The organism is Pseudorhizobium marinum (assembly GCF_000705355.1).
Lineage (GTDB): Bacteria > Pseudomonadota > Alphaproteobacteria > Rhizobiales > Rhizobiaceae > Neorhizobium > Neorhizobium pelagicum.
The window spans coordinates 167,752-380,818 of record NZ_JMQK01000002.1 but is presented as its reverse complement, the minus strand read 5'-3'; the positions used below and the strand labels follow the sequence as shown (position 1 = coordinate 380,818).

Sequence of the window (213,067 nt, the reverse complement as noted above, 5' to 3'; positions counted from 1 at the left end):
ACACTGATCTCCGGTGTTGACGAGGCTCTGACCGACATGACGAGCGCAGCTGCCGACCTTGGTTCGATCGGCATGCGTATCGACATGCAGCAGGAATTTGTCGGGAAGCTGACCGACTCCATCGACAAGGGCGTAGGCCGCCTCGTTGACGCTGACATGAACGAAGAGTCGACCCGCCTGAAGGCCCTGCAGACGCAGCAGCAGCTGGCCATCCAGTCGCTGTCCATCGCCAACAGCGCATCGGAAAGCATCCTCACGCTCTTCCGTTGATCCGACACAGCAATTCCGAACATCGAGGCCGCCCGCAAGGGCGGCCTTTCGCATTTTATTAACTTTCTGCGATCCCGTTTAGGTTTTGTTAACCATGGCTGGCTTAACTGCAATCATCGTAACGATGGGTTAACCTAGACGAAGAAGCGGTTAACGGCATTAGGCCAGACCATCGTTCCCGGCGCTTCCGGGATGTCCCTCATCTAGCCAATAAAGGGGCAACCACCATGACAAGCATTCTCACTAACGTAGCAGCAATGGCTGCACTTCAGACCCTCCGTTCCATCGACGACGGCATGGAAGAAACCCAGGCACGGGTCTCCACCGGTCTGCGCGTAGGAACAGCGTCCGACAACGCCGCCTACTGGTCGATTGCAACGACCATGCGGTCGGACAACATGGCGCTCTCGGCCGTTCAGGATGCCCTGGGACTGGGCGCGGCGAAGGTCGATACGGCGTATGCAGCGATGGAAAGCGCTGTGGAAGTCGTCAAGGAAATCAAAGCGAAAATGGTAGCGGCAACCGAAGAAGGTGTTGACCGCGCAAAAATCCAGGAGGAGATCGAGCAGTTGCAGGAACAACTCCGCAGCATCGCATCGGCAGCTTCCTTCTCCGGAGAGAACTGGATGCAGGCCGATCTTACCAACGCCACCGGCAACACCGTTCAGAAGAACGTCGTGGGTTCTTTCATTCGCTCTGAAGATGGCACGGTCGCTGTCAAGAAGATCATTTATGACCTGAGCGGCAACACTGTGCTGTTCGACGATGGCGGCGATCTCGGGATCCTCGACCGGACCTTCAACGTCACGCCTTCATCAGTTACGCTGGACATCAATACCAACGGCGTCACGTCCAAGCATACCGTCCTGGCCTACACGATCGACGCCCTGATCGCTGATGGCGCCACCTTCGAGGGCAACTACGCCAACACAGCGACTCCCGCAGCCGACTACGTCAAGGTTCAGGGGGTGTGGGTCAAGGCCGTGGATTCCACCACGGTTCCCGGTCAGGAAGTGGCGGCAACCAGCGCGGGTCCGGTGGGTTGGTCCGTCGACACCACGCCGATTCCGGCGGGAACGACTGTCGAAGCGCCGAATTCGCTGGATCTGGTAGATATCACGGCTCTGACGAATGAAGAACTGGATGTCATGGTACAGGCAACGGACGTTGCGCTGGAGGCTATGATCAGCGCCACAGCCGATCTTGGATCCATCGCGATGCGTATCGGGATGCAGGAAGAGTTCATCGCAGCCCTTACCGACTCGATCGACTCAGGCATCGGCCGTCTGGTGGACGCCGACATGAACGAGGAATCGACACGACTGAAGGCGCTGCAGACCCAGCAGCAACTGGCCATCCAGTCGCTCTCCATCGCCAATACCGCTTCCGAAAATATCCTGTCACTCTTCCGTCAGTAGGCGGCGCCCTAGGCTGGGGTGGTTTCGTCCCGCCGCTGACAGGCAGGTATTCGGATGGAAACCGCGCTCCACCAGGGGCGCGGTTTTCGCTCGTCCGGAGCTTGCGTGAAACCTGCCGTTGGCCAGAAGGAAAGATTTGAAAGATTGCCAGACGCAAGCCTCGACTGTTAACTGCTCGTTAATGATTTGTTAACCAACGACGGATCGCCCCCCATGATGGGACTGAACGGGCGGCTAGGCATGAAGCTTCCTCGTCGTCGCCCTCCTTTGCGGGAGGATCGTGCATCCACGACAGAGGCAACAGGCAATGACCAGCATCCTCACCAATGTCGCCGCCATGGCGGCGCTCCAGACGCTTCGATCGATTGATCGCAACCTCGAGACGACCCAGGCGCGTGTGTCTTCCGGGTTGAGGGTGGAGAAAGCCGAGGACAACGCCGCCTATTGGTCCATCGCGACGACCATGCGGTCCGACAGCTCCACGCTTTCGACCGTCCAGGACGCCCTCGGTCTCGGAGCCGCAAAGGTCGATACGGCCTATGAGGCGATGGAAAGCGCGATCGCGACCGTCCAGGAGATCAAGTCGAAGCTCGTCGCAGCCTACGGCGTTGGCGTGGACCGCTCGAAGATCCAGGAAGAGATCACCCAGCTGCAGGAGCAGCTCAGCAGCATTTCCGAATCCGCGAGCTTCTCGGGCGAAAACTGGATTCAGGGTCGTATCAGCGACGGCGGCAGCCCTGCGACGCCAAGCCCGCAGATCAAGGAGGTCGTATCCGCCTTTACCCGCGGTCCCTCCGGCGAGGTCGCCGTAACCACCGTCGACTACGTGCTCAATTCCAGCACCGTCCTGTTTGATACGAGCGGCGGCAAGCTCGGCATTCTGGATCAGGATCTCGCCTATGTCGCGGCGAACGAGTTGGCAGTGACGGTGTCGGAAACGGACACGGGCATCACGACGAACAGCCAGTATGCGGTCCCGACGTTCTCTGACGCCGATCTGGCCGCGCTCGGAGCGGACGGAAACGCTGATGCCTCCATCTACGATGTCGGCGGTTCCTCGTACTTCAAGGTGACCGACGACAAGTGGGTCGAAGTCACGACGACGGATCCGGCCGCCTTTCCCGCCGTCACCACGTCCGTCCACAACGACGGTACCGACGATTTCTTCTTCGTGGTCTCCGCCGCCAACAGCCTGGACAGCCGCAAGGTCGACATGTCTGTCGTCACGCTGGACATCACCACGCTCGACGTGATGGCGGCATCCCTGAACGCTCTGGTCCCGGGATCCATTGCCGAGGACCAGGAAGTCCTCGACATCATGACGAGCTTCGTCGACAAGCAACTGCTTGCAATGACGAGCGCCGCGTCGAGCCTTGGCTCCATCCAGAGCCGCGTCGACCTGCAGGAGGATTTCATCGCCTCCCTCGTCGACGTCATCGACAAGGGTATCGGCCGACTGGTGGACGCGGACATGAACGAGGAATCCACACGCCTCAAGGCGCTCCAGACACAGCAGCAGCTCGGCATTCAGTCGCTGTCGATCGCCAATACCAACGCGGAGAGCATCCTTACGCTCTTCCGGCAGTAGTCGGCGTTCGACCAGGGTTGAGGTGTTGGTACAACGCCAGGCTTTTGTCCCAACACATTCATCTTCGCGCAAGTTTGATCCGTTACCGTTTCGGCAATCCCTTGGACTGCGCATTCGCGCGCAAGGAGCAGCGGAAGCGCAGGTTCGCCCAAAGTCGGGAGCGATGCCGAGATTTCGTGGCAGGACAGTAAAGAGCAGGAAAAGCTATGACGGCCTCGATTGCCCGCTACTTGAAGGACTTTGGCGAGGCGCCTCCACCGCCTCCGATCCTGGCCGACGACGTGGGCGGCTTTGACTTCGGTGGAGACCTCGACTTTCCGGAAGTCCCGGTCGAAGTGCCTGTCGATATCGATGCCGAGCGCACCGAGGCGCATGCGCAAGGCTATGAAGCGGGTACCGCGGAGGCGCAGCGCGCCTGGCACGAGGAGCGCGACCAGCTCCTGAAGGCGCATGCCGACGAACTGGCGGCGACCAAGGCATTGCACGAGCATGAGATTTCCACCCTGGTGGAGAAGAAGATGAGCGAGGCCGCCCTGCTGATTGCAGAAGCGGTGAGCGATCAGACGGCCAAGGTGCTGGCGCCGGTCGTCGAGCAGGTGCTGATCGCCAAGGCGGTTGCAGACCTGGCCGAGCTCCTTCGTGCCGCAATCCTGGAAGGCGAGGTGGCGGTGGTCACGCTTCGCGGGCCTCTCAACCTGTTTGAAAAATTGACGGCGGCGCTGGGCGAGAACCACGCGACGCTGCTACGCCACATCGAGGCGAACGATCTGGATATCTCGGCGGAGATCGGTGATTCCGCCATCGTGACGCGTCTGTCGGCCTGGGCGGCTCGGCTGCGGGAGGTGCTGGCGTGAGCGACGGCGAAAACCATCACCATGGCAAGAACGAGATCATCATCGTCAAGCGCCATAAGGGTGACCACGATGGCGCCCATGGCGGCGCCTGGAAGATTGCCTACGCCGACTTCATGACGGCGATGATGGCCTTCTTCCTCGTGATGTGGCTCGTCAATGCCGCCAACGAGGAAACCAAGGCCTCGATGGCCAGCTACTTCAACCCGATCAAGCTTTCCGACGAAACGCCGGCCGAAAAGGGGCTCGAGAAGCCCGTCGACCAGGCGGAAGGGGAGGAGCAGAGCGAACGCTCCAAGGTCAAGGCAGACGGCGAGACCATCGGCGCGGCTGCCGCGACCGGTGAGGACATGACCTCCACCTCCGGCGACGAAACCAATTACTCCGAAGCCGATTACTTCGAGAACCCGTATTCGGTGCTGGCCGAGATCGCCCAGGAAGTGGGCCAGCAGGCAAACGTCAGCGCCAAGGGCGAGGGTGGCGCGGCAGAGTCGGGACCGGCAACGGGAGCAGACGGCGGCGAAGCCTATCGCGATCCGTTCGATCCGGACTTCTGGACTGAGCAGGTGCAGGTAACAAGCGCCGAGGATCGCAAGGAAGCAGCCGAGGTTCAGTCAGAGAGTGCGCAGGAGCTTGCGCCGGCCGAAGAGCAGGACGTGGCTCTGGCGATGCCGCAGCCGCGCGTCGATACGGCGCTTCCTGACGTGCCGGCGAGCGAGAATGCCGAAAAGGCGCAAGAGCAGGAGAAGGATCTGGAGGAGGCGGCGGTGAGCGACGACGCTCCTCCACCGGAACCCGACGCAGAGCCGGCAGATCCCGAAACGGCGGCGGAACAGCTCCGCGAGCAGATTGCAGCCCAGATCCAGGGTGTTGCAGGCAAGCTTGCGGAGGGCCTGGTGGTCACGCCGGCCGAGGGCGGTCTGCTAGTGACGATTTCGGACCAGAACCTGGATCCGATGTTCAACGTGGGTTCCGCTGTCCCGCGGCGGGAAATGGTCATTGCGATGGAAAAGATCGGCAAGATCCTGGAAGGTCGCCAGGGCGACATCCTCGTGCGCGGGCATACGGACGGTCGACAGTTCCAGGGGACGGAGAACGACAACTGGCGCCTGTCCATGGCTCGCGCCCATAGCGCCTATTACATGCTGGTGCGTGGGGGACTTGATGAGGGGCGCGTCAAGCAGGTTTCAGGCTTTGCCGACCGGCGTCTCCAGCTTCCCGACGATCCTCTCGCGGCCGGCAACCGGCGGATCGAGATTCTTCTGCAGGCAGGCGAGGGATGACGATGGCCCTGGCGGTACTTCGGCCGTTCCTCCTTGCCACAGCGGTCGCCCTGGCGATATTGCCGGCGCAGGCGGTGGCTCAGGAAGACGCCGCCCTTGCTCCCTACATTATGCTGCGCTCGTTGCAGTTCGTGCAGGACACGGTGGTCGCCGGTGACCACTCTGCGGGCGAGATGCAGCGGTTCATGCTCGGCAAGATCGATCAGCGGCTTCGGACGGTGGATCCGGCGATCTTCGAGGATACCCGCAACGTCGACGCAGCGCTGATCTACGCCATGAGCGGTGGCAATCCCGCGACCCTGGAATACCTGGTCGGCCGCGACGTGGCCGGCAACTTCGACAGCCGCGTGGCCGATGCCTTGCGAAAGTACCTGGCAGGAAAGGGAACGCTTGTTGCCAAGTCCCTTGGCGAAATGGCAACCGAGTATCGAGACCAGAAGATCGGCGCCTATATCGCGCTCGTCAGCGGCAATGTGATGGTGCCGACCGATCCGACGGGGGCCCTGGCCTTCTACGACATGGCCCGGCTTGCCGCACCCGGCACGATCGTCGAGGAAGCCGCACTGCGCAGATCCGTCGCCATCGCCGTCGATGCCGACCTGGTCGACAAGGGGCTGGACTATTCGCGCAAGTACGCGCGCCGCTTTGTTCACTCTCCCTATGCCAGCCAGTTCGCCGATTTCTTCGTGCAGCTGGTCGTCGAACATTATCCGAAGATCGTCGAAGCCGACATCGACGGCACGGTCGAGTTCATGGACGTCGACCGGCGGCGCGAGGTTTTTCTGAGGATCGCCAGAAGTGCCGCAGTATCGGGCAAGAACGATCTTGCTCGGCTTGCGTCCGGGCGCGCTGCCGCCCTGTCGGGTCTGGATGCGGAGGCACCCGAGGCGCTCGCGCGCCTCTACAGCGGGCTCGCCAACGTATCGACGGCCAACGTCGACGCGGCGATGCAGGATATCTCCCAGATAGAGGACGACCAGCTCTCCCCTCGGGATCGCGCCCTTCGTCAAGCAGCGCAGGCCGTTGCGGAGGAGGTGCTGCGTCGACCCGTGAGCGAAAGCCTGGCGCAAGATGCGCCGCGCACAATGCCCACGACACCGGACGCAAGCTTAGCAAATGCGTCTCCCGGCAATGAAGCGCCGGGATCTGCCGAGGTTGCTGAATCCGCGCCGGCGGCGAGCGGTGTCAAGTTCGACGCAGAATTCCAGACCTTTGTCGACACCGGCCGTTCCAAGCTCAGTGCCATCGATGATCTTCTGAAGGAAGAAGGTACAACACCATGACGCTTGAGGTTCTTTCATCACCTGCGCCAGCAGACCGCTCGCAGAAGAGAACCGGGCGCGGTGCGGGTGAAACGGAAGGCGGAGCCGACGGTTTTTCTACCGCTTTGTCCAAGGCCGGACGTGGCACCTCGTCTGATGAAAATGCCACTGACGGTGAGGGACGCATGTCTCACCAGACGACGGCCCACGGTGCGGACACGCCGGCGGCGGAAAGTGGCAGGCGTTCCGTCAGAACGGCATTGGATAAAGCCGGCGAGCATACGGTCGAAGACCAAGGTGAGACGACGAGAACCTCTGTCTCCTCGATCTTCCCGACGACCAAGGGGCAGGTTCAGCGCCACCTGCAGGACAGCAGTAACAGCGTGGTCATTCCCGCTGCTGAAGACGCAGAACCGGTCGCGGATGATGACGAAACCGCAAGCGAGACGGCCGAAGAGGGAACTGGCGAAGTCAGAGGCGCTGCAGACCTGCTGAGCATTCTGGCCGGACTGAACTCGGCAGCCGCCGCATCGGCTGTCAATGCCGGCTCCTCGCGTCCAGCGCCCGCAGGCGATGGACGCAGAGGCTCGAGTGGCGAGGGCGCGGAGAAGATCGGTTCGGCTACCGATGCCACGCACAGGGGTGCGACCGCGGAAGCCGTCCTCGACATGCCGTCTGCCGATGAGGCGGACGTCGGACCCGAGCGAAATTTCAAGTTTATCAACGCCAAGAACGGCAGCATCAATGCTGAACTGACGCAAGCGGCTCAGTCGAACGAGAAAGGCGGGTCCGACTCCAAGACGGCCTCCTCATCGACTGAGACCGTCATGGTCCTGGATTCGCGCCGTATCGTCGGTCTGCCGAGCGGATCCAACAGCGCCTCGATCATGGCAGCCATGGTCGGCGACCAGAGCTGGTCTTCGGCGATGCAGCCGGATGCGACGCTGTCCAATACCGCCGCCCAGAGCAGCTCCGGCTCCGTGGTCCACATGCTGAAGCTTCAGATGAACCCTCATGACTTGGGTTCGGTCACAGCCATGCTGAAGATGAGCGGCGAGCAGCTTCATGTTCACCTGACGGTGGAGACCCGTGCCGCCCTTCAGCAATTGAGCGATGACAGCAGCGGCATGCTCGATGCCTTGCGAGCCCAGGGCTTCTCGGTGGACCAGGTGACGATCAGCGTCGCACCGACGGCCGACACGGACAGCCAGAAGGGTCAGCAGGGGGCTCAGAACGGCCAACAGATGACCGGCAGCGGTGAGCGGCAGGGTGAAGCCAACCGGGAACAGTCCGGTCAACGCTTCGATCAGACGGGCGATAGCAGGAATTTCGACAATGACTCTTCGTTGGATACTTCGGCAGCCTTCGGTCCTGGCGCTGCTGGCGACACTCGCGCTGGGCAGCTCTATCTCTGAGGCGGTGGCGGCGTCAGCCGGGGCCTGTGAAAAAGAGATCCAGGCCGCTGCCGCCAAATACGGTGTACCCGAGGGTATCCTGTACTCGGTGGGACTGACCGAAACGGGCCGCAAAGGAAGCCTCTACCCCTATGCGATGAACGTGGAGGGCAAGGCCTATTATCCCTCTTCGCAAGGCGATGCCCTGGGCGTGTTCGACGCAGCCAGACGGGAAGGGCGCAAGCTCATCGACATCGGCTGCATGCAGATCAACCACCATTTCCATGGCGAGAACTTTGCTTCAGCGGCCGAGATGTTCGAGCCTCGGCGCAACGTCGAGTACGCAGCCAAGTTTCTTTACAACCTCCATAAGCGTCACGAAACCTGGACGATGGCGGTAGCAAGATACCATGCTGGGCCGAACAACGACCCCGCGCAGAAGAAATATGTCTGTCGTGTCATCAGCAATCTGGTCGCGACCGGCTACGGAAAATGGACTGCGAACGCCAGTCAGTTCTGCAACAACTGACAATTCTGGATTGAATCGTCGACCCCCGAGACTCGCATGCCGATGTGTGGCGCGTTTGGGGCGAAAACTAGTCAGGCAATCCCTTTATGAGTAAAGTCTTAACGTTATCCACCGGATAATTGTGCCTGTCCGCGTCGCGAGACACTATATCTAGTGCAAATCGCAGTCCAATGGTTAATCAACTATTAATTTGTTTAGTTAACTTCCTGCAGCTTGTGCCCGATTCCCGCGATTCGTACCCATAGGGTCATTGAAGCACCACAACTGATTCGGAGGCGGACGAATGATCGTAGTGGTTGATGAGCGCGAGCTCGTTAAAGACGGCTATACATCCCTTTTTGGCCGCGAGGGCATCCCTTCCACCGGCTTTGACCCGGCAGAGTTTGCCGAATGGGTCAGCACGGCAGCGGATGGCGACATCCATGCCGTGGAAGCCTTCCTGATCGGTCAGGGCGATCGCATGCTCGAACTGCCGCGGACGATCCGGGACCGGTCCCAGGCCCCCGTGATCGCTGTCAGCGATCATCCCTCGCTGGATGCGACCCTGGCGCTCTTCGACAGTGGCGTCGACGACGTCGTGCGCAAGCCGGTCCATCCGCGTGAGATTCTGGCCAGGGCCGCTGCGATCCGTCGCCGCCTCAAGGCCATTGCCAACTACACCGACGTCGGGCAGATCCGGGTCTTCTCTGATGGCCGTGATCCGGAGATCGCAGGCGAGATTTTCGCCTTGCCGCGCCGTGAGCGACGTATCCTGGAATACCTGGTCGCCAACCGCGGCCGCCGCGTCTCGAAAACCCAGATCTTCAACGCGATCTACGGCATCTTCGACGAGGAAGTTGAAGAGAACGTCGTGGAAAGCCACATCAGCAAGCTCCGCAAGAAGCTGCGCAAGCGCCTCGGCCACGATCCGGTCGATTCCAAGCGATTCCTTGGCTACTGCATCGACTGGAGCTGAAGCCTCCACAGTTTCCGCCTCCCGACAGGGAAGCGGAAACCAGACAGCTTCACGCAAGGCCCACCGCCTACTCTCCTGGTATAAGCTGCAACGAGGATTTAAGATGAGCCTCTACGGAACTATGAGAACCGGCGTGTCCGGCATGAATGCACAGGCCAATCGGCTGAGCACGGTCGGCGACAACATCGCCAACGCCTCGACCGCTGGTTACAAGAAGGCATCCACGCAGTTCTCATCGTTGATCCTGCCTTCGGGAGAGGGGTCGTACAACTCGGGCGGCGTCACCACCAACGTGCGTTACTCGATCTCCTCGCAGGGCACCTTCACCTACACGACGTCGGCAACCGATCTCGCCATCAACGGCCGCGGTTTCTTCATCGTTCAAGGCACCGACGGCGTAGAGTACCTGACACGCGCCGGCAACTTCACGGGCATGTCCGACGGATCGCTGCAGAACGCGGCCGGCTTCACGCTGATGGGTTACGAGTATGTCGAAGGGCAGGATCCGACGATCGTCATCAACGGCTTTGATGGCCTGACGGAGGTCAACCTCTCCTCCGGTGCATTGAACGCCACTCCGTCAGTCGGCGGCATCCTTGACGTCAATCTGCCCTCGCAGGAAGCTGTCGGTTACGAGAAGAAGACTTCGCTCAAGGCCTATGACACGCAGGGCAATACCCGTCTTCTCGACATCACCTACACGAAGCTCGCCGACAACTCCTGGACCGTAGACGTTGCCTACGAAGGCACCTCGCTCCTCAGCCGGGAATTCGACCCGCTGGCCGACGCGACGACGGATGCGACTGCGGTCGGCAACCTCGATTCGATCGCCGCCGACGGCACGACGTTCCAGGGCTCCGAGATCGCCTATGATCTGAACGGAGACGCAAGAACCCTGCGCTACGATTATATCAAGGGTCCGACAGGCTGGAGCGTCAATGTCTATGATGGGATGACGTCGACGACACCGCTGAATGCGGCGCCCTTCGCTATTCCCGGCGGTGCATTGGTCATCCCGGCGACCGGCACTCTCGGAGCCATGACCATCGACTTCTCCGCAGTCACGTCTGACCCTGGAAAAACGGGTGTCAACTCGCCGTCCAATGGTATCGGCAGGATTCCGACCATGGAGTTCGATGCACTCGGCAAGATCATCACGCCGCTCTCCCTGACGACGCAGGCCATGGCCTTTGGTGGGGCTGAGTTCAACAGCCTGACGATCAGCATCGACGGCTCGACGCAGCTGTCTTCCGAATTCAAGGTCGGTAACGGCAAGATCGATGGCAATGCCGCCAGCAACGTCGTTGGCCATGAAATCAGCGAAGACGGCATCGTCTACCTGAAGTACTCCAACGGCGACCTGGTCCCCAAGTATCGCATTGCGGTGGCGGACGTGCAGAGCCCCGACCAGCTGAACCCGCTGGCAGGCAACGTCTACACGCAGAGCAATGACTCGGGCATCATCGTCATGGGTTACGCTGGAAACGGCAGCTACGGCACGATCATCTCGAACGCGCTTGAGGATTCCAACGTCGATATCGCCGAGGAGCTTACCTCGATGATCGAATCCCAGCGCAACTACACCGCCAACTCCAAGGTCTTCCAGACCGGTTCCGAACTTATGGAAGTTCTCGTCAACCTGAAAAGGTAACGGGGACTAATTCCCAGAGGCATTCACCATGACCCTTTCGTCAGCACTTAACACGGCGCAGTCAGTCTTTAACAACACCGGAATTCAATCCGGAGTTGCCTCGAAGAACATTGCGAATGCCCAGAACGCCAACTACGTCCGGCGCTCTGCGGTGCTGACGAGCAGCGGCAATGGCGCGCTCGTGGTTGGCATAGAGCGATCTCAGAACGTCGCCCTGCAGCGCCAGACCATCGAAAGTTCGTCCATCTACAGCGGTCAGGCCGTGCTTCTGGCGGGGCTGGAGGAAATGAAGTCGCTGATGGGCGGCAACGACTACGAGACCTCGCCCCATGCTCTCATTGGCAACCTGCGCAACAACCTGCAGACCTGGGCGAGCAAGCCCAACGAGAGCACACTCGGCGCAACGGTTGTGTCCACGGCGCAGGATCTTGCCAAGGGGCTCAACACGGCCTCGAACGAACTGCAGGCCATCCGCAATCGCGCGGATGACGAGATCGCCCAGAGCGTCGATTCCCTCAATGCGCTGCTCTCCCAGTTCGAAGTCGCAAACAACAAGGTCAAGCAGGAAGTCGCCGTCGGCGGCAACCCCAACGACGCGCTCGACGAACGCGACACCCTGCTGAAGCAGATCTCCGAGATTGTCGGCGTCAATTCGTCTGTCCGCGAAAATCAGGACATGGTTCTCTACACCTCGGAGGGAACGACCCTGTTTGAAACAGGGCCCCGGACGGTGACCTTTGCTCCAACGGTTGCCTATAGCGCGGCAACGGTCGGCAACGCGGTCTATATCGATGGCGTCGCGGTGAGAGCGGGCAAGGGTTCCGATACCAATGCCGAAGGCTCGCTTCAGGCCCTTCTTCAGATCCGCGACGAAGTGGCGCCGCTCTTCCAGAGCCAGCTCGACGAAGTGGCGCGCGGTCTGATTATCGCCTTCGCGGAGAGCGATCCGGCCGACCCTGCGGTGCTTCCGACGCTGCCAGGTCTCTTCACCGGCAGTTCGCTGGGGGGAATGCCGGCCGACGGGATCGTGGAGCCTGGTCTGGCAGGCACGATCAGCATCAATCCTGCGGTCATTCCGCCGACCGGTGATCCCAGCCTGATCCGCGACGGTGGCATCAACGGGGTTGGCTATATCGTCAACACCACCCAGTCGACCGGATATTCCGATCTCCTCAACAAGTTCGATGACGCTTTCGACGCAAAGATCGTGTTCGACGACGGCACCGAAATCGGCGGGTCGCTGTCGGTCCAGGAATTCGCCGCAGACTCCATGGGCTGGCTGGAGATGCGCCGCAGCACGGCCACCTCGGCGACCGAAAACAAGCTCGCCATGCTCAGCCGTGCGAACGACGCTTACTCGAGCGAAACCGGCGTCAGCCTGGACGAGGAACTTTCGCTGCTGCTCGACATCGAGCAGTCCTACAAAGCAGCAGCCAAGCTCATGTCCACCGTGGACGAGATGATGCAGGCACTCCTGGCAGCAGCGAGCTAACCGATGAAAACATCCTTCGTATCATCCCTCAGCCTCCAGACGACGATGCGCACCGCAGTCGCCAAGGCGCAGCAGGACATGGTGGCGGCCCAGCAGGAGGTCACCACGGGCCGTCATGCCGACGTCGGAGTGGCTCTCGGTGCAACCACCGCTCGCAGCCTCGACCTGACGCGGGACGTGCTGCGCATCAAGTCGATGCTCACGACGAACTCGCTGGCCACGCAACGGCTCGAGTCCTCCGAGGAAGCGCTGTCGAAAATGGCAGAGCTGGGCCAGAAGGTTCTGGATTCACTCGTTGGCATCGGCTCCAGTAGTGACGCGACCAATCTCGATGTTGCGCGTACGGCAATTCAGAACTCGCTCGATACGTTCTCGAACTTCGCCAATACATCCGTCAACGGCGAATACCTGTTCTCCGGCATTAACACCGACGTAAAACCTTTCGAAGATGTTGCCAAGGAAGGGTCTGCAGCAATTACCGCTTTTGGTGCGGAGCTGAACTTCTTCATGACGAACAATGGCATCGCGTCCAAGTCGGACATGACCAAGGCCGACATGGATGCCTTCCTGACGGAGATGGAGGCGAAGCTGGACGGAACATCGCTACTGACCGATCCGCCTCATGATCCAGCCGTGGCCGGACAGGACTTCTGGAGCACGTTTGTGTCCAGCGCCTCCGACGACAACATGAAGAGCCGGATCACGCAAAGCGAGATCGTCCAGACGTCGACGAATGCCAACAGCCAGGGCATGCGCAAGTTCGTGCTGACCTCCCTCGTCTCGATGGAGTTCCTGACCTCGGACATGTCGGACGTGGCAAAGGAGGAAGCGGTCAGCCGCTCCACCGGTTACATCGGCCAGGCCATGTCCGGGCTGACCGGTGAGCGTGCGACGCTCGGTCTGTCGGCCGAGCGTGTGAAGAAGGCGGACGAGACCCTCGACGCCCAGATGAACATCATTGAGGTCCATCTCAACGATCTCGAAGCCGTGGATGCTTACGAGGCTTCGACGAGAGTGAAGGGCCTCGAGGCGCTGGTCGAGACAGCCTACACGCTGACCGCCCGCCTGCAGCAGTTGAGCCTAGTCAACTTCCTTTGATGAAGAGGGAAGTCCGTGAAAATGAAGGATACATGAATGTACCAGTTTTCATATGCCGAGATCATGGAAGATGGCGTCGCTGACGCCAAGGACCGTGAACGGCAGGCGCTGGACCGATCGATAGAACTTTTGACGGCCGCGATGAATGCCGGCGATTACTCCCGTGCGACGATTGACGCCATCTACTACACGCGGCGCGTCTGGATCAGCTTCATCGAAGATCTCAAGCAGCCGGACAACGAGCTTGCGACCGAACTGCGCGCCAATCTTATCTCAATCGCCATCTGGATTTTGAAGGAGTGCGAGCGGATCAGAAAGCGGCAGTCCACCAACTACCAGGGCATCATCGACGTGACCACCATCATCAGGGATGGACTTAAATGAAAAGTACGCTGCGCATCTCATTGAAATCCGGCGAGCGAATCTTCATCAACGGCGCAGTGCTGCGCGTCGATCGCAAGGTGGCTTTGGAATTCCTCAACGACGTCACCTTCCTGTTGGAGAACCATGTCCTCCAGCCTGAAGACGCCAACACGCCGCTCCGCCAGCTCTATTTCATCGCCCAGATGATGCTGATCAATCCGGAAGGCAAGGACCAGTCCCTGGCACTCTTCCGCAAGTCGGTGAGCATGCTGCTCAACTGCTTCCAGAACGACGAGATTCTCGCCGAGCTGAAGCGGATCGACGGTCTGGTGGCATCCGGCAGGGCCTTCGACGCTCTGAAGGCGATCCGGGGGCTTTATCCCATCGAGGACCGGATCCTGAACAACCAGGAAATGACGCCGGCAACCATTGAACAAATCCGCAAGGAGATCGCTCCATGGCGGTAGATCCCGTAACAACGGCTGCGTCCAATCCCTGGGCCAATGCCGCTGCAACCTCTGCGGACGCCGACAAGGCGGGCCTCAACTACGACAGTTTCCTGCAGCTTCTCATCGCCCAGATGAAGAACCAGGATCCGACCGATCCGATGGACGCCGGCCAGCAGATGTCCCAGCTCGCGTCGTTCTCGCAGGTCGAGCAGACCATCCAGACCAACTCGCATCTGCGCAGCATGCTGCAGGCCGAAGCGCTGACGCGGGCCGGCGACCTTGTCGGCAAATACGTGCAGAGTGCCGATGATACGGTCATGGGCAAGATCAAGGAAGTCGAAGTCTACTCCGATGGCGTCATCGCCATTACCGATGCGGGCGACAAGGTCCTGCTGCAGGCGGGCGTGGTCATCTCGAACGAGACAATCGTGAAGACCCCGACCGACGAGACCACCGACGGCTCGACGGACGACTCCGCCGGCGGTACAACCGGCTAATCAACCAAGGCTCGAATGATTCGGGCTGGAGCAGGCGACATGAACGAAGCCGACGCCCTGGACATCATGCAGGCGGCGATCTGGACCATCCTCGTGGCATCAGGTCCCGCCGTGCTTACGGCCATGATCGTGGGCGTTGGTATCGCTCTTTTGCAGGCGTTGACGCAGGTGCAGGAGATGACCCTCACCTTCGTCCCCAAGATCGTCGCCATCATGGTGGCGCTCGGCGTGACGGCACCTTTCATCGGCGCCCAGATCAATCTCTTCGCGACGCTCGTCTTTTCGAGGGTGCAGTCAGGCTTCTAGCGGCTGTCCGCATTGCGCACATCCTCGCACAAGCTTCGCATTCTAAGCAGGTGGTGAACTGGCAGACTTGTCTGCCCCCTCTCATGAAGAGACGGATGCACCATGGCGCAACCACCCGCACTCGTAATTCCCAAAGTCGCACCTAACGGGCGGGATCTCGGCTTTGCCGCCGGCATCATTGCGATCCTCTGTGTCCTGTTTCTGCCGATACCGACCTTCCTCATCGACATGGGCTTGGCCTTCTCGATCGCCTTTTCGGTCCTGATCCTGATGGTCTCGCTCTGGATCCAGCGGCCGTTGGACTTCTCCTCCTTCCCGACCATTCTGCTGATCTCGACGATGGTCCGGCTGTCGCTCAACATCGCGACGACCCGCGTGATCCTTTCCAACGGCAACGAGGGCCACGATGCTGCCGGCGGCGTGATCGCCGGGTTTGCGAGCCTCGTGATGTCGGGCGACTTCGTCATCGGGGTGATCGTCTTCATGATCCTGGTGACGGTCAACTTCATCGTCATCACCAAGGGTGCCACCCGTATTGCGGAAGTCGGCGCCCGCTTCACCCTCGATGCCATCCCCGGCAAGCAGATGTCGATCGACGCGGATCTTTCCGCCGGCATGATCGATGAAAAGGAGGCGCAGCGCCGCCGCTCGGAACTGGAGCAGGAAAGTTCCTTCTTCGGCGCCATGGACGGTGCCTCCAAGTTCGTGCGTGGCGATGCCATCGCCGGCCTGATTATTACGGCGATCAACATCTTTGGCGGCATCATTATCGGCTACTTCCGCTATGGCATGGAAATCGGCGAAGCCGCAGACGTTTTCGTCAAGCTTTCCGTCGGCGACGGCATCGTGTCGCAGATTCCGGCCCTCATCGTTTCGCTGGCGGCCGGCCTTCTGGTTTCCCGCGGCGGGACCGCGGGATCGACCGACAAGGCCGTCCTCGACCAGTTGAGCGGCTATCCCCGCGCGCTCTTCATGTCGGCAGGCCTGATGGGCATGCTGGCACTGGTGCCGGGCCTTCCCCTGGTCCCGTTCGCGGCGCTGGGCGCCGTCATGGGCTTTGGTGCATGGATCATCCCGCGTCAGCTGGAAGCGGAAAACAAGGTGCGCCGCGAGGACGAGGAGAAGAAGGTCGTCCAGAACAAGGAAGCCGAGAAGGATTCCGTCAAGAGCGCGCTGCGCACCGCCGAGATCGAACTGGCGCTCGGCAAGCAGGTCTCCACCCGCCTCCTCGGTGCCCATCAGGAGCTTGCCTTCCGCGTCGGCAAGATGCGCAAGAAGTTCGCTTCGCAGTACGGCTTCGTGGTTCCGGAGATCAAGGTCACCGACGACATCATGATCCAGGAGAAGTCCTACCAGATCCGCGTCCACGGCACGACGATCGCATCCAACACGCTGCGTGTGGGCGACGTTCTGGTGGTGACCGGGGCCGGCCGCAAGCCGAGCATTCCGGGCGACGAGATCCGCGAACCGGCCTTCGGCATGCCGGCGGTCTCCATTCTCGAAACCTTCGCGGAAGATCTGAAGCGCGAGGGCTTCCACCCCATCGACAACGTTTCGGTGGTGCTGACCCATCTGTCCGAGGTGATTCGCAACAACCTGCCGCAGCTCCTGTCCTACAAGGACGTCAAGATCCTGATCGACCGTCTCGATCCGGAATACAAGAAGCTGGCGGACGAGATTTGCTCGTCGCACATGTCCTATTCCGGCCTGCAGGCCGTGCTCAAGCTTCTGCTCGCGGAACGCGTGTCGATCCGCAACCTCCACCTCATCCTGGAAGCCGTGGCCGAGCTTGCCCCGCATGTGCGCAAGACCGAGCAGATCGTCGAACACGTCCGCATCCGCATGTCGCAGCAGCTTTGCGGCGACCTTGCCGACAACGGCGTGCTTCGCGTGCTGCGCCTCGGCACCAAATGGGACATGATCTTCCACCAGGCGCTGAAGCGCGACGCCAAGGGTGAGGTCGTCGAGTTCGACATCGATCCGCGCAGCCTGGAAGAGTTCAGCGAGCAGGCGACGAAAGTTATCCGTGAATTCATGGACCGCGGACTACCCTTCGTCCTTGTAACCTCGCCCGAAACACGGTCCTATGTGCGGATGATCATCGAGCGGCTGTTCGCCACGCTTCCTGTCCTATCCCACGTGGAGCTTGCAAAGGGACTCGAGATCAAGATTTTGGGCGCCATCTCCTGATGACCGACCCGTAAGGGATCGTGCTGATGCTTCTCGACCCGCAAGGGACCATTCTTGCCTTGTTCCTGGCGTTCTGTCGCATGGGTGGCTGCATCATGGTGCTCCCCGGCTTCGGCAGCGCCCGGATTCCGACCAATGTCCGGCTGATCGTCGCAATCGCGGTCTCGATGGCCGTGCTCCCGCTGCTGTGGGACGTGATCTATCCCCGCGTTTCCTCGCCGGCGCCGATCTATATCGGCCTGATAGTCAGCGAGACCATGGTGGGCGTGGTCTACGGCCTGATCGCTCGGCTCTACACGCTCGGCATGCAGTACGCGGGCGCGATCCTGACGATGTCGATCGGCTTCACCGCGCCTGGCGGAATGGATGTTCTCGAGGATACCTCGGAAAACCAGCTCACGAACATGCTGAGCTTCAGCGCGTTGTTGATGCTGTTCATGCTCGATTTCCACCATGTGATCTTCCGCGCGCTGGTGGAATCCTACACGGCAACGCCCGTCGGCGGTGTCATCGATTCGCAGAAGATGCTGATCACCCTGACGGACACGCTGCGGGCGACCACCGATCTGATGCTGCGCCTGGCCAGCCCCTTCCTGATCTACGGACTGATGTTCAACGTCGCCATCGGCCTCATCAACAAGCTGGCGCCGCAGATCCCCGTCTTCTTCATTTCCACGCCGTTCCTGCTCGCGGGCGGGCTCTTCCTTCTCTATCTGTCGATCGCAGCATTCATCCGCCAGTTTGCGGATGGCTTTGCCACGGTCTTCCTGTCCTTCTGAGGTCGCCATGGCAGAGCAGAACCGTTCGAAGAAACTCAAGCGGCTGGTGACGGTCCAGCGGCATCTGGAGAAGATGGCGGAGAGCGAGCTGGCGGCAACGACGCGCCACCGGGAAGAGGTTGCGCAGTCGATGGAGGTGGTCATCGAGGCCATCGGCTCCATGGACCCTGTGCATCGCCAGTTCTCCCATAACTATGCCGAACGCTATGGCCGACTGAGGATCAAGGATCAGCAGCTGGAGAACGTGCAGCAGTTCCAGGAAAACAAGGTTCTGAAGGAGCGCACCAAGGGGGACCGCCTGGATGAACACATGAAGGATGCCCGAGATCTGGAAGACCGTGAGGCTTCCGATCAGGCTATATATGATCTTCTTGAAATAACGCTGGCCGCGCCAGCCTCCAGCAAGCTTCAGAAGCCATAGTCTCTTCCACGGTATGACCGGCGCCTGATGAAGGCGTTCCGGCATGCACCATAAATCGAAATGTCCTTGCGCTGCTGCAGCCTGCGGGCTGACGCGCAATAGTCATGGCGAAAGGAATTGACGTGGCGATCTCTCCTCCAAGCGACCTTGTCCTCGATGTCGTGCGCGCTGCGGATCCGACGGAAGTGCAGGCTGCGCAGGCGAAGCTGAAGGCGACACGGGCCGCCTATGCGGCCTCCAGCCTTGCCGAAGTCGGAGCCGGCTTTGGTGCGGCAATGGATATCCTGTCGACCCCTGCCTCCAAGGCCGGCCTCGGCAAAGCAGAGCCCAGCAAGCAGATGGCGGAAATGCCGGACGAGTATCGCCAGTTCGAGGCGAGCATCCTGCAGAATTTCATCGGTTCGATGCTGCCGAAGGATACGGAGGAAGTCTACGGCAAGGGCTCCGCCGGCGAATTCTGGAAGAGCATGATGGCTGAGCAGATCGCCGACAGCATGTCGAAGACCGGCGGCGTCGGCATTGCCGAGCAGATGTATTCGCAGGCGCTTGCCAGAAGCGAAGGCAGGGTCGTCAACGCGACCACGGATGAAAGTGATCGCGACCGCGCAATGAGAATGATCACGGATTTTGAACGTCAGGTCCTCGGCCTCTCGGCCGCCAAGGAAAGCGAAGCCTGACATGAGAGAAATTGGGGCAGGAAACATGGAAGTTGTATCCAACGATCATCGGATCAAGACCGTTCTCGGTCGGCTTGAAATGATCGTCGACAACGAAAACCAGAGGATCGGCAGCGACCCGCAGTTCGATCTCAAGGTATCGAACGCACACAAGAGCCGCTGCCTCTACGAACTGACGATGCTGTTCCGCAGCACCGACCCCAAGGAACTGGCGGTCGCTCACATCGACCAGATGCACGCACTGAAGCAGAAGCTTGCCGTGAACGCCCGCCGGGTCGAAGCGCATCTGCATGCGGTTCGTGCCGTGGCGGATCTGCTGAAGAACGCCGCGCGTGAAGCCGACGGCGACGGCACCTACACCCAGGAACAATTTCTCTACAGCGAGAACTGATGCTGAAGCTCCTTCTCACCGGCCTCTGGGTCTGCATCGTCACCCTGGCGGCGGTCTATTTCTCCGTGCAGATGTCGGCACCGCCGCCGCCTGTCGACGAAGAAGCTGCCAAGAAGGAAGCGTTCGAACTCGTCCGGGGAGAGGCTTTGACCATTCCGGTCATTTCCGAGGGCATGGTCACCGGCTATTTCCTCGGCCGCTTCTCCTTCATGATGGACAAGGAGAAGATCAAGGGTGTCGATCTGCCGTTGACGGAACTGACGACCGACGAGCTGTTCACCCTCCTCGTCGGCGACAAGATGATCGACCTTGGCAATCCCGGCGCTTTCGACCTGGAAACTTTCCGGACACGGATCAAGGATGACATGAATCACCATCTGGGCGAGGGGATGATCTCCGAGGTGCTGGTCGAACAACTTGACTTCATGTCGAAGGAAGACATCCGCACCAACGTCGCACGCGAAGGCAAGCGTCCCGTCGAGGCGACGAAGATCGTCGAAGGCGCCACTGTCGAAGAGCCTGCCCCGGCCGCTCACTAATTCTCCCAGAAACAGCAAATACAGGGATCGCTAAATCTTTAGCGGTCCCCTTGGGCCCCCGTTCACCGCCGTCTGCTAGGTCTCTGGCCGACCCATGGAAAGCGGTGGAGGCTGTGTATGCGTATCTTCTCGTTCATTCAATCGCGCGCTGACAGACACGCAGCGCAGGTGCCGGGCACTTCCGGTGCGGCGCGCACGGTGTTCGGGCTTTTGGTTCTCGACGCAGGCTGGTCGGAGATGCTTGCAAGGGCTGAGGCCGCACTTTCGCGGCGCGGGACGCGAACCGAGATCTCGTTTCTCGACGATGCTACGCTCGCCACGCTGTTGGTCGACTCGGAAAATCGCAGATGGCTGTCCCAGCAGGTTCTTCTGCCCTCGCGGCGTGGCCTCGCCGGTCTCTTCGCCATGTTGATCGGGCGCCGACCCGCCGTGGACTTTTCTTCCGACACCTTGGTGCCGGCACTTCTGACCTATGTGGAGCGGCCGCTGAACGTCCTGCTGATCGGCGAGAACGGTCAGGACGGGCAAAAACTGAAGGCCCGCCTCCAGGACCATGCACCGTGGCACCGGGTAGTGCCTGCAACCATCGATCGCCTCCAACCCACACCCGCCGTCGATCTGGTCGTCGTGACGAAGCCGCATCTTGACGTGACGGATCGTGTGCGGCTCTCGGCCGTTTCAGCCAGCCTGGTGATATTTGCAGGCAAGGGGCTTGAGCGGTTTGCGGAGACCAGCGCTCCCTCGGTTGGCAGGTCCAGCCTTTCCACGGCTGTCAGCGCGGCTCGTTCCAAAGCGGCCTGATCGGCCCCGTCCGTCCTGTGGAATCGGCAGCGTCGACTATACGATGATGCTCCGGCTGGCGAAGCAGACACCGTCTTCGGCATTTCGCGTGATTGTTGTCGCAACCGCCTTGCAATTGTTCGCAGTGCGAAGCTAAGGCTTGTGCCGGAACAGGTATCCAGGAGCCTTGGACCGGGCTTCATGTTGGACAGGGGACGGGGCGTGGCGCACATCATCGACGGAAAGCAGGCCGCGGCGTCGGTCATCGCAACGGTAACCGAGGCAACGCAGACACTGGAGCGGGAAGCGGGGATCAAGCCCGGCCTCGCCGTCGTCATCGTCGGTGATGATCCGGCAAGCCACGCCTACGTCAACTCCAAGAGCAAGATGGCCAAGCAGTGCGGCTTCAATTCCATTCAGCACAACCTGCCTGAGATGACGGCGCAGGAAGACCTGGAGCGGCTGGTCGCAGAACTCAACGCCGATCCTGCCATTCACGGCATCCTGGTCCAGCTGCCATTGCCGCGCCACCTTGCGTCCGAACCGGTCATCCAACTGATCGCACCCGAAAAGGACGTCGACGGGTTGAACGTCGTCAACGCAGGCAAGCTCGCGACCGGCGATCTCGCCAGCGGGCTCATCTCCTGCACGCCGGCCGGCGCACTGATCCTCATCAACAAGATCCACGGGCCGGATCTCTCCGGCCTGAACGCTGTCGTCATCGGGCGCTCGAACCTGTTCGGCAAGCCGATGGGGCTGCTGCTGCTCTCCGCCAATGCCACCGTCACCATGGCCCATTCGCGCAGCAAGGATCTCCCCGCCATCTGCCGTGGCGCCGATATTCTCGTTGCTGCAGTCGGGCGTCCTCACATGGTCAAGGCAGACTGGGTGAAACCGGGCGCAACGGTGATCGATGTCGGGATCAACAGGGTTCCGGCGCCCGAAAAGGGCGAGGGCAAGACGAAGATCACCGGCGACGTCGCCTACGACGAATGCGCCGAGGTTGCCGGATCGATCACGCCGGTTCCGGGCGGGGTCGGGCCGATGACCATCGCGATGCTGATGGCCAATACCGTCGTCGCGGCGCATCGTGCTGCCGGCCGCCCGCTCCCCAAATTCTAGGTCTGCGCGGATGCCATTCCGTGGTGGGGCCGCTCTGCGGGCGGCCTGAACACCCTTGGAATGAAGGCGCCCCGGTGTGCCCCTGCAGGTCGACCGGTGCCAGCTCTGGCACGCGTGCGGGGGGCTTGACTCCATAGAGTAGAAGAACACATCACTATGACCAAGAAAACGGAGACGACCGCGGCAGCGCGGTCATCGCAAGACGGTATTGGATACCAGGGAGGGTATTGGCATGAGGAAGACCTTTTGGATGGGCGTTGCAGTTGCGGCTCTTGTCGCCGGCAGCGCCGGCGCGCAGGAACTGAAATTTGCCCCGGGGGAGGATTCCCGCTTCAACTGGCAGAGCTTCGAGGACTTCAAGTCGTCCCATGGCGATCTGCAGGGCCAGAGCCTGACGCTGTTCGGCCCCTGGCGCGGTGACGACGAAATCCTCTTCAACAGCGTGCTTGCCTATTTCCGCGAAGCGACCGGCGTCGATGCCCGTTACTCCTCTTCGGAAAACTACGAGCAGCAGATCGTCATCGACACCCAGGCTGGCTCGCCGCCCGATATCGCGATCCTGCCGCAGCCTGGCCTTCTGGCCGATCTGGCCGACAAGGGCTTCCTGACTCCGCTGGGCGATGAAACGGCAAACTGGGTAAAGGAAAACTACGGCGCGGGTGAAAGCTGGGTCGGCTATGGCACCTACGAAGGCCCGGAAGGCGAAGAACATTTCTATGCCTTCCCCTACAAGGCCGACGTCAAGTCGCTGGTCTGGTACGTGCCGGAAAACTTCGAGGAAGCGGGTTACGAAATCCCCGAGACGATGGAAGACCTGATCGCGCTCAGCGACCAGATCGTCGAGGACGGCGGCGTGCCTTGGTGCATCGGCCTTGGCTCGGGCGGCGCAACCGGCTGGCCCGCAACCGACTGGGTCGAGGACATGATGCTGCGCACGCAGCCGGCGGAAACCTACGACAAGTGGGTGAGCAATGAGATCAAGTTCAATGATCCTGCCGTCGTTGGCGCCATCAAGGAATTCGGCAAGTTCGCCAAGAACGAGGAATACGTCAGCGGCGGCGTCGCCGCCGTCGCCTCCACCGACTTCCGGGACAGCCCGAAGGGCCTCTTCGACATCCCGCCGAAGTGCTACCTGCACCATCAGGCGTCCTTTGTTCCATCCTTCTTCCCCGAAGGAACCGAGCTCGGCACGGATGCGGACTTCTTCTACATGCCGACCTATGCGTCCAAGGCCGACCTTGGGACGCCCGTGCTCGGTGCGGGAACGCTGGTGTCCATCACGAGGGATACGCCCGCGGCCCAGGCGTTCATCGAGTTCCTGAAGACACCGATCGCCCACGAGGTCTGGATGGCGCAGGCCGCATTCCTGACGCCCTACAAGGGGGTCAATGTCGAGGCCTATGCCAATGATCCGCTGCGGAAGCAGGGAGACATCCTCACGTCGGCGACCACGTTCCGCTTCGATGCCTCCGACCTGATGCCCGGCAAGATCGGCGCCGGTGCCTTCTGGACCGGCATGGTCGACTATGTCGGCGGCAAGGATGCCGAGACGGTCGCGACGGAGATCCAGCAGGCATGGGACGGCCTGAACTGATGCAAACAATCAAGGACCGCGCCTGCACAGCAGGCGGGGTCCTTGTGGCATGCCTGCCGCTGACGGCGGTAGGATAGGCACGAGGCAGGGCTTGCTCGGGGTGGGGAGGTAAGGATGGCATCGCAGATCATATCGGCCGTCGGGGTGATGGTCGTCGGCGTCTTCGCCTGCGCTCTCTATTACTGGCTGTCCGACAAGATCCTCCAGGTCGTCCTGCCCACGCCATCCGGCGACGTCCAGCTGGCCTCGCGAAACCTCAATCGCCGCGCCGTCATCCGCCCCTGGCTTTTTCTGGGCCCGGCCCTGCTGCTGCTCGGCGTCTACCTCGTCTATCCGGTGGTGGCCACCGTCATACTCTCCTTCTACGGACGTTCAGGCGACGTTTTCGTCGGCCTCGCCAACTACCGCTGGGCGATATCGGATGCCGGCTTCCGGCAATCGATCTTCAACAATTTCCTCTGGCTCCTGGTCGTGCCAGCCGCCTGCACCTTCCTGGGCCTTGTCATCGCCGTGCTGACGGATCGCATCTGGTGGGGCAATATCGCCAAGAGCCTCGTCTTCATGCCGATGGCCATTTCCTTCGTCGGCGCATCGGTCATCTGGAAGTTCATCTACGAGTACCGCGGCGCAGGCGAGACGCAGATCGGCCTGCTCAACGCGATCGTGACCTTCTTCGGCGGCGACCCGCAGGTCTGGATCGCCTTGCCCTTCTGGAACAACTTCTTCCTGATGGCGATCCTGGTCTGGATCCAGACCGGCTTTGCCATGGTCATCCTCTCTGCGGCGCTCCGCGGCATTCCCGAGGAGACGATCGAGGCGGCGGTCATCGATGGCGCCAGCGGCTGGCAGATCTTCTGGAAAATCATGGTGCCGCAGATCTGGAGCACCATTGCCGTCGTGTGGACGACCATCACCATCCTCGTGCTCAAGGTCTTCGACATTGTCCTGACCATGACCAACGGCCAGTGGGACACCATGGTGCTCGCCAACCTGATGTTCGACTGGATGTTCCGCGGCGGCGGTGACAGCGGCCGAAGCGCCGTCATCGCCCTCGTCATCATGGCGGCGGTGACGCCGATCATGGTCTGGAACATCCGCCAGGCGAACCGCGAATCCGAGGGCCACTGAGATGACCGCACTGGCAACGCGCATCCGCCGCATCGGGCTTCCCCGTCTGGCCGTCCATCTGTCGGTGCTGCTGATCGTCATCATCTGGCTGATCCCGACACTCGGCATCCTGGTTACCTCCGTCCGCGACCGCGACCAGATCACCACATCTGGCTGGTGGACCGCCTTCAGCAGTTCGGTTCAGACATCTGCCGCACGCCTCGGCGACCCCTCGGAGCAGCGGCAGGAGGGCGCCGCTTACGTCATTACCGGCAATGTCTTCGAGGAAGGTGCTGCAGGAACCGTCCGCGCCTTCGGTGTTCGCGTTCAGGAGCCGGCGGCCTTCGAAGCGGGCGAGGCCGCCGAGATCGGCGATGGCGAGACGCTGACGGTGAACGAGGACGGCTCCTATGTTCACGCCAGCACAGCCCCCTTCGAGGGCAGCCGCGGCCAGCGCGTCTATCTGAGCGTCGCGAGCGCTCCCGAGTTCACCCTCGAGAACTATGAAAGGGTGATCGCCGCCGAAGGGCTGGGGCAGTCCTTCATCAATTCTCTGACGGTGACGATCCCGGCGACGATAATCCCGATCCTGATTGCGGCCTTTGCGGCCTACGCCCTCTCGTGGATGCAGTTCCCGGGCCGGGCGCTGATCCTGGCGACCATCATCGGCCTGATCGTCGTGCCCCTGCAGATGTCGCTCATCCCGCTGCTGCGGCTCTACAACGAGATCAGCATCCTGTTCGGCGTGCCCTCCAAGACCTATGCCGGCATCTGGCTGGCACACACCGCCTTCGGCATGCCGCTGGCGATCTATCTGCTGCGCAACTACATTGCCGGCCTGCCCAAGGAGATCATCGAATCGGCCCGGGTCGATGGCGCCAGCGATTTCGAGATCTTCATGAAGATCGTCCTGCCGCTGTCGTTCCCGGCGCTTGCCTCCTTCGCCATCTTCCAGTTCCTCTGGGTCTGGAACGATCTCCTGATCGCCATCGTATTCCTCGGCACCGGGCGAGACCAGCTGGTCCTGACCGGCAGCCTGAATGCGCTGCTCGGATCGCGCGGGGGCAACTGGGAAATCCTGACGGCCTCCGCCTTCATCACCATCATTATTCCGCTTCTGGTATTTTTCGGCCTTCAGCGATATCTGGTCCGCGGCCTGCTGGCAGGTTCGGTCAAGGGCGGCTGAGCATTTTTGATGACGACAGGATTTTAGATGACCATTCACACTGCAACGACGGCGACACCCGACAAGGACTGGTGGCGCGGCGCTGTCATTTATCAGATCTACCCCCGATCCTTCCAGGACTCCAACGGCGACGGCATCGGCGACCTGAAGGGCATCACGGCGCGCCTGCCGCATGTGGCGGCACTCGGAGCCGATGCGATCTGGATCTCTCCCTTCTTCCCGTCGCCGATGAAGGATTTCGGCTACGACGTCTCCAATTACACGGAAGTGGATCCGATGTTCGGGACGCTCTCGGACTTCGACGGGCTCATCCACGAGGCACACCGGCTCGGCCTCAAGGTGATGATCGACCTCGTGATGTCGCACAGTTCGGACCAGCACGCCTGGTTCATCGAGAGCCGGTCGAGCCGCGTCAATCCCAAGGCCGACTGGTATGTCTGGTCGGATGCAAAGCCGGACGGCACGCCGCCGAACAACTGGATGTCGATCTTCGGCGGCTCGGCCTGGCACTGGGACCCGACGCGCATGCAGTACTACATGCACAACTTCCTGACCTCGCAGCCGGATCTCAACCTGCACAATCCCGAGGTCCAGGACGCGCTGCTGGACATGACGCGCTTCTGGCTGAAGCGGGGCGTCGACGGCTTCCGGCTCGATACCATCAACTTCTACTTCCACGACCGGGACCTGCGCGACAACCCGGCGCTTGAGCCGTCGCGCCGCAACGCCTCGACGGCGCCGGCGGTCAATCCCTACAATTTCCAGGAGCACATCTACGACAAGAACCGGCCGGAAAACATCGACTTCCTGAAGCGCTTCCGCGCCGTGCTGGACGAGTTTCCGGCGATCGCCGCGGTGGGCGAGGTGGGCGACAGCCAGCGCGGCCTGGAGATCGTCGGCGAATACACCTCCGGCGGCGACAAGATGCACATGTGCTACGCCTTCGAATTCCTTGCCCCCGACGCGCTGACGCCGTCGCGTGTCTCGGAAGTTCAGACGGCGTTCTCCGCTGCGGCATCGGAAGGCTGGGCCTGCTGGGCATTCTCCAACCACGACGTCGTGCGCCATGCCAGCCGCTGGGGCATGGAGGTTCTGGATCGCGACGCCTATGTCCGGATGCTGGCCGCAATTCTGATGACCCAGAGAGGGTCGATCTGCATCTATCAGGGAGAGGAACTGGGACTGACGGAGGCCGACATCGCCTATGCCGATCTGCAGGATCCCTACGGCATCCAGTTCTGGCCGGAGTTCAAGGGCCGCGATGGCTGCCGCACGCCCATGGTCTGGGATGCGCAGGCACTGCAGGCGGGCTTTTCCACAGCGGAAAAGACCTGGCTGCCGATCCCGGTGGAGCACCAACTGAAAGCCGTCAGCGCCCAATACGGCGATCCGGAGTCCGTGCTCGAGCAGTATCGGCGTTTCCTGGCGTTCCGCAAACAGCATCCGGCGCTGGCGAGAGGTGATATGGTGTTTCTCCCGGCGGACGCTCCGCTTCTCCAGTACGAGCGCCGCAATGGCAACGAGATCGTCCTGTGCATGTTCAACATGAGCCCGGAGGCGATGGTCGTTGAACCGCCGGCGGGCGACTGGGAAGCGCTCGGAGGACATGGGTTCGAAAGCAGCGTTGAAGACAACCGCATCAACTTGCCGGCCTGGGGGGCGTTTTTCGCCCGTCGCGCCTGAAGCAATAAGGGGGGACACCATGGCAAGCGTCGTACTGAAGGACATCCGCAAGGCCTACGGCCAGGTCAAGGTGATCCATGGGATCGACCTGGAGATCAAGCAGGGAGAGTTCGTTGTCTTCGTCGGTCCGTCCGGCTGCGGAAAGTCGACGCTTCTGCGCATGATCGCGGGCCTTGAGACGATCACCGGCGGCGAGATGTCGATCGACGGCCGGGTCGTCAACGAGGTGCCGCCTTCCAAGCGTGGCATCGCCATGGTCTTCCAGTCCTATGCGCTCTACCCGCACATGACCGTCTACGATAACATGGCCTTCGGCATGCGGATCGCCAAGGAAAGCAAGACGGAGATCGACCGGCGCGTGCGGGCGGCGGCGGAAATCCTGCAGCTCACGCCCTATCTCGACCGACTGCCGAAGGCTCTGTCCGGCGGCCAGCGCCAGCGTGTTGCCATCGGGCGGGCGATCTGCCGCGACCCCAAGGTCTTCCTCTTCGACGAGCCGCTCTCCAACCTCGACGCCGCGCTCCGCGTCGCCACCCGCATCGAGATCGCCAAGCTCAGCGAGTCGATGCCGGACACCACGATGATCTACGTCACGCATGACCAGGTGGAGGCGATGACCCTGGCCGACCGCATCGTCGTCCTGTCCGCCGGCAGGATCGAACAGGTGGGACCACCGCTGGAGCTCTACGAGCGGCCGCAGAACCTCTTTGTTGCCCGCTTCATCGGCTCGCCGGCGATGAACATCATCCCGGTCACGATCACTGAGACGGGAGAGGCGACGACAGTCTCGCTTGCGGATGGCAAGTCCGTCCGGGTCCCGCTCGCCACCGCGGCCTCGGAGGCAGGCAAGCAGGCAAGTTTCGGCGTGAGACCCGAGGATCTGACCGTCACAACCGAGGGCGAATTCCTGTTTGAAGGCAAGATTGCCATCGCCGAAGCCCTCGGGGAAGTCACGCTTCTCTACCTGGAGGGGATCGGCGATCAGGAGCCGGTCATTGCCAAGATGCCGGGCATTTTCAAGGCCAGAAAGGGTGACGTCGTCCGCCTGTCGGCGCCTCTGGAGAAGCTCCATCTCTTTGATTCGGAAGGAAAAACATATCGGCGCTGAACGTTCAGGAATGATTAGGCATAAAATCTGAGAGATTCACAGATTTGTGCCGAAATGGGAGCGGATCATCCTCTGTTAAACTTCGGCTTGTACCCTTTCTACATTTTAAAAGGGAGACAGGGCGTGAGTGTCCAGAGCCGCGGCAAAAATCATTTTCTGAACAAGGAAGAGTCCTTCATGTACGACCGCGAAACGCGGTATCGCATGGAAGACACGATGAATGCGGCGCGCATCGAGTACACCGAAAAAGGCGTGCTCAACATGGCCGCCCGCCGTTGCGACGTCGTACGAATCTCGATGAGCGGTGCCGTCCTCAGCCTCCTGACCCAGTACAAGCTGCCCGAGCAGTTCTACCTGGACATTCCCGACGCCCGCATTTCCAAGGTCGGCTGCCTGCTGATGCGCACCTACGCCAACAACACGGTCGAGGTCCGCTTCCTGAGCCTTCTGACGCAGAAGGAGCTCGACCGCATCTTCGTGTTCAGCACACACCCGGCGCATCGCGATCGCGTGCTCGACATCCGCTCCTGGTAGTGGACCGTGTCATGGGACAGGGCCGGCGGAACGCGCCGCCCTGTCTCACGGGTGGTTGTCATCAGCTTGTTGATCCTCAGACGCCGTTCAGCGCCTCGAGCACCAGTGATTTCAGCTGCAGATCTGCAACCTCGGAGAAGGCGAGATCCTCGCGGCCGAAATAGGCCTTGCGGTTGATCGCGGACCAGTCGTTGCAGGCAATGACATAGCGCTCTTTTTCAGGCGGCTGCGCCGGAGCGGCATAGAGGAAATCGCCGGTGCGTGCGGAAAGGGGTGTGTCCCCATCCTGATTGCAGCGGGCCATGATGGCAGACAGCGTCGCGGCATCCACTTCCGCCTTCATGATCTTGCCTTCGAACCGCAGCGCGGCATTGTAGTCGAACCGCCGGATATCCCCCTGCGGCAGTCCGGTGCCAAACGACGTATGGCCGATAAAGCCGATATCCGCGCCTGTTGACGCGGCAATTGCAGCCGCAGCGAAACGCGCGGTCTCGCCCAGCGTCATGGAGTGCGTCGTCTGGGCCACCACATTGCCGTCTTCCGCCGTCAGATGCGTCTCCATGAGGCTGGAGATCATCGCTTCGAGAGCAGGGGAGGCAGGTGCATCGCGGTCCACTGTGATCCGCTCAAGGTCTGCAGCTTTGCCGGGCGCACTGATCGTCGCCACCGTCAGAAGCGACGCCCAGGAGCCGGTGTGAACATAGCGGGTGTTGCCGGCCTCGTGGACAAGCGTCAGATGATCATGGCCGCCGATCATCAGGGTGCCATCCGGCACCACCGGCAGAATATCGCGATCGGCGACCACGCCGGCGTGGCTGAGCACGATGTTGATGGCATCTCCCGTCAGCATGCCTGGAAGGTTGGCTTTCGCCCACTCCACCGGCTGCGGCACGTCGATCATCTCGCGCGTCGCCTTGGGATAGGTATTGACCGCGGTCGTTGCCAAAGCGGCAATATTGATGGTCATTCCACCGGCGGAAAGGCTTGCCGACGCCTCTGCATAAGGCTTGCCCGTCCGCGTGTCGTTGATGTTGGTGAGCACGGTGACCCCAAGGCCACGGGCTTTCTCGACGACACGCGCGAGGTCATTCTCGAAATCAGGTTCGTGATTGCCGATGTTCAAGACGGTGGGCGCAAGTTTCGCCAAGGCGTCGAGAAACGCCCAGTCTGCCTCGCCTCCGGAGCGTGCCGCCACGACATTGCCAGCCTCGAACAGGTCGCCATTGATCAGGATGACCTGCGGGCGCTGTGCTGCGGCGACCCGCGTCTCGATCAGATGGAGCATCTGTGCCATCCGCTCATAGGCGGAGTGGAGGTCGGAGAGGATGATGAAATCGACACCATCATCGGCGGCCTTCACGAGGCCCGCTGTCAATGGAAGCAATGCGGTCGAGGAAATCAGAGCGAGAAGAGAGCGGCGATTGAGCTGCATGGAATGGCACCCCTTGAGGAAATAGCTGCGAGTAGCAGGAGCGCACTACATTACTGTGACGCCTTCGCTCCGCTCTCGCACCCTGCCGCAAGGGATGCGCCAATGGCTAGGAGAAGAACACGCTCCCACCCTGATCTGCGGGCCCTGCATTCCGGCGGAACGGTGCGAAAAGCTCGCGCCCCATGCCGAATTCATTGGCCTCCAGATCGGCTTCGGCGAGCGGACGCGTGGCAAATTCCGCAGCATCCACGAGCACTTCGAGCGTGCCCTTGACCGCGTCGAGGCGGATCATGTCGCCGTCCCTGATCCGGGCGATCGCACCGCCATCGCAGGCTTCCGGCGTGACGTGAATGGCGGCCGGCACCTTGCCTGATGCACCCGACATGCGTCCATCGGTCAGAAGCGCGACCTTGTAGCCGCGATCCTGCAGCACGCCGAGCGGCGGCGTCAGCCGGTGCAGTTCCGGCATGCCGTTGGCCTTCGGTCCCTGGAAGCGGACCACCGCCACGAAGTCGCGGTTGAGGCGACCGTCCTTGAACGCATCCTGCAGGGCCTGCTGGTCCTGGAAGACCATAGCGGGGGCCTCGACGATATGCCGCTCCGGCTTGACGGCCGAGATCTTGATGACGGCCTTGCCGATATTGCCGGTCAGCATCTTCAGGCCGCCGTTCGACTGGAAGGGGGCCTCCATCCGCGCCAATACCTTCGGGTCGCCGCTCTCGTCGGGAATCGGCTGGCGGGCCACCGTGCCGTTCTCGCCGAGCTTCGCCTCGATCGTATAGGCCTCCAGCCCATGGCCGAAGACGGTGCGGACGTCGTCATGCAGCAGTCCGCCCTTCAGGAGCTGCTTGATCAGGAAGCCCATGCCGCCGGCGGCATGGAAATGGTTCACATCGGCGAGCCCGTTCGGATAGACGCGGGCCAGCAGCGGCACGACGTCGGAGAGCTCGGAAATGTCCTGCCATGTAAGGTGGATGCCCGCCGCCCGCGCCATGGCGACGAGGTGGAGCGTGTGGTTGGTGGAGCCGCCGGTCGCATGCAGGCCGACGACGCCGTTGACGATCGAGCGCTCGTCGATCATCTCGCCAGCCGGCGTGAATTCATTGCCAAGCGCGGTGATGGCCAGCGCCCGCTTGGTTGCCTCCTTGGTCAGCGCGTCGCGCAGCGGCGTGCCTGGATTGATGAAGGACGCACCGGGCAGGTGAAAGCCCATGATCTCCATCAGCATCTGGTTGGAATTGGCCGTGCCGTAGAAGGTGCAGGTGCCGGGGCCGTGATAGGACTTCGATTCGGCTTCCAGCAATTCGTCCCGCCCGACCTTGCCTTCGGCATAGAGCTGGCGGATGCGCGACTTCTCGTCGTTGGGCAGCCCCGTCGTCATCGGACCGGCCGGAATGAAGATGGCGGGCAGGTGCCCGAAGGTCATCGCGGCAATCATCAGGCCGGGCACGATCTTGTCGCAGACACCGAGATAGACGGCGGCATCGAACATGTTGTGCGACAGGCCGATGCCCGCCGCCATCGCGATCGCGTCGCGTGAAAACAGCGAGAGCTCCATCCCCGGCTGCCCCTGGGTGACCCCGTCGCACATGGCCGGAACGCCGCCGGCCACCTGCGCAATGCCGCCGGCTTCCCGCGCCGCGTCACGGATGATCTGCGGATAGGTCTCGAACGGCTGATGCGCCGACAGCATGTCGTTATAGGCTGTGATGATGCCGATGTTCGGGGTGACGTCTCCGGCAAGGCCTGCCTTGTCGGAGGGGGAACAGGCGGCAAAGCCGTGGGCGAGGTTGCCGCAGGACAGCACCGAGCGGTGCGGCCCGCGCGAAATCGCGCCGCGAACGCGGGCGAGATAGGCCTCGCGATGCGGCCTGGAACGCTCGACGATGCGGGCTGTGATTGCTTCGATGCTGGCGTGCGCAGCCATGGCCATGTCCTTCGGTTCGGGAGCAAGCCGGCTGGGAGCGGCAGATGCCGCCCGGATTGCTCCGGATGAATACTTCGTGTCGGGCCTCAGGGAGCCCAGTAGATCTCCACCGGCGACGTGGCCCGGTTGAGCACGGCGCGGATCGGCATCTCGGCTTCGTCCGTGCCGGATTGCGCCGTCCTGAGCACGTCCTTCTTCGCTTCTCCTTCGATGTGAAGCACGAGCAGCCCCGCATCGGTCAGGCTCGAGAAGGAGAATGTCAGCCGCGGTTCGTCGGCACCTTCGGCTTCCATCGGCATCACGCAGCGCGGGCCTTCTTCATCGAGGGCCTGGCTGAGGTGGTTGCCATGCGGGAAGAAGGATGCCGTGTGGCCATCGCCGCCCATTCCGAGAATGACGACGTCGAACGGATTGCCGATGCTGGCGGTTTCCTGCGTCGCCGTCGCAGCCGCTTCATCGACGCTCGGACGATCGTGGAAGAGCGGTATGAACTGCGCCGAGGATGCCTCGTTGCGGAGCAGGTTCTCTTTCACCAGAAGATGATTGGATCGCGGGCTGTCGGCCGGCACGAACCGCTCGTCGACGAGCGTCACCGTAACCTTCGGCCAGTCGATCTTGCGGCCGGAAAGCGCCTGGAAGAACTTCTTCGGCGTGGAGCCGCCCGAGACCGCGAGGCTTGCGCTGCCCTTGACCTTGATGGCGGCGGCCAGCCGATGCGCCACCTGGTCGGCAAGCTTCTCGGCAAGGGTCGCACCATCCGCGAATTCGTGCAGCGACAGTTCCATGGTTTCAAGCTTCATGCCAGGTCCGCCCGTCGCGTTCGATCAGCGCAATCGCCTGGCTCGGACCCCAGGTTCCTGCCGTATAGCCCTGGACGGCCTGGCTGCTGGTCTCCCAGCCCTTGAGGATGGGGTCGATCCACTGCCAGGCGGCCTCCACTTCGTCGCGGCGCATGAACAGCGTCTGGTTCGACCGGATCGTGTCCATCAGCAGCCGCTCGTAGGCGTCGGGGTGACGCACGGAGAAGGATTCCGCAAAGCTCATGTCGAGCGAAACGCTGCGCAGGCGCATGCCGCCCGGGCCGGGGTCCTTGATCATCAGCGACTGCTTGACGCCTTCGTCCGGCTGCAGGCGGATGATCAGCTGGTTTGCGGTGATCCGTCCGGCGGCGCTGTCGAAGATATTGTGCGGGATCGGCTTGAAGGTGATGACGATCTCGGAGACGCGGGTCGCAAGGCGCTTGCCGGTGCGGATGTAGAACGGCACGCCGGCCCAGCGCCAGTTGCCGATCTCCGCCTTGATGGCGACGAAGGTCTCGGTGTTGGAAACGCCGCCTTCCAGTTCTTCCAGATAGCCCCTGACGGCGCCGCCCGAGGAGGCACCGGCCCGGTACTGACCGCGCACCGTCGCCTGTTCGACATTGGCCTCGGTAATCGGCTTCAGCGCATGCAGCACCTTGAGCTTCTCGTCGCGCACGGCTTCGGCGCTGAGCGAGGAGGGCACTTCCATGGCCACGAGGCAGAGCAGCTGCAGGATGTGGTTCTGCACCATGTCGCGCAGCGCGCCCGCGGTGTCGTAATAGCCGGCACGGCCTTCGAGGCCGACGGACTCGGCAACCGTGATTTGCACGTGGTCGATATGCTGGGCATTCCACAGCGGCTCGTAGAGCGCGTTGGCAAACCGCAGCGCCATCAGGTTCTGCACGGTTTCCTTGCCCAGGTAGTGGTCGATGCGGAAGATCTGCTCTTCCGGGAAGACCTTGCCGATCGTGTCGTTGAGGTGGAGCGCCGAGGCGAGATCGCGCCCGATCGGCTTTTCGACGACGATCCGGGTATGCTTGGTGATCAGCTTGTGGTCGCGGATCTTCTCGGAAATGGGCCCGAAGATGGAGGGTGCCACGGCGAGATAGAAGGCCCGGACCCGGTCCTTGCCCTCGTCGAGCAGCTTCTTCAGTTCGCTCCAGCCCTGATCGGACATCGCATCGATCGAGATGTAGAACAGCCGCGCGCAGAAGATCTTGACCTGTTCGTCATCGTATTCGCCGGGCTTAAGGTGCTTCTTCAGCGCCTCCTGAGCGAATTTCCGGTACTCATCATGCGAAAGGGCACTGCGGGAAGCGCCGATGATGCGGGTGGGCTCTGTGAACTGGCCCTCGATCTGCCGGTGGTAGAGGGCCGGAAGCAGCTTGCGCTCCGCCAGGTCGCCAGAGCCACCGAACACGACGCAATCAAAGGGATCGACCGGAATGATCTGGCTGCTCATGAACGTGTTCTTTCCTCTTCTGAGAGTACGGGTCTCAATAATCTAATCGATTGAAAAATTCTACCCCTGGCTCATCACTTTTGCTGCGACATCAAAGCCTGTCGCGCAGGGCAAACCAGGTGAGGGCGAGAAACAGCAGCGGGTCGCGGAAGCGGCGCCCGCCGGGAAAGCCTCGCACGTCGAGCGCTTCGAGGCCGTCCAATTCCGGCGCCGCGCCGGCGATCCGATCGGCATAGAGCTTGCCACAGTAGTTTGACAGAATCACGCCGTGGCCGGAGTAGCCGCCGATCGAGGTGACGCCCGGCATCACCTCGCGCACGAACGGATGCCGCGACATGGTGATGCCGACATAGCCGCCCCAGGCGTGGGTGATGCGAACGGTCTTCAGCTCCGGATAGGTCTCGACGATCTGCTCCCGGATGAAGTTTGCCGTGTCTTCCGGGTTCTTGGAGGAATAGACCTCGCGGCCGCCAAACAGCAGCCGGTTGTCTCGCGTCTTGCGGAAGTAGCGCACCACGAACCTGGAATCCGCCACCGCCTCGCCGCCGGACAGCACGCGCGGATGATCGTCCAGCGGTTCGGTGGCGGCGATGAATGAGCCGATCGGCATCACATGCGCTGCGGTGACCGGCTCGAGCTTGTCGACATGGGCATTCGTGGCCAGGAGCACGCGGTCTGCGGAAACGCTGCCCCGCGCCGTCTCCAGGATCGTCTTGCCGCCCGCCTGCCGCAGGCCGGTGACCTTCGTCATCTCGTAGAGTTCAGCACCGGCGGCCTGCGCGGCGCGGGCAAGGCCGATCAGGAGTTTCAGCGGATGGATGTGGCCGGTGCCGGTATCGCGTACGCCGCAGTGGTAGTGGCTGGAGCCGAGGCGCTCTGCCGTCTCCGCCCGGTCCATATACGTGAGATGCGGGTAGCCGTAGCGCTCGGCCGCGATCTCCGCATTGGCTCGGTATTCCTTGTCATGCCCCGGCTTGTGCGACACGTTCATCTGGCCCGGCATGTATTCCATGTCGATGTCGTGCTCGGCGGCAAAGTCGAGCAGATAGTGCTTGGCCGCCTCGGCCATGTCGAACAGTGCCTTGGACCGCTCGAAACCGATCTTCGCTTCCAGATCCTCCGGCCAGGCGCGCTGCCCCGTGCCGAACTGTCCGCCGTTGCGGCCCGATGCTCCGTCTCCGAACCGATAGGCTTCCAGCAAGGCCACCGAGATGCCACGCCTGGCAAGGGTGTAGGCCGCCTGCAGACCGGTAAAGCCGCCGCCGACGATGGCCACGTCCACAGACCGCGAGCCATCCAGAGCCGGATAGCTCGGCCGCTCTCCCACGGTCGCCTGATACCAGGAAACTCCCGGTGCAATGGGGCTCTGCCAGTCGGTCATGCCCATCTCCTCACACGTTGAGAAGCAGGAACTCCCGCTCCCAAGGGCTGATGACCTGCATGAAGGTCTCGAACTCGCCCCGCTTCACGCCGGCATAGAGCCCGATGAATTCCTGGCTGAACACTTCCGTCAGCGCCGGCTCGGCCTCGAGCTCCGACACCGCCTCCAGAAGACCGCGCGGCAGGTCGATGGAGCCCTCGTTGGCGCTGTACTCCGTCGGCGGCTCCGGCTCGATGCCTTTCATGATGCCGAGCAGGCCGCAGCCGAGCGAAGCCGCAAGCGCCAGATAGGGATTGGCATCCGAGCTCGGTAACCGGTTCTCGACCCGGCGTGCCGAGGCATCCGAGACCGGAACGCGAAACGCCGTGGTGCGATTGTCGTAGCCCCAGGCGTTGTTGACCGGCGCTGCCATGTCCGGCGTCAGGCGACGGTAGGAGTTCACATAAGGCGCCATCATCACCAGTGCCTTCGGCACATACTGCTGCATGCCGCCGATGAAGTGGAAGAACTCCTTGGACGGGCTTCCGTCTTCGTTCGAGAAGATGTTGCGGCCGGTTTCGATGTCGACCACCGACTGGTGGATGTGCATCGCCGAGCCCGCCTGACGCTGCATCGGCTTGGCCATGAAGGTTGCATAGATGCCGTGTTTCAGCGCCGCCTCGCGGATTGTCCGCTTGAACATGAATACCTGGTCGGCGAGCTCGATGGGATCGCCATGGCGCAGGTTGATCTCGAGCTGCGCCGGGCCTTCCTCGTGAATCAGGGTATCGATCTCCAGCCCCTGCTTCTCGGAGAAATGGTAGATATCATCGATCAACTCGTCGAACTCGTTGATCGCGGCGATCGAATAGCCCTGGCCGCCGAGAATGGCGCGTCCAGAGCGACCCTTCGGCGGATGCAGCGGGTAATCCGGATCGTCGTTCTTGGCGACCAGGTAGAATTCGATCTCCGGCGCCACCACCGGCTTCCAGCCACGCTCGCGGTAGAGCTCGACGACATGCCGCAGCACGGCGCGCGGCGTGTAGGAGATGTTCTCGCCGCTGGTGCCGACGACATCGCAGATCACCTGGGCGGTGGGATCCGTTTCCCAGGGAACGACCGAGAGCGTCGAAAGGTCGGGAACCAGTTTCAGGTCGCTGTCGCGCGGTTCATAGCGGAAGCTGGCGGTCTCTTCCGGGTACTCACCGGAAATCGTATGCCGGTAGAGGGCGGAAGGAAGTGCCAGCGAGGTGTTCGAGGTGAACTTCGACGATGGCATCATCTTGCCGCGCGGCACCCCGGCAAGGTCGGGCGTGATGCATTCGACGTCCTCGATCCCGCGGGTCCGCAGCCACAGTGCCGCTTCCCGCCAGTCCGTCGCGCCCCGCAGTGAAGTCATCGCCGGCTGCACCGGCGTATGGCCGGTCGACTTCAGGACGCTGCTCGCGGGCGGCGTGGATGCGGTTTCTTTGCGTGGCATGACTCACCGTGGGTTGATTGATGGGAACACCATCATAGTCGGAGATCCTCAATTGGCGAGGGGGTGCAGCATTGACTTTCAGGGGAGGATCGAAAACAGCAGGAATAGAGACAAGGAGTTTCAGTTGGCCCGCAAGTTCGACGCGATAATTCTCGGGGCAGGCGCCGCCGGCATGATGTGCGCGATCCGGGCAGGCAGCCGCGGGCGTCGCGTGCTGCTGCTCGATCATGCCAGGGCTCCGGGTGAAAAGATCCGCATTTCCGGCGGAGGCCGCTGCAACTTCACCAACATCAACACGATGCCGGCAAACTACCTGTCGGCCAATCCGCATTTCGCCAAGTCGGCGCTCGCCCGCTACACGCCGCGCGACTTCCTCGACCTGGTGGAGCGGCACGGCATCTCCTGGCACGAAAAGACCCTGGGCCAGCTGTTCTGCGACAACAGTGCCAAGGACATCATCCGGATGCTGCTTTCGGAAATGCAGGCGGCCGGTGTGACGATGGAGCTGCAGCAGGAGATCCTGTCCGTCGAGAAGACGCCGGACGGTTACCGGCTGAACATCTCCGACGGGCAGACGGTCGAGGCGCCGACCCTGGTGATCGCCACCGGCGGAAAATCGATCCCGAAGATGGGCGCAACCGGTTTCGCCTATCGGATCGCCGAGCAGTTTGACCTCAGTCTTGTGGAAACGCGCCCCGGCCTCGTGCCACTGACGCTTGATCCGGCGCTTCTGGAGAAGCTGGCGCCCTTGTCCGGCATCGCCGTCCCCGCCGAGGTGCGGTGCGGAAAGACGAGCTTCCGGGAAGCGCTTCTCTTCACCCACCGCGGCCTCAGCGGCCCCGCCATCCTGCAGATCTCCTCCTACTGGCGGGAGGGCGATGGCATCACCCTCAAGATCGAACCCGATCTTGATGTCCTCGCAATGCTGAAGGCAGCGCGCCGGCAGAACGGTCGACAGGCGCCGCAGACGGTTCTGGGCGAGGTGCTGCCGAAGCGGCTGGCGCAACTGCTGACGGAAAAGGCCAAGACAGCCGTTCCCCTGGCAGAGATGCCGGATCGCGCCCTGGAGGCCCTGTGTCAGGAAATCCAGGCCTGGCAGATCGTGCCCGCCGGCTCGGAGGGTTACCGGACGGCGGAGGTGACGCTCGGCGGGATTGATACGCGTGAGCTGGATTCCCGGACGATGGAGGCAAAGCGCGTTCCCGGCCTTCATTTCATTGGCGAATGCGTCGATGTCACCGGATGGCTGGGCGGCTATAACTTCCAGTGGGCCTGGGCGTCGGGCCATGTGTGTGGTGAGGCAATTTAACCTTCAGGGATTCAGTTCTTTTTAACGCGCGTGAGCAATCCTGCCTCATTGACATCGAAATCCTGTGATGGGTGATGGTCAAGCGCCGCCGCAATCGGCTGTACGCGTAACGAAGAGAGTTGGGGATCTGCCATGCACAAAGCCCGCCGTGCCCGAGCCGTTGCCATCGCCCAGACGCAAGATCTGGCAAAGACGATGCGTCTTCGTCTTTTTGTGATCGCTGTCGGCGCCACCGCTGCTCTTCTGGCTCTGCCAGCCTTCCTCTAGCGCCTGCCTCCCCACCTCTCCTTTCCGTTGGCCGAGCGTCTTGCCCGACGCGTGCCCAAGGCGGCGTGCTGACGTCCACCCGGCTGAAGTGTCGCCGCGGTAGGAAACCTGCCAAATCGCAAATTAAGCCAAATTTCACGTGTCAGGCATATACCCGGTCCCTTAGTTTAACTCATGGGGCGTGGGGCTATGTTTCAGATTTTACCTTCATCGGTCGTCAGCCGAATACTGCTTCTCTGTCTTTTCTTGATCCTGGTCACAGTCTCCGCCGTTGGTGGACTGGCCTACAGACACATATACAACGATGTGATGCAGACGGCGGTGGTGGATGCGCAGAAGGCGGTTAGGGTCATGGGACTGCTCTACGAGCTGGAAGCGCCAGGGGCGAGCGTCACGCTCTCCGAAGAGGTGGTGACCGGCATCCGTGCCGGTGAGGGCGACCTGCAGGACCATGCCCTGGTCGATCGCACGGCCGCGTCCATCGGCGGTGTGGCCACGGTGTTCGAGAAGCAGGCGAATGAGTTTGTTCGCATCTCCACCAACGTGAAGAAGGAAAATGGCGATCGCGCCACGGGCACCAAGCTCGCGCCCGAACACCCCGCCCAGGCTCTCCTGGCACGCGGCGAGGCCTACTACGGCCCTGCGGTACTGTTCGGCAAGGACTTCATGACCGGGTATTTCCCGACCAAGGATGCAAGCGGCGGCGTCAATGGCATTCTCTTCATCGGCATCCCGATGGCGGTCTACTTCGACCACATCGCTGCCTCCGGGTATGTCATCATCGGCAGCTCGCTTGCGGCGCTGCTCCTGGTCGGCGTGGTCGGCTTCCTGGCGATCCGCGCACAGATCAGGCCGCTCCAGGTACTGACCGGCACTGTTGTGGCGATGGCCAACGGCGAACATCCGCCCCACATTCCTTATCGCGACCGGTCGAACGAGTTCGGCAACATCGCCCGTGCCCTGGAGGGTTTCCGGGATAACGCCCGCGAAAAACAGGCCATCGAGAGCCGCAGCGCTGAGGAGCGTGCCGCAGCCGAGGCCGAGCGTCAGCGCAACGACGCCGAAAAGCAGCAGACGGACGCGCAGATCGACCACGCGGTGACAGAGCTGGCGACGGCGCTTGCCCGTCTGTCGCAGGGCGACCTGTCCGTCACGATCGAGCGCAGTTTCTCCGGCCGCCTCGAGCAGCTGCGGGTGGACTTCAACGGCTCCATCCTGCGCCTGCGCGATACGCTTTCGCAGATCCGCCACAGCACCCTGGCGATCCAGCGAAACAGCTCGGACCTCAGTGAATCGTCCTCCGATCTTTCCAAGCGCACCGAAAGCCAGGCAGCCTCGCTGGAAGAAACCGCGGCGGCCGTGGAAGAGATCACGGCCACGGTCAAATCCTCCGCGGAAAGAGCCAAGGAGGCCAATGCTGCCGTTGCCGAAACCAAGCGTAGCGCCGACGATTCCGGGACGGTCGTCAACAATGCCGTGGACGCCATGGGACGCATCGAGGATGCGTCGAAGAAGATCGAGCAGATCATCGAGGTCATCGATGAGATCGCCTTCCAGACCAACCTGCTGGCGCTGAACGCCGGCATCGAGGCTGCGCGTGCGGGCGATGCTGGCAAGGGGTTTGCCGTCGTCGCTCAGGAGGTTCGCGAACTGGCGCAGCGCTCCGCCGATGCGGCCAAGCAGATCAAGGGCCTCATCCACCAGTCCACGCACGAGGTCAGCACCGGCTCCGGCCTGGTACAGGAGGCAGGGCGCGTCCTTGCTTCGATCAGCCTGCAGATCACCGCCATCAGCCAGCACGTGGAAACGATCGCCACCGCCAGCCAGGACCAGTCGGCGGCACTTCAGGAGATCAACGGGGCCGTCAACCGCATGGACCAGATGACCCAGCAGAATGGTGCGATGGTCGCCGAAACCAGCGAATCCAGCACGCGTCTGGCAAGCGAGGCTCACGCCTTGATGGAACTGGTGGATCAGTTCCGCATCGACGCCGACAAGACGTCGAGAGCGGGCTTTACCCGGGCGGCCTGAGCCGGCCTTGGTCAACGTGCATCCATGGAAAAGGCGGCGGCGAGCCTACTCGCCGCCGCCTTTTCCGTTTCGTGACAGTCAAATACGGCGGCGCCAGCCGGCATTATCGCTCATGACGCTTCCTGCGCCTGCGTCACGATGACCGGGATCAGCAAATCGCCCCAGTTGCCGCCGCCGCCATGGTGACGGGCAGAGCGGACCAGCTCCACGGAAACCCCGGCCTCGACCGCCTTCATGACCGCATGGTTGAGACGATGCAGGTCGTTGGCCAGCGTGCGGATCGCTGCCTGCTGGTCGGCGGACATGGCGGTCGACTGTTCTTCCGCGCGTTCCTTGACTCGGGTCTGGACGTTCATGGCATTTCTCCTCTTGTTGTCTGGGGTTGTTGAGACTTCAGTTGCTTCGAAAAGCCCCTCCCGAACCCTCCCCCTTACGAGGAGGAGTTGGGGAGGGGTGATCCTCACTCCGCCGCCGGACGGAACTGCTCCGTTTCGGTCGATTCCTTCATCGCCGTCGTCGACGACTGGCCGCCGGTGATCGCCATGGAGACTGCATCGAAATAGCCGGTGCCGACTTCGCGCTGGTGCTTGGTCGCGGTGTAGCCGTTGACCTCGGCTGCGAATTCCGCCTCCTGCAGTTCCGAATAGGCGGCCATCTGGCGATCCTTGTAGCCGCGGGCGAGCTCGAACATGCCGTAGTTCAGCTGGTGGAAGCCGGCGAGCGTGATGAACTGGAACCTGTAGCCCATCGCGCCGAGCTCCTTCTGGAACTTGGCGATCGTCGCGTCGTCCAGATGCTTCTTCCAGTTGAACGATGGCGAGCAGTTGTAGGCGAGCTTCTTGCCCGGATGCACCTTGTGCACGGCTTCGGCGAACTTGCGGGCCTGATCCAGATCCGGCTTGCCGGTCTCCATCCAGATCATGTCGCAGTAGGGCGCATAGGCGATGGCACGTGCGATGCAGGGTTCGATGCCGTTCTTGACCTGGTAGAAGCCTTCCGCCGTCCGTCCGGCGTCATAGTCGACGAAAGGCTGGTCGCGCTCGTCGATGTCGGAGGTCAGGAGCTTGGCGGCCTCCGCGTCGGTGCGGGCGACGATCAGAGTCGGTACCCCCATGACGTCGGCGGCAAGCCGCGCAGCGGTCAGATTGCGGATATGGGCCGCCGTCGGGATCAGGACCTTGCCGCCGAGATGGCCGCACTTCTTCTCAGACGCCAACTGGTCCTCGAAATGAACCCCGGCGACGCCCGCCTCGATGAAGGCCTTCATGATCTCGAACGCATTCAGCGGCCCGCCGAAGCCGGCCTCGGCATCGGCGACGATCGGCGCAAACCAGGTGTCGACGGAAAGCCCCTTCCCCTCGGCGGTCTCGATCTGGTCTGCGCGCTGCAGCGTCTTGTTGATCCGCTTTGCCAGCTCCGGCGCCGCGTTTGCGGGATACAGCGACTGGTCGGGATACATTGCAGACGCCGTATTGGCGTCGGCGGCAACCTGCCAGCCCGAGAGATAGATCGCCTTCAGCCCCGCGCGGACCATCTGCATGGCCTGGTTGCCGGAGAGGGCACCCAGCGCATTGATGAAGGGTTCCTCGTCGATCAGCGTCCAGAGCCGGTTCGCACCCATCTCGGCCAGCGAGTACTTGATCTCGACCGATCCGCGCAGGCGCTTCACGTCCTCTGCCGTATAGGGGCGCTCGATACCGTCATAACGGCCCTTCGGTGCATTCGGAACAAGATTGTAAAAATCGGTCATCTCTGTATCTCCCTTTTGACTGCGACATCCGGGTCAGCGGCTTCTGCGCGCTGGCTGGTGTGACTGGATTTACAGAAATGAACGCGTGGCAGCCAGAAAAGATATGGAAACAGCTGCAGTAAAAGGGTCACGATGTTCGAAGATTGACATTCGACCTTGTGAAGATGTAAATGTTGTAAATTAAATGAGCCGGTGATGGCTGTAAAATTGGTGACAGATGGCCGAGCGTAAGATCTTTGCAGGACCGCGTGTCCGCCGTGTCCGCTCGGGAATGGGCCTGACCCAGACCGCCATGGCGGAAGCCTTGGGCATTTCGCCCTCCTACCTCAATCTCATCGAGCGCAACCAGCGGCCGCTGACCGTCCAGCTCCTGCTCAAGCTCGCCTCCGTCTACAAGATCGACCTCGACATGCTGCAGGGCGAGGGCGGTGGGACCACCGGCCAGCTGCGGGAGGTCTTCTCCGATCCCCTGCTTGCGGGAGAGATCCCCGGCGATCAGGAAATCATCGAAGTCTCGGAGGCTGCCCCGAACGCCGCCATGGCCATGGTGAAGCTCTACCGTGCCTATCGGGAGCAGGCCGCGCGCCTGACGGATCTGGCCGATATGCTGGCGCGGGAAGGGCATGAAACCTCGGTGGCCGGCGCCCGGCTGCCGATCGACGAGGTGCGCGAGCATCTGGAGCGTCGTGCCAATTTCTTTCCCCGCATCGAGGATGCAGCCGAAGATTTCGCGCAGCGCACGGTCGGGACCGAGGATCTGCAGGGCGCGCTGAAGGCGTGGATGAAGGCGCAGCACGGAATTGCGGTGCGGACCTTGCCCGTGCACGCCATGCCGAACCTGCGCCGGCGCTACGATCGGCATTCGATGCGGCTGTTCCTGTCGGAACGGTTGTCGCCCTTCGACCGGGCAAGGGAGCTTGCGATGGAGGTTGCCCTCCTTGCGCTGGGACCGGAGATCGCAGCGGAGCTTGATGCCCTGTCCCTCTCGGGTCCTGAAGCACGCCGCATCGCGCGGTTCGAGCTTGCCCGTTATGCTGCCCACGCGTTGATGATGCCTTACGGCGCCTTCCTGACCGCGGCACAGAGGGTGCGCTACGATGTGGATGTCCTCAGGTCGCGCTTCGATGTCTCGTTCGAGCAGGCTGCCAACCGGCTGACGACCCTTGCCCGGCCTGGCGCCGCCGGAATTCCATGGTTTCTGCTGGAGCTGGACCATGCTGGCAACGCGATCCGCAGGGCAGGGGCTCATGGCTTCCCAAGGGCCGCGTTCGGCGGCTTCTGTCCCAAGCTCGGCATCCATTCGGCATTTGCGCAGCCGGGCCAGATTCTGGCGGAGGCTGTGGAGATGCTGGACGGCAGTTCCTTCCTGACCGTCTCCCGCACCATCGAGGGGCCGCAGGCGGCGTTCGGGGAAAGGCTGAGGCGCACGGCGGTCCTGCTCGGCTGCGAGCTGCCGCATGGCATCGAGACGGTCTACGCTCCCGCTGCCGGCGACCAGTCATCGAAGGTCCTGGGGGGGACGGCATGTCGTCTCTGCGAACGGCGCGGTTGCCTTGCCCGTGCCGAGCCGCCCCTGACGCGTCCCCTCGGCCTCGACGAGATGGTGACGGGACTGAGCGCCTTCGATTTCCAGTAGCCGATGATGCGCTGCACATTTTCGCTTGTGGCGACCGCCTTTCCTTTTTAGTCTCCCTTGCAGGGGAACAACGGTGGCCAAGGCTGCCGATAAAAAGCTGGAACAGGAGAGATCATGAAAACCCGTTTGCTCCACCTTGCGGCACTTGCCGCCGGCACCATGATTGCCGCCACCGCCGCCACCGCTCAGGAGCGCGTGGTCCATGTCTACAACTGGTCCGACTACATCGACGAATCCGTCCTCGAGGAGTTCACGAAGGAGACCGGCATCAAGGTCGTCTACGACGTCTTCGATTCCAATGAACTTGTGGAGACCAAGCTACTTGCCGGCGGGTCGGGCTATGACGTCGTCGTTCCCACCGGGCCGTTTCTCGCACGTCAGATCCAGGCCGGCGTCTTCCAGAAGCTCGACAAGTCGAAGCTGCCGAACCTCTCCAACATGTGGCCGGAGATTACGGAACGGCTGGCGAAATATGACCCCGGCAATGAATATGCCGTCAACTACATGTGGGGCACGACCGGCATCGGCTATAATGTCGACAAGGTGAAGGCCGCCCTCGGCGACGTGCCCGTCGACAGCTTCGATATCCTCTTCAAGCCGGAGAATGCCGAAAAGCTCGCCTCCTGCGGCATCAACATCCTCGACGCATCCGATGAGACCTTCGCCATCGGCATGAACTATGTCGGGCTGGACCCCGACAGCAAGGAAACCGCCGATCTGGAAGCGGGCGCCGAGGTCTACATGAACGTCCGGCCGCATGTGAAGACGTTCAATTCTTCGGCCTACATCGACGAACTTGCCAATGGCGACACCTGCATCACTATGGGCTGGTCGGGCGATATCCTGCAGGCCAAGGCGCGGGCGGAAGAGGCCGGAAATGGGGTCAATGTCGAATACGTCATCCCCAAGGAAGGTACCTACATGTGGTTCGACAACCTGGCGATCCCGGCGGATGCCAAGAATGTCGCGGAAGCGCATGAGTTCATCAACTTCCTGATGAAGCCGGACGTCATCGCCAAGGCCTCGAACTACGTCCAGTATGCCAATGGCAACCTGGCGTCGCAGGAACTGCTCGACAAGGAAGTCCTGGAAAATCCGGCCGTCTACCCGCCAGCCGAGACGGTTGCCAAGCTCTTCACCATCTCTCCCTACGGGCCGCGCGAACAGCGCGTCCTGAACCGGCTCTGGACCCAGATCAAGACCGGACGCTGAGCATACAAAAGGGGCAGGCACGGACCTGCCCCTTCTTTCTTGTTGCTGACGGAACACAGCTCATTTGGGGATCGGCATGGCGAAAACTCTCGGACCCGTAAAACGCAAATTCGCCCCATGGACGGATCCGAACGCAGTTCCTTTCATCCGATTCGAAAACATCACGAAGCGCTACGGCGACTTCACCGCGGTCAGCAATCTCAACCTTGATATCTATGAGCGGGAATTCTTCTCGCTGCTCGGCCCTTCCGGCTGCGGCAAGACCACCCTGATGCGCATGCTCGCCGGCTTCGAGGAGCCGACCGAAGGTCGCATTCTCCTGCAAGGGCATGATATCTCCGGCGTGCCGCCCCACCGGCGGCCGACCAACATGATGTTCCAGAGCTACGCGCTCTTCCCGCATATGAGCGTGGAGAAGAACATCGCGTTCGGCCTGGAGCAGGACAATCTGTCGAAAGGCGAAATTGCCGCGCGGGTTCAGGAAATGCTGAAGCTCGTGAAGCTGGAGGATTTTGCCAAGCGTAAGCCTGGGCAGCTTTCCGGCGGCCAGCGTCAGCGCGTGGCGCTCGCCCGCTCGCTGGCCAAGCGTCCCAAGGTGCTTCTCCTCGATGAGCCTCTGGGCGCTCTCGACAGAAAGCTGCGCGAAGAGACGCAGTTTGAACTCATGGATATCCAGCACACGCTGGGCCTCACCTTCCTGATCGTCACCCATGACCAGGAGGAGGCCATGACCGTCTCGGACCGCATCGCGGTCATGGACAAGGGCGTCATCGTCCAGGTCGATACGCCGGCCGAAATCTATGAGGCGCCCAACAGCCGGTATGTCGCCGACTTCATCGGCGACATCAACATCATGGAAGGCGGCATCGTCTCAAAGACCGCTGATCCGGGACATCCGTCGTTGATCACGCTCGACTGCGATGGTCTGCCGGTGACGGTGGAACAGGAGTGTGCCGCGACGACCGGCGACCGGGTGGCCTTCGCGATCCGGCCGGAGAAGGTGCGCATCACGCTCGACCAGCCGGAGAATACGGCGTCCAATGCCGCCTATGGCGAGGTCTGGGATATCGGCTATCTTGGCGACTTCTCCGTCTTCCTGGTCAGCCTTGCCGATGGCAGGATCATTCGCGCAGCCCAGGCCAACGTCTCTCGTCTGGTGGATCGTCCGATCACCTTTGGCGACATGGTCTGGTTGACGTGGCCGAAGGACGCCGGGCTGGTTCTGACCAGATAGGGGAGAGCAGAGATGGCTGAGATTTCCACGAGCCCCCATGCCGGTCCTGCCCGTTGGCTGGTCGTCGCCGTTCCCTATGTCTGGCTGCTGCTGTTCTTCGTCGCGCCATTTCTGATCATTCTGAAGATCTCGCTCTCCGACACGGCGATCGCCATGCCGCCCTATACGCCGCTCCTGGACGGTTTCGGCGGGATCGGCGATTTTCTCTCGCAGCTCGATTTCGAGAACTATGCCTTCCTGACCGAAGATCCGCTCTACATCCAGTCCTATCTGTCGTCGCTGCGGATGGCCTTCATCTCCACCGTCCTGTTGCTGCTGATCGGCTACCCGATGGCGCTGGCCATGGCCCGGGCTCCGACGCGGTGGCGACCGACGCTGGTGATGATGGTGATCCTGCCGTTCTGGACCTCCTTCCTCATCCGCGTCTACGCCTGGATCGGCATCCTGAAGCCGGAGGGTCTGCTGACAGTCCTGCTGCAGGCGATCGGTTTGATGGGGCCTGAGGAACAGGTGCAGATCTATCGCACCGACACAGCCGTCTTCATCGGCATCGTCTATTCCTACCTGCCGTTCATGGTGCTGCCGCTCTATGCCGCGCTGGAGAAGATGGACGGCACGCTGCTGGAGGCCGCAAACGATCTGGGCTGCCCACCGCTGAAGGCCTTCTGGCGGATCACCTTCCCTCTGTCGCTGCCGGGCGTTATCGCCGGCGCGATGATCTGCTTCATCCCGATCACCGGCGAGTTCGTCATCCCGGACCTGCTCGGCGGCGCCGAGACCTTGATGATCGGCAAGACGCTCTGGACCGAGTTCTTCGGCAATCGCGACTGGCCGCTCGCGTCGGCGGTGGCCGTTCTTCTCCTCCTGGTGCTCGTGGTGCCGATCATGATCTTCCAGAACCAGCAGCAGAAGGTGGGCTAGCCCATGAAGTCGTCTCGCTTCGACCCGGTGGTTCTGACGCTCGGGTTTGCCTTCCTCTACATCCCGATCATCATCCTGGTGATCTATTCCTTCAACGCCTCCCGTCTGGTGACCGTCTGGGGCGGGTTTTCGCTGCAATGGTATCGGGAGATGTGGTCGAACCAGGGCCTGATGGATGCGGCCTGGGTGACGGCACGGGTCGCGGTCCTGAGCGCCAGCATAGGCACCGTTCTCGGCACCATGGCGGCACTGGCGCTCGTGCGCTACGCCCGCTTTCCGGGCAAGACTCTCTTCTCCGGAATGATCTATGCGCCGCTCGTCATGCCCGAGGTGATCACCGGGCTGTCGCTGCTGCTGTTGTTCGTGGCGGTGGGGGTGGATCGGGGTTTCTGGACGGTGACGATCGCCCATACCACCTTCACCATGTGCTATGTCGCCATCGTCGTGCAGTCCAGGTTGCTCACCTTCGACCGCAGCCTGGAGGAGGCGGCCCAGGATCTCGGCTGCCCGCCGGTCAAGACCTTCTTCAAGATCACCCTACCGCTCATCCTGCCGGCGGTCGTTGCGGGATGGATGCTGGCGTTCACGCTCTCGCTCGACGATCTGGTGATTGCAAGCTTCACCACCGGCCCGGGCGCGACCACTCTGCCGATCAAGATCTATTCGCAGGTGCGGCTCGGCGTGACGCCGGAAATCAACGCGATCTGCACCATCCTGATCGGGCTCGTGACGATCGGAGTGGTCGCCGCGTCGCTTGCATCCAAGCGTACCGAACTGCGCCGCATCCGTGATGAGCACGTCGCCCTGCGCGGCTCGAGCTGAAACAAGAAAAGGCACCGGTCCTTCGGGGACCGATGCCTTCGGTGCGATTAAGGTCGCTGATTAGCGGTGGGTGCGACCGATGTCGGCTTCCGCAGCGGTTTCGCCGACGGACATGGCCTTCACGAGCGGCATGATCTGCCAGAGTGCCGAGAGACCGACGAGCACGTAGACGATCGTGGCGAGCGCCGAATCCTGGCCGCCGAAGAGAGTGGCAACGAGGTCGAAATCGGCAATGCCGACCAGCAGCCAGTTGAGGCCGCCGACAATGATGAGAATGAGGGTGATGATGTTGAGCATGCGCATGGACGATCTCCTGTGGGGTTCGAGCATGCCGAACAGCCTTTGCAGGCCGTTGTTCCCCGACCCGTGTCGGATTGTGTCGTTTCCCCTCAGATAGCCTCCGGTCGCCTCAGCCGGGATCGCCGAGGTACCTGCGAGGGACTTCGACTGCGACAGGATCGGGCCACGTGCCGCCGACGAAGATGCTTTCTGCGGCAGAGCCCGCCGAAGGTGCGCCAATGTCCACCGAGAGGGCCAATCCGCCGTCGCGATAGTCGATGATCCCCATCATCGTGACGCGGGTCGTCGGGCTCTCGATCGTGGCTTGCTGCAGTTGTGCCACGCCGCCGGACAGACTGGCCTCGAGCTCCAGGCGTTCGTACCCGAAATCCTCGCCATTTGGATTGAACAGCGGCGAGTAGCGTTGGTCGCCGACCCGCTGGAGGATCACGGTCGGGTCGGCATCCGGAATCGAGCCCGGTCCCGTCGTCACCTTGAGGCTGCCGTCAATGCGATCGAGGGCGATGGCACCAAGAGGACCATCCGAGGAGAAGCTTGTCTCGATCGAGCCGCGGGCCAGAGGAAAGGGTCTTGCCAGGCCGAGCCGGGCGGAGAGCTCGCCGAGATCGGCATCACGTAGGAAGACGCGGGCCTGGGAGCCGGATGCGAAACTGCCGTTGTCGCCGATCAACTGCCCGGTGATCCTGCCGCCGCCCAGCGAACCGTCGAGGATGTCGATGCGGGCCTCATTGGACGTGGTCATGATGCTGATCGCCATGTCGCTCAGCATCAGGGGGCCGGCTGCCGCCGCCTCTCCGGAAATACGCAGGTCCAGATCCAGTGGCAGTGTCAACGAGGTGCCGGCGCCATCCTGAGGTGCTGCGGACACCGCGCCAAGCAGTCCGGCAAGGTCCAGTCGTTCGAAGGCAAGCGTTCCCGTCAGGCGCGGCGCTCCCTCGGAAAGCAGGAGATCGACAAGGCCACGCCCCGCCGATCCGTTCAACGACAGTTCCATCTGATCGAACCGGACCGTTTCCCCGGTGGTCAGCACCTGCGCACGCAGCGAAAGCTGCTGGAGGGGAGCAAGCGCGGCAAGCTCGACGCCGGCCCAGTCGAGCAGCGAAGCCGTGTCCGGGACGGAAAGCTCCAGGTCGCCGGAAACGAACCCGTATTCGGCGATATTTGCAGTGCCGTCGAAGCGTCCCGACAGGACATCGGAGGCCAGGCTTCCTTCGAGCGGCGCGCTCCGCCCGGCGAGCAGCGCAAGCGGTTGCGGCGAGGAGAGGCTCAATTGCAGGCTTCGGCCATTGATCTGCGCCGTCACCTGCGCATCCATACCTGACGACAGCCGGGGCCAGCGGATGGCACCGTTGATGGCGGCTGCTCTCAGGGTCTCGCCGGATGCGACATCTTTGACCTCGATCCGTCCGTTGACGACCGTCACGTTTCCGACGCGACTGTCGAGTGTCGGCTCAAGAGGCTCCTGGGCGCCGGACGCGGCCATGCTTCGCGTGGCGGCGCTGAGGAGCCCGTCGTTCGTGAGGTCCAGCCGGCCATCTTGACCCCGTACGACGAAGATCTCAGGCTCGACAAGCTGGAAATCCCGAAAGACCGCCCGCCCCATGATGGCCTGGTAGAGGCTGAAGGCGGCAGATAGCCTGGCCGTGCGGGAGAGGACCCGCACACCTTCGGGCGTTGCCTTGCTGACCGTGATCCGGCTGACCTCGATGCGGGCCTGCGGCCAGAAGGTGATCGACGGCGTCCCCTGGATCGTCACGTCATGGCCGGTCCACGTCGCGATCGCCCGCTCGATGCCGCTGCGCACCACGGCCGCCTGGATGAGGAATGGTGCCGCGGCCCGGAAGAGGCCGAAGAGCAGCATGGCCACGACAACGGCTGCCAGCAGCACCTTCAGGACGCGCTTCCCCCAGACCGGCAGATGGCCGGTGCCGCGCTCCAGAGTGCTTCTGCTGGCTTTGCTCATCAGTTCAAGATCGGCCTTGATAGACGGGGCGGGGAAACTGGGACTGGCGATATAGGAAATCCACCTGCCGCGCAAATCCACAACACTGGCGGGCCCGACAGCCTCTTTATCTCGCGCTGCAGCATGCTATAAAACGCCCAATGGGTGGAGGAGATCCAATGACGAATGAACAGCCGCTGTGGAGCCTGACGAAGGCTGAACAGCAGAAGACACCGCTCTATGCGTTCATGGGCTGGTGTGCCGAGCGCTACGACAGCCCTCGCGACGACTATGACGCATTCCATGACTGGTCTGTCGCGCAACCCGAACAATTCTGGTCGGCCGTCTGGAGTTTCTGTGACGTCAGGGGCGAACCCGGTGAGCGCGTGCTGATCCATGGCGATGTCATGCTGGACGCCCGTTTCTTCCCCGACGCCCGGCTCAACTTTGCGGAAAATCTGCTGCGCCAGCACGGCGAGGCCGAAGCCATCATCTTCCGCGGCGAAGACAAGGCGAGCGACCGCTGGACATGGGACCGGCTGACCGCGGACGTCTCGCGCCTGCAGCAGGCGTTTCGCGATCTCGGCATCGAGAAGGGTGACCGCATCGCTGCGATGATGCCCAACATGCCGGAAACGGTGGCGTTGATGCTGGCGGCCGCCTCCATCGGCGCGGTCTGGTCTTCCTGCTCTCCGGATTTCGGCGAACAGGGCGTCCTCGATCGTTTCGGCCAGATCAGCCCGAAGCTCTTCATCGCCTGCGACGGATACTGGTATAACGGCAAGCTGCAGGACGTCGCGGAGAAGGTGCGTGCGGTATCCGCTGTTCTGGCCGTCCCGGTCCTTGTCGTCCATTATGCCGGTGATGCCGAGGCGCTCGCGGCGTCCTTGACGGACGGGCGGACGCTGAAGGACTTCACGGCGCCTTTCGAGGTCAAGGCGGTCAGCTACGAGCCGCTGCCGTTCGCGCACCCGCTCTACATCCTGTTCTCCTCCGGCACCACCGGCGTCCCCAAGTGCATCGTTCATTCCGCCGGCGGCACGCTGCTCCAGCACCTGAAGGAGCAGCGCCTGCACTGCGGCATCGTCCCCGGCGAACGGCTGTTCTACTTCACCACATGCGGCTGGATGATGTGGAACTGGCTGGTCTCCGGCCTTGCCGTCGGAGCCACCCTCTGCCTCTTCGACGGGTCGCCCTTCGCGCCGAGCGGAGAGGTGCTGTTCGATTATGCTCAAGAGGAAGGCTTTGCCGTCTTCGGCACCTCGGCCAAATATATCGACGCCGTCCGCAAGAGCGGACTGGTGCCAAGGCAGACGCACGACCTTTCGCACCTGCGGCTGATGACCTCCACCGGTTCGCCCCTGTCGCCGGAGGGCTTCTCCTTCGTCTACGAGGGGATCAAACCCGACGTGCAGCTCGCCTCTATCTCCGGAGGCACCGACATCGTCTCCTGTTTCGTGTTGGGCAACCCGCTGAAGCCGGTCTGGCGCGGCGAGATCCAGGGGCCGGGCCTGGGGCTTGCGATCGATGTCTGGAACGATGACGGCCAGCCGGTGCGAGGCGAAAAAGGCGAGCTTGTCTGCACCAGGCCGTTCCCCTCCATGCCCGTCATGTTCTGGAACGATCCTGACGGATCGAAATACCGCGCCGCCTACTTCGAGCGCTTCGACAACATCTGGTGTCATGGTGATTTTGCCGAATGGACGCAGCACGGCGGCATCGTCATCCATGGCCGGTCGGATGCGACGCTCAACCCGGGCGGGGTGCGTATCGGAACCGCGGAAATCTACAATCAGGTTGAGCAACTGCCGCAGGTCGCCGAGGCGATCTGCATCGGCCAGGACTGGGAGGACGATGTCCGCGTCGTCCTCTTTGTGCGGCTGGCGCCCGGTGTGTCTCTGGACGACGACCTGGTGAAGACCATCAAGAACCGCATCCGCACCGGAGCGACCCCCCGCCACGTGCCGGCCAAGGTGATTGCGGTCGCCGATATCCCGAGAACGAAATCCGGCAAGATCGTCGAACTGGCGGTGAGGGATGTCGTGCATGGCCGGGCGGTCAAGAACAGGGAGGCGCTGGCCAATCCGGAGGCCCTGGACCTGTTCATCGGTCTTGGCGAACTGCGGATCTAGAGGCGGTAGGGGCGGGGCGCCTGCCGGCCCGACCTGTGCCATTTTAACCCGACGTTAATGAGGATTGGTCAAGAGTAAAGAAATACGGAACCATCTCGTGTATACGGGATCCGAGCAGCCGCTTTCAGGACATGAAGTCTTCGATCCACTCCGTTGGAACAGCATTGACTTCAAGGCGGCTTCGGCCGCCTTTTTTTTACCTCTGCCGATCGATGGACCGGGATACGAGCAGCACCGGGATCAGGCCGGCCGCGATGATAATCATCGCCGCCACGGAGGAATCCTCGATCTTCGCCCTCGAGGCATCCTCATAGACAAGCGTCGCCAGCGTGTTGAAGTTGAAGGGCCGCAGCAGGATGGTCGCGGACAGTTCCTTCATGGTCTCTATGAACACCAGCAGCGCCGCCGTCATGATGGCAGGCCGCATGTTGGGAAGCAGCACCGTCCGCAGCGTCTGGTTCTGGTTGCGGCCAAGCGTACGCGCAGCCATGTCGAGGTGCGGCGAGAGCTTCTGGAATCCGGCGTCGAGCGTCCCCTCTGCCATCGTCATGAATCGCACCGTGCAGGCGTAGACGATCGCAAAGCCGCTGCCGGACAGGAGAAGGCCGGTCGAGATGCCGAGATGGGTGCGGAGAAACCCGTCGACGGCATTGTCCAGTCCGGCAAGCGGGATGAGGACCCCGATTGCAAGCACGGTCCCGGGAACCCCATAGCCCATCGACGCGACGCGTCCGGCCAAGGCCGTTCCCGGCGAGCCGTCTGACCGCGCGGCATAGGACAGGAGAAAGCCCAGCGTCACCGCAGCCAGAGCCGCGGATGAGGAAACGATGATACTGTTGAAGAGAGCGTCCAGCAGGCGCGGATCGGCATAGCTCTCGATCCGCCGCAGCGCAAACCCACCCAGAACGAAGACCGGGACGAGAAAGCCCGGGATCACGGGCAGGGCGCAGAAAGTCGCGGCGGCCGCGGCCCGGAGCCCCGTGAGGCGGGGCCGGACCATGTCGTTGACGACCGCGGTCGTCTTGTTGCTTGAGAACCGCTGGCTTCGCCGCGCCGCTCGCTCCAGCAGGATCAGCAGTGCCACGACGATGAACATGACGGAGGCGATCTGGGCGGCGCCGGAAAGGCTGCCGCGGTTCAGCCAGGTGCTGTAGACCGAGAAGGTGAGCGTGTTGACGCCGAGAAACTCCACCGCACCGATGTCGTTCAGCGTTTCCATCATCACGAGGGTCAGCCCGATCATGATGGCCGGTCGTGCCATTGGTATCTGGATGCGCCAGAACACCTTGAGGGGGCCGGCGCCGAGCGTCCTGGCCACATCCGCTGCCGCGCGGCCCTGCATCAGGAACATGGAGCGGCAGGCAAGGTAGACATAGGGGTACAACACCGAGCTCAGCACCAGCACGGCGCCGCCCATGGAACGGATGTCTGGAAACCAGTAGTCGCGGGAGGTCTCGAAGCCGAAGAGCGCGCGATAACCGCTCTGCAGTGGCCCGGTGAAGTCGAAGAACTCTCCGAAGGCATAGGCGGCCAGATAGGATGGGATCGCAAGCGGCAGCACGAGCACGATCGACAGAAGGCGCCGCAGAGGGAAGTCGAAGGTCGTCACCAGCCAGGCGGTCACGATTCCGACAACGGCCGTCACCAGCCCGGTCAGAAGCAGAAGTTCCATCGTGCGCCCCGTCGCCCGCGGCACGACGTTGGTCATCACATGGCGCCAGCTGTCGTCGCCGCCGGCAACAGCGATCCCCAGGACGGCGAGGATCGGCATGGCGACGATCGCCGCCGTCAGCAGGGCGCCCTGCGACAGGGCGTGCGATGGCCGGCGGATCGCAGGCTTGGTCATTTGCCGGGAAAGCTGCACAATTCCATCCTCTTTCAGCAGAGGACTGCTAGTCCCGCAGACGTCAGTTCGCAAGCACTCGCTGGGGCGGGAAGGTGATTTCAACCAGTGTGCCCTCACGCGGTTCCGAGTGAATGGAGAAATTCGCGCGGTTGGCGTCGACCATGGCCTTGGTCAGCGGCAGACCGAGGCCTGTCCCGTCACCGCGCTTGCGGGCGTTGCCGGCGACCTGACGAAACGGCTTCATGGCCATCTCCAGTTCCTGGCGGGTCATGCCGATGCCGGTGTCGCGCACCCGCAGGATAACGCTGCCATTTGCCTCGTAGGCGGTCGAAACCACGATCTGCCCGCCGGATGGCGTGAAGCGGATGGCATTGGACAGGATGTTCAGGACGATCTGCTTGACCGATCGCAGGTCTGCCACCACCGGCGGCACTGCCTGCGAGAGCGCCGTACGGATGATCACCCGCTGGCTGTTGGCTTGCGGCTGCACCAGTGCAACGCTCTCGGAGATGGTCTCGTTGATCTCCACGGCACTGAAGTCGAGCTCCATCTCGCCTGCCTCGATCTTCGAGATGTCGAGAAGATCGTTGACGATATCGAGGACATGCCGACCGGAGCGGACGATATCGTTGGCATATTCGACGTAGCGCGGATGCCCGATCGGCCCGAAGCGCTCGGACGCCATCAGATCGGCAAATCCGATGATGGCGTTGAGCGGCGTGCGGATCTCGTGGCTGACGTGGGCCAGGAACTCGCTCTTGTGGGCATTGGCGGTCTCGGCGGAGCCCTTGGCGGTTCGCAGCTCCTCCTCGGTTCTCTTCCACTGGGTGATGTCGCGGATCACGGCGCAGTAGCCGTTCGAGGAGGTCAGCCGGCCGATGGTCATGAACAGCGGGATGAAGCCGCCGGAGGCCTCGCGCCCGATGACCTCGCGGCCATCGTTGAGCACGCTTGCCACGCCATGATCCGAAAGGCCGCCCAGGTAGTTGACGATAGCCCTCTGGCTCTCGTGGGCAAACAGCATGACGAAGGGCTTTCCGGCCGCTTCCGTCGTATCGTAGTTGAAGAGCGCGCTGGCCGCTCCGTTCATGGAGCGGATGTCGCCGCCTGCATCGATGACGACCACGCCATCGGTTGCCGTTTCGAGGATGGCGCGAAGTTCCTCCACCTCCACCTGAAGGCGCGAAGCCTCGAGCGAGACGAGCTTGCTGGCATCGGATGCGCCATCATCGGGCTGCTGCTCGGCCACGACAGGCATCAGCGCCAGCATCAATGCGCCGGCCTGCTCGAAGCGCACCGACTGCAGCCGCGCCGTCACCGGAACGATGGTGTCGTCGGCGCGCACGACCACCATGCCACCGGCCTCGGCCCTTTTTCCTTCCAGTTCCTGGCGCTGCAGAAGCGCATCCAGGCCGCCGACCTCGGCGAGTGCGTCAACGGAGCTGTATCCGGTCAGACGCAGGAACTCGGGATTGCCATGGATCAACCGGTCGCCGCTGTGGACGAGCAGGGCCACCGGCATCTGGTCCAGGATCTCGGCTGTAAGGCCGTTGCGTTCGCGATGCAGGGAAACGGGAAGCGCCGCTGCCTGGTCCTCCGGCTCCGCAACTGTGGCATCCGGCTGCTGCTCCGGTTCGTCCCCAGCTGAAGCGACCGTCTCTTCCGCGGTGGACTGAGCCGGCTCGTCGCCGTCATCATCGGGCGCGATTTCGGCAGGCGCTTCGTCGGTTGCGGCCACGGACAGATCGTGGGCCTGGTCATCTCCGCTGTCGGGAGAGTGAGTCTCCTGCTCTTCGGCAGAAATCTGCGCCTCGTCTTCGGCGGCGGCATCTACGGGCGCCTGCGGCTGCTCATCGACCCCTGCATTGTCGTCGCGGCCGATGAAGCTGTCGAGCTGGCGGGCGATCTCGCGGAATGCGGCCTGTTCCACCGGGGAGAGGCTCTCCCTGCGGCTGCGGCGGTGCTCCAGCGAGATGACCTTCTCGGAAGCGGGGACGGAGGTTTCCACCAGCCGAAGGGCTGGCCGCTCGCCCGTCGGCCATTCAAGCGGCGTCGCCTCGCGCTCGGACTGCTGCGGCGCCTCGGCTTCGTCTGTCGATGGAGTATCGCCGCCGGCGGGCTGATCACCACTGTCTGTGGCCTCCTCCTGCGTCTCGGAGGCGAGGTCTGTCTCCGCAGTGTCGAGCTCTTCGGTGCCTGCCGTATCGGCGGTATGCTCGACGATCTCCGGCACGTCCTCGTCTTCGGGCGCGGAGTCCGGCTCCTCATCGGCTTGAACTGCATGGCCTGCCGGAATGCCGCCCAGAACGAGACCCACCGCATGGGGGTCCTCGACCGCATCGCTCATCCGGATGATACCAAACCCCCGGAAACCATCGAAGGTGCGGGTGCGTGTGTAGGTCGGCAGTGCCGCAAGATCGATCGGCACCACGAGCGACGTCCCCTCGATCGGCCACCAGATGGTTTTCCCCGACCAGGTGTCGCGCTTGCGCAGCAGCTCGGCAATCTTGCCCTCCGGGTCAAGGTGGAACAGCCCGGCGACATCGCCGAAGGCCATGCCGTTGATATCCGCCGCATGGGGGCCCACGATCTTCGCGAATTCTGCGGAGACCTCGCAAAAGCGGCCCTCCGCATCGATTTTCCAGACGAAGCGCGTGGCGCGGGCGTCGCGGCGAAAGAGGAAACCTTCGTCTGCGCGGTCCGCGGTCGGCTCTTGCGGCGCAAGTGCCGAGGTTGGTGCGTCGTGAACAGCCTGATCGTCAGTCTCATCGGTGGACGAAGCATCGGCAGCTGGCGGCTCGGCTGGAATCGAAGCTGCCGTGGTCTCGTCCGAAGGTTCCGCAACCTCAGGCTCGCCGTTTCCAGGCTCCTCGGCGGGCAGATCGAGCACGATGATGTCTTCCGGCTCCGGAGCCTCTTCCAGATGCGCGACCGCCTCGATTGCCTCCTGGAAATCAGGATGCGCAGATGCCTGTGCGACAGCCTCGGCAGGCTCACGTCCACCGTCGTCGGCGTCATCGGCGACCGGCTCGTCGACGCCGGCTGCAACGGCTTCGACGACAAAGAGAAGATGGAGCGCCGGATCGGTCGAGACACTGCCCATGGCTGCGGGCAGATATCCCTTTGCCGTGGGGACCGGGCGCTTGACCAGGCGGCTGGCCTCGCTGCTGGCCATGGTAACCAGCATGCGGGCGGTCTGCTGCGTCAGCTCGAGCTCGGCAAAGCCGCTCGATCCGGCAATCACCGCACCCTCGCCGTCGAGAATGGCAATATGCGTATCGAGGTCGTCCAGCCCCTCGATCATGCTGGCGGCAGCCGCTTGCGGGGTGCCGGCCGTCGCGTCGGTCGCCGCCGTGAACAGCACCGCCGTCTCGCCGCAGATGTCGATGAGCGTGCAGGAGGCGGGCACGGTGGCGCGCTGGAAGCCGGCAGCAATGCGGATGGTGAGGCCAGCCATGTCGCCGACTGCGCGCAACTGGCGGCCCGCGGCGGCGATCTGCCGGAAGGACAGGTCCTGGCGCGCGGGTCCCCGGTCGAGGAGATCGTAGACCGAGCCATACCCGAAGACCTGCGCCCCGCGCCCATTGGCCCAGAGCACCTCGGTCATGTCGACGGAAAACAAAACCACAGCCTTGCCCGCAGCGAAGGGCTCGCGGATCTTGTCGTGCACGGCAACGTCGATGAATGGATACTGGATAACTGGCATGGACATGGCCCGAGGTCGCTGTTGGCGGCAGTCAGTTGTTAACAGACAGTTAATAGCCTTAGGTGCGGTTCAGGTCCACAAGCGGCCGGCTTTATGGTCCCACAGGGTTAACAAACCAGAATGCTGCACCGCACAAAAATGTTGCAGCGCACAATAACTTGTATTATACTCTTGTCATGAAGCTTGGATCAACTGCCGAGCATCACCAACCCACGGGGAGTGAATACATGGCTTATCGTACTGATGATGTCTTCGCCTTCAGCGCCTTTGACCCGGCAAAGCTGACCGAGAATTTCCGCGACTTCGCTGAAAAGGGCGCGGCCCAGTCCCGCGAAACCTATGCACGCATGAAGGCCGCTGCGGAAGAGGCCGGCCAGACCGTCGAGACCACGATGCAGTCGGCCCAGGCCGGTTCCGTCGAGATCGGTCTCAAGGCGATCGAGGCCCTTCGCACCAACGCCGATCTGTCGTTGGCGCACATGGAATCGCTGCTCGGCGTCAAGTCGGTCGCGGAATTCCTGGAGCTGCAGACGACGTTTATCCGCAAGCAGGCAGAGCTGACGGTCGAACAGGCCAAGGGCCTGCAGGAAGCCACACGCAAGCTGGCCGAGACGGTCAGCCAGCCGGGCAAGGATGCCGCCGAAAAGGCAATGGCGACCTTCAAGACGGCCTGAACCACGTCCGCCACAACGAAGACAGGCCGGTTGAAAAACGCAGGCCTGTTTTGCCATCGGGGGCTTGCAAAACAAGTCCGATGGCCGTATTGGACCCGAAACGGCACCTGGAACGGTGCTTGTGCGGTTGTAGCTCAGTTGGTTAGAGCGCAGGTTTGTGGCACCTGAGGTCGGAGGTTCAATTCCCCCCAACCGTACCATTTTCTCTCTATAAATCTTGAAATCTTGGTACGAAGCCGCCGTTTGCGGATGGCGTTCCGTGCCGCAAGTGCGCGTTTTTGACGAGCGGCTGGACCAATTCGCCTGTCCTTGTCGGAGGAAGCGCGTATGCTGCAGCGAACGTCGTCCGCCGCTTCTGCTCTCGCCGTCGGCGGATCGGGAAGCGCTAATCCATCCGGATCATCGATCAGATGCTCCGGCCGGTGGATGTAAAAGAACATTGGCATTTGGCACAAACAGACGTGGCGAATGATAGTTTCGGTCCCGAAGCGCACAGAAGGATATCGTCCGCTGGCGCATCCGGAGACGGTTCGATGGGATGATGGTGGACGGGGATCGCCCGTCTTCATCCCGCGGGGGCCGACCTAACCACCTTGTCTGGTTGAGTGAGTGATCATGTCGTCAAAAGAAGCCAAATCCCTCTGGAATACCCAGGCTCTGCGCAGAGCCATAGAGGCTGCCGGCGTGGCTCTTTGGATCTGGAACGTGGATACGGACCATTTCGCCATGGACGAACAGGCCTTCCGGCTGTGGGGCGTCGAGCAGGACGATGAGGAAGTGTCCTTCGAAGACCTCTCCGCCCATATCCACCCCGCCGACAGGGATCGGGTCAGGGCCGCATTCAACGCGACACGCGCCATCGTCGGTCCCTATGAAATCGATTTCCGCATCATGCTCGGGGAGGAGATCAAATGGATCTCGGCCCGCGGTATCGGCAATGATGCAGGCCTGCATGGTCGCCATATGTACGGCGTCTTCCTGGACGTGACCGGCCGCAAGCAGGCGGAAGAAGGCCACGAGCTGCTGGCGGGGGAGATGAGCCACCGGGTGAAGAACCTCCTGGCCGTCGCAACGGGCCTGACCCACGTCACCTCGCGCTCCACCACCACGGCCGCAGAAATGGCCAAGGAACTGACCGAACGACTGACGGCACTCGGACGGGCGCATGACCTGGTGCGCCCGCTGCCGGGGCATCAGGGGCAGGCGGCGCTTCTGGGGGATCTGATCTCGATCCTGCTCTCGCCCTACGAGGATATGGGCGCGTTCAGCGGTCGGATCCGCGTCGCCGTGCCCCGCATGGGCGTCGGAGAAATTGCCGCGACCACCATGGCGCTGGTCTTCCACGAGCTGGCAACGAACTCCCTGAAGTACGGGGCTCTGTCGGCAGACACCGGTACACTTGATATCTCCGGAACTCTGGAAGACGACGAGGTCACCATCGTCTGGACCGAACGCGGCGGCCCTTCCGTGGAGACCCCGAAAGCCGCCGATGGATACGGGAGCAAGATGCTCGTGCGGATCATCTCCGGTCAGCTTGGCGGTGCGATTTCCTACAACTGGTCAAGCGAGGGCGTCATCGTGGCTCTGAAGGTGAGGGCCGGGAAGCTTGCCACCTGACCGGCTCAGCAATCTCCGATCGACTTGCCCCTTGCCACACCCATGCGCCTGATGCCGGGATTGGGAACCAACCAGGCAGGAGGCAGTTAAGGGATCAGGAGAGCCCCGATGCCGCTTTATCTGCTGAAAATATCGAATGACCGCGAGACGGAGATCGAGATCGAGGCCAGCGATGAAGCTGAAGCGATGAGTGTCGGCTATAATGCAATGGCTTTGTTTGTCTGCCGCAATTTCCCACCTCCCGAGTCGATCTCGATCCGCGTCGTCGATGCGAACCGGACACCGGTTGGGCGTCTCAAGATGACTTTCGAGATGGAGACCGCCGTTCGAGCCTCGCTGCAGTGACTGCCGAAACCTGCGTTCCACCGGGCGCGTTTCTGCAAGGAACCTGATGTGACTGCCGTTTAGGCACCGGCGCTACTTGTCATTACAGCAGAAGTACCTATTTTTGTGCGGCGCACCCTGTATGCGCGCTGCTTCTGTCATTCCCGAAGATATCGCTTTGGCGAAACCCTCTTGAAGGAGTTGCCCTCATGTCGATTTCCATGAACAACTTTGAAACTGCATCTGAAAAGAATGTCTCGGGCGGGCAGGTTGCTGCCGCTGTCGCCGAGGCACGCCTTGCCGTCGGGTACTCGCTGGAGCAGCTCGCTGTTACCACCGGCCTGACCATCGACCAGCTGACGGCCGTCGAAAACGGCGAAGGTGCCGATGCCGCGCTCCTGCACCGCATCGCCACCGCGCTTGGATTGCCAGCTGCAAGCTTCGTCGGCGTCTGAACGTCGCGGTCCCTAGTTGAAGATGCTCCGCTCTGCTTCCACGAGTTCATTGAGATAATCCAGCACCACCCGCAGCCGCACCAGATCGCGGCTGCTTTCATGATAAGTGGTCCAATAGGCACGGCGAATGGCAATGGCCGGAAGCACGCGGACAAGCTCCGGATGCTGCCGGGCGATATAGTCGTGAAGGATGCCGATGCCTGCACCCGATCGCACGGCCTCGGTTTGTCCGATCGCGCTCGAGATTTCGAAACTGGCGTCCCAGTCCCGCATCACCTCGCCGGTGAAGTTGAGCGACGGCGAGAAGATCAGGTCTTCCACATAGCCGATCCGCGGATGGCTCTTCAGGCCTTCGATGCTGTTCGGTTCGCCGTTTTCCGCCAGGTAGGCGCGGGAGGCATAGAGCCCGAGCGAGTAGTCGGTGAGCTTGGAGGAGATCAGCCGGCCCTGCACGGGCTGCTCGACGGTGATGGCGATATCGGCCTCCCGCTGCGAGAGCGAGAAGGAGCGGGGGACCGGCACGAGCTGCACCTTTAGCTGCGGGTGTCTCTGCGTCAGGCCCTTCAGCCGCGAGGCCAGAAATGAAACGCCGAAACCATCGGGGGCGCCGATGCGCACCGTACCGGCAATGGCCGTATCGATCCGCCCCGTGGCAGCCTGTGCGGCCAGCATCTCCGCTTCCATCCGCTCTGCCGCCTGGAAGAGGACGGCACCTTCGGGCGTCAGCTCGCAGCCATTGGTCCGGCGGATCAGCAGCCGGCTTTCCAGCGCCTCTTCCAGGTGGGTGACGCGCCGCCCCAGCGTGGCATGATTGATGCCGAGCCGACGCGACGCCGCCAGCAACTGGCCGGCCCTGGCGACCGCCAGGAACATCCGCACATCATCCCAATCCATCCACACCTCCTGATGCTGATTTATGCACAGCGGATGCGTAAACTATCGCGTTGCATTGTGCAATTTTGAGTGTCAGTCTGACCCACACACGAGCGGAGGAGCATTCCATGTACGAGATCGGTCATTTCATCGACGGCAAGCGCATCACCGGCGCCAGCGGTCGCACGGCCAATATATTCAATCCGGCCACCGGAGAGGTGCAGGGGACCGTCGCCCTGGCAAGCGAAGCAGAGCTGAGCGCGGCCGTCGAATCTGCTCGTTTGGCTCAGCCGGCCTGGGCTGCGACCAACCCGCAGCGCCGTGCCCGCGTCTTCATGAAGTTCGTGCAGCTGCTGAACGACAACATGAATGAGCTGGCGGAGATCCTGTCGCGCGAGCACGGCAAGACGATCGAGGATTCCAAGGGCGATATCATTCGCGGCCTCGAGGTCTGCGAGTTCGTGATCGGCATCCCGCATCTCTCCAAGAGCGAATTTACGGAAGGTGCCGGCCCCGGCATCGACATGTATTCGATCCGTCAGCCGGTCGGCATCGGCGCCGGCATCACGCCGTTCAACTTTCCGGGCATGATCCCGATGTGGATGTTTGCCCCGGCGATCGCCTGCGGCAATGCCTTCATCCTGAAGCCGTCCGAGCGCGACCCGTCGCTGCCGATCCGGCTGGCGGAACTGATGATCGAGGCCGGCCTGCCGGCGGGTGTCCTGAACGTCGTCAATGGCGACAAGGCGGTGGTGGACGCCATCCTCCACCACCCGGAAATCGGTGCCGTGTCCTTCGTCGGCTCCACCCCGATTGCCCGCTATGTCTATGCGACGGCCACTGCCGGCGGCAAGCGCGCCCAGTGCTTCGGCGGCGCCAAGAACCACATGATCATCATGCCGGATGCCGACCTCGACCAGGCGGCCAATGCGCTGATCGGCGCCGGCTACGGTTCCGCCGGCGAGCGCTGCATGGCGATCTCGGTGGCGGTGCCGGTGGGCGAGGAGACGGCCAACCGGTTGATCGAGAAGCTGACGCCGATGGTGGAAAGCCTGCGCATCGGCCCCTACACCGACGACAAGGCCGACTTCGGGCCGCTGGTCACCAAGGAGGCGCATACCCGCGTCACCGGGCTCATTGACCGGGGCGTCGAGGAAGGCGCCAAGCTCGTCGTCGATGGCCGGAACTTCAGGCTGCAGGGTTATGAGGAAGGCTACTTCGTCGGCGGCTGCCTGTTCGACGAGGTGACGCCGGAGATGGACATCTACAAGACCGAGATCTTCGGCCCGGTTCTCTCGGTCGTCCGTGCCGCCAACTACGAGGAGGCCCTGTCGCTTCCGATGAAGCACGAGTACGGCAACGGTGTCTCGATCTACACCCGCGATGGTGATGCCGCACGCGACTTCGCCAGCCGCATCAACATCGGTATGGTTGGGATTAACGTGCCGATCCCGGTGCCACTCGCCTATCATTCCTTCGGCGGCTGGAAGGCCTCGTCCTTCGGCGACCTCAACCAGCACGGCACGGATTCCATCCGGTTCTGGACCCGCACGAAGACCGTCACCAGCCGCTGGCCCTCCGGTATCAAGGATGGCGCAGAGTTCTCCATCCCGACCATGAAGTAACGCAAAGGGGCGGCCTGCCTTCGAGGGCGGGCTGCTTATTTGCTATTGAACTTAATTAGCCAGGCACTAGTTCTACCCCACCCGAGGAGGGGTAGCTATGGTGTATGAGTGGGATGAAAAACGCGCCCGGCGCACCTACTGGACAAGGCTTGCATTGACTGGCGCGGGATGCGTAGCGGCTATCGGCGCATCTCTTTGGATCGCCGACGCGTTCGGTTTCGGGTTTTGATAGCCCCGGTTCGGGCAAGGCCCTGAAATGGCGAGGCCGGCGAATGCCGGCCCCGTTTAGCTCTTGATGAAGTCGTATCAGTCCTCAGGGCCTTCATTCACGCCGACCTTGTCAACCAGTTCCGAAGCGACTTTCCGGTTTGCCGCGATGTCGGCAAGCGGCAGCGTGTCGGGCTTGATCGTGCCGAAGGACTTGACGATCTCTGAAGGCTCCGCACCCGGCATGACGGGATATTCGAACACCTGCTCCGCATAGATCTTCTGCGCCTCGCCGGACGCGAGGAATTCCATCAGCTTCACCGCATTGTCCTTGTTCGGCGCATTCTTGGCCAAAGCCATCGCCGAGATGTTGACGTGCGTGCCGCGGTCTTCGGTATTGGGGAAGAGCACCTTGATGGCGGCCGCCCAATCCTTCTGTTCCGGCTCCTTCTCGTTCGTCTGCATCAGTCCGACGTAGTAGGTGTTGCCGAGCGCAATGTCGCATTCGCCGGCCAGGATGGCCTTGGCCTGGTCCCGGTCGCCGCCGTTCGGCTTGCGCGCCAGGTTGTTCTTCAGGCCCGTCAGCCAGGTCTCCGTATAGTCCTCGCCATGTTCGGCGACCATCGAGGCGATCAGGCCGATGTTGTAGGAATGCTGCGCGTCACGGATGCAGATGCGGCCTTTCCACTTCGGATCGGCCAGTTCCTCATAGGTGATCTGGTCCTGCTCGACGCGATCCTTGGAGGCATAGACCACGCGGCCGCGGGTCGTCAGCGCAAACCACTCGCCGGCCGGATCGCGGAACTGCGCCGGGATGTCCTTGTTGATCGTCTCGTTGTCGGTCACCGGCTGCGTCACGCCGCCTTCAGTGGCTTCCATGACACGGGCGATGTCCACGGTCAGGATGACGTCTGCCGGCGAATTGGCGCCTTCCGCCTGGATGCGCTCAACGAGACCCTTGTCGAGGAACAGGACGTTGGTGGCGACGCCGGTTTCCTTCGTGAACTCGTCCAGCAACGGCTTGATCAGGTCCGGCTGACGGTAGGAGTAGATGTTCACCTCACCATCGGCCATCGCCGGCTGGACGGAAAAAATCGATACGCCGGCCAAAGCGCTGGCTGCTAAAATGCCTTTAAGTGCTGTCATGTGGAGCCCTCCATCGGTTCAAATCATTCTTGATCCGAAAAGTCATGATTTTTCGGGCTCGTCAACCGTTTCCATCTGTCCGAACCGATAACTTGATCACAATTTTCTTATTTTTGAATTGTTCAAAACTGCACGAGCCACTATATGTTGGGCGGACAAGACTCGGAGAGATAGCATGCGACTGACGAAACAAACCAACTACGCGGTGCGCATCCTGATGTATTGCGCCGCCAACGATGGCCACCTCAGCCGCATCCCCGAGATTGCGCGTGCCTATGGCGTGTCCGAGCTTTTCCTCTTCAAGATCCTGCAGCCGCTCAACAAGGCGGGCCTCGTTGAAACTGTACGCGGACGCAACGGCGGCGTGCGCCTCGGACGGGCTGCCGACCGCATCACCCTATTCGACGTCGTCAAGGTGACGGAAGACAGCTTCGCGATGGCCGAATGCTTTGAGGAAGGCGTCGCTGAATGTCCCCTCGTCGATAGCTGCGGCCTCAATTCCGCGCTTCGCAAGGCCCTCAATGCCTTCTTCGAAGTGCTGGCCGACTACACCATTGACGACCTCGTCAAGGCACGCCCGCAGATCAATTTCCTGCTGGGTCTCGATGAGGTTCGACGCCCCCTGAAGCTTGCTGCGGTGCCCGCGCCCGCCGCCTGACCACTCGCCTGATCGGCGCCGGCAACGTCCGGCCCCGAGGTTGACCTTCTGCTGACATGCAATAGAAAGAAAATGGCTCCGGGTCCGGCAGCCTGTCTTTCCCTGCCTTGGCGTCAGCATGTCCCTTCTGGAAATCCGCGTCTTCGCACTGACCGCCGTGATTGCTGCAGCTGGCGCGGCTCTCGCCTATCTCCTCGAGTTCCCAGCCCCCTATCTCGTCGGGCCGGCCGTTGCTGTGACGATAGGCGGGCTTGCAGGACTGGATCTTCGCATCCCGGTGCTGGCCCGCAACGCAAGCTTCGTCATCGTCGGCCTGTCGATGGGAACGGGGCTGACCCCTGAGATCTTCGTCGCCGCCAGGACATGGCCGCTGAGCTTCCTGATGGTGCCCGTGGCCATCGTCATTCTTCTCTATGCCGCGACCTGGATCCTCGAACGCTTCTTTGGCTACGACCGGGCGACCGCGCTGCTTGCGGCATCGCCGGGGCACCTGAGTTTCGTCATCAGTCTCGCAGCGGATACCAAGAGCGATCTCCTTGCCGTCGGTGTCATCCAGAGCGTGCGCGTGCTGGCGCTCACCCTGACGGTGCCGCTGATCGTCGATGTGCTGGGGTTGGTGGGCCTGGAGCCTTCCGCTGCCAATCCGACGATGGGACTTGTCCCGCTTCTGGCCTCTTTCGCAGTCGCTGTCCTGCTCGGTCTGATCTTTCTGCGCTGGAAGACCCCCGCGGCCCTCCTGCTCGGCGGCATGGTCGCATCCGGCGCGACCCACATCACCGACATCGTCGTCGGCGATCTTCCCGCCTGGATCATGGTGCCGACCTATGTCCTCCTCGGTGCCATGATCGGGTCGCGGTTTTCCGGTGCCTCGCTCAAGGCGATGCGCACGGCCTTCGTTGCCGGCGCCGTGGTGACCATCGTCGTCGTCGCACTGGCAGCCGTCATTGCCGCTCTGGTCTCCTGGCTGACGTCCGTGCCGGTGGATGCTGCGCTGATCGCCTTCGCGCCCGGTGGGCTGGAAACCATGGCCGCCATGGCGGTGATGCTCAATGCGCAGCCCACCTACGTCGGCGCCCATCACATCTTGCGGCTCCTCATTCTGTCGGCCCTTATGCCCTATGTCCTGCGCCGGGATCTGAGGGCGAAGCCGTAAGTGCCGATAAGATGCCCTCACATCTTGTCGAAGAGCCTTCAGATCGGGTAGCAGGCATCTTTCTCACGTTAGGATAAACGGTCCATGTCCAAGGAAAATCCATCTGCCATCATCGTCATGGGCGTCAGCGGTGCGGGAAAATCATCCATAGGAGAACGCCTGGCCGTCCGGCTGGGTTGCCGGTTCGTCGAAGGCGACCGGCTCCATCCCGCCTCCAACGTGGAGAAGATGGCAAAGGGCATGCCACTGACCGACGAGGATCGCTGGCCATGGCTCGATCTGGTCGGGCAGGAACTGGCAGCGTCGGTCGCAGAGGGCAAAAGCCTCGTGCTGTCCTGCTCGTCTTTGAAGAGGATCTACCGCGACCGCCTCAGGCAGGCAGCCGGCGGGCATCTGCGCTTCGTCTTCCTGAAGGGCACGCCGGAACTGCTTGAGCTCCGGATGGGGGAACGCACAGGCCATTTCATGCCGCTGTCACTTCTCCACACGCAGCTTGCGACGCTCGAAACGCCTGAAGGCGAAGAAGGTGTCGTGACGGTGGACATCGATGCGACTTTGGAAGAGATCGTCGAGGCGGCCCACTCGGGGCTCATGAAGCAGGGCTTGTAAAGCCTAGTTTAACTGTCTGGTGGGATAGTACCTGATTACATACGAAAATGTTGATGAAACATTCTCGGAGATGATCTGGGTCACGCCTATCTCCGTACACGCATATACGCAAGTGCTTGACAGCATTGCGTGGAGGCAGCTGGCAAAGACCGCTTGAGCCTATGTGTGAGGGAAGTACTGACGATGCCTGAGATGACCGAAACCGCCACCTGGGGCCAACTGCGCCGGGTCCCGAAGCAGGAACGTAGCCGAGACCGGATCGACGAGATCCTGAAGGTCTCGATGGACCTGATCGGCAAGAAGGGCATCGATGCCGTGACCATGAAGGAGATCGCCTCTCTTTCCGGCGGCCCCATCGCATCCGTCTATCAGTACTTTCCAAACAAGACCGCCATCGTCGCAATGCTCTATGAGCGTTACGCGGACGAGGTGAAGGATATGATCGAGGCCGGTGTCACGAACCTGCAGTCCAGTCAGGATGTGCTCGCTGCGATCGACGGGCTTGTCGACGGTTACTACGAGAAGGTCAAGGATACACCAGCCATTCAGGACCTGCTGAATGCCGCACAGGCATGCAAGCAGCTGGCGGCAATCGACCTGGAGCAATCGCGGGTCCACAGCAGGATCTTTGCCGAAGCCACGCATCGATTCGTACCCGCTGACCTGCGGGAAGAATTCGACAGGATGGTGCTGTTGATGTTTCACCTCGCAGCCGGTGCCATTCGGCTGGCCTTGCTCGTCGAAGACGAGAACGGCGTAGGGGTCATCCGGGATTTCAAGGCGGCAGCTGGCGTCCAGTTCCAGCGTTTCATCGCTCCGTCCGATTAGTCGGCGGCGCAGCCGCGCTACAAGCCGAGCCTGTCCCGCATCCCGTACCACCAGGCGCCCAGTGCCGTCAGCGGCACGCGCAGCGCCCTTCCGCCCGGAAAGGGCAGGTTGGGCAAGGAGGCCCAGACATCGAAGCGCTCGGCATGGCCGGCCACCGCTTCACCGAGGATCTTGCCGAGCAGATGCGTCGTGGTAACGCCGTGGCCGCTGTCGCCGTGGGAGAAGAAGACCGTCTCGGAAATCTTGCCCATGTGCGGGATACGGGTCAGCGTCAGCGCGAAATTGCCGCTCCAGGCGTAGTCGATCCGGACGTCCTTGAGCTGCGGGAAGGTCTTCAGCATGTTGGGGCGGATCACGCTCGTCAGATCCTTCGGGTCATGTCCGCCGTATCCGATGCCGCCGCCGTAGAGCAGGCGGTTGTCGGCGGTGCGGCGGTAGTAGTCGAGGATGTAATTGGCGTCCTCGACGCAGTAGTTGGCAGGCAGCAGGCTTTCGGCAAGCTCCGCATCGAGCGGTTCCGTGGCCATCACCTGGCTGGACACCGGCATCATCCGCCCATGGATCTCCGGCAGCAGGGGAGAGAGATAGGCATTGCCGCAGACCAGCACATAGTTTGCCCGCACGGACCCCTCCGCGGTGCGCACCAGCGGTCTTTCGCCTGTTTCGACGCCCGTCACGCGCGATCCTTCAAAGATGCGACCGCCGAGAGACTCCACCACTGCCGCTTCGCCCAGCACGAGGTTCAGAGGATGGATGTGTCCGCCCAGACGGTCGATCATGCCGCCGGCATAGCGGTCCGTCTTCACATATCGGGAGACCTCGTCCTTGCCGACCATCTCGAGGCCGGAGTGACCGTATTTCTCCCAGTTCGCCTTGTGAGCCGCCATCTCGCGGACCTGCTTCTCCGTGAAGGCCGCAAAGAAGCCGCCCTGCACGAGACCGCAGTCGATCTTGTATGTCGCAACCCGGTTGCGGATGATCTCGCCGCCCTCAAGCGACATGGCTCCGAGCTTCACCGCCTTGTCGGAGCCATACCGCCCGGCGATCGTCTGCAGGTCGCGGCTGTAGCCGTTGACGATCTGGCCGCCGTTGCGACCGGACGCGCCGAAACCGATCCGCTCTGCCTCCAGCACGACGACCGAATATCCCCGTTCGCAAAGCTCCAGTGCCGCCGAGATCCCGGTGAAGCCGGCACCGATGACGCAGACATCCGCCTCGATCTCCCCCTGCAACTGCGGCCGGACCCGCTTGTCGTTGGCGGAAGCCGCATACCATGAGTTGGCGTGGCGGGGATTGTCGCTGGTCTTGTAGGTCATGTCACACCGTCCGGATGTAGGCGTCATACTCCACGTCGGTGACGCGAAGAGAGAATTCCTGGATCTCCTGCTGCTTGCAGGCGGTATAGAGCGCGCGGTATTTCGGACCCAGCGTAGCATAGGCGAAGGTAGACTTCCCGAATTCGTGCACGGCGGAGGCCCAGTTGGTCGGCAGCGGCTCGTGGCTCACCGCATGCGCGTCGCCGGTAATCGCGCCGCCGGGATTGCGCTTCTCCCGTATGCCGGCCAGTGCCGCGCTGAGGATCATGGCCAGCACGAGATAGGGGTTGGTATCCGCGCCAGCGACACGATGCTCGATGCGGGTCGCCGGCTTGCTCGCCGTAATGACACGCACGGCGGCAGAACGGTTGTCGAAGCCCCAGGAGGCGTAGGTCGGCGCATGTTCGCTCGGCCGCAGGCGCCGATAGGAGTTCGCGTGCGGGGCAAACACCGCCATGCTCTCCCCCATGTTCTCCAGGAGGCCGCCGACCGAGTGGAACAGCATTTCCGAAGGTCCGTCCTCGCCCGCATAGACGTTGGCGCCGCTTTCGTTGAGCAGCGAGAAATGCACATGCATGCCACTGCCTGCCTGCATGCCGTAGGGTTTTGCCATGAAGGTCGCATCGAGATCATTCGCCCGCGCAACGCCCTTGACCACGCGCTTCAGCAGCACGGCATAATCGGCGGCCTTCAGTGCATCCGGCACATGGTTCAAGTTGATCTCATACTGCCCGGGGCCGTTTTCGCGCAGCGTCGTATCGGCGGGGATGCCCTGCGCCCGCGCCGCTGACGCGATGCCGTGAAAGACGTCCTCGAAGTCCTGCAATTCGGAGATCGACAGAACCTGCGTCTGTCCCGTGTGCCAGCGTCCCTCGCGCGAGTTAGGCGGTCGGACCGGGTCAAGCGCCGAGCGGACGGGGTCGATCAGATAGAACTCGAGTTCGGTGGCCACCACCGGCGTCAGGCCCAGCCGGGCAAAGCCCCTGAGGACATTGGCCAGCACCTGGCGCGGGTCGCCATAGAAGCCGCTGCCGTCCGGGTCGCGCATGGCAAGCAGGACCTGCGCGGTGGGGCGGTTGAGCCATGTGACGCGCGACAGCGTGCCCGGCACCGGAAAACAGAGCCCGTCCGGATCGCCGGTGCCTTCCGCCAGCCCGGCAGCGTTGACGTCGCGTCCCCAGACGTCGAGCGCATAGACCGAGCGTGGCATCGCCATGCCGTTGGCCAGCACGTCGAGAGCCCGTTCGCGGGGGATCCATTTGCCCCGCGGCACGCCGTTCACGTCGATGACGAAGGCCTCGAGGACCTCGATGTCGGGATTGCTGTCGAAGAAGATCTGAGCTGAGCTGATTTCGTCCATGAAACACCAGGTAATCGTTATGCCGTTGGCGCCACAGGCGCTCGAGCCCCTTGGGCTGTTCTAGCGGTGAACGGTCTTGGCGTTGTAGATGAGATATCGAACCAAAAGGTCGGACGGCCCTCGCGGGGCCGACCGTATCGCCGTGGATGCGGACTGTATCCGCATTTGCCGCAGGGTGCCAGTCAAGCGCCGAACCGCTCAGGCCGGTAGGCGGAGATGTCGATGAACGGCGTCTCCCCGGTGATGGCCTCGGCAATGGCGCGGCCGGTGGCCGGCCCGAGCGTCAGTCCGTGGTGGGCGTGCCCGAAGGCGAACCACAACCCGCTGTGACGCGGCGCCTTGCCGATCACCGGCATCATGTCCGGCGTGCAGGGGCGGGCGCCCATCCAGGGCTCCTCGTCGAGCCGCTCCCCGAGCGGGAAGATGCCGCGCGCAACGGCCTCGGCCCGGTCCAGCTGGACCGGTGTCTTCGGCGCATCGCGAAGGGCAAATTCCGCCCCCGTCGTCAGCCGGATGCCCTGGTTCATCGGCGCGAGGAAATAGCCGCGCTCGGCATCCATGGTCCAGCCGTTGAGCTTCGCGTTCCCCTCGGTACCGTAGTGCATGTGGTAGCCGCGCTTGACGCCGACGAGGAAGCGATAGCCGAGCGGCTTCGTCACCGTGTCGGACCAGGGGCCGAGCGCCACCACCACGTCCTTGGCTTCGACCACGCCGTCACCGGCCACCATCCGCCAGCCGGTGGCGGTCTGCGACAGGCTCTTGGCATCGCCGTTGAGGAACCGGCCGCCGAGCTTTTCGAACAGGCGCAGATAGGCCATCGTCAGCGCATGCGGATCGCGCACCGACCATGGGTCCTCCCACTTCAGTCCACCGACAAAATCCGTGCTGAGGCTCGGTTCCTGGGCAGCGATATCGGCGGGTGACAGTTCCTTGAAGGCAACGCCATATTCGCGATTCAGCCGGCCCGCCTCGCGCAGTTCGCCATCGCGCTTGGCAGAGGTGCGAAACACCTCCGTCCAGCCCTGCTTGACGATCAGGTCCTCGGCGCCGGCCTCTTCGATCAGCTCGTTGTGGGTGTCGATCGAATGCTCGATCAGCGGCGCATAGGCGCGCGCGATCAGCTGGTGCCGGCTGAGGTTGGAATTCCACCAGTATTTGGCGAGGAAGGATGACACCAGCGGAATGGCCCGCCAGTGGTAATGCGCATCGATGCGATTGTTGAGCGCGTAGCGGAGGATCTGGCCGAACTGCTGCGGGAAGCCGTAGGGAACGACGCCCTCGCGCTGGATCAGTCCGGCATTGCCGTAGGAGGTCTCCTCGCCCGCGCCGCGCCGGTCGACCAGTACCACCGACTTGCCGCGCCGCGCCAGGTGCAACGCCGTGGAGACGCCGACAATGCCGGCACCGAGAACGATCGCATCCGCTGTCATATCTGCTTGTTTCCAGTCCTGTTATGCATGGGGCGAACATGCCGAGGACGATGCTGCGGTGCAAATGAAAAATGGTTACGATCGACGTTTCTGGGTCGGATACAGCCCGTGCCGCGCTTGTCCGCTGCGCTGCACACGGTATAGCTTCGCAAAAGACAGGATGATCAAAGGGCAGGTGACAGGATGAAGTTCGGAACGAGCGGGTTGAGAGGGCTGTCGCCAGACCTGAAGGGCGCGGCGTCCATGCAATACGCAGCCGCCTTCGGCCGGTATCTTCTGGAGAGCGGGAAAGCCAGGCCCGGAGCGGAAATTCTCCTGGGACGCGACTTTCGCGACTCCAGCCCTGAGATTTCTGGAAACTGCGCTGCCGCACTCTCTAGGCATGGGTTCGAGGTGATCGATTGCGGCACCGTGCCGACGCCGGCACTGGCGCTCTATGGACTGGAAAAGGGCGCAGCCGCGCTGATGGTGACCGGCTCCCACATTCCCGCGGATCGCAACGGCATCAAGTTCTACCGGCCGGACGGCGAGATCGACAAGCAGGATGAGGAGGCGATCAGCAGCCTGGCGTCGGCTATCGATGAAGTCGGGCGGGACGAGGGCAACACCATCGCGACGATCGATCGATCCGAGGAATGCGCTGCCCTCTTCATGGAGCGCAACCGCTCACTCCTGCCCAACCAGGCGCTCGCCGGCTTGAAGGTCGGCGTCTATCAGCACAGCACCGTCGCCCGTGATCTGCTGGTGGAGGTCCTTGCGTATTACGGTGCCGAGGTTGTCGCGCTCGGCCGCTCGGCGACCTTCATCCCGGTGGATACGGAAGCAGTCTCGACCGAGACGATCGAAAGAATGAAAGCTTGGGCGAGAGAGCATCACATTCATGCAATCGTCTCCGCCGACGGTGACGGGGATCGCCCTCTCGTGTCGGACGAGACAGGAATGCCGATCCGGGGCGATCTGCTGGGCGTCGTTGCCGCACGCTTCCTGGATGCTGCCGTGACGGTGACGCCGGTGACGTCGAATTCCGGAATCGAGGCCGCAGGCAGCTACGAGGTCGTCCGCACCCGGGTCGGGTCCCCCTATGTGATCGCTGCCATGGACGAGGCCGTGGCAGCCGGCAAGCAGCGCGTCATGGGCTTCGAAGCCAACGGCGGCCTGCTGACCGCAACCGATTTCACGGTCAACGGCCGGATCGTCAGGGCCCTGCCGACCCGCGATTGCTTCCTGCCGATCCTGGCGATGCTTTTCCTTGCCGCCCAGGAGAAGAAGCCGCTGTCGGAACTTGCCTCCTCCTTCGGTCTTCCCTTCGCCGCCGCCGACCGCCTGGAGAACTTCGCGCTCGATAAGAGTTCGGCCCTGATGGCGTATCTGCGAAAGGGCGACCAGGAGCTGCAGGAGTTTCTGGCGCCGATCGGAAACGTCGCCGGCAAAAGCGACATCGACGGACTGCGGATCACGCTGGCGGACAGGCGCATCATCCACTTCAGGCCCTCGGGCAACGCCCCGGAGATGCGGTGCTACGTTGAAGCCGAGGACAGCGCGGCAGCCGAGGCACTTCTACAGGCCGGTCTGGCGCGCATCCGGGAGTGGGCCTCAGCTTCCGCCTGAGGTCGGTAGTCACGAGGAACTTTCATGGCCGCTCCGGGTTCGCCCTGCCAGATAGGAGAGCCTCATGAATATCCGTTACCTCGTAATTGGCCTCATCATAGCCGTGATTGCGCTCGTGATCATCATGTCTCGCCCGTTCCAGTCGACGGTGGTGGAGGAAGATCCGGGCCAGCCGTCGCCCCACGCCATCGATCAATGACCTGCTGCCGCTGGGGCTCCATCCGGGGCCTCGGCGGTAGCCTTCGTTGTTGCTCTTGCCCGCCAGGGTCGCCGGAGTTTCGTTTCCCCACTATCCGGCAGGAGCTAAATGGCGGCCGATGCTGCCGCATCAGGAACCTTCGCGTGCGAAATGCTGTTCAGAAGTCGAGCAGCCAACCGGAAGTGACCCATGACCAAAAGCAGAGCGGCAAAAGCGCCGTCCGATTTCGATCGTTTCGCGACACTCCACGGCATTCCGCCTGACTACGAAGACCAGCAAGGCAAGATCCGTCCGGTTCCGGAGGCGACGCGCCGCAAGATGCTGGAAGCGCTCGGCATCTCCGCTGATCCAGCCGTTCTGAAAAGCCAGGACAAAGGCCTTCAGCCGCCACGGCTGGAGCTGGACGGGCGCGCACACTGTTATCTTCCTGAGTTTCTGGAAAAATCGCCGGTCTGGGGCATCTCGCTGCAACTCTATGAACTGAGATCGCAGCGCAACTGGGGAATCGGCGACTTTGCCGACCTTCGCGAATTCTGCGCGATTGCAGCGTCGGCCGGAGCCGATTTCATCGGCCTCAGCCCGCTTCATGCGCTGTTTCTCACGGACCCCAGCCGGTGCAGTCCCTATTCGCCCTCGAGCCGTGTCTTCCTCAACCCTCTCTACATTGCCGTCGACAAGGTGGAGGGGTTCGATCCGTCCTGGGTGGGCGCAGCGGAACTGGAAAGCCTCCGGTCCGCAGACATGGTGGACTACAAGGCCGTTGCAGACCTGAAGCTCGCCGTCCTGCGAAGGATCTGGACGTCCTGGCGCCAGAAGGGCCTCAAGAAGGAGGCGCTTGAACGGTTCAAAGCGGAGCACGGTGAGGTTCTGCGCAGGCACGCCGTCTTCGAGGCGATTTCGCTTCACATGGCGGCGGAAGGCCATGGCAGCGGTTGGCGGCAGTGGCCTTCGCAGTTCCAGAAATGGGACGGCGATGCGGCTCGCCATTTTGCCGAAACGCAGTCGGACGAAGTCGAGTTTCACATCTGGCTGCAGTGGCTGACCGCAGCGCAGCTCGCCGAGGTCACAGCCGATACGTCGCGCCTGGGCATGCGCGTCGGCCTCTACTTCGACCTTGCCGTTGGCGAAGCGCCGGATGGCTCGTCCACCTGGAGCACGCCCGATCTCGAGCTGCCCGGCATGCGGGTCGGCGCGCCGCCCGATTTCTTCAGCACCAGCGGTCAGGATTGGGGTCTGGTCGCGCTTTCGCCCAAGGCGCTGCAGGACCAGGGCATGGCGCCCTACCAGGAGCTCATCGACGCGTCCATGCGATATGCCGGAGCGCTGCGCATCGATCATGCGATGGGCATCTGGCAGCTGTTCCTGCTGCCGGAGGGCGAAGCGCCTGCCGTCGGGGGCTACCTTCGCTATCCTTTCCCGGACATGGTCTCCGCTCTTTCTCGTGTCAGCCACGAGCGACGGAGCATCGTCATCGGCGAAGATCTGGGCAATGTCCCGAACGGGTTCCGGGAGGTCATGGAAGAGGCGAATATCCTCGGCTACCGGGTTCTCTATTTTGAGGAAGCCGATCCCAAGGGCTATGACATCAGCGGCATGACGCGCCTGTCGCTTGCCTGCCTGGGAACCCACGACATGCCGCCGCTGATCGGCTGGTGGCGTGGCGAGGATATAAACCTGGCGCTGGAGCTGGGACTGACGGAGCCCGAAGCGGCAAAACAGGCCAGGTCGGATCGGGCCGCACAACGCACGAGCTTTCTGGACGGACTGGGATTGTCGGGGCTGATCGAGCGTCGGAACGTCATGGCCACGATCGCCGACAGCTCAAGCGGCATCACGACAGAAGTGGCCGTGGCCATGCATGGGCTTCTTGCCCGGGCGCCGAGCCTGATGGTCGCGCTGCGGCTCGCCGATCTCGTCGGCGAGGACCAGCCCACCAATGTTCCCGGGACGTCGGATGCCTATCCGAACTGGCAGCGCAAGCTCCGTCTGCCGGTAGAGGAGATGGCAGAGAGCTCGCTGTTCAAGCAGATCGTCACCGTCGTCGCCGAAGAAAGGCCGAGAAAGGCTTGAAGCCAAGATGAGGATCGCCGCAGCCGCCTTGGTGGCGGCGGCGGATGCTCAGTCGCTATCGGCGCGCGAAGCGGCCTTCGCCTCCGCCGGGGTGGGATGCGGCTGGTCCGCGAGTTCGGTCGGCTGGTGGGTAAAGCCTTCGACCCCGGAAATGGGCTGAAGATCCCGCTGGATCTCCACAGGGCTGACCGCGAACGCACCGACCAGTTTCGCCACCGACAGCAGTGCATCCGTGTGGATGCGTTCATAGCCATGCGAGGCGTCGACGCCGAAGGTCACGAGGGAGGTCCGCACATCATGTCCGGCTTCGATGGCCGATGCCGAATCCGATCGGTAGTAGCGAAACACGTCCTTCTGGTAGGGGATCTCTTCCACCTTGCACAGGTCGACGAGTTTCTTCGTCAGGTGGTAGTCGAACGGTCCCGACTGATCGGCCATCGCGATGGTGACGCCGAATTCGGAGGAGTTCTGTCCCGGCGCGGTGGTCCCGTTGTCGATCGCCAGCATCGAGGCGACATCTGCGGTGATGACGGAGGAAGCACCGACGCCCACTTCTTCGGCGATCGTAAACAGCCAGTGCGTGTCGACCGGTGTTGCCGCTCCCGCGCGCTCCAGCGCCTCGATGGCCGCCAGCGCGATGGCGACACCCGCCTTGTTGTCCAGATGGCGCGAATTGATAAAGCCGTTGTCGAGGAATTCCGGCGTCGGGTCGATGGCCACCGTGTCGCCGACGTCAATTCCAAGCGCGCGGGTTTCCTGAAGCGAATGAGTCAGGGCATCGATGCGAAGCTCCACGTAGCGCCAGCCGACGGGCAGCGTGTCCACCTCGTCGTTGAACGTGTGGCCGGACGCCTTCAATGGCAGGATGGTGCCGCGGAAGCTCCCCTTGCTGCTGAAGATCGTTACCCGCGCCCCTTCCGCAAAGCGCGCCGACCAGTGGCCGATCGGGACCAGCTCCAGCCGACCGTTGTCCTTGATGAACTTCACCTGGGCGCCCAGCGTGTCGAGGTGCGTGACCATCGCGCGGGCGCCGCGACGGCGGCTTCCCTGGCGAATGGCGCGAATGGCGCCCCGCCGCGTCAGCTCCGGATGCAGGCCCAGCCGCTCCAGTTCCCGCGAGCAGTAATGGACGATTTCGTCCGTATAGCCGGTCGGGCTGGAGATCGCGAGAAGCGCCTTCAACTGCCCCAGAAGGTAGTTTTGATCTATGTCGATGGTCATCGTGACTTACATTTTTCCCAGTGCGACGCTTGCTGCCCGGTGCCCGGAATGTGGAAACAGCAGGTCGAGGAAGCGTTCGGCGGTCGGCTGCGGCTCATGATTGGCAAGCCCCGGGCGTTCGTTGGCTTCGATGAAGACGTAATCCGGGTCGGTCGGCGACCGGACCATGAAGTCGATCCCGACCACCGGGATGTTGATCGCGCGGGCTGCGACGACCGCAGCCTCGACCAGCCGGGGATGAACGATTTCGGTGACGTCATGGATCGAGCCGCCGGTATGGAGATTGGCGGCCTTGCGCACCATGACTTCCTGACCCTTGTCGAGAACGCTCTCCAGTGCAAGGTCGTTCAGCTTCAGGCAGCGTTCGGTCTCGGCGTCGATCGGGATCCGGCTCTCGCCGCCGGTGGCGGCAGCCCGGCGGCGCGACTGGGCTTCGATCAACCGGCGGACGGTTTGCTGGCCGTCACCGATCACGGTGGGCGGGCGGCGGACTGCTGCGGCGACGAGCTTGAAGTCGATCACCACGAGCCGCAGGTCTTCGCCTTCGAAGCAGGACTCGATGAGAACGCGGTCGCAGACCTCCCGGGCCTCCGCGATCGCGCGCTTGACGGACTCCAGGTTGTCGAGACCGACGGCCACCGCACGACCCTGCTCGCCCCGTGCGGGCTTCACCACCGCGCGTCCGTGCCGATCCAGAAATTCGGTGAGCTGCGCGTCGTCGTCGGTCGCATTGATCTGCTCCGGCACGGAGAGGCCGGCCCGCTCGACGACGCGCCGGGTGACCGCCTTGTCGTCGCAGATGGACATGGCAACGCCCGAGGTCAGTTCCGACAGGCTCTCGCGGCAATGGACCGAACGACCGCCTTGTGACAGCCGAAAGAAGCCGCCTTCGCCGTCGGTGATCTCCACATGGACGCCGCGCCGGCGCGCCTCGTCGACGATCAGCCGGGCATAGGGGTTGAGAACGTCATAGGCCTCCAGCGGGCTGGCGTAGAGCCGTTCGTTGATGGAATTCTTCCGTTTGACCGCGAAGGCCGGAATGCGCCGGAAATGCAGCTTCTCGTAGAGGCCGATGGCCTGCTCGTTGTCGTGCAGCACCGAGAGATCCATGCAGGCGGCACCGCGGGCCTTGAAGTGCTCTGCCAGCCGCCGCACCAGCGCCTCGCCGATCCCGGCGTGGCGCGCCTGCGGGTCGACGGCCAGGCACCAGAGCGAGGAGCCGTGTTCCGGATCGTTGAAGGCGCGTCGATGGTCGATGCCGGTCACCGTCCCGATGATCTCGCCGGAGCTCTCGTCTTCCGCAACGAGATAGGTGATCGAGCGGTTGTCGCGGTTGGACCAGAAGAAGTCCGGGCGCACCGGCACCATCCCGCGTGCGGTATAGATGCGGTTGACCGCATCGGCATCGGTTTCCGACGAAAGGCGCCGAACGAAGAATCCGCGGGGTTGCTTGCGGCTGCTGCGATAGGTCGCCAGATCCAGGCGGAACGTGTGGGACGGATCGAGGAACAATTCCTGCGGGGCCGCCGCAAGAAGCACATGCGGATCGCCCACGTAGACTGCGATGTCGCGGTGCTCGGGAGCCTCCTCCCGCAGCGCCGAAACCAGCTGCTCCTGGCTCTTGAAGGTCTGTGCGAACAGAAGGCGTCCCCAGCCGCAATCCACCTGCGATGCTTCCACGGCGATCACCATGTCAGGCGCCTGGGAATGCTGACCGTGACTGGAATAGTCGACCCTCTGCTTGAGGCGATGGGCAACCGATTTTGCGGAACGGTAGCGCCCGGCCTTTTCGTCTGTCATCGTCTTCCCCATCCTGCTTAAACCCCGTGGGTCTGCAACCACATTTCGAGAAGGCCGACCTGCCAGAGCTCCGAGCCCCTCAGCGGCGTGATGTGGTCGGCAGGGCTGTCGAAAAGCTGCTGCAGGTAATCTTCACGGAAGAGGCCCCGCTCCTTTGCCGCCTTCGAGGTCAGTGCATCCCGCACCATGTCGAGATAGGGACCATCGACGTACTTCAGCTGCGGGACCGGGAAGTAGCCCTTCTTCCGGTCGATGACTTCGGAGGGAACGACGAGGCGCGCGGCATCCTTCAGCACGCCCTTGCCGCCTTCGCGCAGCTTCTCTTCCGGCGGAATTTTTGCCGCCAGCTCGACCAGTTCGTGGTCGAGGAAAGGCACGCGCGCCTCCAGGCCCCAGGCCATCGTCATGTTGTCGACCCGCTTGACCGGATCGTCCACCAGCATCACCTGGCTGTCGAGGCGGAGTGCCGCATCCACCGGCGTATCGGCGTGGGGGCCGCGCAGGTGGTTGGCGACATAGTTGAAGCTCACGTCCTCGTCCGTCATCCAGTCCGGGTTCAGGTGCTGTCCGAGCTTCTCGTGCGAGCGGTCGAAGAAGACCTTCGCGTAGTCCGCCGCCACGTCTTTGGAATTGGCGAGCGGCGGATACCAGTGATAGCCGCCGAAGACTTCGTCGGCGCCCTGGCCGGACTGCACGACGCGGATGTGCTTCGACACCTCCTGCGACAGCAGATAGAAGCCGGCATTGTCGTAGGAGACCATCGGCTCCGACATCGCTTCGAAGACGCCGGGGAGGGCGCCCATCAGCCGTTCCGACGGTACGAAGATCTGGTGGTGATCTGTCCCGAAGTGTTTGGCGACCAGGTCGGAGTAGACGAACTCGTCACCCTTTTCGCCATTGGCGGCCTCGAAGCCGACAGAGAAGGTCATCAGGTTCTTCTGCCCCATCTCGGCTAGCAGACCGACGATCATGCTGGAATCGACGCCGCCGGACAGCAGCACGCCGACCGGTACATCGGCGACCATGCGCCGCTTCACGGCCGTCCGCAGGGCGTCCAGCACCAGGTCGCGCCAGTCCTGCGAAGAAAGCTTGGCCATCGACGGATCCCGCTCGTATGGCGGGCTCCAGTAGAGCGTGTCTTCTTCGCGCCCGTCGCGCTCGATGACGCGGATGGTCGCCGGCGGCAGCTTCTGGATGCCGTTGACCATGGTGTGCGGTGGCGGCACGACGGCGTGGAACGTCATATAGTGATGCAGCGCCGTCTTGTTGATCGAGGTGTCGATGTCGCCACTCTTCAGAAGCGCGGGCAGGAAGGAGGCAAAGCGCATCGACTTGCCGGTGCGGGCGAGGTAGAGCGGCTTGATGCCGAACCGATCGCGTGCCATCACCACCCGGCCGCTGTCGCGCTCGTGGATGACGAAGGCGAACATGCCGTGGAAGCGCTTGACGCATTCCGTTCCCCAGGCATGCCAAGCCTTGAGGATGACCTCCGTGTCGCCATGCGAGAAGAAGCGGTAGCCTTTCGCCTCGAGATCCTTGCGCAGCTCCGGATAATTGTAGATGCAGCCGTTGAACGCGATGGTCAGACCGAGCTCGGCGTCCACCATGGGCTGTCGTGCCTTTTCCGAGAGGTCGATGATCGAAAGCCGCCGGTGCCCGAGCGCAGCATTGCCATGGATCACCAGCCCCGAGCCGTCCGGCCCGCGCGGCGCAATGGCGTCCATCATCCTCGCCTGTACAAGGGGGGAAGGCTGGGCGCCGTCGAAGCGTATCTCACCACAAATTCCACACACGGTTCCGCTCGATCCTTTTGCTATTGATTGTTTGCGTAACAGTTATAGGTCTAATAATTAGAGTTCGAATGAAGCAGGTCAAGTCTATGAGCATCGGCGGAAACGGGATTGAAGGGAAAAAGTTTCAGGCATCCCATGCCAGAACCATCGAGAAAGCGGTCCGACGCATCGTCCGCGCCCATGATCTGCAGTCGCGGGCGCTGGCCAAGCGGTGTGGTCTGACCGCCGCTCAGCTGGTGCTGATGAAGGGAATTGCGGAGCTGGGGGAGGTGACCTCAGGCGCGCTTTCCGTCTACGCCGACATCAGCGCGGCCACGGTTGTGACCATTCTCGACAATCTCGAGGAGCGCGGGCTGATTCAGCGCTACCGCTCCGGCAGCGACCGGCGGATCGTGCATACGCGGCTGACGGAGACGGGCGCCGCCCTGATGGCGCAGGCTCCGGATCCGATGGGCGACGTCTTCCTCGACCGTTTCGCAAAGCTGCCGCCGGAGGAGCGCCAGTCGCTGGCGGATGCCGTATCGAGACTTGGGGAACTGATGTCGAGCGCGGGCGAAGTTGCTCCCCTGGTGCCGGTGGACGGCGGCTAGAGGGAGGGAACGCAGCTCAAAATCGACGGGGCTGGAAGCGATGAAAGTCTCGCCCATATACCTCTGACGTCTTGCAGACGAGAGGAGGCAGCCATGACGATCACGAGAGACGAGATCAGACGCGTGCTGGGACCTGTCGATGACACCCTTGCCGCCGACATCGTCAACACCGGCGCCAATGAGCAGGAACTGGCGGAAGCCTGGGCCTGGGTCAACAGCGACGAGGCGCTTATCAATGACGGGAGGCCGCTGCCGGGTGGCCGTGTGGCAGAACTGGTGGCACTTTTGGTGGCCGACGAGGAGGAGGAGGACCGCTAGGTTCCCCGGCGGCGCGGTTCGTCACTCGGCGGCGGGGCGTTCCATCTCCTGGATCAGCGGCGAGGGGCGGCGGCGTCCCACCGAATGGATCTCCAGTCCGTACCGCTCTCCGATGGCGGGATCGTAGATATTGCGGCCGTCGAAGATCACCGGTGAGCGCAAGGCCGATCGGATGGCCAGGAAATCGGGTGCCTGAAACTGCTTCCATTCCGTGACGACGACGAGCGCGTCGGCGCCGGCAAGCGTGGCCTCCTTGCCCTCGCACAGCAATAGGTCCGGCCGTTCACCGTAGATCCGGAGGCATTCGTCCATGGCGGCCGGGTCGAAGGCCTGCACTTTTGCACCCGCCTGCCACAGCGCCTCCATCAGGACCCGTGACGGCGCATCGCGCATGTCGTCCGTCTTGGGCTTGAACGCCAGCCCCCACATCGCAAAAGTCCGGCCGCGCAGGTCGCCACCGAAATAGTGGAGGATCTTGGTGCACAGGAAGCTTTTCTGCTCCTCGTTGCGGGCTTCCACCGCCTTCAGCAGCAGTGGGTCGAAACCATCGGCTTCGGCCGTGCGGATGGTGGCTCGAATGTCCTTGGGGAAGCAGGAGCCGCCATAGCCGATGCCGGGATAGATGAAGTGATAGCCGATGCGCGGATCCGCGCCGATCCCGATGCGGACCTTCTCGATATCCGCCCCGAAGCGGTCGGCGAGGTTGGCCATCTCGTTCATGAAGCTGATCTTGGTGGCAAGCATGCAGTTCGCCGCATATTTGGTCAGTTCGGCACTGCGGACGTCCATGGCGATGATTTTCTCATGGTTGCGGTTGAAGGGAGCATAGAGCTCCCGCAACTGCTGCTCGGTGCGCAGGTTGTCGGTCCCGATGATGATGCGGTCGGGCTTGGTACAGTCGGCAACGGCCGATCCCTCCTTGAGGAACTCCGGATTGGAGGCGACATCGAAGCGAAGATCGCGTCGGCCGCGGTCCGCCAATTCCGCCGTCATGGCCGCGCGCACCTTGTCGGCCGTCCCGACGGGCACGGTCGACTTGATCACCACGGTCTTCGGCTCGTCCATGTGCCGGGCAATGCTGCGGGCGACGTTCAACACATGACGAAGGTCTGCTGACCCGTCCTCGTCGGGCGGCGTGCCAACCGCGATGAACTGCAGCGGCGAAAACGCGACGCCTTCCTTCGGATCGGAGGTGAACAGCAGGTGTCCGGCCTTCACGTTGTCGCGCACCAGCGCTTCCAGTCCCGGCTCGTAGATGGGGATCTTGCCGGCCTTCAGATCGGCGACCTTCTGTGCATCGATGTCGACGCACATCACGGTGTAGCCGGCCTCGGCAAAAACGGCCGCCTGAACGAGACCGACATAACCAATGCCAAAGAACACAATCTGCATGCAAAATCGTCCCGGCGGAGGGAAGCGTGAAGCGCCGGCAGAGCAGCCGACGGCAAGACGGTTCTAGACACTGTTCATGACAGTTGTGTGCAACGCCGGCGATGCGACCTTGCGAGAGTGGCACCAGAGCCCTATCTCCCAGGATAAGCCCGGGCCAATGGCCTCCGCCTCAATCCAAAATCAATAACGACACCTGACGCCTGCAACTGCAGGCGCAAACCAGGGGATTTTCACATGGAAGCTGCCAAGACTCTGGCCGAAATGACAGTCAGCGAGCGGCGGAAACTGATCGATTTCGTCGTCACCGCGCTGGAAGATACAGCCGAAGAGGCCGAGGAACACGGTGATGCCCTGTCGGCCGCCAATTCCTACAACCTTGCGACAGCCATTCGGGGCAATGCCACGGAACTCGCGACGCACGACCTGAAGTCGGCAGAACTTCTGCTGCAGCAAGGAATCAATCTTGTCGCCGCAGGCCTCGCGCGGCCCGATCAAAGGCGGCTTCACTAGCCGCCAGCATCAGCGCAGAACGCCGGCTGCCCGCAAGGCTGCCTCGATGGTATTCTGGATCTGCCCCGAGAGGTCGCTGGCGGCAGTCTCTGCGGTCGATCGCGTCGACGAAGCGCCTGCGTCCTCGACGGGCTGCTTGCGCTCGAACGATGCCGCAAGGCCCCAGCTTCGAGCAATATGGACTGTGGACGAAATGCCGGCATCCAGCATGTGGGGACCAGCCTTGCCATAGCCGCTGGAAGCGTCGAGCGGGGTGCCGTGTCCCATGCCGTCGATCCGGTAGAACTCGATCGCGTCCCGCCCGGATGCATCCGTCCAGGTGTCGCGAGTGTGTCCGTCGACCACATCGGTCTTGCTTGGCTTGTCCGCTACGGCGTGAACACCACGCCATTGCTCGATGATCGCGAGCGCATTGTCTTCACTGACCGTCCTGTCGCCGGTGCCATGCCAGACCGAGACGGTCGGCCAGGGACCCTCGTGCGGCGAAGCGGCATCCAGCAGCTCCCGAAGGGCTGAGGGCGACGGCAGGCCATGGCCGCGCATGCGGTCAAAGGCCTGAGGCACCGTTGAAGCTGCGCCAAAGGGCAGGCCCGCAATGACGGCGCCGCCGGCGAAGACCTCGGGATAGGTGGCAAGCAGGGCATTCGCCATGGCTCCGCCGGCCGAGAGGCCTGTCACATAGATCCGTCTTGGATCAATGCCATGCTCCGAGACCATCACGTCAATCATCTCGCGGATCGACAGCAACTCGCCGCGATCGCGCGTCATGTCCTCGTCCTTGAACCAGTTGAAGCAGCGGTTCGCATTGTTCTGGGGCGACTGCTCCGGATACAGCACGGCGAATCCGTAGTCTTCGGCCAGCTGTGACCAGCCCGAACCTGCATCATAGGCCGCCGCCGTCTGCGTGCAGCCGTGGAGCACCACGACAAGCGCGGGCGGCGTTTTCGGACGCTCCGGGGTCTTGTGCCATCCGGTCAGCTTGCCGGGATTGTCGCCGGCGATGACCAGCGGTTCCAGTCCACTGGGTGCGCCGGTAATGCCTGATGCGGCAGCGCGCATGCGCGCAAGCCTTTCGATGGTATCGGTTATGGAGCGCATGGCGCGGGTCCTCTGTTGAACAGGAAAGCCAACTGACACCCTGGTATCGGGAGATAATGCTGCGATGCACAATTTCAAGCATGCAGAGCCGATCTGCCGCCGTGCGGCAAGTGACGCTGTTGCCTGCGCGCGTGGAACAGTTCATGAAACGAAGAGATCGGAAAGCAGGAGCGTGATCATGAACGAGATGCCTCAACGCCAGTATGTCCTTGAACCGGCAGCGGTACCAACCTTGGCGGTGGCCGGTGGCGAGGCACTGTTCCCCATCCATCGCATCTACTGTGTCGGCCGTAATTTTGCCGATCACGCTATCGAGATGGGTCATGATCCCGACAAGGAGCCCCCCTTCTTCTTCCAGAAGAACCCGGACACCATTGTGCCCATGGGGCAGGACTTTCCCTACCCGAGCGCATCGAATGACGTTCATCACGAGATCGAACTGGTGGTGGCGCTTTCCAAGGGCGGTACCGACATCCCCTTGGAGAATGCGCTCGACTGCGTCTACGGCTATGCCGTCGGCCTCGACATGACGCGCCGCGACCTGCAGGGGGAGGCAAAGAAGGCCGGGCGCCCCTGGGAAACCGGCAAGGCCTTCGAAGCCTCCGCGCCCTGCGGTCCCCTGCATCCGGTCTCCGCAATCGGCCACCCGACGCAAGGCGCCGTCTGGCTCAAGGTCAATGGCGAGACGCGCCAGGCCGGGGATCTCAACCAGATGATCTGGAAGGTCCCGGAGATGATCTCCTACCTGTCGCGCCTGTTCGAACTGAAGGCCGGCGACCTGATCTTTGCCGGAACGCCCGCGGGCGTCGGTGCTGTCAGCCGGGGCGACGAGATGGTCGGCCATATCGCCGGTGTCGACGATATCCGCTTCCGCGTCTCCTGATCGGGCGATCGGACGTCAGGGAACGAAGACCGAGACAGCCTTCTCGATGATCGAGAAGTGCACCGGTGTCTCGGTTTTCAACTCGCCGTCCAGGTTCACGGCCCGGGCCTTGCTGGTCCGGATGATCAGGTCCTTGGTCGAAAACGCCCGGACGTCGTTCCAGCTTCCCTGCGTGCCCTTGCGCAGGCTCGGCAGCAGCGTCAGCAGCTTCCACCAGTGGTCCACCTCCAGGCTGTAGAAGTCCAGCATGCCGTCCTGCGCGGTGGCATCGGCATGCACCGCCATGCCGCCCCCGTAGAAACGGCCATTGCCGACGGCGACCTGAAAGCTGCGCAGTTCCTCGATGCGTCCGTCGTGCTCGAGTTCGGCGGTAAACAGACGCGACCCTGCAAGCAGCCGCGCGGCGACGATGGCGTAGCCCAGCTTTCCCCAGCGCTTCTTCGCCTCTTCGGTCAGCGACATCGCCAGATCGGCGCTGAAGCCGATGCTGGCGACGTTGAAGAAGGGATGCTCGTTGGCCATGCCGAGGTCGATCGGGGTCGTCTTCCGCTTGGCGATCACGGCGACGGCCACCTCCAGGTCCAGCGGCAGGCCGACCGTACGGGCAAAGTCATTGGCCGTTCCCAGCGGCAGGACGCCCAACGGCAGCTTCGTCTGCAGCAACCCGGGAGCGGCAGCGTTCAGACTGCCGTCACCGCCGCCAACGATCACGCAATCGATCTCCTGCGCGCGGTTGGCGATGGTTTCGGATGTGGTCTCCCTCGTGTCCGCAGGGCGCTCGATGTAGCGGATGTTCGCCTGCTCCAGAAGGCTTCGCACCTTGGGAAGACTGGCCTTCCCGCGTCTCGAGTTCGGGTTGACCAGCAGTAGCGCCATCTTGGCCGTCATCCAGGCATTCTCCATGCAGGCCGCAGCGGAAACCCGCAGGTGCGCGAGACGACGAGGCCATTTCCATCGGGGCGGATGTAGAGGCGCGCAGGGCGTCCTTCAATGCCGACCGGGAAAGCCTTCAGTGTTGATAGCTGGCCATGCGGAGCCCGGGGGGCAGCCGATCAAGAAGCCGCCGCTTGCCGCGGCCTGTCTGGCTGCGGCGCCAAGCCGGCGGATGAGACGGATTGGGCTTTAGTCCGCCTTTGCAGGCGCAGAGCCCTTGCCGACTTTATCGGCTGCGGCTGGTTTTTCCAGAGCCAGCTCGGGTGTCTGGTCCTTGGTTTTCTTCTGCGATGGTTGAACGTCCGCCTTCTGCACGGGCTCGGCCTTCTTTTCGAACCTGATCATTCTTCATCTCCTGCTGGTTAGGCTCCGATCCGGCAAATCGCCTAGCTTCGGGCTTCAGTACTCACTGATCACCACCACCGTCAGAAGACAAGAAAATACGAGAATTTCCTAAAATGACATGGGGAGCCTGAGTGAGCATGGGTGATGGGCGGCGAGGGTGCCTATGGGGCGAAAGCGGTTGATAATGATGACGCCGAGCTGATCTTTGCTGCTGATCAGCCTGCAGCGCTCGCCTTCCCATGCCGCTCGCTCCATCGCTTGCGCGCATAGGCCTGAAGATCGGTAATGCTGTCGGCTTCGTCGACGATCTCCTCCCCAATCAGCGTCTCGATCAGGTCCTCCAGCGTGACGACACCGGCAGTCCCGCCAAACTCGTCGACTACCAGCGCAACATGACGGTCCTTGTGGACGAGCGCGTCGAAGAGTTCTTCCAGCGGCATCGTTTCGATGACGGTGTCGAGATCCCGTCGGATGTTCTGCAGCGTCGTTTCGCCATTGCCGTCGACAGCCTGGTAAAGGATGTCGGTCTTCAGCACGAAGCCGGTCACCTTGTCGATCGAGCCGGCAAAGATCGGGATGCGGGAGAAACTGAGCTCGGCCTTGCGGGCAATCGCCTCGTCGATCGTCGTTTCCTGGTCGAGTGCGAACACCACCGTGCGCGGTGTCATGATGTCCCCGACAGTCAGGCGGTCGAACTTCAGAAGATTACGAAAGACCTTGGAGTCACCCTTGTCGATGACTCCCTCGCGATGGCCGATGTCGGCCATGGCCGCGATCTCCTCCCGGCTCACCGGTGGTTGCCGCTTGCCGCGCGACAGAAGCAGCGTGATGAATTGCGACATCTTCACCAGTGGCCACATGGACCAGATCATCGGAGGCAGGATGCGCGCGACCATCGGGGTGAATTCCCTCCAGTACATCGCGCCCAGCGTCTTGGGGATGATCTCCGACAGCACGAGGATCAGCAGTGTGAGCACGGCGGAGAAGATCGCGATCGAGGTATCGCCGAACACCAGTGCCGCCTGCGCACCGGCCCCGGCGGCACCGGCCGTATGAGCAACGGTGTTGAGGCTGAGAATGGCCGCCAGCGGTCGGTCGATGTCATCCTTGAGCACCTTGATTTTCCGGGCAGTCTCCGGCCGCGTCTCTTCGAGCGTTGCGGTATAGCTCGGCGTGATGCTGAGCAGCACCGCTTCCAGGATCGAACAGAGAAACGAGATGCCGACCGCAAGCGCCGCGTAGATGATAAGAAGCGTCATGGGGTCGTCCTGACCTGAGAGGGGTTGCCGAGAGGGGGCGGAGCTTGAACATTCGTCATGCTGCGCCAATGCATCTCGGCCAGCCTGGTTCCGAAATGGGTTTCCGGACCACCTCCTGAGCACCCTCCTTATCTTTTCTTTACGTCTCCCACGTCTCTTCCCAATCGAAGCCTGACCTGAAGCGCGCTTAATTCTCCTGCAGCATCAACAGGAGAAACGGACATGTCCGACCTCGTCTTTCTCGCGCTCGGCGCGAGCACGCTTCTTGTGCTGGCGCTCTATGCGCGCGCACTCGACCGGCTCTGAGGGGGGCAAGATGCTTGAACCTCTTTTCGGCCTCCTCGTCACCGCCGTCCTTGGCGTCTATCTCGTGATCACGCTTCTGCGTCCCGAGCGGTTCTAGGAGCAGCCTCATGACCCTCATCGGTTGGCTGCAGATCAGCCTTCTCTTCCTTGCCGTTCTTCTCGTCATCAAGCCGCTCGGGCTCTACATGGCGAAAGTCTTCTCCGGCGAGAGACACCTTCTGTCACCCGTTCTCGCTCGCGGCGAACGCGGTCTCTACCGCCTTGCCGGCATCGATGCGGACAAGGAACAGAGCTGGCGGGCCTATGTTACCGCCATGCTGATGTTCTCGCTGATGGGCTTTCTCGCGCTCTATGCGATCCTGCGCCTGCAGGCCTATCTGCCGTTCAACAGCCAAGGTTTCGCCGGCATGGCGCCGGATCTCGCCTTCAACACGGCCGTCTCCTTCGTGACCAATACCAACTGGCAGAACTACGGCGGGGAAACCACGCTCAGCCATTTCAGCCAGATGGCGGGTCTGACCGTGCAGAACTTCCTGTCGGCAGCCACCGGCATTGCTCTTGCGGTCGCCTTTACCCGGGCGTTTGCCCGCTCGAAGGTCACGACGCTCGGCAACTTCTGGGTCGATGTCACGCGCGCAACACTTTACGTCCTCCTGCCGATTTCGATCGTCGTGGCGCTCGCCTTTGTTGCCATGGGGCTTCCCCAGACGCTGGACGCCTCGGTGACGGCAACCACCCTCGAGGGTGCCAACCAGGTGATCTCGCTTGGCCCGGTCGCGTCCCAGGAAGCAATCAAGCAGCTCGGCACCAACGGTGGCGGCTTCTTCAACGTCAATGCCGCCCATCCCTTCGAGAACCCGACCGCCTGGTCGAACTACCTCAACATCTTCGCCATGCTGTCGATCTCGTCGGCGCTCGTCTATGCCTTCGGTGAGATGGTCGGCCATCGCCGCCAGGGCTGGGCACTGATCTCGGCCATGGCCGTCCTGCTCGTCGCCGGCGTGGCCGTCACCTACTGGGCCGAGGCTCAGGGCAATCCGATCCTCACCAGCCTCGGCGTCGATCCGTCGTTCGGCAACATGGAGGGCAAGGAAGTCCGCTTCGGCCAGGCGATGACCGCGCTCTATGCGGCTGTGACCACCGGGCTTTCGGACGGAGGCGTCAACGGCATGCACGGTTCCTTCACAGGTCTCGGCGGCTTGGTGCCGATGTTTCTGATCCAGCTCGGCGAGGTTCTGCCGGGCGGCGTCGGCTCCGGCCTCTACGGCATGCTGGTCTTTGCGCTGCTGTCGGTTTTCGTCGCCGGCCTGATGGTCGGTCGCACGCCGGAATTCCTCGGCAAGAAGATTGAAGCGCGCGAGATGAAGTTCGCCATGCTGGCGGTGCTCGTCCTGCCGCTGGCCATCCTCGGCTTTACCGCCGTCTCCGCCATGCTGCCCCTTGCGGTCGCCAGCATCGGCACCGCCGGCCCGCATGGCCTGTCGGAAATCCTCTATGCCTATACATCGGCGGCCGGCAACAACGGCTCGGCCTTCGGTGGGCTCTCGGGCAATACGCCCTGGTACAACACGACGCTTGGGCTTGCCATGTTGCTCGGTCGCTTCGCCTATGTGGTGCCGGTCATGGCCATCGCAGGCTCGCTCGCCGCCAAGGTCAAGGCACCCGGATCGGCCGGCACCTTCCCGACGGACGGCCCGCTGTTCGTCGGCCTGCTCATCGGCATCATCCTCATCCTCGGCGGCCTGCAATTCTTTCCGGCGCTCGCACTCGGTCCCATTGCCGACCATCTGGCGATGCTGGCCGGCCAGTCATTCTGAAGGAACTTCCATGTCCAAGGCTCATCAAGCTCAAAGCCTTCTCGACCCCGGCATTCTGCGCCCGGCTGTGGTCGACGCCTTCCGCAAGCTCGACCCGCGGCTTCTGTTGCGCAATCCGGTGATCTTCGTCACCGAAATGGTGGCGGTGGTGGTCACGCTGCTCTTCCTGCGCGATCTCGTCGCCAACCCGGGCGAGGCGTCATTCTCCGGCCAGATTGCCGCCTGGCTCTGGTTCACCGTGCTGTTTGCGACGTTCGCAGAGGCCGTGGCCGAGGGCCGCGGCCGGGCACAGGCCGACAGCCTGAAGAAGACCAAGTCGGAACTCGTCGCCCGCCGGCTCAAAGCCGATGGCGTTACGGAGACGATCGCCGCGCCGGACCTGAAGGTCGGCGACGTGGTGGTGGTTTCGGCCGGCGAACTGATCCCGGGCGACGGCGAAGTCATCGAGGGCGTCGCCTCGGTCAATGAAAGCGCCATCACCGGTGAATCCGCCCCCGTCATCCGTGAATCCGGCGGCGACCGTTCGGCCGTCACTGGTGGCACCCAGGTCCTCTCCGACGAGATCCGGATCAGGATCACGGTCGCCCCCGGCTCCTCCTTCGTTGATCGGATGATCGCGCTGATCGAAGGCGCCCAGCGCCAGAAGACGCCGAACGAGATCGCGCTCTCCATCCTCTTGTCCGGCCTGACGCTGATCTTCCTCTTTGTCTGCGTCGCGATCTGGGGACTGGCCGGCTATTCCGGGACGGTCATCTCCGTCACCGTGCTCGCCGCCCTGCTGGTCACGCTGATCCCGACGACGATCGGCGGGCTTCTGTCGGCAATCGGCATCGCCGGCATGGACCGCCTGGTGCGCTTCAATGTCATCGCCACTTCCGGCCGGGCCGTGGAAGCGGCCGGGGACGTCGACACGCTGCTGCTCGACAAGACCGGCACGATCACCTTCGGCAACCGCATGGCGAGCGATTTTCTCGCCACCCCCGGCGTCACGCCCGCCGAACTGGCAGAGGCTGCTCTGGTGGCCAGCCTGTCCGACGAGACACCGGAAGGCCGCTCCATCGTGGCGCTCGCCACCGGCGACTTCGGCATCGCCATGCCGGAGGCCCGTTTCGATGCGGTCATCGCCTTCACCGCCGAGACGCGCCTGTCGGGCGTCGATATCGGCCCGCGCCGGCTGCGCAAGGGTGCGGTCGATGCCGTCCTGAAGTTCGCCGGTCTTGCGGAGCAGGACGCACCGGCAGAATTTCGCCGCGCCGTGGAACAGATCGCCCGCAGCGGTGGCACGCCGCTGGCGGTCGCCGACGGCAATCGCCTGCTCGGCGCCATCCATCTGAAGGACGTGGTGAAGCCGGGGATCAAGGAGCGTTTCGCAGCGCTTCGCGCCATGGGCATCCGCACCGTCATGGTGACCGGCGACAATCCGGTGACGGCGGCCGCCATCGCCTCGGAAGCCGGTGTCGACGACTACCTCGCCCAGGCGACGCCGGAAGACAAGCTCGCCTTCATCCGCCGCGAACAGCAGGGCGGCCGCCTGATCGCCATGTGCGGCGACGGCACCAACGATGCGCCCGCACTCGCCCAGGCCGATGTCGGCGTCGCCATGCAGACCGGCACCCAGGCCGCCCGCGAAGCCGCCAACATGGTCGACCTCGATTCCAGCCCCACCAAGCTGATCGAGATCGTCGAGATCGGCAAGCAGCTCCTGATGACGCGAGGATCGCTGACGACGTTCTCGATCGCCAACGACGTGGCCAAGTACTTCGCCATCATCCCGGCGCTGTTCGTCGCCACCTATCCGACGCTCGATGCCCTCAACGTCATGGGGCTCGCCTCGCCGCAATCGGCCATTCTCTCGGCTGTCATCTTCAACGCGCTGATCATCGTCGCGCTGATCCCGCTGGCGCTGAAGGGCGTCTCCTACCGGCCCTCCGGCGCCGCCGCCCTTCTGCGCCGCAATCTCCTGGTCTACGGCCTTGGTGGTCTCGTTCTCCCCTTTGCGGGCATCAAGATCATCGATCTTGCCGTCAGCGCCCTTCACCTGGTGTAATCATGATCAACCATCTTCGCCCCGCAATTACCCTCGTCGTCGCGATGACCGCAGTGACCGGTCTCGCCTATCCCCTGGCCATCAACGGTATCGCGCAGGCCGTCATGCCGGCACAGGCCAATGGCAGCCTGATCGAGCGGGAGGGGGTCGTCATCGGCTCCGCCCTGATCGGCCAGAGCTTCACCTCGGATCGTTATTTCTGGCCAAGGCCGTCGGCGACGGGGCCGGAGCCCTACAACGCCGCCGCCTCGTCCGGCTCGAATCTCGGTACCACCTCGGTCAAGCTGAAGGATCGTGTCGCAGGGGAGGTGGCCCGGCTCAACGCGACCGGCATGACGCAGCCCGTGCCTGCCGATGCCGTCGCCACGTCCGGCTCGGGTCTTGACCCGCATGTCTCCCCGGCCTTCGCCGAGGCGCAGGTTGCACGCATCGCCCAGGCGAGAGGACTGGAGCCCGCTGCCGTCGCCTCGATTGTGGCGCAACACACCGAAAATCCGAGCTTTGGCGTTATCGGTGAAGCAAGGGTCAATGTGCTAGAGCTGAACCTGGCACTCGATGCCCTTTGATATGTGAGAGCCTGATGGCGGATGACGACCGCAGGGACGACAGACGTCCCGACCCCGATGCCCTGCTTGCTCTGGCGGACAAGGACCGTCGAGGCAAGCTGACCGTCTTTCTGGGAGCCGCGCCCGGTGTCGGCAAGACCTATGCCATGCTGTCTCGCGCCGCGCGCCTGAGAGCCGATGGCGTCGATATCGTCGTCGGCCTCGTCGAGACCCATGGACGCAGCGAGACGGCGGGGCTGCTCGACGGGCTGGAGGTGCTGCCGAGGACACGCGTCTCGCACCGCAAACGCATGCTGGAAGAGTTCGACCTCGATGCGGCTCTCGAGCGGCGCCCCTCCATCGTCATCGTTGACGAGCTGGCGCATTCCAATCCGGAGGGCAGCCGCCATCCCAAGCGCCACCAGGATATCGAGGAGCTGATCGCGGCCGGCATCGATGTCTGGACGGCGCTCAACATCCAGCACCTCGAAAGCCTCGCCGATCTCGTCGCCAAGATCACCGGCATCTCGGTGCGCGAGCGCGTTCCAGACATCGTGCTGAAACGGGCCGACGAGGTGCTGCTCGTCGATCTGTCGCCGAGCGAACTGATCGAGCGGCTGAAGGACGGCAAGGTCTACCTGCCGGAAAGCGCACGCCGGGCGGTGGACAGGTTCTTTCGTCTGGGCAATCTGACGGCGCTGCGGGAGCTCGCACTGCGCCGCACCGCCGACCGGGTGGATGACCAGATGGTCGACTACCTGAAGCAGAATGCGATCGACGGCCCCTGGGCGACAGGCGAGCGCCTGCTGGTCTGCGTCGGCTCCGATGTGCTTTCGGAAAAGGTCATCCGGGTGGCGAGCCGGCTCGCCTCGGGCCTCAACGCCCCATGGATGGTGGTGTCGATCGAGCGTGCCGACCGGGAGGTGGAGACGCCTGAACGCCTGCAACGGATCGAGACGCTGTTTCGCCTTGCCGAACAGCTCGGGGCGGAAACCCGTCGCGTCATCGGCCACGATTTCGTCGACGAGATCCTGAGGCTCGCCCGTCGCGAGCATGCGACCCAGATCGTCATCGGCACACGACGACGCGGCCGGATGGACCGTTTCCTGTCGAGATCCCTGCCGGAGGCGCTCGCCAAGCGTGCCTCGGGGCTTGGCGTCTACATCGTCACGCCTGACGGAGGTGATGCCGCTTTTGCCAAGCGCACGCTCCCCATGCCCCGGCTTTCGGCGCTCAGGCAGGCGACCGCCATCGCGTCAGGTTTCGTCGCAATCGCGGCTGCGATCGGCAAGGTCATCGATTTGATCGTGCACCTGCCAAACATCTCGCTGCTGTTCCTGCTCGCGGTGCTGGGCGCGGCGGTCTCCGGCGGCTATCTCGCGGCCTTTTTCGCCGCGGTCCTGTCGACGCTCGCCTATAATTTCCTCTTCATCGATCCGCTGCATACCTTCACGATCGCTGCACCCCATGAGGTTTTCGCCCTCTTCGTCTTTCTCGCCGTTGCCATCATCGCCGGTGGATTTGCGTCGCGGATCCGGGAACAGGCCGAGATCGCGGGGATCCGGGCGGCGGCCTTGCAGTCGCTCTACGATTTTTCCCGCAAGCTCGCCGGCACCGCAAAAACCGAGGACGCCATCTGGCTCACCGTCTCGCATCTGCAGGCGAGGCTGAAGCGCAAGGTCGTGCTGCTCCTGCCCCACCAGGGCGACCTGAGCATGGCCGCCGCCTGGCCGCCGGATACCGAACTCGATGTCACCGACCTCACCGCAGCGCGTTGGGCGCATGACAAGCGCGAAGCGGCAGGACATGGAACCGGGACCTTGCCCAACAGCCGCTTCGAATTCCGTCCTCTGCTCGGTCCGCACGGCATCGTCGGCGTCTGCGGTATCGAGCACCGCGACGAACGGCTCGACCTCAACGCCGAGCGCGCGCTGACTGCCATTCTCGACCAGACGGCGATCGCGCTGGACCGTGCGAGACTGGCCGAGGAGACGGTGCAACAGGCCGCAAGGCTGGAGGGCGAACGCTACCGGGAGGCGCTGCTCTCGTCGATCTCCCATGATCTGAGGACCCCGCTTGCGACCATCACCGGCGCGGTCACCGGCCTTCGCCAGCTTGGCGAGCGCATGACGCCAGAGAACCGCGACGATCTGCTGCAATCGATCGAAGAGGAAAGCGGCCGGATGAGCCGTTTCGTCGCGAACCTCCTCGACATGACCCGCATCGAGGCCGGCACGCTGAAGCCCAAACAGGAGTGGATGGATGTGACCGACGTGGTCCAGTCGGCCGTCGAGCGCACCCGCAAATATGCGCCGGGACGCCTGATCGAGACGGGCATCGCTCCGGATCTGCCGCTGATCAAGGGCGATAGCGTGCTTCTGTCGCAGGTGCTGTTCAATCTCTTGGACAATGCGGTGAAATACGGCGGAGAGGAGCCGATCAATGTCTATGCCAGGCGCGACGGCAAGGACGTGCTGATCTCCGTCACCGATCTGGGCAAGGGCATTCCGCCGGAGGATCTGGACCGCATCTTCGAAAAATTCTATCGCAGGGGCAAGCCGGACGGACGCGCGCCGGGCACTGGCCTTGGCCTCTCCATCGCCCGCGGCTTCGTCGAGGCGATGGGCGGACGAATCCACGCCGAAAGTCCGGCGTGGAAGAAGAAGGGAACCCGCATCATCATGCGTTTCCCGGAAGCGGAGCCCTCGGCAATGGAGCCCTGATGACTGTGTCACGTATTCTCGTAGTTGACGATGAACCGCAGATACAGCGTTTCCTGAAGCCCTCCCTGACGGCAGCGGGCTACGAGGTGATCGAAGCGCTGACCGGTGCCGATGCCTTGAAGGCTGTGGCCACGCAGGCACCCGACCTCGTCATCCTCGACCTGGGCTTGCCCGACATGGATGGCAAGGACGTCATCGCCAGCCTGCGCGGCTGGAGCGAGGTGCCGATCGTCATCCTGTCGGCGCGCGATCGCGAAAGCGAGAAGATTGCAGCCCTCGATCTGGGGGCCGATGATTATGTGGAAAAACCCTTCGGCATCGGCGAACTCACCGCCCGCATCCGCAACGCGCTTCGCCATCGCGGCAGGCTGGACGCGATACCGGAGATCATGGAGGTCGACGGCCTGACGATCGATCCCATCCGCCGCCTCGTCACGCGCGGGGTCGAGACGATCCGTCTGACGCCGAAGGAATACGATCTGCTTCTGCTGCTGTCACGGCATGCGGGCCGCGTGGTAACCCACAGGACGCTGCTGACCACGGTCTGGGGGCCGGCACACGGGGAGGACCTGCACTACCTCCGGGTGTTCATCGGCCAGTTGCGTCAGAAGATCGAGCGTGACCCGACAGAGCCACGAATTGTGCGCACGGAGCCTGGAGTGGGCTACCGGCTGCTGACGGATCACGAAACGTCTTGATCGCGAACCTGCCTTTGCGCCTCGCAGCACGCGTCCTGCCTGCCTCCCTCCCAGAAGCAGCCATAGGTCCTCGCGCGTGATGAGCGTTGGAAGCGGCCAGCGGTCCGAGACTGTAATGAGGTCTCTCACATGACCTTCTCGAACTGAAATCCCTCGCCGCCTGCTGGATCGTCGGCACCGGGGTGGTTCGGATCGGGATGGCGTTCATGGAAGAACTCGATGATCTTGAACCCACATTTGTTGACGTAGAAGTGGATGTTCCTCTTTTCGAAGTAGGGGGTGTGCGTTTGCCAGGTCACGGTCTGCGGATAGCGCGCTTCAATGGCAAGCCAGGCCTTGTGACCCAGACCATGACCCTGCTCTCCGACCTTCAGGAAAAAGAGATCGAGTGTGTTGTGATGGGTCTCCTCATCGATGGTCACCACGGCGCCGCCGACCTTTTTTCCGTCGCAGAGGATGCGGAGCGCCACAGCCCCGGGGGCATTGATCGATTTGTCGAGATCCTCGTCGGAAGGGATGGGGCCGTCCGGCAGATCCCCCAACTCTTCGACGACTGCGACTGCAAACGCCTCCTGAAGTTCCTTCTTGAAGTCCGGGAGATCGCCCGGATCGGCTACGGTCAGGCTAACACTATGATTGGTCATATCTTTCTCACGTCATACCTCAAGGAGTCGTCGGATCTCAGCGGAACGATGTCGGCGCGCTCTTCTGCGTCACCACGGAAAAGCTTAGGCCGCGCGGGACATCGATCCACGCCGACGACATTACCGATCCGAATTTGAGACTGTATGGAGGAGATGTGGAGAGTGTGTGGAGCCGAGTGCTGCTGCACGACGGCGATCAGGCTATCGGCGCGGCTCCAGCCGGCGTGGACTACGGATCAGGAAACCGGCCTTCCAAGTGAAATCTCGAACATGGCGCCGCCTTTGTCGGAAGGAGCATAGCGGATCTTGCCGCCATGCGCCTCAACGATGGCGCGCACCACCGACAGGCCGAGGCCGTTCCCGCCCTTTTCCAGAGAGCCGGATTGTGTTCCCCTTCGGAAGGGTTCGAAGGCCGAGGAGGCGATATCGCTATCGAGCCCCGGTCCCTCGTCCGCCACCCGCAATATCGTCATCTCATTCTCGACGCTGAGGCTGATCTCGATGATGCCGCGAATTGCGTAGCGGCGCGCATTGGTGACGAGCGCGAGGAGCACCTGCCGGATCCGCATCGCGTCGACGGAGACCAGAACATCGGAAAGTTGAAGCCGAAGTTCGAAACCGTCCTCTTTCAACTCCTGTTCCAGCACCCCCGCAAGCCGCTGGATCTCGTCCTTGAGCCGGACGGGCTGGATACGAAGGTCGAGGTGACCGCTGTCGGCCAGCGTGACCGTGCGCAGGTCCTCGACGAGCCGAGCCAGCGAATCCACCTGCAGCACCAGGGAATGTAGGGACTTTTCATCGGGTTCGAATACGCCATCGATCATGCCCTGCAGGCGACCCTTCAGAATGGTCAAGGGTGTGCGCAGTTCATGGGCGATCGTGGCGTTCCAGAGCGTCATATCGGCTGCCATGTCCTGAAGGCGCCGAGCCATGGCATTGAAATCTTCGACAAGAAGGGCAGTCTCCCCGAGTGAATGGTCGCCCGGAACAGCGCGCGCCGAGAGGTCGCCGTCCTTGATACGTCTTGCGCTCTGCGCCAGCGACTCCAGCGGTTCGAGAATGCGCCGCGCAAGCCTGATGGATGCGACGGCCGCACCGATCAACGCGATGAAGATGAGGATGGACAGGATGATGAAATCGAGGCCCGTCAACCAGTTGTCGGTGCCCTCGGACCAGGGAGAGAAATAGAACAGGATGCTGAAGGCGAAATAGGTTCCGAAAAAGACCAGCAATCCGGCAGCCACGGCCATGGATGACATGGCGAACAGAATTTGCCGACTGAGACCCTTCATGAGCATCATGGGTTGATCGCCAGCCGGTAGCCGATGCCTCTGATGCTGGTGAGCATGCCTTCGCCACCTGCCTGTTCGAGTTTCTTGCGCAGCTTGCTGAGATGGCTGTCGATCGTCCGATCCAGCGCATCGGATCCGGGCAGGCACGCATCGACGAGTTCGCTTCTCGAAAAGGCCTTGGTGGGGGTCCTGGCGAGATGCGCCAGGAGCCTGAACTCGGTCAAGGTCAGGGAAAGGGAGGTCGTCGTTCCATCCTTTTCGATCTTCACCTGATAGCTGTCCAGATCGATTGTGAGATCTCCGGCCCGGATCATCGCGCCTGCCTGGCTCAGGCCCGCGCGCCGCAGGACTGCCTTGGCCCGCGCGACGACCTCGATGGGATTGAACGGCTTGACGATGTAGTCATCTGCGCCGATCCGCAGGCCCTGCAAACGATCAATGTCTTCATCCAGAGCTGTGATCATGATGACGGGGGTGCGGCCACGTCTTTGGATTTCGGCCAGAAGCTCCCAGCCATTCACCCGCGGCATGGTGATATCCGCCAGAACAATATCGGGTTTCAGCGAGCGGTGCAGGTCCAGGGCAACCTGCCCGTCGCGGGCATGCACCGTGCGGAACCCCTCACGGGTGAAATAGGCCTCAAGAATGCCGGCGATCTCCATATCGTCTTCGGCAATCAAAACTAGTTCCGCCATGGTCATCGAACTCCTTGCGTCTTCAATGCCATTGAACTCGCGCATCGTCGAGTAGGCGTGCTTGGCCTCCACACGATCGCAACAAAACCTCCACAGAGCCCCAATGCGACACTTCTAGATGAGCGCCATCAAAGCATCTTCTCGATGAAAATGAATGGTGGATACCAATGAGACGCGGAACTCGTTTCTGGAAAATTGGCCTGTTGTGCCTGCCGGTGGTGCTTTTGTGCGCCTGCAGCGACCAGTCTGACGCCGAAGTCAATGCAGCCGCTGAATTTCAGCCGGCTCGTGTTGCCGTCATGACCGTCCAGCCGGAAGCGGTCACCGTCTATGATGAGCTGCCGGGGCGTGTCTCCGCCTTCCGGACCGCGGAGATCCGGGCGCAGGTGAGCGGCATCATCCAGAAGAAGCTCTTCGAGGAGGGCGCCTTCGTCGAGGCCGGCACGCCACTTTTCCAGATCGATCCGGCGTCTTTCTCCGCGGATGCCGACGCAGCCGTGGCCGTGCTGGCGCGCGCGGATGCTGAATTGCTGAACGCAAAGGTGAAGTTCGAACGCGCGGAACTGCTGTCGGCGCAAAAGGTCACCAGCGACGAAGCCTTCAACAATGCGACTGCGGCACTGGCACAGGCCAAGGCGAGCGTTGCGGAAGCCAAGGCCAATCTGGCGCGGCGAAAGCTGGAACTGTCCTACGCGACCATTCGCAGTCCGATCAGTGGCATTATCGGTCAGTCCTTCATGAGCGAGGGTGGACTGGCTTCTTCTTCCGCCACCTCATCTCTCGCAGTGGTCCAGCAGATCGATCAGGTCTACGTCGATGTCCGCCAATCGTCCATGAGTCTGGAGGACCTCCGGAACACAGCCTCCGGGGCCGGGACGGGCAATCCCGAAGAACTGCCGGTCAGGATCAGGACCATCACCGGCAAGCCTTACGGCCATGCCGGAAAAATTCTGTTCTCCGACATGTCGGTCGATAGCGCCACCGGCAGCCTCGGGATCCGTATCCTCGTTCCCAACCTGGAAGAGCAACTCCTTCCGGGCATGTTCATCCGCGCAATGGTTCCGCGCGATGTCTACAGCGCGGCTCTTCTGGTGCCGCAGGAGGCCGTCACGCGCGATTTGGCCGGCGCGCCGGAGCTCATCATCGTCGGTGCGGACAAAACGGGAGCGAGACGAACGGTGGAGCTGGGGCCGCTGGTCGACGGAAAATACTTGGTCAAAAGCGGTCTTGTGGCGGGTGAAACCATCGTCGTGCAGGGACAGGATCGGGTTCAGAACGGCCAACCGTTGGAAACATCGCCGTCTCTCCGCACCCCGGAAAAGCAGAGCTAAGGAACGCCTGATGCCACAGTTTTTTATCGACAGGCCGGTCTTCGCCTGGGTTATCGCCATCATGATCGTGATTGCGGGGCTGATCGCCCTCCCGCAGCTTCCCGTTTCACGATTCCCCGTCATTGCCCCGCCGAGCGTATCCATCTTCGCCAGCTACACGGGCGCAACGCCGCAGGTGATCAATGACAGCGTCACCAGTGTGATCGAGCGCGAGATTTCCAGCGCCAAGAACGTCCTCTACTTCGATTCGTCCGCGGACTCATCCGGCTCGGCAACCATCACCGTGACATTCAAGCCGGGGACCGACCCGGAACTCGCGCAGGTGGACATCCAGAACCGGTTGAAGGCCGTAGAGCCGCGTTTGCCGGAGGAGGTTCGTCGGGCCGGGCTGACAGTGGAGTCGGCTTCGTCCGGCTTCCTGATGATCGTCTCTCTGAAGTCAAAAGATGGCATGCTCGACGCGCTGGCCCTTGACGATTATCTGGTGCGCAACATCGCACCGGAGCTCAAGCGGGTGGCCGGCGTCGGCCGGGTCCAGTCGTTCGGTTCGGAAGCGGCCATGCGGATCTGGGTCGATCCCATGCGCCTGCTGGCCCATTCCATGTCCATGGCCGAGGTGACGCAGGCGATCCAATCGCAGAATATCCAGGTCGCCCCAGGACGGCTCGGTGACTCTCCGACGGTCCCCGGACAGAAAGTCAGCGTGCCGCTGAATGTCAGGGGCCAGCTCCAGACACCTGAGGAATTTGGTCAGGTCATTCTTCGCTCGAATTCGGATGGCTCACGATTGACCCTGGGCGAAGTCGCGAAGATCGAGGTCGGATCACAATCGTCCGGTTTTTCCATTCTCGACGGCGGCAAGCCAGCGACCGCCGCGGCCATTCAAATGACGCCGGGCGCCAATGCCGTCAGCACATCGAGTGGTGTGCGCGCGCGCCTCGCAGAGCTTTCCCTCACCATGCCTGCGGGAATCGAATATGCGATCTCCTACGACACCGCGCCTTTCGTGAAAATCTCGATCCAGAAAGTGGCACAGACGCTCGCCGAGGCCATGGTGCTCGTGTTCCTGATCATGCTGCTGTTCCTGCAGAATATTCGCTACACGCTCATTCCGGCCATAGTCGCACCGATTGCGCTTCTCGGCACTTTTGCCGTCATGCTGGCGATCGGCTATTCGATCAATGTCCTGACGATGTTCGGCATGGTTCTTGCGATCGGCATCATTGTCGACGACGCGATCGTGGTCGTCGAAAACGTCGAGCGGCTGATGGCCACAGAGGGATTGTCACCGCGTGAGGCGACGCGAAAAGCCATGACGGAAATCACCGGCGCGGTTGTTGGGATATCCCTTGTGCTGATAGCGGTGTTCCTGCCAATGGGTCTGGCTTCCGGCTCCGTCGGCGCCATCTACCGCCAGTTCACGGTCTCGATGGCCGTTTCGATCCTCTTCTCCGCCTTTCTCGCACTTAGTCTCACACCCGCCCTGTGCGCCACCTTGCTGAAGCCGATCGGCCCCGATCACCATCAGCGAAAGGGCTTTTTTGCAGGGTTCAACCGTGGATTCGATCGCTTGACACAGCGTTACGCGGGCTGGGTGGCAAGCCTTGTGCAGAGCACCGGCCGGACCATGTTCGTCTATCTGGCCATTCTCGGCGCAGTGGCCTACGGATACACCACGCTGGCGACCACATTCGTGCCGGAAGAAGACCAGGGCTCCTTCATGACCTCCTTCACCCTGCCGGCAGAGGCGACGGCGGAGCGCACGCGCGACGTGGTCAATCTCTTCGAGAAGCATGTGCAAACGCGATCGGATATCGTCAACAACCTGACGATCATGGGCTTCGGCTTTTCCGGTTCCGGCGCCAATACCGCCATGTCTTTCACGACCATGAAGGATTGGGACCAGCGCTCGACCAGCGTCGACGACGAAGTGAACGCGGCGACGCAGGCCATGGCCGCCGCAACCGAGGGCGAGGTCATGAGCATGAAGCCGCCGGCCATCGATGAACTGGGCACGACCTCGGGTTTTTCGCTCAGACTTCAGGATCGCGCCAATCATGGAGAGAAGGCGCTTGCCGCAGTCGCGGCCCAGCTCACCCAGCTCGCATCCGAGAGCAAGCTCGTAAGCGACGTCCGTGTCGACGGGCTTCCCAGTGGGCCAACCGTCACGCTTGAGGTCGATCGCCAGAAGGCCAGTGCCTTGGGTGTCGCCTATCCCACGATCAGCGACACGCTGAGCGGAGCCGTCGGCTCGACCTATGTGAACGATTTCCCGCGCGACGGCCGGCTGCAGCAGGTCATCGTCCAGGCAGAACCGGCAAGCCGCATGCAGGTCGACGATATTCTCAACCTGCATGTCCGAAGCGACACCGGCCAGATGGTTCGCCTGTCGGAGATCGTGACGGCAGAATGGTCGACCATCCCGCTGCAGGTCACACGCTACAACGGATACCCTTCGATGAGCTTTTCCGGTTCCGCGGCAAAAGGTGTGTCCAGTGGCAAGGCCATGGACGAGATCGAGCAACTGGCGCTGAAGCTTCCCAAGGGTTTCGCCGTCGAGTGGACGGGGCAATCCCTGCAGGAGCGGCAATCCGGCGCTCAGGCACCGATGCTGATGGCCTTCTCCTTCCTGGTGGTGTTCCTCGTGCTGGCGGCACTTTACGAAAGCTGGACAATACCGATTTCCGTCATGCTCGTGGTGCCGCTTGGCATCATGGGTGCCGTGATCGCCGTGCATCTGCGCGGCCTGGAGAATGACGTGTTCTTCAACGTCGGCCTCATCACCTTGATCGGTCTCTCCGCGAAGAATGCGGTGTTGATCGTGGAGTTCGCCCGCAAGCGCCAGAAGGATGGTCAGGGACTCACCGAAGCAGTCGTCGAAGCGGCGCGCCTGCGCCTGCGTCCCATCGTCATGACGTCTCTCGCCTTCACTCTTGGCGTCGTGCCGCTGGTGCTTGCCCGAGGCGCAAGCTCGGAGACCCAGAATGCCATCGGAACCGGCCTTTTCGGCGGAATGATCTCCGGCACCGTGCTGGCGGTGATCTTCGTCCCGGTGTTTTACACCGTCGTTGCACGGTTCGCGCGCCGCCGTCATGCCGCGGCAGCCTCATCTGTCAGTTGTTAATGCTGTAACCGACTTGCCTGACATGACATCTGAGCGAAACGGACGACATTCAGACATGCAGCCGTGAAGAAACGTGAGCGGCAGTACCAGACTCTGCTCGCACCTGTCTTGGAGGGTTGCAAAAAATGTCATTCATCTCTGGTTATCATCACCTCACGCTGAGCACCGATGGCGCTCAGGAGGACTATGACTTCTATACGAAAACACTTGGACTGCATTCCATCAAGCGCACCGTGCTCTTCGACGGGACGATCCCGGTCTACCATCTCTATTACGGCGCAAAAAGCGGCGACCCCTCGACGATCGTCACGACCTTCCCGTTCAAGAAGCCCGGCATCTACGGCAAGCGCGGCACCAACCAGTCGAAGATCATCCAGCTTTCCGTTCCCCTCGGTTCCGCCGACTTCTGGGTCGACCGGCTGAACGAGCGTGGCATCCCGGCGACGAAGACAAGCCGGTTTGGCATCACCCGCGTGGCGCTCGCCCACCCCTGCGGGATCGACCACGAACTGGTCGAAAACCCTGTTGACCCGCGCCCGCCGATCACGAGGGAAGTGCACGGCGTCGGCGCAGACCATGGCATCCGGGGCATCTACGGCGCGGCCGTCGCTGTCTTCGATCGGACATCCATGGACGACTTCCTGACGGTGGGCATGGGTATGAAGAAGGAAGCCGACAGCGATGAAGGGCTGATGTTCTCGGTGCCGAACGATGGCGGCCCCTCGAGCATGGTCGAGGTTCTACATCAGCCGACAGGGCCGCAGGGCACCTGGACGCTCTCGGGCGGCACCATCCATCACCTCGCGCTCGACACAGGTAGCGAGGAGCACCAGCTAAAATTGAAGGCACACCTCGAAGGGCTCGGTTTTACCGACGTCTCCGACCAGAAGGATCGCAACTACTTCAAGTCCTGCTATGTCAGGTCTCCGGGCGGCGCGCTCTTCGAGATCGCCTGGTCGGTCGAAGGCTGCTGGGCAAAGGACGAGCCGGCCGATGCCATCGGCTCGACCCTCGTCTTCCCGCCATGGTTCGAGGATCGCCGCGAAGAAATGATTGCCGGCCTCGAACAAACCAATTTTTGAGCCCGCCGAAAGACGGCCGGTCGGTAACCGCTCTGCCGCCTTAGATACAATCGCTCTTCTGAAGTGAAGGCGCCCGAAAGGTCACCTTCTTCCTCTATAATCAAATTAAATCAGAGAGATAGTGATATGAACGATGCTACGTCGAAGGCCGTTGAGGTTTCAGAGCGCGTGCCGGCTTCCCCTTGGGCACCCTCTCCCCCAGCAGAACATGCGCATGTCATCAGCAGCGACGAGGAGGCGATCGCGATCGCCGAAGATTTACGCGTCCGCTTCCTTGCCGATGCAGGTGCAAGAGACAAGCACAGACGGCTACCGTTTGACGAGATCGACCTTTTCTCTCAGAGCGGCCTCTGGGGCATTACGATACCCAAGGCATACGGCGGCGCTGGCGTCTCGCAGACCACCCTCGCCAAGGTTTTCACGCTCCTGGCGTCAGCGGATGCTTCTCTGGCGCAGATGCCGCAGAGTCACTTTGAAATCATCGACGTCATTCGGCTCACCGGCAGCGAAGAGCAGAAGAGAGACCTCTTCGGTAAGGTGCTTGCGGGCAACAGACTGGGCAATGCCTTTTCGGAATTCAAAGGGAAGAATGTCGAAGACATGAAGACCCGACTGGTGCGGGAAGGGGATGATTTCCTCGTGTCGGGAGAGAAGTTCTACTCGACCGGCGCGCTGTTTGCACACCTCGTACCGATCGTGGCACTGGATGAAAGTGGTCATGTCTTTGTTGCCGTAGCCGATAGAGCGGCGAGCGGATTGACAGTCATCGACGATTGGTCAAGCTTCGGCCAGCGCACGACCGCAAGCGGCACGGTGCTGCTTGAAAACGTGCGCGTTGCCGCGTCTCGGGTATTACCTGCCCACATCGTCTATGAACATCCCAGCGCCGTCGGTCCGCAGAGTCAGATCATCCATGCGGCGATCGATCTCGGTATTGCCCAGCACGCTATCGATACCACGATCGATCTGCTCAACACCTATGCTCGTCCCTGGATCGATAGCGGGCAAGAACGCGCAACGGATGACCCCTATACCATCGCGGCTATTGGGGACCTGAAAATCCGGTACCATGCTGCGGAACTGATGCTCGAACGCAGCGGCCGGCAACTCGATGCCACGATTGCCAATGCTAATGAACAGACAATTGGCTTGGCCAAAATCGCGATTGCGGAGGCCAAGGTTTTGTCGACGGAGCTTGCCCTCCTTGCATCGAACAAGCTGTTCGAACTCGTCGGAACGCGCTCAACGCTCGACAAACACAATCTGGATCGCCTCTGGCGTGACGCGCGGACACATACGCTGCACGACCCGGTTCGTTGGAAATTTCACGCGATCGGTCAATATTACCTGAATGGAATTCAACCCCCGATACATTCGTGGATCTAGGCAGGGGGATGCCCCTTGGAGACGCCAGCGTTTCCTGGGGGCGTGGCGGCTGGCGGTGAGTTTCTCATCTCACCGATACTCGTGGACTGGCAAAGCCCGCGATGCCCAGTTGAAACCTACCGATTCCAAGACCGCTTTTGCGACGGAACAGATAGGAGACAATAATCGCGACTACGACACGTGGACGCGCACGGGATGGTGCAAAGGTTGCCGGCGGGCAGGAGCACTAAGTCCGCTATGAGGCAAAAAGGAAGGCGTCCCGAAGGATCCCGTGAAGAAGTCAGTCAAGAAGGTCGGCAACAGCCGCGACCAAGTCGAGGCTGATCTGGAGGCCAAGACGTGTAGGGGTGTCGTTTGGGCTCAGGATCGGAAGGCCGACGTCGAGAACCGCTCCGAAGATCGCCCGCAAGAAGAACCAGGTCTGAGAGCTCCCCATCCAGTCGTTCCTTGCGCAACGGCAGCGTGCGGAGGTCTCTCTGATGTTCGGTAGTGGCGCCGGCTTCAGGCCAAGCTTCCACAGAAGGCGGAAGGCTAGGACTTGGTAGCTAGGCCTGGTTTTGTTCCATGCCCTGGTGCCGTTCGCGCGGAAGCCACCGACCACCACATTCATCGCGGAGGAATGCGTAAAGCTTTTCGCGCGTTCTGCACTGGAGATTCCATCCTGCTGCCGGATTTGCTGCCGAGGCATAAAACCGCACTGTGATGGTCCAACCATCGTTACCGATGACCAGGGTCTTGGGATCCTCTCGCTTGTCCCAATCGGGATCTTCGCGCAGAATCGCTTCGAACTGCTTGCGTAGAACCTCGATATCCGCGGTGGGATCGAGTTTGATTTCGATAGGTTTCGTCATCTCGGGGTTGCGGATCGACCAGTTCTCGAAGGGTTCGCTCACGAAATATCGGACAGGGACGATGAAGCGGCGACTGTCCCATGTTTGCACCAACACATAGGTGAAATTGATTTCTTCGACATAACCCCACTCACCCTCGAAATTGATGGCGTCGCCGATCCGGATCGGCTTGGCTATGGCAAGCTGCACGCTCGCCAAGACGTTACCGAGAACCGTCTGGGCCGCAAAGCCGAGGATGAGGGAAAGCAGGCCGGCCGACGCCAGAAGCGAGACCCCCAGTGAACGGCTAAGGTTGAGCTGTGCGACGACCGCGGCAGTCCCCGCAACCAAGGCCAGGAAGATGACGATGCGCCTGGTGACGGAAATATTGGTGATCAGCTCACGGGACTGCGTGTTTTCTTCTTCGCCGATCGATGCGACGAAATTGTCGGTCACGATGTCGAGGACCGTGCCGACAATCCGCAGCAGGACCAGCGCAATGGCCACGACGAGCGCTACAGTGGTTGCGATGGAGACAACCGTGCTGGCCGGCCCGGAAAATGAAAGCAGACTTGCATTCAGGATGAGCACGAAAGCCGCGCCCGCGAACAAGGCAACAGGGGTTGCTGCCCGGTGAACGATCTGCGGAAGCCATCGCTTCTTTTCCGTCCCGTCGTCCTGTCGTGACGCCAGTCGCCGTTCTGCAAAACCCATGATGCGATAGACGATGTAGCCCGCGAACGCGCTGACCAGCAGGATCAGGGGGAGCGCGACGACCTGCCAGATCGGGATCCGCCAGAATGCTTCCTGCCGGACAACATCCGGCAGGAGTTCTTCGATCATGCCCGGCCCATGGACTTCATAAAGAGCAGGGACGTAGCCAACCGTCCGGCGTGACACCAGCCAGATGGGATCTCCCTCTTCCGGCTCGTAGCGGTTGATGCGGATTTCGACGGGGCGGCCTTCCAGATCGACAACGCCCAGGAGCAACGAGCGCCGTCTTTCCCCTGCAAGGGGTTCATCCGAGGACGCCACGGAATCCAGCCCATCTTCCCGGTCCGGCAAGCTCTCCCAGCGGATCCAGACTCTGGCCTTGATGATCTCGTGCAGTTGCCGGGCACGTTGCGCACCCCATAGCAATCGCCGGTCATCGGGAAGGTCGGAGAGGTCGAGATATGCGGCTGCCCGCTCATAGTCTTGGCGGCTTGCGCTGTCCACGAAACCCTCAACGGTCGACCTTGGGGTTGAGCGATCGACGCGGTCTCCAGAGAGATTGGAGATGTCCAGCTCTTCGACCTCGAACGTTGAGGCGCCGTCCTGGGCCAGCGACGCGGTCGGAACGGCCGCACCGCCCGCCAGCAGCAACGACAGCATGCCTGCGCGGAACACGGCGACGCCCCAGCCAGGCCGCGCCGAATTTGTCCCGCCAGTCGCAACGCCCCATAAGCGGAGCAGGAGGCCCACGAGGATCATCAGCAGCGTGTGCGGCAGCAGGGTGGAGAGACTGCGAAGGCCAGCGGAGTGACGCCTCCCGGATCCGGAGGGTCGTTCACAGCTAGTCGTCGTTGGGGCGCTGCTCCTTGGCCCCGCGTTCTGCTCCGTCATCCTGTTTCCGCTCCTCATCCAGTACCATGCTTCCAATCATGAAGTAGGCTATGAGCACGATGGCGACACTCCCAAGTATAGCGACGGGCAGCATCGGTGCGGCAAGGCGCTCAGGAGGCGTTCGGTCGGTTTCTTCATCACAGCAGAAACCGCTTTTTGAGCTCGCACAGGCGCATCACATCGAATGAGCGATGGCCCCGGCTCCTGGAAAGGGAACTATGTTCACCCGGACCTGTTCCCTGTCTCGCAAGCAAAACACGAATGAGTGGCCTGCTTGCTCTGTGGAAAACGTCCAAGGAGACCGTTCATGCTCAAGTTTATCGGCGGCACCATCGGAGTCATCTTCCTGATCGGCCTGGCCGTGGTCGTCCTTCTTCTGATGCTGATCTTCTAGTGGCCGGCACGGCGGGCGAAGCCAGATGGGTTCGGCGGCTGGCCTTGGCGGTACTTGCCGGGCTTCTTTTGCTTCCAGCAGGTCGGGCGGGGGCGCAGGAATCGGAGACCGTCAGGCTCGACGGACGAGGCCTATTCGCCGTCAGCGCGGTCGAATCTCTCGATGCATCGGAACGCGCGCGCCGCGTGGAGCAGCGGCTTCGCGTTCTCCTCAGGGCGCTTGATGCCGTGCCTCAGGCACTCGTCGAAGCGTCAGGTGACGAGCGCGTCGTCGTCGTGTCGGGTGTCCGGGTCACGACCGTCTATCCGATCGACGCGGAAGACAATCTGAGTGATATCGACGGCCTTGCAGCACTATGGGCGCGGGCGATCGAAACGGGTTTGCAGGAGGCGTTGGACCGCCGCTCGGGTTTCGGCGGCAGCTTTGTCGCGGATACTCGGGCCGCCCTGCAAACCGTCCTCTCGCGCGCTTGGGCCTCCGTCGTCAGCGTCGTTCCAAAATTGCTGGCCGCCGGGCTGGTAATGGCCGTCGCTGTGATGATTGCCTCGGTGGTGAACCGGGTGCTCGTCCTCGTCTTCAAGCGCCGGGTCGCCGACAAGACGCTTGAAAATCTGATCCGGCAACTGTCGTACTACTCGATTATTCTGCTCGGCGCCCTCGTTGCTGCCGACGCCTTGGGGTTCAGTCCGGGCGCTCTGGTGACCGGGCTGGGCCTGACGGGGCTCGTGCTCGGCTTTGCGCTCAAGGATATTCTCTCGAACTTTGTCAGTGGACTCTTGATCCTGGCGCTTCGGCCATTCGAGATCGGGGATCAGATCGTCGTGGGACCGACGGAGGGTTCCGTCGAACGTATCGAACTGCGGGCGACGCAGATCCGCACCTATGACGGTCGAGTCGCCCTGGTTCCGAATGCCGAGGTCTTTACCTCGCGTATCGTCAACAATACCGCAGATCCGATCCGTCGCGGCAATGTCCTTCTCCAGGTCGGCTACAGCACCGATCTGAACGCGCTCGTGGAACGCTTGCGCGGCTCAGTCGCTTCAGTTGAAGGTGTTCTTCCGGATCGTCCGGTGACGGTCCGCATCGAGGAGCTGGCTGCGGATGCCATCACCTTGAACATCGGTTTCTGGACGGATTCGCTCCGGTCGGATTATAAGGAAACCACTTCCAACGTCCGACATCATATCGCCTCGACAATGGAGGAAATGGGTCTTCCTCTTCCAGAGCCTGATCTCTGGCGCATCGCACCCGCCGATGTCGAAGGATGGAAGAGCATGCTGTCAGATAGCGGTCGCTGAATTCGGCCGGTAGCGAGGGCATGATGGTCAGTCGCGAACTGAAATAGAAACAGGCGGCACATGAGGCACAAGCGGATGATCGCATCCTTGATTTTGCTTGCCGGTGCGGCTCCAGCGACACAGGTCTTTGGACAATCGACCCCTCGACTGACGCACGACCCTGCGGAACTCTTCGGATACAGAGTCGACGTCAGGAAGACAGAAAGCCGCCGCATCGCCGAGCAGGCTCTTGATGCACTCGAGCAAGCCAGATCGACGCTCAAGAGATCAAGATGGTGTTTCGCCAATAGAAGATGTTCCCGCGGCGAATCTGATTCTCGACGTCGTGGCGCACGGCCATGACGAATACCCAGTCTTGCGCCCGAGAGTTCGGCTGCGGCGCGTGAGCGCCGTGGGCATCACCTGTGGGCATCAGGTCGCCAATGACGCCAAAACGGGATCCGGCACGACAGAAAAAACAAGGAAATAAGGGCTTTTAGGGAGAATTGGCTGGGGAACCTGGATTCGAACCAGGACTAACGGAGTCAGAGTCCGTGGGTCTACCGTTAACCTATTCCCCAAGACCGCCGTGGCGCGTGGCGCCGGTCGGTGTGGGCGGCTTATAACCAAAGCGCCGGCCGATGCAAATACCCTTTTTGAAAAAAGTTGGCAGCCGTTTCTGTCGGGCTCGGGCGCCTCGCACGGATAGCGGCGAAAAAGCCGTTGGCGAATGCCGCTGCCGCTGTTATCCTGTCGTCAACGTAACGATAGACGCCAGCTGCATGCTCCAAGGCTTTGCGCGGCGAGATGGACATAAGTGATGGACCCCGATAGCGGCGGAAAGCCGCCAGAAGGCGGGGCATCTGTTGCAGGTCGCGGCGAGGGGAGGTCTTCCCGCCGCCGCAAGGCGAAGCGCAGGTGCAAGAACCTCAACGCGGCGCCTTCCGTGCATGGCGGGGCAGCGCAGGATGCTGGCCCGGCCGGACGGCCCGCAACAGACGACGCCCTCAATCCGACGCGAAAGCGCAAGCGCCGCCGTGCGCGATCCGCCTCGGCCGCCAAGACGGAGGCGGATGGCGTGACGGCCGTTGCCGTGCCGGCACGTGTGCCGACAGCAGCGGGAGACACGGCCGGACCGGGCAATCCCAAGAAGCGCCGCAAGAAGAACCGTGGTGGCCGCGGGCTCCAGGGGCGCCCGCTGGCGCAGGCACGCGCTGAACCGGCCTACGCGCCCCGCGCGGCATCTCCAGCAGGCCAGGCCGCGTCCGTTGCCATGGCCAACGGCGCCGGTCGCATCGCCCCCGAAGCTCCGCGCGTCTACCGCGATGATTTCTACGCCGCGCTCGATCTCGGGACCAACAACTGCCGCCTGCTGATCGCGCAGCCGACGCGTCCCGGCCAGTTCCGGGTCGTCGATGCCTTTTCCCGCATCGTGCGCCTTGGCGAAGGTCTGGCGGCCAACCGCCGGCTGTCGAACGACGCCATGGACCGGGCCGTCGATGCGCTGAAGGTCTGCGCCGCCAAGCTCTCCACCCGACCGATCCGCAAGATGCGGCTGATCGCCACCGAGGCCTGCCGTGCGGCCGACAACGGCGAGGAATTCCTCTCCCGCGTCGTGCGCGAAACCGGGCTTGATCTCGAGATCATCGACCGCGAGACGGAGGCCCGCCTTGCGGTCTCCGGCTGTTCGTCGCTGGTCGGGCGCGAGGCGCGGTCGGTGGTGCTCTTCGATATCGGCGGCGGCTCGTCTGAAATCGCCGTCATCCGCATCGACAACAACCGCTCCAGCCGTCTCGCCAACCACATCACCCACTGGACATCGCTGCCTGTCGGCGTCGTCACCCTGTCGGAACGCCACGGCGGCCGCGATGTGACGCCCGAGGTGTTCGAGGCCATGGTCACCGAGGTGGAGGGAATGCTCTCGAGCTTCCATTGCCCACCGGTGCTGGCCCCGCAGGGCGGGCTCGACGATTTCCACCTGATCGGCACCTCGGGCACCGTCACCACGCTGGCCGGCGTGCACCTCGATCTGCCGCGCTACGACCGCCGCAAGGTGGACGGCCTCTGGCTCTCCGACACGGAGGTCACGGCGATGCAGGCAAAGCTCCTGTCCTGGGGCTTTGCCGACCGCGCCGCAAATCCCTGCATCGGTCCGGACCGCGCCGATCTGGTGCTGGCCGGCTGCGCCATCCTGGAGGCGATCCGGCGGCGCTGGCCCAGCCAGCGGATGCGGGTGGCCGATCGCGGGCTGCGCGAAGGCATTCTGACGGACATGATGGCCGATGATGGCGCATGGCGCCGGATCCGCCCCCGGCGCACGGAACACGAGCGCGATGAGCAAGGAGCAAGCCGATGACCAAACCGCCGGTCGGCAGCAATCGCACGGGCCGCAAGCTTGGGCAGAAGGTCAAGAAGGGCAAGCTGAAGGCGTCGTCGCGGCGCTGGATCGAGCGCCACATCAACGATCCCTATGTGCAGCGGGCAAAGCTCGAGGGCTATCGCGCCCGCGCCGCCTTCAAGCTTCTCGAGATCGACGAGAAGCACCAGATCCTGAAGGGCGCCCGGCGTATCATCGACCTGGGCGCCGCACCCGGCAGCTGGTCGCAGATCGCCGCCAAGGTGACGGGGTCGACGGACGAGGACGTGCGGGTGGCGGCCATCGACTTCCTGGAGATGGCGCCGCTCGCCGGCGTGAAGATCCTGCAGCTCGACTTCCTCGATGACGAAGCGCCGCGGCTGCTGCTGGAAGGCATCGGCGGCGAACCCGATCTCGTCCTCTCCGACATGGCTGCCCCCACCACCGGCCACCAGAAGACCGATCACCTGCGCACCATGCATCTCTGCGAGGTCGCCGCCTATTTCGCCGTGGAAGTGCTGAAGGAGGGCGGGCATTTTCTCGCCAAGACCTTCCAGGGCGGCACCGAGCGCGATCTCCTCAACATGCTGAAGGCGAACTTCCGGCAGGTGATCCACATCAAGCCGGGCGCCTCGCGGTCGGAATCGGTCGAGATGTTCCTGCTCGCCAAGCACTTCAAGGGCCGCCGGGCCGGCGCCGGACCGGAAACGGAAGTCGATGTCGAAGACATTGATCCCCGCGAATTTGCCGAGGCTGATACCGACGAGGGCACCCACGACTGATCCGACGACTACTGCGCCGCCTCGGTTTCCACGGCGGCGCGTCCATGGCCCGAGACCGCCGATCCGGCATCGCGGCGCAGGCCGAGCAGCGGCACCACGGCAAACAGCGATACGCCCGCGACGATGAAGAAGGCCAGGTGAAAGTCGGCCAGCTGCAGGTGCGATCCCGACAGCACCGACGAGGCCTCCAGAATGAAGGCGGCGAAGGCAACGCCCAGCGCCAGGCTTACCTGCTGCAGCACGGAGGCGATGGAGGTCGCCTGGCTCGCCTGCGCGTCGTCGATCTCCGAATAGCTGAGCGCATTGCTGCCGGTGAAGAAGAACGACCGGCAGAGCCCCGACATCACCAGGAAGGCGATGATCAGCGCATGCGAGGTCTCCGGGGTGAAGAAGCCGTTGACGGAGGTTGTAACCGCGCCCAGCACGCCGGCGGCGATCAGCGTCACCTTGAACCCGGTGGCGGCAAACACGCGGCGGGCGACGAATTTCACCATCAGTGCACCGAGCGCGCCGGCAAAGGTGATCATCCCGGACTGGAACGGATTGAGGCCGAAGGCCAGCTGCAGCATCAGGGGCATCAGGAACGGAATGGCACCGGTCGAGACCCGGAAGATCGTCCCGCTGGAGGTGGCGGCGCGAAACGCCTCATTGCGGAAGAGCGACAGGCTGAGGATGGGCGAGGGGTGGCGCCTCTGGTGCCCGATGTAGAGAAAGCCGCAGAGGATGCCGACGGCCGTCGCGCTGATGCCGAAGGCCGGGGGCAGGGCCGGCAGGCTCACCACCGAGAGACCGAACACCGTTCCGGCGGCGGCCATGGCGATCAGGAAGAAGCCCAGCCAGTCGATCGGCGGCGGCTGCACGGTATCGATCTTGGGCAGGTAGATGCCGGACAGCCAGATGCCGAGAAAGCCGATCGGCACATTGATGATGAAGATCCAGTGCCAGGTGAAATAGGTGGTGATGAAACCGCCGATGGGCGGGCCCGTGAGCGGCCCGATGAGGGCCGGGATGGTCAGCAGCGCCATGGCCGAGACGAGGTCGCTGCGTTTCGTCGTCCGCAACAGCAGGAGCCGCCCGACGGGCGTCATCATCGCGCCGCCCATGCCCTGCAGGAACCGCGACAGGACGAATTGCACCAGCGTTCCGGAGACGGCGCAGAGGATCGATCCGATGATGAAGACCAGGATTGCCATCCGGAAGATCGTCTTGGCGCCGAACCGGTCCGCCATCCAGCCGCTGATCGGGATGAAGATCGCCAGAGCCACCATGTAGGAAGTCAGCGCCAGCTTCAGCGTGATCGGCCCGACCTCGAGATCGGCGGCAATGGCCGGCAGCGCCGTCGCGATCACGGTGGAATCCATCTGCTCCATGAACAGGGCGACGGCGAGGATGAGGGGAACGATGCGGTTCATCAATCAGGCACGACAGGCGGAAGGGAGGTCTTGTGTAGTCCCATCCCCCCGATTTGCCAACGCCTTTGCCCGCCTCCGCTGAACTTGGCATCACGACTGCGTGACATCGGTTCCCACACGCGTCATGGCTTTTATCTAAGCACGCACTGTCGGGATCGGCAGAACCTTATCAGCTTCGGGGAGAGACAGATGACGATGCCATCAATGGGACGCCGGGCGCTTTTGGGAACAGCCGGCATGGGTATAGTGACCGCGCCGGCGCTCTTGCGGGGCGAAGCGCGTGCGCAGGAAACGAACCGCCTGGAGATCAATAGAGCAATGCCGCCGGAAACCGACCGATTTAGCGTAGGAAGCTTTGGAGTTCTTGTTGTCAAGGATGGCTCGCGGGCCTCGGGTGCGCCCAACGAGACATTCGGTGCTGATCAGTCTGCCGAAACCGTCGGTGAACTTCTTGAGGAAAACTTCCTGCCGACGGACCAGTTCGTCAACAGTTTTGCCCCGACGGTCATCAACACCGGAAGCGACGTCGTCCTGTTCGATACCGGCATGGGACCGGGCGGACGCGCCCAGGGCATGGGACGCCTGATCGAGGGGCTGACCGCCGGCGGCTATACGCCGGAAGACGTCACCGTGGTCGTCCTCACCCACCTGCATGGTGACCACATCGGCGGCCTGATGGAAGATGGCGGCCCGGCATTCCCGAACGCCCGCTACGTAACCGGCCAGATCGAATACGATTTCTGGACGGACACCGCACGGGTAGGGACATCGGCCGAAGGCGGCCACAAATCGGTTCTGGAAAAGGTCAAGCCGCTCGCCGACAAGATGACCTTCATCGGCGATGGCGCCGAGGTGGTGTCGGGCATCACCGGCATGGCTGCCTTCGGCCATACGCCGGGCCACATGATCTTCAACGTCGAGTCCGATGGCCGTCGCCTGATCCTCGCGGCCGATACGGCCAACCACTACGTTCTGTCGCTGCAGCGCCCCGAGTGGGAAGTCCGCTTCGACATGGACAAGGCTGCCGCGGCTGCCACCCGCAAGAAGGTCTTCGACATGATCGCCACGGATCGGGTGGCCTTCCTCGGCTACCACATGCCGTTCCCGTCGGTCGGTTATGCGGAAAAGCTCGACACGGGCTACCGCTTCGTGCCGAAATCCTACCAGTTCGAGATCTGATCGCGCTTTCGCCGTGAATTCGAAAGGGACCGGTCTCTTCGCGCCGGTCCCTTTTTCATGACGGATTGTCCATCTAGCATTAGATTTCGGTAATATTGATCTGGATCACGCGGAGATCGGGATCGAGTTGACTACGCTCCTCTCGTCAACCCAGAGGAGACTTCTGATGAAATGGACTTTCCCGTTTGTGATTGCCGGCGTCATGGCGTTTGTGCCGGCCGTTGCCCCCGCCGCCACTATCGACAATCAGGCCGAGCAGGCGCTGATGCGTGCGCTGGCGGATGAGTATAACGCCGAAGCCTTCTACGCCGCCGTCATCGAGACGTTCGGCCCGGTGCGGCCTTTCTCCAACATCATCGAAGCCGAACGCATGCATGCTTCGGCCCTGGTGGATCTGATGCGCGGTTATGGAATCGACGTGCCGCCCAACGACAAGCTCGGTGCGCAAGCCGTGGAGGTTGAGGTGCCGGCCACGCTCAAGGAGGCCTGTCTCGTCGGCGTGGAGGCGGAAATCCTCAATCGCGATCTCTATACAAACGACCTGATGCCGGCGGCGGCCGGCTACCCGGATATCCTGCGTGTCTTCGACGGCCTGCAGGCGGCTTCCGAGAACAATCACCTGCCGGCATTTCAGCGTTGCGCCCAAAGGAACTGACCGCCGATGATGACGAGACGATGAAATCCTGCCTCCACGCTCCTTTTTGAGCCTGGCGGCAGTTTTCATTGCCGGGAAACCGTGGTACCAGCCCTCGCCAACTTCCCATTCCTGAAGATCGCTCCGGTTATCCTCCCACCGGAACGAACTTCCTTTCATTTAAGGAAATTGGCCATGGCTCGCATTGTAGAATCCGCAACCGGCGCAGATGCGCTGACCTTTGACGACGTGCTCCTGCAGCCGGGACACTCCGAGGTGATGCCGGGCCAGACGAACATCGCCACGACCATTGCCCGCGACATCGATCTCAACCTGCCCATTCTCTCCTCCGCCATGGACACGGTCACCGAGGGTCGCCTCGCCATCGCGATGGCCCAGGCCGGCGGCATCGGCGTTATCCATCGCAACCTGACGCCGAGCGAACAGGCCGAAGAGGTCCGCCAGGTCAAGAAGTTCGAGAGCGGCATGGTCGTCAATCCGGTGACGATCGGCCCGGAGGCGACGCTGGCCGACGCCCTGTCCCTGATGAAGACGCATGGTATTTCCGGCATTCCGGTTGTCGATAACGGCGGCAACGGCGGTCACAGGACCGGCCGCCTCGTCGGCATCCTGACGAACCGCGACGTGCGGTTTGCCTCCGACCCGTCGCAGAAGATCCACGAACTGATGACCCACGAGAACCTCATCACGGTCAACGACAACGTCGACCAGGGCGAGGCCAAGCGTCTGCTGCACATGCATCGCATCGAGAAGCTACTGGTGGTGGATGGCCAGGGCCATTGCGTCGGCCTGATCACCGTCAAGGACATCGAGAAGACGCAGCTCAACCCGAACGCCTCCAAGGATGCGCAGGGCCGCCTGCGGGCTGCTGCCGCCATCAGCGTCGGCGATGACGGCTTCGAGCGCGCCGAGCGGCTGATCGAGGCAGGCGTCGACCTTCTGGTGGTCGATACTGCCCATGGTCACTCGCAGCGCGTGCTGGACGCCGTGGCGCGGGTCAAGAAGCTGTCCAACTCCGTGCGCATCATGGCCGGCAACGTCGCCACCTATGACGGCACGAGGGCGCTCATCGATGCCGGCGCGGATGCGGTGAAGGTCGGGATCGGTCCGGGATCGATCTGCACGACCCGGATTGTTGCCGGCGTCGGCGTTCCGCAGCTCGCCGCAATCATGGCGGCCGTGAACGCCGCCCGCGATCAGAACATCCCGGTCATTGCCGACGGCGGCATCAAGTTCTCCGGCGATCTGGCCAAGGCGATTGCTGCCGGCGCCTCGGCTGCCATGGTCGGCTCGCTGCTGGCCGGCACCGACGAGAGCCCGGGCGAGGTCTATCTCTACCAGGGCCGCTCCTTCAAGGCTTACCGTGGCATGGGTTCGGTGGGCGCCATGGCGCGCGGCTCTGCGGATCGCTATTTCCAGGCGGAAGTGCGCGACACGCTGAAGCTGGTCCCGGAAGGCATCGAAGGTCAGGTGCCTTACAAGGGGCAGGTTTCGGCGGTGCTGCACCAGCTCGCCGGCGGCCTGAAGGCCGCCATGGGCTATGTCGGCGGCGCCGATATCCCCTCCTTCCAGGAGAAGGCGACCTTCGTGCGGATCTCCGGCGCTGCCCTGCGCGAAAGCCATCCGCATGGCGTCACCATCACCCGCGAGAGCCCGAACTATCCCGGCGGCGCCTGATCTTGACGGTATCGGCAGTCGACGATTGCAATTGTCGATGCCAGGGTTTCCTCTAGTCTTCAGGCGGCCAGCCGTTTTGCCGGCTGCCTGAGGCGGGACGTTGAGTTGCAGGACTGAGTTTATGCGGGAAAACACATGACCTTCAGCAATATCATGATCTGGCCGATGATCGCCCACGCCTTCCTGGTATTCGGCCTCTACTACCTTCTCTCCAGCCGACGCATCGGTGCTGTTCGCGCCGGAACCGCCAAGGCGGAGCAGTTCAAGGAGAACCGGGACGAGCCGCTCGAAAGCCTCCTCATCCACAACAACCTCAAGAACCAGTTCGAGCTCCCGCTGCTCTTCCATGTGGTCTGCCTGGCGCTCTATCTGACGACGGCGGACAATGTGGTGACGGCATTCCTCGCTTGGGCCTTCGTGCTGTCACGCTACGTCCACTCCTACGTGCACATCACCAGCAACCGCCTCCGCCATCGGCGCCCCATCTGGATCACCGGCTTCTTCCTGCTGATTGCGCTCTGGATCTGGCTCGGCGTCTGGCTGGCATTGGGCTGACATCCTTTGCGGTGGATCAACGTCGCGCCTGCCGCTCCATAGTAGGACCCTTCGAGCCACACGACCGCAACGACGCGGTCACCGTTCGAAAGGGTCCAGCGATGTCAGCAATGATGAAAGCCGCCGTGGTGCGGGAATTCGGCAAGCCTCTGGTGATCGAGGAGAGGCCAATCCCCGAGCCTGGTCCGGGGCAGATCCTCGTCAAGTATGAAGCAACAGGCGTCTGCCACACGGATCTCCATGCCGCCAATGGCGACTGGCCCGTAAAGCCCAGCCCGCCCTTCATTCCGGGCCACGAAGGCGTCGGCTACGTCGCCAAGCTCGGCGCCGGCGTCTCCCGCATCAAGGAAGGCGACCGCGTCGGGGTTGCCTGGCTGCACACCGCCTGCGGCTGCTGCACGCCATGCCGCACCGGCTGGGAAACGCTCTGCGGCAGCCAGCAGAATACCGGCTATTCCGTCAACGGTACCTTCGCCCAGTATGGGCTCGCCGATCCGGACTTCGTCGGGCGCCTGCCGGACAATCTGGAATTCGGCCCCGCAGCGCCCATCCTCTGCGCCGGCGTCACCGTCTACAAGGGCCTCAAGGAAACCGAGGTGAAGCCCGGCGAATGGGTGGTCATCTCCGGCATCGGCGGTCTCGGCCACATGGCGGTGCAATATGCCAAGGCCATGGGCATGCATGTCGTGGCTGCCGATATCTTCGACGACAAGCTCCAGCTGGCCAAGACGCTCGGTGCCGACGTCATCGTCAACGGCAAGGCCGCCGATGCCGTAGAGCAGGTGCAGAAGGCGACCGGCGGCGTGCATGGCGCGCTGGTCACGGCGGTCTCGCCCCAGGCGATGGAACAGGCTTATGGCTTCCTCCGGTCCAAGGGCACCATGGCGCTTGTCGGCCTGCCGCCGGGCTTCATCTCGCTGCCGGTCTTCGAGACGGTCCTGAAGCGCATCACCGTGCGCGGCTCGATCGTCGGCACGCGCCAGGACCTGGAGGAGTCGCTGCAGTTTGCCGGCGAGGGCAAGGTTGCCTCGCATTTCTCCTGGGACAAGCTCGAGAACATCAACGCCATCTTCGACCGCATGAAGGAAGGCAAGATCGATGGCCGCGTGGTGCTCGATCTGGCGGCCTGATCGTCTCACGCAGAAGTGTCACCCCACCGACGGCCGGATGATCTAGCGTTGCTCATCCGGCCGTCGGCGCTTGCCCGGACGTGCCGTTCAATCCGCCAGAGGAGCACGTCATGGAAAAGCCGAAGATCACCCAGGCAATGATCAATGCCTATGATGAATATACCCATCTGACCCTCGACCGCCGCGCCTTCATGGAACGGCTGACGATGCTGGCCGGATCGGGAGCCGCCGCAGCCGCAATCGCGCCCATGCTGGCGGCAAGCGGCGCCCAGGCGCAGACGGTCGCGGAGAGTGACGACCGCCTGATGGCCGAGGAGGTGACCTATCCCGGATCGACGGGCGAGATGAAGGGATATCTGGTGCGTCCGAGCAATGCGGCCGCTGACCTGCCTGCCGTCATCGTCATCCACGAGAACCGCGGTCTCAACGCCCATATCCGCGATGTCGCCCGCCGCATGGCGCTCGAAGGCTTCGTCGCGCTGGCGCCCGACTTCCTGTCGCCCGCGGGCGGAACACCCGCTGACGAGGACCAGGCGCGGCAGATGTTCAGTTCGCTGGACGCCGAGGCGACGGCGGCCGATGCTGAGGCAACCCGCGTCTATCTCGCCGGCCTCGACGGCACGAACGGCGAAGTGGGTGCCGTCGGCTTCTGCTGGGGCGGCGGCCTCGTCAACCGCATGGCGACGAAGTCCCCTGAGCTTGGTGCCGGTGTGGCCTACTACGGTTCGCAGGCGGCGGCAGAAGACGTCCCTGCCATCCAGGCGCCGCTGATGCTTCATTATGCGGGCCTCGACGATCGCATCAATGCCGGCATCGACGCCTACCGGGCGGCACTGGAAGCGAATGGCAAGACCTTCGAGATCCATGTCTACGAGGGCGTCAACCACGCCTTCAACAACGACACCTCGGCGGCCCGCTACGACAAGGTGGCGGCCGATCTCGCCTGGGCGCGGACGGTGGAATTTTTCAAGACACACCTGGCCTGATTTCGGTCAGCGCCCCGGCCTCTATCGTGGGGTCGGGGCGCAGCTCGCGACGGCTTCCGCCAGAGCCTTCATCTCGTCCCTCCGCCCGCTCGACTTGCGCCAGATCAGCCCGATCTCCCGCGATGGCGCGGGCTCCGCGAAGGGCACGATGCGGATGTCGTTGCGTGCCGTTTCCGTCGGGATCGCCATCTCCGGGATCAGCGTCATCCCCATGTCGTGGGAAACCATCTGCAGGAGCGTCGTCATCGAGGTCGCACCGAAGGTGACGAGGCTGCGTTTGCCGACCGTGCCGCAGACGGACAGCGCCTGGTCGCGCAGGCAGTGCCCTTCCTCCAGAAGCAGCAGCCGGTCGACATCGACCTGCGTCTCGCTGAGCGGCGACATCAAAATGGCCTCGGCATTGTTGGCCATCGCCATGAAGAACCGATCGACGAACAGTGGGAAGGCCTCGGTGCCGTCTCCCTCGATCGGCAGCGCGGCGATCACGGCATCGAGCGTCCCGTCCTGCAGGTCGAGAATCAGCCGGTCGGTGACGGCCTCCTTCAGCTCGATCTCGATCGAGGCATAGCGCTCGCGCAGACAGGGAACGAGTTTCGGCACGAGGTAGGGCGCGACCGTCGGGATGATGCCGATCCGCACCGGACCGTCGAGCATCCGGCCGTTGCTGCGCACCCCGCTTTCCAGCCGCTCGACCTGCTCCAGAACCGATCGGACCTGTGCCAGCACCTCCTCGCCCTGGCGCGTCAGGAGGATGCCGCCGCGGTTGCGTTCCACCAGCCGAACCCCCAGACCTTGCTCCATGTCGAGGATCTGGGCTGAGAGTGCCGGCTGGCTGATGTGCACGGTTTCCGCCGCCCGTCCGAAGTGTTTCTCCCGGGCCAGCGCCTCGAAATACCGCATCTGCCGCAGCGTCAGTGTCATCAGTTTTTCCGATCGTCGATCGCAGTAAATAATATTGGAAACTATGGAACTATGGTGCCAAGGTCAAACCGAAAGCCTAGAACGGTTCCAGATTTTCAACAGGGGAGACAGCCATGTCCGATCGTCCCACGATGACGACGACTGCCGGCGCGCCAGTGCCGGACAACCAGAACACGATGACCGCCGGCCCGCGCGGCGGCGTCATGCTGCAGGACTACCAGCTCATCGAGAAGCTGGCGCATCAGAACCGCGAGCGTATTCCGGAACGCGTCGTTCACGCCAAGGGTTGGGGCGCATTCGGCACCCTGAAGATCACCGGCGACATCTCGAAGTTCACGAAGGCCAAGTGTCTGCAGCCGGGCGCCGAGACGCCGATGCTCGCCCGCTTTTCCACCGTTGCCGGCGAAATGGGTGCCGCCGACCACGAGCGCGACGTGCGCGGTTTCGCGCTGAAGTTCTACACGCAGGAAGGCAATTGGGATCTCGTCGGCAACAACACGCCGGTCTTCTTCGTCCGTGATCCCTACAAGTTCCCCGATTTCATCCACACGCAGAAGCGTCACCCGAAGACCAACCTGCGCTCGGCAACTGCCATGTGGGACTTCTGGTCGCTCTCGCCGGAAAGCCTCCACCAGGTGACGATCCTGATGTCGGACCGCGGCCTGCCGGTCGACCCGATGCACATGAACGGCTACGGCTCGCACACCTACTCGTTCTGGAACGATGCCGGCGAGCGCTACTGGGTGAAGTTCCACTTCAAGACGGAGCAGGGCCACAAGCACTTCACCAACGAAGAAGGCGAAGCGCTGATCGGCAAGACCCGCGAAGGCTACCAGGAAGCCCTGTTTGGCGGCATCGAGCGTGGCGAGTTCCCGCGCTGGAAGGTGCAGGTCCAGATCATGAACGAAGCCGAGGCCGAGACGACCTCCTACAACCCGTTCGACCTGACCAAGGTCTGGCCGCACTCCGAGTTCCCGCCGATCGACATCGGCACCATGGAGCTCAACCGCAACGCCGAGAACTATTTCGCCGAAATCGAACAGGCGGCCTTCTCGCCCTCCAACATCGTGCCCGGCATCAGCTACTCCCCGGACAAGATGCTGCAGGCCCGCGTGTTCTCCTACGCCGACGCGCACCGCTATCGCCTTGGCACGCATTACGAGAACATCCCGGTCAACCAGCCGAAGTGCCCGGTTCACCACTACCATCGTGATGGCCAGATGAACACATACGGCGGTATCCGCACCGGCAACCCGGACGCCTACTACGAGCCGAACTCGGTCAATGGTCCGTTCGAGGACGCCTCCGCCAAGGAGCCGCCACTCGCCATCGAAGGCGACATGGGCCGCTTCAACCATCGCGACGGCAATGATGACTACGGGCAGCCACGGGCGCTCTTCAACCTCTTCGATGCGGGACAGAGGGCACGCCTCTTCTCCAACATCGCGGCAGCCATGGGCGGCGTCCCCGGAGAGATCGTCGAGCGGCAGCTGGCGCACTTCAAGCTGGTGCATCCGGATTACGAGGCAGGCGTTCGCGCGGCTCTCGAGCACATGCACGGCTACAAGGCCGACACCATCTCGGCCCAGCCGACCGCGGCCGAATAAGTCTCAGGTCTGCAGAAACGAAAACCGGGGCCTCGGCCCCGGTTTTTTCATGTCTACCAGCTGGTGGCCATCTGTCCGGCCCGCACCTTCGGCGTCCGGCCGATGCCCTTCGGCTCGGCGTCCAGATCGTCCGGAACGACCGCCGGCGAAATGTTGTCGAGGCAGGCGGCGATGTGATCGGTGATGGCGTTCATCAGCGATGGCGAGAGGCCCGGGCGTTTCATCAGGCCGATCTGCACCGGCGGCAGCGGCGGAAAGCCGTCCGCCGACGTCAGCACCTTCATGCCGGGCCGCAGGGCCGATTCCGGCAGCACCGACACGGCCATGCCGGCAAGCACCGCGGCGGCAACCACGGTCGACGACCAGCTCGTGAACAGCACCTGGTACTCGCGACCATCCGCATCGAGCGCCGAGCAGGCAAGCTGCCGCCACAGGCAGTCGCGACGGCCGACCGCCAGCGGAACCGGCGCATCTTCCCGCAGCGGATGATTGGCCGATGCGACCCAGCAGAGCGGCTCGGTCCGCACGACGTCCGACATCCGGGCGCGGGGGTTATGGGTCACGAGCGCGATGTCGAGTTCGCCCCTGGCCATGCGTTCCGCCAGGCTCGATGAGTTCTCGCAGACGATATAGAGCTCGACGTTCGGATGCGTCTTGGCAAACCGCCCGATGATCTCCGGCATGTAGCGGTCGGCATAATCGTCCGGCGTGCCGATCCGCAGCGTCCCCTCCAGGCGGTTGTCGTCGAAGGCGGCTATCGCCTCGTTGTTCAGGCGGATGATGCGCCGCGCGTAGTTGAGAAGCTTCTCGCCCTCCGTCGTCAGGCGGTTGCCGCGACCGTCCTTGGCAAACAGCTGCTTGCCGATCCGCTCCTCCAGCCTTCGCATCTGCATGGACACGGCGGACTGCGTCTTGAAGACACGATCGGCGGCCTTCGTGAAGCTGCCGGTGTCGACGATGGCGAGGAAGGTATGAAGCTGGTCGATATCGAGAGGAGCGGACATGGCGATCACCCATCAGTTTGTCTGATGTCAATCATTAGAAACATTCGTTGGACTGATCAATACGGTTTCCGGCATAACGTGAGTGCAATCAGAACAACGGGCACTCCCTGCGCCCGAAGAGCCTTCGCCACCCTTCCGTGAGACCTCCACGGAGGGGACGGCCTTCTCGTGCCTACCGGAAAGGACCAGACCATGCGCACGATCCAGACAGTTGAACTCGACCTCGTTCAGGAGCAGACGGGCATTCGCCGACCGATCGGTGTAATGGCGGGCGTCGCGAATTCCGTCTGGCGTGTGCTGCGCAACCGATGGGCTGCCAATCGGCTGCACGAACTGGATGACTACCAGCTCGACGACATCGGCCTCACCCGGCATGACGTGATGCAGGCGACCCACCGCTCCGGCGTCTTCGACGACCCGGCGGCCTTGCTGGCAGAAACGGTGCGCCGCCGCGGCAAGGACAGGTTCGAGCGCCTCCGGCGCAGCTGATACGACTTTTTCCCCGCAGGGTGATAGCCAATAGCCCTGCTGCTTGCCCGGTCCGGATCTTCCGGCCGGGCTTTTTTTATCAGGCCTTCGACGGCTCCGAAGCTGCCGGGCTCGTCGTCGTGCCCTTGAAGTAGGTGTCGAAGATCGCTTCCATGTTCTTCTGGTAGGTCTTTTGCACCTCCAGCCCGCTGTCGAACATGCTGTTCAGCGTCTCGGCATAGGGATTTGCGGCGGCACTGGCCTCGCCCTGCGAGGGTGACTTGGCCGAAGCGGCGTGGCCGAAGCTGCCGGACATCATCTCCTGGAATGCCTGCATGAACGGGTTGTCGGCGAACATGGCGGCAGGCGATGGCTGCTGCGGCGAAGCGGCCTTGTCCATCCCCCAGGCCGATCGCATGCTCTGCATGAAGGGGTTGTCGAAGACATCCATCGGGTTCTGGCTCGCGGCCTGCTTCGGCTGCAGCCCGAGGCTGTCCAGCCACTGCTTCGTCATCTGGCCCATCGGCGTCGAGGCAAAGAGGTCGCCGCCCTGCTGCATCTGGCCGGTGGCCTGCTTGAACATGCCGCCCATCAGCGTGTCGGCCATTGCCGGCATCATCTTCTTGAGGATGTCTTGGCCGACGCCGGTTAACTGCTCCGCCTGCGCGGCAATCGCACGCGACACCTCCGGCGAGCCGAACAGCTTCTCCAGCACCGCGTTGCCGTCCGCCACCCCCTGCGGCGTGAAGGTCTTGCCGAGATCCTCGAAATACTTGGCATAGCTGCCGGACATCATCGTGTTCATCAACGCCCCGAAGTCATAAGGGTTGGTCGCCGTCCGTTTCAAACCGGAGGAAAAGGCGGGCGTCAGGGCGGCCATGGCCTGGGCGGCCTGCTCCTGCGCGAGATTGAACTGCCTGGCCATCGCATCCATGGCGGCACCGTTCTGTGCCTTCAGCATCATGTCGAACAGTGGCAGCATGGAGCATCCTTCCGATTGGCGTGATAGGCCAATATATCCGGAAAGCTCGCAACGGGAACAGTTTTTCGAAAGCGTGAAAGGATCAGTACTTATACTGATCGAAGATCGGCTCGACCGATCCCTGCCAGCGTCCGTGGTAGAGCATCAGCAAATCGTCGGCCATGGTCGCCTTCTTGGCCAGCACCTCGTCAAGCGTCGCCAGGAAGACCGTCTCGTCCTGGCCTTCGCCATTGAGACGATTGCGGGCGGCGAGACCGGCGCGCGAGATGTTGACCACCTCCCGCGCGACATCGATGAGAGGCCGGCCGGCGATTTCTGCCTTGAGCGCCTTCGCGGGAACCGCGTTGCGCAAGGCAAGAACGTCCTCGTAGCTCCAGCCTGCCGTCAGCTCTTCGGCTGCGGCAAGGGCGCCCTCGTCGTAAAGCAGCCCGACCCAAAAGGCGGGCAGGGCGCAGATGCGCCGCCAGGGGCCGCCGTCGGCGCCGCGCATCTCGAGGAACTTCTTCAGCCGGACGTCCGGGAAGAGCGTCGAAAGGTGATTGGTCCAGTCCCCGAGCGTCGGCTCCCAGTCGGCGATCTCACCCTTCAACGCGCCGTTCATGAACTGGCGGAAGGTGACGTGGGTACAGTCGTGATAGCGTCCGTCGCGCACCACGAAATACATCGGCACGTCGAGCGCCCACTCTACGTAGTCTTTGAAGCCGAAGTCGGCATCGAAGACGAAGGGCAGCAGCCCGGACCGATTGTTGTCGGTGTCGCGCCAGATGTCGCCGCGCCAGGAGAGGAGGCCGTTGGGCTTGCCTTCGGTAAACGGCGAGGAGGAAAACAGCGCAGTCGCCAGCGGCTGCAGCTTCATGGAGACACGCATCTTGCGCGCCATGTCCATCTCGGAGGAGAAGTCGAGGTTCACCTGGATCGTGCAGGTGCGATACATCATGTCGAGACCCTGCGTGCCGACCTTCGGCATGTAGCGGCTCATGATCTCGTAGCGCGATTTCGGCATGCGCGGCGTCTCGGCGAGCGTCCACTTGGGGCTGCCGCCGATGCCGAGGAAGCGGATGCCCATCGGCTCGGCAACCTCGCGCAAGACGTCCAGATGCCGGTTCGATTCCGCACAGGTCTGGTGGATCGTCTCGAGCGGCGCGCCAGAGAGCTCGAACTGGCCGCCGGGCTCGATCGAGATCGCGCCCATGCCGGAGCGCTCGCCAAGCCCGATGATGTTGTCGCGATCCATGATCGGATCCCAGCCGAGCTTCTGCTGCATGCCGGTCAGGAGGGCCGAGATGCTGGCCTCGCCGGCATAGGGAACAGGGCTGTTGTCGGCAAAGAAGAAGGCGAACTTCTCGTGCTCGGTTCCAAGCCGGAATTGGTCTTCGGGGCGGGCGCCGCTGGCAAGGTAGTCGGAGAGCTCGGACACCGAATTCAGGGGTGTCTCGTCGGTGGTGTCACGGGCCATGGGAACTACCTTGTAGGACCGACAGATCTGTCGCGTCCGGCTGCTTTAACCGGATTGAAGTGCGGTGCAAGTGAATTTCTTTCAAGATGCTTTCAGAAAAAGAACGGGCTCCGTTCAGCGCCAGTCGCCAATCGTTGCCTGGATCACTGCCAGCGCCGCAACCGCTGCCGTGTCTGCGCGCAGGATGCGCGGCCCGAGCGGGATCGGCGTGACGAAATCGAGGCCGCGCAGCAGCTCGCGTTCCTCTTCGGAGAAGCCGCCCTCCGGGCCGATCAGCAGCGCCAGCCGCTTCTCCTGGATGGCGGCTAGCGCAGCAAGCGGGTTCTGGCTCTCTTCGCCCTCGTCGCAGAAGAGGATGCGCCGGTCCGCCGGCCAGTTGTCCAGGATGTCGCGCAGCTTCTTCGGCGGGGCAACCTGCGGGATCGACAGGATGCCGCATTGCTCCGCAGCCTCCACCGCGTTGGCCTGCAGCCGGTCGAGGTTGGTGATCTTGCCCTGGACGTGCTGGGTCATCACCGGTTGCAGCAGGCCTGCCCCCATCTCCACCGCCTTCTGGACGATGTAGTCGAGCCGGCCAACCTTCAGGGGAGCAAACAGGTACTGCAGGTCCGGCGCCTGTGGCTGCGGCCGCGTCTGCTCCACGGCTTCGATCACCAGCTTCTTGCGTGACGGGAAGATCAGCCTTGCACTCCACTCGCCGTCCTGCCCGTTGAAGACAAGGATCTGCGATCCCTCCGTCAGCCGCAGCACGTTGACGAGATAGTTGAACTGATCGGCCGCTGCCTCGACGAACGCGCCTGCCGCAAGGGGGGCGTCCACGAAAAGGCGCTGCATCCGGAAGTTGGCACGCATCTCAAAGCCTCACAGGAAGATGGCAAACATGATGGTGGCGAAGATGGCGGAGAGCCCCGCCGCCAGCGGAAGCGTGATCGTCCAGGCAGCCAGGATGCTCATGAAGTGCGACCGGCGCACGAGCAGGCGCCGCCGCACTTCATTGTCATTGCGCTCGACGGGTTCCCCCACCGCGAACTTCGCCGATTTTGCCCGGATATAGGCCAGCCGGCGGTGCGAGTGGCGCGTGTACCATTCCCGGAAAAAGCCGACCCCGAAGACGGCGCCGACGGCGACATGGGTGGTCGATACCGGCATGCCAAGCCAGGCTGCCACAATCACCGTCAATGCGGTGGAGAGCGATACGCAATAGGCCCGCATGGGGTTGAGCTTGGTGATCTCCAGGCCGATCAGCCGCACGAGCTTTGGCCCGAACAGCAGGACGCCGAGCGAGATGCCGAAGCCGCCGATCAACAGGCTCCAGAGCGGAATATCGGCAGTTCCCGCTGCTTCGCTGTGGACGCTGGCAACGATGGCCGCCAGCGGACCAATGGCGTTCGAGACGTCATTGGCGCCGTGAGCGAAGGAAAGAAGTGCTGCGGCACAGACCAGCGGGATGCGGAACAGCTTTCGCAGCGATTGATTGCGGTTCTCCAGGCCTTCGGCCTGTCGCCGGACGACCGGAATGAGGAGCCTCCAGACCAGGATGCCGCACAGCAGTCCAAGCCCTGTCGCGGACAGCACGGACACCTCGACCAGAAACCCGAATCCCACGAGCGCAAGATAGGCGGAGAAGGCACCCGCCATCACCCCGATCAGGGGGGGCACCCATTGGCGAGCCGCCGCGATCTTGTCATCCCTGTAGATGATCAGTTCCTTCAGGAGGAACAGGAACGCCGCAGCGATCACCGCACTGAGAAGCGGCGAGAGGATCCAGCTTGCCGTGATGCTGCCGATTGTGGTCCAGTTGACGGCGCTGAAGCCCGCGGCAGCAATGCTGGCCCCCATGACCCCGCCAACCATCGAGTGGGTTGTCGAGATCGGCGCGCCGAACCACGTGGCCAGATTGATCAGCACCGCCGCCGAAAGCAGGGCCGCCATCATCGACCAGACCAGCACCGAGGGCTCGCCGATGAAGCCGCTGTGCATGATGCCGTTGGCGATGGTGTCCGAGACGCTCCGGCCGCCAATGACGGCGCCGGCAATCTCGCAGACCGCAGCCAGGGCAAGCCCGAACCCCATGGTCATCGCCCGCGCGCCGACGGCGGCCCCGATATTGTTCGTCACATCGTTCGCGCCGATGTTGATCGCCATATAGGCAGCCAGCGCAGCTGCGCCGATGATGACGAGCGTACCCGGTTGCCCCAGCGCAAACGCGCCGGCAAGAACCCCCGCCACGATCAGGAAGAGCAGGACCGTCCAGAACGCCGCCATGCTCCGCGACACCTGCCGGGCAGCGCCCTCGGCCAGGTTGAATTTCTCGAGATCCTTGTCGAGCGTGGGCTTGATGAGACGCGGCTTGCGTGTCCCCATGATGCGTATCCTGGAGGGGTGACCAGTCACTGGCCGATGATGCGAATGATTTGACGTAGCGTCAGTGCGTTCCGATGACAACCATCCGGCGCGTCGGAAGTTTCAGGCAGCCGCGGTCGATGCCGCTTCGGCCCTCGAACCGGGGTCATGGGCCATCTGAAGGAACAGTGCCTTGAGTTCCGGCTCCTTGACGCGCATGGCGGCTTCCTCGGGAGAAACCCATTCCAGGCGCCGGCTGCCTTTCTCGGGAAAATCCTTCAGCATCTCCTGGACTTCCAGCGCATGCACCTGCACGCGGACCGGAACCTTCAGCCCGCTGCGAAGCGCCTTGTCGTAGTGGTAGTAGCCGAGGGGTTCCTTGTCGACCTTGCCTTTGGCGCCTGCCTCCTCGTAGGCTTCGCGCTCCGCAACGGCATGCGCCTTCTTTGCCGCCATGGGCCAACCCTTGGCGATCACCCACCGTCCGCTGTCGCGGCTGGTCAGCAGCAGAACCTCGATTTCGCTGCGCTTCTTCTTCATCCGATAGCAGAGCGCAGCATATTGCTGCTTTGGCGGCCGCCGAAGCATGAGTGCAATATCTGACGTGATGCGGTTGAGAAGATGCAAAGTGATGGGATCTCCAAAGCTGAGTTTCAGGTGAACACGCGTACAATGCGGTGATTCTGCCGCAGCACGCAATTTTATTCGCAGATTAGAATATGGTGCGAAGACTAAAGTTTTTGAGACCAAAAGCGACGCAGGACACGGAAATCTGACCTGAATCACCATTTTTTGGCGCATCTCTCGTCAGTCAACGCATGGCGTCGCTCGCGGTGCCGTGATATTCGCAATTGACGCCGCAGATTGACGGTCGGTCGGCGGCTTCGGGAGGAAGTCCGTGATGGAAGCAATCAAGTTCCTGGAACCTCGTGCCAGTGTCGTCGCGCGCCGATCCGCCATCATTGCGGATCTGGTGGACCTGCTGCCGCGCGAATGCGTGGTGCATGAAGCGCGCGAACTGGTGCCCTTCGAGACGGATGCCTTCGTGTCCTACCGTCGCTTGCCGCTTGCCGTCGTCCTGCCGACGACGACGGAGCAGGTCGCGGCCGTGATGAAGTACTGCAACCGTTACGGAATCCCGGTGGTGGCGCGCGGGGCGGGGACATCACTCTCGGGCGGCGCGATCCCGCAGGAGGACGCGGTGGTGGTCGGCCTGTCGAAGATGACCCGCATCCTCGAGGTGGACCCGGCCAACCGCACCGCCACCGTCCAGGCGGGCGTCACCAATCTCAGCATATCCGATGCCGTCAGTCCCGAAGGTTTCTTCTACGCGCCCGACCCGAGCTCGCAGCTTGCCTGCACCATCGGCGGCAATATCGGCATGAACTCCGGCGGCGCCCACTGCCTGAAGTACGGCGTCACCACCAACAACCTGCTCGGGGTCAGGATGGTGCTGGTCGACGGCACCGTCATCGATCTCGGTGGCAAGCATCTGGATGCGGCCGGCTATGATCTGCTCGGCCTCGTCTGTGGCTCGGAAGGCCAGCTCGGTCTGGTCACGGAGGCAACCGTCCGGCTGATCGCCAAGCCGGAAGGTGCGCGTCCCGTACTCTTCGGCTTCGACAGCTCGGATGCCGCCGGCGCCTGCGTCGCCGACATCATCGGCTCTGGCATCATCCCGGTCGCCATCGAGTTCATGGACAAGCCGGCCATCGAGATCTGCGAGGCCTTCGCCCATGCCGGCTATCCGCTCGATGTGGCAGCCCTGCTGATTGTCGAGGTCGAGGGCTCCGAGGCGGAGATGGAGGCGATGTTGAAGGAGATCGTCGCGATCGCCGGCCGCCACGGCGTCAGGACCGTGCGCGAGAGCCAGAGCGCCACGGAAGCGGCATTGATCTGGAAGGGTCGCAAGTCCGCCTTCGGGGCCACGGGGCGCATCGCCGACTACATCTGCATGGACGGCACGGTGCCGCTCGGCAAGCTCTCCTATGTGCTGGAAAAGACCTCCGAGATCGTCGCGCGCTACGGGCTGCGGGTGGCCAATGTCTTCCATGCGGGCGATGGCAACATGCACCCGCTGATCCTCTTCAATGCCAACGACCCGGAGGATGCCGCCCGGGCCGAAGAGGCCGGCAACGAGATCCTCAAGCTCTGCGTCGAAGCCGGTGGCTGTCTGACCGGAGAACACGGGGTTGGCATCGAAAAGCGCGATCTGATGCGCCACCAGTATTCCGACGTGGACCTCAACCAGCAGATGGCGGTGCGGGCGGCCTTCGATTCCGACTGGCTCCTCAACCCGTCCAAGGTCTTTCCGCTCGAGGGACGCCCTGCCGCATGACACTGACACCCCACAATGAGGCGGATGCGGCCTATGTCATCCGCAACGCGGCAGCAGGGGGCACGACCCTGGCGATCGTCGGCGGCAATACCCGCAGCGGTTTCGGCAATGCCGTCGCCTGCCACGACACGCTGAGCTCTTCCGGATTGACCGGCATCGTCGACTACGAGCCGGCGGAAATGGTGATGACGGCGAAGGCGGGAACACCGGTCGCCGAGATCGAGGCGGCACTGTCCGCCAACCGTCAGATGATGGCCTTCGAACCGATGGACCATCGCGGCATCATGGGCACCACCGGCGAGCCGACGATCGGCGGCGTCTTCGCCGCCAATGCCTCTGGACCGCGTCGCTTTGTGGCCGGTGCTGCCCGCGACAGCCTGCTCGGCATCCGCTTCGTCAATGGCAAAGGAGAGATCGTCCGCGCCGGCGGCCGCGTCATGAAGAACGTCACCGGCCTCGACCTCGTCAAGCTGCTGGCCGGATCGCAGGGGACGCTGGGCTTCCTGACGGAGGTCACCTTCCGGGTCCTGCCGGTGCCGCAGACGTTGGAAACCATCGTCATTTCCGGTCTCGACGATGCGGTCGCCACGCAGGCCATGGCCGTCGCCATGGCGATGCCGGTGGAGGTCTCCGGCGCCGCGCATCTGCCGCAGACCGTCCGCAGCCGCTTCCTAAGCGGCCGGTTGCCGGACGGCGAGGCGACGGTGCTGCGCCTGGAAGGGCTGGAGGCGTCGGTCTCGGTGCGCGCCGAAAAGCTGACCGCGGCCATGGCAGTGTTCGGAGAGGTCAGCCGGCTTTGCGCCGAAGACAGCAGGCATCTCTGGCAGGAGGTCCGCGACGTCGCTCCCTATGCCGGCACGCCGCAGAAGCCGCTCTGGCGCGTCTCGGTCGCACCGTCCGCCGGGCACCAGCTGGTGGCGGCCCTGCGGCTGGAAGCGGGCATCGACGCCTTCTTCGACTGGCAGGGCGGGCTCGTCTGGATGCGCATGGAGGCGGATCCGGAGGCAGAGCTGCTGCGCCGCTACATCAAGGCGCTCGGCGGCGGTCACGCCACCCTGCTGCGGGCGCCCGAACAGGCAAGGGCAGTGACGCCGGCTTTCCAGCCGCAAGCCGATGCCCTCGCCGCGCTCTCGGCCCGCGTCAAGCAGAAGCTCGACCCGGCCGGCATCTTCAACCCCGGCAAGATGGCGGGAGCATAACGTGCAGACCAATTTCACCGCCGAGCAGTTGGCAGATCCGCATGTGGCGGAGTCCGAAAAGATCCTGCGTCGCTGCGTCCACTGCGGCTTCTGCACCGCCACCTGCCCCACCTATGTCACGCTCGGCAACGAGCTCGACAGCCCGCGGGGCCGCATCTACTTGATCAAGGACATGCTGGAGAACGACCGGGCGGCGGACGCCGAAGTCGTCACCCATATCGACCGCTGCCTCTCCTGCCTTGCCTGCGTCACCACATGCCCGTCCGGCGTCGACTACATGCATCTCGTCGATCATGCGCGGGTCCACATCGAAAAGACCTACCGGCGCCCGCCGATGGACCGCCTGATCCGGCAGGTCCTGGCAACGGTCCTTCCCTATCCCGGACGCTTTCGCCTGGCGCTGGGGCTTGCCCGCCTCGGCCGGCCGCTGGCACCGCTTTTGGGAAGGGTGGCGCCGCTGAAGCCGCTCGCGGCCATGCTGGATCTGGCACCGCAGGCTAGGCCGAAGCCGTCGACATCCGCCCGGTCCGGCAGCCGTGCGCCCGAAGGCGAGCGGCGGGGGCGGGTCGCCATCCTTTCGGGCTGCGCCCAGCCGGTTCTCGATCCCGGCATCAACGAGGCGACGATCCGTCTCCTCACGCGGCTTGGTGTCGAGGGGGTGGTGCCGCAGGGGGAGGGCTGTTGCGGCGCGCTCGTCCACCACATGGGCAAGGAGGATCAGGCACTCGCCTTCGCCCGCAGCAACATCGACGTCTGGATCCGCGAGATCGAGGCGGGTGGCCTCGACGCCATCATCATCACTGCCTCAGGCTGCGGCACGACGATCAAGGACTACGGCCACATGCTGCGGCTCGACCCGACCTACGCGGATAAGGCGGCAAAGGTCTCGGCGCTTGCCAAGGATGTGACCGAATATCTGTCGGCGCTTGAGCTACCCGAGGTAGAAAGCCGGGGCTTGGCCGTCGCCTATCACTCCGCCTGCTCCATGCAGCACGGCCAGAAGATCACCATGGCGCCGAAGGTGCTGCTCCGGAAGGCGGGCTTTACGGTGCGCGAGCCTGCGGAAGGTCACCTCTGCTGCGGTTCGGCCGGAACCTACAACATCATGCAGCCGGATATCTCGGCGGAGCTGAAGACCCGCAAGGTGAAGAATATCGAGGCAACGCGTGCCGACGTGATCGCCACCGGCAACATCGGCTGCATGACGCAGATCGGCACTGCAACCGCGCTCCCGATCGTTCACACGGTCGAACTGCTGGATTGGGCCTATGGCGGCCCGAAGCCGGCGAAGCTGGCATAGAAAAAGCCGGCGCGGACGCCGGCTTGCAATGACCTGTTCAAGTCTCAGAACTTGAACGAGACGCCGAGGTTCACGGCATTGGTGATGACCTCGGTCTTCAGCGAAGCGCCGCTGTCGATGTCGACATCGACCCAGGAGTAGTTGCCCTTGTATTCGACGAAGGCGGCCCAGCGGTCACTGATGTCGTATTTGACACCGGCCTGCGCCTGAAGGGTCGCGCCGCCGAACTGGTACTCCGAAGTCTGACCGCTCGCACGGGTCACTTCGATATGCGGCACGTTGATGCCGGCGCCGGCGCCGATATAGGGCGTGAACCGGGTGCCTTCGATCGGAAAGCGGTAGAGGGCGTTCAGCGTCAGCAGGTTGATGCCATCGGTCATCTCGAAGTGCGACCAGCCGGATTTCGCCAGCGTCTCGTCGTCGGCATAGACCTTGGCATGGCTGAAATCGAGCGAGACGCCGAGATCGGAGAGCTGTCCCTCGCCGAACCAGTAGGTGCCGCGAACACCCCAGTACGGCGGGGTCGAGAAGGACTTCCCCTCCCAGCCGGCGGAGAAGCTCGCCTGGTCGGAGACGTCGATATCGCTGTGCGGCGACGTCTGGTATCCGCCATAGGCGGAGAGTTCGAAGTAGCCGGGGCTCGCCGGCGCAACATAGGTTGTTTCGACCGGGGCAATTTCTGCCGCCACATCAGCGGCGACAGCCGGCACAGAACAGCCGGCGCCTGCAGCCAGAGCCAATACAAGTACGGGCGATCCCCGCCTGCGGGCGGGCGCCCGATCCGTTACGTCATGCGAAACCATTATCACTGCTCCGACTCGCCGAGGCACACGCCACCGTGATGCAAGCTAATCAGCTTGTACCACGATTTTGTGACGGTGGCCCGCAGCTCTGTCAGCCTCCGAAGAGTGTTCGGAAGATGTCGACGCCGCGGTCCTTGAAGGCCACATCGCCATGCTTGTTGCCGGGGCCGATGACGACCACCTTGGTGTCAACGGGTGCACGCTCGTAAAGGTGCTCCACATCCTTGTTCATCATCCGGATGCAGCCGGACGAAAGGTTGAGACCGATCGACCATGGCTGGTTGGTGCCATGGATGCGGAAGATCGTGTCGCGGCCGCCCTTGTAGAGATACATGGCACGGGCGCCGAGCGGATTGTCAGGACCGCCTTTCTGCACGGCAGGCAGGATGTGACCCCGGGCTGCTTCGCGGCGGCGCATTTCCGCCGGCGGCGTCCACGTCGGCCACTCCGCCTTGCGGCCGATCTTCACGACGCCCGACCAGCCAAAACCCTCGCGGCCGACGCCGATGCCGTAGCGCGTGGCGCGATTGCGACCTTCGACGTAGTAGAGGAACTTGTTGTCCGTATCGACGATGATCGTGCCGGGTGCCTCGTTGGTGGAGAAGCGCACCATGCGGCGCTTGTACTTTTCCGGAACCGCGCGATTGCGGACCGAAGGCGCGACGTCGCTTGCCGTCGTCTGCTGCTGTGCGGAAGCTGAGGTCTGGGCGGGCGCCTGACCCGCGGTCACTGTGATCGCCAAGCCGGCGACAGCGATGAGCAGAATTCGCAGTTTCATTTTTACCTCTGTCGGACTGAATATCGGATGGCGAGGAAGATGTTCCGGTCCCTGCGGTCCGACAAGGCGACAGCGGCCGAATCAGGGCCTGCCTGTCCAGAAACGGGCCGGATCGTGGCGATCCGGCCACATCTCCTCAGATCACGATGACCTTGGTTCCCACCTTCACCCGCTCGTAGAGGTCGACGACATCCTCGTTGCGCATGCGGATGCAGCCGGAGGACACGGCGCTGCCGATGCTCCAGGGCGCGTTGGTCCCGTGAATGCGGTAGAGCGTCGAGCCGAGGTAGAGGGCGCGGGCGCCAAGCGGGTTGGCCGGGCCGCCGTCCATGCTGGCGGGCAGGTAATGGCCCTTGGCGGCCTCGCGGGCGACCATCTCCTTGGGCGGCGTCCAGCGCGGCCACTCGGCCTTGCGACTGACCTTGTGCATGCCTGCCCATTCGAAGCCCGGTTTGCCGACCCCCACGCCGTAGCGACGGGCCTGTCCCTTGCCGGTCACCAGGTAGAGGAACCGGTTGTTGGTATCGATGATGATCGTGCCGGGGGCGTGCTCGGTGTCGTAAGCCACCGTCTGCGGCAGGAACTGCGGCTCGATCTGGTGGCGGGCCACCTCGTTGGGCCGCACCGCCGCCGGCTGCACAGTGCTGCGCGACCGCTCCCGGAAGAAGGGGCGCGGTTCGGCCGGGCGGCTTGGGTAGACCACCGGCCGTACGCCGCCGCCGCCGAGCTGCATCAGCCAGGGCGCCGTCAGGTCGGGGCTGACGATCACCGGGGGGCGTTCCCGATAACGGTCGTTTGCCTGCACCGTCGTCGACAACAGGGGGATAAGCCCGAGGGCCAGCAGAAGCATCTTGTTCATCGTTGGATCCACTCGCTACACATGCACCGATGGGGCATCGGATCTGCCCCTTTGCAGCCACGCTGCCTGCGGAAAACGAGGGAAGCGTAAACAGGTGGCGATTCAAATTGGCCGTCGGCTATAAAGCTTTCGGCAGGGTTACCGGCGCGTTTGGGAAGATGGTTGACCAGGCCTGAACGCCGCAGCCGGCGCGTTAACGATTGGGGACGAGATGGAAAAGACCGGCATCATCATCGGCGACGACGGCCAGGGGCGCTGCTTTTGGCATGGCGGGCTCGAAGACTACCGGCGTTATCACGACGAGGAATGGGGACGCCCCGTCACCGACGACTTCCGTCTTTTCGAGAAGATCTGCCTCGAAGGTTTCCAGTCCGGTCTTTCCTGGCTGACGATCCTGCGCAAGCGCGAGAATTTCCGCGCCGCCTTTGCCGGCTTCGATTTCGAGAGGGTGGCGAACTTCGGGGAGGAGGATATCGAACGACTGGTCACCGACGCCGGCATCATCCGCCACCGCGGAAAGATCGTCTCCACCATCAACAATGCCCGCCGCGCGATCGAGCTGCGCGACGAGTTCGGGTCGCTTGCAAGGTTCTTCTGGAGCTTCGAACCCGGCGCAGACGAGCGGCCGACGGTCATGGACTATGCGACGCTCTCCGCCAATCCGACGACGCCCACCTCGGTCCGATTGTCCAAGGACCTGAAGAAGCGCGGCTGGACCTTCGTCGGCCCGACCACGGTCTATGCCTTCATGCAGGCCATGGGGTTGGTCAACGACCACCTTGCCGGCTGCATCTGCCAGCCCGAGGTGGACCGTCTGCGGGCAGAGCTCATTCGCCCGTAATCGTCGCAAGCACGTCCTGCAACTGGCCGAGATGGTCGATCTGCCGGAACCGCGGCGCCTCGGTCGGCGCCTCGACGTGCTCGATCACCCAGGTCAGCGCATGCGGAATGAAGACGCCATAGCTGCCCGCGGCGATTGCCGGCACGATGTCCGATTTCAGCGAATTGCCGACCATCATCGCCCGGTCGGGTCCGTCCGCCACCCTGGAGAAGATTCGCCTGTAGGTGGTGGCGGACTTGTCGCTGACGATCTCGACCGCATCGAAGAGGTCTCCCAGGCCCGACTGCGCCAGCTTGCGCTCCTGGTCGAAGAGGTCGCCCTTCGTGATCAGCACCAGCAGGTAGGTTCCGTTCAGCGCCCGCAGGGTCTCTTCCACATGCGGCAGCGTCTCCACCGGATGGCGCAGCAACTCGCGACCGATATCCAGAATCTCGGCGATGGTCTTGGCCGGCACCTTGCCATCGGTGATCTCGATGGCGGTCTCGATCATCGACAGCGTGAACCCCTTGATGCCGAAGCCGTAGTGGGCAAGGTTGCGCTTCTCCGCCTCCAGCAGCCGCTCCGAGACGTGGCTGCCCTCGGCGTAGTCCCCCAGCAGGGCGGCAAACTGCTCTTCCGTCAGGCGATAAAACTGCTCGTTCTGCCACAGCGTGTCGTCGGCGTCGAAGCCGATGGCGGTGATCGGTCGCATTGGGTTGCCTCCTAAGAGGAAGATATGGTTCGTGAAGGCGGCCGGGCAAGCGGGTGCCTGCCCGGCCAGCTCTTTCACATGCCGCGATCCTGCAGCCACTTGCGCATTTCGGCAATCTCGGCTTCCTGCGCCTTGATCACCTCTTCGGCCAGCGCCCGCATGCCGGGATCCTTGCCATGCATCAGCTGGATGCGGGCCATGTCGATCGCGCCCTGGTGGTGGGGGATCATGCTGCGGACGAAATCGACATCGGCATCGCCGCTATAGGCGATCGCCATGTCCTTGTGCATCTTGAGGTTGGCGTCCTCGAAGGCCTTGGCAACCGGGTCGGTGGCGGCAGCAGCCATGGTATCGGCATGGCCGTGGGTGGCCGGGGCGTGTGGCTCCTGGGCCAGAACCGGCGTCGCCATCGAGAGGCCAAGAGCAAGCATGATGAATTGTGTCCTGACAGACATTGTCTGTGTCTCCAATTGAATTCCTGATTGTGTCCGTATTGCCGCGGTCAACGTCGCGGCGGAGGCTCAGGTGGTGCGGGCGCGCCCGCCGTGATCACGCAGGAGGAATGGTCGGAGGGACAGGAAAAGGACGCGGCGACCGCTACCACCTCCGGCGGTTGCGGCAGCAGCGTCAGGCAGGCGGCGCAGAAGCTTGCGGGACAGCCCTTGCCCACCGCCCCGACTTCGGCGGTCTCGGCTGCCGCCATCTCAAGATCAACGTGGTGGCCAGGGGCTACCGCAGGTGCCGCGCCCTGCGCATGGTGATGGCCAGCCGCCACTGGCTCCGGGTATGTCGACGCCACGGCGGGCATCACGCAGAAGGGGAGCCACGAGAGGAAAATCAGCAGGGCGGCAAGACGGGTCATGAGGATCGATCTGTCTGTTCGGTCTCACCTTAAGCCTTCTGCACCGGCGTTCAACTGCGCTATCGGAGCGCGCGCACCGCTGCGACATCGTGAACCACGCTGAACTGCCGGCTCTCTTCGCCAGTCGGCACCACGGGCCACGTCCATCTGGCCTGCGGCTGCGGCGCGGACACCCCGTGCAGCAGGTCCGCCGTCTCGCGGGTTTCGCCGTCGTGGCCGAGAACCGCAAAGGACACGTCGCTGAGCAGAATAGTGCTGCAGGGGAGGGCTGCCAGACCGTCCAGATGCGCCTGGATCAGCCGCGGCACCAGGCCGGGGGCGGGCACTGCCGTTTCCCTTTCCAGTCGCCGCTCGGCGCCGACGCCGATCTGCGACAAGAGGTTTGCGGAGATCACCAGGTCGAGATAGGGCACCTGCCGCAGGAAGGAGAGCGGCTCCGGCGCTCTTCCGGCGGCAGCCTCGGCAAACCCGGAGAGATCGCGGGAAATCAGCCGCACATTGCGCAGGCGGTTTGCCATGAGCCACAGCCGCACACTCGCCAGATGCACGAGATCGATCAGCACCACCGTGTCGAAGGCGTGCGAGAGCGGCTTGATCGGGACATCGCGCAACAGGCCGGACCCCAGCACCACCGCCGTCCGCCGCTGCCGCATGCCCGTGATCGTGTCGTCGATGAAGGCTTTGCAATTCTCCTCATGCGCCGACCATGCCCCGGCACATCGCCCGGCGCGCGACCAGAGGCTGACCGACGAGCCGATGAAGGGGCGAAATTCTCTGGCCGTGACGGGATAGGTCGCGGCATACTGCAGGGCTTCGGCTATCATGAACTAACGGTAGACCTCACGCCGGTGGCCGACGTCGATCACGAGCACCACGAGGCGCTGTTTCTGGAGGTCGCAGATGATGCGATAGTCGCCGACGCGGTACCGCCAGAGGTGTTTGAAACGTTCCCCCTGAAGTGCTTTGCCGAGTTGCCGCGGATCATCCAGAGGCTTCACGCGAGAGTGCAGAAAATCTCGGACACGCGCTGACTCGGCATCCCCCATTTTCTTGAGCTGTTTGATTGCTGTCGCCTGAAACTCAATCTCCCAGGCCAAGCTCGCGCTCCATCTCGTCCCAGGTATAGGTTCGCTCGCCGTTACGCAGCCGTTCCATGGCTTCCTCGGCCACTGCAAGGTCCTGCAGGTCTTCCAGGTGCTGCTCGATCACGTCGCGCAGATAGGCATCCGGCGCAGCGCCCGCTCCGGCCGCATATTCCTCGACGAGCTTCAGCATCTCATCCGGCATTTCGATCGTGACGCGCTTGTTCATGGCCAAGATCCTTTCCAAGGCCGCATATATACCATCGGCCCGGGCCGTTCGCCAGCGGCTCCGCCCTTGCCGCTCCGGCCTGCATCCTCTAAGAAACCGCACACAAATCCGGCCTCTCCGGCCGTCGGAAAACGGAATCCCGATCATGAGCGACAAGCAGAAGAAACCCCAGAAACTGAAGGCCCGCCTGCCGCGTGGCTTCGTCGATCGCTCGGCCGCCGATATCCATGCCACCAACGAGATGGTGGAGAAGATCCGCGAGGTCTACGAGCGCTACGGTTTTGACCCGGTCGAGACGCCGCTCTTCGAATATACCGACGCGCTGGGGAAATTCCTGCCCGACGCCGACCGCCCGAACGAGGGCGTCTTCTCGCTCCAGGACGACGACGACCAGTGGATGTCGCTGCGCTATGACCTGACGGCGCCGCTTGCCCGTCACGTGGCGGAGAACTTCAACGAGATCCAGCTGCCGTTCCGCACCTACCGCGCCGGCTATGTCTTCCGCAACGAAAAGCCCGGCCCCGGCCGCTTCCGCCAGTTCATGCAGTTCGACGCCGACACGGTCGGCGCCCCGGGCGTCCAGGCGGATGCCGAGATGTGCATGATGATGGCGGATACGATGGAAGCGCTCGGCATCAAGCGCGGCGACTACGTGATCCGGGTCAACAACCGCAAGGTTCTCGACGGCGTGATGGAGGCCATCGGCCTCGGCGGCGAGGAAAATGCCGGCCGCCGGCTGAACGTGCTGCGCGCCATCGACAAGCTCGATAAGTTCGGCCCGGAAGGCGTGAAGCTTCTGTTGGGTGAGGGCCGCAAGGATGAAAGCGGTGACTTCACCAAGGGGGCAGGGCTGGATGAACGCCAGATCAGTTTCATTCTCAAAGTTGTAGCAAATGAACGGTTTGTGGACGGCGAAGAGGAAGTGGCATTCAACGATGCCAATAAACAGAGCGGTGGTTTCGCCGAGGGGTTCGCAGAGCTTGATCTTATTCGCAGCCTAGTCACATCTGCCGGCTATGGCCCCGACCGCATCAAGATCGACCCCTCCGTCGTCCGCGGCCTCGAATACTACACCGGCCCCGTCTACGAAGCCGAACTGACCTTCGATGTCACCAACGAGAAGGGCGAAAAGGTCGTCTTCGGGTCCGTCGGCGGCGGTGGGCGTTATGATGGCCTCGTTTCGCGCTTCATGGGCCAGCCGGTGCCGGCCACCGGTTTCTCCATCGGCGTTTCGCGCCTGATGACGGCGCTGAAGAACCTCGGCAAGCTCGGCCAGGACGAAGTCCTCGGCCCGGTCCTCGTCACCGTCATGGACGGTGACGTCGAGAGCATGGGCCGCTACCAGCGCTTCACGCAGGCGCTGCGTAGCGAGGGCATCCGCGCCGAGATGTACCAGGGCAACTGGAAGAAGTTCGGCAACCAGCTGAAATACGCCGACCGCCGCGGCTCACCGATCGCCATCATCCAGGGCGGCGACGAGCGCGCCGAGGGTGTGGTCCAGATCAAGGACCTGATCGAGGGCAAGCGCCTCTCCGGCGAGATCGACGACAATGCCGCCTGGCGCGAGGCCCGTGTGGCGCAGGAGACGGTGGCGGAAGCCGATCTCGTCGCCAAGGTAAAGGAGATCCTGGCGGCGCAGGCGGAAGACCGGCGGCGGGCGAAGGATATTTGATCTGATGGATGCGATTCACCCCCCTCTGCCCTGCCGGGCATCTCCCCCTCAAGGGGGGAGATCGATCTGGGGCGGGCGCCGCGAACTCCCTTCGATCTCCCCCCTTGAGGGGGAGATGTCACGAAGTGACAGAGGGGGGTACTCTCCACGCTATGGTGTATCATGCCCCTGACCGACATGCCCGATTTCGCCCCCGACCTGCTCGACGAATTCTCCCGTCGCCGCACGGTCCACGTCAACACGCCCGTCATCCAGCCGGCCGAGCCGTTCCTCGACATGGCCGGCGAGGATCTGCGGCGCCGGATCTTTCTCACCGAGAGCGAGACGGGGGAAAGCCTTTGCCTGCGCCCGGAGTTCACCATTCCCGTCTGCCTGCGCCACATCGAGACGGCGACCGGCACGCCGAAGCGCTATTCCTATCTCGGCGAGGTGTTTCGCCAGCGCCGCGAGGGCTCCCACGAATTCTACCAGGCCGGCATCGAGGATCTCGGCGAGACGGATATCGCCAGCGCCGACGCGCGCCTGATCGGTGACGCGGTCGGCATTCTCGCCCGCCTCCTGCCGGGGCGCCCGCTGACGTTGACGCTCGGCGACCAGGCGGTCTTCGAGGCCGTGGTGAAGGCGCTCGGCCTGCCGCTCGGCTGGCAGAAGCGGCTGATCCATGCCTTCGGTGACATGGGTCATCTGGAAGCTTTGCTGGAACGGCTCGCCCGTCCGCAGCCGGTCACGGGTCTCGATCCGGAAATCGCCGCGCTGCTTGCCTCCGGCAACGAGGCCGAGCTCGTGGCGCAGATCGATCGCACCATGGAGACGACGGGCTATTCCACCAATGCCAGCCGCTCACCGCTCGAGATCGCCCGCCGCCTCCAGGAGAAGCTGACGCTGGCCGAGACCAGGCTCGATGGCAGCGCCCTGCTGCTGCTGCGCGAATTCCTGACCCTGAGCCTGCCGCTCTCGGAGGCCTCCGCAGCACTTGCGGGCTTTGCCGATGCGGCCTGCCTGAAGCTCGGGCCTGCGCTCGCCCAGTTCGACGCCCGTCTGGCAGCGCTCGCCAACGCCGGGCTCGATCTCTCGGCCATGACCTACCGCGCTGCCTTCGGCCGCCCGCTCGACTATTATACCGGCCTCGTCTTCGAGGTGACGGAAGCGGGCGCCTCCGCGGTGCTTGCTGGTGGCGGCCGCTTCGACCGGCTGCTGACCCTGCTCGGCGCCAAGGACCGCATCCCGGCGGTGGGCTTCGCGCTCTGGCTCGATCGCATCGAGACGGCGAGGACATTCAAATGACCATCACCATCGCACTGCCCTCCAAGGGGCGCATCAAGGACGGCACCGTCGAGATCTTCGAACGTGCCGGTCTCAGCATCGCCAGTATCGGCAATGACCGCTCCTACCGCGGCCGCGTCGAAGGCATCGATGGCATCGAGATCGCCTATCTCTCGGCTTCCGAGATCGCCCGGGAACTGGCAAGCGGCGCCGTCGATTTCGGCGTCACCGGCGAGGATCTGGTGCGCGAGGGCATGCCCGGCGTCGACGACAAGGTGGAGTTCTGCGCCCGGCTCGGCTTCGGCCAGGCCGATGTCGTGGTTGCCGTCCCGGAGATCTGGCTCGACGTCGAGACCATGGCGGATCTCGGTGACGTTGCGACCGACTTTCGCGCCCGCCACGGCCGGCGCCTGGCGATCGCCACGAAATACTGGCGCCTGACGCAGCAGTTCTTCTCGCGCCAGCACGGCATCCAGCTCTACCGCATCGTCGAAAGCCTCGGCGCCACCGAGGGCGCGCCCGCCGCCGGCCAGGCCGACATCATCGTCGACATCACCTCCACTGGCTCCACCTTGAAGGCCAACCACCTGAAGGTCCTGGGCGACGGCGTGATCCTGAAGAGCGAGGCCTGCCTCGTGCGCGCTCGCAAGCCGGCGCATGATGCCGATCCGCGGGTCGCGCAGATCATCTCCGCCGTCCAGACAGCCCTGCAGCGCGCCGATGGCTGAAGACGACAACATCATCGGTCTCTACGAGCGGCACGCGCTGGCCTTCGACGAACTGCGCGGCAAGAACCTGTTCGAGAAGCCCTGGATCGATCGCTTCGCCTCTCTCGTTCCCGCCCAGGGCATCGTCCTCGATCTCGGCTGCGGATCCGGCGAGCCGATCGCTGCCGACCTGATCCGGCGCGGGTTTCGCGTGACGGGCGTCGACAGCTCGGAAAGCCTGATTGGTCTCTGCCGGCAGCGTTTCCCGCAAGAGCAGTGGATCGTCCGCGACATGCGCAAGCTGCCGCCGGGGCGCACCTTCAACGGCATCATTGCCTGGCACAGCTTCTTCCACCTGAACCCGGCGGACCAGCGGGCGATGTTCCCCGTCTTCGCCTACCTCTCGGTACCCGGTGCGCCCTTGATGTTCACCGCCGGTCACTTCTCCGGCGTGGCCATGGGAGAATTCGGCGGCGAGCCGCTCTATCATGCCAGCCTCGACCGCGAGGATTATCTGGAGCTTCTCACCGCCAACGGCTTCCGGGTGGTCTCGCAGGTGACGCAGGACCCCGATTGCGGCGGCGCCACCGTCTGGCTGGCGCAGCGCCAGGGCTGAAACGGGAAAAAGCGCTGAAACGAGAAAGGGCGCCGGACCAGATGGCCCGGCGCCCCGTCTTGGGCAGGGAATTCAGAAAAGCTTAGGCAGCGACCGCGACCGGCTGGCGACGGGCGTCGAGCGAGTAGGCGCCGGCACCGACGGCGGCAAGCGCTAGGAAGCCACCGGCAATCGTCAGGTTCTTCATCATCATCAGGCCGTTGAAGACTGTCAGCAGGCCGTTGGCGGCTTCCGGGAAGTCAGGCACGTTGATGGGGCCCGAGTGGAAGACGAGGCCGGTGAAGACGGTGAAGGCGGCAAGCGCGATGGCGGCGATGCGGGTCTGGAAGCCGACGATGACGGCAAGACCGGCAACAAGTTCGAAGACGCCGGCCAGATAGGCAAGTGCGGTTGCAGCGGGGAAGCCCGCGCCGGCGATCATGCCGGCGGTGCCGGCCGGATCGACCAGCTTGGAATAGCCGGAGATGATGAACATGGCCGAGAGAAGAACGCGGCCGGCGAGAAGCAGAAGGTTGTTCGTGGTGGTGTTGTGCATGGGAGGTCTCCAGGAAAATCCGGTTGTCGTGAGCATTGAAATTCTGGAGACCTATGTGCCTCGTTTCGGAGATTCCTGAAAGATGAACAATCGACGACAGATCGTCTTCTAAAGCTGAACGATACTCCGGGAAGGCGCTGGCCTTGGCCTCTGTTCGGTAGGCCACCCAACAGAAAAGGGCGGCCCGAAGACCGCCCTTTCCTTAAACCTGAACCGGATGGCCCAGATGTCAGACCCGAAGGTCTTACATCATGTCCATGCCGCCCATGCCGCCCATGCCGCCAGGCATGCCGCCGCCAGCCGAATCCTTCTTCGGCAGTTCGGCGATCATGGCTTCCGTCGTGATCAGCAGCGAAGCAACCGAAGCTGCGTTCTGCAGAGCCGTGCGGACAACCTTGACCGGATCGACGATACCCATGGCGATCATGTCGCCGAATTCGCCGGTCTGAGCGTTGTAGCCGAAGTTGTCGTTGTCCTTTTCGAGGATCTTGCCGACGATGATCGAAGCTTCGTCACCGGCATTTTCTGCGATCTGGCGAACCAGCGACTGCAGGGCGCGGCGAACGATGTTGATGCCGGCTTCCTGGTCGTCGTTTGCACCCTTGGACGTGATCTTGACCGAGGAGCGCAGGAGAGCGGTACCACCGCCGGGCACGATGCCTTCCTGAACAGCAGCGCGGGTCGCGTTCAGGGCGTCGTCGATGCGGTCCTTGCGTTCCTTGACTTCGATTTCCGTCGAGCCACCAACGCGGATCACGGCAACGCCGCCAGCGAGCTTGGCAAGACGTTCCTGCAGCTTCTCGCGGTCGTAATCGGAAGAGGTTTCTTCGATCTGAGCCTTGATCTGGGCAACACGGCCTTCGATGTCGGACTTCTGGCCCGAACCGTCGACGATCGTGGTGTTTTCCTTGGTGATCGAGACCTTCTTCGAACGGCCGAGCATGTCGAGCGTGACATTCTCGAGCTTGATGCCGAGGTCTTCGGAGATGACAGTGCCGCCCGTCAGGATGGCGATGTCTTCCAGCATGGCCTTGCGGCGATCGCCGAAGCCAGGAGCCTTGACGGCAGCAATCTTCAGGCCGCCGCGCAGCTTGTTGACGACGAGCGTTGCAAGAGCTTCGCCTTCGACGTCTTCAGCGATGATGAGGAGCGGCTTGCCCGACTGAACGACGGCTTCGAGAACCGGCAGCATGGCCTGGAGGTTCGAAAGCTTCTTCTCGTGCAGGAGGATGTAGGGATCCTCGAGGTCAGCAACCATCTTTTCAGGGTTGGTGACGAAGTAGGGCGACAGGTAGCCGCGGTCGAACTGCATGCCTTCGACGACTTCGAGTTCGGTCTCGGCAGTCTTGGCTTCTTCGACGGTGATGACGCCTTCGTTGCCAACCTTCTGCATGGCTTCGGCGATGTCGCGGCCAACCTGGCTGTCGCCATTTGCCGAGATCGTGCCGACCTGTGCAACTTCTTCAGAGGTGGAGATCTTCTTGGCCTTGGCCTGGAGATCCTTCACGACTTCCGAAACGGCCAGATCGATGCCGCGCTTCAGGTCCATCGGGTTCATGCCGGCAGCAACGGCCTTGTTGCCTTCGCGAACGATGGCCTGGGCAAGAACGGTTGCGGTCGTGGTGCCGTCGCCGGCGATGTCGTTGGTCTTCGAAGCAACTTCGCGGACCATCTGGGCACCCATGTTTTCGAACTTGTCTTCGAGTTCGATTTCCTTGGCGACCGATACACCGTCCTTCGTGATGCGCGGTGCGCCGAAGGACTTGTCGATGATGACGTTACGACCCTTGGGGCCGAGCGTGACCTTCACTGCATCAGCGAGGATGTCGACGCCGCGCAGCATCTTTTCGCGCGCAGTGCGGCCGAACTTGATTTCTTTAGCTGCCATTTTAGGAGCTCCTGAATAGGGGTGTCAGCGGATGGATATGGACAAGACGGCTGTTCAGCCGATGATGCCCATGATGTCGGCTTCCTTCATGATGAGAAGGTCTTCGCCGTCGAGCTTGACTTCCGTGCCGGACCACTTGCCGAACAGAACGCGGTCGCCTGCCTTGACGTCGAGAGCAACGATGTTGCCCTTGTCGTCACGGACGCCGGTGCCGACAGCGACGATTTCGCCTTCCTGCGGCTTTTCCTTGGCGGTGTCCGGAATGATGATGCCACCCTTGGTCTTGGCTTCAGACTCAACGCGACGAACGACGACGCGGTCGTGAAGCGGACGAAAATTGGTGCTTGCCATTGTCTAATCCCTCGATCAAATGACATGGACGGATCTAAGGACCCGTGTAGGGTGTTAGCACTCTCGATAAGTGAGTGCCAACGGCGCTGAGATATGCTCGACCCGAGGCGGAGTCAAGAACGGTCTTCCGGAATCCCATCGATCGGCGAGATGGCCGTGGGGGCGGCGGCACCCTGCCGGCAGGGAATTTCCTTGCCATCGCGGATAAGCTTTGCCATGTCAGCGCCTGTCCCAGATATGAGTTCGGAAGCACGCATGGCCAAGCGCATCAGCAATCTCAGCGAAATCACCGGCAACTACGATGTCGTCCTCTCCGATGTCTGGGGCGTGCTCCACAACGGCATCGATGCCTTTTCCGGTGCCTGCACGGCGCTTGCGGATGCACGCAAGGCCGGCGTGACGGTGGTGCTGATCACCAATTCCCCACGGCCTTCACCGGGCGTCATCGACCAGCTTCGCATCCTCGGCGTGCCCGACGAGGCCTATGACCGCATCGTCACCTCCGGCGATGTCACGCGGCACCTGATTGCCGAAGGCCCCAAGAAGATATTCCTGCTCGGCCCCGAGCGCGACATGCCGCTCTTCGACGGTCTCGACGTCCAGGTTGTCGGAAAGGACGAGGCGGATGCCATCGTCTGCACCGGCTTCTTCGATGACGAGAAGGAAGTCCCTGAAGATTACCACGACATGCTGTCGGCCTTTCAGGCGCGCGATGTGCCCTTCATCTGCGCCAATCCCGACCTCGTCGTCGAGCGCGGCCACCGCATCATCCCCTGCGCCGGCGCCGTTGCCGCCTATTACGAGCAGCTGGGCGGCGCCACCCGCATCGCCGGCAAGCCGCACCGCCCGATCTACGAGGCGGCACTGGAAGCGGCCAAGGAAACCCGCGGCGACTTTGCGCGAGACCGCGTCATCGCCATCGGCGACGGCATGCCGACAGACGTGCGCGGCGCCATCTCGCAGGGCCTCGATCTCCTCTACATCAGCGCCGGCATTCACGTGCACGAGTACACGGTGAATGGCCAGATCGACGAAGCGATCATGAACGCCTGGCTGAAGAACGAAGGTGCTGCCCCCGGATGGTGGATGCCGCGGCTCGCCTAGGATCCCGCCATGACCGTGTTTCACCGCAACGAGAACAGGGAACCGCTGCCCGAGACGCTGAAGGGCGGCGTCGTCGCCATCGGTAACTTCGACGGCGTCCATCGCGGCCATCGCAGCGTCCTAGAACGCGCGCTGTCGCTTGCCGAGAGCCGCAACGTTCCGGCGCTGGTGCTGACCTTCGAGCCGCATCCGCGCACCGTCTTCCAGCCGGAACGGCCGGTCTCCCGTCTGACGCCGGCGCCACTGAAGGCCCGTCTCCTGGAGGCGATCGGCTTTCGCTGCGTCATCGAATACCCCTTCGATCGCGAGTTCTCCAACCGTTCGGCGGAAGAGTTCGTGCAGTCGGTGCTGGTCGACTGGCTGCATGCGGATGCCGTCGTCACCGGCTTCGACTTCCACTTCGGCAAGGGCCGCGAGGGCGGGCCCGCCTATCTGATGGCGGCAGGCGAGCGCCACGGCTTCACGGTCAGCCTCGTCGACGCCTTCCGTGACGAGAACGCCGACGTCATCTCCTCGAGCCGCATCCGGACGCTACTGGCCGAAGGCGACGTTGTCGCTGCCGCCGGTCTTCTCGGCTATCGCCACACGGTCGAGGCGCAGGTCATCGGCGGCGAAAAGCTTGGCCGAACGCTGGGCTACCCGACCGCCAACATGGCGCTGCCACCGGAAACGGAGCTGAAGGCCGGCATTTATGCCGTTCGCCTGCGCAGCGAGGACGGCACGATCCGCGACGGCGTCGCCAGCTACGGTCGCCGCCCGACGGTGACCGAGAACGGCGCGCCGCTCCTGGAAACCTATGTGTTCGATTTTTCCGGCGACCTCTACGGCCAGACCTGCTCGGTCTCCTTCTTCGGCTATCTGCGCGACGAGCTGAAGTTCGACGGTCTCGATCCGCTGGTCGAACAGATGAAGCGCGACGAGGAGGAGGCGAGGGCGCTCCTCGCCGGCGTCCGGCCGCTCGGCGAACTGGATGCAAAGATCGCATTCTGACGGCGGCGGCGAGCCGGGTTCGGGCAATCCGCCGGCCTCACCGCTTTGCCTTGACGCTCCCGTCGTTATGGCGCCTAGTCTCCCGCAGTCGAACGTCGACACCAACAGGAAAGACACCTCAGATGGCAAGCCCACCGCGCCGCCCCGTAAATCCGATGGAAGCCGCGGAGGCACTGTTCAAGCCGATGAAGAAGTCTGCGGCTCCCGCACAGGAACGTCGCGCGCTGCCGGAGGTCAAGGAGCTCGTCTCGATCAAGCTGGACAGCGCCGTGCTGGAACATTTCCAGAAGGATGGCGCCGGCTGGCAGGACCGCATCAATGACGCGCTGCGTGCTGTCGTGGCTGCAGAAAGCGAATAGAGGCGACCCGCTCACCTGCCGCGAGCCTCTTTCTTTTGCGGCAAAAACCCCCTAAAGAACGCGGCACAATGACCTATTCTTCGGTGGCCCGGATCATTCGAATTATCGGCCCGGCCCTCCCGGCAGCTTGAACAGCCGCGGGAAGGTCCGGGTTTTTGGCGCTGGGATGCACCCCTTGCGCGTTTGCCGCCACTCCATGACAGAAGTTTTCGCGACCACGCCGGTCGCCCTATCCGATGGTTGATCCATGACCGATACCGCAGACAAGCTCGACTACTCCAAGACCCTCTATTTGCCCGAAACCGAATTCCCGATGCGTGCCGGACTGCCGCAGAAGGAGCCGGAAATGGCGGCGAAGTGGAAGGAGATGGGTCTCTACAAGAAGCTGCGCGCCTCCGCCGCCGGCCGCGAGAAATTCGTCCTCCACGACGGCCCGCCCTATGCCAACGGCAACATCCACATCGGCCATGCGCTGAACAAGGTGCTGAAGGACGTCATCACCCGTTCCTTCCAGATGCGCGGCTATGACTCGAACTACGTGCCCGGCTGGGATTGCCACGGCCTGCCGATCGAATGGAAGATCGAGGAAAAATACCGCGAGAAGGGCAAGGACAAGAACGAGGTCCCGGTCAACGAATTCCGCCGCGAATGCCGCGAATTCGCGCAGGGCTGGATCGACATCCAGTCGGACGAATTCCGCCGTCTCGGCATCGAGGGCGATTTCGACAACCCCTATACGACCATGGCCTTCCACGCCGAAGCCCGCATCGCCGGCGAGCTCCTGAAGATCGCCAAGTCCGGCCAGCTCTACCGCGGCTCCAAGCCGATCATGTGGTCTGTCGTCGAGCGCACGGCGCTGGCCGAAGCGGAAGTGGAATATGCCGAGGTCGAGAGCGACACGATCTGGGTGAAGTTCCCGGTGGTGCGGGTGGTTGAGCCAGGCGTTGCTCTTGAAAAGGGCGAGGCCTTTCGTCAGGCCGTCATCGCGCAGAATGCTGAAGGGGGCATCCTGGGCGACCTTCAGGGTTCTTTTGTGGTGATCTGGACCACCACACCCTGGACCATTCCCGGCAATCGGGCCATCGCCTATTCCCCTCGGGTCCAGTACGCACTTTATGAGGTTACGGCCGCTGAAAACGACTTCGGCCCACGCCCTGGCGAGAAGTTGATTTTCGCTGAGAAACTGGCAGAAGATTCCTTCAAGAAGGCTAAGGTCGAATACAAGAAGCTCCGCGATGTCGCAGCCGATGAACTCGCAAAGCTTCTATGTATGCACCCGCTGCGGCAAGTAGGGGGCGGCTATGAGTTTCCGGTTCCTCTCCTCAGCGGCGATCACGTTACCGACGACGCCGGAACCGGCTTCGTTCACACCGCACCGTCCCACGGGCGTGAGGACTTCGAGGCCTGGACCGACAATGCCCGCGCGCTGGAAGCTTTGGGTATCGACACGAAGATCCCGTTCCCGGTCGACGATGCCGGCTTCTACACCGAAGACGCCCCCGGTTTCGGCCCCTCCGCAGAGGGCGGCGCCGCGCGCGTGCTCGACGACAACGGCAAGAAGGGCGACGCCAACAAGCGCGTCATGGACGCCCTGATCAAGGCCAACAACCTGTTTGCCCGCGGCCGCATCAAGCACGAATACCCGCATTCCTGGCGCTCCAAGAAGCCGGTCATCTTCCGCAACACGCCGCAATGGTTCGTCTACATGGACAAGGAGCTCGGCGACGGCACGACGCTGCGCACCCGCGCGCTGTCGGCCATCGACCAGACCCGCTTCGTCCCCGCCGGCGGTCAGAACCGTCTGCGCGCCATGATCGAGCAGCGCCCGGACTGGGTGCTGTCGCGCCAGCGCGCCTGGGGCGTGCCGATCTGCGTCTTCGCCGATGTGGACGGCAATGTGCTGCAGGACGATGCCGTCAACGCCCGCATCCTGGAGGCCTTCGAGGCCGAAGGTGCCGATGCCTGGTTCGCCGAAGGCGCCAAGGACCGCTTCCTCGGCAACGGGCATGACGGCGAAAAGTGGCAGATGGTCACCGACATCCTCGACGTCTGGTTCGACTCGGGCTCCACCCACACCTTCACGCTGGAAGACCGTCCGGACCTGAAATGGCCGGCCGACGTCTATCTCGAAGGCTCCGACCAGCACCGCGGCTGGTTCCACTCGTCGCTGCTGGAAAGCTGCGCCACCCGTGGCCGCGCGCCCTACAATGCGGTCGTCACCCATGGCTTCACCATGGCCGAGGACGGCCGCAAGATGTCGAAGTCGCTCGGCAATCAGGTCTTCCCGCAGGACGTCATGAACCAGTCCGGCGCCGATATCCTGCGCCTCTGGGTGATGAACACCGACTATTGGGAAGATCAGCGTCTCGGCAAGACGATCATCCAGACCAACATCGACAGCTACCGCAAGATCCGCAACACCGTCCGCTGGATGCTCGGCACGCTCACTCACGACCACGGCGACGAGATTGCCTATGCCGATCTGCCGGAACTCGAACGTCTGATGCTGCACCGGCTCTCCGAGCTCGATCAGTTGGTGCGCAAGGGCTACGACGAATTCGACTTCAAGCGCATCGTCCGCTCCCTGTCGGATTTCGCCAATGTCGAGCTGTCGGCCTTCTACTTCGACATCCGCAAGGATGCGCTCTACTGCGACGCGCCATCCAGCCTGAAGCGCCGCTCGGCTCTCTACGTCATCCGCAAGCTCTTCGACTGCCTGGTCCTGTGGTTTGCCCCGATGATGCCCTTCACCACGGAAGAGGCCTGGCTCTCGCGTGATCCGAACGCCGTCTCCGTCCACCTGGAGCAGTTCCCGGAAATCCCGGCGGACTGGTCCAACGACGCGGTTGCCGAAAAGTGGAGGAAGGTTCGCACCGTCCGCCGTGCCGTCACCGGCGCGCTGGAAGTGGAGCGCAAGGAGAAGCGCATCGGCTCCTCGCTGGAAGCCGCCCCCGTCGTCCATGTCGCCGATCCGGAGCTGCTGGCGGCCCTCGATGGCCTCGATTTGGCCGAGATCTGCATCACCTCCGATATCTCGGTGGTGGGGGACGAAGGTCCGGCCGATGCCTTCCGCCTCGACGATGGCACGAAGGTTGCCGTCGAACCGAAGCTTGCCGAGGGCACCAAATGCGCCCGCTCCTGGAAGATCACCAGCGATGTCGGATCCGATCCGGACTATCCGGATGTCTCCGCACGGGACGCGGCAGCGCTGAAGGAACTGGCGGCGCTCGGCCGTCTCGGCTGACGCCCCGCATCGGGCCGGATGATTGCGCTTTGGCGCGTCATCCGGTACATCTGCCCGAAATTGGCCGGATTGTTCCGTCAGGCCTTGATCGAGCGGGAATCTGAAGGCGCCGAAGTGCGGTGCTGCGGGAAGGGCTTTTATGAAGACGACGCATGGGTATCGCGCCGCTTTGAGCGTGGCCGGCATGATGGCCGGAGTGGCAATGCTCTCTGGCTGCATGGGCAGCCCGACCTATGGGACCGGCACGCCGGCCATGGAACAGTTGGGTGACGATCTGACCTCGGCCATATCGCTGGGGGGCAATGACGACAAGCCCAAGGTCGCGTACAACCCGCGCCCCAAGCTCGTGGTCGCGGGCCAGGACGGATCCCTGCCGCCGCCGCAGACCTCGCTGGCCAACCGCGAAAACAACCCCGGCTGGGTGGAATCGCCTGAGGAAACGCGCGCACGCCTGCGCCAGGAAGCCACCGACAACGAAAACAATCCCCGCTACCGTTCGCCCTTGCTCGCCGGCCGTGGCCAGGCTGGCCAGATGACGGAATCGGAAAAGTGGGAAGCGTTCCGCCAGGCCAAGCAGGCCCAGGAAACGGTTGACGTGACGGCAGGGCGCCGCTCGCTCACCGATCCGCCGACAGAATACCGCGCCGTCGATACCGCCGTTCTGAACGACCTGGGCGAGCCCGAGGTCCAGAAGGAACGCCGGCGCAAGAAGGAAGCCCAGTCCGGCAAGCAGACATCGAGCTGGTGGAAGCCCTTCCAGTAGGCTGACTGCCCTCTAGGTCGGTCGTCGCGGTCGGAAGAAGTCGGTCAGCAGTCTGGCCGCCTCCGTTTCAGCCAGTCCCGAGTAGACCTCCGGCACGTGATGACAGGTCGGCTGGTGAAAGAAGCGCACGCCGTTGTCCACGGCGCCGCCCTTGGGGTCCTCCGCCCCGTAGTAGAGCCTGCGGATGCGGGCAAAGGAGATCGCGCCCGCACACATGGTGCAGGGCTCGAGCGTGACGTAGAGATCGGCCCCGCTCAGCCGCTCCTGCCCGAGAAGTCTCGCGCCCTCGCGGATCACGGCGATCTCCGCATGGGCCGTCACGTCGTTGTCGGCACGGGTCCGGTTGCCGGAGCGGGCAATCACGGCGCCATCGACCACGAGAACGGCGCCGACCGGGATCTCCCCGCGCTCGGCGGCGCTTCGTGCCTCCCGCAATGCCTCCGCCATGAAACCGTCGCTCTTAGCCATTTTCGGCGATTCCCTCTTAACCCGGGTCCCGTGAACTGGTAGGAAGCGGACAAATCTGCGCTCCCCGATCACGGGGAAGCCTTAAGACGCACTTCAACCAATATGAATGTCCGGATCTTTTCCGTTCGACATCTCGCTTCAGGCAAACAACAAATGACACCCAAAGACAAGCCGAAGCGCGGCGGAGCCAAGCCCTTCGTACGCGAAACAAAACCCCGAGCCGAAGCCCCGTCCGGCTTTTCGGCGAAGGGCGGCGTGAAGCCGAGGAAAGGCGCAGGCGACGCCTCCGCTGCGGAAAAGCCCGCCAAGCCGATGAAGGCAGCCCCGGCGCGCGCAGCCTCCTCGACAACGGACAGCTCGGCAAAGCCGGAACGCATCTCCAAGATCCTTGCCCGCGCAGGCGTTGCCTCGCGCCGCGATATCGAGCGCATGATCATGGAAGGCCGCGTGCGGCTGAACGGTCAGGTGCTGGAAACGCCGGTGGTCAACGCCACGCTCGACGACCGCATCGAGGTCGACGGCCACCCGATCCGCGGCATCGAGCGCACGCGCCTGTGGCTCTACCACAAGCCGTCCGGCCTGGTGACGACCAACTCCGATCCGGAAGGCCGCGCCACCGTCTTCGACAATCTGCCGGAAGGCCTGCCGCGCGTCCTGTCGATCGGCCGTCTCGATATCAACACCGAGGGCCTGCTGCTTCTCACCAACGACGGCGGCCTCTCCCGCGTTCTGGAACTGCCGACCACGGGCTGGCTGCGCCGCTACCGCGTGCGCGCCTATGGCGAGATCGAGCAGGGCGATCTCGACAAGCTGAAGGAAGGCATCGCCGTCGACGGCGTCCTCTACGGCGCGATCGAGGCGACGCTGGACCGGCAGCAGGGCCACAACGTCTGGATCACCATGGGCCTGCGGGAAGGCAAGAACCGCGAGATCAAGAACGTCATGGGCGCGCTTGGCCTCGAGGTGAACCGCCTCATCCGTATTTCCTATGGTCCGTTCCAGCTCGGCGATCTTCCCGAAGGCCAGGTGGTGGAAGTGCGCGGCCGCACGCTCCGCGACCAGCTCGGTCCACGCCTGATCGAGGATTCCAAGGCCAATTTCGACGCGCCGATCTACAATGAGACCGGCAGCGAGGAGGCCTCTGCCGATCACGCCGACAAGCCGGAGAAGCGTGAAAAGGGCGGCTGGTCCAAGGAAGCCCGACCGCAGGAAGCGCGTGGCAGAGACGTGCGTCCCGACGCCCGCCGTCCGGACGCTCGGCGCGAAGAGCCAAGGCGCGACAAGGCGCCAGGCCGACCCGATACCCGACGCGACGATCGTGGCTTTGCCGGCAAGCCGGCCCGTGGCGGGGCGCGCGACGAGCGCAGCTTCGACGAGGAAAAGCCGAAGAAGCGTCCGCCAATGGGCACCACCCGCACCGCCAACGTCTGGATGGCCCCGGGCGCACGCCCGACCACCGACGCTAAGGGCAAGCGAACCTCTGCGCGTGCAGACGCCGAACGACTGTTCGAAAAGCCCAAGCCGCAGAACGATCGGCCGATCGTGGTCAATCGTGTTGCCGAGGACAGGGACTGGATCCGTGGCGAAGACGCGCCAGCGCGCGAAGAGGGCGGCAAGCGCTCCTTCGGCGACCGGCCCGACCGCGGCGGCGACCGTCCGAGAGGGGATCGTCCCCAAGGCGACCGGCCTAGAGGCGATCGTCCTCAGGGGGACCGCCCCAGGAGCGACCGTCCGACAGGTGGCCGTCCAGCAGGCGGGCGTCCGAGAAGCGACGCTGCTGGTGACCGCGGCTTTGGCGACCGGCCACGCGGCGACCGCAAGCCTCGCGAGGAGGGCGATCGCCCCCGCGCCAAGTCGTTTTCGGGTGACGCCAGATCCGAGCGTCCCCGCAGCGACCGTCCATACGGCGACCGTCCGCCTCGCGCCGAGCGCCCCTTCTCCGACAAGCCACGCGGCGAGCGCGGCGCTCGTCCCGACGGCGATCGCCCGCGCAGCGCAAGGCCTCGCAGCGATGCGCCGAGAAGCGATGGACCGCGCAGCGAGGGTGCCCCGAGCGATAGGCCGAGAAACGACAGGCCGCGCAATGACGCGCCCAGGAGCGACAGGCCGCGTGGCGAACGGCCTGCCGGGGACCGGCCCTTTGGCGACAAGCCGCGCGGCAAGCCCTTCGGCGGCAAGCCCGGCGGCAGCAAACCCTTCGGCGGCAAGCCTGCCGGTGGCAGGCCTGCTGGCAGCCGCGGCAAGCCGAGCGGCGGTGGTGGCAAGCCGGGAGGCCGTCCCCCAGGGGGGCGTCCACCTGGGGGCAAGCCCCGCACACCTCGGGGATAAGCCGCCATGCGCATTGTCGGAGGTGAATTCCGCGGCCGCACTCTGGCCGCCCCGAAATCGAACGATATCCGGCCGACCATCGACCGGACGCGCGAAAGCCTGTTCAACATCATCGGCCACGTCTATCCCGAGGCCTTGCAGCAGACGCGGGTGATCGATCTCTTCGCCGGCACCGGTGCCGTCGGCATCGAGGCGCTGTCGCGCGGATGCAAGTCGGCCCTCTTCGTGGAGAACAGCATCGAGGGCAGGGGACTGCTCTGGGAGAACATCGACGCGCTCGGGCTGCATGGCCGCGCCCGCATCCTGCGGCGCGATGCCACCAGGCTTGGCCCGGTCGGAACCATCGAGCCGTTTCAGCTGCTCTTTGCCGATCCGCCCTATGGCGCCGGCCTCGGTGAGGCCGCCCTGCTTGCGGCGCATGCCGGCCGCTGGCTGGAGCCGGGAGCCCTGGTCATCCTCGAGGAGCGCGCCGACGTGATGCCGAAGGCCGATCCGGTCTTCAAGCTTCTGGAGCAGCGCGTCTTCGGCGACACGCGCATGCATTTCCTGCGCTATCAGCCGGATTGAACGGGGCACGCGGATGAACACGAGGCTTGCCCTTCCGGATGCCGATCTGATCAGAGGCAAGAGTGACCTGACCTTTGCCGTCGCCTTCGGTGGCGGCGGCGCGCGCGGGATTTCGCATATCTGCGTTATCGAGGCGCTCGATGAACTCGGGATCCGTCCGGTGGCGATCGCCGGCTCCTCGATCGGGGCCATCATGGGCGCGGGAATGGCAGCCGGAATGTCGGGCCGCGAGATCCATGACTATACGGTGGAAACCATCGGCCCCCGCGGCACGCTCACCAACAAGCTCTGGAGCCTCGGTCCGGCATCGATGCGCGATACGCTGGGAGGCTTCAAGCTCGGCCAGTTCAATCTTGAGCTGGTGCTGAAGGCGCTGCTGCCGCCAGCCATCCCGGACGATTTCGACACCCTGAAGATCCCCCTGAAGGTCATGGCCACCGATTACTACGGCCAGGCCGAGGTCGTGCTGGAATCCGGCGATCTTGCCAACGCGATCGCCGCCTCTGCGGCTCTCCCGGGCATTTTCATGCCGGTGCGCATCAACGGTCGCATCATGATCGACGGCGGCGTCTTCAACCCGGTTCCCTATGACCACCTGATGGACCTGGCCGACGTCGTCATCGGCGTCGACGTCGTCGGCGCGCCGGAAGGCGACGATTCCCAGGCGCCCACCCGCATCGACAGCATGTTCGGCGCCAGCCAGCTGATGATGCAGTCGGCCATTGCCATGAAGCTCCGGTTGCAACCGCCGCATATCTTTCTGCGTCCGCCCGTCAATCGCTACCGCGTGCTGGATTTCCGCAAGGCCGAGGAAATCCTGGAGCATTCCGCCAGCGTGAAGGACGACCTGAAGCGCGCCGTCGACGCCATCTACCTCGCCGCCGAAGGCTAGCTCGCCGTCTCGTCGGCCGCCTGGGTGTCCTGGTCAGACGCCGGAGCATGCTTCGGCTTGATGAGCGGTTCCGGCTTGACTGGCCGGTTGTGCAGCATGTGCCGTCCGGCCATCAACCCGTCGGCCGCCTGGATCAGCAGCCGCTCCTCGTCCCGCTTGCGGATATCGTCCTCGATCGCCATCGCTTCCGCTGTGCTCATGCCGAGCGCTTCCAGGCTCTTGCGGCCGAACAGCAGCCCGGATTCCAGCGTCTCGCGCAGCTCGTAGTCGACACCGCGGGCCCGCAGCGAAATGGTGTGGATGCGGTCATAGGAGCGGACGAAGAGGCGGACATTGGGAAATTCGGAGCGTATGAGGTCGACGATCCTGTCGGTGACCTCCCGTTTCTGGGTCAGCACGGCAACGATCTTCGCCTTCTCGATCCCTGACGCCAGAAGCACATCCTTGCGCGTGCCGTCGCCATAATAGATGCGGAAGCCGAAGGCCGCCGCCTGGCGGATGCGGTCGGCCGAATCGTCGATCACCGTCACCTCACGGCCGCCGGCCAGCAGGATCTGCGCCGAGATCTGCCCGAAGCGCGAGAAGCCGATCATCAGCACATCCGCACCGGCGCCTTCGTAGTCCTCCTCCAGTTCCTCGTGCTCCACCGTCATCATCCGGCGCGAAAGCGCCGCCCCGAGCGGTGTCAGCGCCATCGAGATCGTGACGATCGCGATCAGCAGCGATGCCGTTTCCGAGGACAACAGGCCGACGGCTACGGCGGTGGTGAACAGCACGAATCCGAACTCGCCGCCCTGCGGAAGCAGGAAGGCGATCCGCAGCGCATCGTTGCGCGGCGAGCCCAGGACGCGGCAGAGCGCATAAGTGATCACGCCTTTGGTCACCATCACCACCGGCACCGCAACGAGAATGAAGGGAAGCTGCTCCCAGAGCACCGCGACCTCGAGTGACAGGCCGACCGCCATGAAGAACAGTGCAAGCAGCAGTCCGCGGAACGGCTCGATATCCGCCTCCAGTTCATGCCGGTAGGAGGATTCCGCCAGCATCACGCCGGCCAGGAAGGCGCCCATGGCCATCGAGAGGCCGACCGCATGCATGGCCGCCGCCGAACCGAGCACGATCAGCAAGGCCGTGGCGATCATCACCTCGCGCGCACCGGTGCGACCGATCACCTGGAAAAGCGGGGTCAGGAGATAGCGTCCGGCCAGAATCATCGCCCCGACGGCGCCGATGGCGATCGCAACACTGGTCAGCGCAGAAGCCTCCGTTTCGCCGGCGCCCGACGCCAGGATGCTGACGAGCGCGAGCAGCGGCACGATCGCCAGGTCCTGGAACAGCAGGATCGAGAACGAGCGCTGCCCGTAGCGGCTGTTCAGGTCGCCGTCATCGCTGAGGATCTGCAGCGCGAAGGCCGTGGAGGACAGCGCCAGGCCAAAGCCGATCACGACGCTGCCGCGCCAGTCGGCGATGCCGGCCAGCATTGTGAAGCCGGTCAACAGCGCACCCGAAATCACCACCTGAGCCGTTCCCAGTCCGAAGACGTCGCCGCGCATCTGCCACAGGCGCGACGGCTTCAGCTCCAGCCCGATGACGAAGAGCAGGAAGACGATGCCGAATTCCGCCACATGCAGCACCTCTTCGGCTTCGGTGATCTGCTGCAGGATGGGGCCGATCACCACGCCCGCCGCCAGATAACCAAGCACGGTGCCGAGCCCGAGCTTGCGGAAAATCGGCGCGGCGATGACTGCGCCAGCAAGCAGCAGCAGCATCTGCGTGAACAGAGATCCTGATTCCATCATGAAAAACCACCTTGCGCAGTGAGGGTTAGCGGAAGAATCGGAAGACGAGCCTTGATGCCTTACTTGCCGCACAATAAATGGAGCGGCAACGAAAGGTACACAATGACCTCCGAATTTGATTCCGAAACTCTTCTGACCCGCGCAACGCAGCTGATCGAGCTTGCCAAGGCCGCTGGCGCTGATCAGGCGGACGCCGTCGTTGTCCGCTCCCGCTCGAAGTCGGTGAGCGTCCGCCTCGGCAAGGTGGAGGGAACGGAAGCGTCGGAAAGCGACGACTTTTCCCTGAGGGTCTTCGTCGGCAACCGCGTCGCCAGCGTCTCGGCGAACCCGGGCTTCGACATCAAGACGCTCGCCGAACGGGCCGTCGCCATGGCCAGGGTGTCGCCCGAAGATCCCTACGCCTGCCTCGCCGACGAGAGGAACCTGGCGCGCGACTATCCGGATCTTGATCTCTACGATGCCACGGAAGTGCCGACGGACGCGCTGCGCGATGCCGCGCTCGACATGGAGCAGGCGGCGCTCGATGTGGACGGCGTCAAGAACTCGTCCGGCGCCGGGGCGTCGGCGGGCATGGGCGGCCTGGTGCTCGTCACCTCCCACGGCTTTTCCGGCAGCTACATGGCGACCCGCTTCGGCCGTTCCGTCAGCGTCATCGCCGGCGAAGGCACGAAGATGGAGCGCGACTACGACTTCGACAGCCGTCTCTTCTTCGCCGACCTCGACGATCCGAAGGACATCGGCCGTCGCGCCGGCGAGCGCGTGGTGAAGCGTGTCAATCCGCGCCAGGTGCCGACCGGCAAGGACCTCACCGTGGTGTTCGATCCCCGCCTTGCCCGCGGCTTTGTCGGGCATATCGCCGGCGCCATCAACGGCGCGTCGGTTGCCCGCAAGACGAGCTTTCTGCGCGACAAGATGGGCAAGCAGGTGCTGAAGTCCGGCCTGAGCATCACCGATGACCCGATGATCGTGCGCGGTTCCTCCTCACGTCCCTTCGATGGCGAAGGTGTGTCGGGCAAGCGCCTCGTGATGATCGAGGACGGCGTGCTGAACCACTGGTTCCTCTCCACGTCCACCGGCCGGGAGCTGGGGCTGGAGACGAATGGCCGCGGCGCCCGCGGCGGCACCTCCGTCGGTCCGAGTTCGACGAACCTGGCGCTCGAGCCGGGCGATGTCTCGCCAGAGGATCTGATCCGCGGCATCGGCAACGGGTTCTACGTGACCGAGCTCATCGGCCAGGGCGTTAACATGGTCACCGGCGAATACAGCCGTGGCGCAACCGGCTTCTGGATCGAGAATGGCGAGCTCGCCTATGCGGTCTCCGAGGTGACGATCGCCTCCAATCTCAAGGACATGTTCATGCGGCTGACGCCGGCAAACGACATCGACCGGAAGTTCGGGGTTGCCTCGCCGACGATCGCCATCGAGGGCATGACCCTGGCAGGCCGGTGATGCCGATGGATGTCGATGCTGAACGCTGGCGCGAAGATCTGGCGCTGATCCGGCTGGCGGCCAGGGAGGCGGGCAAGGTGGCGCTCGGCTATTTCGGCCAGTCGCCGGAGGTCTGGTGGAAGCACGAGGGGCGCTCCCCCGTCAGTGCCGCGGATTATGCCGCCAACGACAAGCTCCAGGGTATGCTGATGGCGGCCCGTCCCGGCTATGGCTGGCTGTCGGAAGAGACCGACGACGATGTGGCAAGGCTCTCCTGCGACACGCTTTTCGTCGTCGATCCGATCGACGGCACCCGTGCCTTCATCGCGGGCGAGAAGACCTGGTGCGTCTCCGTTGCCGTCGTGCATCGCGGGCAGCCGGTGGCCGGCGTCCTGGTGGCGCCGGCCTTCGACGAGGAGTTTACGGCATCCGTGGATGAGCCGGCGCTGAAGAACGGAAAACCGATCTCCGTGTCGCATCCGTCGGTCGTCGAACCCCTGAAGCTCGCCGTTGCCGAAGATGTGCTGAAGCTGGTCCAGCCGGAACATAAGAACTCCGTCCGCCGGGTGCGCCACGTCCCGTCGCTCGCCTATCGGCTGGCCATGACCGCCGACGGCACGATCGACGGAACGATCGTCAAGCGCAATTCCCACGACTGGGATCTCGCAGCGGCGGACGTGATCCTGGAACGTGCCGGCGGTCGTCTGGTCGACGCGCAGGGGCGCCGCCTCGTCTACAACAGGGAAAGCGTCAAGCACGGCGTGTTGCGCGCCGGCGCCGAGCATGCGCTGGACAAGTTGCGGATGTTCATGCCGGACGATCCAACGGGTTGACCTTTCCGCTTGCGTGTCGCAATCAGGGTTGCCGGGGGGACCGGCAAAAGGGTGAAAGAATGACGGAAACAAGCGAAAAGAAGCAATTGCTCCATCTCGTGTTCGGCGGCGAGCTTTCGAGCCTGGCCGGGGTGCAGTTCAAGGACCTCGCGAACCTCGATGTCGTCGGGATCTATCCCGACTACGCCAGCGCCCTTGCGGCGTGGCGCGGCAAGGCTCAGCAGACGGTCGACAACGCCCAGATGCGCTACTTCATTGTCCACATGCACAAGCTGCTCGACCCGGATGTCAAAGGCGAATAGCATCATTGGCGGATAGAAACGGCTGCGAACGACGGGTTCGATCTCGTTGCCGTGTCCTGTAAAACCCGGTTTTGACGCAATTCGAAAGCAATGATCCGGTGACGGATGATTGCGCGGAGGACATACAGCTTGTTGCAGGCAGCCACCACCCATCGAAGGCATACGGCATGAGCAAGGGCTTGGCGCGTGTGGCTCTGGCAGGCTACCGGGTTGCCGGCATCGTGCTGTATCCGCTTGCCTCGCCCTACCTTGCCTACCGTGCCTACAAGGGCAAGGAAGATCGGCGCCGCCGCAACGAGCGGTTCGGCTATCCGAGCGCCCCAAGGCCGCGCGGCCCCTTGGTCTGGGTGCATTCCGCAAGCGTGGGCGAAACGCTGGCGATGATCCCGCTCATGCGCGAGTTCTGCCGGCGTGAAATCCACGTGCTCTTGACCACCGGCACTGTGACCTCCGCCGAACTGGTGCGCACGCGGCTTGGCGACCAGGTCATCCACCAGTACGTACCGATCGATCTGAAGTTCCCGATCAAGCGCTTCCTGCAATACTGGCGGCCGGACGCCTGCATCACGGCGGAATCGGAGATCTGGCCGACGACCGTGATGGAGCTTGCTCGCCGCAAGATCCCGCAGATCCGCGTCAACGCCCGGATATCCGACCGCTCGTTCGATCGCTGGCGGCGCTACGACCGCATCGCCGAGACACTGTTCGGTCAGATGTCCCTTGTGGTCGCGCAAAGCGATCTGGATGCCGAACGCTTCCGCGACCTCGGTGCCTGGCCGGTGCTCGTCTCAGGCAATCTGAAGGGCGACACCGATCCGCCGCCCTTTGATGCAGACCTCGTTGAGCGCTACCGGCAGGAGATCGGCGGCCGCAGGACCTGGGCGGCCATTTCGACCTTCGAAGGCGAAGAGAAGGCAGCGGCCAAGATCCACAAGGCGCTGAAGGCGCGCAACGGTCAGCTGACGATCATCGTGCCCCGCCACCCCGAACGGGCTGACGGAATCGAGGAGATGCTGAAGGCGCAGGGCCTCGTCGTGGCGCGGCGGTCGCGCAACGATGCGATCACCCCGGAGACCGACATTCTTTTGGGTGACAGCATGGGCGAGATGGGTCTCTATCTGCGCCTGACGGAGGTTGCCTTCGTCGGCCGTTCGCTGACCGGCGAGGGAGGGCAGAACCCGCTCGAGCCGGCCATGGTCGGCTGTGCCGTCCTGTCCGGAAGCCGCGTCGACAATTTTCGCGATGCCTACGCCAACCTCGTGCGCAGGGGCGGCGCCCGCCTCGTGCGGGACACCGAAATGCTGGCCAAGGCCGTGCATTATCTGCTGAGCAACGACGTTGCGCGCAAGAAGATGATCGACGCCGGCCAGGAGACGGTGCAGGAGATGCGTGGCGCCCTTTCGGCCACCGTGAAGGCCCTGGAACCCTACATCAATCCCCTGACCGTCAGCGCCCGGCTCCAGCCCCGCAACGTGGCGGCGCAATGAACCTCGATCGTTTCGGTGAGATCGCCGGAATCCTCTTCGACAAGGATGGCACCCTTATCCGCTATGACGAGAGCTGGGGACCGGTGAACCGGGAGGCGGCCCGTATCGCGGCAGCCGGCAGACCGGATCTCGAAATTCCCCTTCTGAAAGCGGCCGGCATGGATCCCCTGTCGGGCCACACGCTCGCCGACAGCCTGTTTGCCGCAGGCAATGCCGCAGAGATCGCGGCGGGTTTCGTCGCCGCCGGCTCTCCGCTGGCGGTCGACGACCTGACGGAACTGCTCGATGCGCTCTTCGTGCGGGCAACCGACTATGCCGTTCCGGTGACGGATCTTGGTGCCCTTTTCTCGGTCCTGAAGGGCAGGGGCCTGAAGCTCGGCATCGCCTCCAGCGACAACGAGTTGTCGATCCGCCAGACGATGGCGCGTTTCGAGCTCACCGAATTCGTGGATTTTGTCGCGGGTTACGACAGCGGTTTCGGCTCGAAGCCGGAGCCGGGGATGGTGCTGGGCTTCTGTGCGGCGACAGGCCTTTCCCCGGCCCGCATTGCCATGGTCGGCGACAACAATCACGACATGATGATGGGGGCGGGGGCCGGCGCGCTGTTGAAGATCGGTGTCCTGACCGGGACGGGAACCAGGGAGAGCCTGGAGCCGCACGCGGACATCTGCCTCAGCAGCATTGCCGCACTGACGACATTGCTGCCGCCCGCCTGAGAGCAGCTGCTCCTCCGCCTGCCCTTGCCTTTTTCAGAAAACTCCCATTTTGTGCCCTGCTGTTGCGTAATTTCCGGGGGACCCAATCCATGGTGTCGGAAGCACCGCCGTTCTGGTGGACGAAAGCCGATTGGCGTGCCTGGGCCCTTGCGCCTGCCTCCTATCTTTATGGCAAGGTCTCCGGTCGAACACTGGCGAAGGGCAAGCGGGTCAGTGTGCCGGCGCCGGTCATCTGTGTCGGCAACTTCACGGTCGGCGGGGCGGGAAAGACGCCGACGGCAATCGCGCTGGCGCGGGTCGCAAAGGAACGCGGCTTCACGCCCGGCTTCCTCAGCCGCGGCTACGGCGGCTCGCTCGATGTCACGACGATCGTGGATTCCCATCATCACCGGGCGGGGGCCGTGGGTGACGAGGCCCTCTTGCTGGCGCGCGAAGCCATGACGGTCATCTCCCGGCGCCGCTTCGAAGGTGCCCAGAGGCTGATCAGCGAAGGCGTCGACCTGATCATCATGGACGATGGCTTCCAGAGCGCGCGCATCGAGCTCGACGTCGCGCTGATCGTCATCGACAGCGTCCGCGGCATCGGCAACGGCCATCTGGTGCCGGGCGGACCGGTACGAGCGCCGATCGACGAGCAGATGCGCCAGCTCTCCGCCATCCTCAAGGTCGGCGATGGCGATGCGGCCGATCTTCTCGTCCGCCAGGCCGCCCGGGCGGGAAAGCCTGTCTACGTTGCATCACTCGTGCCGCGTCCGACGCCGGACCTGGCGGGAACGCGGGTACTGGCTTTCGCAGGCATTGCCGATCCGGGGAAGTTCTACAGGACCTTGGAGGCTCTCGGCGCGACCATCGCCGTCAAGCGATCGTTCCCCGATCATCACTATTTCAGCGACGACGAGATTGCCGATCTGGCTGCCGATGCCGGGCGTCAGGGCCTCCTGCCGGTAACCACCGCCAAGGATGCGGTGCGGCTGCTCGGCGGCCATGGTCCCGCAGATGCGCTTCTGCAGAAGCTCAAGGTGGTGGAGGTCGACATGGCGTTTGACGATCCTCACGCCCCCGCCACACTTATCGATCAGGCTGTCGCCGCCTACCGCCAGAGACGGCTGCGGGACGGTCGGGAGAACCTGTAGGGCAGCAGGCCTCAGGCCCGGCGCTGGTTCGGCAGCGTGCCCGCCCGCTTGTCGGCCTCCATCGATGCGGCGGCATCCACATAGGCCTCCTGCCGCGCCACGCTCCAGTAGCGCAGTTCGTCGAGCGGGATCTGCACGCCGGTCACGGCGCAGATCACATGCGATCCCGACGTCTGCAACTGGTAGTCGCCATCGAGATAACGGATCTTGGCTTCACGGCTGCCGCTTCCCTCGAACCGGTTCATCTTTCGTCTCCTGCCGAAAATAATGCGCTTCGCTTTACAGCGGGTGCCGCGCCAGCACCAGCCTCTTGCCGGCTTGCGATCGCGGGTCAACTCCGACCGAACAGCCGCTCGATGTCGGTCAGCTTGAGTTCGATATAGGTCGGCCGGCCGTGATTGCACTGTCCGGAACCCGGTGTTGTCTCCATCTGCCGAAGCAGCGCGTTCATCTCCTCCGGACGCAGGCGCCGCCCGGATCGCACCGAGCCATGGCAGGCCATGGTGGCAGCGACATGTTCGAGCTTTGCCCTTAAGCCCCCTGCGGTGCTCCATTCCGCGACTTCGTCAGCCAGATCGCGGATCAGCCCCACCGCATCGATCTCGCCCAGCATGGCCGGCGTTTCGCGAACGGCAATGGCGCCGGGCCCGAAGCGCTCGATGGCAAGGCCGAAGCGGTCGAGCTCGGTCGCATGTGCCATCAGCCGGTCGCAGTCCTCTTCCGGCAGGTCGATGATCTCCGGGATGAGCAAGGATTGCGAGGGCAGCCGTCCGGCGTCGAGCGCCTTGCGCATCGCCTCGAACACCAGCCGTTCGTGCGCCGCATGCTGGTCGACGATGACGAGCCCGTCGTCCGTCTGCGCCACGATGTAGTTCTCGTGCAGTTGCGCCCTCGCAGCCCCCAGCCGGTGGTGTGGCCCGCCGTCCTGCATGGGTGACATGCTGATGGCCTCGGCCGCCGGCTCCGTGCGGGCCGATGGCATCGTCATGGTCCCGAAATGCGCCTGCGGCGCCTCGGACAGGCCGCCGGACTGCCACAGCGGGCGCGAAGGCGAGGTCTCGGCAGACCAGGGATGCGCTGCGGCTGCAGCCGGATAGCCTGCACGGAAGGCACTGGCGAGACCGCTTCCGCTGGTGGTTGCGGCACGGCTGCCTTCGCGGGCAAGCGCCTCACGGATGGCGCCGACGATCAGGCCGCGCACGAGCCCAGGATCGCGGAAGCGGACATCCGCCTTGGCCGGATGAACGTTGACGTCGACGAAGGCCGGGTCGAGGTCGATGGAGAGAACGGCGACGGGATAGCGGCCCGACGGCACGGTCTCGGCATAGGCGCCGCGGATGGCCGACAGGATCAGCTTGTCCTGGACGGGCCGTCCGTTGACGAAGGCATACTGATGGGCGGAGTTGCCGCGGTTGAAGGTGGGTACGCCGGCAAAGCCGGTCAGCGACACTTCGTCGCGCCTCGCGTCGATCTCGATCGCATTGTCCTTGAAATCGCGCCCGAGGATCTGGGCAATCCGGGCCAGCGCATCCTCCCCCGTCGACGGCAGCTCGAGCGTCGAGCGGTCCGGGCCGGAAAGCACGAAGCGGATGGCCGGGAAGGCGATCGCCATGCGCTTCACCATCTCGGTGATCGCTCCGGCTTCCGCCCGCTCCGACTTCAGGAATTTCAGGCGCGCCGGCGTCGCGAAGAAGATGTCGCGCACCTCCACGACGGTCCCCTGGTTGGCGGCAGCCGGGCGAACGGGGGAGGTGGTTCCGCCGATGACCGAGACCTGCGAACCCTGCGAATCGCCGCTCCTCCGGCTGGTGATGGTCACTTTGGCGACGGAGCCGATGGACGGCAGCGCCTCGCCCCGGAAGCCGAGCGTGCGAATATCGTCGAGGCTCTCGGTGATCTTGGAGGTACAGTGTCGCCGGACGGCGAGCTCCAGGTCCCGGGCATCCATGCCGCAGCCGTTGTCGGTAATCCGCAGCAGGCTTTTGCCACCGCCGGCGGTTGCGATCTCGATTCGAGTCGCTCCCGCGTCGATGGCGTTCTCGACCAATTCCTTGGCCGCGCTGGCGGGGCGCTCGATGACTTCGCCGGCGGCGATCTGGTTGATGAGGGTCTCTGAAAGGAGCTTGACGGGCATCCTGCGATCTTCCCGGATTCGTCCCTGAATGGGAAGACCTCGCGGTTCAGATTAAGTCGCTCTTAAGACAATCTCCATAGGGTTCTGGCGAACGGGGAGTTCCAGCTCCCCCGGATGCTTCTGATCGCAATCAGCTGGGATTGTGGTCGCGACGAGGGGCAGCCGCGCCGATCCCAGCATGCCCGACCCACCCGCTAAGAAGGACGCCGACGCTCGTTTAACAACCGGCAGCGAGGTGCCCAATATCGAGAACTGTTCTGTGATACGGGAAGAGCAAGAAACGAATGTTACGGCGTGGGCGGAGGCAAATGTCCCCGGCATGCTGCTGGAGACGGTGGCGGAGGCGGTCTCGGCAACCGTGCTGCTGTATGACCGCAATGACGAACTTGTCTACGCGAATGCCTCGGACCCGACGCTTGTGCCTGTTCCGGAAGCCTTTCTCGCCGTCGGCACCCGCCTGCGTGACCTGCTCGACGCGCTCTATTATGCGGGCGGTCGGGAGTTTCCCGGCGACGGTCGGCAGAGCCAGCCGATGGGCCGCGACGACTGGATCGCCAACAAGATCGCATCGCTCTGGAAGGAACGATCGGAACTCGTCGAGAAACGTGGCGACCGCTGGGTTCGCTACCAGAAGCGACGCCTTTCCAACGGCTACGGCGTCTGCGTGATCCAGGACATCACCGAGCAGAAGAAACGCGAGGATCAGCTGCAAGCGGCTGCCGAGCGGATACAGGTTCTGGAAGAGGTCATTGACCAGCTGCCGTCTGCCGTCTGCCTCAAGAACCAGGACCTGATCTACGTCAGCGCCAACCAGGCGTTCGGGCGCTTCGTCGGGATGCCGGTCGATCAAATTCTGGGACGAACCCCAAGACAAATCTTCGCCCCTGAAGTCGCCCGTCGCCTGGAAGGCATAGGACACCAGATCGCCAGAAACGGCATTGTGGTGACCGTCCCGGAGCGCCTTTCCACCGCCGCCGGCACGGAGATGGACGCTGTCGTGCGGCAGTTCCGCATCGGCAAGCCGGGTCGCTATTACATTGTCACCGCAATCGAAGAGACATCCGCCCTTCAAAGCCACACGGGTCAGGCCACGACCGGTGAAGCCGAGGTTCGGCAATCGGCTGTGGACTATAAACTTGCGATACAGGACATCGCCGGTCGCAGGGTTCTCATCGCGACAGCGTCTCAGGCACTGTCGGCGGCGGCCGTGGAGGCTCTGGCTGAACTTGGTGCCGACGCTGCCGCCGTGCGCGACGCCCACGAGATGGAAAAATTTCTTGTCGCAGCAGGTCAAGCAAGCGTTGCGGTCGATCTGGTGCTTCTCGATTCCGACCTGTCGGGGTCCTGCGCCCCGGTGGCTGCGCGCTTTGCTGTTCCCGCGATCGTTGCGGAGCACGATCAGCTCATAGGCGGTCTGCATGCACATGTCGCCGACATCTTCAGCCGGTGTCCGGCCACCCCTGTCGGTGGCGAAACGCAGGAGGTCGCATCTGGAGCCGAAAGCCTGGTCGATGTCCTGGTGGCGGAGGACAATGCGGTAAACCAGATCGTGTTTTCCCGGATACTCGAAGGCTTCGGCTATCGCTTCAAGATCGCGAAGGACGGCGAGGAGGCGGTCGCTCTTTGGCGGGATCTCTCGCCGCGCCTGGTATTGATGGACATCACGCTTCCGGGGATCAACGGGTTCGAGGCAGCCCGTCGTATCCGCGACCTGGAAGCCGGGGACATTGGTCCATCGCCGACGCCGATCATCGGGGTGCTGCCTCATCCCTTCGACCGGGACCGGGACGACTGCTTCGCTTCAGGCATGAACGACGTCATTCTGAAACCCTTGAGCCCCGAGATGCTGGAAGCGGTGTTCGCTCTCTACATGCCTGACCATATCGCCCTAAGCGCCTGAACACGCTCGATTTAAGCGCGTCGAGGCAAGAGGATTTATTAATCTTTTTCCACCATTATCGGGACGAAAGTGTACAGAGTATCGGATTTCCCATGGCGTCGGCGGGCAATCTGTTGCCACAGGTCAGTCAGAATGAACTGCAGGCAATGGCATATAGCGACCCTCTCACAGGCCTTGGCAACCGCTATCGCCTGAGGGACAAGGTGCGGCTGCTCTCCGCCGAGCGCGCTCAGGATCCCGCACCCTTCACCATCTGCATCGCCAATCTCGACGGGTTCAAGCCGATCAACGACCTCTTCGGTGCCGAGGCGGGCGACGAGATTCTCTGCCAGGTCGCCCATCGTCTGAAGGCCTGCATACCGGACGGTGCGACCGTGACCCGTCACGACGGCGATGAATTCGCCTTCATCCTGCCGCTGGTCTTCGAGCGCCTGGGCGCCGAGCGTATCGGCCAGATGATGAAGGACGTCCTGTCGGCGCCCTATGACCTGGGCGACCGCAACGTGCGCCTCTCGGCGTCCTTCGGCTTTGCCATCTACCCCTTCGCCGGCGAGGAATTCGAGGATCTGCTGAAGAGCGCAGAAACGGCACTCTACCGTTCGAAACGACGCGGCCGGGGACAGATCACCGTTTTCTCGCAGGAAATCGCGCAGGAGATGAAGCGGTCGACGCAACTCGAACAGGCGTTGAGAACCGCCGTGATCGCCGATGCCGTCGATGCGCATTTCCAGCCGATCGTCCGACTGCAGGACGGTGCGGTCCTCGGGTTCGAAGCACTCGCACGCTGGATCGATCCGGATCTCGGCTTTGTTTCGCCGTCCATCTTCGTGCCGCTCGCGGAAGAGCGCGGGTTCATCGATGCCCTGTCGGAGACCCTGCTGCGCAAGGCGGCTGAGGCCGCGTTGTACTGGCCGCATGATCTGTTCCTGTCGTTCAACCTGTCCTCGGCCCAGTTGATGGACCCGGGAACCAGCCAGAGCATCCTGGCGACACTCGCGCAGGTCGGCCTCGATCCGCGGCGTCTGGAACTCGAAATTACCGAGACCGCCGTGATGACGTCTGCCGATACGGCCCACCGCATCATTGCCGACCTCCAGGCGCATGGCGTGAGGATCTCGCTCGATGACTTCGGAACCGGCCAGTCGAGCCTTGGCCGCCTGCGTGACTTCACCTTCGACAAGGTCAAGATCGACCGCGCCTTCGTCTCACAGATCACCACCGACCGCGCGTCGGAGCATATCGTCAAGGCAATCGTGGCGATGTGCGCGGGCCTTGACCTGGAAGTCGTTGCCGAAGGCATCGAGAGTGTCGCCGATGCGGAAAAGCTGACAGCGCTCGGCTGCGAAATGGGGCAGGGCTACTATTACGGCAAGCCGGTAGACGCGGCCGCGACCCAGCGTTACCTGCAGCAACACTACGGCACGCCACGCAGCTAGAAGACTGCTGCGGTTTTTCAGATCTTTTGAATGTCAGGACATGAACAAGGCGGCGCCGCAGCGCCGCCTCATCATCATGCCTCAACGCGTCCCTCGCTCCAGACTCAGTTGTTGGGCTGGGTCGTCGGCGGGGTAGTGGCGTTGGTGTCCGGCATGGGCGCGGTGCCGGTTGCCGAGGTCGTGCTGGCGTCGGTCGCTGCGGAATCTGCTGCCGCCTGTTGGTCGTCCAGCGTCATGAATTCCGGAGCTGCCTCAAGCGATTCGGCAGTTTCGGTAGTGGTCAGGCGAACGTCGTTGGTCTCGGTGTCACGCGACATCGTGATCAGGTCCATGGGGACGGCGACGTCCTTTTCGCCGATGCCGAGGAAACCGCCGACGCCGATGACGGCAGCGACGATGCCGCCCTCTGTTTCCAGGATGAGATCGTTGACGTCACCAATGCTCTCGTCCGCGGAATTATAGACAGGCTTGCCGATGTAATCATTGGCGCTGATCTGCGTTTCAGACTGTTCCGTCAGATAGGAACCGGGACCTGCCGCCATGTCGGTGGACGTGTCGGAGGTAGCCGGAGCGGCGGCGCTGCCCGTGGTGCCCGCTGCCGGAGCGGCGGCATTGCCACCCATCGCCGGGTCTGCTGGAGCGGCCGGGGAAGCCGGGGTCGCTGGATTGGTGGTCTGGGCCAGTGCCGGAGCGATCGCGGTAGAGGCCATCAGAACGGCTGCAGCCGCCAGTGTGCTGAATGTCTTATTCATGTCTAACCTACCTTTTCTCGTTACCGGAGCAGCGTCTGTGATGTCGCTGCCGCTCCGGCGATACAATGGTCAGGCTAGGTGTTGGTTCCCGATTTCCGGCATCACATGCGCGGCTGTACAATGCACGGAGTGGTCAAGGGAGCCGTGAAAACGGGGGGCCTCGACCACCTCCACGGTGCCCGGTCAGAGGCGGAATGCAGCCTCTGCAATTCCCCGAGCTTCCACCGCAAGGCCAAAGAGCTGCCCTGCCTGCTGGTCTTCTTCTCGATCGGCCGCGCTCAGGCCCTCCCATGCGGAGGTAATTGCCAGCGTATCGAGATCTGGGCCGAAGAAGGCGGGGCAGGTGGTCCTCTTTGCCGGCAGCGCGTGGGCCGAGAGGTGGACGCCATCGGCGCTGTAGCAGTCAAGCTGACCTTCGCCCCACCTCGCGTTCCAGATGTTGCCGTTCGTGTCGCATACGGAGCCATCCATTCCGCCCGGACGATTACCGGTGTCGATCAGCACAGACGCAGGGCCGGTCGGCAATCCTGTCGCGGGATCGAGCGCTACGCGCATGAGCCGGTTCACCCGGGTGTCGACGAAGTGACCATTTCTCCCGTCTGCCGAGAAGCAGATCGAATTGGGTATCGAGATGTCGCCGAACAGCTTCGTGACCTGCCCCTGGGCCACATGATAGATTGCCCCTGCGCCGTCTTCTGCGCCCTTGCCCATGGTGCCGATCCAGAGGCTGCCGCTCGGGTGGATTCTGCCGTCGTTCGACCGGTTGGAGCGCCGGCCGGGCTCCAGTTCGCAGTAGAGGGAGAGGGTGCCGTCCACGCGATTGCGGATGAAGAGACCGCTTTCTGTTGCCAGCAACTGTTTCTCGTCATCGATCCGCGCCACCACGCTTGCCATGACGGGAAGCGGATGGGCCTGCTGCTCCCGGGAAGCCAGGTGCAGTTCATGGAGTGTCCGGCCGAGAATGTCGAACCACCACAGCGTGTCGGTCTCCACTTCATAGCTCGGGCCCTCGCCCAGTTCGCAGACTGTGGACGAAAGAACGTGGCCGGCGAAAGGTGTAGCTGACATGCGGTTGCTCCTCTGATTACCCGTGGCGCAATTTGGATGCCACGTTGACGGAGGGCAAGCCCGAGCTGGCTCCTTCCAGCGGGAACATGGAGCGAGGCTGGATAAACCGATGGTATGTCAGGATTAGGAATTGCCATCGGAATACTTTCGGCATACCTCTGCATTGTCTTTGCAGTTCAACGTGTTCGGGTGGCTATGCTCGCGGCCGCCATCTGCATGCAACGCTGCCAAATCGATTTTTACTTCCAGTCGGGGTGCCCTTTTCCCAGACAGGGTCCTGAACGGAAAAGCGAGAATTTGGGCCTATGCCGCAAATGGAAAAATGTGCTCGGACCGATTCGATGGATGCCAAGCTCCAGGAGATTGTCGGACTGAAGACACAGTTCGACGTCTTTCGTTTCATGCGGCGGCTGACGGAGGAATACGGCGCGAAGGTTTTCATGGTGGTGAACCTGCCGCCTCTGACCTCTCTGACGCTGTCGTCGAACACGGTCATCACCAATTTGCCCGCGGAACTGATCGCTGCCTTCGACCGGGAGAGCCTGTTGGCCTCCAGCCCGGTCCTCAAGCGTCTGCGCGAATCGGCAGTCCCCTTCGCTCTTGATATGTCGACCGTCAGCAAGGAGCGGGGCAGCAGCGCCTCCGAGGAGATGTTCGGGCGATACGGCCTGTCGAAAGGCGCGCATTTCCCGGTTCACGATGGGACCGGACTGAGGGGATCCATTGCCCTCATCGGAGACCGAACGGTCTTCGACATCCAGCAGATGATGGAGCTGAGCTACCTCTTCATCCATGTCTACGAGGCGCTGGGACAGATTCGCAGCCTGACGATGCGGGCCGCGGACACCCTGTCCGATCGGGAGGTCGATTGCCTGAACTGGACGGCGGCCGGCAAGACCAGTGCGGAAATCGCCGAGATCCTCGGGCTGTCCGAGCATACCGTCAATCACTACCTCAATCGCGCAGCAAAGAAGCTCGATACCGTCAACCGCACGCAGGCGGTGGCGAAGGCTCTTCGCACCGGCCTCATCAAGTAGCAGTCCTGTATATGCTTTCAGCAGGCGCACAGGCTGCCTAATTTCTAGCCGACGACTTCGCCGATAGGTCAGGATCGGCTGTCCAGCTCGGATGAAACCGGGCAAATCCATTGGCTTCGGACTTGGCATACTTCATGCATGATATCCCTCAGGTCCAGAGGGGACTGACAAGCGTCCGCAGAGGCGCCGACAAGAAAAGCCGCCGTCCGATGCTGAGCGCCTGTGGCTGCCGGTCGGGCGGCGGCTTCATTCCGGTTGCAGCAGCAAGCACGCACCTCCTATAAGGTCTCGGAAGCCGCGACGCAGTCGTGGGTCGGATTGACAGGAGTGCGCTATGCCTGACGTGACGAAGGAACAGGTCCTTGAAACGCTTGCCAACGTGCGTGGGCCGGATCTTGAGGGCGATCTCGTCTCGCTTGGCATGATCTCCGACGTGTTCATCTCCGACAACAAGGTCTATTTCTCCATCACCGTACCTGCGGAGCGGGCAAACGAGCTTGAGCCGATGCGCGTCGCAGCCGAACGCACGGTGAAGGCGATGCCGGGCGTCAAGGGCGCGCTGGTGACCCTGACGGCCGATCGGAAGGCGGGTGCCGGACCGCAGACGCCCCGGCCACAGCCGCAAAGGCCGGCACAGCCGCAGCCGAAAGCCCATGCGCATTCCCACCCGCATCCAGAACCGGCCCGGCCCGGCAAGCAAGGCGTTCCGGGCGTCGAGGCGATCATTGCAGTCGCCTCCGGCAAGGGCGGGGTCGGCAAATCGACGACGGCCGTCAATCTGGCTCTGGCGCTGCAGGCAAACGGCCTGCGGGTCGGCATTCTGGACGCGGACATCTACGGCCCGTCGATCCCGCGCCTCCTGAAGATCTCGGGTCGCCCGCAGCAGATCGAGAACCGCATCATCGTGCCGATGGAGAACTACGGCCTGAAGGCCATGTCCATGGGCTTTCTCGTGGACGAGGAGACCGCGATGATCTGGCGCGGCCCGATGGTCCAGTCGGCGCTCCTGCAGATGCTGCGCGAAGTCGCCTGGGGCGATCTCGATGTTCTCGTCGTCGACATGCCGCCCGGCACCGGCGACGTGCAGCTGACCATGGCCCAGCAGGTGCCGCTCGCCGGCGCCGTGATCGTGTCCACGCCGCAGGACCTCGCGCTCATCGATGCCCGCAAGGCGATCTCCATGTTCGGCAAGGTGGAAGTCCCGCTGCTCGGGATCATCGAGAACATGAGCTACTTCCTCGCGCCCGATACCGGCACCCGCTACGATATCTTCGGCCATGGCGGCGCCCGCAACGAAGCGGAGCGCATCGGTGTGCCTTTCCTGGGCGAGGTCCCCCTGACGATCGATATCCGCGAACGCTCCGACGCCGGCACGCCTGTGGTGGTGGCCGATCCGGACAGCGCTGCGGCAAGGATCTACAGGGATATCGCCACGCACGTCTGGGCGGAGCTGAAGGGACAGACGGTACGACCGGCGCCGGCGATCGTCTTCGAGTAGCTTTGCGCGGGTACCGCCATGCGCCGGATTGATTGTGACCTCAGTCGCCTCTATATGCCGCGTCCGCTGGACGAGTGTCTGGCGGAGCTGGCAGACTGCGGAACCGTCCTTTCCGTTCGGAGCTGCATGCCGCCCTTCATTTTCGGAGAAACCGCTTGATCAATGCCTATCGCGCAGACGGTTCTCTTGAGACGTTGTCGGCATCCCTGGGCCCGGCAGATGACGCACAGGATTTCGTCTGGATCGACCTGCTTGATCCCTCCGCCGCGGAGGATGCCTTCGTCGAAGCCCTGCTCGGCATCGAGGTGCCGACACGCGACGAGCTGAAGGATATCGAGCCCTCGAGCCGTCTCTATACCGTCGGCAACGCGATCTTCATGACCTCCTCGCTGGTCTGGAGGGTCGAGTCGGGCGAGCCGGCCTTGACCGACGTGGCTTTCATCCTCGCCGGCGACACGCTGCTGACGGTCCGCTATGCCGAGCCGAAGGCCTTCCATCTCTTCGTCACATCCTTGGGGCGCCGTTCCGGCGATCTGGACAGCGGCCTTGCCGTCCTGTCGCGCCTGCTGGAGACGATCGCCGACCGAACGGCCGAGGTTCTCGAAGCGGCCGTTGCCGGTCTCGACGAACTGTCCCGCGAGATCTTTCGAAACCGCGGCAAACGGCGCCCGCCTCAGTTTCTCGAAAACAGGCTGGCCGACATCGCCGATCAGCACCGGTTGGTCACCAAGGTCCGTGACAGTCTCGGCTCCCTGTCGCGCATGCTGACGTTCCTGAGGAACCTTCCGGCGCTCAAGCAGGATCGGGCCTGTGCCGATCTCTGCAGGACGGTCGCCCACGATGTCGAGACGCTGTCGGAGCATGCAGCCTTCATTGCGGGCAATATCTCCTTCCTGCTCGACGCCTCGCTTGGATTGATCAACGTCGAACAGAACGCCATCATCAAGATCTTCTCGATTGCCTCCGTCGTCTTCCTCCCGCCGACTCTGGTGGCCTCGATCTACGGCATGAATTTCCATTTCATGCCGGAGCTGGACTGGTCGCTGGGCTACCCCCTGGCGCTGCTCGCCATGCTGCTTTCCGCAGTCATCCCCTTCTTCTTCTTCCGATGGAAGGGCTGGCTCTGACGGAGCGGCAGCCGCATGCAACGATGCGTCGGCTTGCGCCGACTGCTGGTCCTGGCGACCGGTTGATCGCGGTCCGAACCCGCGGGATCGTCTAACGTTTATGTGATCCTGCTAATTTTGCCGCAGAGCCGCGGTTTCGCCGCGTCCGCGTTAACGCCGCATCAAGGTTAATGATTGATTCTTCCCGGGTTGCATCTGTGTCCCGTGGAGTTACCGGTTTTGCGTTCGATTAGCGTACTGAGTCGCAAGCTTCGCGCCGATGCGTGGGCTGCCCCGGCCGTCTTCGGCCTTGCCTGCTGGCTGGGCTTTCCTTCGCCTGCGGCGCATGGGGATCTTTCCGATCTCCTGTCCGGTCTCGATTCCAGCCACAGGTGGCGCGTTGTCATGACCCAGTCGCCGGCAGGGTCGCTTCACTCCTCCGAACTGGCCTTTCCCGACATGGAACGCGTCTTGCCCGCCGACGCCGGCGTGACGCTTGCCGACGGTCGCAAGGTCGCCTTCGCCGGTGGTTCGGCGGTGGGCGAGACGACGCCCGATGAGGATCGCGTCAATCGCAAAGCGAAGAAGGGCCGCGTCGTCGTGGTCGAGCCGATGCAGCCGCCGAAGGCCTTCTCTGCAGGTTCCGTCCTCCAGCGCACCAGCGCCCTGACACTGCCGCTGGAGAAGAAGGAGGAACTCGCCTCCTTTGCAAGATCGGGCGCCGAGGCAAAACCGATCGAACTGGCCGCATTCTATTTCCGCAAGGACGAGAAACCGGCTCCCGGTGTCTCCTCCCTGATCGCCGGCCTGGTCACCAACGACCAGGCGGACGTGCTCGCGACGGCCTATGCGCCGGCGGAGCCGGACTTCGCCCGGCAGTCGCCCTTCGATGCAATCCTCAAGACGCCCGAGCAGGGCCGCTTCATCCCGCCGATCGCCACGGACGATCATGCCTGGGCCGCGACCCCGCTGCCACCGGAGGTCTTTTCCGCGCGGGAGCAGCAATGCCTCGCGTCCGGCATCTATTTCGAGGCCCGTGGGGAATCGGCGCGCGGGCAGGCGGCTGTCGGCCAGGTGATTCTCAACCGCGTCCGCAACCCGGCCTATCCGGACACCATCTGCGGCGTCGTCTATCAGAACAAGGACTGGCGCAATCGCTGCCAGTTCTCCTTTGCCTGCGACAACATCCGCGACCGCATTCGCTCCGAGCAGCACTGGAAGATCGCGCGCGAGGTCGCCATGGCGGTGACGGCTGGCAAGATCTGGCTGAAGGAGGTCGGCTCCTCGACGCATTACCATGCAGTCTATGTCCGTCCCGGCTGGGCCAGGTCGATGAAGAAGGTTGGCCGGATCGGACTGCACGTCTTCTACCGCACCTACGGCGGCGGCTGGAGCTGATCCTGCACCATTCGTCGCAGCGATTCCCTCGCAAGTTTCGCAAAAGTGGTGGACGGTCTAGGTAACCAACTGATTTAAAATATATTTTTACTCTTCGCGTGGTGCTTTCGTATGCCTTGACTATGCGGGCACGCAAAACTATGTTGCGCCCGACTTGAAAACGGGCCGGAAGGCGCGAAATCCCTCGCTGTCAGCATGTTTCGGACGGATCGCAAGGTCCCAAGGCCGTTGATGCCGCGAGACGGGCAAGGGAGATCGCAAATGACGGATGACCGGGACGATGGTCTGGAGCAGCGCCGCCGCCGTCTGGCCGCCAAACTGGCGGAAGTGGACGCGCAAGAGGCGAGTGAAGCGAAGAGGGACGCACAGAGCGGGGAAAGCCGTCGCGGGATGGCACTCGGTCTGAAAATCTCTTCGGAATTCATCGCCGCAATCGCGGTGGGGGCAATGCTCGGCTATCTTCTCGACCGATTTGCGGGTACAGGGCCCTGGGGATTGATTGTTCTTCTCCTCCTGGGCTTTTGTGCTGGCGTGTTGAATGTTATGCGCGCTGTCGGAATGGTGGCGATGCCGCTCGAGATGGGCGACAAACGCGACAAGGTGCGAAAGCCGTGAGGACTGCCGTTAAGGTCGTTTTCAGGGTGATGCAAGTGAAGGTATAAGGAAGGTAGACGGTGGCTAACGATCCGACCCATCAGTTTCAGATCCAGAAGATCATTCCGATCGAGATCGGCGGAATGGACTTTTCCTTCACCAATGCGTCGCTGTTCATGGTCGCAACGGTCGCCAGTGCGGCCGGCTTCCTGTACTTCGCGACGTCTCAGCGCGGGCTCATTCCCGGCCGTGCGCAGTCGGTGGCGGAAATGTCCTACGAGTTCATTGCAGGCATGCTGCGCGAAGGCGCCGGCAATGCGGGCATGAAGTTCTTCCCGATGGTCTTCACGCTGTTCATGTTCATCCTGACGGCGAACCTTCTGGGCATGTTCCCCTATTTCTTCACCGTCACCAGCCAGATCATCGTCACGTTCGCGCTGTCTGTCTTCGTGGTCGGCACCGTCGTCGTCTACGGCTTCTACAAGCATGGCATTCACTTCCTCAGCGTGTTCGCGCCGTCCGGTGTGCCGAAGGTGCTTCTGCCGCTTGTGTCGTCGATCGAGATCATCTCGTTCCTGTCGCGCCCGATCAGCCTTTCGGTTCGTCTGTTCGCCAACATGCTGGCGGGGCATATCACGCTGAAGGTCTTCTCCGGCTTCGTCGCATCGATGGGCGCACTGGGTGCGCTTGGCGTCGGCGGTGCCATCCTGCCTCTTTTGATGACCGTCGCTATGACCGGTCTGGAGTTCCTGGTCGCCTTCCTGCAGGCCTATGTGTTCGCGGTACTGACATGCATGTACCTGAACGACGCCGTGCACGGGGGACACTGACCAAAACAGTCGTTGGCCCGGGAAACCGGTGCCAAAACAAGCCGCAATAACCATTTTAAAGGAGTTTTACATGGAAGCGGAAGCAGCAAAGTACATCGGCGCAGGTCTGGCTTGCCTCGGCATGGCCGGCACGTCTCTCGCCCTCGGCCGTATCTTCGGCGACTACCTTTCCGGCGCCCTGCGCAACCCGTCTGCCGCTGACAGCCAGTTCGGCCGTCTGGTATTCGGCTTCGCCGTTACGGAAGCTCTGGGCATCTTCTCGCTGCTCGTTGCTCTCCTTCTCCTGTTCGCCGTCTAATAACGGCTTCGGGTTCTGGATCACGGCCGCTCAAGACAGCGTGCCGTGATCCTTCGCATTTGATATCCACCTGGAGGTGATGATGTTCGTGACTTCGGCATTTGCGCAGACCGCGCCGGAAGCCACAGAGACGCTTGTAGCGCCCGGCGTCGCGCCTGCGGGCGAAGTCCACACGGAAACCGGCGTCGCCCATGACGCCGCTGCCGGTGGCGTTTTCCCGCCCTTTGATGCTTCGACCTACCCGTCGCAGCTGCTTTGGCTGGTCATCACGTTTGGTCTCTTTTATCTGCTGATGCAGAAGCTGCTTGTTCCCCGCGTTGGCGGAATTCTCGAGCAGCGCCACGACCGGATCGCTCAGGATCTGGACGAAGCGTCGCGCCTGCAGTCGGAAGCCGATGCAGCGGTAGCTACCTACGAAAAGGAACTGGCCGAAGCCCGCGCCAAGGCGGGTGCCATCGGCGAGACGGCCCGTGAGGCAGCCAAGACCAAGGCCGCCGCGGATCGCACGGCCATCGAAGTCGAGCTCGCCCAGAAGCTTTCCGCCGCGGAAGCCCGGATCGGCGAGATCAAGACCCAGGCCTTCGCCCAGGTCGGCACCATCGCCGAAGAAACGGTCGGCGCGATCGTCGATCAGCTGATCGGCGCCAAGGCGACTGCCGACGACATCAAGGCTGCGGTTGCCGCGGCATCTCCGAAGGGGGCCTGATCCATGGCGTTTGACGCAACATTCTTCGCCCTCGTCGGCCTCATTCTGTTCTTCGTGCTGCTGGTCTATCTGAAGGTGCCGGGCATGATCGGCAAGTCTCTGGACCAGCGCGCCGACAACATCCGCAACGAACTTGCAGATGCCAAGCGCCTTCGCGAGGAAGCCCAGCAGCTGCTGGCCGAATACCAGCGCAAGCGCAAGGAAGCGGAAGCCGAAGCACGGGAAATCGTGGCCGCGGCAGAACGCGAGGCCACGATGCTGACCGAGGAAGCGCGCCAGAAGACGGAGGAGTTCGTCGCTCGTCGCAACGCGCTCTCGGAGCAGAAGATCAGGCAGGCCGAAGCAGATGCCATCGCGGCGGTTCGCTCCGCGGCTGTCGATCTCGCCATCGCTGCAGCCGAGAAGATCATCGTCAAGAAGACCGATGCCGCGACGCAGGAAACCCTGTTCAAGGATTCCGTCGGCAGCGTGCAGTCGCGCCTGAACTGATACCGTTTCTGTTCATGACAATCGAGAAGGCCGTGCCCAGCACGGCCTTTTTTTATGGCGTTCTCAGGGTTCGTCCGAAACGGCCGGCAGAGGTTGTTCGACGACCGGATCGCGCCGCAGCGGCCGAAAGCTCATCCGGTGGAGGACGCAAGGGCCATGCGCCTCGATCCCCGCGCGATGCTGGGCCGTGCCGTATCCGGAATGGCTGTTGAAACCATAGAGTGGAAACACCGCGTGTGCGCGCGTCATCATCCGGTCGCGCGTCACCTTGGCGATGATCGAGGCAGCAGCGATCGAGACCGAGCGCGAATCGCCGCGGATCACCGCCTTGCCGGGGCAGCAGAGACCCTGGGGAACATCGCGACCATCCGTCAGCACATAGGCCGGCGTCACCGCAAGGCCCGCCACGGCGCGGCGCATGGCGTCGAGGCTCGCCTTCAGGATATTGCGCTCGTCGATATGACGCGGTCCCGAGGCGGCGATCGAGACTTCGGCAGTCTCCATGATCGCTTCGAACAGCCGCTCGCGCTGCGCCGCCGTCAGCTGCTTGGAATCGTTGAGACCCTCGGGAATATTGTTGGGGTCTAGGATGACCGCCGCGGCGACCACCGGTCCTGCAAGTGGGCCTCGCCCCGCTTCGTCGGTACCGGCCACAGGCCAGTGGCCCGCCTGTCTGGCGACGAGCTCGAGGCTGAAATCCGGGACGAGCGGAGCCTCTTCGAAGAGCATGGGAGAATCGGGGGGCGTGCGAGCTAACATGGCGGCAAACTCGCACGCCCACCCGATCTCCTGCAAGCCCCGGCAGAGTGTGATGCGGTACACTGTCCCACCACGGGGAGGCGGGGGCCGGAGCATTTTTCGGCGGTGGACGGAGGCGGCGTCCGCGCCGAACCCCACCGGAGCGGATCAGAGCCCCGGCAAGTCGTGTGATCCTCTAGAGCAGCGACAGCTGGATGCCGCCGCCGTCTGGCCGGATGAAGAGATCGTCCCGGAGCGGCATGCCGCGGCGGCCCATGCCGAGCCGCTTGGTGGCCATCTCGAAGCGTCGGCCGATCTGCCAGGCATAGGGGCCGGAGCCCTTCATGCGCTTGCCGAAATCGGCGTCGTAGTCCTTGCCGCCGCGCATCGAACGCACCAGCGACATGACGTGCCGGTAGCGATCGGGATAATTGCGCAGCAACCAGTCGCGAAACAGCGGGCTCACCTCCAGCGGCAGCCGCAGCAGCACATAGCTTGCCTCCGTCGCACCGGCAGCGTGCCCGGCATCCAGGATGCGCTCGATCTCGTGATCGTTGAGACCGGGAATGACCGGAGCCGCCATCACCGCCGTCGGGATCCCGGCATCGGTCAGCGCCTTGATTGCCTCAAGTCGTCGGCTCGGCGTCGAGGCGCGCGGCTCCATGGAGCGGGCGAGCTTGCGGTCGAGGGTGGTGACTGAAATGCCGACCTTCGCCAGGCCCTTCGAGGCCATCTCCGAGAGGATGTCGATGTCGCGTACGACCAGCGACGACTTCGTGACGATCGCCACCGGATGATTGGCCTTCTGCAGTACCTCGAGGATCTGCCGCATGATGCGCCACTCCCGCTCGATCGGCTGGTAAGGGTCGGTATTCGTGCCGATCGCGATCGCCCGCACCTTGTAGTCCGGCCGGCTCAGTTCCCGCTCCAGGAGCTTCGGCACATCCGGCTTGGCAAACAGCTTCGCCTCGAAATCGAGGCCCGGGGAAAGTCCCATGAAGCTGTGTGTCGGCCGGGCAAAGCAGTAGATGCAGCCATGCTCGCAGCCGCGATAGGGATTGATCGAGCGGTCGAAGGAGATGTCGGGTGATTCGTTGCGGGTAATCGCGGTGCGCGGCTTCTCCACCTGCACCTCGGTGCGAAACGGCGCCAGTTCCTCCAGCGTCTGCCAGCCATCGTCGAAGGCCTCGCGGCGTTCTGTCTCGAAGCGGCCGCTCGGGTTGAGGCCCGCACCCCTGCCTCGGCGCCGGTCGACGTCGATCCGCAGGCCGGAAGAATTCACCAATGCGTCGGCAATATCAGCCGTATGAGCAGGCGCGAATGCGGCCTGCCTCAACTGGGACAGCTCGTTCATGTGAGGCTCCGGAAGGGAATGATGCCCTTCGTCATGGGCAGATTCCTAAACCGGAAAAGAGAACAATGCAAGAACAAACTGCGGAACGGCGCTGTGGAAATCCATGTTGCAATGCGTTAGAGGTGAAGGATGCTGACAGTTGTCATGGAATGCCACGATCAGGAAAGCGAACTGGCGCAGACCCTTTCAGGTCTGGTCTCTGCAGCCGTCGAGGGGCTGGTCAGTGACGTGGTCGTGCTGGATCGCGGGTCGTCGGATGGTTCGGCCCGCGTTGCGGATGCCGCGGGCTGCCGCTTCCACAGCGACTGGAAGCTTCCCGATGTCCTGGGCACGGCGCGTGGCGAATGGCTGCTGTTCGTCGAGGCGGGAGCCCGGCTTCAGAATGGCTGGATCGACGAGGTTCTGGAGTACATCGCCCTGAACCAGAAGCCGGCGCAGTTCTCGCTGGCACATCACTACCGGCGGCCCTTCCTGCGACGCATCCTCAACAGCGCTCCGCCTCTGGAGCACGGCTTGCTGATGCCGAAGGGGCAGGCTCTGGCGGCTGCCCGCTCGGGCACCAGTCTGGTGTCGCTGGTGGGCGGGCTGAAGCCTATCAGGCTCAGAAGCGAGCTCGTTCCGGCGCGGGTGGCGCGGGCGGCGGGCTGACCCTCAAGCGCCGCCGCGGCGCAGGTGCTCGTCCAGCCGCGGCATGATCTCGATGAAATTGCAGGGCATGTGGCGGTAGTCCAGCTGTGCTTCCAGAATGCCGTCCCAGGCATCCTTGCAGGCACCCGGCGAACCCGGCAGCACGAAGATGAAGGTGGCATTGGCAACGCCGCCGGTCGCCCGCGACTGGATGGTCGAGGTGCCGATCTTGTCGTAGGAAATCCGGTGGAAGACCTCCGAAAACCCGTCCATCCGCTTTTCGAACAGAGGCTCCAGCGCTTCCGGCGTCACGTCGCGACCGGTGAAGCCCGTGCCGCCGGTGGTGATCACCACGTCGATCTCCGGATCCAGTGTCCATGCGTGCACTCTGGCCGCAATCTCCTGTTTGTCGTCCGCCACGATGGCGCGGGCGCGTAGCACATGCCCGGCCCGGGTGATGCGGTCGACGAGCGTGTCACCGGACTTGTCGGTCTCGGGCGTGCGGGTATCGGAGACGGTGAGCACGGCGATGCCGACGGGAATGAAGGAACGGCTCTCGTCAATGCGGCTCATGTCAGGCTCCGGACACGGTTGTCGTGGCTTGGAAATACCATGCGGGTTTCAAGGCTTGAAGACGGGCGGCGGCCCGGTCGGCCTCTGCTCGGGAGGCAAAGACGCCAAAACAGGTGGCACCGGAGCCCGACATCCGCGTCAGCAGCGAGCCTTCGCCATCCAGCAGGACCGAGAGTTCTCCGATCTGCGGTGCCAGTTCCCGTGCCGGTTCCTCCAGGTCATTGCGGAGCGTCGGAAGGATGCGGATCCAGTCGCCGTTCTCCAGCGGCGGCAACGGCATGTTCTGTTTCGATGCCAGCCGCGCGAACACCTGCGGAGTGGAAACGCTGCAGAGCGGATTGCCCAGCACCAGCGCAAGCCGCGGCAGATCCGGGAGAGGGGTGAGGTCGTCGCCGATGCCGCGCGCAATCAACGGCTTCCCTTGCAGGCACATCGGCACGTCGGCGCCGAGCGAGAGTGCAAGCCGCGCCAGATCGGCGGGCGGCAGCTCCGCCTGCCAGAAGCGCAGCAATCCCCTCAGCGTGGCGGCGGCATCGGCAGAGCCGCCACCGATGCCGGAGGCGACGGGAAGGTTCTTCTCCAGATGGATGGCGACCGGAGGTGTCTCAAAACCCGCCGCCGCGAGCAGGCTGCGAAGGCCATCGCGGGCGCGGATGACGAGATTGCTCCCGGCTTCGGTGGCAAGCGTCTCGGAAAACCGTCCCGACAGGCTGAAGACATCCTCTCCCGATGCGGAAAAATGCAGACGGTCGCCGATATCGGCGAAGGTGACGATGCTGTCCAGCAGGTGATAGCCATCGGCCCGCTGGCCCGTGACGTGCAGCGCAAGATTGATCTTCGCCGTCGCCAGTTCGGTGACTGGCGACGGCAGGATGTCCTTCGGCTCCTGCGCGCCCGGACGAACGAGCATTGCCGTCAGGATTTCTTGTCGGGCTGTGCGGGGGCAGGGGCCGGTGCGGCGGGTTCTGCCGGGCTCTTGTCAGCCGTCGTCGCCGTTGGATCGAGCGGCGGCAGGCCCTCCTTGATCTTCTCGTTGATCTGCTCGCGGTTGACGTCTTCGCCCTCGGAGATCAGCGCCCGGTTCCACTGGTAGACGGCCTCCAGCTTGCGGCCCACGCGCCAGTAGGCGTCGCCAAGGTGATCGTTGATCGTGGCGTCGCCGGCGCGCAGCTGTACGGCACGCTCGAGTTCCGTCACGGCATCCTCGAAACGACCCATGCGATAGTAGGCCCAGCCGAGCGAATCGACCACATAACCATCGTCCGGCCGCAGCTCCACCGCGCGGCGGATCATGTCGAGCCCGTCTTCCAGATTGCGGTTCATGTCCACCCAGGAATAGCCCAGGTAGTTCAGCACCTGCGGCTGCTCCGCATTGAGCTCCAGCGCCTTGAGGAAGTTGGGCTCGGCCTGCTCCCATTTCTTCAGACGCTCATAGGCGATGCCGCGCTGGAAGTAGATCGTCCAGTCGCCGGGACCGGCAACCGGGCCGATCACCTCCACTGCCTTGTCGTAGTTGGCGGCCATCGCCTCGTAGTCCTTGGCGTCGGAAAGCACGCTGCCATAGGCGAGGTAGCTGCGCAGGTCGGAAGGGTCGGAGGCGATCAGTTCCTTCAGGTGCTCCCGCGCGTCCTCCACCTTGTCGGTGCCGGCCAGCGCCAGACCGAGCTGCAGTTCGGAAATCCGCCGCATCGGCGAATCCTCCGGCACCTGCTCGTAATAGCCGATCGCCCGTTCCGGCTGTTCCAGCTTTTCGGCGATGCCGCCAAGCAGGATCAGCGTATCGGCACTGTCCTGGTCGATGGAATGGGAGAGCTGCAGGTAGAGCGAGACCATGTCCTCGCTGCCCTGCCGGTTCAGCGCGGCACCCACGGAAAACAGCACGGCGGCGGCACCGTCAGCGGCATCGCTGATCTGCTGCTCGGGGGTCTCGCCGTTCTCGATGCTCTCGCGAAGCGCCTTCAGCGGAGCATAGTTGCTGATCATTCCGTCGCCGACGGAGATCGCGTCGAGTGCCTTCTGCTTGTTGCCTTCCGCAGCTTCCAGCCGGGCCAGAGCCATGACGGCGCGCATGAAGGTGTCGGGCGCTGTGGCAACGGCTTCCTGGCTGGTGATGGCGGCGGTCAGGTGATCGCGGGCGGTGCCGGGCTCGCCCATCTCGATCGCCATGGCGCCGAGGTGGTAATCGGTGAACACCTTGAACCAGTCTGGCCCCGACATCTTGGCGATCGTGTCCATCGCCTGCTTGCCCTTGCCGGCACCGACGTCTGCCCAGGCGCCGATCAGCGTCTGGGTCAGGCGGTCGAGATCATTGGGCCCCTTGTAGGCGACAAGCGTCTTGGCCTCGTCGAACCGGCCGTCGCGGATGGCGTCGAGGCCGCGCACGATCGTGGTGATCCGCTCGACGGCTTCGTCTTCCTTCAGCGCCTCGGCTTCCGCAAGGCCATCCTCGAACTGCCCGTTGAGCAGCAGCGAAATCATCAGCCTTTCGCGGATCTCGATGTTCGCGGGGTCGAACTCCAGTGCCTTGCGGTAGAGCGTGATGGCCGTCTTGTAGTCGTGGTCGACGTCGGCCGTCCTGGCGGCCAGGAAGGCGCCGGCGAAGGACCCGACATTCTCGGCCTCGAAGGTGACCTCTTCTTGCGCCGGCTTTGCCTCGGGCGTGGCTGCATTCGGCGCGCTTGCAAAAAACAGGGCCGTGACCAACGCTGTGCCGGAAAGCAGGAAAAGAGTGGAGCTCTGCCGCATAAAGGTGCCTTTCGTTAATGTGACGTGGCGGCTGGTCGCCTCGACGTCCCGCACCGATTCATTCACGACAGAATGGCTTTTTTGGCGCAGCACCGCAAGAAACTTGCGGCCGTCTGACGATCAGTTGACGCGCTGGATGGAGAAATCGATCACTTCCATCAGTGCCGCCTTGTGAGCGGAAGCGGGCAGCGGTGCCAGCGCATCCCGAGCGATGGTGCCGTAGTGGACGGCCCGTGCGATCGTGTCGTTCAGCGCGTCGTATTTGGTGATCAGGCCCAGAGCATGCTTGAGGTTTTCCTCGGTGCTCTCGCCCTTCTCGATGGCATTCCGCCAGAAGTCGCGCTCTTCGGTCGTGCCGCGGCGATAGGCGAGAATGACCGGCAGGGTGATCTTGCCCTCGCGGAAGTCGTCGCCGACGTTCTTGCCCAGATCTGCCGCCGTGCCGCCGTAGTCCAGCGCATCGTCGACCAGCTGGAAGGCGAGCCCGAGGTTCATGCCGTAGGATTTCAGCGCATTGCGCTCGGCCTTGTCCGTCCTGGCGATGATCGGACCGACTTCGGCTGCCGCTGCAAAGAGGGCAGCGGTCTTCGCGCGGATGACGGAGAGATAGTCGTCCTCCGTCGTCTCCATGTTCTTGGCGACGGAAAGCTGCAGCACCTCGCCTTCGGCGATCACCGATGCCGCGGTGGCCAGGACGTCGAGCGCCTCGAGCGAGCCGACGTCGACCATCATCCGGAATGCCTGGCCGAGCAGGAAGTCGCCGACCAGCACGCTCGCCTGATTGCCCCAGATCGTGCGGGCGGTGGAACTGCCGCGCCTGAGGTCGCTTTCGTCCACGACGTCGTCATGCAGAAGGGTTGCCGTATGCATGAATTCGACACTGGTGGCGAGCTTGACGTGCGCGTCGCCTTCGTAGCCGCACATGGCGGCCGCAGCCAGCGTCAGCATCGGCCTCAGCCGCTTGCCGCCGGAGGAGATCAGGTGGTTGGCCACCTCCGGGATCATCTGGACATCCGAACCTGCCTTGGACAGGATCAGCTGGTTCACCCGCTCCATGTCCGCCTTCGTCAGATCGACGAGTGGCTTGACGGAAGCCGGCTTCTTCTTGCCTTCTTCAAGCGATACGACGAGGCCCAAGGATCCGCTCTCCTGTTCAAATGCCGTGACGGACTATAGAACTGGCCCTATAGCGTCCCCAGCGCCAATTGCCAAACATTGAAATGTGAAATCGGATTCATGCAGGAACTCATTCGGACCAATGATGCGGTGCTGCTCTCCTTTGCCGAGAGCCTGATGCGCGACGCGGGCATTCACTGCATGATCGCTGACCAGACCATGAGCATTCTGGAAGGATCTCTCGGCCTCCTGCCGCGCCGCCTCCTGGTCGAGGATGACCGGGCGGACGAAGCGCGGGGAATCTTAACCGATGCCGGACTGGCAGGGGAGCTGCGGGACCGGCCGGCATGAACGAGACGGTCGACGCCTTCCACCGCGGACGCTTTCACGTCGTGCAGCCGAAGGGTGCCGGGCATCGCTCCGGTGTCGATGCCATGTTGCTGGCCTCGCTGGTGGATGCCGCAGGCCCGGTCTCCGTGGCGGATCTCGGGGCAGGGGCCGGCGCTGCGGGCCTTGCCGTCGTGTCACGGCTTGCGCAGGCGACGGTTCTGCTGGTGGAACGCTCCTCCCAGATGGCCGGCTATGCGCGCAAGACGCTCGATCTTGCCGAGAATGCAGAGCTGGCGCCCAGGGTGACGGTCCTGGAGGCGGATGTCACCGTCAGCGGCAAGGCCCGCGTTGCTGCAGGCCTTTTGGACGAGGTTCACGATCACGTCATCATGAACCCGCCCTTCAACGATCCGGCCGACCGGCTGACGCCGGATGCGCTGAAGGCCGAAGCGCACGCCATGAGCGAGGGCCTGTTCGAGAGCTGGATCAGGACCGCCTGCGCCATAACCCGCCCCGGCGGCCAGCTGTCGCTGATCGCCAGGCCGCAGTCGATCGCGGAGATCATCGCCGCCTGTGGCAGGCGTTTCGGCGGACTGGAGATTACGGTTGTCCACCCCCGGCCGTCCGAGGATGCAACGCGGCTGCTGGTGACAGCGATCAAGGGCTCGCGGGCAAGGCTCGTGTTCCGTGCGCCGCTCATCGTCCACGGTGACGAGGGGCATGCCTTCAACCGCCAGGCCGACGACCTCAACAACGGCCGCAGCGCCTACGCCCGCAGGCGCTGAATAAAGCGGCCATGCCATTGCGTTTGGACTTGCTGACCATACATCTGTGTCTACCAAGGTTCGGAAGAAGGATTTGAAATGGCTGGTCTGTTGTCGCGTGTGATGCCGAAGCGTTTCCGCAAGGAGGGGGTCGCGATCCCCGTCGTCAGGCTGCAGGGCGTGATCATGACAGGCGGCAGCCAGTTTCGGCCGACCCTCAATCTCGCGGCCGTCGCGCCGATGCTGGAAAAGGCCTTCTCCCGCAAGGATGCGCCCGCCGTTGCCATCTCCATCAACTCCCCCGGCGGTTCGCCCGTCCAGTCGCGGCTGATCTACCAGCGCATCCGCGCGCTGGCGGAGGAAAAGAACAAGAAGGTCCTGATCTTCGTCGAGGACGTCGCGGCTTCCGGCGGCTACATGATCGCGCTTGCCGGCGACGAGATCTTTGCCGATCCCACCTCGATCGTCGGCTCCATTGGCGTCGTCTCCGGCGGCTTCGGTTTCCCCGAACTGCTGCGCAAGATCGGCGTCGAACGCCGCGTCTATACGGCCGGTGAGAACAAGGTGATCCTAGACCCCTTCCAGCCGGAAAAGGAAGGCGACATCGAATACCTGAAGACGCTGCAGCTGGAGATACACAAGGTCTTCATCGACATGGTGAAGCTGCGCCGCGGCAGCCGCCTTTCCGAGGACGAGACGGTGTTTTCCGGCCTGTTCTGGACCGGCGGGCGCGGCCTGGAACTCGGCCTGATCGACGGACTGGGCGAGATGCGCGAGACGCTGAAGCGTCGCTATGGCCCCAAGACGAGGCTGGAGCTTGTCGGCGGCGCCCGCAACTTCTTCGGCCGCCGCCTTCCGGGCGTCATGGGGGCCGATGCGATTGCGGCCGGTGCCGCCTCGGGGCTTGCGCAGACGCTCGAGGAAAAGGCAATGTGGAACCGGTACGGGCTCTAAGGGCGGTGCGCGGAGGCAGGGGGAGATGGTGCAGCTTATATTCTTCATTGTGATCGTCGGCGGCGGCTGGCTTCTCTACAGGCGCTTCGTGCAGGATGCCGAGAAGCTGACGGCGCGGTCCAGCGAGCGGAAGAAGGAACGCGAGACCGGCGCTGCAGGCACCCTCGTGCAGGACCCTGAAACAGGCGAGTATCGGGTCAAGCGGGACGACGAGTAGGCGCCACCGGCGTCGCCAATCCTTGCTAGATTTAGTAATTGTTGAGCTTCCGGCAGACTGCTAGCAAAGAAGTCTAGTGTCGCATCCGGGTATCGAAAATGCAGTGGCTCGAGTTCCTCTTCTCTCTGCAGGCCGTGTTCTTCTCCTCGATCCTGCTGCTGTGCTGCATTGGCATCCTTTACTTCCTGACCGTCGCAATCCGAAAAAGCAGGCTCTCCTATTCGGAGATCGCCTTGACGATCGAGCAGACGGACCGACCGGCCGACAGTGGGGCCGGGAAAGCCAACGACTTTCTTTCCGCGCAGGTGCGACGGATCAATGTCAGCTTCTATTTCAGCCTCGTCTTTGCGCTGATCGGCCTGCTGATCATCATGTTTTCGCTGCTGGCACCCGATGCGGGAAACTGGGACACACATATGCCCTATCTGGCGGGTGCCCTCATGGTTGAGGCCATGGCCATCGCCTTTTTCCTGAACTCGCTGAAGGCCCAGCGTCATATCAGCGAGGTCATCCAGGCCGAACGCAGCCAGCGTATCTCCCTGGAGACAACCAACCTTCTTGCCCAGATCACCGACAGCGACCGTCGCGACCAGCTGATCTCGCAGCTGATCCTGCGTCGAGCACCAGGGCCGTCGTCGCCGCGCGCTTATTGAGGACCGGCCGGGGCATAAACCTTGACCCCAATGCCTCTGCGTGGCACTCGTCGGCAAAGAAAATCCCAGATGCCGGCGATAAGCGATGACTGATCTTCCCGACCACATGTCCCCGACCCGCTCCTTCCAGGGGCTGATCCTCGCGCTCCACAACTATTGGGCCGACAAGGGCTGCGCCGTGCTGCAGCCCTACGACATGGAAGTCGGCGCAGGCACCTTCCACCCGGCCACCACCCTGCGGGCGCTGGGACCGAAGCCCTGGAAGGCCGCCTACGTGCAGCCGTCGCGCCGGCCCTCGGACGGCCGCTACGGCGAGAACCCGAACCGTCTGCAGCATTATTACCAGTATCAGGTCATCCTGAAGCCGAACCCGTCGAACCTGCAGGAACTCTACCTCGGATCGCTCGCGGCCATCGGCCTCGATCCGCTGCTGCATGACGTGCGCTTCGTGGAGGACGACTGGGAAAGCCCGACGCTCGGCGCCTGGGGCCTGGGCTGGGAATGCTGGTGCGACGGCATGGAAGTCTCGCAGTTTACCTATTTCCAGCAGGTCTGCGGCATCGAATGCTCCCCGGTCGCCGGCGAACTGACCTATGGTCTCGAACGTCTCGCCATGTATGTCCAGGGCGTCGACAATGTCTACGACCTGAACTTCAACGGCCGCGAAGGGGACGAGAAGATTTCCTATGGCGACGTCTTCCTGCAGGCCGAGCAGGAATACTCCCGGCACAACTTCGAATTTGCCGATACCGCCATGCTGCACCGGCATTTCATCGATGCCGAGAAGGAATGCCAGGCGCTGCTCGCCGCCGGCGCGCCTGCCCCGAGTGCCAACCAGACGCTGCACAAATGCGTCTTCCCGGCTTACGACCAGTGCATCAAGGCGAGCCATGTCTTCAACCTGCTCGATGCCCGCGGCGTCATCTCCGTCACCGAACGCCAGAGCTACATCCTGCGCGTCCGCACGCTCGCCAAGGCCTGCGGCGAAGCCTTCCTGCTGACGGATGCCGGCGGCATCAACATCGGCAAAGAGGCGGCCTGACAGCCGCCGTTTGACGGCCTCCCGAAAGCTTCCTAGTGTCCCGCCGGGACGCGAAGTTCTCTGGGAGATTCTTGGATGTATATCCTGCTCGGCATCGTCGTATTGGTCGTTCTCTACGGCGTCTTTCTCTACAACAGCCTCGTCAAGTCGCGGCAGATGGCGGAGGAAGCCTGGTCCGGCATCGACGTGCAGCTGAAGCGCCGCGCCGACCTGATCCCGAACCTGATCGAGACCGTCAAGGGCTATGCCGCCCACGAGAAGTCCACCTTCGAGGAGGTCGTCGCGCTACGCAACCGGGCGCAATCCGTGCCGGCAGGCGACGTCGCGGGCCGTGCTGAGGTCGAGGGCATGCTGTCCCAGGCGCTGGGCAAGCTGTTTGCGCTCGCCGAAGCCTATCCGGATCTGAAGGCCAACCAGAACTTCCTGGAACTGCAGACCTCGCTCGAAACCATCGAGGGCGAGATCCAGATGGCGCGCCGCTACTACAACGGTGCTGCCCGCGAACTGAACGTCAAGGTCGAGAGCGTGCCCTCCAACATCGTCGCCAGCCAGTTCGGGTTTGCGAAGCGCGAGTATTTCGAGATCGAAGACCCTGCCGATCGCGCCGTCCCCTCCGTCCAGTTCTAGGAAGCCGTCATGCTGCTCCGCATCCTGCTGTCGGCCCTTCTCTGGTGCGGCACGCTTCTGCCGGCGGCAGCGGCTGAATACATCCGCTCCTACCATTCCGACATCCAGGTGGCGGCGGATGGCGAGATGACCGTGGCGGAGACGATCACGGTCAATGCGGAGGGGCGCGACATCCGCCGCGGCATCTTCCGGGATTTCCCGCTGACCATGGAGAATGCCGAGGGTCGCACCATCCGCGTCGATTTCGAGGTGCTGTCCGTGACCCGCGACGGTGAACCGGAGGAATGGCGCACTGAAAGCATCTCCGGCGGAATTCGCATCTACTCCGGCTCGGCGGACGTGCTCCTCGACCGGGGCGAGCACACCTATGTGATCACCTACCGGACGGACCGGCAGATCCGATACTTCGAGGACCACGACGAGCTCTATTGGAACGTCACCGGCAACGGCTGGATGTTCAGGATCCTGCAGGCCTCGGCGCGGGTGACGCTCCCCGAGGGCGCAAGCATCACCGAGACCATCGCCTACACCGGCCCGCTGGGCGGCGCCGATACCGATGCCAGCAAGCGCAGCAGCGGCAAAACCGCCGTCTTCACCACGACTCAGCCACTGGAGCCGAACGAGGGGCTGACCATCGTCGTCGGCATTCCGAAGGGCGTCATCGCACCGCCCTCTGCCGAGGATGAGCGCAGCTGGTGGTTCCGCGACAACATCAACGCCATTCTCGGCTTCGGCGGGTTGATCCTGGTCGCCCTCTACTACGCCCGCAACTGGGCCCGCGTCGGGCGCGATCCGGCCCGCGGCGTCATGGTCCCGCGCTGGGATCCGCCCGACGGGATCTCGCCGGCGCTCGTCAACTACATCGACAACAAGGGGTTTTCCGGTGGCGGCTGGACGGCCCTGTCGGCCAGTGCCCTCGACCTCGCGGTCAAGGGCTATGTCACCCTCGACGACCTTCAGAGCTCCATCACCATCCGCCGCACCCACAAGGCTCTCGACAAGCAGCTGCCGGTCGGGCAGGCGGTGCTTCTGAAGGAGATCGGCGGCCCCGGCGACGAACTGGTGATCGACAAGGCCAATGGAGCCAAGGTGCAGACGGTCGGCGCCAGCTTCCGCCGTGCCATCGAGAAGGAGCATCGCGACAAATACTACCGGTCCAACACCGGCTATGTGATCGGCGGCGTGGTGCTGAGCCTCCTGGCGCTCGGCATGCTGTTCGTCTTCGGCAACATTGACCCCGAACTGCTCGTCGCCTTCATGGTGCCGGTCTTTTTCGCAGCCTTCTTCGGCAGCTTCGCGGTCAGCTTCGGCAAAAAGCTCCGGCGCGGCAGTTCGTTGGTTGCCAAGATCCTCGCCATCGTCGTTCTGGGCTTCTTCGGTCTCGTGGCCCTCTCGGCCATTTCCGGCATTCTGGTCGTGATCGTTGCCGATCTCTCCGGAGCCGACCATTGGCCGCTGCTCGTTTCGGTCGGCGGCATCGTGCTGATCAACGTCATCTTCCTCTTCCTGATGGGGGCGCCGACGCCGCTCGGCCGCAAGCGGATGGATGAGATCGACGGTCTGCGCACCTATCTGACGGTGGCCGAAAAGGACCGCATGAACATGGCCGGCGCCCCCGAAATGTCGCCGCGGCACTTCGAGACGCTGTTGCCCTACGCCGTCGCGCTCGGTGTCGAAAAGCCCTGGAGCGAGCACTTCGAAACGTGGCTGGCCACCGCCGCGGCCGGTGCCGCAGCCGCCAGCTATTCACCTGGATGGTACAGCGGCCATGGCATCGGTGGTTTCGGCAGTCGTATCGGCGGCTTCTCCTCCGCCATGGCCTCGACCATCGCATCCACCATTCCCGCCCCCAAGGCCAGTTCCTCCTCGTCCGGCTTTTCCTCCGGCGGCGGCTTTTCCGGCGGCGGCGGGGGAGGCGGCGGTGGCGGTGGGTGGTAGCGAAGCGCCTTGAACCTCCAAAGTTACCTGGTTTACTGTTGCATATGACGACAAAGGGAGATGCGCATGTCCACTCCTGTCAGCAAAAGGGTGCAGAAGCGCCGGGATGCCCTGAGGATGTCGGGGCTGCGTCCCGTGCAGATCTGGGTCCCCGATATCCATCGGCCGGGTTTCGCCGACGAATGCCGCCGACAGGCACTGCTGGTCGCGGCAGCCGACGCCGACGCTTCTGGTCTCGACCGCTTCCTGGAGGCTGCACTCGAAGATCTTGGCAAAGATACTTGGGTGTGAAACGGGGGCTGTCTTCGTTTCCTACTCCTACGACAAGCTGCACCTGGTCGCTTCCTTGGCCAGCATTGTCTGATCACCGTCTTCGGCCCAGATGGTCGCCACTCCACCACGGCCTTCCTCCATATTTGCCATTGTGCATCGGCGTCTAACTTTGCTAGCAGAAAACCAACGATTTTCACCCCACCCCGGCACCGCGTGCCGACCCTCTCTCGCAAGGGGAGGGTGAGGAAGGATGATATGCCCGATCTGCTTCTTGAACTCCGCTCGGAGGAAATTCCGGCCCGCATGCAGCGCAAGGCGGCCGGCGACCTCAAAAAACTCGTCACCGACGCGCTGGTCGAAGCAGGGCTGACCTACGAGGGCGCGCGCGAATACTGGACGCCGCGCCGCCTGACGCTCGACATCCGCGGATTGAACGCAAGATCCGCCGACCAGCGCGAGGAGATCAAGGGTCCGTCGACCAAGGCGCCCGAGCAGGCGGTGCAGGGGTTCCTGCGCAAGGCCGGCCTTTCCTCCGTCTCGGACGCGCAGGTCGTCAGCGATCCGAAGAAGGGCGATTTCTACGTCGCCGTGATCTCAAGGCCCGGCCGCGCCGCCGAAGAGATCATCGCCGAGGTCATGCCCGGCATCATCCGCAATTTCCCCTGGCCGCGGTCCATGCGCTGGGGCTCGGCCTCCATGCCGAAGGGCGCAAGCTTCGGCGGCGTCGAGGGCAAGGGTTCGGAAAGCCTGCGGTGGGTGCGCCCGCTGCAGTCGATCGTCTGCGTCTTCGGGCCGGAGCATGACGAGACCCAGGTCATCCCCTTCGAGATCGACGGACTGGTCGCCGGAAACGTCACCTATGGTCACCGCTTCCATGCGCCGGATGCCATCACGGTGCGCCGTTTCGAGGACTATGCCGCAAGCCTCGAAAAGGCGAAGGTCATGCTCGACGCCGAGCGCCGCAAGGATGTGATCCTGCACGACGCCCGCGACATCGCCTTCGCCAATGGCCTCGATCTGGTCGAGGACGAGGGCCTGCTCGAGGAGGTCTCCGGTCTCGTTGAATGGCCGCATGTGCTGATGGGCGCCTTCGAGGAAGAGTATCTGGAGATCCCCGCCGAGATCATCCGGCTGACGATCAAGACCAACCAGAAGTGCTTCGTCACCCGCCCCCAGGGCGCAGCCGATGGCCTTTCCAACCGCTTCATCCTCGTCTCCAACATCGAGGCGAAGGACGGCGGCAAGGAGATCATGCACGGCAACGGCAAGGTGGTGCGCGCGCGCCTCTCCGACGCCAAGCATTTCTGGACCCGCGACCAGGGCGACCTGCCGGACCTGAAGGACCTGCAAGCCTCCGCCGACAAATTCGGCCTCGACCTGAAGAAGCCGCTTGATCAGCGCATGGCCAAGCTTGATGCACTGAACGTCACCTTCCACGCCAAGCTCGGCAGCCAGGGCGAACGCGTCGCGCGTATCCGGACGCTGGCCTCGCAACTGGCGCCGATCGTCGGGGCCGATGCGGCCCTGGTCGATCGCGCCGCAGTTCTCGCCAAGGCGGATCTGCGCACGGAGGCCGTGGGCGAATTCCCCGAGCTGCAGGGCCTGATGGGCCGTCGCTATGCCATGCTGCAGGGCGAGGACGCCTCCGTCGCCGCCGCCATCGAGGATCACTACAAGCCGCAGGGTCCCTCCGATCGCGTGCCGGACGACAAGGTGGCAATCACCGTCGCGCTCGCCGACAAGCTCGACACGCTGGTCGGCTTCTGGGCGATCGACGAAAAGCCGACCGGCTCCAAGGACTCCTATGCGCTGCGCCGTGCAGCGCTCGGTGTGGTGCGCATGATCCTGGAACGCAACGTTCGCCTCAACCTGCTTCCGGTGATGAATGCCGCGATGCCGGGCTCAGGTGCCGCGCCAGTCGTTTCCTCGATGAGCGGCGAGCCTTCCGAGAAGGCGCAGGCGCTCTCCGACAACAGCTACATCAACGAGACCTTCCCGGTTGTCGATCTTTCCGGCGATGTGGCGGGCGATCTCCTCTCCTTCTTCCACGACCGCCTCAAGGTCTATCTGCGCGACCAGGGTGCCCGCCACGACATCATCGACGCCGTGCTGACGCCCGATGCCGATGACCTGCTGATGGTGGCCCGCCGTGCCGAAGCGCTGACTGCCTTCGTTACTTCGGAAGATGGCAAGAACCTGCTCGCCGGCACCAAGCGTGCCGTGCAGCTTCTGGCTGCCGAGGAGAAGAAGGGCACCGTCGTTGCCGATGGCGTCTCGGAAGACCTGCTGCGGCTCGACGCGGAAAAGGCGCTCTGGGCGGCCATTACTGCGGCCGCCACGGAAGCGGCGGACGCCATCGGCCGCGAGGACTTCCGCTCCGCCATGGAGGCTCTTTCGAAGCTTCGAGAACCGGTCGACCGCTTCTTTGAAGATGTTCTGGTCAACGACGAGGATACGGCGATCCGTGCCAACCGGCTGGCGCTCTTGAAGGCCGTCCGCGAGGCGACCGCAACGGTGGCCGACTTCTCCAAGATCAGCGGCTGATGTTGGCCGACGTCAACTGACGTCACGCCGTTAGGCCTGGGGAGGTTCAGTTCAGCCGAAGCTGCAGGGCGCTGAAATCGATCGGCGCCGGCTCGTCTTCGTCCCGCACGGCGGTCGCATCGGGATGCACGGAACCCACGGTGGCATCATGATCGATGCCGTCACCGGTGGTTCCGGCCAGCATCGAGCTGCCGGTCGGCGTCCAGTCGTAGACCTTGCTGATGTGCACCACCGGCGAGCCGCCCAGCCAGTCTTCCGTCCGCACAACCTTCTTCTCGCCGTTGATCTCGACGATCTCGGTCTTCTGTGCGCCGGATTCCAGGACGGGGACCTTGTAGGTGCTGGTCTCTTCCTTGGGCTTCAGGGGAGGGCAATCGCTGCAGCTCTTGGTCATGAGGCTGCCATTGCCGCCGTGGCTCACCAGCGGCGTGATGGACGACGCCAGGGCCGTCCCGCTTGCCAGGATCAGGGCACTCGTCAGCAGAAAACGCATGGCACGACTCCTCTCATGATCGAGAAGCTGTAGCGCAGGAGCATTTCCATCCCGTCAGCAGAACTGGTAAAATTTGAGTTAAGGCGCGAATTGCGGATTTAGGATCTCGACCGACAGCTCAGGCCTTTTCCCGTGCAATCGCCTGCCAGCCGATGTCGCGCCGGCAGAAACCGTTCTCCCACTCCAGCCGGTCGACCAGGGCATAGGCCTTCGCCTGCGCCTCGACGACGGTCGCTCCGGATGCGGTCACATTGAGGACGCGCCCGCCCGTTGCAACGAGTGCGCCGTCTTTCAGCGCCGTGCCGGCATGGAATATCTTCTCGTCGGCCTTCGTCTCCGGCAGCCGGCCGATCGGCGTGTTCTTGTCGTAAGGGCCGGGGTATCCCTTCGAGGCCATCACCACCGTCAGCGCCACGTCGTCGCTCCACTCCGCCGAGACCTGATCGAGGGTGCCCGTGGCCGCGGCATGCAGGAGCGGCAGGAGATCGCTCTTCAGCCGCATCATCAGCACCTGGCATTCCGGATCGCCGAAGCGGACGTTGTACTCGATGAGCTCCGGGCCCTTGGCGGTGATCATCAGCCCGGCGAAGAAGACGCCGGTGAAAGGATGGCCACTCTCCGCCATGCCGCGGATCGTCGGTTCGATGATCTCGCGCATGGTCCGCGCGACCATCTCGTCTGTCATCACCGGCGCGGGGGAATAGGCGCCCATGCCGCCGGTATTCGGTCCGGTGTCGCCTTCGCCGACGCGCTTGTGGTCCTGCGCGGTCGCCAGCGGCAGCGCCGTCTTGCCGTCGGACAGGCAGAAGAAGCTCGCTTCCTCGCCGTCCAGGAAAGCTTCGACCACCACTTCCGCGCCAGCCGAGCCGAAGGCGCCGGAAAAGCAGTCGTCGATGGCCGCCAACGCTTCGTCGAGCGTCATGGCCACGGTTACGCCCTTGCCGGCGGCAAGCCCGTCCGCCTTGATGACGATCGGTGCGCCCTGCTGGCGCGTATAGGCCTTGGCCGCGGCGGCATCGGTGAACCGCTGGTAGGCGCCGGTCGGAATATCGTAGCGGGCGCAAAGGTCCTTGGTGAACCCCTTGGAGCCCTCCAGCTGCGCGGCGGCCGCCGAGGGTCCGAAGACGGCAAGGCCGGCGTCGCGCAGACGGTCCGCAAGACCCGCCACCAGCGGCGCCTCCGGGCCGACGACGACGAGCCCGATGTCCTCGCGACGACAGAAGTCGATGACGGCGGCATGATCGTCGGTGTCGAGGGCCACAAGCTCCGCATGCTCGGCGATGCCCGGGTTGCCGGGGGCGGCAAATAGCTTCGTCAGCTTCGTCGATTGGGCAAGTTTCCAGGCCAGCGCATGCTCGCGTCCACCGGAGCCGATCAGCAGAACCTTCATGTCTCGTCCTCTCTTCTTGCCTTGTGCGGCGGTTAAGGGGAGGGGGCGCAAAGGTCAAGCGCGCATCCTGTGGAATCGCCGGTCTTCCACGTTGCCATGCCTTAAAGTTTGACTATGGTCGCGCCTCCAATCGAGAATGAGAGACCGCCATGGCCGCCGACATCCGTTTCCTTGCTGCAGCAATCGCTGCGGAGATCAATGCCCGACCCGAACAGGCCGCCGCTGCGATCGGACTGATCGACGAGGGCGCCACCGTTCCCTTCATCGCGCGCTACCGCAAGGAAGTGACCGGCGGCCTCGACGACACGCAGCTGCGCAATCTTTCCGAGCGACTGGTCTATCTGCGCGAGCTGGAAGCGCGGCGGACCTCGATCGTCGATTCCATCAGCTCCCAGGGCAAGATGACCGACGAGCTGGCGCGCAAGCTCGCCGGTGCCGCCACCAAGGCCGAACTCGAGGATCTCTATCTTCCCTACAAGCCGAAGCGTCGCACCCGCGCCGAGATCGCCCGCGAACGCGGCCTCCAGCCGCTCGCCGATGCCATCTGGGCCGACCGTACGGCCGATCCCGCCAGGCTTGCCGAAGCCTATGTGGCGGGCGAGGTGACGGACGTGAAGATGGCGCTCGAAGGCGCGCGCGACATCGTCGCCGAAGCGATCTCCGAAAATGCCGACCTCCTCGGGCGCCTGCGCCAGCACATGCGCAACGGCGCCGTGCTGAAGGCGAAGGTGGTCGACGGCAAGCAGGAGGCCGGCGCCAAGTTCTCCGATTATTTCGATCACTCCGAGCGCTGGGCCACGGCCCCCGGCCATCGGGCGCTTGCCATGCTGCGCGGCTGGAACGAGGAGTTCCTGACGCTGTCGATCGAGGTCGATCAGGACGATCCGTCGCCGATCAAGCCTGCGCACCGCATTATCGCCGCCACCTTCCAGATCGGCACCAGGGGACCCGCCGATCTCTGGCTGATGGAAGCCGCCGGCTGGACCTGGCGCGTCAAGCTCTCCACCTCGCTGTCGCTCGACCTGATGCGCGAACTGCGCGAACGCGCCGAGGAAGAGGCGATCCACGTCTTCGCCCGCAATCTGAAGGACCTGCTCTTGGCCGCGCCCGCCGGCTCGCGCCCCACCATGGGTCTGGATCCGGGCATCCGCACCGGCGTCAAGGTCGCGATCGTTGATGGCACCGGCAAGCTTCTGGAGACGACGACGGTCTATCCGTTCCCGCCGCGCAACGACATCCGTGGCACGCAGGCCGAATTGGCGTCCCTGATCCGCAAGCATGGAGTGGATCTGATCGCCATCGGCAATGGTACCGGCAGCCGCGAAACCGAAAAGCTGGTGGCCGACATGCTGGCCAGCCTGCCGGCGTCCTCTTCGGGCGTGAAGCCGACCAAGGTGATCGTCTCGGAAGCCGGTGCCTCCGTCTATTCCGCCTCCGAGACGGCAGCCGCCGAATTCCCCGGCCTCGACGTCTCGCTGCGCGGTGCCGTCTCGATCGCCCGGCGCCTGCAGGATCCGCTCGCCGAACTGGTGAAGATCGAGCCGAAGTCGATCGGCGTCGGCCAGTACCAGCACGACGTCGACCAGGGGAAGCTGTCGCGCTCGCTGGATGCGGTGGTCGAGGATGCGGTGAACGCCGTCGGGGTCGATCTCAACACGGCCTCCAGCCCGCTCCTGGCGCGTGTTTCCGGCCTCAGCCGCTCGATCGCGGATGCCATCGTGTTGCACCGCGACCAGAACGGCCCCTTCCAGAGCCGCAAGGAACTGCTGAAGGTCGCCCGCCTCGGCAACCGCACCTTCGAACAGGCGGCCGGCTTCCTGCGCATCCCGAACGGCAAGGAGCCGCTCGATGCCTCGGCGGTCCACCCGGAAGCCTATGGCGTCGCCAAGAAGATCGTTGCCGCCTGCGGCCGCGACCTGCGTTCGGTCATGGGTGACAGCGGTGCCTTGAAGGCGCTCGATCCGCGCCAGTTCATCGACGAGCAGTTCGGCCTGCCGACGGTCAAGGATATCCTGGCCGAGCTGGAAAAGCCCGGCCGCGATCCGCGCCCGAGCTTCAAGACGGCGACCTTCGCCGAAGGGATCGACGAGATCAGCGACCTGAAGCCCGGAATGCTGCTGGAGGGCACGGTGACCAATGTCGCCGCCTTTGGCGCCTTCGTCGACATCGGCGTGCACCAGGATGGACTGGTGCACGTCTCGCAACTGGCCGACCGCTTCGTCAAGGATCCGCACGAGGTGGTGAAGGCCGGCGACGTCGTGAAGGTCCGGGTGGTCGAGGTAGACGCCAAGCGCAAGCGCATCGCGCTGACCATGCGCAAGGACGGCGGTGAGGCGGCACCTGCTCCGCGCGGTGCCGATCGCGGTGCACCGAGGGTCAATCCCAAGCAGATGAAGGCGGAGCCGAAAGGAGCCTCGGCTCCGGGCGCACTGGGGGCCGCTTTGGCGGAAGCGATGAAGCGTCGCTGAGGCCAATTCTCACCCTCTGGAAGATCGGACGCCGTTCACCTGTTGGACGGCGTCTCTTTTTGTGCCACTTTTGTGGCAGAGACTCAGTTTGCAATTTTACTCCAGCCGTTTAATCCTTCCCTTTCAGCTAGATAGACTTCGTTAGGAGGTGAATATGACCTCGTCCCTGCGTCGACTTCTCGCCAAGATCATCAAAAAAGGCAGCCTCTCGGTCAGTGGCCCCGTCGGCTCGCAGACCTTCGGCAACGGTGGAGGGCGCAGCGTTTCCATCCGCTTCACCGACGCGAAAGCGGAGGAGGAAATCGCCGCCGACCCGCAGCTGAAGCTCGCCGAGGTCTACATGGACGGACGGCTGGTCTTCGAAGAAGGCGACGTCTACGACCTGCTCGCTCTCGTGAAGGACAATACGCTGAGCGAGGCCCTGACGCCGGGGATGATCTGGCGCGGCCTCTACAGGATCGCCGAGGCGAGGGTGCGCCGCGCGGTCCCCGTCAACCGCAACCAGCGCAATGTGGCTCACCACTATGACCTGAGCGCCAAGCTCTTCGACCTCTTTCTCGACGAGGACTGGCAGTATTCCTGCGCCTACTTCAATCCACCCGGCATCAGTCTCTACGAGGCGCAACAGGCAAAGAAGCGGCACATCGCCGCCAAGCTCCTGGCCGAACCTGGCCAGCGGGTGCTCGAGATCGGCTCGGGATGGGGCGGGATGGCCATGTACCTGGCGGAATCCTCCGGCGTCGAGGTGACCGGCATCACGCTGAGCCAGGAGCAGTTGCGCGTCTCGCGGGACCGGGCGTTGAAGCGGGGTCTCGCGGATCGGGTTCGCTTCGAGCTTCAGGACTACTACTACCTCCACAGGGAGAAGTTCGACCGCCTGGTCTCCGTCGGCATGTTCGAACATGTCGGCATCCAGAACTACGGACGCTTCTTCCGGAAGGTCGACGAGATGCTCGACGACGACGGCGTCATGGTTCTTCACTCGATCGGGCAGCCCTCTCCCATGCGCTTCAACAGCCCCTTCATCGAAAAATACATATTCCCCGGCGGCTACATCCCGTCTCTGGCGGAGGTCATGCCGGCTGTCGAGAAGGCCGGGCTGCTCGTCGCCGACATCGAGATCCTGCCGATGCACTATGCCCACACGCTGCGGCACTGGCGCGAGCGCTTCATGGCGCGCAGGCAAGAGGCGGCGGCGCTCTACGACGAACGCTTTGTACGGATGTGGGAATTCTACCTGGCGGCGTCCGAGATGGCCTTCACCCACGAGAACTTCTTCATCTTCCAGATGCAGATCGTCAAGAAGCGCATGAGCGTGCCGGACAACCGCGGCTACATTGCGCAGCGGGAGGAACGGCTGAAGCAATTCGAGGCGACGCGCGCGCCGCTGGAGCCGGTGATGTTCTGACCGCGGGTCGCCCGGCTTGACCGTCGGTCTTCAAGCCAGCTAGGACCATGACATGACAAAGGCGGACGATCTGAACGGCCGCGTCTATGACGCGCCATCGAACAACTGGGTGTACCGGGTCTTGCCTCGGTCAGCCTGGCCCTATGCGCAGCTTGCCCGCTGGGACCGCCCGATCGGTTGGCAGCTGCTGATGTGGCCGTGCTTCTGGTCGTCGGCACTGGCGGCCAACCGGGCGGCAGAGCTCGGCAGCCTCTCTGTCGGCCTCTTCGTCTTCCACCTGTTTCTGTTCTTTGCAGGGTCGGTTGCCATGCGCGGCGCCGGCTGTACCTACAATGACCTGGTTGACCAGAAAATAGACAATGAGGTCGCGCGCACCCGCTCGCGACCGCTGCCGTCGGGCCGGGTGACCCGCTTTGAAGCGAAGACGTTTCTCGCAGTCCAGGCGCTGGTCGGCCTGCTTGTGCTGATTCAGTTCAACAGCTTTGCGATTGTCCTCGGCATCATGTCCCTGGCCGTCGTCGCGGTTTACCCGTTCGCCAAGCGGTTTACCGATTGGCCCCAGTTCTTCCTCGGGCTTGCCTTCTCCTGGGGTGGCCTGATGGGCTGGGCCGGCATGTTCGGCAGCCTGTCCTGGGCGCCGGTCTGGCTCTACCTCGGCGCGATCGCCTGGACGATCGGCTACGACACGATCTATGCCCATCAGGACAAGGAGGACGATGCACTGGTCGGGGTCCGCTCCACCGCCCGCCTCTTCGGCGAGAACACAAAGCGCTGGCTCATCGGCCTCTACGGGTTGACGCTGCTGTTGCTGCTGCTTGCCTACGCGTTAGCCGGTGTGGGCTTCGTGGCCTATCTGGGCCTGATCCTCGCCGCGCTCATGTTTGCCTGGCAGATCGTGATGCTCGACATCGATGATGCAGATCAGTGCCTGTCGCTGTTCAAGTCCAACAATCGGGTGGGCGCGGTGATCTTTGCCGGTCTCGTCCTGGCACTGCCCTTTGCCTGAAACGCAGAAACCCGGCCTGTGGCCGGGTTCCAGCATCAACGCACGGCGGTGGATCTTTAGTCTCGCGCGATGATCTCTTTGCCCTCGATCTTCATCGTCACGCCCAGCTGGCCAGTCGTGCGACGAACCAGGAAGCGCGGCCGGCGGGCAGCAAAATAGGAGTGGCGGCGGCGCGGCTTGGCAGCCTGGGCACGCAGATCGCCGAGATGGTTCTCCAGCGGATGTGCAATGCCGTCCGCCTCGACCATCAGCATCGGAATGCGGAAGGCTTCCGACCAGCTGCGCCAGTCGGCGGCGATATCGCAGAGATCATGGGCGACGAGCAGCGGAATGCAGAGATCCGGATCCTCGTGATGCAGTTCCAGGGTGACGGTCACTTCGCCGTCGCCATGATCGATGGCGCGCGCCGCTACGCCCTTGAAGGCGCGGGCTGGCAGGGCGAAGGACAATGGCAGGCCACAGGCCGGCAGGATCTTGCGCAGAACCGCGCCGCGTTCGTCGATGGTGACGACGACGTCTTCAGATGAACCGCGCTGGGCGTAGGCGACCTGCTGCGGAAAGCGCGATGGGTCTAACCTGAGTGTGGAACCTGCCCAGGCAGGCTTCAGAACCGTGTTTGTCATCGTGTATGCAACCCTTGTTTTACCTGAGAGCCGTTTCCGGTTTCTCTGCGGGACTTATGTCCTCTGATGCAGGGACCATACGGGGCCGCCCGTACCCGACGGCTTAAAAATCGCGGTTAAAGAAGTTTTGCCTCGGGCGATGGTTATCGAAACCCCACCCGTCTCGGTTTCCAGACCGTGAACGGGACACCTGCACAATTGGGGCTAAGCCTCGGGCAAGGCTGTGCTAGGATGATGGCTGCGACATCACTATGAGCGGAGTCTCAGTTTCATGGTCTCGACCTACCTCAGCTACGATCTTGTCAACCGCGACATGCCCAAGACATTGCAGCGCGTGGCCGCGGACGGTCAGGTTTCGCGCGAGGCGCAGTACTACGCCGACAACATCGGCAAGGTGACGACCATCGATGAGTTCATGGATGACTACCGGCTCTTCTCCTACGCGATGAAGGCCCATGGTCTGGAAGAGATGACCTATGCCAAGGCGTTCATGAAGCAGGTTCTGGAGAGCGACCTCAACGACGAGAGCAGCTTTGCCAGCCGCGTCGCCGACGACCGCTACCGCGACTTTGCCGCCGCCTTCAATTTTTCGAGCACCGGCACTGCCGCCATTGCTCAATCGGCAGCACAGCAGGACGAGATACTGGGTCTCTATGATCAGAGCATCCTCAACACGGCCGACGCCACCGCCGAAGAGACCAGGTACTACAAGGTCATGTTGGCGCAGGTCGACAGCGTCGATGACATTCTGTCGAATGATCGACTGCGCCGTTACGTCTTCGAGAGTTTCGGAATCGATGACACCGTCTATTCCTATCAGACCGTCAAGGCGGCGATGAGCAGCGACCACAACGACCCCGCCAGCTATTCCAACACTGTCCTGAAAGACCAGTTGACCTCGCTGGAGGGAAAGCTCGCCGTCACGAAGTCCGAACTCGCCGCTTTGGGCAATAAGGCTACGGAGCACGTCGACAAGAAGGCAGCGCTGCGGGCAGAGATTGCGGCATATGAAAAGGCGGTCACCTCCACACAGGGACATATTGATCTGGCCGGCGCGTTCCAATTCGCGGCAGACGGAACGGCGACCAAGGGCAGTGCTCAGACTGAAGCTCAGCTGACGGCGGTCACGGACCTCTATCTCCTCAGCCGTCCCCGGCAAACGCAAGCTTCGGCCCTTCGTGAGAATGAATATTTCGAGGAGAAGATCGGTTCGATCACGTCCGTTGCCGAACTGCTTGGTGACGAGCGGCTCTACAACTTTGTGCGCAAGGCCTTCAATCTCGATGAACTGTTTGTCGTCAAGTCGACGTTGGAGCAGATTTTGACGAGCGATCTTTCAGATCCCGACAGCTACGCCAACATCTATGCCAAGGAGCGGCCGCAGTATCTTGAGCTTGCGGAAGCCTTCAATTTCAAGACGGACGGCACGTTGAACGGAAGCACTGCACAGACGCCGACGCAGACCCTGAAATCCTCGAACAACTACTTCAGTCGATACGACGATAAGCAGGAGGAGGCGGACGAAAAGGCCATCAAGCTCTACAAGTCGGAAATGGCGGCAGTCACCTCGATCGATGACTTCCTGTCGGATGATGCGATCTACGGTTTTGCGCTGAAGGCTGTGGGACTGGATCCCGAGACTGTGTCTTTGTTGACCCTCAAGAACGTCCTCAAGAGCGATCTGTCGGACCCGAAAAGCTACGTCTACAAGTTGAAGGACGATCGCTATCTCACGCTTGCTCAGGCGTTCAATTTCACCAGGGACGGATCGATCTCGGCTCCCGTACAAGCGCAATCGACGACAACCATCCAGAGCACGGCTAAGGAATACATCGTCGAGCAGACCCGCTTTCTCAAGGGAACCGAGAAAGAGGCCGCGCGCGAAAAGGCCGACGTCGAATCGAGCTATTACACCAGCACAATGGCAGGCATCAAAACGCGTGACGAGTTGCTGTCGGACCGGCGCCTTGTGGATTTTGTTCTCGTCGCCAAAGGGATCGATCCGGCAACGGTCACCGATGACTACATCAAGCAGGTGTTCTCGTCCGACCTCAGCGATCCCGCCAGCTTCGTCAACCAACAGACGGACAGGCGCTTCGCTGAGCTGCTCGGGACATTCAACTTCAACAAAGCCGGCCATCTGGACCGCAACGCGTCCGCCGCCATTCAGAATGCCGGTCAGACGCTGGAAACGCAGAACCTCCATCTGCGCCAGACGCTTGAGACGCAGCAGGGGGAAGAGAACGCCGGCGTCCGCCTCGCCCTTTACTTCGAGAGAATGTCGGCTTCCATTACCGACTCCTACGAGATCGTCGGCGACGAGGCGCTGCTGGAGTTCGTCCGGATTACCTTCAGCCTGCCCACAGAGATGGGAAACATGGATGTCGATCAGCAGGCAAAACTCATCGAGCGAAGCCTGGATCTTCAGGATCTGAAGGATCCGACGAAGCTGCAGAAGCTCATCCAGCGGTTCACGATCCTTTATGACCTCGAAACCGGCGACACCGGATCTTCGGCAGTGAGCATCCTGACCGGCTCGGGCTCGCTCGGGATCACCGCCGACATGCTGCTGTCGATCTCCAGGTACCGCTAGCCCTAATCGATCGAGATCACTTTCCCTGGGTTCATGATATTGGCGGGGTCGAAGGCGCGCTTGATGCGGCGCATCAGGTCGATCTCGATGGCCGGCCGGATGCGGGCCAGCTCGTCGCGCTTCAGCTGACCGATGCCGTGTTCGGCCGAGATCGAGCCGTTCATGGACAGGACGATGCCGTGCACGATCCCGTTGATCTCGCGCCACCGCTCCAGGAAGGCCTGCTTGTCGGCGCCCACGGGCTGCGAGATGTTGTAGTGGATGTTGCCGTCGCCCAGATGCCCGAAGGCGCAGATCCGGGCGCCGGGCATCGCCGCCAGCACACCCTTTTCCGCCGCCTCCATGAAGGCGGGAATGCTGGAGACCGGCACCGAGACATCGTGCTTGATGGAGCCGCCTTCCGGCTTCTGCGCGTCCGACATGCTCTCGCGCATGTGCCAGAGCGCCTTCTGCTGGGCGACCGAGGAGGCGATCACCGCATCGCGGACGAGGCCCGTTTCCAGGCCGAGTTCAAGGAGCGACTGGACCATGGTCTCCGCCGTCTCGGCGGAATCGGAGGTGGAGATGTCGATCAGCGCGTACCAGGGATGAGGTTCCGACAGCGGGTCGCGCACGCCGTCGATATGGCGCGTGGTGAATTCGACGCCGATGCGCGGCATCAGCTCGAAGCCCGTCAGCGCCGTGCCGCAGAGGTTTGAGGCCTTCTCGAAAAGGCGCAAGGCGTCTTCCGGGGAGGAGAGACCGGCAAAGGCGACCTGATGCCCGACCGGTTGCGGGAAGAGCTTCAGCACCGCACCCGTGATGATCCCCAGCGTCCCCTCCGCGCCGATGAACAGGTCGCGCAGGTCGTAGCCGGTGTTGTCCTTCTTCAGCCGTCGCAGCCCGTCCCAGATCTCGCCGGTGGGCAGCACGACCTCCAGCCCCAGGCAGAGCTGCCGCATGTTGCCATAGGCAAGCACCGCCGTGCCACCGGCATTGGTCGCCAGGTTTCCGCCGATCCGGCAGGAGCCCTCGGACCCGAGTGACAGCGGAAACAGGCGCCCGACGTCTTCTGCGGCCTTCTGGACCTCGGCAAGGATCGCACCGCCCTCGGCCACCAGCACGTTGGCGACGGGATCGACATCCCGGATGCGGTTCATCCGCTCCAGCGAGACGATCAGCTCCGTGCCGGCAGTGCTCGGCACCTGTCCGCCAACCAGCCCGGTGTTGCCGGTCTGCGGCACGATGGCGGTGCGGGTCTCGGTGGCGAGCTTCAGGATCTCTGACACCTCCTGCGTGCTGCCCGGCTTCAGCACCATGGGCGAGACGCCGCGGTAAAGGCCACGGTTTTCCACCAGTCGGGGCGCAATATCCGCTTGGTCCCGCAGGGCATTCGCCTCGCCGACGATGGCTGCAAACTGATGCAGAAGATCCGATGGCACGCCTTGGATTGTCATTCTCGCTGTCTCCGTCATGTCCTTGGTGCGGCGGCGCGGCTCAGCCGGTCGTTGATGGCCTCGCCCAGCCCGTCCGCGGGAATGGGTACCACCGCAATGCCGACCTCTGTCGCGGCATCGGCCTTCTTCATGTAGTCGAACAGGTTCGCCGCCGCCTCGCGAAGGTCGCCGGCAGGGCTGAGGTCCAGGATCACGGCGGCCCGATCTTCACCGGATACGGGCTCGCCGGCGAATGAGATCAGTGCTTCTCCCGGCCTGACTTCCCGGGTGTCGAGCCGCACCGGCGCCGTCGGCGCATAGTGGGAGGCGAGCATGCCGGGCGCTTCGATCGTCGCGGAAGGCGATGCCGGACGCACGATCGTTCGCCCGGTTACGGCCTCCAGCTCCTCCGCCGAAATGCCGCCCGGGCGCAGCAGCCGGATCGTCTCGTCCTCGACGCGCACGATCGTCGATTCGACACCGACCGGGGCGGCATCGCCGTCGATGATCAGCGCGAGCTTTTCCCCCAGATCCTCCGCGACGTGCTGCGCATGCGTGGGGCTGATCCTGCCGGAGGTATTGGCGCTCGGCGCGGCGAGCGGCCTGCCGAAGGCCCGGATCAGGGAGGCGGCAAAGCCCTTGGGGACCCGCAGGCCGACCGTGTCGAGACCTGCCGTCGCCAGCGCGTGAATGCCGCTGTCTGCCTTGAGCGGCAGGATGAGGGTGAGGGGCCCCGGCCAGAACGTTTCCGCCAGATGCCGCGAGATCGGGTCGAAGTGGGCGTAGCGTTCGGCCATGCCCAGATCGCACATGTGGCAGATCAGCGGATTGAACTGCGGCCGGCCCTTCGTCTCGTAGATGCGCCCGACCGCCAGCGGATCGGTTGCATCGGCCGCCAGCCCATAGACCGTCTCGGTGGGAATGGCGACGGGCAGCCCCTTTGCCAGGACCGCGCGCGCGGCCTCGACCGCCTCTTCGAACCCGTCGCTGATGTGGATGATCTTTGCCGTCATGACTGCCGTCCTAGCGCGGAATGGCTGTAACCGGCAATCCGGTTGATCGGCTCTAGAGCTTTTTGACCTCGGCGCGCACGGCGGCGTTCGGTGCTCCCAGCATCAGCACGTTTTTCATCGCCTCCTGCGGGTCGCCGGTGCGAAACAGCAGTCCGTTCTTGCGGATGGAGCGATCGATGCGGAAGGTATCTCCCGGCGCCTTCTCGAAGGCGACTGCGAAATACATGCGGCCGGTGCTGCTGCGGATATGTTCGAAGAAGGGGTAGGTTTCGCTGATGTCGGATGCGAAGTTTGCGATGTAGAACGACCATTTGACCCGTTCCCGGGCATCGAAGGAGGTACTGGAGGTCGTCACATGGCAGTAGCCGAGATGCGGGATCTCCTCGAGCACCCGGTAGAAGATCATCTTCGGAAAGCGGATCTCCTCATGAAACGAGTTGATGCGGCGGTAGGTGGTCTGCCCGGCGGCTGCAAGGATCCTGCCCGTGCGCTCAGCCACCTCTTCAGGCGCAAGATAGCGCCTTTTCGCAGGCAGCGACGGCGGTGCCGGCCGCGCAATCTTTCCGGTGCGCAGGAATTCTGAATGAGGCGCGAGACCCGTCGCCCACCGGCTGTCCGTGGGCGTCGTCGCGTAGTAGCGCAGCTTTCCGCTCGTCGGCACCTGAAGTCCTCATCTGGTGGTTCGTTCCAGCCGGATCCTATCCCGACATCGTTAATGCGCCGTATCTTGCCGGCCCGGTGAGCCATCGCGGCACCTTCGGTCCCGGAACCATCCGGTGCACCGGTCGTTCTTCCGCCAGACCGATAAGAAAAGAGAGGAAACCCTCATGCGCGTGCTCAGCTCCCGCATCACGACGATAGCCGCCGCCTTGGCCGTCGCCATCACCAGCTATGTCCCCGTCAACGCCTTGCCGCTGCCGGCTGCATCGGCGCCGGTCGCGCAAAATCTCGTCACCGACGTGCAGTACCGCGATCGTAGGGACCATCGCTGGGATCGCCGCGACCGCCGTCGCGATTATCGCAGAGACTTCCGTCGTGACGACCGGGCCGGCTACTACAGGGGCCATCGAGGCTACCGCGAGCGCCGGAGCGGCTATCGCTATTACAACGGTTTCTGGTTCCCGCTGGCCGCATTCTCCGCCGGTGCGATCATCGGAGGCAGTGCCTCCCAGGCACGTCCGGGCCGTGCCCTCAGCCCGCGGCACTACCAGTGGTGCGAGAACCGGTATCGGTCGTACCGCGCCTCCGACAACAGCTACCAGCCCTATCAGGGCCCGCGGAGCCAGTGCAACTCGCCCTATTCCTGAGCGGAGCAGCGCGACCGACAACAGGCCGTCCGGATGTCCGGGCGGCCTTTCTGCGTCACGCGGAGCGTCTTGCCGGAATCTGCGTTAATCGCCGGTTCAGCTTGGAAATCCTAGGGTGTTCGCGATCCAGAGACGACCCTGCGGCAAGAGATATGCCCGGTCGGCAGGAGCGCAGACAGTCAACTTGAATGGAGACAACAATGATAAACCTGTTCAGGAAGGTCGCGGTTGCCGCACTCTCCGCAACGGTCATGGCCGGTGCTCTCGTTCCGGCGCAGGCCATGCCGGTCATCGCAGCCCCCGCGGCCAATATCGAAGTCAAGTCGGACGTGACCCAGGTGCGACATCGCGACTATCGGCGCGGCTACTACCACGGTCACCGTGGTTACCGGCATCACCGGCCCGGCTATCGCCACCATGACGGCTACTGGTTCCCTCTCGCCGCTTTCGGTGCCGGCGCACTGATCGGCGGTGCCATCGCCGCGCAACCGCGT

At 63.2% G+C, this 213,067-nt stretch carries 192 protein-coding genes, 2 tRNA genes and 2 pseudogenes (1 of these 196 cut by a window edge); 127 read left to right on the top strand and 69 right to left on the bottom strand.

From position 1 onward, the window contains the following. The 31 genes and pseudogenes from EO99_RS0103970 to EO99_RS0103825 all read left to right on the top strand — a co-directional run. Positions 1-270 (top strand): flagellin (locus EO99_RS0103970; RefSeq protein ID WP_029617347.1); only part of this gene is annotated, 270 nt, incomplete at its 5' end. A 227-nt stretch (positions 271-497) separates the two neighbouring features. After that, a complete protein-coding gene (locus EO99_RS0103965; RefSeq protein WP_029617346.1) occupies positions 498-1,688 on the top strand; it encodes a flagellin N-terminal helical domain-containing protein in 1,191 nt (396 codons plus the stop codon). A gap of 307 nt (positions 1,689-1,995) precedes the next feature. Then, complete coding sequence (locus tag EO99_RS0103960; RefSeq protein ID WP_029617345.1) at positions 1,996-3,276, top strand: flagellin N-terminal helical domain-containing protein; 1,281 nt, start codon at positions 1,996-1,998, stop codon at positions 3,274-3,276. 206 nt (positions 3,277-3,482) lie between these two features. After that, positions 3,483-4,130: a FliH/SctL family protein gene (locus tag EO99_RS0103955; RefSeq protein WP_029617344.1), complete on the top strand. Its 648-nt coding sequence runs from the start codon at positions 3,483-3,485 to the stop codon at positions 4,128-4,130. Beyond that, positions 4,127-5,410, top strand: a complete 1,284-nt coding sequence (locus tag EO99_RS0103950; protein ID WP_029617343.1) for a MotB family protein — start codon at positions 4,127-4,129, stop codon at positions 5,408-5,410. Before EO99_RS0103955 ends, EO99_RS0103950 begins: the two co-directional genes overlap by 4 nt. 2 nt (positions 5,411-5,412) lie before the next feature. Then, on the top strand, positions 5,413-6,693 hold the full coding sequence (motC, locus tag EO99_RS0103945) for a chemotaxis protein MotC (protein ID WP_029617342.1): 1,281 nt from the start codon (positions 5,413-5,415) through the stop codon (positions 6,691-6,693). 164 nt (positions 6,694-6,857) lie between these two features. Beyond that, positions 6,858-8,087: a flagellar hook-length control protein FliK gene (gene fliK / locus EO99_RS0103940; protein ID WP_029617341.1), complete on the top strand. Its 1,230-nt coding sequence runs from the start codon at positions 6,858-6,860 to the stop codon at positions 8,085-8,087. Beyond that, entirely contained in the window at positions 8,008-8,595 is a 588-nt protein-coding gene (locus EO99_RS0103935; RefSeq protein ID WP_051679685.1) for a transglycosylase SLT domain-containing protein, read from the top strand. Before fliK ends, EO99_RS0103935 begins: the two co-directional genes overlap by 80 nt. 283 nt (positions 8,596-8,878) lie before the next feature. Continuing rightward, the gene (locus EO99_RS0103930) at positions 8,879-9,550 is read left to right on the top strand and encodes a response regulator transcription factor (RefSeq protein ID WP_029617339.1); all 672 of its coding nucleotides are present in this window, start codon (positions 8,879-8,881) and stop codon (positions 9,548-9,550) included. Between the two features lie 103 nt (positions 9,551-9,653). Then, positions 9,654-10,367: pseudogene (locus tag EO99_RS28745) on the top strand (flagellar hook-basal body complex protein); the annotation flags it as partial. Between the two features lie 9 nt (positions 10,368-10,376). Beyond that, complete coding sequence (locus tag EO99_RS28740; protein ID WP_456238893.1) at positions 10,377-11,201, top strand: flagellar hook-basal body complex protein; 825 nt, start codon at positions 10,377-10,379, stop codon at positions 11,199-11,201. A 28-nt stretch (positions 11,202-11,229) separates the two neighbouring features. Further along, positions 11,230-12,693 carry a flagellar hook-associated protein FlgK gene (gene flgK / locus EO99_RS0103920; RefSeq protein WP_029617337.1) on the top strand — a complete coding sequence of 488 codons (1,464 nt, stop codon included), beginning with the start codon at positions 11,230-11,232 and terminating at the stop codon, positions 12,691-12,693. A 3-nt stretch (positions 12,694-12,696) separates the two neighbouring features. After that, positions 12,697-13,791: a flagellar hook-associated family protein gene (locus EO99_RS0103915; RefSeq protein ID WP_029617336.1), complete on the top strand. Its 1,095-nt coding sequence runs from the start codon at positions 12,697-12,699 to the stop codon at positions 13,789-13,791. 36 nt (positions 13,792-13,827) lie between these two features. Next, on the top strand, positions 13,828-14,175 hold the full coding sequence (flaF, locus tag EO99_RS0103910; RefSeq protein ID WP_029617335.1) for a flagellar biosynthesis regulator FlaF: 348 nt from the start codon (positions 13,828-13,830) through the stop codon (positions 14,173-14,175). Continuing rightward, complete coding sequence (gene flbT, locus EO99_RS0103905; RefSeq protein WP_029617334.1) at positions 14,172-14,621, top strand: flagellar biosynthesis repressor FlbT; 450 nt, start codon at positions 14,172-14,174, stop codon at positions 14,619-14,621. The genes flaF and flbT overlap by 4 nt, the downstream gene beginning before the upstream one ends. Continuing rightward, the gene (gene flgD, locus EO99_RS0103900) at positions 14,612-15,100 is read left to right on the top strand and encodes a flagellar hook assembly protein FlgD (RefSeq protein ID WP_029617333.1); all 489 of its coding nucleotides are present in this window, start codon (positions 14,612-14,614) and stop codon (positions 15,098-15,100) included. Before flbT ends, flgD begins: the two co-directional genes overlap by 10 nt. A gap of 39 nt (positions 15,101-15,139) precedes the next feature. Then, positions 15,140-15,406, top strand: a complete 267-nt coding sequence (gene fliQ, locus EO99_RS0103895) for a flagellar biosynthesis protein FliQ (protein WP_029617332.1) — start codon at positions 15,140-15,142, stop codon at positions 15,404-15,406. 102 nt (positions 15,407-15,508) lie between these two features. Further along, complete coding sequence (gene flhA, locus EO99_RS0103890; RefSeq protein WP_029617331.1) at positions 15,509-17,596, top strand: flagellar biosynthesis protein FlhA; 2,088 nt, start codon at positions 15,509-15,511, stop codon at positions 17,594-17,596. Positions 17,597-17,622: 26 nt separating this feature from the next. After that, complete coding sequence (gene fliR, locus EO99_RS0103885; protein WP_029617330.1) at positions 17,623-18,375, top strand: flagellar biosynthetic protein FliR; 753 nt, start codon at positions 17,623-17,625, stop codon at positions 18,373-18,375. A 7-nt stretch (positions 18,376-18,382) separates the two neighbouring features. Continuing rightward, positions 18,383-18,796, top strand: a complete 414-nt coding sequence (locus tag EO99_RS0103880; protein ID WP_029617329.1) for a hypothetical protein — start codon at positions 18,383-18,385, stop codon at positions 18,794-18,796. A gap of 122 nt (positions 18,797-18,918) precedes the next feature. Then, positions 18,919-19,473, top strand: coding sequence for a rod-binding protein (locus EO99_RS0103875; RefSeq protein WP_029617328.1), 555 nt, complete (start codon positions 18,919-18,921; stop codon positions 19,471-19,473). Positions 19,474-19,498: 25 nt separating this feature from the next. Then, positions 19,499-19,864: a hypothetical protein gene (locus EO99_RS0103870; RefSeq protein WP_029617327.1), complete on the top strand. Its 366-nt coding sequence runs from the start codon at positions 19,499-19,501 to the stop codon at positions 19,862-19,864. Beyond that, the gene (locus EO99_RS0103865; protein WP_029617326.1) at positions 19,864-20,403 is read left to right on the top strand and encodes a hypothetical protein; all 540 of its coding nucleotides are present in this window, start codon (positions 19,864-19,866) and stop codon (positions 20,401-20,403) included. The genes EO99_RS0103870 and EO99_RS0103865 overlap by 1 nt, the downstream gene beginning before the upstream one ends. A gap of 117 nt (positions 20,404-20,520) precedes the next feature. Then, complete coding sequence (locus EO99_RS0103860; protein WP_029617325.1) at positions 20,521-21,204, top strand: hypothetical protein; 684 nt, start codon at positions 20,521-20,523, stop codon at positions 21,202-21,204. A 201-nt stretch (positions 21,205-21,405) separates the two neighbouring features. Further along, positions 21,406-22,305, top strand: a complete 900-nt coding sequence (gene folD / locus EO99_RS0103855; protein WP_037110965.1) for a bifunctional methylenetetrahydrofolate dehydrogenase/methenyltetrahydrofolate cyclohydrolase FolD — start codon at positions 21,406-21,408, stop codon at positions 22,303-22,305. Positions 22,306-22,537: 232 nt separating this feature from the next. After that, positions 22,538-23,899 (top strand): ABC transporter substrate-binding protein, encoded by a 1,362-nt coding sequence (locus EO99_RS0103850; RefSeq protein WP_029617323.1) that lies wholly within the window; start codon positions 22,538-22,540, stop codon positions 23,897-23,899. Positions 23,900-24,013: 114 nt separating this feature from the next. After that, entirely contained in the window at positions 24,014-25,027 is a 1,014-nt protein-coding gene (locus EO99_RS0103845) for a carbohydrate ABC transporter permease (RefSeq protein WP_029617322.1), read from the top strand. A 1-nt stretch (position 25,028) separates the two neighbouring features. Further along, positions 25,029-26,192, top strand: a complete 1,164-nt coding sequence (locus EO99_RS0103840) for a carbohydrate ABC transporter permease (protein ID WP_029617321.1) — start codon at positions 25,029-25,031, stop codon at positions 26,190-26,192. 27 nt (positions 26,193-26,219) lie between these two features. Further along, entirely contained in the window at positions 26,220-27,875 is a 1,656-nt protein-coding gene (bglA, locus tag EO99_RS0103835; RefSeq protein ID WP_029617320.1) for a beta-galactosidase BglA, read from the top strand. 19 nt (positions 27,876-27,894) lie between these two features. Continuing rightward, the gene (locus tag EO99_RS0103830) at positions 27,895-28,983 is read left to right on the top strand and encodes an ABC transporter ATP-binding protein (RefSeq protein WP_029617319.1); all 1,089 of its coding nucleotides are present in this window, start codon (positions 27,895-27,897) and stop codon (positions 28,981-28,983) included. Positions 28,984-29,160: 177 nt separating this feature from the next. Beyond that, entirely contained in the window at positions 29,161-29,517 is a 357-nt protein-coding gene (locus EO99_RS0103825; RefSeq protein WP_051679693.1) for a hypothetical protein, read from the top strand. Between the two features lie 76 nt (positions 29,518-29,593). On the opposite strand, the gene EO99_RS0103820 is transcribed toward EO99_RS0103825, so the two are convergent. The 6 genes from EO99_RS0103820 to EO99_RS0103795 all read right to left on the bottom strand — a co-directional run bounded on the left by EO99_RS0103820 (position 29,594) and on the right by EO99_RS0103795 (position 37,978). Continuing rightward, positions 29,594-30,949 carry a metallophosphoesterase gene (locus tag EO99_RS0103820; protein ID WP_029617317.1) on the bottom strand — a complete coding sequence of 452 codons (1,356 nt, stop codon included), beginning with the start codon at positions 30,947-30,949 and terminating at the stop codon, positions 29,594-29,596. A gap of 106 nt (positions 30,950-31,055) precedes the next feature. Continuing rightward, a complete protein-coding gene (gene edd, locus EO99_RS0103815; protein ID WP_029617316.1) occupies positions 31,056-32,876 on the bottom strand; it encodes a phosphogluconate dehydratase in 1,821 nt (606 codons plus the stop codon). A gap of 86 nt (positions 32,877-32,962) precedes the next feature. Then, positions 32,963-33,661: a 6-phosphogluconolactonase gene (gene pgl / locus EO99_RS0103810; protein ID WP_029617315.1), complete on the bottom strand. Its 699-nt coding sequence runs from the start codon at positions 33,659-33,661 to the stop codon at positions 32,963-32,965. 4 nt (positions 33,662-33,665) lie between these two features. Further along, entirely contained in the window at positions 33,666-35,138 is a 1,473-nt protein-coding gene (gene zwf / locus EO99_RS0103805; protein ID WP_029617314.1) for a glucose-6-phosphate dehydrogenase, read from the bottom strand. Positions 35,139-35,229: 91 nt separating this feature from the next. After that, positions 35,230-36,519: an NAD(P)/FAD-dependent oxidoreductase gene (locus EO99_RS0103800; RefSeq protein ID WP_029617313.1), complete on the bottom strand. Its 1,290-nt coding sequence runs from the start codon at positions 36,517-36,519 to the stop codon at positions 35,230-35,232. A gap of 10 nt (positions 36,520-36,529) precedes the next feature. Beyond that, positions 36,530-37,978 carry a glutamine synthetase family protein gene (locus EO99_RS0103795; protein ID WP_029617312.1) on the bottom strand — a complete coding sequence of 483 codons (1,449 nt, stop codon included), beginning with the start codon at positions 37,976-37,978 and terminating at the stop codon, positions 36,530-36,532. Between the two features lie 172 nt (positions 37,979-38,150). Between EO99_RS0103795 and EO99_RS0103790 the strand changes: the two genes are divergently transcribed. Next, on the top strand, positions 38,151-39,287 hold the full coding sequence (locus EO99_RS0103790; RefSeq protein WP_235776758.1) for a BaiN/RdsA family NAD(P)/FAD-dependent oxidoreductase: 1,137 nt from the start codon (positions 38,151-38,153) through the stop codon (positions 39,285-39,287). 456 nt (positions 39,288-39,743) lie between these two features. Beyond that, on the top strand, positions 39,744-41,585 hold the full coding sequence (locus tag EO99_RS0103780) for a methyl-accepting chemotaxis protein (protein ID WP_029617310.1): 1,842 nt from the start codon (positions 39,744-39,746) through the stop codon (positions 41,583-41,585). Positions 41,586-41,695: 110 nt separating this feature from the next. On the opposite strand, the gene EO99_RS0103775 is transcribed toward EO99_RS0103780, so the two are convergent. Both EO99_RS0103775 and aceA read right to left on the bottom strand, forming a co-directional pair. Beyond that, the gene (locus EO99_RS0103775) at positions 41,696-41,941 is read right to left on the bottom strand and encodes an SMc00767 family acetate metabolism repressor (protein ID WP_029617309.1); all 246 of its coding nucleotides are present in this window, start codon (positions 41,939-41,941) and stop codon (positions 41,696-41,698) included. A 104-nt stretch (positions 41,942-42,045) separates the two neighbouring features. Beyond that, positions 42,046-43,335 (bottom strand): isocitrate lyase, encoded by a 1,290-nt coding sequence (gene aceA / locus EO99_RS0103770; protein WP_029617308.1) that lies wholly within the window; start codon positions 43,333-43,335, stop codon positions 42,046-42,048. Positions 43,336-43,552: 217 nt separating this feature from the next. Between aceA and EO99_RS0103765 the strand changes: the two genes are divergently transcribed. The 5 genes from EO99_RS0103765 to EO99_RS0103745 all read left to right on the top strand — a co-directional run bounded on the left by EO99_RS0103765 (position 43,553) and on the right by EO99_RS0103745 (position 49,160). Beyond that, a complete protein-coding gene (locus EO99_RS0103765) occupies positions 43,553-44,971 on the top strand; it encodes a helix-turn-helix domain-containing protein (protein ID WP_029617307.1) in 1,419 nt (472 codons plus the stop codon). 114 nt (positions 44,972-45,085) lie between these two features. Further along, the gene (locus tag EO99_RS0103760) at positions 45,086-46,183 is read left to right on the top strand and encodes a polyamine ABC transporter substrate-binding protein (protein ID WP_029617306.1); all 1,098 of its coding nucleotides are present in this window, start codon (positions 45,086-45,088) and stop codon (positions 46,181-46,183) included. A 76-nt stretch (positions 46,184-46,259) separates the two neighbouring features. Further along, complete coding sequence (locus EO99_RS0103755; RefSeq protein ID WP_029617305.1) at positions 46,260-47,417, top strand: ABC transporter ATP-binding protein; 1,158 nt, start codon at positions 46,260-46,262, stop codon at positions 47,415-47,417. Between the two features lie 12 nt (positions 47,418-47,429). Next, positions 47,430-48,338, top strand: coding sequence for an ABC transporter permease subunit (locus EO99_RS0103750; protein WP_029617304.1), 909 nt, complete (start codon positions 47,430-47,432; stop codon positions 48,336-48,338). Positions 48,339-48,341: 3 nt separating this feature from the next. Next, positions 48,342-49,160: an ABC transporter permease gene (locus EO99_RS0103745; protein ID WP_029617303.1), complete on the top strand. Its 819-nt coding sequence runs from the start codon at positions 48,342-48,344 to the stop codon at positions 49,158-49,160. A 60-nt stretch (positions 49,161-49,220) separates the two neighbouring features. Here EO99_RS0103745 and EO99_RS0103740 read toward each other — a convergent pair whose 3' ends face one another. Together EO99_RS0103740 and EO99_RS0103735 are read right to left on the bottom strand one after the other, a co-directional pair. Next, positions 49,221-49,463 (bottom strand): DUF378 domain-containing protein, encoded by a 243-nt coding sequence (locus EO99_RS0103740; protein ID WP_029617302.1) that lies wholly within the window; start codon positions 49,461-49,463, stop codon positions 49,221-49,223. A 106-nt stretch (positions 49,464-49,569) separates the two neighbouring features. After that, on the bottom strand, positions 49,570-51,423 hold the full coding sequence (locus EO99_RS0103735; RefSeq protein WP_029617301.1) for an AsmA family protein: 1,854 nt from the start codon (positions 51,421-51,423) through the stop codon (positions 49,570-49,572). Positions 51,424-51,581: 158 nt separating this feature from the next. On the opposite strand from EO99_RS0103735, the gene EO99_RS0103730 reads away from it, so the two are divergent. Beyond that, positions 51,582-53,534 (top strand): acetoacetate--CoA ligase, encoded by a 1,953-nt coding sequence (locus EO99_RS0103730; protein ID WP_029617300.1) that lies wholly within the window; start codon positions 51,582-51,584, stop codon positions 53,532-53,534. A 196-nt stretch (positions 53,535-53,730) separates the two neighbouring features. Here the strand turns inward: EO99_RS0103730 and EO99_RS0103725 are convergent, their stop codons facing one another. Both EO99_RS0103725 and EO99_RS0103720 read right to left on the bottom strand, forming a co-directional pair. Next, a complete protein-coding gene (locus EO99_RS0103725; protein WP_029617299.1) occupies positions 53,731-55,380 on the bottom strand; it encodes an ABC transporter permease in 1,650 nt (549 codons plus the stop codon). Positions 55,381-55,441: 61 nt separating this feature from the next. After that, positions 55,442-59,092 carry an ATP-binding protein gene (locus EO99_RS0103720; protein ID WP_328286592.1) on the bottom strand — a complete coding sequence of 1,217 codons (3,651 nt, stop codon included), beginning with the start codon at positions 59,090-59,092 and terminating at the stop codon, positions 55,442-55,444. Between the two features lie 221 nt (positions 59,093-59,313). Here EO99_RS0103720 and EO99_RS0103715 point away from each other — a divergent pair, with 221 nt between their 5' ends. Then, entirely contained in the window at positions 59,314-59,760 is a 447-nt protein-coding gene (locus EO99_RS0103715; protein ID WP_029617297.1) for a phasin family protein, read from the top strand. 123 nt (positions 59,761-59,883) lie between these two features. Then, positions 59,884-59,960: transfer RNA gene (locus EO99_RS0103710), tRNA-His, on the top strand. Between the two features lie 111 nt (positions 59,961-60,071). Here EO99_RS0103710 and EO99_RS28635 read toward each other — a convergent pair. Continuing rightward, a pseudogene (locus EO99_RS28635) lies at positions 60,072-60,200 on the bottom strand (DUF6894 family protein); the annotation flags it as partial. A 175-nt stretch (positions 60,201-60,375) separates the two neighbouring features. Here EO99_RS28635 and EO99_RS0103705 point away from each other — a divergent pair. The 3 genes from EO99_RS0103705 to EO99_RS0103695 all read left to right on the top strand — a co-directional run bounded on the left by EO99_RS0103705 (position 60,376) and on the right by EO99_RS0103695 (position 62,156). Continuing rightward, complete coding sequence (locus EO99_RS0103705; RefSeq protein ID WP_029617296.1) at positions 60,376-61,377, top strand: sensor histidine kinase; 1,002 nt, start codon at positions 60,376-60,378, stop codon at positions 61,375-61,377. 108 nt (positions 61,378-61,485) lie between these two features. Then, positions 61,486-61,722, top strand: a complete 237-nt coding sequence (locus EO99_RS0103700; RefSeq protein ID WP_029617295.1) for a hypothetical protein — start codon at positions 61,486-61,488, stop codon at positions 61,720-61,722. 188 nt (positions 61,723-61,910) lie between these two features. Further along, positions 61,911-62,156 (top strand): helix-turn-helix domain-containing protein, encoded by a 246-nt coding sequence (locus EO99_RS0103695; RefSeq protein ID WP_029617294.1) that lies wholly within the window; start codon positions 61,911-61,913, stop codon positions 62,154-62,156. 12 nt (positions 62,157-62,168) lie between these two features. Here EO99_RS0103695 and EO99_RS0103690 read toward each other — a convergent pair whose 3' ends face one another. Then, complete coding sequence (locus tag EO99_RS0103690) at positions 62,169-63,050, bottom strand: LysR family transcriptional regulator (RefSeq protein ID WP_029617293.1); 882 nt, start codon at positions 63,048-63,050, stop codon at positions 62,169-62,171. Positions 63,051-63,157: 107 nt separating this feature from the next. On the opposite strand from EO99_RS0103690, the gene EO99_RS0103685 reads away from it, so the two are divergent. After that, on the top strand, positions 63,158-64,654 hold the full coding sequence (locus EO99_RS0103685; RefSeq protein ID WP_029617292.1) for a CoA-acylating methylmalonate-semialdehyde dehydrogenase: 1,497 nt from the start codon (positions 63,158-63,160) through the stop codon (positions 64,652-64,654). Positions 64,655-64,960: 306 nt separating this feature from the next. Here the strand turns inward: EO99_RS0103685 and EO99_RS0103680 are convergent, their stop codons facing one another. Continuing rightward, a complete protein-coding gene (locus EO99_RS0103680; RefSeq protein WP_029617291.1) occupies positions 64,961-66,007 on the bottom strand; it encodes a Fe(3+) ABC transporter substrate-binding protein in 1,047 nt (348 codons plus the stop codon). A 175-nt stretch (positions 66,008-66,182) separates the two neighbouring features. Here EO99_RS0103680 and rirA point away from each other — a divergent pair, with 175 nt between their 5' ends. From rirA to EO99_RS0103660, 4 genes are all read left to right on the top strand, one after another. Beyond that, on the top strand, positions 66,183-66,665 hold the full coding sequence (gene rirA, locus EO99_RS0103675) for an iron-responsive transcriptional regulator RirA (RefSeq protein WP_029617290.1): 483 nt from the start codon (positions 66,183-66,185) through the stop codon (positions 66,663-66,665). 118 nt (positions 66,666-66,783) lie between these two features. After that, positions 66,784-67,818: an AbrB family transcriptional regulator gene (locus EO99_RS0103670; RefSeq protein WP_029617289.1), complete on the top strand. Its 1,035-nt coding sequence runs from the start codon at positions 66,784-66,786 to the stop codon at positions 67,816-67,818. 84 nt (positions 67,819-67,902) lie between these two features. After that, the gene (locus EO99_RS0103665; RefSeq protein WP_029617288.1) at positions 67,903-68,427 is read left to right on the top strand and encodes a gluconokinase; all 525 of its coding nucleotides are present in this window, start codon (positions 67,903-67,905) and stop codon (positions 68,425-68,427) included. A gap of 183 nt (positions 68,428-68,610) precedes the next feature. Further along, on the top strand, positions 68,611-69,255 hold the full coding sequence (locus EO99_RS0103660) for a TetR family transcriptional regulator (protein ID WP_029617287.1): 645 nt from the start codon (positions 68,611-68,613) through the stop codon (positions 69,253-69,255). Between the two features lie 17 nt (positions 69,256-69,272). Here the strand turns inward: EO99_RS0103660 and EO99_RS0103655 are convergent, their stop codons facing one another. From EO99_RS0103655 to EO99_RS0103645, 3 genes are all read right to left on the bottom strand, one after another. After that, positions 69,273-70,571 (bottom strand): NAD(P)/FAD-dependent oxidoreductase, encoded by a 1,299-nt coding sequence (locus EO99_RS0103655; protein ID WP_029617286.1) that lies wholly within the window; start codon positions 70,569-70,571, stop codon positions 69,273-69,275. 1 nt (position 70,572) lies between these two features. Further along, on the bottom strand, positions 70,573-71,931 hold the full coding sequence (locus EO99_RS0103650) for a glutamine synthetase family protein (RefSeq protein WP_029617285.1): 1,359 nt from the start codon (positions 71,929-71,931) through the stop codon (positions 70,573-70,575). Between the two features lie 182 nt (positions 71,932-72,113). After that, positions 72,114-73,361 carry an NAD(P)/FAD-dependent oxidoreductase gene (locus EO99_RS0103645; protein WP_029617284.1) on the bottom strand — a complete coding sequence of 416 codons (1,248 nt, stop codon included), beginning with the start codon at positions 73,359-73,361 and terminating at the stop codon, positions 72,114-72,116. Positions 73,362-73,544: 183 nt separating this feature from the next. On the opposite strand from EO99_RS0103645, the gene EO99_RS0103640 reads away from it, so the two are divergent. The 3 genes from EO99_RS0103640 to malQ all read left to right on the top strand — a co-directional run bounded on the left by EO99_RS0103640 (position 73,545) and on the right by malQ (position 77,238). Then, entirely contained in the window at positions 73,545-74,969 is a 1,425-nt protein-coding gene (locus tag EO99_RS0103640; RefSeq protein ID WP_029617283.1) for a phosphomannomutase, read from the top strand. Between the two features lie 64 nt (positions 74,970-75,033). After that, complete coding sequence (locus EO99_RS28415) at positions 75,034-75,168, top strand: hypothetical protein (RefSeq protein WP_268871279.1); 135 nt, start codon at positions 75,034-75,036, stop codon at positions 75,166-75,168. A 189-nt stretch (positions 75,169-75,357) separates the two neighbouring features. Further along, a complete protein-coding gene (gene malQ, locus EO99_RS0103630) occupies positions 75,358-77,238 on the top strand; it encodes a 4-alpha-glucanotransferase (protein WP_037110952.1) in 1,881 nt (626 codons plus the stop codon). A 48-nt stretch (positions 77,239-77,286) separates the two neighbouring features. Here malQ and EO99_RS0103625 read toward each other — a convergent pair whose 3' ends face one another. Genes EO99_RS0103625 through EO99_RS0103615 form a run of 3 tightly spaced genes read right to left on the bottom strand, consistent with a single transcriptional unit; the run spans position 77,287 to position 82,052 of the window. Continuing rightward, the gene (locus EO99_RS0103625) at positions 77,287-78,459 is read right to left on the bottom strand and encodes an osmoprotectant NAGGN system M42 family peptidase (protein WP_029617281.1); all 1,173 of its coding nucleotides are present in this window, start codon (positions 78,457-78,459) and stop codon (positions 77,287-77,289) included. Between the two features lie 6 nt (positions 78,460-78,465). Continuing rightward, positions 78,466-80,259 (bottom strand): N-acetylglutaminylglutamine synthetase, encoded by a 1,794-nt coding sequence (gene ngg / locus EO99_RS0103620; protein WP_408002857.1) that lies wholly within the window; start codon positions 80,257-80,259, stop codon positions 78,466-78,468. 17 nt (positions 80,260-80,276) lie between these two features. After that, entirely contained in the window at positions 80,277-82,052 is a 1,776-nt protein-coding gene (locus tag EO99_RS0103615; protein ID WP_029617279.1) for an N-acetylglutaminylglutamine amidotransferase, read from the bottom strand. A gap of 86 nt (positions 82,053-82,138) precedes the next feature. Between EO99_RS0103615 and EO99_RS0103610 the strand changes: the two genes are divergently transcribed. Both EO99_RS0103610 and EO99_RS0103605 read left to right on the top strand, forming a co-directional pair. Next, positions 82,139-82,642 carry a MarR family winged helix-turn-helix transcriptional regulator gene (locus EO99_RS0103610; protein WP_051679684.1) on the top strand — a complete coding sequence of 168 codons (504 nt, stop codon included), beginning with the start codon at positions 82,139-82,141 and terminating at the stop codon, positions 82,640-82,642. 93 nt (positions 82,643-82,735) lie between these two features. Next, on the top strand, positions 82,736-82,960 hold the full coding sequence (locus EO99_RS0103605; RefSeq protein WP_029617277.1) for a hypothetical protein: 225 nt from the start codon (positions 82,736-82,738) through the stop codon (positions 82,958-82,960). Positions 82,961-82,981: 21 nt separating this feature from the next. Here EO99_RS0103605 and EO99_RS0103600 read toward each other — a convergent pair whose 3' ends face one another. Next, positions 82,982-84,352 (bottom strand): UDP-glucose dehydrogenase family protein, encoded by a 1,371-nt coding sequence (locus EO99_RS0103600; RefSeq protein WP_029617276.1) that lies wholly within the window; start codon positions 84,350-84,352, stop codon positions 82,982-82,984. A 234-nt stretch (positions 84,353-84,586) separates the two neighbouring features. Between EO99_RS0103600 and EO99_RS0103595 the strand changes: the two genes are divergently transcribed. Further along, positions 84,587-84,862, top strand: coding sequence for a hypothetical protein (locus EO99_RS0103595; protein ID WP_029617275.1), 276 nt, complete (start codon positions 84,587-84,589; stop codon positions 84,860-84,862). 9 nt (positions 84,863-84,871) lie between these two features. Here the strand turns inward: EO99_RS0103595 and EO99_RS0103590 are convergent, their stop codons facing one another. After that, positions 84,872-85,960, bottom strand: coding sequence for an extracellular catalytic domain type 1 short-chain-length polyhydroxyalkanoate depolymerase (locus EO99_RS0103590; protein ID WP_029617274.1), 1,089 nt, complete (start codon positions 85,958-85,960; stop codon positions 84,872-84,874). A 178-nt stretch (positions 85,961-86,138) separates the two neighbouring features. On the opposite strand from EO99_RS0103590, the gene EO99_RS0103585 reads away from it, so the two are divergent. Next, positions 86,139-86,843, top strand: coding sequence for a fumarylacetoacetate hydrolase family protein (locus tag EO99_RS0103585; protein ID WP_029617273.1), 705 nt, complete (start codon positions 86,139-86,141; stop codon positions 86,841-86,843). Positions 86,844-86,858: 15 nt separating this feature from the next. Here the strand turns inward: EO99_RS0103585 and EO99_RS0103580 are convergent, their stop codons facing one another. From EO99_RS0103580 to EO99_RS0103570, 3 genes are all read right to left on the bottom strand, one after another. Then, entirely contained in the window at positions 86,859-87,731 is an 873-nt protein-coding gene (locus tag EO99_RS0103580) for a lipid kinase (RefSeq protein ID WP_037110950.1), read from the bottom strand. Positions 87,732-87,965: 234 nt separating this feature from the next. After that, complete coding sequence (locus EO99_RS27310; protein ID WP_156034609.1) at positions 87,966-88,121, bottom strand: hypothetical protein; 156 nt, start codon at positions 88,119-88,121, stop codon at positions 87,966-87,968. 215 nt (positions 88,122-88,336) lie between these two features. Continuing rightward, complete coding sequence (locus tag EO99_RS0103570) at positions 88,337-89,380, bottom strand: CNNM domain-containing protein (protein WP_037110947.1); 1,044 nt, start codon at positions 89,378-89,380, stop codon at positions 88,337-88,339. Positions 89,381-89,660: 280 nt separating this feature from the next. Here EO99_RS0103570 and kdpF point away from each other — a divergent pair, with 280 nt between their 5' ends. Genes kdpF through EO99_RS0103535 form a run of 6 tightly spaced genes read left to right on the top strand, consistent with a single transcriptional unit; the run spans position 89,661 to position 97,516 of the window. Beyond that, positions 89,661-89,783: a K(+)-transporting ATPase subunit F gene (gene kdpF, locus EO99_RS28630; RefSeq protein ID WP_081851972.1), complete on the top strand. Its 123-nt coding sequence runs from the start codon at positions 89,661-89,663 to the stop codon at positions 89,781-89,783. Between the two features lie 10 nt (positions 89,784-89,793). Beyond that, the gene (gene kdpA / locus EO99_RS0103555; protein ID WP_029617270.1) at positions 89,794-91,503 is read left to right on the top strand and encodes a potassium-transporting ATPase subunit KdpA; all 1,710 of its coding nucleotides are present in this window, start codon (positions 89,794-89,796) and stop codon (positions 91,501-91,503) included. Between the two features lie 10 nt (positions 91,504-91,513). Next, positions 91,514-93,550 (top strand): potassium-transporting ATPase subunit KdpB, encoded by a 2,037-nt coding sequence (kdpB, locus tag EO99_RS0103550; RefSeq protein ID WP_029617269.1) that lies wholly within the window; start codon positions 91,514-91,516, stop codon positions 93,548-93,550. Positions 93,551-93,552: 2 nt separating this feature from the next. Then, on the top strand, positions 93,553-94,116 hold the full coding sequence (kdpC, locus tag EO99_RS0103545; RefSeq protein ID WP_029617268.1) for a potassium-transporting ATPase subunit KdpC: 564 nt from the start codon (positions 93,553-93,555) through the stop codon (positions 94,114-94,116). Positions 94,117-94,130: 14 nt separating this feature from the next. Further along, on the top strand, positions 94,131-96,818 hold the full coding sequence (locus tag EO99_RS0103540) for a sensor histidine kinase (protein ID WP_029617267.1): 2,688 nt from the start codon (positions 94,131-94,133) through the stop codon (positions 96,816-96,818). Continuing rightward, entirely contained in the window at positions 96,818-97,516 is a 699-nt protein-coding gene (locus EO99_RS0103535) for a response regulator (protein ID WP_029617266.1), read from the top strand. The genes EO99_RS0103540 and EO99_RS0103535 overlap by 1 nt, the downstream gene beginning before the upstream one ends. Positions 97,517-97,641: 125 nt before the next feature. Here EO99_RS0103535 and EO99_RS0103530 read toward each other — a convergent pair whose 3' ends face one another. The 3 genes from EO99_RS0103530 to EO99_RS0103520 form a co-directional block, all read right to left on the bottom strand. Then, positions 97,642-98,160: a GNAT family N-acetyltransferase gene (locus EO99_RS0103530; RefSeq protein WP_029617265.1), complete on the bottom strand. Its 519-nt coding sequence runs from the start codon at positions 98,158-98,160 to the stop codon at positions 97,642-97,644. Between the two features lie 236 nt (positions 98,161-98,396). Continuing rightward, positions 98,397-99,461, bottom strand: a complete 1,065-nt coding sequence (locus EO99_RS0103525; protein WP_029617264.1) for an ATP-binding protein — start codon at positions 99,459-99,461, stop codon at positions 98,397-98,399. Then, positions 99,458-100,147, bottom strand: coding sequence for a response regulator (locus EO99_RS0103520; RefSeq protein WP_029617263.1), 690 nt, complete (start codon positions 100,145-100,147; stop codon positions 99,458-99,460). The genes EO99_RS0103525 and EO99_RS0103520 overlap by 4 nt, the downstream gene beginning before the upstream one ends. 167 nt (positions 100,148-100,314) lie before the next feature. Between EO99_RS0103520 and EO99_RS0103515 the strand changes: the two genes are divergently transcribed. The 4 genes from EO99_RS0103515 (at position 100,315) to EO99_RS0103500 (ending at position 107,070) form a co-directional block, all read left to right on the top strand. Next, positions 100,315-101,478: an efflux RND transporter periplasmic adaptor subunit gene (locus tag EO99_RS0103515; RefSeq protein ID WP_029617262.1), complete on the top strand. Its 1,164-nt coding sequence runs from the start codon at positions 100,315-100,317 to the stop codon at positions 101,476-101,478. Between the two features lie 10 nt (positions 101,479-101,488). Continuing rightward, entirely contained in the window at positions 101,489-104,602 is a 3,114-nt protein-coding gene (locus tag EO99_RS0103510) for a multidrug efflux RND transporter permease subunit (RefSeq protein WP_029617261.1), read from the top strand. A gap of 125 nt (positions 104,603-104,727) precedes the next feature. After that, on the top strand, positions 104,728-105,684 hold the full coding sequence (locus EO99_RS0103505; RefSeq protein ID WP_029617260.1) for a VOC family protein: 957 nt from the start codon (positions 104,728-104,730) through the stop codon (positions 105,682-105,684). A 126-nt stretch (positions 105,685-105,810) separates the two neighbouring features. After that, complete coding sequence (locus EO99_RS0103500) at positions 105,811-107,070, top strand: SfnB family sulfur acquisition oxidoreductase (protein ID WP_081851971.1); 1,260 nt, start codon at positions 105,811-105,813, stop codon at positions 107,068-107,070. A 280-nt stretch (positions 107,071-107,350) separates the two neighbouring features. Here EO99_RS0103500 and EO99_RS27305 read toward each other — a convergent pair whose 3' ends face one another. Both EO99_RS27305 and EO99_RS0103490 read right to left on the bottom strand, forming a co-directional pair. Next, positions 107,351-107,506, bottom strand: a complete 156-nt coding sequence (locus tag EO99_RS27305) for a hypothetical protein (RefSeq protein WP_156034607.1) — start codon at positions 107,504-107,506, stop codon at positions 107,351-107,353. Positions 107,507-107,615: 109 nt separating this feature from the next. Next, the gene (locus tag EO99_RS0103490) at positions 107,616-109,289 is read right to left on the bottom strand and encodes a mechanosensitive ion channel family protein (RefSeq protein ID WP_162179295.1); all 1,674 of its coding nucleotides are present in this window, start codon (positions 109,287-109,289) and stop codon (positions 107,616-107,618) included. A gap of 477 nt (positions 109,290-109,766) precedes the next feature. On the opposite strand from EO99_RS0103490, the gene EO99_RS0103475 reads away from it, so the two are divergent. Then, entirely contained in the window at positions 109,767-111,197 is a 1,431-nt protein-coding gene (locus EO99_RS0103475; protein ID WP_081851969.1) for a mechanosensitive ion channel family protein, read from the top strand. A gap of 486 nt (positions 111,198-111,683) precedes the next feature. Here the strand turns inward: EO99_RS0103475 and EO99_RS0103465 are convergent. Continuing rightward, a tRNA-Gln gene (locus EO99_RS0103465) sits at positions 111,684-111,757 on the bottom strand. A 239-nt stretch (positions 111,758-111,996) separates the two neighbouring features. Between EO99_RS0103465 and EO99_RS0103460 the strand changes: the two genes are divergently transcribed. Then, positions 111,997-113,532 carry a Ppx/GppA phosphatase family protein gene (locus tag EO99_RS0103460; RefSeq protein WP_408002856.1) on the top strand — a complete coding sequence of 512 codons (1,536 nt, stop codon included), beginning with the start codon at positions 111,997-111,999 and terminating at the stop codon, positions 113,530-113,532. Then, the gene (locus tag EO99_RS0103455) at positions 113,529-114,314 is read left to right on the top strand and encodes an RlmE family RNA methyltransferase (protein ID WP_029617255.1); all 786 of its coding nucleotides are present in this window, start codon (positions 113,529-113,531) and stop codon (positions 114,312-114,314) included. The genes EO99_RS0103460 and EO99_RS0103455 overlap by 4 nt, the downstream gene beginning before the upstream one ends. A gap of 8 nt (positions 114,315-114,322) precedes the next feature. Here the strand turns inward: EO99_RS0103455 and EO99_RS0103450 are convergent, their stop codons facing one another. Continuing rightward, positions 114,323-115,726: an MFS transporter gene (locus EO99_RS0103450; protein ID WP_029617254.1), complete on the bottom strand. Its 1,404-nt coding sequence runs from the start codon at positions 115,724-115,726 to the stop codon at positions 114,323-114,325. A gap of 189 nt (positions 115,727-115,915) precedes the next feature. On the opposite strand from EO99_RS0103450, the gene EO99_RS0103445 reads away from it, so the two are divergent. From EO99_RS0103445 to EO99_RS0103420, 6 genes are all read left to right on the top strand, one after another. Then, on the top strand, positions 115,916-116,905 hold the full coding sequence (locus EO99_RS0103445) for an MBL fold metallo-hydrolase (RefSeq protein WP_029617253.1): 990 nt from the start codon (positions 115,916-115,918) through the stop codon (positions 116,903-116,905). Positions 116,906-117,071: 166 nt separating this feature from the next. Next, the gene (locus tag EO99_RS0103440) at positions 117,072-117,560 is read left to right on the top strand and encodes a ferritin-like domain-containing protein (RefSeq protein ID WP_235776748.1); all 489 of its coding nucleotides are present in this window, start codon (positions 117,072-117,074) and stop codon (positions 117,558-117,560) included. 174 nt (positions 117,561-117,734) lie between these two features. Beyond that, on the top strand, positions 117,735-119,237 hold the full coding sequence (gene guaB, locus EO99_RS0103435) for an IMP dehydrogenase (protein ID WP_029617251.1): 1,503 nt from the start codon (positions 117,735-117,737) through the stop codon (positions 119,235-119,237). A gap of 135 nt (positions 119,238-119,372) precedes the next feature. Further along, complete coding sequence (locus EO99_RS0103430; protein ID WP_029617250.1) at positions 119,373-119,792, top strand: MAPEG family protein; 420 nt, start codon at positions 119,373-119,375, stop codon at positions 119,790-119,792. 101 nt (positions 119,793-119,893) lie between these two features. Further along, a complete protein-coding gene (gene adhP / locus EO99_RS0103425) occupies positions 119,894-120,922 on the top strand; it encodes an alcohol dehydrogenase AdhP (RefSeq protein WP_029617249.1) in 1,029 nt (342 codons plus the stop codon). Positions 120,923-121,032: 110 nt separating this feature from the next. Beyond that, positions 121,033-121,908 carry a dienelactone hydrolase family protein gene (locus EO99_RS0103420; protein WP_029617248.1) on the top strand — a complete coding sequence of 292 codons (876 nt, stop codon included), beginning with the start codon at positions 121,033-121,035 and terminating at the stop codon, positions 121,906-121,908. 21 nt (positions 121,909-121,929) lie between these two features. On the opposite strand, the gene EO99_RS0103415 is transcribed toward EO99_RS0103420, so the two are convergent. After that, positions 121,930-122,829 (bottom strand): hydrogen peroxide-inducible genes activator, encoded by a 900-nt coding sequence (locus EO99_RS0103415; protein ID WP_029617247.1) that lies wholly within the window; start codon positions 122,827-122,829, stop codon positions 121,930-121,932. Between the two features lie 113 nt (positions 122,830-122,942). On the opposite strand from EO99_RS0103415, the gene katA reads away from it, so the two are divergent. Continuing rightward, entirely contained in the window at positions 122,943-124,436 is a 1,494-nt protein-coding gene (katA, locus tag EO99_RS0103410; RefSeq protein WP_029617246.1) for a catalase KatA, read from the top strand. Positions 124,437-124,489: 53 nt separating this feature from the next. Here the strand turns inward: katA and EO99_RS0103405 are convergent, their stop codons facing one another. After that, positions 124,490-125,440 carry a LysR substrate-binding domain-containing protein gene (locus EO99_RS0103405; RefSeq protein WP_029617245.1) on the bottom strand — a complete coding sequence of 317 codons (951 nt, stop codon included), beginning with the start codon at positions 125,438-125,440 and terminating at the stop codon, positions 124,490-124,492. A 192-nt stretch (positions 125,441-125,632) separates the two neighbouring features. Between EO99_RS0103405 and EO99_RS0103400 the strand changes: the two genes are divergently transcribed. Beyond that, entirely contained in the window at positions 125,633-125,929 is a 297-nt protein-coding gene (locus tag EO99_RS0103400) for a DUF1127 domain-containing protein (protein ID WP_029617244.1), read from the top strand. 79 nt (positions 125,930-126,008) lie between these two features. On the opposite strand, the gene EO99_RS0103395 is transcribed toward EO99_RS0103400, so the two are convergent. The 5 genes from EO99_RS0103395 to EO99_RS0103375 form a co-directional block, all read right to left on the bottom strand. Further along, a complete protein-coding gene (locus EO99_RS0103395; RefSeq protein ID WP_029617243.1) occupies positions 126,009-126,890 on the bottom strand; it encodes a DUF937 domain-containing protein in 882 nt (293 codons plus the stop codon). An 82-nt stretch (positions 126,891-126,972) separates the two neighbouring features. Beyond that, positions 126,973-128,346: a glutamate--cysteine ligase gene (locus EO99_RS0103390; protein ID WP_029617242.1), complete on the bottom strand. Its 1,374-nt coding sequence runs from the start codon at positions 128,344-128,346 to the stop codon at positions 126,973-126,975. A gap of 114 nt (positions 128,347-128,460) precedes the next feature. Beyond that, on the bottom strand, positions 128,461-129,198 hold the full coding sequence (locus tag EO99_RS0103385) for a 16S rRNA (uracil(1498)-N(3))-methyltransferase (RefSeq protein WP_029617241.1): 738 nt from the start codon (positions 129,196-129,198) through the stop codon (positions 128,461-128,463). A gap of 9 nt (positions 129,199-129,207) precedes the next feature. Next, positions 129,208-130,710 (bottom strand): inorganic phosphate transporter, encoded by a 1,503-nt coding sequence (locus EO99_RS0103380; protein WP_029617240.1) that lies wholly within the window; start codon positions 130,708-130,710, stop codon positions 129,208-129,210. Positions 130,711-130,812: 102 nt separating this feature from the next. Then, positions 130,813-131,277, bottom strand: a complete 465-nt coding sequence (locus EO99_RS0103375; RefSeq protein ID WP_051679691.1) for an NUDIX hydrolase — start codon at positions 131,275-131,277, stop codon at positions 130,813-130,815. Between the two features lie 310 nt (positions 131,278-131,587). On the opposite strand from EO99_RS0103375, the gene EO99_RS0103370 reads away from it, so the two are divergent. From EO99_RS0103370 to glcF, 3 genes are read left to right on the top strand one after another with little or no spacing between them, the layout of a single operon-like run. Further along, positions 131,588-133,027, top strand: coding sequence for an FAD-linked oxidase C-terminal domain-containing protein (locus EO99_RS0103370; RefSeq protein ID WP_029617238.1), 1,440 nt, complete (start codon positions 131,588-131,590; stop codon positions 133,025-133,027). Then, on the top strand, positions 133,024-134,226 hold the full coding sequence (gene glcE / locus EO99_RS0103365; protein WP_029617237.1) for a glycolate oxidase subunit GlcE: 1,203 nt from the start codon (positions 133,024-133,026) through the stop codon (positions 134,224-134,226). The genes EO99_RS0103370 and glcE overlap by 4 nt, the downstream gene beginning before the upstream one ends. A 1-nt stretch (position 134,227) precedes the next feature. Further along, the gene (gene glcF / locus EO99_RS0103360; RefSeq protein WP_029617236.1) at positions 134,228-135,526 is read left to right on the top strand and encodes a glycolate oxidase subunit GlcF; all 1,299 of its coding nucleotides are present in this window, start codon (positions 134,228-134,230) and stop codon (positions 135,524-135,526) included. A gap of 44 nt (positions 135,527-135,570) precedes the next feature. On the opposite strand, the gene EO99_RS0103355 is transcribed toward glcF, so the two are convergent. The 3 genes from EO99_RS0103355 to EO99_RS0103345 form a co-directional block, all read right to left on the bottom strand. Continuing rightward, positions 135,571-136,329, bottom strand: a complete 759-nt coding sequence (locus EO99_RS0103355; protein ID WP_081851968.1) for an outer membrane protein — start codon at positions 136,327-136,329, stop codon at positions 135,571-135,573. 91 nt (positions 136,330-136,420) lie between these two features. Then, positions 136,421-137,107, bottom strand: a complete 687-nt coding sequence (locus EO99_RS0103350) for a L,D-transpeptidase (RefSeq protein ID WP_029617234.1) — start codon at positions 137,105-137,107, stop codon at positions 136,421-136,423. Positions 137,108-137,243: 136 nt separating this feature from the next. Then, on the bottom strand, positions 137,244-137,966 hold the full coding sequence (locus EO99_RS0103345) for a L,D-transpeptidase (protein ID WP_029617233.1): 723 nt from the start codon (positions 137,964-137,966) through the stop codon (positions 137,244-137,246). 211 nt (positions 137,967-138,177) lie between these two features. On the opposite strand from EO99_RS0103345, the gene EO99_RS0103340 reads away from it, so the two are divergent. After that, positions 138,178-138,807 (top strand): DNA-3-methyladenine glycosylase I, encoded by a 630-nt coding sequence (locus EO99_RS0103340; protein ID WP_029617232.1) that lies wholly within the window; start codon positions 138,178-138,180, stop codon positions 138,805-138,807. Here EO99_RS0103340 and EO99_RS0103335 read toward each other — a convergent pair. The 5 genes from EO99_RS0103335 to relB form a co-directional block, all read right to left on the bottom strand. Further along, a complete protein-coding gene (locus EO99_RS0103335; protein WP_029617231.1) occupies positions 138,794-139,498 on the bottom strand; it encodes an HAD family hydrolase in 705 nt (234 codons plus the stop codon). The genes EO99_RS0103340 and EO99_RS0103335 overlap by 14 nt on opposite strands. A 74-nt stretch (positions 139,499-139,572) precedes the next feature. Beyond that, positions 139,573-139,953, bottom strand: a complete 381-nt coding sequence (copM, locus tag EO99_RS0103330; protein WP_029617230.1) for a CopM family metallochaperone — start codon at positions 139,951-139,953, stop codon at positions 139,573-139,575. Between the two features lie 466 nt (positions 139,954-140,419). Then, positions 140,420-141,184 (bottom strand): hypothetical protein, encoded by a 765-nt coding sequence (locus EO99_RS28735; protein WP_029617228.1) that lies wholly within the window; start codon positions 141,182-141,184, stop codon positions 140,420-140,422. A gap of 3 nt (positions 141,185-141,187) precedes the next feature. Further along, positions 141,188-141,457, bottom strand: coding sequence for a type II toxin-antitoxin system RelE family toxin (locus EO99_RS0103315; RefSeq protein WP_029617227.1), 270 nt, complete (start codon positions 141,455-141,457; stop codon positions 141,188-141,190). Continuing rightward, positions 141,441-141,671 (bottom strand): type II toxin-antitoxin system RelB family antitoxin, encoded by a 231-nt coding sequence (gene relB, locus EO99_RS0103310; RefSeq protein WP_029617226.1) that lies wholly within the window; start codon positions 141,669-141,671, stop codon positions 141,441-141,443. Before relB ends, EO99_RS0103315 begins: the two co-directional genes overlap by 17 nt. A gap of 145 nt (positions 141,672-141,816) precedes the next feature. On the opposite strand from relB, the gene hisS reads away from it, so the two are divergent. The 4 genes from hisS to EO99_RS0103290 all read left to right on the top strand — a co-directional run bounded on the left by hisS (position 141,817) and on the right by EO99_RS0103290 (position 145,929). After that, positions 141,817-143,343 (top strand): histidine--tRNA ligase, encoded by a 1,527-nt coding sequence (hisS, locus tag EO99_RS0103305; RefSeq protein ID WP_029617225.1) that lies wholly within the window; start codon positions 141,817-141,819, stop codon positions 143,341-143,343. 162 nt (positions 143,344-143,505) lie between these two features. Next, positions 143,506-144,627, top strand: a complete 1,122-nt coding sequence (locus EO99_RS0103300; protein ID WP_029617224.1) for an ATP phosphoribosyltransferase regulatory subunit — start codon at positions 143,506-143,508, stop codon at positions 144,625-144,627. Then, positions 144,624-145,334 (top strand): ATP phosphoribosyltransferase, encoded by a 711-nt coding sequence (gene hisG, locus EO99_RS0103295; protein WP_029617223.1) that lies wholly within the window; start codon positions 144,624-144,626, stop codon positions 145,332-145,334. The genes EO99_RS0103300 and hisG overlap by 4 nt, the downstream gene beginning before the upstream one ends. Beyond that, positions 145,327-145,929 carry a class I SAM-dependent DNA methyltransferase gene (locus EO99_RS0103290; RefSeq protein WP_029617222.1) on the top strand — a complete coding sequence of 201 codons (603 nt, stop codon included), beginning with the start codon at positions 145,327-145,329 and terminating at the stop codon, positions 145,927-145,929. The genes hisG and EO99_RS0103290 overlap by 8 nt, the downstream gene beginning before the upstream one ends. An 82-nt stretch (positions 145,930-146,011) precedes the next feature. Here EO99_RS0103290 and EO99_RS0103285 read toward each other — a convergent pair whose 3' ends face one another. The 3 genes from EO99_RS0103285 to groES all read right to left on the bottom strand — a co-directional run bounded on the left by EO99_RS0103285 (position 146,012) and on the right by groES (position 148,703). Beyond that, positions 146,012-146,464: a DoxX family protein gene (locus tag EO99_RS0103285; protein ID WP_029617221.1), complete on the bottom strand. Its 453-nt coding sequence runs from the start codon at positions 146,462-146,464 to the stop codon at positions 146,012-146,014. 244 nt (positions 146,465-146,708) lie between these two features. Continuing rightward, on the bottom strand, positions 146,709-148,352 hold the full coding sequence (groL, locus tag EO99_RS0103280; protein WP_029617220.1) for a chaperonin GroEL: 1,644 nt from the start codon (positions 148,350-148,352) through the stop codon (positions 146,709-146,711). A gap of 54 nt (positions 148,353-148,406) precedes the next feature. Next, positions 148,407-148,703, bottom strand: a complete 297-nt coding sequence (gene groES, locus EO99_RS0103275; RefSeq protein WP_029617219.1) for a co-chaperone GroES — start codon at positions 148,701-148,703, stop codon at positions 148,407-148,409. Positions 148,704-148,958: 255 nt separating this feature from the next. Between groES and EO99_RS0103265 the strand changes: the two genes are divergently transcribed. The 5 genes from EO99_RS0103265 to EO99_RS0103245 all read left to right on the top strand — a co-directional run bounded on the left by EO99_RS0103265 (position 148,959) and on the right by EO99_RS0103245 (position 155,163). After that, positions 148,959-149,807 carry a TIGR01459 family HAD-type hydrolase gene (locus EO99_RS0103265; RefSeq protein ID WP_029617218.1) on the top strand — a complete coding sequence of 283 codons (849 nt, stop codon included), beginning with the start codon at positions 148,959-148,961 and terminating at the stop codon, positions 149,805-149,807. Between the two features lie 9 nt (positions 149,808-149,816). Then, complete coding sequence (locus EO99_RS0103260; RefSeq protein WP_029617217.1) at positions 149,817-150,797, top strand: bifunctional riboflavin kinase/FAD synthetase; 981 nt, start codon at positions 149,817-149,819, stop codon at positions 150,795-150,797. A gap of 122 nt (positions 150,798-150,919) precedes the next feature. Then, the gene (locus tag EO99_RS0103255; protein WP_029617216.1) at positions 150,920-151,156 is read left to right on the top strand and encodes a BrnA antitoxin family protein; all 237 of its coding nucleotides are present in this window, start codon (positions 150,920-150,922) and stop codon (positions 151,154-151,156) included. Between the two features lie 247 nt (positions 151,157-151,403). Continuing rightward, entirely contained in the window at positions 151,404-154,400 is a 2,997-nt protein-coding gene (gene ileS, locus EO99_RS0103250) for an isoleucine--tRNA ligase (protein WP_029617215.1), read from the top strand. A gap of 139 nt (positions 154,401-154,539) precedes the next feature. Next, a complete protein-coding gene (locus EO99_RS0103245; protein ID WP_029617214.1) occupies positions 154,540-155,163 on the top strand; it encodes a hypothetical protein in 624 nt (207 codons plus the stop codon). A 12-nt stretch (positions 155,164-155,175) separates the two neighbouring features. On the opposite strand, the gene EO99_RS0103240 is transcribed toward EO99_RS0103245, so the two are convergent. After that, on the bottom strand, positions 155,176-155,631 hold the full coding sequence (locus EO99_RS0103240; protein ID WP_029617213.1) for a nucleoside deaminase: 456 nt from the start codon (positions 155,629-155,631) through the stop codon (positions 155,176-155,178). A 153-nt stretch (positions 155,632-155,784) separates the two neighbouring features. Here EO99_RS0103240 and EO99_RS0103235 point away from each other — a divergent pair, with 153 nt between their 5' ends. The 3 genes from EO99_RS0103235 to EO99_RS0103225 are packed head-to-tail and all read left to right on the top strand — an operon-like array spanning position 155,785 to position 159,418. After that, positions 155,785-157,959, top strand: coding sequence for a pseudouridine synthase (locus tag EO99_RS0103235; protein ID WP_029617212.1), 2,175 nt, complete (start codon positions 155,785-155,787; stop codon positions 157,957-157,959). A gap of 6 nt (positions 157,960-157,965) precedes the next feature. Then, positions 157,966-158,526, top strand: a complete 561-nt coding sequence (gene rsmD / locus EO99_RS0103230; protein WP_029617211.1) for a 16S rRNA (guanine(966)-N(2))-methyltransferase RsmD — start codon at positions 157,966-157,968, stop codon at positions 158,524-158,526. Positions 158,527-158,539: 13 nt separating this feature from the next. Continuing rightward, a complete protein-coding gene (locus tag EO99_RS0103225) occupies positions 158,540-159,418 on the top strand; it encodes a patatin-like phospholipase family protein (RefSeq protein ID WP_029617210.1) in 879 nt (292 codons plus the stop codon). Here EO99_RS0103225 and EO99_RS0103220 read toward each other — a convergent pair. Then, entirely contained in the window at positions 159,415-161,217 is a 1,803-nt protein-coding gene (locus EO99_RS0103220; protein WP_029617209.1) for a monovalent cation:proton antiporter-2 (CPA2) family protein, read from the bottom strand. The two genes, EO99_RS0103225 and EO99_RS0103220, sit on opposite strands and share 4 nt — an antisense overlap. Positions 161,218-161,319: 102 nt before the next feature. Here EO99_RS0103220 and EO99_RS0103215 point away from each other — a divergent pair, with 102 nt between their 5' ends. From EO99_RS0103215 to lpxK, 6 genes are all read left to right on the top strand, one after another. Then, positions 161,320-162,666 (top strand): TldD/PmbA family protein, encoded by a 1,347-nt coding sequence (locus EO99_RS0103215; protein WP_029617208.1) that lies wholly within the window; start codon positions 161,320-161,322, stop codon positions 162,664-162,666. Positions 162,667-162,671: 5 nt separating this feature from the next. Further along, positions 162,672-163,478 carry a 3'(2'),5'-bisphosphate nucleotidase CysQ gene (locus EO99_RS0103210; RefSeq protein ID WP_029617207.1) on the top strand — a complete coding sequence of 269 codons (807 nt, stop codon included), beginning with the start codon at positions 162,672-162,674 and terminating at the stop codon, positions 163,476-163,478. A gap of 59 nt (positions 163,479-163,537) precedes the next feature. Then, positions 163,538-163,780, top strand: a complete 243-nt coding sequence (locus EO99_RS0103205; protein ID WP_029617206.1) for a DUF4170 domain-containing protein — start codon at positions 163,538-163,540, stop codon at positions 163,778-163,780. Between the two features lie 167 nt (positions 163,781-163,947). After that, the gene (waaA, locus tag EO99_RS0103200; RefSeq protein ID WP_029617205.1) at positions 163,948-165,267 is read left to right on the top strand and encodes a lipid IV(A) 3-deoxy-D-manno-octulosonic acid transferase; all 1,320 of its coding nucleotides are present in this window, start codon (positions 163,948-163,950) and stop codon (positions 165,265-165,267) included. After that, the gene (locus tag EO99_RS0103195) at positions 165,264-165,983 is read left to right on the top strand and encodes an HAD family hydrolase (protein ID WP_029617204.1); all 720 of its coding nucleotides are present in this window, start codon (positions 165,264-165,266) and stop codon (positions 165,981-165,983) included. The genes waaA and EO99_RS0103195 overlap by 4 nt, the downstream gene beginning before the upstream one ends. An 89-nt stretch (positions 165,984-166,072) precedes the next feature. Further along, positions 166,073-167,116, top strand: coding sequence for a tetraacyldisaccharide 4'-kinase (lpxK, locus tag EO99_RS0103190; protein ID WP_029617203.1), 1,044 nt, complete (start codon positions 166,073-166,075; stop codon positions 167,114-167,116). 11 nt (positions 167,117-167,127) lie between these two features. Here the strand turns inward: lpxK and EO99_RS0103185 are convergent, their stop codons facing one another. Together EO99_RS0103185 and mutL are read right to left on the bottom strand one after the other, a co-directional pair. Continuing rightward, positions 167,128-167,361 carry a DUF2093 domain-containing protein gene (locus tag EO99_RS0103185; protein WP_029617202.1) on the bottom strand — a complete coding sequence of 78 codons (234 nt, stop codon included), beginning with the start codon at positions 167,359-167,361 and terminating at the stop codon, positions 167,128-167,130. An 86-nt stretch (positions 167,362-167,447) separates the two neighbouring features. Then, positions 167,448-169,250, bottom strand: a complete 1,803-nt coding sequence (mutL, locus tag EO99_RS0103180) for a DNA mismatch repair endonuclease MutL (RefSeq protein ID WP_029617201.1) — start codon at positions 169,248-169,250, stop codon at positions 167,448-167,450. Positions 169,251-169,569: 319 nt separating this feature from the next. Between mutL and EO99_RS0103175 the strand changes: the two genes are divergently transcribed. Both EO99_RS0103175 and EO99_RS0103170 read left to right on the top strand, forming a co-directional pair. Continuing rightward, positions 169,570-171,150 carry a response regulator gene (locus EO99_RS0103175; RefSeq protein ID WP_029617200.1) on the top strand — a complete coding sequence of 527 codons (1,581 nt, stop codon included), beginning with the start codon at positions 169,570-169,572 and terminating at the stop codon, positions 171,148-171,150. A 92-nt stretch (positions 171,151-171,242) separates the two neighbouring features. Beyond that, complete coding sequence (locus tag EO99_RS0103170; RefSeq protein ID WP_029617199.1) at positions 171,243-172,586, top strand: putative bifunctional diguanylate cyclase/phosphodiesterase; 1,344 nt, start codon at positions 171,243-171,245, stop codon at positions 172,584-172,586. Between the two features lie 104 nt (positions 172,587-172,690). On the opposite strand, the gene EO99_RS0103165 is transcribed toward EO99_RS0103170, so the two are convergent. Next, entirely contained in the window at positions 172,691-173,338 is a 648-nt protein-coding gene (locus EO99_RS0103165; protein ID WP_037110937.1) for a PRC-barrel domain-containing protein, read from the bottom strand. Positions 173,339-173,521: 183 nt separating this feature from the next. Then, on the bottom strand, positions 173,522-174,406 hold the full coding sequence (locus EO99_RS0103160) for an SMP-30/gluconolactonase/LRE family protein (protein ID WP_029617197.1): 885 nt from the start codon (positions 174,404-174,406) through the stop codon (positions 173,522-173,524). A gap of 341 nt (positions 174,407-174,747) precedes the next feature. Here EO99_RS0103160 and EO99_RS0103155 point away from each other — a divergent pair, with 341 nt between their 5' ends. From EO99_RS0103155 to EO99_RS0103115, 9 genes are all read left to right on the top strand, one after another. Continuing rightward, positions 174,748-175,443 (top strand): helix-turn-helix transcriptional regulator, encoded by a 696-nt coding sequence (locus EO99_RS0103155; RefSeq protein WP_404820850.1) that lies wholly within the window; start codon positions 174,748-174,750, stop codon positions 175,441-175,443. A gap of 334 nt (positions 175,444-175,777) precedes the next feature. Further along, positions 175,778-176,941 (top strand): iron-sulfur cluster carrier protein ApbC, encoded by a 1,164-nt coding sequence (gene apbC, locus EO99_RS0103150; RefSeq protein ID WP_029617195.1) that lies wholly within the window; start codon positions 175,778-175,780, stop codon positions 176,939-176,941. Positions 176,942-177,096: 155 nt separating this feature from the next. Then, positions 177,097-178,068 carry a magnesium transporter CorA family protein gene (locus EO99_RS0103145; RefSeq protein WP_029617194.1) on the top strand — a complete coding sequence of 324 codons (972 nt, stop codon included), beginning with the start codon at positions 177,097-177,099 and terminating at the stop codon, positions 178,066-178,068. 219 nt (positions 178,069-178,287) lie between these two features. Then, positions 178,288-179,445 (top strand): cell wall hydrolase, encoded by a 1,158-nt coding sequence (locus EO99_RS0103140; protein ID WP_029617193.1) that lies wholly within the window; start codon positions 178,288-178,290, stop codon positions 179,443-179,445. Positions 179,446-179,706: 261 nt separating this feature from the next. Then, positions 179,707-180,060, top strand: coding sequence for an AtpZ/AtpI family protein (locus EO99_RS0103135; RefSeq protein WP_029617192.1), 354 nt, complete (start codon positions 179,707-179,709; stop codon positions 180,058-180,060). A 59-nt stretch (positions 180,061-180,119) separates the two neighbouring features. Further along, complete coding sequence (locus EO99_RS0103130; RefSeq protein ID WP_029617191.1) at positions 180,120-180,869, top strand: F0F1 ATP synthase subunit A; 750 nt, start codon at positions 180,120-180,122, stop codon at positions 180,867-180,869. A 70-nt stretch (positions 180,870-180,939) separates the two neighbouring features. Continuing rightward, positions 180,940-181,167: a F0F1 ATP synthase subunit C gene (locus EO99_RS0103125; RefSeq protein ID WP_003494147.1), complete on the top strand. Its 228-nt coding sequence runs from the start codon at positions 180,940-180,942 to the stop codon at positions 181,165-181,167. An 82-nt stretch (positions 181,168-181,249) separates the two neighbouring features. Then, complete coding sequence (locus tag EO99_RS0103120) at positions 181,250-181,873, top strand: F0F1 ATP synthase subunit B (protein WP_029617190.1); 624 nt, start codon at positions 181,250-181,252, stop codon at positions 181,871-181,873. Between the two features lie 3 nt (positions 181,874-181,876). Beyond that, positions 181,877-182,362, top strand: a complete 486-nt coding sequence (locus tag EO99_RS0103115) for a F0F1 ATP synthase subunit B (protein ID WP_029617189.1) — start codon at positions 181,877-181,879, stop codon at positions 182,360-182,362. Between the two features lie 63 nt (positions 182,363-182,425). On the opposite strand, the gene EO99_RS0103110 is transcribed toward EO99_RS0103115, so the two are convergent. Together EO99_RS0103110 and EO99_RS0103105 are read right to left on the bottom strand one after the other, a co-directional pair. After that, the gene (locus tag EO99_RS0103110) at positions 182,426-183,121 is read right to left on the bottom strand and encodes a ribonuclease HII (protein ID WP_029617188.1); all 696 of its coding nucleotides are present in this window, start codon (positions 183,119-183,121) and stop codon (positions 182,426-182,428) included. A gap of 175 nt (positions 183,122-183,296) precedes the next feature. Beyond that, positions 183,297-184,454, bottom strand: a complete 1,158-nt coding sequence (locus EO99_RS0103105) for a PA0069 family radical SAM protein (RefSeq protein ID WP_029617187.1) — start codon at positions 184,452-184,454, stop codon at positions 183,297-183,299. A gap of 129 nt (positions 184,455-184,583) precedes the next feature. Between EO99_RS0103105 and EO99_RS0103100 the strand changes: the two genes are divergently transcribed. Next, positions 184,584-185,102 carry a glycosyltransferase family protein gene (locus tag EO99_RS0103100; protein WP_029617186.1) on the top strand — a complete coding sequence of 173 codons (519 nt, stop codon included), beginning with the start codon at positions 184,584-184,586 and terminating at the stop codon, positions 185,100-185,102. A gap of 3 nt (positions 185,103-185,105) precedes the next feature. Here the strand turns inward: EO99_RS0103100 and moaB are convergent, their stop codons facing one another. The 4 genes from moaB to EO99_RS0103080 form a co-directional block, all read right to left on the bottom strand. Next, positions 185,106-185,654 carry a molybdenum cofactor biosynthesis protein B gene (gene moaB / locus EO99_RS0103095; RefSeq protein ID WP_029617185.1) on the bottom strand — a complete coding sequence of 183 codons (549 nt, stop codon included), beginning with the start codon at positions 185,652-185,654 and terminating at the stop codon, positions 185,106-185,108. A 1-nt stretch (position 185,655) separates the two neighbouring features. Beyond that, complete coding sequence (locus EO99_RS0103090; protein WP_051679682.1) at positions 185,656-186,564, bottom strand: 4-(cytidine 5'-diphospho)-2-C-methyl-D-erythritol kinase; 909 nt, start codon at positions 186,562-186,564, stop codon at positions 185,656-185,658. Between the two features lie 5 nt (positions 186,565-186,569). Then, the gene (locus EO99_RS0103085; protein WP_029617183.1) at positions 186,570-188,399 is read right to left on the bottom strand and encodes a tetratricopeptide repeat protein; all 1,830 of its coding nucleotides are present in this window, start codon (positions 188,397-188,399) and stop codon (positions 186,570-186,572) included. Between the two features lie 120 nt (positions 188,400-188,519). Further along, positions 188,520-189,536, bottom strand: a complete 1,017-nt coding sequence (locus EO99_RS0103080) for a polyprenyl synthetase family protein (RefSeq protein ID WP_029617182.1) — start codon at positions 189,534-189,536, stop codon at positions 188,520-188,522. Between the two features lie 99 nt (positions 189,537-189,635). Here EO99_RS0103080 and EO99_RS0103075 point away from each other — a divergent pair, with 99 nt between their 5' ends. From EO99_RS0103075 to glyS, 10 genes are all read left to right on the top strand, one after another. Next, positions 189,636-189,866, top strand: coding sequence for a putative signal transducing protein (locus tag EO99_RS0103075; protein ID WP_029617181.1), 231 nt, complete (start codon positions 189,636-189,638; stop codon positions 189,864-189,866). Then, on the top strand, positions 189,863-190,630 hold the full coding sequence (locus EO99_RS0103070; protein ID WP_029617180.1) for a tRNA1(Val) (adenine(37)-N6)-methyltransferase: 768 nt from the start codon (positions 189,863-189,865) through the stop codon (positions 190,628-190,630). Before EO99_RS0103075 ends, EO99_RS0103070 begins: the two co-directional genes overlap by 4 nt. Before the next feature lie 78 nt (positions 190,631-190,708). After that, on the top strand, positions 190,709-191,563 hold the full coding sequence (locus tag EO99_RS0103065) for a S49 family peptidase (protein WP_029617179.1): 855 nt from the start codon (positions 190,709-190,711) through the stop codon (positions 191,561-191,563). A 25-nt stretch (positions 191,564-191,588) separates the two neighbouring features. Then, on the top strand, positions 191,589-191,780 hold the full coding sequence (locus tag EO99_RS0103060) for an NfeD family protein (RefSeq protein WP_029617178.1): 192 nt from the start codon (positions 191,589-191,591) through the stop codon (positions 191,778-191,780). Between the two features lie 98 nt (positions 191,781-191,878). Next, positions 191,879-192,433, top strand: a complete 555-nt coding sequence (locus EO99_RS0103055) for a hypothetical protein (RefSeq protein ID WP_029617177.1) — start codon at positions 191,879-191,881, stop codon at positions 192,431-192,433. Between the two features lie 85 nt (positions 192,434-192,518). Further along, positions 192,519-193,475: a glycine--tRNA ligase subunit alpha gene (locus EO99_RS0103050; RefSeq protein WP_029617176.1), complete on the top strand. Its 957-nt coding sequence runs from the start codon at positions 192,519-192,521 to the stop codon at positions 193,473-193,475. 75 nt (positions 193,476-193,550) lie between these two features. After that, complete coding sequence (locus EO99_RS0103045) at positions 193,551-194,102, top strand: LemA family protein (RefSeq protein ID WP_029617175.1); 552 nt, start codon at positions 193,551-193,553, stop codon at positions 194,100-194,102. 9 nt (positions 194,103-194,111) lie between these two features. After that, positions 194,112-196,040, top strand: a complete 1,929-nt coding sequence (locus EO99_RS0103040) for a DUF2207 domain-containing protein (protein ID WP_029617174.1) — start codon at positions 194,112-194,114, stop codon at positions 196,038-196,040. A 66-nt stretch (positions 196,041-196,106) separates the two neighbouring features. Then, positions 196,107-196,331: an antitoxin MazE family protein gene (locus tag EO99_RS0103035; RefSeq protein ID WP_029617173.1), complete on the top strand. Its 225-nt coding sequence runs from the start codon at positions 196,107-196,109 to the stop codon at positions 196,329-196,331. A gap of 237 nt (positions 196,332-196,568) precedes the next feature. Further along, positions 196,569-198,857, top strand: coding sequence for a glycine--tRNA ligase subunit beta (glyS, locus tag EO99_RS0103030; RefSeq protein WP_029617172.1), 2,289 nt, complete (start codon positions 196,569-196,571; stop codon positions 198,855-198,857). Positions 198,858-198,903: 46 nt separating this feature from the next. On the opposite strand, the gene EO99_RS0103025 is transcribed toward glyS, so the two are convergent. Next, the gene (locus EO99_RS0103025; protein ID WP_029617171.1) at positions 198,904-199,350 is read right to left on the bottom strand and encodes a plant virulence effector HPE1-like domain-containing protein; all 447 of its coding nucleotides are present in this window, start codon (positions 199,348-199,350) and stop codon (positions 198,904-198,906) included. Positions 199,351-199,468: 118 nt separating this feature from the next. Beyond that, the gene (gene purD / locus EO99_RS0103020; protein WP_029617170.1) at positions 199,469-200,740 is read right to left on the bottom strand and encodes a phosphoribosylamine--glycine ligase; all 1,272 of its coding nucleotides are present in this window, start codon (positions 200,738-200,740) and stop codon (positions 199,469-199,471) included. Positions 200,741-200,889: 149 nt separating this feature from the next. On the opposite strand from purD, the gene EO99_RS0103015 reads away from it, so the two are divergent. The 3 genes from EO99_RS0103015 (at position 200,890) to ubiA (ending at position 205,622) form a co-directional block, all read left to right on the top strand. After that, a complete protein-coding gene (locus tag EO99_RS0103015; RefSeq protein ID WP_029617169.1) occupies positions 200,890-203,208 on the top strand; it encodes a Tex family protein in 2,319 nt (772 codons plus the stop codon). Between the two features lie 154 nt (positions 203,209-203,362). Further along, on the top strand, positions 203,363-204,616 hold the full coding sequence (locus tag EO99_RS0103010) for an SAM-dependent methyltransferase (RefSeq protein WP_029617168.1): 1,254 nt from the start codon (positions 203,363-203,365) through the stop codon (positions 204,614-204,616). A 52-nt stretch (positions 204,617-204,668) separates the two neighbouring features. Beyond that, on the top strand, positions 204,669-205,622 hold the full coding sequence (gene ubiA, locus EO99_RS0103005) for a 4-hydroxybenzoate octaprenyltransferase (protein ID WP_029617167.1): 954 nt from the start codon (positions 204,669-204,671) through the stop codon (positions 205,620-205,622). Positions 205,623-205,678: 56 nt separating this feature from the next. On the opposite strand, the gene EO99_RS0103000 is transcribed toward ubiA, so the two are convergent. Beyond that, positions 205,679-206,245: a DUF6101 family protein gene (locus tag EO99_RS0103000; RefSeq protein WP_029617166.1), complete on the bottom strand. Its 567-nt coding sequence runs from the start codon at positions 206,243-206,245 to the stop codon at positions 205,679-205,681. A gap of 271 nt (positions 206,246-206,516) precedes the next feature. Between EO99_RS0103000 and EO99_RS0102995 the strand changes: the two genes are divergently transcribed. Beyond that, positions 206,517-208,838 carry a DUF1217 domain-containing protein gene (locus tag EO99_RS0102995; RefSeq protein ID WP_029617165.1) on the top strand — a complete coding sequence of 774 codons (2,322 nt, stop codon included), beginning with the start codon at positions 206,517-206,519 and terminating at the stop codon, positions 208,836-208,838. Positions 208,839-208,840: 2 nt separating this feature from the next. On the opposite strand, the gene EO99_RS0102990 is transcribed toward EO99_RS0102995, so the two are convergent. Genes EO99_RS0102990 through EO99_RS0102980 form a run of 3 tightly spaced genes read right to left on the bottom strand, consistent with a single transcriptional unit; the run spans position 208,841 to position 211,927 of the window. Next, on the bottom strand, positions 208,841-210,274 hold the full coding sequence (locus EO99_RS0102990) for an FAD-binding oxidoreductase (protein ID WP_029617164.1): 1,434 nt from the start codon (positions 210,272-210,274) through the stop codon (positions 208,841-208,843). A gap of 14 nt (positions 210,275-210,288) precedes the next feature. After that, on the bottom strand, positions 210,289-211,266 hold the full coding sequence (locus EO99_RS0102985; protein WP_029617163.1) for an L-threonylcarbamoyladenylate synthase: 978 nt from the start codon (positions 211,264-211,266) through the stop codon (positions 210,289-210,291). 52 nt (positions 211,267-211,318) lie between these two features. After that, entirely contained in the window at positions 211,319-211,927 is a 609-nt protein-coding gene (locus tag EO99_RS0102980; RefSeq protein WP_029617162.1) for a DUF6656 family protein, read from the bottom strand. A gap of 166 nt (positions 211,928-212,093) precedes the next feature. Between EO99_RS0102980 and EO99_RS0102975 the strand changes: the two genes are divergently transcribed. Then, entirely contained in the window at positions 212,094-212,573 is a 480-nt protein-coding gene (locus tag EO99_RS0102975; RefSeq protein WP_029617161.1) for a BA14K family protein, read from the top strand. A 200-nt stretch (positions 212,574-212,773) separates the two neighbouring features. Beyond that, positions 212,774-213,067 carry the 5' portion of a BA14K family protein gene (locus EO99_RS0102970; protein WP_029617160.1) on the top strand. Its footprint extends 159 nt past the window's final position, so only the first 294 of its 453 coding nucleotides appear in the window; its start codon is at positions 212,774-212,776; its stop codon lies off the right edge, out of view.

What these genes read in the sequence shown, in the direction of transcription:
- EO99_RS0103965 (WP_029617346.1), top strand. Translation starts at nt 498, where the DNA reads ATGACAAGCATTCTCACTAACGTAGCAGCAATGGCTGCACTTCAGACC.
- EO99_RS0103960 (WP_029617345.1), top strand. Translation starts at nt 1,996, where the DNA reads ATGACCAGCATCCTCACCAATGTCGCCGCCATGGCGGCGCTCCAGACG.
- EO99_RS0103955 (WP_029617344.1), top strand. Translation starts at nt 3,483, where the DNA reads ATGACGGCCTCGATTGCCCGCTACTTGAAGGACTTTGGCGAGGCGCCT.
- motC (WP_029617342.1), top strand. Translation starts at nt 5,413, where the DNA reads ATGGCCCTGGCGGTACTTCGGCCGTTCCTCCTTGCCACAGCGGTCGCC.
- fliK (WP_029617341.1), top strand. Translation starts at nt 6,858, where the DNA reads ATGTCTCACCAGACGACGGCCCACGGTGCGGACACGCCGGCGGCGGAA.
- EO99_RS0103935 (WP_051679685.1), top strand. Translation starts at nt 8,008, where the DNA reads ATGACTCTTCGTTGGATACTTCGGCAGCCTTCGGTCCTGGCGCTGCTG.
- EO99_RS0103930 (WP_029617339.1), top strand. Translation starts at nt 8,879, where the DNA reads ATGATCGTAGTGGTTGATGAGCGCGAGCTCGTTAAAGACGGCTATACA.
- flgK (WP_029617337.1), top strand. Translation starts at nt 11,230, where the DNA reads ATGACCCTTTCGTCAGCACTTAACACGGCGCAGTCAGTCTTTAACAAC.
- EO99_RS0103915 (WP_029617336.1), top strand. Translation starts at nt 12,697, where the DNA reads ATGAAAACATCCTTCGTATCATCCCTCAGCCTCCAGACGACGATGCGC.
- flaF (WP_029617335.1), top strand. Translation starts at nt 13,828, where the DNA reads ATGTACCAGTTTTCATATGCCGAGATCATGGAAGATGGCGTCGCTGAC.
- flbT (WP_029617334.1), top strand. Translation starts at nt 14,172, where the DNA reads ATGAAAAGTACGCTGCGCATCTCATTGAAATCCGGCGAGCGAATCTTC.
- flgD (WP_029617333.1), top strand. Translation starts at nt 14,612, where the DNA reads ATGGCGGTAGATCCCGTAACAACGGCTGCGTCCAATCCCTGGGCCAAT.
- fliQ (WP_029617332.1), top strand. Translation starts at nt 15,140, where the DNA reads ATGAACGAAGCCGACGCCCTGGACATCATGCAGGCGGCGATCTGGACC.
- flhA (WP_029617331.1), top strand. Translation starts at nt 15,509, where the DNA reads ATGGCGCAACCACCCGCACTCGTAATTCCCAAAGTCGCACCTAACGGG.
- fliR (WP_029617330.1), top strand. Translation starts at nt 17,623, where the DNA reads ATGCTTCTCGACCCGCAAGGGACCATTCTTGCCTTGTTCCTGGCGTTC.
- EO99_RS0103880 (WP_029617329.1), top strand. Translation starts at nt 18,383, where the DNA reads ATGGCAGAGCAGAACCGTTCGAAGAAACTCAAGCGGCTGGTGACGGTC.
- EO99_RS0103870 (WP_029617327.1), top strand. Translation starts at nt 19,499, where the DNA reads ATGGAAGTTGTATCCAACGATCATCGGATCAAGACCGTTCTCGGTCGG.
- EO99_RS0103865 (WP_029617326.1), top strand. Translation starts at nt 19,864, where the DNA reads ATGCTGAAGCTCCTTCTCACCGGCCTCTGGGTCTGCATCGTCACCCTG.
- EO99_RS0103860 (WP_029617325.1), top strand. Translation starts at nt 20,521, where the DNA reads ATGCGTATCTTCTCGTTCATTCAATCGCGCGCTGACAGACACGCAGCG.
- EO99_RS0103850 (WP_029617323.1), top strand. Translation starts at nt 22,538, where the DNA reads ATGAGGAAGACCTTTTGGATGGGCGTTGCAGTTGCGGCTCTTGTCGCC.
- EO99_RS0103845 (WP_029617322.1), top strand. Translation starts at nt 24,014, where the DNA reads ATGGCATCGCAGATCATATCGGCCGTCGGGGTGATGGTCGTCGGCGTC.
- EO99_RS0103840 (WP_029617321.1), top strand. Translation starts at nt 25,029, where the DNA reads ATGACCGCACTGGCAACGCGCATCCGCCGCATCGGGCTTCCCCGTCTG.
- bglA (WP_029617320.1), top strand. Translation starts at nt 26,220, where the DNA reads ATGACCATTCACACTGCAACGACGGCGACACCCGACAAGGACTGGTGG.
- EO99_RS0103830 (WP_029617319.1), top strand. Translation starts at nt 27,895, where the DNA reads ATGGCAAGCGTCGTACTGAAGGACATCCGCAAGGCCTACGGCCAGGTC.
- EO99_RS0103825 (WP_051679693.1), top strand. Translation starts at nt 29,161, where the DNA reads ATGTACGACCGCGAAACGCGGTATCGCATGGAAGACACGATGAATGCG.
- EO99_RS0103820 (WP_029617317.1), bottom strand. Translation starts at nt 30,949, where the DNA reads ATGCAGCTCAATCGCCGCTCTCTTCTCGCTCTGATTTCCTCGACCGCA.
- edd (WP_029617316.1), bottom strand. Translation starts at nt 32,876, where the DNA reads ATGGCTGCGCACGCCAGCATCGAAGCAATCACAGCCCGCATCGTCGAG.
- pgl (WP_029617315.1), bottom strand. Translation starts at nt 33,661, where the DNA reads ATGGAACTGTCGCTGCACGAATTCGCGGATGGTGCGACCCTTGCCGAG.
- zwf (WP_029617314.1), bottom strand. Translation starts at nt 35,138, where the DNA reads ATGAGCAGCCAGATCATTCCGGTCGATCCCTTTGATTGCGTCGTGTTC.
- EO99_RS0103800 (WP_029617313.1), bottom strand. Translation starts at nt 36,519, where the DNA reads ATGACCGACTGGCAGAGCCCCATTGCACCGGGAGTTTCCTGGTATCAG.
- EO99_RS0103795 (WP_029617312.1), bottom strand. Translation starts at nt 37,978, where the DNA reads ATGCCACGCAAAGAAACCGCATCCACGCCGCCCGCGAGCAGCGTCCTG.
- EO99_RS0103790 (WP_235776758.1), top strand. Translation starts at nt 38,151, where the DNA reads ATGATGTGCGCGATCCGGGCAGGCAGCCGCGGGCGTCGCGTGCTGCTG.
- EO99_RS0103780 (WP_029617310.1), top strand. Translation starts at nt 39,744, where the DNA reads ATGTTTCAGATTTTACCTTCATCGGTCGTCAGCCGAATACTGCTTCTC.
- EO99_RS0103775 (WP_029617309.1), bottom strand. Translation starts at nt 41,941, where the DNA reads ATGAACGTCCAGACCCGAGTCAAGGAACGCGCGGAAGAACAGTCGACC.
- aceA (WP_029617308.1), bottom strand. Translation starts at nt 43,335, where the DNA reads ATGACCGATTTTTACAATCTTGTTCCGAATGCACCGAAGGGCCGTTAT.
- EO99_RS0103765 (WP_029617307.1), top strand. Translation starts at nt 43,553, where the DNA reads ATGGCCGAGCGTAAGATCTTTGCAGGACCGCGTGTCCGCCGTGTCCGC.
- EO99_RS0103760 (WP_029617306.1), top strand. Translation starts at nt 45,086, where the DNA reads ATGAAAACCCGTTTGCTCCACCTTGCGGCACTTGCCGCCGGCACCATG.
- EO99_RS0103755 (WP_029617305.1), top strand. Translation starts at nt 46,260, where the DNA reads ATGGCGAAAACTCTCGGACCCGTAAAACGCAAATTCGCCCCATGGACG.
- EO99_RS0103750 (WP_029617304.1), top strand. Translation starts at nt 47,430, where the DNA reads ATGGCTGAGATTTCCACGAGCCCCCATGCCGGTCCTGCCCGTTGGCTG.
- EO99_RS0103745 (WP_029617303.1), top strand. Translation starts at nt 48,342, where the DNA reads ATGAAGTCGTCTCGCTTCGACCCGGTGGTTCTGACGCTCGGGTTTGCC.
- EO99_RS0103740 (WP_029617302.1), bottom strand. Translation starts at nt 49,463, where the DNA reads ATGCGCATGCTCAACATCATCACCCTCATTCTCATCATTGTCGGCGGC.
- EO99_RS0103735 (WP_029617301.1), bottom strand. Translation starts at nt 51,423, where the DNA reads ATGAGCAAAGCCAGCAGAAGCACTCTGGAGCGCGGCACCGGCCATCTG.
- EO99_RS0103730 (WP_029617300.1), top strand. Translation starts at nt 51,582, where the DNA reads ATGACGAATGAACAGCCGCTGTGGAGCCTGACGAAGGCTGAACAGCAG.
- EO99_RS0103725 (WP_029617299.1), bottom strand. Translation starts at nt 55,380, where the DNA reads ATGACCAAGCCTGCGATCCGCCGGCCATCGCACGCCCTGTCGCAGGGC.
- EO99_RS0103720 (WP_328286592.1), bottom strand. Translation starts at nt 59,092, where the DNA reads ATGTCCATGCCAGTTATCCAGTATCCATTCATCGACGTTGCCGTGCAC.
- EO99_RS0103715 (WP_029617297.1), top strand. Translation starts at nt 59,314, where the DNA reads ATGGCTTATCGTACTGATGATGTCTTCGCCTTCAGCGCCTTTGACCCG.
- EO99_RS0103705 (WP_029617296.1), top strand. Translation starts at nt 60,376, where the DNA reads ATGTCGTCAAAAGAAGCCAAATCCCTCTGGAATACCCAGGCTCTGCGC.
- EO99_RS0103700 (WP_029617295.1), top strand. Translation starts at nt 61,486, where the DNA reads ATGCCGCTTTATCTGCTGAAAATATCGAATGACCGCGAGACGGAGATC.
- EO99_RS0103695 (WP_029617294.1), top strand. Translation starts at nt 61,911, where the DNA reads ATGTCGATTTCCATGAACAACTTTGAAACTGCATCTGAAAAGAATGTC.
- EO99_RS0103690 (WP_029617293.1), bottom strand. Translation starts at nt 63,050, where the DNA reads ATGGATTGGGATGATGTGCGGATGTTCCTGGCGGTCGCCAGGGCCGGC.
- EO99_RS0103685 (WP_029617292.1), top strand. Translation starts at nt 63,158, where the DNA reads ATGTACGAGATCGGTCATTTCATCGACGGCAAGCGCATCACCGGCGCC.
- EO99_RS0103680 (WP_029617291.1), bottom strand. Translation starts at nt 66,007, where the DNA reads ATGACAGCACTTAAAGGCATTTTAGCAGCCAGCGCTTTGGCCGGCGTA.
- rirA (WP_029617290.1), top strand. Translation starts at nt 66,183, where the DNA reads ATGCGACTGACGAAACAAACCAACTACGCGGTGCGCATCCTGATGTAT.
- EO99_RS0103670 (WP_029617289.1), top strand. Translation starts at nt 66,784, where the DNA reads ATGTCCCTTCTGGAAATCCGCGTCTTCGCACTGACCGCCGTGATTGCT.
- EO99_RS0103665 (WP_029617288.1), top strand. Translation starts at nt 67,903, where the DNA reads ATGTCCAAGGAAAATCCATCTGCCATCATCGTCATGGGCGTCAGCGGT.
- EO99_RS0103660 (WP_029617287.1), top strand. Translation starts at nt 68,611, where the DNA reads ATGCCTGAGATGACCGAAACCGCCACCTGGGGCCAACTGCGCCGGGTC.
- EO99_RS0103655 (WP_029617286.1), bottom strand. Translation starts at nt 70,571, where the DNA reads ATGACCTACAAGACCAGCGACAATCCCCGCCACGCCAACTCATGGTAT.
- EO99_RS0103650 (WP_029617285.1), bottom strand. Translation starts at nt 71,931, where the DNA reads ATGGACGAAATCAGCTCAGCTCAGATCTTCTTCGACAGCAATCCCGAC.
- EO99_RS0103645 (WP_029617284.1), bottom strand. Translation starts at nt 73,361, where the DNA reads ATGACAGCGGATGCGATCGTTCTCGGTGCCGGCATTGTCGGCGTCTCC.
- EO99_RS0103640 (WP_029617283.1), top strand. Translation starts at nt 73,545, where the DNA reads ATGAAGTTCGGAACGAGCGGGTTGAGAGGGCTGTCGCCAGACCTGAAG.
- EO99_RS28415 (WP_268871279.1), top strand. Translation starts at nt 75,034, where the DNA reads ATGAATATCCGTTACCTCGTAATTGGCCTCATCATAGCCGTGATTGCG.
- malQ (WP_037110952.1), top strand. Translation starts at nt 75,358, where the DNA reads ATGACCAAAAGCAGAGCGGCAAAAGCGCCGTCCGATTTCGATCGTTTC.
- EO99_RS0103625 (WP_029617281.1), bottom strand. Translation starts at nt 78,459, where the DNA reads ATGACCATCGACATAGATCAAAACTACCTTCTGGGGCAGTTGAAGGCG.
- ngg (WP_408002857.1), bottom strand. Translation starts at nt 80,259, where the DNA reads ATGACAGACGAAAAGGCCGGGCGCTACCGTTCCGCAAAATCGGTTGCC.
- EO99_RS0103610 (WP_051679684.1), top strand. Translation starts at nt 82,139, where the DNA reads ATGAGCATCGGCGGAAACGGGATTGAAGGGAAAAAGTTTCAGGCATCC.
- EO99_RS0103605 (WP_029617277.1), top strand. Translation starts at nt 82,736, where the DNA reads ATGACGATCACGAGAGACGAGATCAGACGCGTGCTGGGACCTGTCGAT.
- EO99_RS0103600 (WP_029617276.1), bottom strand. Translation starts at nt 84,352, where the DNA reads ATGCAGATTGTGTTCTTTGGCATTGGTTATGTCGGTCTCGTTCAGGCG.
- EO99_RS0103595 (WP_029617275.1), top strand. Translation starts at nt 84,587, where the DNA reads ATGGAAGCTGCCAAGACTCTGGCCGAAATGACAGTCAGCGAGCGGCGG.
- EO99_RS0103590 (WP_029617274.1), bottom strand. Translation starts at nt 85,960, where the DNA reads ATGCGCTCCATAACCGATACCATCGAAAGGCTTGCGCGCATGCGCGCT.
- EO99_RS0103585 (WP_029617273.1), top strand. Translation starts at nt 86,139, where the DNA reads ATGAACGAGATGCCTCAACGCCAGTATGTCCTTGAACCGGCAGCGGTA.
- EO99_RS0103580 (WP_037110950.1), bottom strand. Translation starts at nt 87,731, where the DNA reads ATGACGGCCAAGATGGCGCTACTGCTGGTCAACCCGAACTCGAGACGC.
- EO99_RS27310 (WP_156034609.1), bottom strand. Translation starts at nt 88,121, where the DNA reads ATGATCAGGTTCGAAAAGAAGGCCGAGCCCGTGCAGAAGGCGGACGTT.
- EO99_RS0103570 (WP_037110947.1), bottom strand. Translation starts at nt 89,380, where the DNA reads ATGACGCTTCTTATCATCTACGCGGCGCTTGCGGTCGGCATCTCGTTT.
- kdpF (WP_081851972.1), top strand. Translation starts at nt 89,661, where the DNA reads ATGCGCGCGCACTCGACCGGCTCTGAGGGGGGCAAGATGCTTGAACCT.
- kdpA (WP_029617270.1), top strand. Translation starts at nt 89,794, where the DNA reads ATGACCCTCATCGGTTGGCTGCAGATCAGCCTTCTCTTCCTTGCCGTT.
- kdpB (WP_029617269.1), top strand. Translation starts at nt 91,514, where the DNA reads ATGTCCAAGGCTCATCAAGCTCAAAGCCTTCTCGACCCCGGCATTCTG.
- kdpC (WP_029617268.1), top strand. Translation starts at nt 93,553, where the DNA reads ATGATCAACCATCTTCGCCCCGCAATTACCCTCGTCGTCGCGATGACC.
- EO99_RS0103540 (WP_029617267.1), top strand. Translation starts at nt 94,131, where the DNA reads ATGGCGGATGACGACCGCAGGGACGACAGACGTCCCGACCCCGATGCC.
- EO99_RS0103535 (WP_029617266.1), top strand. Translation starts at nt 96,818, where the DNA reads ATGACTGTGTCACGTATTCTCGTAGTTGACGATGAACCGCAGATACAG.
- EO99_RS0103530 (WP_029617265.1), bottom strand. Translation starts at nt 98,160, where the DNA reads ATGACCAATCATAGTGTTAGCCTGACCGTAGCCGATCCGGGCGATCTC.
- EO99_RS0103525 (WP_029617264.1), bottom strand. Translation starts at nt 99,461, where the DNA reads ATGATGCTCATGAAGGGTCTCAGTCGGCAAATTCTGTTCGCCATGTCA.
- EO99_RS0103520 (WP_029617263.1), bottom strand. Translation starts at nt 100,147, where the DNA reads ATGGCGGAACTAGTTTTGATTGCCGAAGACGATATGGAGATCGCCGGC.
- EO99_RS0103515 (WP_029617262.1), top strand. Translation starts at nt 100,315, where the DNA reads ATGAGACGCGGAACTCGTTTCTGGAAAATTGGCCTGTTGTGCCTGCCG.
- EO99_RS0103510 (WP_029617261.1), top strand. Translation starts at nt 101,489, where the DNA reads ATGCCACAGTTTTTTATCGACAGGCCGGTCTTCGCCTGGGTTATCGCC.
- EO99_RS0103505 (WP_029617260.1), top strand. Translation starts at nt 104,728, where the DNA reads ATGTCATTCATCTCTGGTTATCATCACCTCACGCTGAGCACCGATGGC.
- EO99_RS0103500 (WP_081851971.1), top strand. Translation starts at nt 105,811, where the DNA reads ATGAACGATGCTACGTCGAAGGCCGTTGAGGTTTCAGAGCGCGTGCCG.
- EO99_RS27305 (WP_156034607.1), bottom strand. Translation starts at nt 107,506, where the DNA reads ATGGGGAGCTCTCAGACCTGGTTCTTCTTGCGGGCGATCTTCGGAGCG.
- EO99_RS0103475 (WP_081851969.1), top strand. Translation starts at nt 109,767, where the DNA reads ATGAGTGGCCTGCTTGCTCTGTGGAAAACGTCCAAGGAGACCGTTCAT.
- EO99_RS0103460 (WP_408002856.1), top strand. Translation starts at nt 111,997, where the DNA reads ATGGACCCCGATAGCGGCGGAAAGCCGCCAGAAGGCGGGGCATCTGTT.
- EO99_RS0103455 (WP_029617255.1), top strand. Translation starts at nt 113,529, where the DNA reads ATGACCAAACCGCCGGTCGGCAGCAATCGCACGGGCCGCAAGCTTGGG.
- EO99_RS0103450 (WP_029617254.1), bottom strand. Translation starts at nt 115,726, where the DNA reads ATGAACCGCATCGTTCCCCTCATCCTCGCCGTCGCCCTGTTCATGGAG.
- EO99_RS0103445 (WP_029617253.1), top strand. Translation starts at nt 115,916, where the DNA reads ATGACGATGCCATCAATGGGACGCCGGGCGCTTTTGGGAACAGCCGGC.
- EO99_RS0103440 (WP_235776748.1), top strand. Translation starts at nt 117,072, where the DNA reads ATGAAATGGACTTTCCCGTTTGTGATTGCCGGCGTCATGGCGTTTGTG.
- guaB (WP_029617251.1), top strand. Translation starts at nt 117,735, where the DNA reads ATGGCTCGCATTGTAGAATCCGCAACCGGCGCAGATGCGCTGACCTTT.
- EO99_RS0103430 (WP_029617250.1), top strand. Translation starts at nt 119,373, where the DNA reads ATGACCTTCAGCAATATCATGATCTGGCCGATGATCGCCCACGCCTTC.
- adhP (WP_029617249.1), top strand. Translation starts at nt 119,894, where the DNA reads ATGTCAGCAATGATGAAAGCCGCCGTGGTGCGGGAATTCGGCAAGCCT.
- EO99_RS0103420 (WP_029617248.1), top strand. Translation starts at nt 121,033, where the DNA reads ATGGAAAAGCCGAAGATCACCCAGGCAATGATCAATGCCTATGATGAA.
- EO99_RS0103415 (WP_029617247.1), bottom strand. Translation starts at nt 122,829, where the DNA reads ATGACACTGACGCTGCGGCAGATGCGGTATTTCGAGGCGCTGGCCCGG.
- katA (WP_029617246.1), top strand. Translation starts at nt 122,943, where the DNA reads ATGTCCGATCGTCCCACGATGACGACGACTGCCGGCGCGCCAGTGCCG.
- EO99_RS0103405 (WP_029617245.1), bottom strand. Translation starts at nt 125,440, where the DNA reads ATGTCCGCTCCTCTCGATATCGACCAGCTTCATACCTTCCTCGCCATC.
- EO99_RS0103400 (WP_029617244.1), top strand. Translation starts at nt 125,633, where the DNA reads ATGCGCACGATCCAGACAGTTGAACTCGACCTCGTTCAGGAGCAGACG.
- EO99_RS0103395 (WP_029617243.1), bottom strand. Translation starts at nt 126,890, where the DNA reads ATGCTGCCACTGTTCGACATGATGCTGAAGGCACAGAACGGTGCCGCC.
- EO99_RS0103390 (WP_029617242.1), bottom strand. Translation starts at nt 128,346, where the DNA reads ATGGCCCGTGACACCACCGACGAGACACCCCTGAATTCGGTGTCCGAG.
- EO99_RS0103385 (WP_029617241.1), bottom strand. Translation starts at nt 129,198, where the DNA reads ATGCGTGCCAACTTCCGGATGCAGCGCCTTTTCGTGGACGCCCCCCTT.
- EO99_RS0103380 (WP_029617240.1), bottom strand. Translation starts at nt 130,710, where the DNA reads ATGGGGACACGCAAGCCGCGTCTCATCAAGCCCACGCTCGACAAGGAT.
- EO99_RS0103375 (WP_051679691.1), bottom strand. Translation starts at nt 131,277, where the DNA reads ATGCTTCGGCGGCCGCCAAAGCAGCAATATGCTGCGCTCTGCTATCGG.
- glcE (WP_029617237.1), top strand. Translation starts at nt 133,024, where the DNA reads ATGACACTGACACCCCACAATGAGGCGGATGCGGCCTATGTCATCCGC.
- EO99_RS0103355 (WP_081851968.1), bottom strand. Translation starts at nt 136,329, where the DNA reads ATGGTTTCGCATGACGTAACGGATCGGGCGCCCGCCCGCAGGCGGGGA.
- EO99_RS0103350 (WP_029617234.1), bottom strand. Translation starts at nt 137,107, where the DNA reads ATGAAACTGCGAATTCTGCTCATCGCTGTCGCCGGCTTGGCGATCACA.
- EO99_RS0103345 (WP_029617233.1), bottom strand. Translation starts at nt 137,966, where the DNA reads ATGAACAAGATGCTTCTGCTGGCCCTCGGGCTTATCCCCCTGTTGTCG.
- EO99_RS0103340 (WP_029617232.1), top strand. Translation starts at nt 138,178, where the DNA reads ATGGAAAAGACCGGCATCATCATCGGCGACGACGGCCAGGGGCGCTGC.
- EO99_RS0103335 (WP_029617231.1), bottom strand. Translation starts at nt 139,498, where the DNA reads ATGCGACCGATCACCGCCATCGGCTTCGACGCCGACGACACGCTGTGG.
- copM (WP_029617230.1), bottom strand. Translation starts at nt 139,953, where the DNA reads ATGTCTGTCAGGACACAATTCATCATGCTTGCTCTTGGCCTCTCGATG.
- EO99_RS28735 (WP_029617228.1), bottom strand. Translation starts at nt 141,184, where the DNA reads ATGATAGCCGAAGCCCTGCAGTATGCCGCGACCTATCCCGTCACGGCC.
- relB (WP_029617226.1), bottom strand. Translation starts at nt 141,671, where the DNA reads ATGAACAAGCGCGTCACGATCGAAATGCCGGATGAGATGCTGAAGCTC.
- hisS (WP_029617225.1), top strand. Translation starts at nt 141,817, where the DNA reads ATGAGCGACAAGCAGAAGAAACCCCAGAAACTGAAGGCCCGCCTGCCG.
- EO99_RS0103300 (WP_029617224.1), top strand. Translation starts at nt 143,506, where the DNA reads ATGCCCCTGACCGACATGCCCGATTTCGCCCCCGACCTGCTCGACGAA.
- hisG (WP_029617223.1), top strand. Translation starts at nt 144,624, where the DNA reads ATGACCATCACCATCGCACTGCCCTCCAAGGGGCGCATCAAGGACGGC.
- EO99_RS0103290 (WP_029617222.1), top strand. Translation starts at nt 145,327, where the DNA reads ATGGCTGAAGACGACAACATCATCGGTCTCTACGAGCGGCACGCGCTG.
- EO99_RS0103285 (WP_029617221.1), bottom strand. Translation starts at nt 146,464, where the DNA reads ATGCACAACACCACCACGAACAACCTTCTGCTTCTCGCCGGCCGCGTT.
- groL (WP_029617220.1), bottom strand. Translation starts at nt 148,352, where the DNA reads ATGGCAGCTAAAGAAATCAAGTTCGGCCGCACTGCGCGCGAAAAGATG.
- groES (WP_029617219.1), bottom strand. Translation starts at nt 148,703, where the DNA reads ATGGCAAGCACCAATTTTCGTCCGCTTCACGACCGCGTCGTCGTTCGT.
- EO99_RS0103265 (WP_029617218.1), top strand. Translation starts at nt 148,959, where the DNA reads ATGGCCAAGCGCATCAGCAATCTCAGCGAAATCACCGGCAACTACGAT.
- EO99_RS0103260 (WP_029617217.1), top strand. Translation starts at nt 149,817, where the DNA reads ATGACCGTGTTTCACCGCAACGAGAACAGGGAACCGCTGCCCGAGACG.
- EO99_RS0103255 (WP_029617216.1), top strand. Translation starts at nt 150,920, where the DNA reads ATGGCAAGCCCACCGCGCCGCCCCGTAAATCCGATGGAAGCCGCGGAG.
- ileS (WP_029617215.1), top strand. Translation starts at nt 151,404, where the DNA reads ATGACCGATACCGCAGACAAGCTCGACTACTCCAAGACCCTCTATTTG.
- EO99_RS0103245 (WP_029617214.1), top strand. Translation starts at nt 154,540, where the DNA reads ATGAAGACGACGCATGGGTATCGCGCCGCTTTGAGCGTGGCCGGCATG.
- EO99_RS0103240 (WP_029617213.1), bottom strand. Translation starts at nt 155,631, where the DNA reads ATGGCTAAGAGCGACGGTTTCATGGCGGAGGCATTGCGGGAGGCACGA.
- EO99_RS0103235 (WP_029617212.1), top strand. Translation starts at nt 155,785, where the DNA reads ATGACACCCAAAGACAAGCCGAAGCGCGGCGGAGCCAAGCCCTTCGTA.
- rsmD (WP_029617211.1), top strand. Translation starts at nt 157,966, where the DNA reads ATGCGCATTGTCGGAGGTGAATTCCGCGGCCGCACTCTGGCCGCCCCG.
- EO99_RS0103225 (WP_029617210.1), top strand. Translation starts at nt 158,540, where the DNA reads ATGAACACGAGGCTTGCCCTTCCGGATGCCGATCTGATCAGAGGCAAG.
- EO99_RS0103220 (WP_029617209.1), bottom strand. Translation starts at nt 161,217, where the DNA reads ATGATGGAATCAGGATCTCTGTTCACGCAGATGCTGCTGCTGCTTGCT.
- EO99_RS0103215 (WP_029617208.1), top strand. Translation starts at nt 161,320, where the DNA reads ATGACCTCCGAATTTGATTCCGAAACTCTTCTGACCCGCGCAACGCAG.
- EO99_RS0103210 (WP_029617207.1), top strand. Translation starts at nt 162,672, where the DNA reads ATGGATGTCGATGCTGAACGCTGGCGCGAAGATCTGGCGCTGATCCGG.
- EO99_RS0103205 (WP_029617206.1), top strand. Translation starts at nt 163,538, where the DNA reads ATGACGGAAACAAGCGAAAAGAAGCAATTGCTCCATCTCGTGTTCGGC.
- waaA (WP_029617205.1), top strand. Translation starts at nt 163,948, where the DNA reads ATGAGCAAGGGCTTGGCGCGTGTGGCTCTGGCAGGCTACCGGGTTGCC.
- EO99_RS0103195 (WP_029617204.1), top strand. Translation starts at nt 165,264, where the DNA reads ATGAACCTCGATCGTTTCGGTGAGATCGCCGGAATCCTCTTCGACAAG.
- lpxK (WP_029617203.1), top strand. Translation starts at nt 166,073, where the DNA reads ATGGTGTCGGAAGCACCGCCGTTCTGGTGGACGAAAGCCGATTGGCGT.
- EO99_RS0103185 (WP_029617202.1), bottom strand. Translation starts at nt 167,361, where the DNA reads ATGAACCGGTTCGAGGGAAGCGGCAGCCGTGAAGCCAAGATCCGTTAT.
- mutL (WP_029617201.1), bottom strand. Translation starts at nt 169,250, where the DNA reads ATGCCCGTCAAGCTCCTTTCAGAGACCCTCATCAACCAGATCGCCGCC.
- EO99_RS0103175 (WP_029617200.1), top strand. Translation starts at nt 169,570, where the DNA reads ATGCTGCTGGAGACGGTGGCGGAGGCGGTCTCGGCAACCGTGCTGCTG.
- EO99_RS0103170 (WP_029617199.1), top strand. Translation starts at nt 171,243, where the DNA reads ATGGCGTCGGCGGGCAATCTGTTGCCACAGGTCAGTCAGAATGAACTG.
- EO99_RS0103165 (WP_037110937.1), bottom strand. Translation starts at nt 173,338, where the DNA reads ATGAATAAGACATTCAGCACACTGGCGGCTGCAGCCGTTCTGATGGCC.
- EO99_RS0103160 (WP_029617197.1), bottom strand. Translation starts at nt 174,406, where the DNA reads ATGTCAGCTACACCTTTCGCCGGCCACGTTCTTTCGTCCACAGTCTGC.
- EO99_RS0103155 (WP_404820850.1), top strand. Translation starts at nt 174,748, where the DNA reads ATGGATGCCAAGCTCCAGGAGATTGTCGGACTGAAGACACAGTTCGAC.
- apbC (WP_029617195.1), top strand. Translation starts at nt 175,778, where the DNA reads ATGCCTGACGTGACGAAGGAACAGGTCCTTGAAACGCTTGCCAACGTG.
- EO99_RS0103135 (WP_029617192.1), top strand. Translation starts at nt 179,707, where the DNA reads ATGACGGATGACCGGGACGATGGTCTGGAGCAGCGCCGCCGCCGTCTG.
- EO99_RS0103125 (WP_003494147.1), top strand. Translation starts at nt 180,940, where the DNA reads ATGGAAGCGGAAGCAGCAAAGTACATCGGCGCAGGTCTGGCTTGCCTC.
- EO99_RS0103120 (WP_029617190.1), top strand. Translation starts at nt 181,250, where the DNA reads ATGTTCGTGACTTCGGCATTTGCGCAGACCGCGCCGGAAGCCACAGAG.
- EO99_RS0103115 (WP_029617189.1), top strand. Translation starts at nt 181,877, where the DNA reads ATGGCGTTTGACGCAACATTCTTCGCCCTCGTCGGCCTCATTCTGTTC.
- EO99_RS0103110 (WP_029617188.1), bottom strand. Translation starts at nt 183,121, where the DNA reads ATGTTAGCTCGCACGCCCCCCGATTCTCCCATGCTCTTCGAAGAGGCT.
- EO99_RS0103105 (WP_029617187.1), bottom strand. Translation starts at nt 184,454, where the DNA reads ATGAACGAGCTGTCCCAGTTGAGGCAGGCCGCATTCGCGCCTGCTCAT.
- EO99_RS0103100 (WP_029617186.1), top strand. Translation starts at nt 184,584, where the DNA reads ATGCTGACAGTTGTCATGGAATGCCACGATCAGGAAAGCGAACTGGCG.
- moaB (WP_029617185.1), bottom strand. Translation starts at nt 185,654, where the DNA reads ATGAGCCGCATTGACGAGAGCCGTTCCTTCATTCCCGTCGGCATCGCC.
- EO99_RS0103090 (WP_051679682.1), bottom strand. Translation starts at nt 186,564, where the DNA reads ATGCTCGTTCGTCCGGGCGCGCAGGAGCCGAAGGACATCCTGCCGTCG.
- EO99_RS0103085 (WP_029617183.1), bottom strand. Translation starts at nt 188,399, where the DNA reads ATGCGGCAGAGCTCCACTCTTTTCCTGCTTTCCGGCACAGCGTTGGTC.
- EO99_RS0103075 (WP_029617181.1), top strand. Translation starts at nt 189,636, where the DNA reads ATGCAGGAACTCATTCGGACCAATGATGCGGTGCTGCTCTCCTTTGCC.
- EO99_RS0103070 (WP_029617180.1), top strand. Translation starts at nt 189,863, where the DNA reads ATGAACGAGACGGTCGACGCCTTCCACCGCGGACGCTTTCACGTCGTG.
- EO99_RS0103065 (WP_029617179.1), top strand. Translation starts at nt 190,709, where the DNA reads ATGGCTGGTCTGTTGTCGCGTGTGATGCCGAAGCGTTTCCGCAAGGAG.
- EO99_RS0103060 (WP_029617178.1), top strand. Translation starts at nt 191,589, where the DNA reads ATGGTGCAGCTTATATTCTTCATTGTGATCGTCGGCGGCGGCTGGCTT.
- EO99_RS0103055 (WP_029617177.1), top strand. Translation starts at nt 191,879, where the DNA reads ATGCAGTGGCTCGAGTTCCTCTTCTCTCTGCAGGCCGTGTTCTTCTCC.
- EO99_RS0103050 (WP_029617176.1), top strand. Translation starts at nt 192,519, where the DNA reads ATGACTGATCTTCCCGACCACATGTCCCCGACCCGCTCCTTCCAGGGG.
- EO99_RS0103045 (WP_029617175.1), top strand. Translation starts at nt 193,551, where the DNA reads ATGTATATCCTGCTCGGCATCGTCGTATTGGTCGTTCTCTACGGCGTC.
- EO99_RS0103040 (WP_029617174.1), top strand. Translation starts at nt 194,112, where the DNA reads ATGCTGCTCCGCATCCTGCTGTCGGCCCTTCTCTGGTGCGGCACGCTT.
- EO99_RS0103035 (WP_029617173.1), top strand. Translation starts at nt 196,107, where the DNA reads ATGTCCACTCCTGTCAGCAAAAGGGTGCAGAAGCGCCGGGATGCCCTG.
- glyS (WP_029617172.1), top strand. Translation starts at nt 196,569, where the DNA reads ATGCCCGATCTGCTTCTTGAACTCCGCTCGGAGGAAATTCCGGCCCGC.
- EO99_RS0103025 (WP_029617171.1), bottom strand. Translation starts at nt 199,350, where the DNA reads ATGCGTTTTCTGCTGACGAGTGCCCTGATCCTGGCAAGCGGGACGGCC.
- purD (WP_029617170.1), bottom strand. Translation starts at nt 200,740, where the DNA reads ATGAAGGTTCTGCTGATCGGCTCCGGTGGACGCGAGCATGCGCTGGCC.
- EO99_RS0103015 (WP_029617169.1), top strand. Translation starts at nt 200,890, where the DNA reads ATGGCCGCCGACATCCGTTTCCTTGCTGCAGCAATCGCTGCGGAGATC.
- EO99_RS0103010 (WP_029617168.1), top strand. Translation starts at nt 203,363, where the DNA reads ATGACCTCGTCCCTGCGTCGACTTCTCGCCAAGATCATCAAAAAAGGC.
- ubiA (WP_029617167.1), top strand. Translation starts at nt 204,669, where the DNA reads ATGACAAAGGCGGACGATCTGAACGGCCGCGTCTATGACGCGCCATCG.
- EO99_RS0103000 (WP_029617166.1), bottom strand. Translation starts at nt 206,245, where the DNA reads ATGACAAACACGGTTCTGAAGCCTGCCTGGGCAGGTTCCACACTCAGG.
- EO99_RS0102995 (WP_029617165.1), top strand. Translation starts at nt 206,517, where the DNA reads ATGGTCTCGACCTACCTCAGCTACGATCTTGTCAACCGCGACATGCCC.
- EO99_RS0102990 (WP_029617164.1), bottom strand. Translation starts at nt 210,274, where the DNA reads ATGACAATCCAAGGCGTGCCATCGGATCTTCTGCATCAGTTTGCAGCC.
- EO99_RS0102985 (WP_029617163.1), bottom strand. Translation starts at nt 211,266, where the DNA reads ATGACGGCAAAGATCATCCACATCAGCGACGGGTTCGAAGAGGCGGTC.
- EO99_RS0102975 (WP_029617161.1), top strand. Translation starts at nt 212,094, where the DNA reads ATGCGCGTGCTCAGCTCCCGCATCACGACGATAGCCGCCGCCTTGGCC.